The following is a 230,686-nucleotide window of genomic DNA, read 5'->3' as shown; positions in this document are numbered from 1 at the left end:
ACGAACCCCAAGAAGGCAGCCGAAGCTCTCGCCTGGGTCGTGAAGGAGATGGATATGAGGTACGACGACCTCGCGAGCTTCGGCTACCGCCACATTGACGACTTCAATCGCGCCGTTGTCGCTGACGAGATCAAGCTACCCGGGGGTAGCCAGCGCACACTCAAGCCTTACCCCTACTTGCTCGTCGTCGTTGATGAGCTGGCTGACCTCATGATGGTCGCCCCCCGAGATGTCGAAGACTCGATTGTTCGCATCACCCAGTTGGCTCGCGCGTCTGGAATCCATTTGGTGCTGGCGACCCAGCGGCCGAGCGTTGATGTCGTTACCGGCCTGATTAAGGCCAACGTGCCCTCGCGATTAGCTTTTGCCGTCTCGAGCATGACTGACTCGCGCGTGATTCTGGATCAGCCCGGTGCCGACAAGTTGATCGGTCAGGGTGACGCGCTGTTCCTGCCGATGGGTGCCTCGAAAGCGATCCGTGTGCAGGGCGCCTGGGTTCCAGAAAGTGAAGTCGCCGAGATTGTGCAGCACGTGATCGCCCAAGCTCAGCCCGAATACCGCAACGATGTCGCAGTCGTCGCCGAGAAGAAGAATATTGACGCTGACATCGGCGACGACCTTGAGGTGCTGCTCGCGGCAGCCGAGCTTATTGTCAGCACCCAGTTCGGATCGACGTCAATGTTGCAGCGTAAGCTTCGCGTGGGCTTCGCCAAGGCCGGCCGTCTGATGGATCTCTTGGAGTCGCGCGAGATAGTGGGCCCATCAGAAGGTTCGAAAGCACGCGATGTGCTGGTCACTGCCGAGCAGCTTCCCGCAGTACTCGCACGACTCCGTGGCGAGGATGCCCCCGAACCGGTCGACGCTGTGGAGGCATCACTCAGCGGATACGATGAAGTAGAAGGCGGCTCAGATGATGACGCCTGGAATTTGACCGATCGGGAGTGATCGCGTGGGCGAAAAACCAGTTTCAGAGTCCATGCCGCCCAAACGAGTCAGTTCGCTGCGCGGGCGCGTAGTCAGTGCCGGCGATACTCCCGCCTCGAACGCGAATATCGCGAATATCATTACGGTCATACGAATCTTTCTTGCGCCGCTGTTCGTCTGGCTGTTGCTGCTCGATGACGGCGAGATGGGTCTCATCCGCTACTTGGCAGCGGGGTTGTTTATTTTTGCGATTGTGACTGACAGTGTTGATGGTCACTTGGCTCGCGACCGCAATCTCATCACCAATGTTGGGATCATTCTCGATCCGATCGCCGACAAGTTACTCATTGGCGGAGCGCTGGTAACGCTGTCGATTCTGGACGAATTGCCGTGGTGGGTCACGGTGCTCATTCTCGTGCGCGAGTTTGGTATTACTGCGTTCCGGTTTGCCGTGCTGTCTAAGCGGGTCATCCCTGCTTCTCGTGGTGGCAAGCTGAAGACAGTCGTGCAGGCCGTTGCTATCTCTCTGTTTTTGGTTCCGTTGTTCACCGTTGTTGGCTCGTCGGTCGTGTGGCTTAACTGGTCGGTCATGGCGGTTGCTGTTGTGCTGACGGTGTTTACGGGGCTCGACTATCTGTGGCAGGCGTGGCGCCACAACCGAAAAACCAACCCGGGAGCGTGAGACTGCACCCGTGATTAAGGAAGAACTCGCCACGAAGATCGTGACAATTCTCACTGAACAACGACAAACGATTGCTCTGGCTGAGTCATTAACGGGGGGGCTGCTGTGCGCATCTCTTGTGGCGGTTCCGGGCGCCTCAGTGGTGCTTAACGGCGCAGTGGTGGCATACAACGCGGCGATCAAACGCCAGGTCTTGGGTGTCGATGCGAGTTTGCTCGCGATTCATGGCACCGTGCATCCGGATGTCGCAGCCCACATGGCCACGGGCGCGCGTGACGTGCTCGGGATCGGGCAGCAGCAGGCAACCTACGGTTTGGCCACGACGGGGGTTGCCGGTCCTGAATCCCACGAGGGTAAAATTCCGGGCACAGTGTTCATCGGCTTTGCTGCGAACAACTTTGTCGAGACTCGCAACTTCGAGTTCGTGGGGGATCGCGATGCGGTGCGACAGCAGGCGGTTCAGGCGGCGCTGGAGTGTCTTCATGACCACCTAGTCGCCGAATCCTAGTTTATCTTCGTGGTCGCTAGTTGCGTTGACTCAGGTCCGCGCCGCAGCACTAGGCCGGTGAGGTCGCTGCCGCATTCGGTAGCGATTCTCGGGTCGGCCCGTGCTTCCGTATCGTGGCTCCACAGCGGCGACCTGTGTGCGCACGAGATGCTCAAGATAGCGTCTCGCCCCTACGCGTGACATCCCAATTTCTAGGGCCACTTCGCTCGCTGAGAGGTTGTGAGCTGCCCCGGCGAGCGTGTGGGTCACGATTGCGAGAGTCGCCCTTGAAAGTCCTTTGGGGGGAAGCTCACGAGGCGCACTGATGCCGGCGAGAAGAGTGTCGACGGTGTGCTGGTCAAGTGGCTCGCCGCGATCAGCATCGCCAAGTTGCGTGAGCTGGCTGGCTACTTCGTTGAGGCGAGAGTGTAAAGCGCTCGCAGTGAAGGGTTTTACTAGGTAGTGGCGCACGCCCTCGGCGCGGGCATGGCGCACGCTTGAGATATCTCGGGCGGCGGTGACGGCAACAAACTCGATATGGCGGCTGTGTTCGCGCCTGACTTGGCTGAGTACGTCAAGACCGGAGATGTCGGGGAGGTAGACGTCAAGGAGTACAACGTCGGGCCTGAGCAACTGGATGTGCTGAAGTGCCTGAGTGCCGGTGTGTGCTTCTCCGACCACCGAGAATGCTGGATGCGAGTCAACAAACTGGTGGTGAATCTTGGCGACAGCAAAGTCATCGTCGACAATGAGCGCGCGAATTGGTGCGTTCATCGGCGCATTTTCGGTGAGTTCGTTTTTTCGGGAACGGGAGAGGGGCTGCGCGGGAACTGCACAATAACCTCGGCGCCGGAAGCGACGCCAGCTACGAACTGGGCATCTCCTCCGTGTCGTCGAGCAATCCTTCTGACGAGGGTCAGACCGATTCCACGGGTTGCCAGTTGGCGGCCGTGCGGCGGTGCTTTGGAGGAATAGCCAGGCGTAAACACTGTCTCGTGCAGTTCACTTGCCACACCCGGCCCGGTATCGATGATTCGCACCAAGAGCTCTGCTGCGCTCTCAATAATTGTGATCCGAATGGATGCTCCTGAGCCGCACGCCTCGATCGCGTTGTCAACGAGATTGCCTATGACAGTGAGCAGATCATCTCTGAGAAGTTCTGCTTCAGCATCGCCAGTGAGTGGTGCCAATAGAGATTTCTCATCAACGCTTACGGCGATTCCGTGTTCGAGCGCGCGACTTTGTTTCACCAGCAGCAGGGCGGCAATCTCGAGATCCCTGATACCTGTTCCCGCTGCGGCGCTTGAAAGGGTTCCGCCATCGCCTACTCGCTCGATGAAAGCGACAGCTTCCGCAGAATATCCAAGCTCGAGTAGTCCGCTTATGACATGAAGTTTGTTGGCAAATCCATGAGCCTGTGATCGAAGAACATCGGCGAAGCTGTTTGCGCCATCAAGATCTCGCATGAGTGCGTGTAGCTCGGTGTTGTCGCGCAAGATGAAGACCGCGCCGAGACTGCGTTCGTCAATTTGGGCTTTGTCGCAGTGTACGAGAAGCACTCGTTCGCCGCACAGCACGAGTCTCGGTTGTGAATTGTCGCCGTCGAGCATCCGGATGAGTTCGGCATTGAGGACCTCTTCAGCGGGGCGTCCGATGTTGTCAGCGTCAGTGAGGTCGAGCAGCTGCTCTCCTGCATCATTGATGAGCGCGACTCGGCCACGCTCATCAAAGGCAACTACTCCCTCGCGTATGCCGTGCAGCATGGCCTCACGTGCTTCGAGCAGCCCTACAATTTCATCCGGCTCGAGACCATAAATCCTGCGGCGGATGAGGGAAGAAATCCACGCTGCACCGACGACTCCGATTGTCGCCGCAATGCCAATCGTGAGGAACAGGAGCCTGGCGTATCCGAAATAGTCGCTGCGGAGTTCGGCTTCGAGAATTCCCACTGAAACAACACCAACGACCACGTCGTCATCGTTGACAATGGGCACTTTGACTCTCCACGATTCTCCGAGAGTTCCAGTCTGTGTTCCGACGTAAATATCTCCCGCCAGTGCAATCGAGGGGTCTGTTGACACGGGTTTGCCGATACGTTCGGGATTGGGATGTGAGTAGCGAATCCCGGTGTCATCGGTGACCACGACGTACGTCACGTCGGACGCCTCGCGCACTACTTCAGCAATTGGCTGGATAGTGGTGCTTGGTGAGTGATCGTCGAGAGCACCGATGATCGCAGGAAGGGTTGCAACAGACTGCGCAACGGCGATCATCCGGTCACGGTAGGAGTCGCGGAGTTGTTGTTCCTGAAGCCAGCTCGCCATGATTCCGGTGCCAATCACAGCGAACAGCACGATTGCGAGCTGGAGCAGCAGCAATTGTGTGCGGAGCTTCATTGACCGGGCCACATTCCATAGTGTGACGCAATTTGGGCGCTCTTATCGACACTTATCGTCAATGACCCATGTTCAGAATGACCAAAACAACCGCTACTTCCGGATCGCGACGCGCGCCGGGTCGTGACCATAGCCTGTGACCCACACACGCACCACTTCATCGGGGTACTCGTCGTCCTTGCTGCTACCCGCCCGGCAGAGCGGCAACGAATGCTCCAAATTGGCTCAAGGAGGAGCAATGAAAAAAGTCACACAGGCACGGCAGAATTTGCGCAGACGAGGCACGTTTGGCGCAGTCGCGTCGATGGCCGCACTCGCACTCGTCGGGTGCACTGCAGGTGCGCCCGATGCTGGGGGAGACGGTGAGCTAGGCATGCAATCGGTGAACATCATCGTGCCGGCTGACCCCGGCGGAGGCTGGGACCAAACGGGTCGAGCGATCGCCGAAGTTGCTACCGAAGAAGGACTCGTCACGTCTGCGCCGGTGAAAAATATTGGAGGTGCTGGAGGAACAATCGGGCTGGCATCACTCGCGACCGAAAGCGACCCCGTCACGTTGATGCTGACAGGCTTCGTAATGGTTGGCGCAGTTGAAACCAACAGTTCTGAAGTTCGGCTTGAACAAACAACGCCGATTGCTCGACTGACCGAAGAAGCGGGTGTCATTGTCGTGCCCGCGAGTTCGCCATACCAATCGCTGAGCGATCTGGTCGATGACATGATCAAGAACGGTAAGAGCGTATCGATCACCGGCGGTTCGGCAGGTGGAGTCGACCACATCCTTGCCGCACAGCTCTTGAAAGAGGCGGGTCAAAGCGCGTCCCAAATCAACGAGAAGCTGAACTACATTCCTAACGCTGGCGGCGGTGAAGCGGTCACCCTGCTGTTAGGAAACAAGGTTTCTGCAGGTATTTCTGGTATCAGCGAATTTGCGGAGCAGGTTAAGGCCGGCGAGCTGCGGGCACTTGCTGTGTCAAGCGCGGAGCCCAGTGAGCTCTTGCCCGACGTTCCCACCATCATCGATTCTGGCTACGACCTTGTAATCACCAACTGGCGCGGCGTTATTGCGCCAGGGGGAATCTCTGGAGAAGATCGTCAAAAGTTGATCGATTTCATCACCGAGGTCACGTCAAGTGATTCCTGGAAGCAGACGCTTGAGACTAAGGGTTGGGCAGATGCATTTCTCGCGGGGGATGAATTCGACAGCTACCTCGGCGAGAACATCACGGACGTTACTGCCGTGCTGAAAGATATTGGACTTGTCGGCTAGCTAATGGTCGCATCCGTCAACGGCCCGCCCGATGCTTCGGCATCGGGCGGGCCCGACCACACAGCTGACTCGCAACGCTCCATACGCGCGCCGATAGGCGAGTTCATTTTCGCCGGAACCTCAGCTCTCGTCGGAATCTATGTCATCGTCGCAGCCAACTTCATCCGAATACCAATTTCAAGCAACACTCTCGGCCCACGCTCATTCCCTTACCTCGTTGGCTTCATCATGATCGCCGCAGCGGCATCTGTACTGGTCCAGGTATTTCGAGGCAACCGTGGGCAAGCCGACGAGGGTGAAGACATCGACACCTCGGTGCCAACCGACTGGACGACGGTGCTGAAACTTGTTGCGCTGTTCGCGGCCCACGCGTTTCTCATCGGTGTCATTGGCTGGCCGCTTGCCGCAGCAGTGCTGTTCTTCGGCGCAGCATGGAGCCTCGGTGCCAAGAAATTGCATTGGGCTGCACTCGTCGCGTTGGCTCTCGCTTTCGCAATTTTCTTTCTCTTCGGCACGCTGTTGGGACTCTCGCTCCCTGCCGGGCCCCTTCTCGATTGGATGCCCTTCCTGTGATCGACAATTTTGAAGCGCTTCTTGCGGGGTTCGCCACGGCGATCCAGCCGGAGTACCTTCTTTACGCCTTCTTCGGGGTGCTGGTAGGAACGGCGGTGGGCGTTCTTCCCGGCATCGGGCCGGCGATGACGGTGGCCCTGTTGCTGCCCATCACCTACACACTTGAGCCTGCGGCAGCTCTCATCGTGTTCGCGGGAATCTATTACGGGGGAATGTATGGGGGATCAACGACATCCATTCTTCTCAACACTCCTGGAGAATCAGCATCAATTGTCACCGCACTCGAGGGCAACAAGATGGCCAAGAAAGGACGAGGAGCTTCTGCGTTAGCTACGGCTGCAATCGGGTCGTTTGTCGCTGCAGGTGTTGCAACAGTCGGGCTCACCCTGATCGCCCCCATACTTGCGCGTTGGGCGGTCACTCTGGGCCCCCCAGACTATTTCGCCCTCATGATTGTCGCTTTCATGACAGTTGGTGCACTCATGGGAAACTCTGTGTCGCGGGGAATGCTCTCCCTTGCACTCGGCCTCTTCTTAGGAATTGTCGGAACCGAAGTGCTCACTGGGCAGCAACGCTTCACGGGTGGAGTACCTGTACTCGCTGACGGCATCGATGTTGTGCTGATTGCCGTGGGTCTCTTTGCTGTGGGAGAGTCGCTGTATGTCGCCTCAAGGATGCGGTCGGGCGGTGTTCACGTCATCCCAGTAACGAAGGGATGGCGCAATTGGATGTCGAAAGAAGACTGGCAGCGTTCATGGAAACCGTGGCTTCGCGGTACGGCCATCGGGTTTCCCATCGGAACGATTCCTGCCGGAGGCGCTGATGTAGCGACATTCCTGTCCTACGCAGCAGAAAAACGAATGGCGAAAGGGAAACGAAAGTCAGAATTTGGCAACGGCGCCATCGAGGGTGTTGCCGGCCCTGAAGCAGCCAACAACGCCGCGGCCGCTGGTGTGCTCGTCCCACTACTTACCTTGGGGCTTCCGACAACGGCAACCGCAGCAATTATTCTTTCTGCCTTCCAGTCGTATGGGATCCAGCCGGGGCCCCTGCTCTTCGAGAACCAGAGTGCACTGGTGTGGGCGCTAATCGCGAGCCTTTATATCGGCAACATCATGCTTCTCGTCCTGAACCTGCCGCTCGTGGGAATTTGGGTCAAAGTTCTCCAAGTTCCGCGTCCATACCTCTACGCGGGAATTCTGTTGTTCGCAGCGCTCGGCTCGTACGCTATGAACTTCAACTATCTGGATGTTCTGATTCTTCTCGCAATCGGAATCCTTGGTTTCCTCATGCGGCGGTTCGGGTATCCCGTGGCGCCGATGGTGATCGGCGGCATTCTCGGTCCGATGGCAGAGACTCAGTTGCGAAAAACCCTAGCTATTAGCCAGGGAGATCTCTCGGCCCTCGTGACGAGCCCGTTTGCTGCGATCGCCTACGTGAGCCTGATCCTGATCGTCATGGTCGGCCTCTGGCTGAAGCGACGTCAAACCAGGCTCGAGTAGGAGAGCGTTCCCATCGTTGTGGTGCACTAGCGGGAATAATGCACATTTCGGTCGGGTTACAGTAAATGAACTCACAAGACCTCTTCAGATTGGAAGGGTTAGAGTTCTCAACAGATAGTGGCTGTAGTCTTGACTATCCAGAATAATCTGGTTGCGCTACACAGTCAGAGAGGGAGTGTCCAATGGTTCTAGTTCGTCAGGAAATCGGTGACGTTCTCCGCGACGTGCGCCTGCAAAAGGGACGCACCCTTCGTCAGGTCGCAAGTAAGGCGAGCGTTGCACTCGGATACCTCAGCGAGGTTGAGCGCGGTCAAAAAGAGGCCAGCTCCGAAATTCTTGCTTCGGTAGCCGAAGCCCTTGATACGCCAATCTCCGTCATCATGCGCGAGGTGGGGGATCGCCTTGCGATCATCGAAGGCGCTACGACGATTCCCGATACTTTGCCCGATGAGCTTGTTGCCGAGTTTGATTCGAACTTGATTTCACGCTAGAAATTGCATCCTGAATGCCTCGCTCCTGTGGGAGTGGGGCATTCTTTGCTTAAGCCGGACGAGCATAAGGTGGTTGTATGCGAGTGAGTGAGTTCTGGACGGCGGTCGCCGATGAGTTTGGTGAGCCGTACGGCAGGGTGCTCGTCAGCGATCAGGTACTAGATTCCGTCGGCAGCCTCACTGCCACTCAGGCCCTTTCTCGAGGCGTTCCCGCCCGTCAAGTGTGGACTGCGCTCTGTGACGCGATGGATGTCCCGCAGGAACGCCGCTATGGCGTCGGTCAGCGCGAGCCCAAGAAACTATAGCTTCGCGCCCGCGTGGCGTGTTCGAACACCTGTTCGATATTGTTAGTCTTCTCCCTAACATCCAATCGAATACCGTTCACGGATGAGCAATGCACGTCATTGCTCTGGAATGTCAGAGCAGACGCGTAGCGTGGCACTTAGCAATACAGCCTTTGTCGGGAGGTTACGGACCTTGCACCACCGGTCCGCACGAATCGCGACAGCCTATGGGCAGCAACCTACGACCAACGGAGAAAATATAATGCCATCAGCAGCAGACCGCGAGAAATCCCTCGAGACCGCTCTCGCTCAAATTGACCGTCAGTTCGGCAAGGGCTCAGTTATGCGCCTAGGCAGCGATGAGCGTGCTCCGGTCGAGGTGATTCCCACAGGCTCGATTGCTCTCGATGTTGCGCTCGGCATAGGCGGGCTTCCCCGAGGACGAATTGTCGAAATCTACGGTCCCGAGTCCTCCGGTAAGACGACTCTGACCCTTCATGCGATCGCTAACGCGCAGCGCAACGGTGGAATTGCGGCGTTTATCGATGCCGAGCACGCGCTCGACCCCGAATACGCGGCAAAGCTTGGGGTCGACATCGATGCACTTTTGGTTTCACAGCCCGACACGGGTGAGCAAGCTCTCGAAATCGCAGACATGCTCGTGCGAAGCGGTTCCATCGACTTGATCGTTATCGACTCGGTGGCGGCTCTCGTTCCACGTGCAGAAATCGAAGGCGAGATGGGGGACACCCACGTTGGTCTTCAGGCCCGGCTCATGTCGCAGGCTCTGCGCAAGCTAACCGGTGGCCTCAGTCAAACCAACACAACCATGATCTTCATCAACCAGTTGCGTGAAAAGATCGGCGTCTTCTTCGGTAGCCCCGAGACGACCGCCGGCGGTAAGGCGCTCAAGTTCTACGCCTCCGTTCGACTCGATATTCGCCGCATCGAAACGCTGAAAGATGGCACGGACGCGGTGGGTAACCGCACGCGGGTCAAAGTCGTCAAAAACAAGATGGCTCCGCCGTTCAAACAAGCTGAATTCGACATCCTCTACGGCATTGGCATCTCGCGCGAAGGTAGCCTCATCGATTTCGGTGTGGATCACGAAATCGTCCGCAAGTCGGGCGCCTGGTACACCTACGATGGCGATCAACTCGGCCAGGGTAAAGAGAAGTCGCGCGCCTTCCTGATCCAGAACCCGGCGATCGCACTCGAGATCGAACAGAAGATCATGCGCAAGCTTGGGGTGGGTGCCGAAGCAAAAGCCGCGAATGCTAGTGAGGCAAAAGCTGTGGCAGATGCCGCTGTGAAAGCTGAAAAAGCGGAGAAAGCAGCCAAGGCCAGCGCTAAGGCTGACGGGCCCGTATTGCCCGTGGCTGACACAGCAGCGGAGCCACTCAAAACTGCCGTAGGCCAGTAACTCCCACTATGGCTACCTCCGACGACGAACATCTCGCACCAGTGATCAACCTGTTTGGCGACCGATCCGGTGCCAAACAAACCGAAACGACGACGACGGATCCGTCGCCGGAGGAGTCAGAACTGCTTCATCCGGCAGCAGTTGAGCCCAACACCTCCGACTTCACTGCAGCTTCGGCAGTCTCACCCGGAGCCATCGAGAGCCCAGCAGGCGTCGACCCGCCAGAGTCTGTCGACACACCATCGCAGGTCGAGACGCCGGCGCCCCTCCGAGCGCTGCCGACCATGGCCAGCTTCGGTTCCCCGCCCGCGCAGACGAAGGCCGAACGGCGGCAAGCGCGCGATGGGTTTTCAGAGATCAGCCGGGTCAGCATGCGTGCACTCGCCCGTCGAGGTATGTCCTCTGACGAAATGACCCAGTTTCTGGGCACGCGAGAGTTCGAAACAACTGAGATCGACGATGAAATTGAGAGACTGGAAGGTTCCGGTCTTCTTGATGACGCAGCCCTTGCAGAAACGCTCGCAAAAACGCTGCGCGATCGAAAAGGGCTCGGTGCGTCAGCAATCAGGGCGGAGTTGCGACGCCGCAAAATTGACCAAGAACACATCTCTGCAGTGCTCGATGTCGAACAAGACGAGGAGCAAGAGCGTGCGACTGAGATCGCGCTCAAACGTGCCCCTCAGTTGCGTTCACTCGATAGTGTGACGGCCAAGCGCCGACTCACAGGATTCCTCATGCGCAAGGGTTACTCTGGCTCCATCGTGTCAGCGGCAGTAGCCGCAGCTCTGGCGCCCAACTCAAGAGAATCATCCGGCGGTCCCACCTTTCGCTAGAACATCGTCAAACCGAGTCTCCGCAGAGGCTTAAGGTGGAAGACATGATTGACGAAAAACTGGCCGCACCGCGCAGCTATGAGGTGCGCACCTACGGGTGCCAGATGAATGTGCACGACTCCGAACGACTCAGCGGTTCCCTTGAAGCAGCAGGCTACATTCGCGCAACCGAAGGCCAAGCCGACGTAGTCGTAATCAACACCTGCGCGGTTCGAGAAAACGCCGACAATAAGCTCTACGGCAACCTCGGCATGCTTGCCAGCGTCAAAAAAGCGCACCAAGGCATGCAGATCGCTGTCGGAGGCTGCCTGGCACAAAAAGACAAGAACGTCATTCTCGACAAAGCCCCATGGGTCGATGTCGTGTTCGGGACGCACAACATGGGGTCGCTGCCGACTCTACTTGAACGCGCCCGCCACAACGAAGAAGCGCAACTAGAGATTCTCGAATCCCTCGACGTCTTTCCGTCGACGCTGCCGACTCGACGAGAATCAACCCATAGTGCGTGGGTATCGATCTCTGTTGGGTGCAATAACACCTGCACTTTCTGCATTGTGCCCGCGCTGAGAGGCAAGGAAAAGGATCGACGCCCGGGAGACATCCTCTCGGAGGTGCAAGCAATTGTTGACGACGGCGCCATCGAGGTCACCCTGCTCGGGCAAAACGTTAACTCCTACGGTGTTGAGTTCGGTGATCGCCAAGCATTTAGCAAGCTCCTCCGAGCGACGGGAAACATCACAGGTCTCGAACGGGTGCGCTTCACCAGCCCTCACCCGGCAGCGTTCACCGATGACGTGATCGACGCGATGGCAGAAACCCCCAACGTCATGCCGCAGCTTCACATGCCATTGCAGTCCGGATCAGATCGCATCCTGAAGGCGATGCGTCGCAGCTACCGCTCAACAAAGTTCCTTGGCATCCTCGAACGGGTTCGCGCGCAGATGCCGCACGCAGCAATTAGCACCGACATCATTGTCGGATTCCCCGGCGAGACCGAAGAAGATTTTGCCGAAACAATGCGTGTCGTCGAAGAAGCACGCTTCGCATCCGCCTACACATTCCAGTACTCCATCCGTGAGGGAACACCCGCGGCAACGATGGAAGACCAGATACCGAAAGCGATCGTACAGGAACGTTACGAACGACTCGCTGCTCTCCAAGATCGCATCTCCCGCGAGGAGAACGAGAAGCAGGTAGGGCGCACAGTTCAGGTACTGGTTAGCGCCGCTGAAGGCCGCAAACAGGCGGAGACATCACGACTCTCGGGCCGGGCAGAAGACTCGCGCCTCGTACACTTCAACGTACCCGAAGGCAGCGCTGTGCCGCGCCCCGGCGACGTCGTCACGGTGACGATCACCGAAGCATCCACCTTCCATCTCGTGGCCGACACGGACGCCGGCGGAACACTCGATATTCGGCGCACCACGGCGGGCGAAGCCTGGGACCGTGCACAAGCAGAATCATGCGGAGTTCCGAGCAGCGTTGGCCCAAACAGTTCTGCCTCAAGCACTGTGGGCCCACGAGTATCCCTCGGACTTCCAACCGTTCGCGTCTCCACGACACCCATTTATGACCCCTCTGACTCCGAGCGCTGAGCTACAGGCCGAGACTGGCGACTCGGTCGCGAATGGCACCCACGGGATCGCGCAGAACCTTGTCGTTATTGTCGGAGCCACCGGCACAGGAAAATCCGAACTCTCGCTCGACCTCGCCCAATCTCTCAACCGTCGCGGACTGCACGCAGAGATCATTAACGCTGATGCGATGCAGTTGTACCGGGGCATGGACATCGGCACGGCCAAGCTCCCCGCCTCAGAACGTCGGGGAATCCGGCACCACCTGCTCGATGTCCTCGACCCCACCGACGACGCCAGCGTTGCCCGCTATCAGGCCGATGCTCGCCAGATAATCCTCCGAATTCGCCGCGAGGGGCACGTGCCCATTCTGGTCGGCGGTTCAGGGTTGTACATCTCCAGCGTCATTCACGACTTTCAGTTCCCTCCCCGTGACTCACAGGTTCGGGCACGCCTTGAAACGGAACTCGGGACGCTCGGCGTCGGTGCGCTCTTTCATCGTCTGCGTGAACTCGACCCCGAAGCCGCGCAGTCCATCGGCCACAGCAACGGGCGCCGAATTGTGCGCGCGCTCGAGGTGATGGAAATTACCGGCAAACCTTTCGGGGCAGGGCTCCCAGAAGAACAGACCTTATGGATTCCGTCTCACATCGTTGGCATCGCGGCTCCGCGCGAGCAACTTGTGGCTCGGCTCAATGACCGTGTGCGTGGCATGTGGCGTTCCGGCCTCCTCGATGAGGTGCGCAGTCTTCGTCCACGGGGTTTTGGGGCTACTGCCACGCGCGCAATCGGGTACGCCCAAGCAATAAAACAACTCAACGGTGAACTATCTGAGGCAGATGCCGTCGACGGGACCGCGGCCCTCACACGCCGCTATGCCCGACGCCAGGTCGGCTGGTTCAAGCGCTACCGCCAGTGCCAGTGGTTGAGCTATGACGATCCCGATCGTGTGAGGAACACTCTGGCGATGGTGATGGGAGAGAATGGAGCTTATGGCAACGCTTAACTTCACCAAAGGTCAGGGAACCGGCAACGATTTCGTGCTGTTCTCCGACCCAGACGGTCAAATCGACCTCACACCCCAGCAAATTGCCGCCATCTGTGATCGCCATTTTGGTGTGGGTGCTGACGGCATCCTGCGTGCCGTGCACTCGCGCAACATTGATGCCGGGGCTGCGGCATTGGCCGAAGATGCTGACGCCGAGTGGTTCATGGATTATCGCAATGCCGACGGAAGTATCGCAGAGATGTGCGGCAACGGTATCCGGGTATTCGCACACTATCTTGCAGAAAACGGTTTCGTTGATTTCGAGCCCGGCGATACGTTGCCCATTGGTACGCGAAGCGGTGTGCGTGACGTGCAGCGCAATTTGGCTGGCTACCAAGCCGACATGGGCCGCTGGTCGCTCGACGGCGGCGAACCCCTCGTGCGCGCTAAAGAGCTCGTCGTCGCTCGCCCCGGTCTCGGGATCAATGTAGGCAACCCGCACGTGGTTGTTGCACTCGCTGAAGAAGCTGAACTCGACCAGGTCGACCTCAACTACATCCCCATAATTGATCCCGAGCCAGAAAAGGGCGCAAATGTCGAGTTTGTCGTTGCCGCTGAGCCGCTAGTCAAAGACGGTGTCGGGTCGATCCGGATGCGGGTGCACGAGCGTGGCAGTGGCGAGACGCTTTCGTGCGGCACCGGTGCGGTCGCGGCAGCGTTGGCCATCAGGCACTATGCAGGCTCGGGCGCGCCCCACCAGTGGCGTGTGACCGTGCCGGGGGGAACAGTTGTCGTGCGCATGTTCCCGACCGAAGACGGCGAGCATGTCTCGCTGAGCGGGCCCGCAGAACTTGTCTACACCGGCAGCCTCGAACTCGCTTAGCGCTGCGCCGCGGTCAGTCGACGCCCCGGATGCATGCACTTACTGCTCGTACCGGCTACCCGACGTTGACGGCGCGCCGCCGTGCTCGCAGCAGACGGTAGCCCTTGTGTGTTGCGGCGCGCGTGAAAGAGAAATCTGGAGGGAACGCCGATTCCATCCAGCGCTGCAGCGAATCTGAGCCCAGGTTGCGTTGAACGACGAGCCAGGCATCCGCATCCAATTCCAGTTTCGGCAGCCACGTTTCGAGAATGTTGTGAAGTTCGTTTTTGCCGACTCGAATGGGTGGGTTCGACCAAATAGCCATAAACGTGATGTCTTCGGGAACATCCTGAGGCAGAACCGCGTTGATGTTGGGTATGGACAATTTCTTGGCGTTAGCCCGCACCAGATCCAGTGCGCGCTCGTTGACGTCCACCGCCCACACCGTTGCATGAGGTGATTCGAGGGCAAGGGTGAGCGCCATCGGCCCCCAACCGCACCCGAGATCAAGCAGGTTTCCTCCCGGAGGAGGCTTGGGCACGTTCGATAAGAGAACTTGGGTTCCCGCATCGATGTGTGCGGGGCTGAAGATCCCATTTGCCGTGACAAGTTCGCGCTCGGTACCAGCAATGGTCGCGTGAATCGTCCGCAGCTTGAGATCACTCTCGGGTGTTGACGAGAAGTAATGCTCGTTAGCCATGCACAGAACTTACCGAATACTAGAGAAGTAGGGTTAACCCAATGACCAAATTCACGAGAGATCCCAGTATCGAAGCCGCCGACGGCAACGGCAGCAACGACGGCAACGACGGCAACGACGGCAACGGCAACGACGGCAACGGCAGCAACGACGCCGATCGTTCCGTTGACCGTGTGCTGGCCGGCGAAGAATCTATCCACGCAGCGGTCACCCGCTTTGGCTCGGGCTCACCTAGCGCGCAAGCCCTTCAGACGGATGCCCACTACGAATCAGATCGCGACGGCGACCAATTTGATCGAGACGATCGCAACGCCCTCAAGCGCGTTGGTGGTCTCTCAACCGAGCTCGACGATGTCACCGAGGTCGAATACCGCCAGTTGAGAATCGAGAACGTTGTTCTCATCGGGATTTATAGCCAAGGTATGCTGCGCGATGCTGAAAATTCGCTTCGAGAGCTCTCGGCGCTTGCAGAGACCGCGGGGGCAGTCGTGCTCGACGGCCTCCTGCAGTCCCGTTCCCACCCTGATCCAAGTACATACTTCGGCAAGGGCAAAGCGCGAGAGCTGAAGGACGTTGTTGCCGCTACTGGCGCTGACACCGTTATTGCTGACACCGAGCTCGCTCCGAGCCAGCGTCGCGCACTTGAAGACGTTGTGGGGGTGAAGGTAATCGACCGCACGGCGGTAATCCTCGACATTTTTAGCCAGCACGCCACTAGCCGAGAGGGCAAGGCCCAGGTCGAGCTCGCCCAGCTTGAGTACCTCCTTCCTCGCCTCCGCGGTTGGGGTGAGTCGATGTCCCGTCAGGCCGGTGGTCAGGTGGGTGGCGCTGGTGCCGGAATGGGTAGCCGTGGGCCCGGCGAAACTAAAATTGAACTCGATCGTCGCCGCATCCACACCCGCATGGCGCGCTTGCGTAAACAGATCAAAGGTTTCGCGCCCGCTCGCGAAGCGAAGCGTGCGAATCGTGACCGGTTCGATGTTCCGAGCGTGGCTATTGCTGGGTACACGAACGCTGGCAAGTCGAGTCTGCTGAACCGCTTGACTCGCGCTGGAGTACTTGTCGAGAATTCGCTGTTTGCGACCCTAGACGCCACTGTGCGTAAGTCGGCGACAGCCGATGGTCGACTATTCACTCTCAGCGACACTGTCGGGTTTGTACGCAATCTGCCGCACCAACTAGTTGAGGCGTTTCGCTCAACGCTGGAAGAGATCGGTCAGTCCAACGTCATCGTGCACGTCGTCGATGCGTCGCACCCGGATCCCGGCGCTCAACTCAGTACGGTGCGCGACGTTATTGGCGAGCTCGGTGCACGTGATATCCCCGAGATTGTGGTGTTCAATAAGAGCGATCTTGCGGATGACGACCAGCGTCTCGTGATTCGAGGGCTTGAACCGACGGGAATTTTTGTGTCGGCGCGCTCCGGTGAGGGCATCGAGGAGCTCAACGCTCGTATTGCCGAACTGTTGCCCGCGCCGGAGGTCGAGGTGACTCTCCTCGTGCCGTACGACCGTGGTGAAGTCATTTCTCGACTGCACGTTCAGGGAAGAGTGCTCTCGACCGACTATCGCGAAGAGGGCACCCTGGTTAGCGCGCTCGTGCATCACGCACGTCTTGCCGAACTTAGTGAGTTTGTTACTAACCCTTAGCTGGAGTTGTGCTGCGTTCTACAGCGCGCGCAGCACGGTGACAACTTTGCCAAGAACCTGGGCGTAGTCACCGAGGATCGGTTCGAAGTTGGAGTTGCGGGGCAATAACCAGGTGTGACCATCTCGTTGACGGAAAACTTTAACGGTGGCCTCGTCATCGAGCATTGCGGCAACAATGTCGCCGTTTTCTGCGGTTTGCTGCTGGCGCACGACGACCCAGTCGCCGTCGCAGATTGCTGCATCGATCATCGAATCACCCACGACCTTCAGCATGAAGAGATCACCCTTGCCAACAAGTTGTCGCGGGAGGGGGAAAACTTCTTCAACGTGCTGTTCGGCGGTGATCGGAATACCTGCGGCGATGCGTCCCACGAGTGGCACCATGGCTGCGTCACCCATCGAGGGACCAACGATGCTGGATTCGTCGACGGCGCTCGGCACATCGATGAGTACTTCGATCGCACGTGGACGATTGGGGTCACGGCGCACGTAGCCACTGAGTTCAAGCTGGTTCAGTTGGTGGGTCACGCTGGACAGCGAGGATAGACCTACCGCGTCTCCGATCTCTCGCATACTCGGTGGGTACCCCTGGGTTGCGACTGCACGCTGGATCATCTCGAGAATCGCGAGCTGTTTTGCACTCAGGCTGGTGCGCCGTCGGGTTCCCCGCTCCACGCCATCTCCAGTGGGGCCAATTGACTCGGTCACGGTTCCTCGATTTCTGCCACGAACGATTCCAATGTCAGTGGCTTATTCGAAACTGTATCCGTACCGCACGCCAAAAACAAACATTTGTTCGAGTGTCGCGCAGCAATGTCAGTGGTCTGTTCGAATATGTACTTGAAATTAGAACAATTCGAATGTATGTTCGGAACACAGCTTCGTACCCGGCCCTCCCGGCCGAGGGCCGGGTACGAGAACCCTCAGAGGAGAAAATGATGGCAACTGCAGTCACTGCACCTAACGCGGCAGCCGATGCTCGGCAGGCTGCACCACGACTTCGCCTCACCACGCGCGGCCGCATCGTACTTCTGTTGCTCGCGGCGACGCCGTTGGTAGTTGCCGCTCTGCTGTTCTCGGTGAACGGTGGCGGCGCGGCCGCAACTAGTGAGTCCCGCGAGAATGCGTTTGTGTATGTCGACGTAACTGCGGGTCAGTCTCTTTGGAACATTGCCGAGCAGCACGCGCCGGGTCACGATCCTCGCGATGTCGTAGCGCAGCTGATCGAGGTCAATCAGTTGCCTTCCGCTGACGTCTTCGCTGGCCAAGAGCTCGCGATCCCCAGCAGCTTCTCCGACTAGCCGCTGCTGCCCGTAACATTGTGGAGTGACTTCGCTTTCAGATCTCCCCATTCGTGACGACCTTCGGGGGCTCAAGCCCTACGGTGCGCCGACCGATCCTGTGAGCATCCAGCTCAACGTCAATGAAAATACGCATCCCATTCCGGAAGCTGTTGCGACTGACATTGTCACGGCACTTGCTCAAGCGGTTATGTCGGCGAACCGCTACCCCGATCGAGAGTTCACCGAACTGCGGGAATCCCTCGCCGCTTATCTCGGCCACGGGCTCACCGCAGACAACATCTGGGCGGCTAACGGATCCAATGAAGTGCTGCAGCAGACGCTGCAAGCTTTTGGCGGCCCCGGGCGTCGCGTACTCGGATTTCCTCCCACCTACTCGATGCACTCCATCATTGCTTCGGGCACGGGAACCGAATGGGTCACCGCAACACGTGACCCTGAGTACGATCTCACGCCAGCAACTGTTGTTGCAGCGATTGTCGAGCACGCTCCCGACGTCATCTTCCTGTGTTCTCCCAATAACCCCACCGGTACATCGGTGAGCATTGAGACAATTGTGGCTGCCTATGACGCCACCGAGGGGATTGTGCTGGTCGACGAAGCCTACGCAGAGTTCTCCGACCTCGAGTCCGCACTCACTCTGCTCCACCGGCGGCCCCGTTTGATTGTTTCCCGCACGATGAGCAAGGCCTTCGCATTTGCTGGCGCGCGAGTCGGTTATCTCGCTGCCGATCCCGCCATCGCTGACGCCCTCCGCCTTGTGCGCCTCCCGTACCATCTCTCTGTGCTAACGCAGGCGGCCGCTGTTGCTGCATTGGCCCACGCGACCGAAATGCTTGCCATGGTCGATGAGATCAAAACACAAAGGGATCGCATGAGCGCTGGTTTAGCTGCTCTGGGTTTCGTTCCCGTTCCCAGCGAGGCCAACTTTGTTCTCTTTGGTGGAGTCGCTGACCCGCAAGCGCTGTTTCACAAGCTCCTGATCCAGGACATCCTGATTCGCGATGTGGGAATACCCCATCACCTTCGGGTCACCGCTGGTACGGAAGCAGAAACGACCGCATTCTTGGATGCGATGGCCGACCTCCAAGCGCTCGGTAGAGTTGAGTCATGACCTCACAGCGCACCGCGACGATCACTCGCGAGACGAGCGAGTCGAGCATCGAGCTTTCCCTTAATCTCGACGGCACCGGCAGCTCATCCATCGACACCAGCGTGCCGTTTTACGACCACATGTTGACGGCATTCTCGAAGCACTCGTTGATCGACCTGACGGTCAAAGCGACTGGTGACACGCACATCGATGTTCACCACACCGTTGAAGACATTGGAATCGCTCTGGGAGTTGCACTCAAGCAAGCTCTGGGCGACAAGACTGGAATTTCTCGCTACGGCGATGCGCTAGTTCCGCTCGATGAAGCTCTCGTGCAAGCCGTAGTGGATGTCTCAGGGCGCCCCTACCTCGTGCACACCGGCGAACCCACGGGTTTTGAGATGCACCTGATTGGCGGTCACTTCACGGGGTCGATGGTCCGTCACGTCTTCGAGGCAATCAGCTACAACGCGGGCATTACCGTCCACGTCACTGTTCTGGGTGGTCGCGATCCGCACCACATCGCTGAGGCCGAGTTTAAGGCGTTCGCTCGTGCTTTGCGTGGGGCTGTTGAGCCAGATGCACGCGTCACCGGCATTCCTTCCACCAAGGGTGTCCTGTAGTGGTAGCCCCTTCAGTTGTAATTTTGGATTACGGCTCAGGCAATGTTCATTCTGCCGCGAAGGCTTTGGAAGCGGCGGGGGCGGCTGTTCGACTCAGCGCGGATCGTTCCGTAGCCGAGGCTGCCGACGGTCTGCTTGTTCCCGGAGTAGGGGCTTTCGCTGCGGTCATGTCGGCGCTCGAGTCGGTTCGCGGTGGAGCAATCATTGAAAAACGCCTCACCGGTAGCCGCCCGGTGATGGGTATCTGTGTTGGTATGCAGGTGCTGTTTTCTTCTGGTGACGAGCACGGCGTTCACACTGCTGGGCTCGACGAGTGGCCCGGTGTTATAGAAAAGTTACCGGCACCAGTTTTGCCTCACATGGGATGGAATACGGTCGAGACCCCCGATGACACAACGCTGTTTGATTCCGTGCGCGACGAACGTTTTTATTTTGTGCATTCCTACGCGGCCCAGCAGTGGGTTCTCGACGTTCAGCCCCCGTTCCCTGAACCAAAGTTGACCTGGTCTGAGCACGGCGGTAAGTTCATCGCTGCAGTAGAAAATGGTCCATTGACTGCTACACAGTTTCACCCGGAGAAGTCGGGGAAAGCGGGAATCCAACTACTAAACAACTGGTTGAAGACCCTCTGATTTTGCGGCCGTTCGAGGTGCACTAGTATCAGATGCTTGTGCGCGGCGTTCCGCGATCAGGTCTTCAGAGAGTAAATCTATGAGCGAATTCAATAAAACACCCAGCCTCACCCTTTTGCCCGCCGTTGATGTCGCCGATGGCAAGGCCGTTCGGCTTACCCAGGGTCAAGCCGGGACAGAGAAGAGCTACGGAGATCCTTGTGCTGCGGCCCACGACTGGGTCGATCAGGGTGCCGAATGGATTCATCTTGTCGACCTTGATGCGGCGTTTGGCCGTGGTACTAACCAGGCCATGATCAAGAAGGTCATCAAATCAACGCCGAAGCGCGTGAATATTGAACTTTCGGGCGGGATCCGCGATGACAAGTCGCTGGAGGCTGCGCTCGCTACCGGGGCCAAGCGCATCAATTTGGGTACGGCAGCACTCGAAAACCCCGAGTGGGCGGCTCACGTGATCGCCGAGTACGGTGAGGCGATCGCTGTGGGTCTCGATGTCCGTGGCACGACGCTGGCCGCTCGCGGTTGGACCCAAGAGGGCGGAGATTTGTGGACAGTGCTCGAGCGGCTTGAAGCTGCTGGATGCTGCCGTTATGTCGTCACTGATGTCACGAAAGATGGCACCCTGCAGGGCCCCAACGTGGATTTGCTCCGTCAGGTAATGGACCGCACCCACCGTCCCGTAATCGCCTCCGGTGGAGTCTCCAGCCTCGATGACCTCATCGAGCTGCGTGAACTAGTGCCGCAGGGTCTCGAAGGGGCGATTATCGGCAAGGCTCTTTACGCAAAAGCCTTCACTCTCGCCGAGGCACTCGACGTGTCGTCGCAGTAGCAGATTTTCTGTATCGGTCATTCAGATGAATTTGACGGACTCCGCCGGCGTTCCTTGGGAGGGTCGCTCTTTCGACCCCAACCCGGCGCCCGACGATGATGGCACCGCACCACCAAAACTGATGGATGTCATCACGCGCTTTCAGCAGGGCGATGCTACCGAGGCTGAGGTGGTCGATGTCGTTCGCGAGTCTCGACTGCTGATCCCGCTGCTCGCGAAAGCGGGGGAGACGACCACCACCGATGCTGGGCTTACGGCCGATAAGACGCAAGAGCTCTCGATTGTGACGGTAACGGGCCCGGACGGTCGCGCAGTTCTGCCGGTCTTCAGCTCCGTCACGGCGATGAGCAACTGGAACCCCGAAGCTCGGCCGGTGCCGGCGGCAGGCACCCGCGTTGCTCTTGCCGCCGCGAGCGAAAATACTGACCTCGTGATTATTGACCCGTTGAGCGACAGCGAATTTGTCGTCCGCCGACCGGCACTGTGGTCTATCGCTCAGTCGACCCAGTGGGTTCCGAGCTTTGTGCGTGATGACGTGCGCGGCGAGTTTATGGCTTCCGCGGCCGACGAGCCGGACGTGGCCGGAGTGCAATTACTTGCGGGGGATCCGGGAGCACGATTGCACGGGCCAGAGTTGGTCGTGCAGATCGCGATGCGGCCAGGGCTCGATCGCGAAACTCTCGATGCCACTATGGATCGGATGCGCGAACGCTGGGCCTCATCCGAACTCATTGCGCAGTCAGTGGATTCTCTGGCCGTGCAGGTGGTTCGGGCGCCCGAGGCGACGCTCTAGTTCACGGGCCCGGTCCACTTTTCTCCGGGACCCTTGCCCGGAGCGTCGGGGAACCGTGATGCTTCGCGAAATGCCAGCTGTACCGAACGCAGTCCGTCGCGGAGGGGTCGGGCGTGGTGATTTCCGATCTCGGGGGCTGCCGCGGTGATAAAGCTGGCCAGAACATTAATCAGTTTGCGCGCTTCGTCCAGATCTTTTTCGGCTTCCGCGTCGGGCCCGTCGGAGAGCCCGAGTTTTACGGCTGCGGCACTGAGCATGTGCACGGCAACGGTATTGATTACCTCCACCGCGGGCACTTCAGAGATGTCGCGGGTCTCATTGACGTCGTCGTTGGTGGGCTCGCTCATGATGTCCTTCGCTAATTGGGGTTCGCTCTGCTATCCTTATGCAGGCCCGGGGCTTGCCCCGGTTACGAAAGTGGAGATTCTCCCACCTGTCAACCGCATACAAGGTTACCGGGTAGTTACACCCCGCAGAGTTCGCTTGCGGTTCAGTACGTGAAATTTATTTTTGATGCACGAATTGTTCCGGATGTTTGCTTCGCAGCTTAAAGGGTGTTGCAGCCAGTGCTGCATGACGATCCTCTTTCGTGTCACGGCATCCGCCGAACTGTGTTTTGTTAGACGCCCTGCGTAAATGAAACACATCACGAACTGTGAGGAGAACACGCATCAGCGATCCCCGTACCAACGACCGAATCCGAGTTCCTGAGGTCCGTCTTGTCGGACCCGGCGGTGAACAAGTCGGTGTCGTCTCTATCGACGTCGCCCTCAAGCTCGCCCAAGAGGCAGATCTAGATTTGGTTGAGGTTGCTCCCAATTCCAAGCCTCCCGTTGCCAAGATCATGGATTACGGCAAGTTTAAGTACGAAGAGGCGCAGAAGGCGAAAGAAGCTCGTCGCAACCAGACAAACACGATTCTCAAAGAGGTTCGCTTTCGTCTGAAGATCGACACGCACGATTACGAAACCAAGCGGCGGCGCGCCGAGGGGTTCCTCGCCGGTGGTGACAAGGTCAAAGCAATGATTTTGTTCCGCGGCCGTGAGCAGTCTCGCCCCGATCAGGGCGTGCGTCTCCTTCAGAAGTTTGCCGAAGATGTGTCGGAGTTCGGTGCAATCGAATCAACCCCGACGATCGACGGTCGAAACATGGTCATGATTATTGGCCCCCACAAGACCAAGGCAACAGCGAAAGCTGAAGCCGAGGCCCGCAAGGTAGCTAACAAGCAGCCTCGTGGGGCAGAAGTTCCAGAGAAAGAGGAGAAAGATGCCTAAGCAGAAGACGCACTCAGGCACCAAGAAGCGTTTCAAGGTCACCGGCAGCGGCAAGGTCATGAAGCAGCAGGCGGGTATGCGACACAACCTTGAGGTTAAGAGCGGCAAGCGCAAGCGTTCGCTCAACCAGGATCAGGTTCTTGCACCGCAGGACGCCAAGGTCATCAAGAAGCTTCTCGGTAAGTAAAGGGTTTAGGAATACATCATGGCAAGAGTTAAAAGGGCGGTAAACGCTCATAAAAAGCGTCGGGTTATTCTCGAGCGCGCCAAGGGTTACCGCGGACAGCGTTCGCGTCTGTACCGTAAGGCCAAGGAGCAGGTCACTCACTCGCTCGTCTACGCGTACCGCGACCGTCGTGCCCGCAAGGGCGAGTTCCGTCGTCTCTGGATTCAGCGCATCAACGCTGCTTCGCGTGCTAACGGCCTCACCTACAACCGTCTCATCCAGGGTTTGAATCTGGCTGGGGTGGGCGTCGACCGCCGCATCCTCGCTGACCTCGCGGTCACCGAGCCTGCTACGTTCGCGTCGCTGGTGGCAACTGCTAAAGCGGCGCTTCCGGCTGACACTTCAGCACCACGTTCGGCTGCATAAGTAGTCGCGCACATATCGTGCAACGGCACGCTGTTCTAGCCAATTTGGTCAGTACAGCGTGCCGTTTCTCTTATATGAGCTGGGTGAGTCTAGGGTTGCTTACGTGATCGATAACCCGCGCTCACCACGCGTACGAGCAGTGGCGAAGCTCGGAAAGAAGAGCGCCCGGTCCGAGACTGGGCTTTTTCTGTTGGAGGGCCCCCAATCAGTTTCTGAAGCCCTCAATTTTCGGCCGGAGCTACTCGTCGACCTCTACGCGACACCTACCGCTCTTGAGCGCCACGCTGAGCTCGCGCAGGCAGCTGAGGCCGCAGGCGTGGAGATCGAATTCGTTTCGGAGCAAGTGATTGAGACGATGGCCGATACGGTCACCCCGCAAGGTGTTATTGCGGTGTGCCGTCAGTTCCCGGCGTCGGTCAAGGATTTGTTGTCGGGGGCACCGAAGCTCATTGCGATCCTCGAAGAGGTGCGCGATCCCGGTAATGCGGGAACTATCATTCGGGCCGCGGATGCTGCGGGTGCCGACGGTGTGATTCTCACCGGTCGAAGCGTGGATCTCTACAATCCGAAGGTTGTTCGGGCCACCACGGGTTCGCTCTTTCATCTGCCGGTAGCGGTCGGCGTTGAGTTGGAATCCGTTCTTGAGCGCCTTAGAGGTGCCGATCTTCGGGTGATTGCCGCAGACATCAAGGGTGGTGATCTGTTGGCTGCCCGCAATGAGGGAGTGCTCGATCATCCGACCGCCTGGTTATTTGGTAATGAAGCTCGAGGCCTCACCGATGAGCACTGCGGGCTTGCCGATTCGGTTATTTCAGTGCCGATTTATGGCCATGCAGAGTCGATGAATTTGGCGACCGCAGCCTCCGTCTGTCTTTATGAGAGTGCATTCGCGCACCGCAGCAGCTGAACTGTGTCACGAGCGTGTTACGTCTAGGCGCGCCGTTTGACCGTACTCGCACGCGTGTGGTTGCATACAGCTATGCCAGCACAGAGCGGTGAACCTCTGGTCGTAGTCGACCACGTCAACAAACATTTTGGTGAGCTACACGTGCTCAAAGACATCACAACCACGATTCATCGCGGTGAGGTGGTGGTCGTCATCGGGCCCAGCGGTTCCGGAAAGTCAACCCTGTGTCGCGCAATAAACCGTCTTGAGACGATTGATGACGGAACCATCACCATCGATGGAAAGCTTCTCCCCGAGGAAGGTTCCGGTCTCGCCAAGTTGCGAGCCGATGTTGGAATGGTCTTTCAGTCATTCAATCTGTTCGCACACAAGACCATCCTAGAGAACGTCACCCTCGGCCCACGTCGGGTCCGCAAGATTTCCAAAGCCGAAGCCGATAAGCATGCGATGGAGCTTCTCGATCGTGTCGGTATCGCCAATCAGGCATCCAAGATGCCGGCTCAACTGTCGGGCGGCCAGCAGCAGCGCGTGGCTATCGCGCGGTCGCTCGCAATGGACCCGAAGATCATTCTCCTTGACGAGCCCACTTCGGCACTCGACCCCGAGATGATCAACGAAGTTCTGGATGTCATGGTTCAGTTGGCCAAGGACGGCATGACCATGCTGGTTGTCAGCCACGAAATGGGCTTCGCACGCAAGGCTGCCGACCGTGTTCTTTTCATGGCGGATGGCGAAATAGTTGAAGAGGCTGAGCCTGAGCAGTTCTTCACTAACCCCCAGTCTCCGAGAGCGCAAGACTTCCTCTCAAAAATTCTTACCCACTAAAACAGTGGGTAATTTCCCCACAGCATAAGGAGAAAAATATGCGGCTCAAAAAAGGCCTCTCGATCTCTGCTATTGCGCTTGTCGGCCTTCTTGGCCTCAGCGCGTGTGCAGCAGAAACCGACACCGCGGAACCAGGCGTCGAGGCAGCAGTTCCTGAATTCGAAGCTGGCACGACCATGGCTGATCTTGCCGAGGCAGGCTCGATCACTATTGGTACCAAGTTCGACCAGCCCCTGTTCGGTCTCCAAGGACCGTCGGGCGGACCCGTCGGATTCGACGTTGAGATCGGAAAGATCATTGCGGCTTCGCTCGGTATTAGTGAAGACAACATCGAGTGGACAGAGACTGTTTCTGCCAACCGTGAGACGTTCATCGAGAACGGCACTGTTGACATCGTGATCGCTACCTACACGATTAACGACAAGCGCAAGGAAGTAATTTCCTTCGCTGGCCCGTACTACAACGCTGGTCAGGACATCTTGGTACTCGCAGGTAACCCCGAGGGCATCACTGGCCCCGAGGACCTCGAGGGCAAGGCAGTCTGCAGTGTTGCCGGTTCGACGTCCGAGGCGAACATCGCCGAATACGGTGTCGACCTCATCACGACGGACACCTACTCGAACTGCCTTGAGCCGCTGCGCAGCGGCAACGTGATCGCTGTCACCACTGACAACGTGATCTTGGCTGGACTCGCCGACCAGAACGCTGGCGAGTTCGAGGTTCTCAGCAACCCGTTCACCGAAGAGCCTTACGGTATCGGCCTCGGTCTTGATGATGACGCATTCCGCACTCACATCAACGACGTGCTCGAAGCTTCGTATGACGACGGCTCGTGGGAAGCGGCTTGGGAAGCAACTGCAGGCGCCGTCCTGAAGCTCCCCGCCCCGCCCGCTGTGGACCGTTACTAAAACTAGTTAGTGTGCTCGGTGCTCGTTCGCGCTCTGTGCGCGGGCGAGCACCTGCCACGTCATAACTCATAACTTTTCAGGAGACCCTGGATGGATGCGATCTCTAACGCGATTGATGCCCTTGTTAGCATCACGCCGCTGTACATGCAGGGTTTCCTTCTGACGCTTGCCCTTCTGGCAATTTCTGGTGTGGGCGCTTTTGTTTTGGGCGTGCTCATCGCGGCGATGAGAATTTCCCCCGTTCCGTCGTTGCGGGTTTTCGCGACCGTCTATACGGAGATCCTTCGGAACATCCCCCTTCTTTTGGTGCTTTTTTTCTGCGCTTTCGTGCTTCCAATTTTGGGTGTCGAGCTCGACTTTTTCCTGCTCGCGGCACTGGGTCTCACCCTCTACACCTCGCCTTTCGTCGCTGAAGCGGTGCGTTCCGGATTCAACGGTGTTCCTGTCGGGCAGGCTGAAGCCGCGCGCAGCATCGGGATGGGTTTCACCCAGACCGTTGGCCTCGTGATTATGCCTCAGGCAAGCCGAATGGTTGTTCCCCCACTCATCAACGTTTTTATCGCTCTCACCAAGAACACCTCGGTCGCGGGAATCTTCTTTGTCAACGAGCTCTTCAAAGCGACGTATGCCGCCGCGCGCGATAACGGAGATGTCGTCGTGTTGACACTGGTATACGCGGCTGCTCTCTACCTTGCCATTACTGTCCCGCTCGGCCTGATAGCCGGTGCGATCGAAAAGAGAGTCATGGTGCTGCGATGAGTATGAGCGTTCTCTACGATGCCCCCGGGCCCAAAACCCGGCGCAACTCGGCCATCGCGTCGGTCATTGGCGCTGTTGCAATTTTGGCCGGGCTGACGTGGGTATTTTTCATACTCGCGGCGCCCCGCGTCAACGCGAACGGCGCCGAGCAGCCCGGTATGTTTGACCCATCTCGCACCGACATTCTCAGTGATCCACAAGTGTGGGGTGCGTTTGGCGGAGCAGTTGTAGAGACGCTGCGAATGGCAGGCGTCGCTGCGGTACTGGCGATCCTGGTCGGAATCTTGTTCTCCTTCGGCCGCACTGCAGCATCCAAGTGGGTAAGAATTCCCACTTCGGTGCTCCTGGAGTTCTTCCGCGGAATGCCGCTGCTTCTGATGATCCTGTTCGTCTTCCTCCTCTTCTCGACAGGCAGCTACTGGGCTGGCGTACTCGGACTCGCGGTCTATAACGGCGCGATCATTGGTGAAGCGTTGCGAGCAGGCATCAACTCGCTCCCTAAAGGGCAACGTGAAGGAGGGCTCTCTGTGGGCCTCACCTCACTACAGACCCGCTTCATCATTGAGTTCCCGCAGGCCTTCCGCCAAATGCTGCCGATTATCCTCGCGCAACTCGTCGTTCTCGTCAAAGACACTTCGTTGGCCTACGTTGTGGCATACCCCGAGCTGGCGCGAACAATCAAAAACCTTCAGAATTTCTATGGCAGCCGCTACCTGTTCACACTGTTTGCGGTTGGCTTCGTCATCTACCTGGTGATGAACGTGACGCTGTCGTACATCGCTCGTTACGCGGCGAAACGCAGCGGGCCGAAGCTCGGCAAGGTCACGCCCGATAACCCCAAGGTGCCGGGAGCCGAGGGCACCCGCGCCATCACCATGCCGCGCGGGCGATCCGGGTATCGCGATAACAGCGGTGGTGGCTTCAGCTAAACTCAGTTCTTGTGTCTGAACCCACCCCGATTACAGAACCAGCGGTAACCGCAGCGGTCGAAACAGCTCTTGCTGCCATCGACTCCGCCGCGACAATGGCCGATCTCAAAGCGGTGCGCACTGCCCATCTTGGCGAAGCATCGCCGTTGGCAGCGCTGAACGCCCAGATGAAAAACGTTCCGCCGGCAGACCGCGCGGCATCGGGCAAACTTATCGGCGGGGCACGTTCGCGCGTCGGCGCCGCGTTCAGTGCGCGCGAAGCCGAGCTGGCCGTCGCCGAAGAAGACGCGAAGCTTGCGGCTGAAGCTATGGATGTTACCGCCGTCGCCACTCGTTACGTGAAGGGTGCCCGGCATCCGCTCAGTCTGCTCATGGAACACATGAGCGACCTTTTCGTCGGAATGGGCTGGGAAGTGGCCGAAGGGCCAGAGCTCGAAAACGAGTGGTTCAACTTCGACGCGCTCAACTTCGATGAAGATCACCCGGCACGCGCGATGCAAGATACCTTTTTCGTCGATCCGATCGAGTCGCATCTTCTGCTGCGCACCCACACGAGCCCGGTTCAGATCCGCTCTCTTCTTGAGCGCCCGCTCCCGGTCTACGTTGTAGCGCCCGGACGCGTGTTCCGAACTGATGAGCTTGACGCGACGCACACACCGGTGTTCCACCAGCTGGAGGGTATCGCGATCGACAAGGGCCTCACGATGGCCCATCTGCGCGGCACGCTGGAGCACCTTGCGCGGGCGATGTTCGGTGAGGGCGCCCAGATTCGCCTGCGCCCCAACTACTTTCCCTTTACGGAGCCGAGCGCAGAAATGGATGTCTGGCAGCCGGGCGCGAAGGGTGGTGCCCGCTGGGTCGAATGGGGTGGCTGCGGGATGGTCAACCCCAACGTTCTGCGTGCCGCCGGCATTGATCCCGAGGAATATCAGGGCTTCGCTTTTGGAATGGGAATCGAGCGCACACTCCAGTTCCGCAACGAGATGAATGACATGCGCGACATGGTTGAGGGCGATATTCGCTTCTCCCAGCAGTTTGGAATGGTGATCTGATGAAAGTTCCCATGAGTTGGTTGCGGGAATTCGTTGAGATCCCCGCAGATATTACCCACGAGCAGGTTCATGCCGCCCTCGTGAAGGTCGGCTTCGAAGAAGAAGATGTTCACGATTTCGAGATTTCGGGACCGGTCGTTGTCGGTCAGGTTCTCGAATTTATTGGTGAGCCGCAGAGCAACGGCAAGACGATCAACTGGTGCCAGGTGGATGTTGGCGAAGCCGAACCGCGCGGTATCGTCTGTGGCGCCCACAACTTTGCTGTCGGTGACAAGGTTGTTGTGACGCTTCCTGGTTCGGTGCTTCCCGGACCATTCCCGATTGCTGCGCGCAAGACCTACGGCCACGTCTCTGACGGAATGATCGCCTCGACCCGTGAACTCGGTCTCGGCGACGATCACGATGGCATCCTAGTTCTGTCAACATTCGGGCTTGATCCCGAAGTGGGTGCTGATGCAATCGAACTGCTCGGTTTGGATGACTTCGCGGTAGAAGTGAATGTCACTCCCGATCGCGGCTATGCCATGTCGATTCGCGGCATTGCGCGCGAGTTCGCCCTCTCGACCGGCGCGATCTTTACCGACCCGGCTGATAGCCCCACGATCACTGAGGCGGGCGGTTACTCCGTCGTCATCAATGACGGCGCACCCATTCGTGGGCGTGCCGGTGTGCGGTCTTTCACCACGCGAGTTGTTCGGAACGTGGATGTCACCAAGCCGACACCATCGTGGATGATCAGTCGTTTGACGCTCGCCGGCATCCGCTCAATCTCGCTCACGGTGGACATCACCAACTACGTGATGCTCGAGCTTGGGCAGCCGATCCATGCTTACGATCTTGATCGAGTGTCTGGCGGGTTGACGGTCCGTCGTGCACGAGCAGGGGAGAGACTGACGACCCTTGACGACAAGTCACGCACCCTCGACGCCGAAGATCTGCTGATCACGGATGACTCTGGCCCGATCGGGTTGGCCGGCGTGATGGGGGGCGCGAGCACCGAAATCACGGAGACGTCCACCAACGTGCTGGTCGAGTCCGCAAACTTCGAGCCGATTTCGGTCGCGCGCACTGCCCGTCGCCACAAGCTCGGCAGTGAAGCCTCGCGCCGTTTCGAGCGCGGCGTTGACCCGCTCGTCGCCCCTGCTGCTGCAGCGCGCGTCGTGGGATTGCTCGTCGACTTGGCGGGCGGAACCGTTGACTCACTCGGCAGTGATATTCCGGCCGCACATAATCCGCAGGCAATCGAGCTGCCGGAAGCCTATATCGAGGGCCTAATCGGCGTGCGCTATTCGGATGACGAGATCACTGATTCGCTTACCGCTATTGGCACGACGGTTGAGGCGACCGAAACGGGATGGCTGGTCACACCACCAAGCTGGCGCCCCGATCTTGACGACAAGACCACCCTCGCTGAAGAAGTTGCCCGAATTGTGGGCTATGACCGAATTCCCTCGGTGCTTCCGGTGGCACCTCCTGGGCGCGGTTTGACTCGCGCTCAGCGACTCCGTCGAACGGTATCCAATAGCTTGGCCGCGTCGGGGCTCACCGAAGTTCTGGCGTACCCGTTCATTTCGACGGCATCGAATGATCTTTTCGGTTCCCCGCAGGCTGGCGGAGTAACTGCTATTGCGCTGGCGAATGCTTTGGACCCGGATGCTGCCTCTCTCCGTCGTTCGTTGCTGCCGGGTCTCACCGCCATCGCACACCGCAACGTGTCTCGCGGGCTCGCGGATCTCGCACTCTTCGAGGTGGGAACAGTCTTTTTGCCCGAAGCAGGGCGCTCCTACGGCAGCGCTGATCTCCCGGCGGGATACGAGCTGCCGACTGACTCTGCGCTGACGGAGCTTCATGCCAGCGTTCCGGCCCAGCCGTGGCACGTTGCGGCAATATTTGTGGGCGACGCCGTGACACGCCAGCCGGGACAGCAGGCTGTTTCTCGTGGCCTGTCAGACGCTTTGGCAACTGTTCAGCAGTTGGCCGCCACGATGCTGGTCGACATCAGTATTGTTATTGGACGTCACCAAGCGATGCACCCCGGTCGCACCGCCGAGTTGCGCGTTGGTGACCAGGTTGTTGGGTATGCGGGAGAGTTGTTGCCGGCGTTGGCGCGTGAGCTTGATCTTCCTCGCGTTGTCGCAGTCGTAGAGGTCGACCTGAGTGCGCTCATCGAGGGTGCTGTTGAGGATGTCGTGGCGACGCCGATTGTGTCCTTCCCTGCCGCTACGCAGGACGTGTCCGTGGTTGTGCCCGATACCGTTCAGGCGGGGGAGTTGCTTGTGATCATCCGCGAGGGTGCCGGAGAACTCCTAGAGAGCGTGCGGTTGGTCGATGACTATCGTGGTGCCGGTCTCGTCGAGGGTCGGAAGTCTCTGACGTTCGCACTTCGTTTCCGCGCCGTTGATCGTACGCTCACGCAGGTGGAGGCCACCGAGGCGAAGAACGCCGCAGTGGCTCTTGCGGCCGAACGAGTCGGTGCGGAACTGCGCGAATAGTCAGCGCGCATCAGCGCTAACGATTAGCTTGCGCCCGTGTCTGGGCACTACTCTAGAAATGTGACCGACTTCCGCGCTTGCAGCCAGCGACTCTCGCTGAGCTTTGTTGCGCCGTCTTCGCCGGTTCTGCGCGGGGCTGACGAGCGACGATAGGCGGAGTTTCGCCATGACCCACGAGGTTGTGTCTGAAGCGCCGCCGCAAGTGTTCTCGTTTCCGAACCCACCTCGAAGGTAATTCCATGTCAATTTCGGTCGCTGTGGCCGGTGCCAGCGGTTATGCCGGTGGCGAGCTCCTCCGTCTGCTTTCCACCCATCCCGAGCTCAATGTCATGACGGTGACCGCGTTCAGCAACGCCGGTCAGCGCCTCATCGACGTCCAGCCGCACTTGCGTTCGCTCGCGCACCTTGAACTCCAGCCGACCGAACCTTCGGTTCTCGCGGGCCACGACGTCGTTTTCTTTGCGCTTCCGCACGGTAGGTCGGGGGCGCTCACCGCTGAGCTCGGCCCTGACATTCTCGTCGTCGATTGCGGTGCCGACCACCGGCTCACTTCTGAGGCCGATTGGGCTACTTTCTACGGTGGCGACTACTTCGGTGCCTGGGATTACGGTCTGCCCGAGCTACTCCACAGCTCTGGGGGAACACAGCGGCAAGTCCTCGCGGGTTCGAAGCGCATCGCGGTGCCGGGATGCAACGTCACCGCGATTACGCTGGCGCTTGCTCCGGGCATCCGTTCGTCGTTGATTGACGCTGAAGACATCGTTGCGGTGCTCGCGGTAGGCCCGTCGGGTGCCGGCAAGAGCTTGAGCGTGAATCTGCTCGCGAGCGAAATGTTGGGTTCAGCATCGGCATATGCCGTGGGAGGCACCCACCGTCACACACCTGAGATTGCCCAAAACTTGAAGGTTGCCGGCGCTAATGCCGTCAGCGTTTCTTTCACTCCGGTACTTGTTCCGATGTCCCGCGGAATTTTGGCAACCTCCACGGCGAAGCTTGCGGATGGCGTGACCGCGGCCCAGGTTCGCGAAGCATGGGAGACCGCTTACCAAGACGAGCCGTTCGTGCACTTGTTACCGGAGGGTGCGTTTCCCCGCACCGCGGACACTGTCGGCGCAAACACGGCACTTATTGGGCTCGCTATCGATGAAGCAGCGCGCCGCGTTGTGGTGGTTAGCGCGATCGATAATCTTGTTAAGGGCACAGCCGGGGCCGCCATTCAATCGACAAATATTGCGTTGGGGCTTGATGAAACTCTTGGCCTTGCGCTGGACGGAGTTGCACCATGAGCGTCACAGCAGCCGCGGGGTTCGAAGCCGCCGGAGTAGAAGCAGGCCTTAAGGCCAGTGGTGGACTCGATGTCGCTCTTGTCGTCAATCGCGGGCCTCGCTTTGATGCGGCCGCGGTATTCACGAGCAATCGCGCGCAGGCGCATCCGATCATCTGGTCGAAGCAAGCCATTGACGATGGTGTAGTTACTGCGATTGCGTTGAACTCGGGTGGCGCCAACTGTTTTACCGGCCCTCAGGGTTTCTACGTGACGCACGCCACCGCCGAACATGTGGCTGAGATCCTCGACATTTCCGCTGGCGATATTCTCGTATGCTCCACGGGGCTGATCGGTGAACCGTTGCCCCAGGAAAAGGTGCTCGCGGGAATGACTGCGGCAGCAACCGCACTGTCGACCACGGGGGGTGACGACGCATCGCGTGCCATCATGACCACCGACAGCAAGCCCAAAACGGTTACGGCGACCGGCACTGGCTACACGATTGGCGGGATGGCAAAGGGTGCAGGGATGCTCGCGCCGGGCCTCGCGACAATGCTGGTGGTGATCACCACCGACGCCGCTGTCGCGTCGGCCGAGCTCGACCGCGCACTGCGCGACGCCACCCGGGTCAGTTTTGACCGTCTCGATTCTGACGGCTGCATGTCGACGAACGATCAGGTGAGCGTAATGGCTTCAGGGGCTTCAGGCGTAACCCCGGAGCCGCAAGAATTTGCTGCACTGCTCACGAGCGTGTGCAACGATCTTGCCGAGCAACTGCAAGCCGATGCTGAGGGTTCGAGCCACGAGATCCGGATCGAGGTGGTCGGGGCTCTGAGTGAAGACGAAGCTGTTGTCGTTGGCCGTTCGGTTGCCCGCAATAATCTGTTCAAGGCCGCGATCTTCGGCAACGATCCGAACTGGGGTCGTGTGCTTGCTGCGATCGGAACCACGGATGCCGCTTTCGACCCCTACGCCGTCGATGTCTCGATGAACGGTGTGCGGGTCTGCCACGCGGGGGCCCCCGATCGTTCGCGCGATGAGGTGGATCTGACGGGACGCTCTGTTCACGTTCTCATCGACCTTGCTACCGGGGACGCCGAAGCGACCATTTTGACCAACGATCTCACGCACGATTACGTGCATGAGAACAGTGCGTACTCCAGCTGATGCCCGCGTACACGCACGGCCCAGCTCACGAGCAGGCAATGACAAAAGCGGGGGTGCTGATCGAGGCACTGCCGTGGCTCAAGCGCTTTCGAAACCGAATCATCGTGGTCAAATTTGGCGGAAACGCCATGATTAACGACGAGCTTAAGCGCGCTTTCGTGCAAGACATGGTTTATCTGCGTCTTGCTGGTGTTCGCCCGGTGATTGTTCACGGCGGCGGGCCCCAGATTACGAAAGAGTTGAAGATTCGCGGGATCGAGTCGGAGTTCCGTGCCGGGTACCGTGTTACTACTGAAGAGTCCATCGATGTCGTCCGGGATGTGCTCACCGGTCAGGTGGGGGCTGAACTGGTTGATTTGATCAACGAGCACGGCGATCTTGCGAACGGTATTGCCGGGCACGAGCACTCCCTGTTTACCGGTGAGCGCATGATTAAGGAGATCGAGGGCGAGCGTATCGACTTTGGGCTCGTCGGCAATGTCACGGAGGTTGATCCTCAACGCGTGCTCCATGTGTTGGCGGCTGACCGCATCCCCGTGGTGTCGACTCTTGCGCAAGACGGCGGCGATATTGATGATGACGGTTCAGGCCTCCTCAATGTCAATGCAGATTCTGCGGCGGCGGCGCTGGCGATTGCCCTCGATGCGGCGAAGCTCGTGATTCTGACGGACGTTTCTGGTCTCTACAGTGACTGGCCGAAGAGGGAATCTCTGGTATCGATCATTAATACGGATGAACTGCGTGAACTCTTGCCGAGCCTCGAGTCGGGGATGATTCCCAAGATGACAGCCTGTCTTGCCGCGGTGGATGCCGGAGTACCGAAGGCCGCCATCATCGACGGTCGTGCGCCGCATTCGATTCTGCTCGAAGTATTCACGCAAGACGGAATTGGCACCGAGGTGGTACCCGCATGAGCTGGAAAGATGACTACGCCCACCGCATGATGAACACCTTCGGTGTGCCCAAGATTGAGCTTGTGCGCGGTGAGGGTTCTGCTGTTTTTGATTCTGACGGCAAACGCTACCTCGACTTTTTGGCCGGTATCGCCGTCAATTCGCTCGGCCACAACCACCCCGCAGTGGTTGCGGCGCTCACGAGCCAAGCGAACCTGCTGCACATTTCGAACTTCTTTGCCTCCGAGCCGCAACTAGCGCTCGCCGAGCGGTTGCTGCGCATCACGGGTGCCGGCGACGAGGGGCGGGTGTTCTTCGCGAACTCCGGTACCGAAGCGATCGAGGCCGCAATTAAACTCGCTCGGCGCACGGGGCGCCCACGCATCCTGTCGCTGAAGGATTCGTTCCACGGACGCTCATTCGGTGCACTGTCAATTACCGGCAAGCCCGCTCTTCGTGACCCCTTCGAACCGTTGTTGCCCAATGTCGAGCACATTGACTCAACCATTGAGGCGTTAACCGCTGCGATTGGACCGGATGTTGCGGCGCTCGTTGTCGAGCCGATCAAGGGTGAGGCGGGGGTGCGTGAGCTGCCGGCAGGCTATCTTGAAGCTGCGCGCGAACTCACCACCCAACATGGCACGCTGTTGATCCTCGACGAGATTCAGACTGGGGCGGGACGCACAGGAAACTGGTTCGCTTTCCAAGAGAGCGGCATTGTTCCCGACGCGATTACGCTCGCGAAGGGTATCGGCGGGGGAGTTCCGATCGGTGCTCTGGTGACCTTTGGTGCGGCATCCACTCTCCTGCAACCTGGCCAGCACGGCACGACGTTCGGTGGTAACCCGCTGGTCTGTGCCGTCTCCAACGCGGTGCTCGCGCAGATCGAGTCCGCTGGCCTCGTGGCAAACGCTGCGAAGCGCGGTGCTGAAATTCGTGCGGCACTTTCCGGGCTGGATTCTCCGCTCATCAGTGAGTTGCGTGGCCGTGGCCTGCTGATCGGTATCGGCTTGGCGCAGCCAGTTGCGGCACAGATAGTGCAGTCTGCGCTGGAGCACGGACTCATTATTAATGCCCCCGATGCGTCAACGATTCGACTCGCACCACCACTTATCGTCGGCGACAACGAGATTGCCGAATTTATTGAGACGTTCAGCACGGTGCTGAACGAGGCGACTACCCCAGCACCTTCGGAGGCTTCATGACCCGGCATTTTCTTCGCGATGATGATCTCAGCCCCCGGGAGCAGGGCGATATTTTGGCGCTCGCCGAGCAGGTCAAGATTGATCGTTGGGGCCGCAAGCCTCTTGGGGGGCCTCAGACAGTTGCCGTTATTTTCGATAAGTCGTCGACTCGTACTCGGGTCTCGTTCGCGGTCGGCATCGCCGACTTGGGTGGTTCACCACTGATCATCTCCACGGCCAACAGCCAGTTGGGCGGCAAGGAAACAGCCTCTGATACTGCGCGGGTGCTTGAGCGCCAAGTCGCCCTGATTGTCTGGCGCACCTATGGCCAAGAGGGCCTCACGGAGATGGCGCACGGCACTCAGGTTCCGGTGATTAACGCTCTCAGCGACGAGTTCCACCCGTGCCAGTTGCTTGCTGATCTGTTGACGATCCGCGAACACAAGGGTGAACTCGCGGGCCTCACTGTGGCGCTCCTCGGTGATGGCGCAAACAACATGGTGCACTCGTATCTTCTGGCGGGTGCTACCGCTGGTATGCATGTGCGTGTCGCCTGCCCTGATGACTACCTGCCGCTGGCGGATGTCGTGGCAGATGCGGAAAAGATCGCCGCATCCACGGGTGGGTCGATTTCGATTCTTAATGATCCGGCGGCGGCGGTGGCCGGTGTCGATGTTGTTGTCACCGACACCTGGGTGTCTATGGGCAAAGAGGATGAGAAGGCGGAACGCTTGACTTCGCTCGGCGGTTACAAGGTGGATGCCGCGATGATGGCCCTCGCAAAGCCCGATGCGATCTTCATGCACTGTCTACCCGCTGATCGCGGTTTCGAGGTCGATGCTGATGTTATCGATGGGCCTCAGAGTGTCATCTGGGATCAGGCGGAGAACCGCTTGCATGCTCAGAAGGCTCTCATGGTCTGGTTGCTCGAACAGGCCGCATAGTTTTCGGCGGTGTCTGGCCGCCGGTGCAGTTCCCTAAACTGATCCACGACTTCAAGGAGATAATCACATGTCAGAACGCGTTGTCCTCGCCTACTCGGGCGGACTCGACACCTCCGTAGGTATTGGCTGGCTGAAAGACGCCACGGGCAAAGAGGTCGTCGCTTTGGCGGTAGATGTCGGCCAGGGCGGCGAAAATATGGATGATATCCGCCAGCGGGCCCTTGATTGTGGTGCTGTCGAGTCGATTGTTATTGATGCCAAAGATGAGTTTGCTGATGACTTCCTGATGCCGGCGCTCAAGGCAAATGCGCTGTACCAGAAGCGGTACCCGCTAGTATCCGCGCTCAGCCGCCCCGTTATCTCACGTCATCTGGCCCTCACGGCTAAGGCGCTCGGAGCTGACAGCGTTGCCCACGGGTGCACGGGTAAGGGAAATGACCAGGTGCGCTTCGAGGCGGCCGTTGCGGCTCTCGCTCCCGAGCTCACCAGCATTGCCCCGGTGCGGGATCTTGCCCTCACGCGGGACAAGGCGATTATCTATGCGGAGGAACACAACCTGCCGATTCGCCAGTCGGCTGCGAGCCCGTACTCGATTGACAAGAACGTGTGGGGTCGCGCTGTTGAGACCGGATTCCTTGAGGACCCGTGGAACGCTCCGATCGAGGAGCTCTATGAGTACACCTCTGACCCCGAGGCGGGCCTTGGCGCTGACGAAGTGATCATCACGTTTGAGGCAGGAATTCCGGTCGCCATCGATGGAGTGTCCATGTCGGCTCTCGCGGTCGTTCAGCACATGAATGCTCTGGCAGGCAAGCACGGCGTTGGCCGCATTGACATTGTCGAAGACCGTCTCGTCGGCATCAAGAGCCGTGAGGTGTATGAAGCTCCCGGCGCAATGGCACTGATTGCAGCGCACGAAGAGCTGGAATCTCTCACTGTTGAGCGCGACCTTGGACGTTACAAGCGTGGTGTTGAAGCCGAGTGGTCGAATCTGGTTTATGACGGGCTCTGGTACTCGGGCCTTAAGCGGTCACTCGATGCGTTCATCGATGACACTCAGCGTTATGTCAGCGGAGAAATCCGGATGACGCTGCACGGTGGACGCGCGGTGCCGACCGGCCGCAAGTCAGAGCAGAGCCTCTACGACTTCAGCCTCGCGACCTACGATACCGGCGACACCTTCGATCAGTCGCTTGCCAAGGGCTTCATTGATCTCTGGTCACTGCCGAGCAAAATCTCGGCCCGTCGCGACGCAAAGCAGGGCTAGTCATGGCGCACGCTGCCGAAACAGGGGAGGGGCGACTCTGGGGAGCCCGCTTTACCAGCGGTCCTTCGCCGGAACTGGCGCGATTGAGCAAATCAACCCACTTTGATTGGCAGCTTGCGCAGTATGACCTCGCCGGTTCGCGAGCGCACGCTAAGGCGCTCGCATCCGCGGGGTACCTCAACGATTCTGAGCTGGAAACGATGGTGGATGCTCTGCAGTCGCTGAGCATCGCCGTCGCCGATGGCAGTTTCACGGCTCTGGAGTCTGAGGAAGATGTGCACGCCGCGCTTGAGCGTGGACTCATCGAGCGCGCGGGCGCGGAGGTGGGTGGCAAACTTCGCGCCGGCCGCAGCCGCAATGACCAGATCGCCACTCTCGTGCGCCTGTATCTCCTCGACCATGCTGGCGCTATCGCAAAGATGGTTGTCGACCTGATTGATGCTCTCGTCGCGCAGGCAGAGAAGCACGACACGGCAATCATGCCGGGGCGCACCCACCTCCAACATGCGCAGCCGGTACTGCTGGCGCATCACCTGCTCGCGCACGCCTGGCCCCTGGTGCGCACGCTGGAGCGGCTGCGGGATTGGAAGGCTCGCGCATCCACATCACCCTACGGTTCGGGTGCTCTTGCTGGCAGCACGCTAGGGCTTGACCCCGCGCTGGTTGCTCGCGAGTTGGGTCTTAGTCGGCCGACCGAGAACTCGATTGATGCAACTGCGAGCCGCGATGTTGTGGCCGAGTTCGCGTTCATCACGGCTCAGCTCGGCATCGACATTTCGCGGCTCAGCGAAGAGATCATTCTCTGGAACACGCGCGAATTCGATTTTGTGCAGTTGGATGATTCTTATTCAACGGGTTCATCGATCATGCCGCAGAAGAAAAACCCTGATATCGCAGAGCTTGCTCGGGGGAAGGCGGGTCGCCTGATCGGTAATCTGACGGGGCTTCTCGCTACGCTCAAAGCGCTTCCTCTCGCCTACAATCGTGATCTGCAAGAGGACAAAGAGCCGGTATTCGATTCGGTCGAAACTCTTGAAGTGTTGTTGCCGGCCTTCACAGGAATGGTGGCGACCCTGCGTTTCCACACTGCGCGGATGGCGGAACTCGCGCCGCAAGGTTTCTCACTCGCGACTGATGTTGCCGACTGGTTGGTGCGCCAGCATGTGCCGTTCCGTGACGCTCACGAAATTAGTGGTTCACTGGTGCGATTCTGCGAAGACAACTCTCTTGAGCTCCACGAACCGACCGATGCCAACTATGCAGCAATTTCGTCCCACCTCACGGCGGATGTGCGCTCGGTGCTCACCGCTGAGGGCTCGGTGTCGAGCCGCGCGGGTGTTGGTGGTACTGCTCCGGTGCGGGTCGCCGAGCAGCGTGCGGAGCTAGTTGAGCGAGTGCGCGTGCTTGTGGCAGCCCTCGATCCTCAGGTGCTGCGCTAGACGTGTTTGAATTGCTCAGCCGTCCGGCGACTGAGGCCGCCCCACTGCTTTTGGGTGCTGTCATTCGTGTGGGGGATGTCGCCGTGCGGTTAACCGAGGTCGAGGCGTACATGGGCGAGCTGGATCCTGGGTCGCATGCGTTTCGTGGACCGGGAAAACGTAACGCCGTCATGTATGGCCCGCCGGGTCACCTCTATACCTATTTCACCTACGGAATGCATATCTGCGCCAACGTGGTGTGCATGTCGGAGGGCATCGCATCCGGGGTGTTGTTGCGTGCGGGAGAGGTCATCGACGGTGTTGGCATCGCGAGCGAACGTCGAGCGACGTCGCGAAAGCCCGCCGATCTCGCACAGGGCCCCGCTAGGCTTACGGTCGCACTCGGAATCTGGCTGGATGACGCGGGCACCAACCTGGGGACGGGTCGCATTCGTTTAGAACTTCCTGGCTCCCGCGCCCCGTTCAGCGCCGGTCCGCGCACGGGCGTGTCCGGCGCGGGTGGTAGTGCTGACTACCCGTGGCGATTTTGGATTCCGGGGGAGCCGAGCGTGTCCCCCTATCGGGCGGCCGTTACGCGTAAGCGCAACTGATGGCCCGCTTTACCTCACTTGAGCAGCGGATCGATGGGTGGGCCCACCGCCAGCTTGATCGAGAAAGCAGTGTTTCTCAGAGTCCCACACGAACGTGGATAATTGAGTTCACGGTTTTCGTACTCAAGCAGGCGTGGGCGTGCGTGTTTGGTGCGGCGATGCTGGCTCTGCTTGTGTTCACTCGGCTCTGGTACCCGGAGTCGGCGGCTCTCGCCCGGAACGATTTTCTCGTTATAGCGGCGTTGGCTGTCCAAGTGCTGATGGTCGTCTTCAAGTTGGAGACTCTGCGCGAGTTGCGGGTGATCATCCTGTTCCACATTGTGGGCACGGTGATGGAGGTGTTCAAAACCGACGTCGGGTCGTGGAGCTATCAGGGCGAGGGCGTTTTACAGGTCTTGGGCGTTCCGCTGTATAGCGGGTTCATGTATGCGGCGGTCGGTTCGTACCTGGTGCGGGTGTTTCGTTTGTTTGAGCTGCGCTTTGATCGATATCCACGGCGGTGGATCACGGCGATTCTGGCACTACTGATCTACGTGAACTTCTTTAGCCACCACTTCATCTTCGATGCGCGCTGGTTCCTGTTTGCCGCGGTTGCGGTGATTTATTGGCGAACCGTGATGCATGTGCGGGTGTCGAGGGCGAGATTGCGGATGCCCATCCTGCTGTCATTCGTTTTGGTCGCGTTGTTCATCTGGGTTGCTGAGAATGTGGCGACCTGGTCGAATGCGTGGGTGTATCCCAATCAGTCGGATGGTTGGGAGCTGGTGTCTATCGCCAAGTTGGGCTCGTGGTTGCTGCTCATGATCGTGTCGGTGGTGCTAGTGACGTGGGTGGAGAAACCGCGCCCGCCCGAAGTCACTCAACTTGGGCGCAGCGAGCGGACCTAGCACGCAGCGCTGGCATTAGCGCCCGACGAGCAGTGCGGCGGTACAGAGTCCGGCCCAGACCATACTCACGAGGGTGCCGATGATGAATCGTTCGCGAGCGGCAGCGTTTTCGAGTTCGGAGAATCGGCCAAGGCCTTTGATGGCGACCATGACGGCGATGGCTCCGGGTTGTCCAACCATGAGCGATCCTATGAATGCGAACCGCTCGAGGTAACCGATTGTTGTTCCGCCGCGCAGAACTTCACGCTTGGGCAGGGGGGAGTCACCGTCGGCCACGAGGATGCCGCCGTGTTCTCCGCGTGGGGCGGGGTATGAGGCCAGCGACAGTACGAGGGCGACGAGTGGGCTGCCGGCGATTGTGGCGAGCGCGACAAGCGCAGCGCTCATCAGCACGATGAGGCCCGACGCGTTTCCGGGGAGAGTGTTACCTGTCGAGCCGAGGATGAGGGCAATGGCAACGGGCACCAATGAGACTGTTGCGAGCCAGTATTTTTCTGTGCGGGCCGCGATCATGGCGGCACCGATCGCGCCGATTGTCAGAATAAGTACGGCGATCCACCAACCGATCATCATGCGCCTTCCTCTGCGTCACTGTGTGCTCTGTCGAGAAGGTTAGCAAGTGCCACCACGGCGTCTTCTTCTGTGCGGAGCCCGGCGACGAGCGCGCGTTGGCTTGCGGATTGGGGAGAGATGCCCAGCTTTTCGGCGGCGTCAGCTTGCGTGATTCCGGTGTCGAGTAGGTCGTATAGTTGCCAGCCGTTGTCGGTTCGACGATTTCGCATCAGGATGAGCAGTTCAAGCAGCGGGTCGATGTCGCGGGCAAGTTCGCTGGAGGGGACCGATTCGACGGTACATTTTGCGGGGCTCTTTTTCGCGCGGTCGATCGCGGTACGGGCGGCGATGAACGCCGGTCCGTTGGTGGCTCTTACGGTTGCGCCGTAGGGGGTCGGCACGGCGCCGAGGCCGATTCCGACACTCCACTGGCCTGTTCGGGTTAGCTCTAGAGCAATCTCAAGCGTGGCGCGGGCCGAATTCAGCAACATTTGCACTTCGTCGCCGGCGGTGCGTTCAGCGGCGAGGGCGAGGTCGTCGCGCCTCTCCTTGTTGAGCCGGAGCAGGGTTTCGGCCACGGCGTCCGCGCTGCGTCTGCTGTTTCGTTGGTCGGCCGTAATCACAAACATAGCTCAAGGCTACAGCATTGATTCCCAAACATCAGGCCCAGAACATTGATTTCATGAAATCAGTCTTCCAGCGTTGCTGCGGCTGTTCGTCACCAACACTCATAACCTCCACTACGGTTGAAGACGTGTCAGCCACAGCATCAGAATCACTCAGCAGCCAGAGTAACGACAGCACATTCGAGAGTCTGTGGGACGAACTCACTTGGCGCGGACTTGTGCATGTCTCCACTGACGCGGATGCTCTCTCAGAGCTTCTCGCCGGTGAGCCGATTACCTACTACTGCGGATTCGACCCCACGGCACCGAGTCTGCACCTCGGAAATCTTGTGCAACTGCTGCTGTTGCGTCGCCTCCAACTTGCCGGCCACAAACCGCTGGGGCTTGTCGGAGGAGCGACCGGACTCATCGGAGATCCCCGGCCCACAGCTGAGCGCACCCTCAACGACAATGAAACCGTTGCCGAGTGGGTCAGCTACCTGCAAGCCCAAGTATCAAAGTTCTTGAGCACGGAGGGTGACAATGCTGTTCGCATGGTCAACAACCTCGATTGGACCTCGCCGATGAGTGCCATTGATTTTTTGAGGGATGTCGGCAAATATTTTCGTGTCGGCACGATGCTGAAAAAGGATGCCGTCAGCGCACGCCTCAATAGTGATGCGGGCATCAGCTACACCGAGTTCAGCTACCAGGTTATGCAGGGAATGGATTACCTCGAGCTCTACCGCAGCTACGGCTGCGTGTTGCAGACCGGTGGTAGTGACCAGTGGGGCAACCTGACCAGCGGCACGGATCTCATCCATAAGGCAGAAGGGGTGAGCGTTCATGCGGTCGGCACTCCGCTGATCACGAACTCTGATGGCACAAAGTTTGGCAAGAGTGAGGGTAACGCTGTGTGGCTGGATGCCGCGATGACGAGCCCGTACGCGTTCTACCAGTTCTGGCTCAATACTGATGATGCCGATGTCGTACAGCGTGTCAAGATCTTCACGTTCTTCTCACGGGAGCGCATTGCCGAGCTTGAGACTGCGGTTACCGATGCGCCGTTCAAGCGTGAAGCTCAGAAGACGCTCGCATTCGAGGTGACCTCACTAGTGCATGGGCGTGCAGCGACTGAGGCAGCGATTGCTGCATCGGCGGCGCTCTTCGGTCAGGGGGAGTTGAGCGCGCTCGACGAGCGCACTCTTGCCGCTGCGTTGCGTGAGCTTTCGCACGTTGAGTCGCCGGCTGAAGCCACGATTGTGCAGCTGCTGGTCGACACCGAGTTAGTTTCGAGTGCGAGCGAGGCTCGACGGGCGATATCGCAGGGTGGCGTGTACCTCAACAACACTGCGGTCGCGGATGACAAAGCGACCGTGGGCAGTGACCTCCTGCCAGGAAACGTGGCGGTCCTCCGTCGCGGTAAAAAGACGCTCGCGGGAATCTTCGTCACGTCATAGCTGGGTCACTTACTCGCTTTCCTCTGAACTTCTTTGGAGGTGGTTACTGCTATTTCTCGCGAGCTCGGTGCGGGTCGTGCCGAACCATCAACTTTTACTGAAGGGTTCCACTGCAACCCAGTGTTTCTGCGGTCGTACTTCGGCAACACGCCCGGGATGTGGTTGGTGTTGGTGAGGGGGGAAGAATGCACGTAATGTTTCCTCTTGTCACCCCAAAGGTGCGGACAACCCGGGCAGTTCTGCTGCTAGGTTTCCGGCCTCAAGTGGGGGCCACCATCGGTCTGAAGCTGCTATAGTTTTAGTCCGGTCAGTTGCTGGGATTCCTTTTGTGGGTTCTGGTGGGTGATCGTACGATGAGTATCCGCTTTGTGCGTGTGTTGGTCAGGTGTTGCTAGCCGTTCTGGTTTGTTTCTTCTGGTTTGACAGACACGCTGGGGCTGGTAGGTTAGACAGGTTGCTTTCTGCAGTTTTGTGGGGGTGGCTGATACAGGTTTGTTGCCCTGGGGTGAAACCGTTTTGCGGTGGAGGTCAGGAGCGTCCGATCCTTGAGAACTCAACAGCGTGCACAATGTCAAATGCCAAAAACCCGACTGTGCTTTTTGTGATCAACCTATTTCGGGTTGGTTGTGGGGGTGCAGCGGATTCCTTTGGAAAAGATATAAATAACAAAGCAAGTCAGTTTTGATTTGTTCTGTCAGTTTCAAACTTGCAAGGTTCTGACCTATTCCGGTTGGTCTTTGCACAAGATGTGCTTCTGCAGGCTTTGGTTTGTGGTTGCTATCAAACATTTATGGAGAGTTTGATCCTGGCTCAGGATGAACGCTGGCGGCGTGCTTAACACATGCAAGTCGAACGATGAAGCAGAGCTTGCTCTGTGGATTAGTGGCGAACGGGTGAGTAACACGTGAGTAACCTGCCCTTGACTCTGGAATAAGCGTTGGAAACGACGTCTAATACTGGATACGAGCTTCAGCCGCATGGCTAGGAGTTGGAAAGATTTTCGGTCAAGGATGGACTCGCGGCCTATCAGGTAGTTGGTGAGGTAATGGCTCACCAAGCCTACGACGGGTAGCCGGCCTGAGAGGGTGACCGGCCACACTGGAACTGAGACACGGTCCAGACTCCTACGGGAGGCAGCAGTGGGGAATATTGCACAATGGGCGAAAGCCTGATGCAGCAACGCCGCGTGAGGGACGACGGCCTTCGGGTTGTAAACCTCTTTTAGTAGGGAAGAAGCGATGTGCTTGTCACATCATGACGGTACCTGCAGAAAAAGCACCGGCTAACTACGTGCCAGCAGCCGCGGTAATACGTAGGGTGCAAGCGTTATCCGGAATTATTGGGCGTAAAGAGCTCGTAGGCGGTTTGTCGCGTCTGCTGTGAAAACCGGAGGCTCAACCTCCGGCCTGCAGTGGGTACGGGCAGACTAGAGTGCGGTAGGGGAGATTGGAATTCCTGGTGTAGCGGTGGAATGCGCAGATATCAGGAGGAACACCGATGGCGAAGGCAGATCTCTGGGCCGTAACTGACGCTGAGGAGCGAAAGCATGGGGAGCGAACAGGATTAGATACCCTGGTAGTCCATGCCGTAAACGTTGGGAACTAGATGTAGGGACCATTCCACGGTTTCTGTGTCGCAGCTAACGCATTAAGTTCCCCGCCTGGGGAGTACGGCCGCAAGGCTAAAACTCAAAGGAATTGACGGGGGCCCGCACAAGCGGCGGAGCATGCGGATTAATTCGATGCAACGCGAAGAACCTTACCAAGACTTGACATATACGAGAACGGGCTAGAAATAGTTCACTCTTTGGACACTCGTAAACAGGTGGTGCATGGTTGTCGTCAGCTCGTGTCGTGAGATGTTGGGTTAAGTCCCGCAACGAGCGCAACCCTCGTTCTTTGTTGCCAGCACGTAATGGTGGGAACTCAAAGGAGACTGCCGGGGTCAACTCGGAGGAAGGTGGGGATGACGTCAAATCATCATGCCCCTTATGTCTTGGGCTTCACGCATGCTACAATGGCCGATACAAAGGGCTGCAATACCGCAAGGTGGAGCGAATCCCAAAAAGTCGGTCTCAGTTCGGATTGAGGTCTGCAACTCGACCTCATGAAGTCGGAGTCGCTAGTAATCGCAGATCAGCAACGCTGCGGTGAATACGTTCCCGGGCCTTGTACACACCGCCCGTCAAGTCATGAAAGTCGGTAACACCCGAAGCCAGTGGCCTAACCTGCAAGGGGAGGAGCTGTCGAAGGTGGGATTGGTGATTAGGACTAAGTCGTAACAAGGTAGCCGTACCGGAAGGTGCGGCTGGATCACCTCCTTTCTAAGGAGCATGTGCAAGCCGTGGGGAGCGTTCCTGTTTACAGTTCGCGAGTCTACGGAGTTACTTGCCAAGTCGTGCCAACCTGTTCGGGTTGGACGGCGCTCATGGGTGGAACATTGACATTGTGATCAGAGGAACTGTTTTCTTTTCAGTACGCCAGCTTGCTGGTAGGAACGAGGGTTTATGGGGGTGCTGGTCTTCGCACGTTGTTGGGTCCTGAGGGACCGGGCCCGGATTGTTATGATTCGGTTTCGTACCTTAGGACTTGAGATATCCGAAAGGGTGTCTGGGTCTAACGGATCCTGGTGCTATTGCCGACGTTGTTGGTGGTGGTGGGGGATACCGCCCGTATTTTGAGAACTACACAGTGGACGCGAGCATCTTAGATTCGACCGAAAGGTCGGATCACAAGAAATAAACGATGACGTTCGACAACTTTGTTGTTGGATCAATCATTGGTCAATCTCAGCACCTTTGGGTGTTGCGATCGATTCTTATACTCATGTGATAATCAATTTTCTAAGAGCAAACGGTGGATGCCTTGGCATCTGGAGCCGAAGAAGGACGTATAAATCTGCGATAAGCCTCGGGGAGCTGATAATAGAGCTGTGATCCGAGGATTTCCGAATGGGGAAACCCCGCTGGGCGTTGCAAGACGACTCAGTGACTCCCGCCTGAATATATAGGGCGGGTAGAGGGAACGTGGGGAAGTGAAACATCTCAGTACCCACAGGAAGAGAAAACAACCGTGATTCCGTTAGTAGTGGCGAGCGAAACCGGAAGAGGCCAAACCGATCATGTGTGATAGCCGGCAGGCGTTGCATGGTCGGGGTAGTGGGACTTTTCAGCTGTTACTGCCGTACAGCAAGAATTACAACGATATATAGACGAAGTGGATTGAAAGCCACGCCATAGCGGGTGCTAGCCCCGTAGTCGAAATGTGTCAATGGTTCGAGGAGTATCCCAAGTAGCACGGGGCCCGAGAAATCCCGTGTGAATCTGTCAGGACCACCTGATAAGCCTAAATACTTCCAGATGACCGATAGCGGACAAGTACCGTGAGGGAAAGGTGAAAAGTACCCCGGGAGGGGAGTGAAATAGTACCTGAAACCGTTTGCTTACAAACCGTTGGAGCCTCCTTAGTAGGGGTGACAGCGTGCCTTTTGAAGAATGAGCCTGCGAGTTAGTGATCAGTGGCGAGGTTAACCCGTGTGGGGCAGCCGTAGCGAAAGCGAGTCTTAATAGGGCGTTATAGTCGCTGGTTCTAGACCCGAAGCGAAGTGATCTATCCATGGCCAGGTTGAAGCGCGTGTAAGAGCGCGTGGAGGACCGAACCCACTTAGGTTGAAAACTGAGGGGATGAGCTGTGGATAGGGGTGAAAGGCCAATCAAACTTCGTGATAGCTGGTTCTCTCCGAAATGCATTTAGGTGCAGCGTTGCGTGTTTCTTGCCGGAGGTAGAGCTACTGGATAGCTGATGGGCCCTAAAAGGTTACTGACGTTAGCCAAACTCCGAATGCCGGTAAGTGAGAGCGCAGCAGTGAGACGGTGGGGGATAAGCTTCATCGTCGAGAGGGTAACAGCCCAGACTACCAACTAAGGTCCCCAAGCGTGTGCTAAGTGGGAAAGGATGTGGAGTTGCACAGACAACCAGGAGGTTGGCTTAGAAGCAGCCACCCTTGAAAGAGTGCGTAATAGCTCACTGGTCAAGTGATTCCGCGCCGACAATGTAACGGGGCTCAAGCACACCACCGAAGTTGTAGATTTCGTATTTTAGGTAAGCCTTCGTGGTTCAGCCGTACGGAGTGGTAGGAGAGCGTCGTGTGGGCAGTGAAGCGGCGGTGTAAACCAGCCGTGGAGCCTACACGAGTGAGAATGCAGGCATGAGTAGCGAAAGACGGGCGAGAAACCCGTCCTCCGAATGATCAAGGGTTCCAGGGCCAGGCTAATCCGCCCTGGGTAAGTCGGGACCTAAGGCGAGGCCGACAGGCGTAGTCGATGGACAACGGGTTGATATTCCCGTACTGACGAAGAACCGCCCCAACTAATCCAGTAATGCTAAGTATCTGAATCCCCTAGACCGATCCCTTCGGGGTGAGGCGTGGGGCCTAGCGTACGACCCTATTCTGGTGCGGTTAGCGTATTAACAGGTGTGACGCAGGAAGGTAGCTGAGCCGGGCGATGGTTGTCCCGGTCTAAGGATGTAGGGCGAACGATAGGCAAATCCGTCGTTCATTAAGCCTGAGACCCGATGGGTAGTCCTCACGGACGAAATCAGTGATCCTATGCTGCCAAGAAAAGCATCGACGCGAGGTTCAAGTTACCCGTACCCCAAACCGACTCAGGTGATCAGGTAGAGAATACCAAGGAGATCGAGAGAATCGTGGTTAAGGAACTCGGCAAAATGCCCCCGTAACTTCGGGAGAAGGGGGGCCTAAGGCGTGAACGGATTTACTCCGGGAGCGCTGCAGGGCCGCAGAGACCAGTGGGAAGCGACTGTTTACTAAAAACACAGGTCCGTGCTAAGTCGCAAGACGATGTATACGGACTGACGCCTGCCCGGTGCTGGAAGGTTAAGAGGAACGGTTAGCCGTAAGGCGAAGCTGTGAATTTAAGCCCCAGTAAACGGCGGTGGTAACTATAACCATCCTAAGGTAGCGAAATTCCTTGTCGGGTAAGTTCCGACCTGCACGAATGGCGTAACGACTTCCCAGCTGTCTCAACCGCGAACTCGGCGAAATTGCACTACGAGTAAAGATGCTCGTTACGCGCAGAAGGACGGAAAGACCCCGTGACCTTTACTATAGCTTTGTATTGGTGTTCGGTGTGGCTTGTGTAGGATAGGTGGGAGACTGTGAAGCTTGGACGCTAGTTCAGGTGGAGTCGTTGTTGAAATACCACTCTGGTCACTCTGGATATCTAACTTCGAACCGTGATCCGGTTCAGGGACAGTGCATGGTGGGTAGTTTAACTGGGGCGGTTGCCTCCCAAAAAGTAACGGAGGCGCCCAAAGGTTCCCTCAACCTGGTTGGTAATCAGGTGTCGAGTGTAAGTGCACAAGGGAGCTTGACTGTGAGACTGACAAGTCGAGCAGGGACGAAAGTCGGGACTAGTGATCCGGCAGTGGCTTGTGGAAGCGCTGTCGCTCAACGGATAAAAGGTACCTCGGGGATAACAGGCTGATCTTGCCCAAGAGTCCATATCGACGGCATGGTTTGGCACCTCGATGTCGGCTCGTCGCATCCTGGGGCTGGAGTAGGTCCCAAGGGTTGGGCTGTTCGCCCATTAAAGCGGTACGCGAGCTGGGTTTAGAACGTCGTGAGACAGTTCGGTCCCTATCCTCTGCGCGCGCAGGAAATTTGAGAAGATCTATCCCTAGTACGAGAGGACCGGGATGGACGAACCTCTGGTGTGTCAGTTGTTCCGCCAGGAGCACCGCTGATTAGCTACGTTCGGAATGGATAACCGCTGAAAGCATCTAAGCGGGAAGCCAGCTTCAAGATGAGATTTCCATGGCTTAGGCCGAGAGACTCGCAGCTAGACTACTGCGTTGATAGGCTGGATGTGGAAGCAGGGACTAACGACCTGTGGAGCTGACCAGTACTAATAAGTCGATAAATTGATAACACCCCACCTCACTGGGTATCCTCGGATCCCCAATGGTGAATGAGAAGAATTCTCGCGTCCACTTTGTGGTTCCCGATTTACGGTCGGGAACTGCGCCCAGCACACACTGCTCGGGGCCCTCATAACAGAGGAGTCTCAAGTGTTGTGAACTGGCCCAGACTGATACATAAATCAATAGTGTTTCGGCGGCCATAGCGAGAGGGAAACGCCCGGTCACATTCCGAACCCGGAAGCTAAGACTCTCTGCGCCGATGGTACTGCAAGGGGGACCTTGTGGGAGAGTAGGACACCGCCGGACTTCAATTGTGAAATGGCCACCACTGTGTTTAATAGACACAGCGGGTGGCCATTTTGCGTTAAGTCCCCACCAAAAATTCAGGAGCAACGAGTGAGCGATTCGTCAGGTAACGACGGCCGGCGAGACAGCCGACCCCACGGAAACCGCGCGCCACGATCCAGTGGGCGACCCACCGGTGGGCGTCCGGGTGAGGGGCGACCCAGCGATGGAGGGCCACGCCGCGACAATGCCGCAGGAGGACCAGCTCGCGGAAAGCTGGCATCCGGCGGGCCAGATCGTCCGGCGCGGCCGCCGCGCAACGACGGCTCTGGGCGGCCGGAACGTGGAGGGCGTCCCGATCGCGGATCCGGACGCAGCGATGGGCCCCCCGAGAAACGCTTGTGGACCAAAGGCGGAGCGCCCGCGCGCGGAGACCGCGACGCCAGCGCACGGGAGCCAGAAGAAGACCGAGACCCCTACGGCATCCGATCGGTGCGTGCCTTTCATCAGGCACCCGAGATCCCCGAAGGCATCACGCCGAAGATGCTCGATCGCATAGCATCGAACGAGCTCAAGACGCTGAGCAAGGAAAACGCGGAAGGTGTTGCCCTGCACCTGGTGATGGTCTCGCAACTCATTGAGAGCGACCCTGCGCTTGCGCATCAGCACGCAATCTCGGCAGCGCGACGGGCCGGTCGGATCGGTGTTGTGCGCGAAACATTGGCGATTACCGCCTACGCCACTGAGGACTATGCACTCGCGCTGCGCGAACTGCGCACCTACCGACGCATCTCCGGTAGCGACGACCAACTGCCGATGATGGTCGACAGTGAGCGTGGCCTTGAGCGCCCCGAGCGCGCGTTAGAGCTCGGTCGGTCGGTGCGTCGCAGCACCCTGTCGACTCCCGTGCAGGTCGAACTCGCGATTGCCATGTCTGGGGCGCGACTCGACCTCGGACAGGCTGAAGAGGCACTCGTTGAGCTGCAGATCCCGCAGCTTGATCCCACAAAAGCATTCAGCTACAGTCCCGCGCTCTTCGGGGCTTACGGCACGGTGCTCGAAGAGCTTGGTCGCGAAGAAGAAGCCGCAATCTGGTTCGAGCGTGCTGATATCGCCGCCGAAGCGCTCGACGATGACGGTGAGGCAACCGTCGAAGTGTTTGAAGAAGAGGTCGAGTTCGATGACGCATCGTTTGAGGATTCCGATGGAGTTGATGGCGTCGCTGAGAAAAAGGGCGGGAACGAAGGCGAAAACGGCGAGCGTGTCAACTAGGACACCGCTTACCGGCATTGCGCTAGTTCTCGCCGATCTTGATGGCGTGGTGTATCGCGGTGCGGATGCGATTCCGTACGCCGTAGACAGCATCAACGCGATCCGGGGCGCACAGGTTGCGTACATCACCAACAATGCGTCGCGCACTGACGCATCCGTCGCCGCTCATCTCGGTGAGCTCGGTGTGCAGGTAGAAGCCCGAGATGTGGTGACCTCGCCGCAGGCAGCGATGGGGTTGCTGCGCGAACTGATTCCTGCCGGATCCACGGTTATGGTCGTTGGGGGAGACGGGCTCACCAGTGAGCTCGAGAAGTCCGGCTTTGTCGTGACGCGTTCGGCAGAAGATTCGCCCGCCGCAGTGGTTCAGGGCTTTGCTCCTGAGGTTGCGTGGAAAGACCTCGCCGAAGCCGCGTTCGCGCTGAAGGGCGGCGCCGCCGGCATCCCATGGATTGCCACCAACACTGACTGGACGATCCCTCAGGCGCGCGGCACCGCGCCCGGAAATGGAACACTCGTTTCTGCCGTGCACACCGCAGTCGGTCGACTCCCGATCGTGGCAGGTAAGCCAGAAGTAGCGATCTTTGAAGAAGCGTTCACCCGCTACAAATCACGGGAAGCGCTGATGATTGGCGACCGCCTTGACACCGACATTCTTGGGGCGAACAGGGCCGGTATCCCCTCGCTGCTCGTGCTGACCGGCATTGACCAGGCGAAGCAGGTGCTCGCAGCGATCCCCGAGGAGCGTCCGACGATGATCGTCGATGACCTGCGGGGGCTACATGAGCCATATCCAGAGACCGTGGTCACGCATGACGGCGCCGCCGTGGTGACGACAGTGGGAACGGCGAGTGTGCGCCTCGAAACTCAACGACTGACCGTGACGTCGGCCGGAACATCCATCGACCGTCTGCGGGCAGGATGCGCAGCAATTTGGAACTCGGGGAGCGCCATCTACGCCCTCGAGGTGCCCGCGGCGCTATATTCGTGAGCATGAGCGCTGAATCACCTGTCGACGAACTGATGTCACGACTGAACCTCATCGAGGATCAGCCGCTTGAGTTGAGGGCTGTCGCCTTTACGCAGATTCATGACGAACTGCAGCAGCAGCTTGACGGCAAAGATTCGTTCCCGCGCCATGGCTAGCATGCGCCTAGATGCGGCTCTTGCCGCTCGCGGCCTTGCACGCTCACGCACGCACGCCGCAAAACTCATTGCTGATGGGCTCGTGACGGTTGACAGGGTTGCGGTGCCGAAAGCGTCGACCCCGGTTGCCGAAACGCAGGCGATCAAGGTTGCAGAAACTGACCACTACGTCAGTCGTGCCGCACACAAACTGGTGGCCGCCATCGACTCCTTTGGCATCGATACCAACAGCGTGCTCGCCTTGGATGTTGGAGCGTCCACTGGCGGCTTCACCCAGGTATTGCTGGAACGCGGTGCCCGCGAAGTGATCGCCCTCGACGTGGGTCACGGTCAACTTGTCGACCCCATCCGCTCGGATGCTCGTGTGCGCGTGATTGAGCGGGAGAATGCCCGCTATCTCACCGCGCAGTCGCTTGCCGAGCTGAGTGGGACATCAGAGACTCCCACGCTGGTGGTTTCTGATCTGTCGTTCATTTCCTTGCGCACTGTTCTGCCAGCTTTGCACGCGTCGGTGGGGGATGCCGCAGACTACGTTCTGCTCGTTAAGCCACAGTTTGAGGTAGGCCGCACCAACATTCGCGAGGGGATCGTGCACGGGGCGGCGCTGCGCGACGAAGCGATTATGGGTGTGCTCTGGGCGGCGTGGGATCTTGGACTCGGCACAGCCGGGGTTATCTCCTCCCCAATTGCCGGAAATGCGGGAAACCGTGAATATCTGGTCTGGTTGAGCGCACGATCAGGCAGCAATCCGACAGAATGGTTAGGCCGCGTCTCTGGCATCGCCTAAATACTGAAAACCCTAACTATTTGCTGCTGCTCTCTTCTTCCAGGGCGGCCAGCGCGGCGAGAAGACGTTCATCGGCGTGGTCTGCAACGTTCTGGATTTCCGGGGCAGCGCTCAGTTGCACCATCGTTTGCGGATTGATGGCTTGAATCGTAGTGGTGTGTGCTGACGGGCTTCGTCTGATGACCACGTTGCACGGTAACAGCAATCCCAGGTCGGGCTCTGCGGCGAGTGCCTGTTCAGCGAGGACCGGGTTGCACGCGCCCAAGATCACGTAATCGCCGAGCGTCTGTGCGCTTTCGACGCCAAGCTTCGCTTCGAACGTGGAGTGGATGTCTATTTCAGTAAGAACGCCGAACCCTTGGTGTTCGAGTTCTTGTTTCACTCTGGAGACTGCTTCCTCATAGGGCAACGAAACGGTGATGGTGTGTGCATAGTTCATGCGGTCCTCCTCATTGTCAGTTTGCATTAATGATTCCCATCATCCCGTCGTCTTCGTGGTCGAGGATGTGGCAGTGGTACACGGTTCGTCCACTAAAATCATCAAACGCGATCCGTACACGCGTGGAGCTGCGCGCGGGAACGTTCACGACGTCCTGCCACATCATGGTGTCGACGGGCCGCCCATCCTGTTCGATGATCTGCATCGGCCACACGTGCAGGTGCACGGGATGATCCAGTGTGCTGGTATTTGTTAACAGCCATTCCTCGACGCTGTCGAATTGCACTGTCGTGTCGATCCGGCTGGCATCGAATGCGCGACCGTTGATCGTGGGCGACATCATGCCACCGCCCATTCCCATTCCCATTCCCGTTCCCATCGCGAACACCAGCTCACGCCGGGCGGTTACGGTAGCGCTGCGGAGGTCACGCGGAACCGGCTGGTTGGGGATGGCGGCGACTGGGGCAACGGCCTCACCCGCCACCGTGAGTGTGGCTAGGGCGATTTCGTCGGCGCCACGAGAGCTGCCGCCACCCATCATCATTCCGCCGGCCGATCCGCGGTCGTAGCTGAGGGCACTCAGTGTGGAGGTGCCAGCGCTGCCGGTGACGAGGAGGTCTGCCCGGTTGCCGGGCGCCAGCACAACCTTGTTGACCTCGCGCGCAGATTCGAAACGTCCGGAGTCGACACCCAGGAGGGTCAACTTTTGCCCGTCGAGGCGCAGTCGCAGGTAGCGGGATACACAGGCATTGACGATGCGCCATCGTTCCCGTTCGCCGGGACGGGTAGCGATGCCGGGGGTGAGTTGCCCATTAACGAGGACGAGCTCCCCCTCGCGTCCAGACATTTTTTCCATCGGTGTGGCCGAGGGAATATTTCCGGCGGAATCGAGGGTGATGTCGGAGATGACGAGGACACGCTCCCGGTCGGCAGGGATGGGTTCGGGGTCTTCAACGATGATCGCGCCGTAGAGGCCACCGAACACCTGGTCGGCGACGAAACCGTGGAGGTGTGGGTGATACCAATAGACGCCCGGGGGGTGGTTGGCGGGCAGCTCATACTGGTAGTCGAAGGAGTCGCCGGCTGCGACGGTGATGAACATGTTGTCGCTATTGTTCTCGGGCGACACATGTAGGCCGTGTACGTGCAGATTGCTTGGATCTTTCAGACCATTTCGAAGACTCACGCTGAGGGTGTCGCCGGCTCGAACGCGCAGTGTGGGGCCGGGCACCCCACCGTTATAACTCAGCGCACGAACGTCACGGCCGGCGATGGTCACCTGCTGGGGTGAAGACTTGAGGGCGACGTCGAGGGCACCATTGACGCTGTGTAGCTCTGTGGGCTCAACGAGGGCGTTCCCGGAGGTTGTTGCTGACGACGAGGTCGATGAGAGGCGTTGGTTGGCGAAGAATCCGGTTGCCCCCGCAGCCGCGCCTGCGATGCCGACACCGCCGAGGATCAGTGCGTTACGGCGACTAAGCCTGGGCATTATGGCGATTCGTCAAGGACCCGCAACTGTTCACGGTACTGTTCCGCGGTGAGCTCCCCACGAGCGAAACGCTCCTCTAGGATTCGCCTAGCAGCGGATGAATCAGCTTGCCTCGGAGAAGATCGTGTGTTGTCGCTCTCGGATTTCTTTGACAGTAAACGAACAATGACATAAATGAGCAGGGCGACGCCTGCTAGTGCCAGCAGCCCGTATCCCCAGGCCCATCCCATATTTCCGTAGCCCCACATCATCAGCTTTAGTTCCTCTCATGTAGTCACGCTTAACCCCACAATACCCCTAGAGGTATTGGGGGCGCTGAGCGTGACCTATCAACACGTCCAATCGAGGGCTGCCCGGATCCTCCCGAGCAAAATCCCCAGAATCACTTGCAGGGCGGCGATATCAGCGAGCGGATACCCACGAGATTGCGCAACTATGCAACCGTCGCGATCACGCTGCCCTGGGGCACCTCTTCTTCCTCGCCAACCAAAACAGTGATCGTGCCGGCTGTTTCCGGGTATATCTCGGCATCCACCTTGTCGACCGCCACCTCGGCGATGAGAGTCGACGGCGTCACCTCGTCGCCCGAATCGACGAACCACGTGATGACCACACCCGTCGCATCCGCGGCAGCCGACATCTTGGGAAAGATCACGTCACTCACGAGGCGACTGCCTCACGAACCGCCGCCTCGATGCGGGCCGGTGTGGGAAGCACCGCATACTCGAGCTGGCTCGCGTAGGGGAGAGGCACATCCGGGACGCACACGCGCGCGACGTGCTTCAGCAGCTCCGGCTGACGCTCGGCGACCGAGGCGATCACCTCGCCAGAGACACCGAACGACTGGTAGTCCTCGTCGACAACGATCAGACGTCCGGTCTTCGACACGGATGCCACAATCGCGTCACGGTCCAGTGGAACCAGGCTGCGCAGGTCGATAACCTCCACGCTGATGCCCTCCTTCTCGAGTTTCTCGGCGACATCGAGGCTGTGGTGCACCGACAGCGACAGCGTCACGATCGTGACATCCGTGCCCTCCCTGGCCACGCGTGCCTTGCCAATCGGCACCTCGTACGGTTCTTCAGGCACAGCGCCGATGGACCGCTTGTTCTTCTTCATCCAGCCGAGACCCATCACACCCTTGTGGAACATGAAGACGACTGGATCGTTTGACCGGATCGCCGCCGTCATCAGACCCTTCGCGTCATACGGGCTCGACGGCACGACAACCTTCATGCCCGGCAGATGCGCGAAGGTACCCCAGAGCGACTGGGAGTGCTGCGCACCGTCAGAATATCCGCCGCCAGTCGCCGTCATCAGCACCATGGGCACCTGCACGTTGCCGCCGGACTCGTAGTGGATCTTCGCCATGTGGTTGTATATCTGGTCCATGCAGACGCCGAAGAAGTCGACGAACATCAACTCGACGATCGGACGCATTCCCTCGACCGCTGCACCGATTCCGGTTCCGATGAACGCCGTCTCCGAGATGGGCGTGTCGATGATGCGGGTGGGTCCGAACTCCTCGATCAGTCCGGTGGTTGAGGAGAAGATGCCACCGTACGGGCCGACATCCTCGCCCATCACAAACACCGAATCGTCGGTTCGCATCTGCTGCGCGATGGCCTCCTGAATGGCCTTGGCCGTCGACAGCTTGCGTTTGCCAGCCTCGGGTTCGACGGGGAGAGCCTGACTGGTGGTGTGAATAGTTGTGCTCATGAGAGTGCTCCTTCGGCGAAGACGTACTTAAGTGCGTCGGCGGGGTTGGGCGTCGGCGATTCTTTGGCGAAGTCAATGGCGTCTTCGACCAACTCCGATGCGGATGACTGCATAGCGGCGTAGTCGCTGTCAGTGATGAGTCCCAGCGACGTCAGCGTATTCTTGTAGGTCGGCAGCGGGTCTCGGCCCGGCACTCCCTCCAAATCGGTGCGATAGCCCTGGGCGTCCCCCTCGAAGTGGCCCCACAGCCGCAGCGTGTGCACTTCAATCAGCGAGGGGCCCTCGCCAGCACGGGCGCGAGCGATCGCCTCGCCGGCGGCCTCATACACGCCCTCGACCGAATTCTCTTCAACACGGATGCCCGGCATTCCGTATGCGGCGCCGCGCACCGCATTTGAGGTGACCGAAGTCGACTGCGCGCGCGGAACCGAGATTCCCCAATCGTTGTCTTCGATCACGAAGACGACGGGCAGCTTCCAGAGTGCGGCGAGGTTGAGGGACTCGTGGAACGCACCCTGGTTGGCCGCTCCCTCGCCCGCGACTGCGACAGCGACCCGGTCGGTGCCGCGCCGCTGGAACGCGAACGCCTGACCGAGTGCCGGCGGCAGTCCCTCGCCGACGATGCCGGAGCAGGAGAAGTGCGTCTCCGGGTCGAATAGGTGCATGTGCCCGCCGCGACCGCGGCCGAGCCCGGTCTCGCGACCGAATATCTCCGCAGTCATTTCGCGCAGCCGCACACCCTTCGCGATGGCCACGTGGTGCAGCCGGTGGGACGCCGTCATGGCGTCGTCTTTGGTTAGGTGCAGGCCAAGGCCCGCCGCCACCGGCTCCTGCCCGGCGGACAGGTGCATCTCACCAGGGACGAGTCCGGCTCCAATATCGAAGCCGGGACTCTTGTCGGCGTGGTACTCCCTAAGGATCGCCTCCTCATAGGTGCGAATCAGCACCATCGTTGTCAACATCTCACGACGTTTATCGTCGGTGAGCTCGGGATAGAGCGTCATTGCTTCTCCTCGCAGTCGGGGGCGTGCGGCGAGGCGGGTGCTCCGTCACACGGTGTGAACTTCACTTTATGACCGGGGCAGAGGAGATGACAGGGTCAGGATTTCAGATAGTGAACTGCCCGAACCGGTCGGCACCCAACTGGAGAGACAGCTTGGCGGCCAATGTCTTCATGCGCCGTACCATGGCATCCAGATCGACCGATGTCATGTTGGAGGACAGCGACACCGCGATCGACGCAGTAACCCCAGGCGCCCGCACCGGAACTGCGATGCAGGTGTAGCCGATGACATACTCTTCCCGGTCGATGGCGGCGTCGGCGTGGTGCTCGAGCTGTGCAAGCAGAATCCGGCGGTCACTGATGGTGTGACGGGTGAGTTTGGCAAGCGGATGCCGCGACAAGTAATCGAGGCGCCCCTCATTGTCGAGCTCGGCGAGAAGCTGTTTGCCGAGCGCCGTGGCGTGGGCACTGTTGTCGATGCCGACCCAGAGTTCGACCCGGGGGTTTGGTGCAGCATCCACTATGTCGATAATGTGTGCCTCGCCATCACTAAACCGCGAAAGGTAGGCGGTGGCGCCGAGTTCCTCGGTCACGCAGCGGAGAGTGTTGCGCACCCGTGCGAGAAAGACACCTTCATCGTGGCCGGGGCGGAGAGTCGGAAAGCGGGTGCCGAGCACGAGGCCATCCGGCTCGTTGAAGAAGTAGCCCTCATGGATCAGGGTGCGCACGATGTTGTAGGTCGTGCCCAGACTCAGACCGGATGCCTGTGACAGCGCCTTGACCGGCATCGGCCGTGTCGCATTCGCCACCATGTCAACCAAGTGCAGAGCGCGCTGAACCGACGCAATAAGGGTGTGTTCGTGCTCTGTGGTCATCGGTGACTCCTTTCCACAGGCTACTCGTTCTGCGCCCCAACCGGAATCGGTGAGCTCTCGCGAAAAATCCCCAATGTGCGAGAGCGGAGCCATGGAGCCGAGTAATCCGACAGAATGGTTAACACAGGTTTCTGTTATCGCCTAACAGCCGATATGAACCACCACTGCGAATGAGAGGGGCACGGTGCAGTTCGAGAACTCTCACGCTTCCGATCGCCACATCCTGATTATTGCGCACACTGGTCGCGCTGAGTCGCTGACCGCCGCAATTGCTGTGTGCCGGCAGCTGATCAGTGATGGCCTCACTCCGGTGCTTGCTCCTGACAGCTACGAGACCATCCTTCAGGCGGAACCGAGCCTGTCACCGGTATCGCGCCTCGGCAATGAGGTTGAGACGGGCGAACTAGAGCTCGTGATTGTGCTTGGCGGCGATGGCACGATTCTTCGTGCGGCCGAACTGACTCGCGGTTGCAGCGCACCGCTGCTCGGCGTCAACCTGGGCCACGTCGGATTCCTGGCCGAGAGTGAGCGCGAAGAGCTCACCTCCACTGTTGAACGCGCTCTTGCCCGCGACTATCTCGTTGAAGAGCGCATGACACTCGCCGTGCGCGTGAAAGTCGACTCCGAGGTCGTCTACGAAACCTGGGCCCTCAACGAGGCGACCGTCGAAAAAGCCAGTCGTGAGCGGATGCTCGAAGTCGTGATCGAAGTCGACGGAAGACCCCTCACATCCTTCGGTTGCGACGGTGTCGTCATGTCGACCCCCACCGGTTCCACTGCTTACGCATTCTCGGCCGGCGGACCCATCGTGTGGCCGAGCCTTGATGCCATTTTGCTTGTCCCGTTGAGTGCCCACGCCCTCTTCGCTCGCCCCATCGTTGTCGGGCCTGACTCTGCACTCGCCGTTGAAGTCATGGATCGCAATATGGGAATCGGCGTGCTGTGGTGCGACGGACGACGGGCGCACGATCTTCCCCGAGGCGCCAGAGTGGTCGTGCGACGATCGCCTGTGCCCGTGCGCCTTGCGCGGCTCGCCCAAGGGCCATTCACTGACCGACTTGTCAAGAAGTTCAACCTGCCTGTCTACGGATGGCGTGGCCCCGCTTCGGAGGGGGGACCCCGCTCGTGATCGAAGAGATCTCCATTCGCGATCTCGGGGTGATCGCCTCGGCACGACTTCCACTCGGCCCCGGCTTTACGGCACTCACCGGCGAAACCGGTGCGGGCAAAACAATGGTCGTCACCGCCCTCGGACTTCTGTTGGGGGAGCGAGCGGATGCTGCTGCGATTCGTGCAGGCAGCGATCAGGCCTCCGTCGAAGGCCGCTGGGTCATTGACCCACAGTCGGCGGTCGCAGAACGTGTGCGGGATGCCGGTGGCGATCTTGATGACGGCGAACTGCTACTTGTGCGCACCGTCGCCCGCGAAGGCCGCAGTCGTGCCGTTGTTGGCGGCAGAAGTGCACCGGTTGGTGTGCTCACCGAACTCGGGGATCAGCTCGTGGTCGTACACGGGCAATCCGAACAAATTCGACTCAAATCAGCTACTGCACAACGCAACGCCCTCGACCGTTTTGCCGGAACCGAACTTGCGACCGTCCTCGACCAGTACCAAACCGTGTTCCGACGTTGGCAGTCGGCACAGGGTGAACTTGATGTGCTCGTTGCTGAGGGCGATCTGCGCAGTCGTGAAGCAGAAGAACTTCGTGGAGCAATCGACGAAATCGAGGCCGCCGATGTGCGCCGCGGCGAAGACGTTGAGCTCACTGAACGTGCCGATCGACTCGCCAACCTCGAAGGACTGCGCCTCGCGGCAGAAGGTGCCCACGCGGTGTTGTCGGCGGATGCCGCAGAAGAGGGCTCCGATGTGGTGGCACAGCTTGCGACAGCCCATCGAGGGCTCGAGCGGGTTGCTGAGCACGACGCACAACTTGCATCGATCGCTGAAGCATTGGCGGCGGCATCCATCACCCTCGGAGAAATCTCCAGCGACCTCTCTGGCTACCTTGCGAGCCTCGACGCCGATGGCAGTCAAGAACTTGAACAGGTAGAGGAGCGCCGCAGTCTGCTGGCGGCTCTTGTGCGCAAACACGGCGTGAGCCTTGACGATGTTGTCGACGTGCTCGACACCGGAAGTCGGCGACTCATGGAACTCGACAACGACTCCACCCGCATTGACAAACTGCGTGCCCAGGTAGAGGCCGACCAGGCCGAACTCATTGCCCTCGCCGCACAGGTCAGCGACGTGCGATCCCGTAGTGCTGCGCGACTGAGCGCCGAGGTGACCAACGAACTGACGCAACTGGCCATGGCCAACGCCGAAATCGTTGTCACCGTCGAAGACCGCAGCGACTACTCGTTGAGTGGCAAAGACGAAATCGCGATCCTGCTGCGCCCACACGCGGGGGCACCGGCGCGACCCCTCGGCAAAGGGGCATCCGGCGGTGAACTCTCCCGAGTCATGCTCGCCATCGAAGTTGTGATCGCCGGCAACGACCCCGTACCCACCTTCGTTTTTGACGAAGTGGATGCCGGAGTCGGCGGTGCCGCCGCCATCGAAATCGGAAAACGGCTCGCCCAACTCAGCCGCACCGCCCAAGTGATCGTCGTCACCCACCTAGCGCAGGTTGCCGCGTTTGCCGACAACCACCTCAGCGTCATCAAGGGTGACGACGGCTCGGTCACGGCATCCAGTGTTCACAAACTGGAGGGGGAGGCGCGCATCGCCGAGATGGCGCGACTGCTCTCTGGCCTGCCCGACTCTGAGTCCGGGCTCGCCCACGCCCGCGAACTTATCCAGACCGCCCACGACGCATAGTTGTGCACCTCGGCTGGGCCGCGACGATAGTCATCGCGACCTGTGCGGCCGCGAAGTTCGATCCATCGGCGGATGAACAACACCACGATAGATCTGAACGCGCTTAATGACGCAGCTTTGGGAAGAGCGAGTCAAAATATCGTCAATCCCAGGACTCCTGCGAACTAATTACTGAGAAGTGCTTGCTTTTCTAGAATCATTTGGCAATGATGGCGGTAAGTGATTATTTGTCCATAATCGCCCAAAAGGATCGCACGGGCCTAGAACTCGTCAGCCTGACCCGTTGACCGACATGTTGGAGGCCACAGCGCAAGGAACCGTCCAGAAGCGGTCAAACTGGACAGGACGGATATATGAACGCATCAATCCGACCGACGCACTTTTTGCCCACCGGAACGCCATTAGTACAGTGCTCGCAGTGCTGCTCATGATCGTGGGGCTGCTTGCTTACGCGCCGGCAGCGGCGGCAAACGAAGCGAAGCCCACGTCTATAACGCTCAGTAATATAAGTGACCTCGCAGGGGTGACCGAAGAGCAGTGGGATCAGGCTGTTGCCGACCTCATTGGGAGTGAAGTGCCACGAACGGTGAACGAAACCATCGCGGCAACTGATTACACATTTCACATAGCTGTGGACGACCCCGCGGTACCGAGTGGCGAATTCGACTTCAGCGTTGCTGTGCCCAAGGTTGGTGTGATCACGCCCAGCCTTGGAGCCGGATCAGATGCTCGAGGTCCATACATTCTGCTCAACAACTTCGACCAACAAGTTCTAGTTGGTGGGGGCAGTGCGGCTATCACTGCGGCACTGTGTGCAATTCCGGCAATTGGTTGGATCTCATGCACGGTCATTACAGCAGTAATTGTCGTTGCTGCTGCGTGGATCACGACGTATGGCGTTTTCCCGCAAAACATGAAGAGCTATCTATTCCAGCAATACGCGCGTCACTCTTGCGTCAACTATTAGAAACCAGATGACCAGTGAGAGTGCTCCTCAGCGGAGCACTCTCAATGCTGAAGAGTTCATCGACAGTTGACTCGAGTGCAAGCGCAATCCGAAAAGCAAGAGACAAACTTGGCTCGTGAGTCCGCAATTCAACGGCAATTATTGTTTGCCGGGAGACGCAGCAAATTTGGCTAAGTTGTTCCTGAGTGAGCCCCGCAGTTTTTCGGTGGCGTCGAACGCTATTGGCTACTGGCATGTCGGAGACTCCGGCCAGCGAGCAGTCGTCGAACCCAATATGAGATGGCGAATATTGCCAATAAAGCTGCGCAAGCTCCCCACGTCGCTATGCCGTCAACAATTGCGCTGAGGGCCAAGGCCGCGGCAGTCGTGATGATCGCATCGACGAAGGAGCCTGCACGAGCAGTTTCATCGACCGCCGCTTCGATGCTGCCCGGTGCCATCGAGCGGGATTTTGCTTTTTCACGAGTCTTTATCGTCGATATAGTTATGGCAACTGCTAGCGGTGCGCCTACGAGAACTGCGATTCGCAGCCATTCGACTTCGAATCGTTGGGCAAGGGCTAGTCCGACTGCCAAGATAAAAATTGCGGAAGATACGATCAAAAGCCATTTCCGAATTGTCAACGTGCACCTCCAAAAGTGAAAAACACTTACATTGACAATGTCCGGTCTGTTTGACATTGTCAAGCGAACTCCTGCGTGTCAATTGAAGTTAGTCGTAACGTTCTCTGGGAAACTGCTGCGCTTTATGCGCGCCAAGACGCCCCACCGCGCAGACAAAAGCCGTCAATGTGGCATACGATAGAACCCCGTGGTGGACAATAAAAACGCGGTCGTAACAAAGCACATCTTCGTCACCGGAGGAGTCGTCTCTTCCCTCGGTAAAGGCCTCACGGCGGCGAGTCTCGGACACTTACTGACCGCACGCGGGCTGCGCGTCGTAATGCAAAAGCTGGATCCCTATCTGAATGTGGATCCCGGCACCATGAACCCCTTCCAACACGGTGAAGTTTTCGTCACCGACGATGGTGCCGAAACTGACCTCGACATTGGTCACTACGAACGCTTCCTCGACATCAAGCTCAACCAGGCAGCAAATGTCACCACCGGCCAGATCTACTCCGAAGTGATCGCCAAAGAACGCCGCGGCGAATACCTTGGCGACACCGTGCAGGTGATCCCGCACATCACCGACGAGATCAAGCGCCGGATGCGATTGCAAGCGGCCGGCCCATTCGATGAAGAGAACCCGCAGCCCGACGTCATCATCACCGAAATTGGCGGCACCGTTGGCGACATCGAAAGCTTGCCGTTCATCGAAGCTGCCCGCCAGGTTCGCCACGAAGTCGGCCGCTCACACGTCTTCTTTGTGCATGTCTCCCTCGTGCCATTTATGGCAGCATCCGGCGAACAGAAAACTAAACCCACCCAGCATTCGGTGGCAGCGCTACGGTCGATCGGAATCCAGCCCGACGCGCTCGTGTTGCGCAGCGACCGCCCCGTCTCCGAATCCAACAAACGCAAAATATCGCTCATGTGCGATGTTGACGAAGACGCTGTCGTGAACGCCACCGATGCCTCCAGTATCTACGACATCCCCGAAATGCTGCACAGCCAAAGCCTCGATGCCTACATCATTAGCCACATCGGCCTCGAAGCGAAGTCCGTCAACTGGGATGGCTGGACCGAGCTGCTCGAAGCAGTGCACAACCCCAAATATGAAGCCACCATTGGACTTGTTGGCAAATACGTTGACCTGCCCGACGCCTACCTCTCGGTAACCGAAGCACTGCGCGCCGGTGGATTCGCCAACAACACCAAAGTCAACATTCGCTGGGTACCCTCCGACGAGTGCGAAACACCCGAGGGTGCCGCGAAGCACCTCTCCGACCTTGACGGCATCATTGTTCCCGGAGGATTCGGCGTGCGCGGCATCGAGGGCAAGCTCGGTGCCCTCAAGTTTGTTCGCGAAAACGGCATCCCCGCACTCGGAATCTGTTTGGGGCTCCAGTGCATGGTCATCGAATACGCGCGCGATATGGCCGGCCTCGAAGGTGCCTCATCGACCGAATTCGACCCCGATAGCAAGTACCCCGTGATCGCGACGATGGCGGAGCAGGTCGACATTATCGCCGGGGGAGACCTGGGCGGCACCATGCGCCTTGGGCTGTACAGCGCAAACCTCGAACCCGGTTCCATCGTCGAAGAACTTTACGGCGCACCAACCGCGGCCGAACGTCACCGTCACCGCTACGAAGTCAACAACGACTACCGTCAGAAGATTGCGGATGCCGGACTCACGTTCTCCGGAATCTCACCCGACCGAACCCTCGTCGAGTTTGTTGAGCTGCCGCGCGAAGTGCACCCGTACTACGTGGGAACCCAGGCACACCCGGAGTTGCTTTCACGCCCCAACCGGGCACATCCGCTCTTCCGCGGCCTCATTGCCGCAGCACTCGAGCGCCAAAAGTCCAGCCGCCTCTTTGAGGTGAATGAGCAGGATGATGCATAACGAACTCCGTGACGACCGCGTCGCCCCACACCTACTCACCTCCGACACGGTGTTTGCCGGTCACGTGTGGAATGTTGATCGTGAGATTTTTGAGTTAGACGGAACCGCCATCACCCGCGAGTTTGTCAATCACACGGGCGCGGTTGCGGTGCTGGCGTTGGATGAGCGTGACCGGGTCTTGCTGGTCAAGCAGTACCGGCATCCGGTGCGTTTGCGCGATTGGGAATTGCCCGCTGGCCTACTCGATGTTCTCAACGAGTCGCCACTCATTGCCGCTCAACGCGAATTCGCCGAAGAAACCGATCTGAAGGCCGAGTCGTGGCATGTGCTCAGCGAAATGTTGACGTCGCCCGGCGGGAGCAACGAAGCGGTGCGCGTCTATCTGGCGCGCGGAGTGAGTGCCACGGGCGATACTTTCGATCGTTACGCCGAAGAGGCGGGGATTGAACTTCGCTGGGTTGCCCTCGACGATGCCGTCGAAGCGGTACTTGACCGCCGCATCCAAAACTCGATCCTGTGCCTGGGGCTTCTCGCCGCAAAGCTGGGGCGCGACCGGGGCTGGAGCGCGCTGGGCGACGCCAATGCGCCGTGGCCGCGTCACCCACGAAACTACGACGAATAATCGCGCCAAACCAGATGAGTGAGCCGACACGCACCGGGGCGCACAACGCTATTGCGGTCGCCTCTGAGCGTTACCTCCGGCATCTGGCCATTGAGCGCGGACTTTCGGCGAATACCGTGGCGGCCTACCGCCGAGATCTTGACTCGTATCTCGGGTTTCTTGGAGAGCGCGGCCTCGCGACACCCGACGCAATCACCGCGGATGATGTCACCGCTTTCGCACACAGCCTGCGAACCGATAGTGGGCGCCCGCTCGCGGCCTCCTCGGTCGCCCGCATGCTGTCGACCGTGCGCGGGTTCCACACCTTTTGTGTCGACGAATCACTGGCCACTATCGATGTTGCGCACGCGGTGGCAATTCCGAAGCAGTCGATGCGCCTCCCCAAAGCGATCACGATTGAACAGATGTCGGCTGTCCTGTCGTCGTTTGAGGGTGATGATGTGATCTCGCTGCGCAATACCGCCCTGCTTGAGTTGCTGTATGCGACCGGTGCGCGGGTCTCGGAAGTCACGGCGCTGAACGTCGACGACATGATCGACGGCGACATTGTTCGCCTGCTGGGTAAGGGAAATAAGCAGCGTATTGTGCCGGTCGGTAGTTTTGCGCAGGATGCTGTTGAGAAGTATTTGGTGCGGGCTCGCCCGACGCTTTCGGTGAAAGGACCGTCAACTCCGGCGCTATTTATGGGGGCGCGCGGGGCTCGGCTGTCTCGGCAAAACGTGTGGTTGATCATCCAATCGGCGGCCGAGCGCGTGAACCTAGGGATCGATATTTCTCCGCACACCTTTCGGCACTCATTTGCGACCCATCTGCTTTCCGGCGGTGCGGATGTGCGGGTGGTGCAGGAACTCCTCGGGCACTCCTCCGTGGCGACGACACAGATTTACACGATGGTCACCGCCGATACGCTGCGCGATATGTACACGACGGCGCATCCGCGAGCTCGGTAGCCCGCGAGCCTTCCAGCCCGCTCACCTTCCAGCCCGCGTGTCGCGCACCCAAACCCTCAACCTTTGGTAGAGGTGAGCCTGTCTCGTTCGCGCGTGGGAGCGCAAAGGGGAGCCGGTGCGAGACGTAAACTTTTGGCATGACGACACAGCGTGATGATCAGTCAACGCTGGCAGGGTTGGATGTTCCGGCAATGGGCCCAACCGGCCGGCCCCTCACCGTTTTTCCCGAGCCCGCTCCGCTAACCGGCCACGGTCCGGCGCGCATCATTTCGCTGTGCAACCAGAAGGGTGGAGTCGGCAAGACCACCACCACCATTAATCTGGGCGCGGCGTTCGCCGAGTACGGCCGGCGTGTGCTCGCGGTTGACTTTGACCCGCAGGGCGCCCTCTCCGCAGGCCTCGGCGTACCCACCCACGATGTGCCCACCATCTACGACCTGCTGCTCGGCACCATCAAGAACCCGGCAGAAGCAATCGTGCACACGAGCGTTCCCGGGCTTGATGTGATCCCGGCAAACATCGACCTGTCGGCCGCAGAAGTGCACCTCGTCAATGAGGTCGCGCGCGAAACCATTCTGGCGCGCGTGCTGCGCAAGGTCAGCGACGATTACGACGTGATCCTCATCGACTGCCAGCCCTCACTGGGGTTGCTGACGGTCAACGCGCTCACGGCCGCTCATGGCGTGCTGATCCCGTTGGAGTGCGAATTCTTTGCCCTGCGCGGCGTCGCCCTGCTCGTGGAGACGATCGAGAAAGTTCAGGATCGACTGAACCCCGCCATCAAACTCGACGGCATTCTGGCCACCATGTTCGATGCGCGCACGCTGCACTCCCGCGAAGTTCTGGAGCGCGTCGTCGAAAACTTTGGCGACGACGTGTTGGAGACCGTGATCGGTCGCACCGTGAAGTTCCCTGACGCGAGCGTTGCCGGATCACCCATTACGACCTTTGCACCCGACCACTCGGCGGCGCACGCCTACCGCCAGGTGGCACGAGAGCTGATCGCCCGTGGCGCCGCCGCCTAGCGACGTGGAAGAGGCCCCGTCGCCCGTCCCCGGTTTCTCGGTCACCCTCACCAACTTCACCGGGCCCTTCGACCTGCTGCTTTCGCTAATCTCCAAGCACGAACTCGACATCACCGAAGTTTCACTCTCGCGCATCACCGACGAGTTCATTGCCTACCTGCGTCATTTCGAGTCCGCGAACGATGGCACCGGCGACGGAATCGATGAGCTCGATCAGGCTAGCGAGTTTCTGGTGGTGGCCGCGACCCTGCTCGATCTGAAGGTCGCGGGGCTTTTGCCGCAGGGTGAGCTGGTGGATGCCGGAGACGTGGCACTGCTGGAAGCCCGAGATCTGCTCTTCGCTCGTTTGTTGCAGTACCGTGCGTTCAAGCAGGCCAGTGACTGGTTCTCGGGGCACTTCGAGACCGAGTCGACGCGCACAGAGCGTTCCGTGCGGCTCGAGGAGAAGTTTCGCACGCAGACGCCGGAGCTGGTGTGGACGCTCAGCCTCGATGATTTCGCAGCGCTTGCGACCCTCGCGTTCACGCCGCGAGAGATTCCCCGTGTAGGCCTTGACCATTTGCACGCGCCGCTCATCAGCATCCGCGAACAGGCGGCTCACATCGTTGCCCTGCTGCGGGCGGGGGAGACGATGACATTTCGGCAACTCATTGCTGGCGCCGAACTGAAGGGCGTTATTGTGGCGCGATTTTTGGCCGTGTTGGAGCTGTACCGCGACTCCAATGTGGCCTTCGAACAGATCGAGCCGCTGGGCGAGCTGACCGTGCGCTGGACTGCCCAGCACTGGTTAGACGATAGCCTCGCTAATCTGGGAGCTGACTATGGAAACTAACACCGCGGAAACTAACACTGCAACAACCGGGGCCGCACTGGCAGACACCGCACTCGACGAGTTCGACGCCGGCCCGGTGGTGGACCTCGCTCGCGGGCTGGAGGCGATCTTCATGGTCGCTGACGAGCCGCAGAGCCTGGTGAGCTTGGCGGTCGCACTGAACGCTCCCGTTGCCGAGATTCGTCAGACGATCACCGCGCTCTGCGCTGATTTCGATGGTGAGGGCGATGGTCCGCGTCGTGGCTTTGAGCTGCGCGAGGTCGGCGGCGGTTGGCGCATCTACGTTCGTGCCGACTATGACGCGGCCGTTCGCGACTTTGTGTATACCCAGAACCCTTCGCGCTTGAGCCAGGCCGCTCTCGAAACGCTCGCCGTGATTGCCTATAAGCAACCGATTAGCCGGGGATCGGTTGCCGCGGTGCGCGCGGTCAATGTGGATTCGGTGGTGCGCACGCTGCTGGGCCGGGGACTGATTACGGAGGCGTTTACCGATAACGAGACGGGCGCCATCCATTACGAAACGACGGAGCTGATGCTCGTGCAGTTGGGGATTAACTCCATTGCCGAGTTGCCTCCGATCTCGCCCCTGTTATCTGATGGTTCGGATGGTTTTGATGAACAACGCTAATGGCGAGAGCCCCAGTAATCCTGAAGGTGAGCGCCTGCAGAAGGTGATGGCGGCCGCCGGTGTCGCCTCCCGGCGGGTGTGTGAAGACCTGATTTATCAGGGACGAGTTGCGGTCAACGGCGAGGTCGTTGATGCGGCGGGCCGGCGAGTGCTTCCCACCGATCGGGTGACCGTCGATGGCACCGCAATTCAGCTCGACACCACTAAGCAGTATGTGATGCTCAATAAGCCGGTCGGTGTGGTCAGCTCGATGGCCGACGAGAGTGGTCGCCCCGATCTTCGCGAGTTCACCCGTGACTATGACGAGCGCCTCTTTAACGTAGGTCGCCTCGACGCCAATACCTCTGGCCTGCTGATTCTGACCAATGATGGTGAGCTGGCTCACGTGCTCGCGCATCCCTCCTTCGGCGTGATGAAGACCTACATCGCCAAGGTCGAGGGCATTGTGAGCGCTCAGACTATTGGCAAGCTCACGAAGGGCATTGAGCTCGACGACGGGCCGATTGCTGCGGACAAAGCGCGCGCGTTGGGCCGAGCATCCGGCAACGAAACAATGGTGGAGATCACTCTGCATTCGGGCCGCAATCGCATTGTGCGCCGGATGCTGGATGCCGTGGGTCACCCGGTGATCGATTTGGTGCGTCGCCAGTTTGGTCCCCTCAATCTCGGCAGCCTGCCCGTGGGTCGAACTCGTGATCTCACGAAGGCGGAGCTCGGTGAAGTGCTGACGATCGCCCGCAACGCGGACGTGCAGTCGTGAACCTGGGGCGGATAACCGGGCAGGTGCGCATTGTTGGTGCCGGGCTGCTCGGCGCCAGCATCGGTCTGGGGCTGCGCGCCAAGGGCGTGGATGTGATTGTGCATGATGCCTCGCGCAGCACCGTGAATCTTGCGATTGACTATGGGGCAGGACGCGCGCCGCTCGACGATGACACCCCGACGCTGGTAATTGTGGCGGTGCCGCCCGATGTGACGGCAGAGGTTGTTGCGCGTGAGCTTGCCGCGTGGCCGCGAGCGACGGTGGCGGATGTCGCGAGCGTCAAAGTGGGAGTGCTCGACGAGCTGATTGCTGCCGGTGTCGATCTCGATCGCTATGTGGGCTCTCATCCGCTCGCGGGACGCGAACGCGGTGGCGCTAGTGCCGCTCGCGCCGACCTGTTCATTGGCCGTCCGTGGGTTGTGGGCCGCGGAGAACCCTTCCGGCGCCGTGCCGTTGAGGATGTGGTGATCGAGCTGGGGGCGATTCCCGTAGCGATGTCGGCGGCTGAGCACGACAACGCGGTGGCCCTGATTTCGCACGTTCCCCAGGTGGTGGCGAGTTTGCTCGCGCACCGGTTGGCTGGGGCATCCGACGCCGCTGTTGCCCTTGCCGGTCAGGGACTGCGCGACACCACCCGCATTGCCTCGAGCGCCCCAGAACTGTGGGTGCAGATTTTGGGCGCAAACTCGGGGCCGGTCGCCCAAATTTTGCGTGAGCTTCAGGCTGAGCTTGGAGTTGCTATTGATGCGCTCGAGACGCCGGATGCTCCGGGTGCACGCCGCGCGATCGCGGAGCTGCTGGCCGGAGGCAACACGGGCGTCGCGCGCATCCCTGGTAAGCACGGCACGAGTAGGCACTTCAGCCAGCTCGTTGTGATGGTGGATGACAAGCCGGGGGAGTTGGCTCGACTGCTCACTGAGATCGGCGAAGCCCAGGTGAACATGGAAGACTTGAGGCTTGAGCACTCACCGGGTGCCCAATTCGGCTTGGCCGAAATCTCGGTGTTGCCCGAAAAAGAAGCCCTACTTATTAGCGAGCTTGAGGCTCGTGGTTGGAAGATTGCGGAGACTTTCGCGTGAACAAGAACCCGTCGTTTGTTGTTGTGGCTGTCGATGGCCCGGCGGGCAGCGGAAAGTCGAGTGTGTCGAAAGCGACCGCTCGTGAGCTCGGCTTCGACTACCTGGACACGGGTGCCGCCTACCGCGGGCTGGCCCTGCACTGCCTCGACCGTGGTGTTGACACTCTCGGGCCCTTCGATGTGATCGAGACCCTCCCGCGCTTCGAGTACACGATCGGGATTGATCCGGATAACTACTTTGTGAAGGTTGGTTCGGAGATCGTGACCCACGACATCCGCGAACCTCGCGTCACGGGTGTGGTGTCGAATATTGCGCGCATTCCGGAGGTGCGCGAATACATGGTTGAGCTGTTCCGTGGCATCATCGCGGGCAGCGACAAACCGGGCATTGTGGTGGAGGGGCGAGACATTACGACGGTCGTGACCCCCGACGCTCAGGCGCGAATTCTGCTTACCGCCACTGAGGAAGCTAGAATGGAACGTCGTGCCGCCGAACTCTCCGGAGAATCGAGTGCGACGACGGCGCAACAACTCAGCTATCGAGATGCGCAGGACTCCAAAGTCGTGGACTTCATGAACGCCGCAGATGGAGTCATCACCATCGATTCCACCAATCTTGACTTCGATCAGACCGTGACGGCCGTCGCGAGTTTCGTTCGCTCCAGCATGTAACCAAAGGACTACCCATGGCCGATCATTCGCCCGCCGAAGACGACTTTCCCGAACTGAATCCGGCTCTCGTCGAACGACTTTCCGGTATGAACGACGACGAGGCCGCCCAGCGCACCTCCGCTTTGCGCGCCGGCCTCAGCGATTACGACCTCGACGACGAAGACCTTGAGGTCTTGGATGCCGCGAGTGAAGACCCCGACGCCATCTACTACCTGCCGGCGCTGCCGGTGCTGGCCATTGTGGGGCGTCCCAACGTGGGAAAGTCTGCCCTCGTTAACCGGATTATTGGTCGTCGCGAAGCAGTTGTGGAGGACACCCCCGGTGTTACTCGCGACCGCGTGAACTACAAAGCGGAGTGGACGAACCGCCACTTCACTATCGTTGACACCGGCGGGTGGGAGCCCGACGCTAAGGGTATTGACGCTTCCGTTGCCGCTCAGGCGGAGATCGCGATCGACCTTGCCGACGCTGTGCTGTTCGTGGTGGATGCCACCGTTGGCCCCACCTCCACCGATGAGCATGTTGTGCGCATGCTGCGTGCCACCAAGAAGCCCGTGATTCTCGTTGCCAACAAGGTTGACGACATTCACCAGGAGTCGGATGCCGCAGCACTCTGGAGCCTCGGTCTCGGTCAGCCGTGGCCAGCCTCTGCCGTGCACGGTCGCGGTGTTGCTGATCTGCTCGACCATGTGCTCACCGTTCTCCCGGAGATCTCGACCGTTGCGAAAGAAGAAGTGGGCGGCCCACGCCGCGTCGCTATTCTTGGTCGCCCGAACGTTGGCAAGTCAAGCCTCCTGAACAAGACTGCCGGCGAAGAGCGCGTTGTTGTCAACGAGCTCGCGGGTACGACTCGTGATCCGGTTGATGAGCAGATTGAGCTGGGCGGAAAGTTTTGGCGCTTCGTTGACACCGCTGGTATTCGCCGCCGTGTTGCCCTTGCTCAGGGTGCCGACTTTTATGCCACGCTGCGCACGAGTGCCGCGTTGGAGAAGGCCGAAGTTGCTGTTGTCATTTTCGATGTCAGCCAGGCGCTCAGCGTCCAGGACCTAAAGATTGTGGACCTCGTGCTGGAGTCGGGCCGTGCGCTGGTGCTCGCATTCAACAAGTGGGATCTTCTCGATGACGAACGTCGCGACCTGCTGGAACGTGAAATCGATAAGGACCTTTCGCATGTGGCGTGGGCTCCTCGCGTAAACATTTCGGCGAAGACGGGTCGTCACATGGAGAAGCTGGTTCCGGCGTTGGAGTTGGCGTTGGAGTCGTGGGATACCCGCGTTCCGACCGGTAAGTTCAACGCGCTATTGGCAGAACTCACGCAGGAGCACCCTCACCCGCTTCGTGGTGGCAAGCAGCCGCGCATCCTCTTTGGTACGCAGGCATCGAGCCGCCCGCCAACGTTTGTGCTGTTCACGACCGGGTTCTTGGATCCCCAGTATCGTCGCTTCATTACGCGTCGCCTGCGGGAAATTTTTGGCTTTGAGGGAACACCGATTCAGGTCAACATGCGTGTGCGGGAAAAGCGCAAGCGCAAGTAGCTCTTTGGTGGGTTAGTGGCCCACGGGTGCGTCGGCGGGTTCCAGGTCAGAGGCCGGGCGCTTCGCGAAGAGGGTCGCGATGATGGCGAAGAGCGAGATGATGGCGCCCGCCATGAATGCGACCCGCACGCCGCCGGCCAGGGCGACTGTCTCGCTGGCACCGGACTGTGCCAGAGACACGGACTGCACGGTGAGTAGCGCGATGAACAGTGCGGTTCCGGCGGCACCGGCGAGGTGTTGCACGGTGCCGATGGTGGCGCTGCCGTGGGAGTACAGGTGGGGTTTGAGCGAGCCGAGCGCTGAGGTGAAGAGCGGGGTGAACATGAACGCGAGTCCGATGCTCATGGGCACGTGAATCGCGACGACCATGAGGGGCGAGCTGGTTTCGGAGAGCATGGTGAAACTCCAGAGAGCCGCGCTCACGAGAATTGCGCCTGGGACCATGAGTGGGCGCGGGCCGACCCGGTCATAGAGGCGCCCGACGACGGGCCCGAGCAGACCCATGATGAGGGCACCGGGCAGCATGATCAGTCCGCTCTGCACGGGTTCGAGACCCAGCACGTCTTGAATGAAGAGGGGGAGCAGGATGATGGTGCCGAACAGGGCGGCCATCATCACCATGATGAGGGCGATGGAGATTGCGAAGCCGGGAGCGGCGAAGGTGCGAAGGTCGAGCAGCGCACGATCAGTTTTCTGCAGCTTAAGTTGTCGCACGATGAACAGCGCGAGGCTGATGGCTCCGATGACGATGGGGATTGCTGGCGGGAGCAGCACGGTGCCGCTGGCGGATTCTCCGAGGCTGGAGAGGCCGTAGATGAGCCCGGAGAATCCGATCGCAGACAGGATGACTGAGAGCACGTCGATCGAAACTTTGCGGGGGTCGGTGACGTTGGTGACCTTTGTGATGCCGAGTATGAGGGCGGTGACGGCGATGGGGATCATCACGATGAATACCCAGCGCCAGTCGAGGACGGCTAAGACGAGCCCGGCGACGGTGGGGCCCACGGCGGGTGCCATGGCCATGACGATGGACACGTTTCCCATGGTTTTACCGCGGGTTGCCGGGGGTACGAGGGTCATGACGGTTGTCATGAGCAGGGGAAGCATCATGGCGGTGCCGGAGGCCTGCACCACGCGTCCTAGAATGAGCACCAGGAAGGTGGGGGCGATGGCGCCGAGCAGGGTACCGAGGGTGAAGAACGACATTGCGGCGATGTAGATGCTGCGGGTTGAGAACCGTTGGATGAGGAATCCGGTGATCGGAATCACCACCGCCATGGTGAGCATGAAGGAGGTTGACAACCACTGGGCGGTGCTCGGCTCAATGCTGAGGTCGGCCATGATGCGGGGGATGGCAACCACCAGCGAGGTCTCGTTGAGGAATAAGACGAAGGTGGCGGCCAGCATCAGTGAAATGACGAGTCGGTTGCGACCGCTGTTGTCGACGGCAGCGTCGTTGGTGCTCGTACAGTCGGTGAGGAGCGGAATGCTGCCGGTAATGGGGGCCGTACTGGTCATCAAAATCCTGTCGCGTGTAAATCTGTGAGTCTCAACGATTGTCTCCCAAGCCAACGTCATCCGGCTGTGAAAAAGTCCCACCGGTTTTTCGTGCTGAACTTCGTAGTGAACTTCGCGGTCAACTTCGCGGTGAACGACGGGGTCGCTGGCTGCGCTATCGTGGGAACAACTTGTGACACGGGGTGCCCTGCGGGGCTGAGATAACACCCGTCGAACCTGATCTAGTTAGAACTAGCGAAGGGATGTCGCGCATGTCGCGTACGCCGAACCATCTGCTCACTGCCACTCAAGAAGCGCTCGAGGCGGTGAGATCAACCGCGTCGCTCACGCACTGCATCACCAATAGTGTGGTCGTGGGCTTCACCGCCAATGTTCTGCTTGCCATCGGTGCGGCGCCGGCGATGGTGGATATTCCGGAGGAGGCGGGCCTGTTTGCGGGTGTCGCCTCGGGGTTGTTGATTAACCTCGGCTCGTGCAGCGCGGAACAGCAGGTGGCTGCTGGTGAAGCAGCATCTGCGGCAGGGACTGCGGGCACGCCCTGGGTGCTCGACCCTGTGGCGATCGGTTCTCTCCCCGTGCGTACAGCGCTCGCTTACCAGTTGCGAGACTTGGGGCCATCCATTGTGCGCGGCAATGCCTCCGAGATTATGGCGCTCGCTGAACTTGGTGCGGGTGGTCGCGGTGTCGACAGTACGAACAGTGTGGATGATGCGCTCGCGGCCGCTCAGAGTCTGGCCCGGGCATCCGGTGGCGCTGTTGCCGTCTCGGGAGCGACGGATGTGGTGACGGATGGTGAGATCGTGGTGCGGTTGTCGAACGGGCATCCGGTGCTCACGAAGGTAACGGGTGGTGGCTGTGCGCTGGGGGCGTTAATGGCGGCCTTTGCTGCGGTGACTCCCGACGCTCTGACGGGAGCTGTTGCCGCAACGAGTGTGTATACGGTGGCGGCAGAGATCGCGGCCGAGCGTTCGGCACTGCCGGGAAGTTTTGCGGTGGCTCTGCTCGATGCCCTGAGCGAAGTGACGGTCGATGACCTTTCGGCACGGGCGGTGATCGCATGAGTGGGTTTCGTGAGGGTTTCGATCTCTCTAGCTATCTGGTGACCGATTCGGCGCAGGCGCGTGCGGCCGGTCACGACCTGGTCGATCTTGTCTCGGCGGCGGTGGACGGGGGAGTGACGATCGTGCAGCTGCGGGAGAAGGATATGCCCGCGCGCGAGTTCTTGGATGTCGTGCTGAGGGTGTCGTCGGCGGTGGGGACGAAGGTTCCGGTGCTCGTCAATGATCGAGTTGATGTGTATCTGGCGGCCCGCGAGAGGGGTGCAAGCGTTGCGGGAGTGCACGTCGGTCAGAGTGATCTGCCGAGCGCGGCGGTGCGGGCGCTGATTGGCAAGGAGGCAATTCTGGGGCTCAGCGCGTCGACTCCCGAACGGTTGGCGGATGCGGGGCTCGCTGCGGCCGGCGTCGACTACGTCGGTATTGGTGCGCTGCACCCCACCGCAACGAAAAAGGACGCGCCGGATGCTCTGGGGCATGAGCGCCTGGCGGAGCTCGTGGCGCTGAGTACCCTGCCGACGGTCGCGATTGGTGGCATTGGCGTGGATGATCTGCCCCTGCTGCGGGCAGCGGGCGCGGATGGTGCGGCGGTTGTTTCCGCGATTTGTGGTGCGGCGGATCCGCGGGCTGCCGCTCGGGCGCTCGCGGTGGCGTGGGCTGGCGAGCGTGTGGGGGAGAAGTTGTGAGCGCGGAAGATCTCGTGAGCGGGGGAGCTTTAGGTGCGGGTGCGGGTGCGGGTGCGGGTGCTGCTGGCGCGAGCGGCGTGGCTGGCATGGCGGGCATGGCGGGCGCATCTCGCGTGCCACGCGTGCCACGCGTGCCACGCGTGCCACGCGTTCTGAGCATCGCCGGCAGTGATCCTTCGGGTGGTGCGGGTATCCAGGCCGACCTCAAGTCGATCGCCGCCAACGGTGGCTACGGAATGGCCGCCATCACCGCGTTGACCGTTCAGAACACGCAGGGGGTGCGCGGCGTGCATGTGCCGCCGGCCGAGTTCTTGCGGGAGCAGCTCGATGCACTTAGCGACGATGTGACGATTGATGCGGTGAAGATCGGGATGCTCGCCACCACCGAGGTGGTTGGTGTCGTGCGTTCGTGGTTGGAGGAGTTGCAGCCGCCGCTGATAGTGCTTGACCCGGTGATGGTCGCAACGAGTGGCGACCGTCTGCTGGATGCGGAGGCTGAGCTGGCACTGCGGGAGCTGGTGCGGTTGTGTGACCTGGTGACTCCGAATATTCCGGAGCTGGCGATCATCGCCGCGGAACCTGCCGCCGAGACCTGGCCTGAGTTGGTGGCGCAGGCGGCGCGGGTGTCTGCCTCCTACGGGGTGCGGGTGCTGGCTAAGGGCGGACACCTGAGTGGGGCTGAGGCTCCGGATGCGCTGGTGGATGCCCGTCTCGGGAACGTACCGGTTGTTACGGAGTTTGACGGCATCCGCATAGACACCAGCAACACGCATGGAACAGGCTGTTCGCTCTCGAGCGCCCTGGCCACCCTCATTGCGGGGACTGGCGATTGGGCGGCTGCGGTGGGGGAGTCGAAGCGGTGGTTGAGCGAGAGCATCCGTGCCGGTGCGGCACTGCAGGTGGGGAGTGGGCATGGACCCATCAATCATTTTGCGGGGTTGTGGCAGCGCGGGGGTGTGGTGACGGCGCCGACGCCGGCTGAGGTGCGGGAGCACTGGTGGGCTGAGGTGGCGGGCATCCGGGCGCAGATTGATGGGGGCGACTTTGTGCGTGCCCTCGGTGATGGTTCTCTCGACCGTGCTGATTTCGTGTGGTATTTGGCTCAGGATGCGCTCTATTTGCGGGATTATGCGCGGGCGCTCGCCGAAGCTGCTCGCCTGGCTCCCACAGCGGCGGAGCAAGCGTTTTGGGCGTCGAGTGCTGAGGGCTGCATTGTGACGGAGTTGCAGTTGCACGAGTCGTGGTCGGCCGACGGTGAACTTTTTGGGGCTGCGCCCAGTGCGACAACGACGGCGTACCTCAATCACTTGCTCGCAACAGCAGCACGTGGTGACTATGCGGTGCTCGTGGCCGCCCTTCTGCCGTGTTTCTGGGTGTACCACGACGTGGGTTCGCGCCTGCACCCGTTGGCGCACACCGAGCATCCCTACTCTGACTGGTTGACGACCTATGCCGATAAGGAATTCGCGGATGCCACGGAGCAGGCCATCACGATTGTGGCGGCGCTCGCGGCAGACGCTACTCCGCAGGTTCGGGAGGCGATGCTGTCGGCGTTCGTGGCTTCCACGGAGCACGAACGCGACTTCTTCGCTGCGGCGTTCGGTGTTGCGCTGACGTGATCTGATTCCCGCTCGCGTTGCGGGCCTCACCGTGAACACGGCTACCCGTTTCCACGGTAAGCTATTTGAGTTGTCACGGGCTGTGGCGCAGCTTGGTAGCGCACTTGACTGGGGGTCAAGGGGTCGCAAGTTCAAATCTTGTCAGCCCGACAATGGGGTTCTTCTAGCTACTTTTCTAAGAACCTAAGGACACAAAAACCCTCCCGGGTAATCCGGGAGGGTTTTCCTCGTTAAGACGCTCTTTTTGCTCGCGATCATGCCCGGCAGCTCGTCGCGCAAACGGTTGAAGTCCTTAAACGCCGAACGCTCCCGATTGGGAGCGCGACGTATTGTCTGCAAAGCGGATGCGTGCCTGTCTCAGGCTGGTGTTTCGGGGCGTTTACGCCCAGCTAGGTCAGTAGCGGTGGTGGGGCGCTGGAAATAATTATCGGGATTTGCAGGCTCGGCGAAGTCGCGGTGTAGGCGTTGGTCCAGTTGGCGTCGCGGCTGCGTCGTTTCGCTGGCGTTCCGCGTTGACCGCTACGTTTTTTGGCGTCGAGTATTTCGCGGATGAAGTCGGTGATGCGGGTCAAGTTGTGTTGAGTCAGCAGGAATGCGGAGAAGATTGATGCGGCGGCGATTCCGCGTGTGCGGCGTCGTGAGGCCGTTTGGATGTCGGCTGTGCCACCGGTTTTAATTTGTGCGTTGACGGACTCGATGCCATTGCGAGCGTAGTGATGGAAAGTTTCCCACTCTTCGGTGCCGTGAACTAGTCCCTGTGACCGCTTCTGAATCTCGGCATGCTCGAACGAGACAGAATGCTGCTTGCAGATGTCGTCAAGCTTGGTCGGTATGTCGTTGTGGTCGACTTCGGGGCGTGATTTCTTCGCCGCCTTTTTCATCATCTCGCGAATCGGGCAGACGACAGTCGGGCTAGCACCCAGGGCAGGACACATCATCGGGACCTTGCCCCGGGCGTCTGGCTTCTCCTTTCGGATGAGGCGGTACGGTAGCCGGGCATGTACCCGCGCTTGGAATGTTGCCTTGTCGATGCGGTTGTTGAGGTAGTCCGGGGTTGCCGTCAACATCGGTTTTGGGGTAGCTGGGCAGAAGAGTCCATCGTTGACGTAGAGCGCACCACCGGGGGCGTCTTCTCGATACTCACGATCTTTGCGGTAGTCGGTTGAGGGAATATAGCCAAGGTTGATGGCCGGGGTGTGAAGGCGATCGCTAAGCGCGTGAGCGAAGTACTCTTTGTCGGTATCCACCAGGGCTGGCTTCAGCCCAGTCTTCTTGGCAGAGGTGAGGACTTTGATTGCCTCCTCTGACACACCCTTGTTGGGGGTTGCTAGCGTGGCGCCCAAGATCAGGTGGGGGAACCGGTTGGAGCCGGGTTTTTCGTGATCGACTCGAACGGCAATAGTGAGCGCATATCCCTGTTGAAATTCAGTGGTCTTTTTCTCGCGGTTCGCGTTCTTTGCATCGAACGCGATGACGGTTCCTGGCCGGTCGTTACCGCGAGTTCCGCCGCTCTTGACGTAGTAGTTGTTTGCGAGGTCCACGGCGCCGGGGCTCAGTTTGCCTTGGTCGTTCTGGGCGGCCTCCTGCGCAGCCAGCGCGTTCAAGGTCTTTCGCGTATAGACCTTTGTCGTGGGTGAGGCGATGAAGGTCTGGTCGATGGACAGGCTCATTTTTCGATGTGCTCGCCGCATCTTGCGGGACTGTTGGTTGAAGGACATCAGCAGAAAGCGTTCAGTGAACTCGTCGAGTCGTGCAGTGAACTTTTTCTCGCGTACGGCGTCGTGATTGTCGACGAGGTGTTTGATTTCAACGTGGGTCTTGGCGTATCGCATGTCGTAGGGGTACGGGTTCATGCAGTCGACGATTCGATGGAATGCGTTGTATGTGTTGTTGTACCAACGTTTCTCCTCAGCCAAGTGGCCAACAAAGGAAACCGACGGTGTGGGGAGGTCGAGGAGCACTCGTGACTCCGGTGTCAAGCGGTGCTGAAATAGTTCTCGCAACTCAGTGATGAGTAAAGGCTTCTTCTCTCCGGCCAGAAGCAGGAGCCCGGTAAGTACTGCGAGGTCGTGAACGATCATTGGCCGACCGCCTACGCTTTGGTCCATCCCATCTTCTTGGCGCCACCTAGTCAGGCGTCGGAGGATGCCGGTCTCGTGAACTCGGACTACTGCGCGAGCGACAAGATAATGAGGCATTTCTGTGAGGATTTTGCCTTTGGACAACAGCTCATCTGGGTGAATCCCACCCAAGTCGAGTTCCTCGAATAAGCCGTCGATGTCAACGGCACCATTGGTAATCATCGAGTCACCGCCGAACCGGCAATTTGCTCGAAGTAGTCGCCGGCAGGACGAGGCGCGATGAGGTGCAGGTAGCGGTCGACGGACGCGAGGTTTATGAACCCGCAGACCTCTTTGATGACGGCGAGTGGGAGGTCGTTATCGAATTGCTGAATTATCCAAGTGAGGCGGAGGCGAGAAGCCGAGACACGTAAGTCCCACTTCTGCTCACTCAGATACGACTGCACCAAGCGTGGAGAGTACTCTTCCCCTCGGTTGCCGTGAAATAGGTACCCAGTGGAACGACCGTCTACAGCTCTAGCGAGAGCCGGATGCCATGTTGTGGAGATAGGAACAACGCGAGGACGCGAGCCTTGAACCGACACTGTTATGTGGACACCGTCGGTCGCCAAGTGCTCGATTCGAGTGTCAATGAGCTCGGCGGCGGACAGGCCAGCCCCGCCGCACAGGGCAAGAATCGAATAGGCGTTGTGGCGTCGACGGTCGGAGTTCTGACCAAGTGCCCACGATTGGAAGCGCGCTAACTCTGCGGAGGTGTACGGCACCATCTTCTTGCTCGGAGCTGGCTCTGGAATTCGCTTTAGTCGTGCGTCAGTTTGCTTTTCGATGAGAACAGCAATCCGCCGGTGCACATCAAAACGGTAAGCGGGACTGCGGTCGGCCAGCCCGATTTCCACGAATGCGTCCAGCAGCCGTTGCGTGAAGATTTTTTCGAAGCGAAGTTCAGCTCCTGTGGTCGCCCAGACCCATGCGACGTAGCGGGTGAGAACGGTCATCGCTGTGCGTACCGGGTTGAAGTCGCGCGGTTGCGTCATAAGCACGATGGAGATGACGAACGAGCGAATCGCCTCCCATTGGGCGGGAGTCTCAAGTCTGGGACGGAATTTGGAGACGATGCCCCAATCAAGGTCGGGCATTCCGGGGTCGAGTTCGCGGAGGTGGGCGACGGCCATCTGGTAGTCGGAAATGTCGGTGGGTCGGAGTTTTTCGGTCATGCCACGGATGAGTGCGGCAACTTTCGAGAAGTCACCAACTATTTTTGAGTTTCTCAGAGCCCTTAAAGCGCGAGTCATGAGAAAGAGGAGATCAGCGGTCACTTGTGATCACCGCGCTTCGCCATTTTGTGCCCTGTTGTGGGGGCAAAGTTGAGCGAATTCTGAAGGCCCGCGAGGGTGTGTATTCCGGAAATCTGCATCAGCTCGATGGGTGACATTCCGTCGGCAAGGTGGCGGCGGAGCCAAGTCGCCCGCATCCGTACTACTCGAATGTCCAAACCGGAGCGTGCTCTGGCCAGAAACTCCGACACCTGATCCGAGGAGGGAGCTCCCCGCCCGGCCGCGAACACCCACTCTTGACCGCGCGAAAGCTCGGCGCTCGCCCGTAGGTAGGAGCTCCACTCCGCTAGGACCGGCACGGTCCGTGGCCGTGAAGCCCAAACCGATACAAACATGCCTCTTGGGCGGATTGTGACATCTGAGACGGTCACTTCAAGAATTTCCCGAGTCGCCAGCCCAGCACCTAAACCGAGCGCGAGCAGTGTTCCGGCATCCTGTCGACGGGCGGCGGTCGATTGAGCCAGAGCCCAGCTTTGTAGCTGCGCTAGCTCTGAATCGTTGTACGGGATTGTCGGTGTTGAACGTGGGAGGGCAAGCCCCGACACGGAAGTGTCGTGCGGGTTCAGAATTTCGATTGCTCGCCAAAGGGCCCCGCGGTGGGTGGCCTTGGACGCGGGACTGAGCGTGGGGGTGGCGAGGTGGATGAATTGGTCCGCAAGGGTGCGCCTGAATATTCGATCTTCACGAAGGTCGATACCGCGCGATTGCCAGCACCACAACACGAACGGGGTGATGGCCGAATACAGGCCCGGGAGATCACGGCCACCTTCGGCAACTTCAGAGACTGCATGTGTGATGAACGGGCCAATGGTGTTCCAGTACGGCAACCCCATGATCGGTAAATAGGTCTTTGATAAGCCCAATGGGTCGTCGTCATGTTGCAGGTCGAATCCTTTTTCCAAGTGCTCATCACCGCCTTTCGTCCGCCGACTTATGAACCTACGGATCTCCGAGCACGAACTTCTACCTACGCAACGACAGGAACATCGATTACCCGCCTACTGCCGCGCACAACCGTTCTGACGAAGGCACCGCGCCTCCGTCAGAACGGAACACATGGAAAGCACTGGTCTTCTCGAAATCCATAAGAGAGCGGCATCGGAATACGACCTGGGTGAACGAGACCCGCAGGGCGCGTCGTTCCTCGAAGCAGAGCGAGTCTTCCTGGCACTCAGCGATCGGCCGTCCATCGGTGCGAGTCAGCGCGCGCTCAACTGGACTAGCAAGCTCTACCGCTATGAACTGTTCGCTGCGGAGTCAGGCCGAACACCGCGGGAACACACCCGCAACCGCGCGACACTCCCGGCCGAGGAGCGGCGGCTGGGGGAGTGGGGCGGCTATCAAAGACGAATGCAGGATCGTCTCACTAGGTTTCAGTGGATTCGGCTGGACTTCTCATCTGCCTTCGAGTGGGATCCGAACGATTCGAAGTGGCAGGTGCGTCTAGACGAGTATCGAGCGCATCTGGAGTCGACCGGGCGCCAGCCGTTTCATAACTCGGGTGATCCACACGAGTTCCGAGTGGCCAGATGGGTGGCTCGGCAGTTGTATTCGATGCGGTCGGGGACCCTGCCGGCGGAGCGCGTGATCCAGTTCGAGAGCCTGATCACGATCACGAAGCCGTAGATTCCAAGTTTCGGGTGGACACCGTCGAGACATTTGGTCCTCGCATTAGACGTGCCCGAGTGGCGCTCTGTCTCCGGTCTGGACATCTGCGATGCGCTGGTTGAGACCGGGAATGAACTCGTCAGGATTCGATCCGATGGTGGCGAGGTGCGTGCCAATTGTTGAGGTGAGATTGCGAACCGCCTCATCAAAGATGTTCCGGACTCGGTTCGCATCTTGGATCATCCGGGCGTCAGTTTCCGAACCGTTCCAGATGTCTGCCCACTCGCCGAAGAACTTGTGGGCGAGGCGATTTCGCTCGGTAACAGCGCGAGCAAGCTGTGCCTCCAGCTCCGGATCGTGAACAAGCGATCGAAGCGCTGAAACCACCGTGCCCATCGTCGAAGTTGACAGCGTTTCTACTGCCCGTTCCAGTTCACCCTCGGACGAGAATGTCTTGGACACCGTACGATTCACCGTGACCAAGATTCGAAGCCAAAATTCCAAGGTTTGGGCTCCATGCATAGCTCTGCCGTAGGCCGCAAAGACCTCATTCGTGGCGGCGTCATCTGAGGTTACGTCGGGCATGCGAAGAGAATACCAATGGGCGCTGATTGAACCCACCCATTAAGGAACACGGCTCTCTGCGCATATTCCAACCGCCAGTGCTCCGATAGGCTCCACGAGGGCAACATTTGCATCTTAGGATTTCTCGCATTTGAAGGATTGGTGGGCGGCGTGAGAATTATCGACAACGTTAATGAGTTGCTCGGTGACGATCTGAAGTCGGAGATTGCTCCTGGTTCGAAAGTGCGCATCGCTGCTTCCACGTTCTCGATCTTTGCTTTCGAAGCGCTTCGCAAGGAACTGGAGAACGTCGGTGAACTGGAGTTCATCTTTACGTCCCCTTCCTTTGTGACCGCCAAGGTCACAGACAAGCTGCACAAAGAACGACGCGAGTTCTTCATTCCCCCAGCGCCGGGGTCAGAGTCGAGTCTGTATGGCTCGGAGTTCGAGGTAAGGCTGCGCAACAAACTGACTCAGCGGGCTATCGCGAAAGAGTGCGCTGAGTGGGTGCGCCAGAAGGTGACCTTCCGGTCCAATTCAACCGGCAAGCCTATGCAACAGTTTGCTGCCGTGGACGAAAAAATTGCCTATGCGGCGCTACAGGGCTTCACGACCGCGGACCTTGGATATGAGCGTGGGAACGCGGTATCGAACATGGTTCACCGCATCGACGACAGCCCTATGACGTCTCAGTACGTTGAGCTATTCGACCAAATTTGGAACAACTCTGACCAGCTTGAGGACGTAACTGACGCGGTTCAAGAACATATCGCTAGCGCCTATGTGGAGAACTCTCCGGCCAGAATTTACTTCCTCATTCTCTATAATCTCTTCGCCGAGTTTCTTGAAGATATCAACGAAGATGTCTTACCGAACGACCGCACTGGGTACCTCGACACCAAGGTTTGGCAGAGTCTTTATAACTTCCAACGAGATGCCGCTATTGGCATCATCAACAAGTTGGAGACGTACAACGGCTGCATTCTTGCGGACAGCGTCGGACTCGGAAAGACGTTTACCGCTCTTGCCGTAATCAAGTATTACGAGCTTCGCAACAAGTCAGTGCTGGTGCTCGCCCCGAAGAAACTGTCTGAGAACTGGACAAACTACAACGCCAATCTCACAACCAACATTTTCGCAAGTGACCGGTTCAACTACGACGTACTCGCCCACACAGACCTGACCCGCACAAAGGGAGAGTCGCTGGGTTTGCGTCTCGATCGCGTGAATTGGGGAAACTACGACTTAGTTGTCATCGATGAATCTCACAATTTCCGCAATGCCGATTATGCGGAGGAGAAAGAGAGTCGCTATCAGCGGCTCATGCGGCAGGTGATTCAGGAGGGGGTAAAGACAAAGGTCCTCATGCTTTCCGCTACACCGGTGAACAACCGATTCAACGATCTGAAGAACCAGCTTCAACTAGCCTACGAGGGCGAATCAGATAACCTCGCGAGCAAACTCAACTTGTCCACGACGGTCGAGCGAGTTTTCAGCGATTCGCAGAAAGTGTTCAACGAGTGGTCGAAGTTGCCGCCAGAGCGCCGCACTGCGGACACAATTCTGAAGATGCTTGATTTCGACTTTTTTGAGCTCCTCGACTCTGTAACCATTGCTCGTTCACGAAGACATATTCAGGCGTTTTATGACATGACTGAGATCGGAGCATTCCCGACAAGGCTGCCTCCTCAGTCAATTCGGGTGCCGTTGAGTGACCTCCCGACGGCCCCGTCGTTCAATGAGATCTTTGAACAGCTCCAGCAACTCAATCTGGCCGTTTACACCCCCTTGGCGTATGTGTTCCCGAGCAGGATCAGCAAATATGAGGACCTGTACAACGTTGGTGCTAGCGGCAGCCGTGCAAACCTTGGACAAAAAGGTCGGGAGCAGGGTCTGAAGAAGTTGATGACGGTCAACCTCTTGAAGCGGCTGGAAAGTTCAGTGGAGGCGTTCCGGCTGACGCTAGCCAAAATCGAAGGCACCGTGGATAAGGCGCTGACGCGCCTCGACAGGCACGAGGACGCCATCCTCGATATGGAAGTCGACCTCTCCGCAGATGATGTCGATGACGACGATGCGGCCAATGTCGAGGCACTTTCCTACGGAGAGAAAATCAAAATAGATCTTCGAGATCTGGATGTCGAGTCGTGGAAGCGCGACCTGTGGCACGATCGCGAAACACTGCGTGAGCTTCTCGATGAGATGCGTATGGTCACTCCGGATCGAGACTTGAAACTCCAGAAGCTAAAGGCCTTAGTTGCGGCGAAGGCCGCGCAACCAATCAATGAGGGCAACCGAAAGGTATTGGTCTTTTCCGCTTTCGCCGACACCGCGGAGTACCTGTACCGAGAGCTCGCTCCGAGCTTGATGAGCCAAGGGCTGGAAGCCGCGATGATTACGGGCGGTGCGCATTCGGCAAAGACCACACTCGGCACTGGCTATGACTTTCAGCAGGTGCTCACTATGTTTTCGCCGCGGTCAAAGCAGAGGCATCTGGCAATGCCGAAAGAGACTGGCGAGATCGATGTGCTCATCGGAACGGATGTGATCAGTGAGGGGCAGAACCTTCAGGACTGCGACTACTTGGTCAACTACGACATCCACTGGAATCCCGTCCGCATCATTCAGCGTTTCGGGCGAATCGATCGTATCGGTTCTATCAATTCGCAGATTCAACTCGTAAATTTCTGGCCGGATATTTCTCTAGACGAATACATCAACCTCAAGGAGCGGGTTGAGAACCGTATGGTCATTGCGGACCTCGCTGGCACAGCTGACGATAATGTTCTCACCCCCGAGACGAACGATGCAGCGTTCCGAAAAGAGCAGCTTCGTAAGCTTCAGGATGAGGTCATTGAACTTGAAGACGTGCGGACTGGCATTTCAATCACGGACCTTGGGCTCAACGACTTTCGCATGGATCTGCTCGGCTATGTCAAGGAGCATGGCGATCTGGCCACGTCGCCGAAAGGCCTTCACGCTGTTGTGCCGGCCGATCCTGCTAATGGGCTGCGGCCCGGCGCGATTTTCGCCTTGCGGAACTTGGAAGCTGACAGCGATGTGAACCGAGGCAATCGCCTTCACCCTTACTACCTTGTCTATGTCGACAACGACGGGAACGTCATTGCTGATCACACGGAGGTGAAGAGTCTGCTCGATCTCATACGCGCCGGATGCAAACCATACGACCAGCCCGCAGCAGAGGTCACCCGTTTCTTTAACGCGGCCACTCTTGATGGGGCTGATATGGCCCAGTATTCGGGACTGCTCACTGACGCAATAGGCTCCATGATCGATGTGACTGACGAACGCGACATCGACTCCCTCTTCACTGGCGGACAAACCAGCGCCCTGACCCAGACGATCGCAGGCCTCGACGATTTCGAACTGATCGCATTCCTCGCGATTGTGGACCCCGCGACGAGTATTGAGACCAATGGTTGACCCGCTGTACAAGTGGCCTCTCGCAGCAAAGTTTGGCAGCCGTTTACCTAAAGAAAAGATCTACGAGCACGGCAATGTGAGCACTGCTGTGCGTGAGAAGTTTGTGTCCCAGGTCCAGCGCATTACTTGGGCCTATAAGCTTGCGGAATCCACCGTTAACCTCCCGGGCAGTGCGGGTGTGCGTGAGATCCAGGTCTTTCGAATCGATAGCAAGACGGGCGACGTCAGTGATCAGGTGCTGTCTGCGATCGACAACGCCATCCAGTCTCCGATCATCTTCGAGATCACGCGAGCAGTTAGTAGCGGGACTCAGGTTCGCATGGCAGCAGCACCCAAGCAGCTTGGCTCGGGTCATCTGAAACTCGGTGCCTACTACTCGACCGGTTGGCTTCCTGCTGACGCCCCACGGCGCCCCCTCCCTACAGCAATAAGCTTGCCCAGGCTCTACGCGGCGATCTTCGAGATGCTGACGCTGGTAGTGGTTAGACACGGTGAGGACATGTCTGAAATCGTTGACAGGCTGGCGATCGTGCGGAAACTCGAACGCGAGATCTCCGCTTTGGAACGCAAGCTCCGCACCGAGCCACAGCTCAACCGGAAGATCGAGCTGCGCCGTATTCTCAAAACTAGACAACAAGAAATCGAACAGCAGAGGTAACCCTTGGAGAAACTACGCATGACGTCGCCAGACTTGACCGACGCCAACATCGATAAGCTCGCCGAATTGTTTCCGACCGTCGTCACCGAGTCCGTCGACGCTGACGGCAACGTCAGGAAAGCCATCGACTTTGACCTGCTCCGCCAAGAGCTCTCCGACCACGTTGTCGAGGGACCGCAGGAACATTACCAACTTGACTGGCCTGGAAAGCGCGCCGCAGCATTTGCTGCGAACGCTCCGATCGCGAAGACGCTTCGTCCTGTGCGCGAGGAATCCGTCGACTTCGACAGCACGAAGAACCTTTTCATAGAGGGTGACAATCTCGATGTGCTCAAGATGCTTCAGGAGTCTTACCTCGGCAAGGTTAAGCTCATTTTTATCGACCCGCCGTATAACACCGGTTCTGACAGATTCGTATACGAAGATGACTTCGCCGAAGAGGCCGAAGAGTATTTGCGGCGCTCTGGCCAGGTCAACGATCTTGGCGAGCGCGTTCGCTCGAACATCGAGTCGAGCGGTCGTTTTCATTCCGACTGGCTAAGCATGATGTACCCACGGCTTAAGCTTGCCCGAAACCTGCTAGCCCCAAATGGCGTGATCTTCGTGTCAATCGGTGATGCAGAGGCGGCTTCGTTGAAACATCTGCTTGACGAGACCATGGGGGCGAACAACTTTGTAGCGACAGTTGTGTGGCAGAAGGTGTACTCACCGATGAACAGCGCGACACAGTTCGCTTCGGTTCACGACTACATCCATGTATACGCGCGCAATGCGGCGGACTGGACCTCCAATCTGCTTCCGAGAACCGATGCCCAGGACGCTGCATACAAGAATTTGGATAGTGATCCGCGCGGTCGGTGGAAGGCGGTTGACGCTACAGCAGCTTCCGGGCACGCCACCCAGAGTCAGTTTTATGAGCTGACGACGCCAGCGGGAAATCGCTTCACGCCGCCGCCTGGTCGAGCGTGGCTCTATACCGAGCCGCGATATCAGGAAATGCTCGCAGACGATCGTGTGTGGTTCGGCTCCGATGGCAACGGCAGACCGGCGATCAAGCGGTTCCTAACTGAAGTCAAACAGGGCCGTGTCGCACAGACGTTTTGGCCCTACACCGAGGTGGGACACACACAGGATGCCAAGAAGGAGTTGCTCGCTCGGGTAGCTTTCTCCGAGGGCGATACAGTCTTCGATACACCGAAACCGACGCATCTCATTCGTCGAATGCTCGCTCTCGCTACGTCAGCGTCATCCGCGGACGTCGTTCTGGACTTTTTCGGTGGCTCCGGCACGACGGCTGACGCTGTGCTCCAGCAGAACGCTGAGGACGGAGGAGCCCGTCGATTCATCTTGGTGCAACTCCCGGACGGTGGTGACGACCAGAAGAAAGGCATCCCTGATGTGGCCCGTGAGCGCATCCGGAGTGCTGGGCGCGCGGTCTCGGACGCTGCCGGCCTCACGGGGCAAGGACTCGATATCGGATTTCGTGCGCTGAGAGTCGACTCGTCGAACATGGCTGATGTCTTACGAACGCCTGACGATACAGCCCAGCTTTTGCTCGACGAACTTGAGGCCAGCGTAAAAATAGATCGCACGAACGAAGACCTGCTGTTTCAGGTTCTTCTTGACTGGGGCCTCGAACTGACGATGTCGATCAGCGTTGAACTAGTACACGAAAACGAGGTGTACGTGGTCGAGGGCGGCGCTCTGATCGCCTGTTTTGATGACCTAGTTTCCGCCGAAGCTGTGCTCGACATCGCAAAACGTCAGCCAATTCGGGCTGTATTTCGGGACTCTGGTTTTGAGTCGGACGCCGTGCGCATCAACACCGAACAGGTCTTCCGCGAAGTGTCTCCTGCCACCGATGTTAAGGCGATTTGAGCGAGATGAAGCTCCAGTTTAAGGTTCAGCAATATCAGACTGACGCAGTTGATTCAGTGGTTCACGTTTTTGCGGGTCAGCCAAAACTCGACGGTATCTCTTACCTCATCGACCCAGGCAAAGCGAAGCCCGCTGTCAACCCGAGGTTGTTCGAGGCCAACGAGACGCCTGACTCTGGTCTGCGGAACTCCGAGATCGTACTTTCAGCGGATCAACTTCTGGAGAACGTCCACAAGGTTCAGCAGTCTCGCAACTTGCCTCGCTCGACGAAGCTCATCGACAGCAAGGCGGCCCCTGGCGCTCCGAACCTTGACATCGAGATGGAGACGGGGACGGGCAAGACATACGTTTACATCAAGACGATCCTGGAGCTTCACAAACGGTACGGCTGGTCGAAGTACATCATTGTTGTACCTTCAGTTGCGATCCGTGAGGGCGTCAAGAAATCTTTAGATGTGACTGCGGAACACTTTCAGCAACACTATGGGACGAAGCCGCGGTCGTTCATCTACAACTCCTCCCAACTGCACGAGATCGAGCGTTTCAGCTCCGATGCAGGGGTGCAGGTGATGATCATCAACATCCAGGCGTTCAATGCGACAGGTAAGGACAACCGTCGCATCTACGACGTACTTGATGACTTTCAGTCGCGGCGTCCAATCGATGTGATTGCGGCGAACCGGCCCATCGTCATTATTGACGAGCCGCAGAAGATTGGCGCTGCGAAGTCTCTCGAAGCGCTCTCGCGTTTCCACGGCCTCATGATGTTGCGCTACTCGGCCACTCACAAAGTCGAGCACACAAAGGTGCACCGCCTCGACGCCTTGGACGCATACAACCAGAAGCTTGTGAAGAAAATTTCGGTGCGAGGCATCACGGTTAAGGGTCTGGCCGGGTCCACCGCGTACCTATATCTTGACGCGATTGGGATTGCCAAAGGTGCGAAGCCGAGTGCTCGGATCGAGATCGAAGTACAAACCCAGACTGGCATCAAACGTAAGGTTAAGCGCCTCGACGTCGGTGCAAACCTGCATGAGGTGTCGAACGGTATTGAGGCTTACAAGGGCTTATTCATCACCGAGATCGACGCGGGCCGTGACATTATCGAGCTTAGTAACGGTGACGTCGTCATCGCCGGGCAGCTCGCCGACCGTGACGTAACGGAAGAGACCAAGCGGCGCATCCAAATTCGCGAAGTCATTCGCGCCCACCTTGAAAAGGAGCGGGCGCTATTCCGCCAGGGCATCAAGGTGCTGTCACTGTTCTTCATTGACGAGGTCGCCAAGTACCGTGACTACGGCCGCGAAGACACCCTCGGCGATTACGCCCGAATGTTCGAGGAGGAATTTGCCGCGATCCGCGACGAGGTACTCGGCGAGCTGGCGATCGATGATTTGACTGGGAAGTTCCAGCAATACTTGGGGCGCGATGAGATCCGACGAGTACACGAGGGATACTTCTCGATCGACAAGAAATCCAAGCATCAAGTTGACGGCAATGTCTCAGGCCGTGGCGACGACAAGGGCCAGTCGAACGACATCGATGCGTACGATCTGATCCTGAAGGACAAGGAGCGACTGCTTTCGCTTACGGAGCCAGTCCGGTTCATCTTCTCCCACTCCGCGCTGCGCGAGGGTTGGGACAATCCCAATGTGTTCGTCATGGGCATGCTCAAGAAGAGCGACAACGCTGTCTCCCGGCGCCAAGAGATCGGCCGCGGCCTGCGCCTCGCCGTCGACCAGCACGGCATGCGCATGGACAACCCCGCCACTGTGCATGACGTCAATGAGCTGACGGTGGTCACCGACGAGTCGTACACCGATTTTGTTGCCGGACTCCAGAGGGAGATTTCGGAGTCCCTAGCAACCCGGCCGCGCAAGGCGACTCCGGAGTATTTTGTCGGCAAGACAGTTGAGGACATTGCGACCGGAACTATTCACACAATCTCAGCAGATGAAGCAAAGCAACTCCAGCACTGGCTGACTGTTAACGGCTTTATCGACTACGAGCAGCACCTTACCGACAAGTGGCTCGATCAGGCGGAATTGCCAGAGATGCCCGAGCTGCCAGCGTCGTTGCAGCCATATTTCGATCAAGTTGCGAAACTCATTGACGCTCTGCACATTGCGGCGCTAGAGATCACCAACGACCGCAAGCCTAAGAGGATCCCCCTTAACGAGGCGAACTTCGCAAAGAAGGAGTTCCAAACCCTCTGGGGCCGGATCAACCATAAGGCGGTCTACCAGGTCGAGTTCGACTCGGCCGAACTGATCCGCAAGTCAGCTGACCACCTTGATAAGCACCTGAACGTAGCCGCGATGCAGTACGTCATCCAAGCGGGGCGGCAGCGCGAAAAGTTGGAGGCTGACGACCTCGCGAGTGGCTCGGGCTTCGCGGTGTCAACCACGCAGACTCACACCGAGACCATGAGTGCAGGCTCACAGGTGAAATATGACTTGCTCGGTGAGGTTACGGAAAAGACCCAGCTCACCCGCCGCACGGTTGCAAGTATTCTGCGCAGTATTGCACCGGGTACGTTCGGAAAGTTTCGCCTCAATCCTGAGCAGTTCATCACAGAGGCGGCGCGGCTGATCAACGAGCAAAAGGCGACGGTCATCGTTGAGCATTTGACTTACGACACGTTGGAGGATCAGTTCGACTCAGCGATCTTCACAGAGAATCAAACAGCCCAAGACTTCAGTAAGGCGGGTGACCAGCTCAAGAAGCACGTGTACGACTTCGTGGTGACGGACTCGAAGATCGAGCGCGCGTTCGTCACTGAGCTAGACACGAGCACTGAGGTCGCGGTCTACGCAAAGCTTCCGCGCGGGTTCTTTATACCCACTCCGGTTGGCGACTACAACCCCGACTGGGCGATCGCGTTCACAGAAGGCAGCGTCAAGCACGTCTACTTTGTCGCTGAAACCAAGGGATCACTCTCGACACTTCAGCTCAAGGGCATGGAGGATGCCAAGATCGAGTGCGCCCGCAAATTCTTTGCATCCATCAGCGAGAAGAACGGCCAGGACGTCACCTATGATGTCGTCACCGACTATACCGAGCTGATGCAGCTCGTTACGGCATAGGTCGATCTGTGGCGCTCTTCTCGGAGAACTTTCAATGGCCGTCGACCTCGGTCTTATTTGAATCGATCGGTGATGGCGCACGCGACGGCACGGCCGAAGTTGTCGAACGTGGCGGGCGGTGGATCCTCAATTCACCGAGTAGCTTCTCGTATGCGACAGGGCAGCCTGGCATACGAGTCCTCACAGCATCTCTTGACGGGACACCGACGCTCATCCGTGGAACAATCTTCGTGATCGACGGTGACCTAGGGCTGCGAGTCGATGAGCTCAGGGTCGGATCAGCTCTGGATGATGCCCAATACATAACCGTGACGGGGACATTCGAACACCTAGCGTCGGCCTGTTCCCACCGCCACGAGGACGGAGCAGCCCGAAGCCCCTCGCAGCCGCTGTTATTCCCTGCGGTAGACGGAGCGCCGCAGATGGAAGCGACGCTGCGTAGCGGAGAGAACTCGATCACGTTAGTTGCACTGGAGCCGGTTCCATTGGAGGCTTTTGAGACTCAACTCGCCGTCTTTCAGGCGCTGCTTACATTCGCGACAGACCTGCCATGCGGGCGACTTACGCTAGTGGCCACTGAGGCGTCCGGCCAGACCGTGACCGTCTTTGGGCGAGATAAGTACGCGCCGTTTGAACGTCCAAGGCGAACGCCGGTTGAGCACTCGTTGAGATTCTCGGGTGACTGGATTCAGCACGCGATCGAGCGGTGGTGGGCGGCATACTGCGAGTGGAAGCCAGTCCTTCAGATCCTCGTGGGCTTGCGGTACCAGCCTGGATATGTCGAAGCGGACGTGATCCTCAGCTCCGCAGCAATCGACTCGGTCTCTGAAGCGCTTAAGCAACACGAAGCTCCGCAACTAACCTCCGACGAATCTCTGCCGATTCTCGAAGCTCTGGAACTGTTGTCGGGGCTGAACCAGGCACAGAAGGCGGCAGTGGCGCAGCTCAAGGGCGATCTCGGGAGAACCACATTCCGTTCGAGGGCGGAGCAGCTCGTCCGACGGGTCGATGACGATACTTGGCAGGTAGCACGTGTGTCCATTGAAGAGTGGACGAGGCAGCTCATCAAGGCTCGAAACACCATTGCCCATGCGGTTTCCAGCAGCATCTGGGAAGATGATTTATCGTTGCGTGGCATCCGGGACGCCAATTGGATCGTGCTTACTCTCGTGCTCTTGACGCATCTAGGTGTTCCAGACCCCGCAATAAATCGTGCAGCAGAACGCCTCGGTGCACGATACATTGCGCGCTACCGTGATTTAGGGATCTTCAGCTGAACTTTCCGTCGTCTGAGCTGGCAGACGCCCCCTCGCCGGGAGGGTCCCCGGACTAGTCTGCTGAGACGTAGCGAGCCCCGATATCGACTACATAGTTGCAAAGCGAACTAGGTGTCCGGGGAGCGTTCGTCTGCCGGACGCTGATGCGTAGTTCCTCGGTTCAGATGTTGACGTGTATTGTGCAACCGATTCATCGGGATTGTGACGCATTTCTCACTTCGTGTTTGTCGCGCCGCGCATACCAATTTCAAGATCATGGTCGGCAAGAGGGCGTGGGCTAGGTTAAGTTCATGCGCCCTAAAGAGACCCGTGCACGTCGCCCCGTCTATGTCCTAGGTGCGGGGTTCTCGCGGGCGATTAGTCAACACATGCCCTTGACCGATGAGCTCGGAGCGGCAATTACTTCGAGGTTGGGAATCACCTGGCCCTCCGGTTCGGAGGAGAACTCGTTCGAGGATCAACTCACGCTGTTGTCGACCTCTCTGCCGTTCTTAGCCGGCCACGAGAACACGTCACGTCGTGCCATTGCGGAGGAAGTCACGGCGACGCTCGCCGAGGAGCTAGAAGATCGAAACAACTCAGCTGCTGCCGGAGAATCCCCTCTGTGGCTTCGCCAGTTGGTGTCACTCTGGCAAGCAGAGCAAGCAACAGTCGTCACCTTCAACTACGACACCTTGGTCGAGCAGGCGGTTACAGCTCTACGCCCAGCTGTCTTAGACCGAGGCGCCAGCGAACCGAAAAGCGTCCATGGCTGGCAAGTAGTATTTCCGGCACCCACACCGGTCAACGCACTAACTTATGAGTCGCTGCACGGGCCGACACAAGAGTCCTTTCAGCTCCTGAAGTTGCACGGTTCGCTCAACTGGTACTGGTCGTTGGGGGAAAGTGCGACGATCGTGCGGGATGCGACCGTATGCGGTTTCGGAAGCCGTAGCGCGACCACAGAGTCTGATGAGGCGGGCGTGAAGCTCCTGGATCGATTCCTAATTCCGCCGGTCACAAGTAAAGACAGCTATTACAACGTCAATCTCGTTCATAGGCTTTGGCGCACGGCTCATGACGCGATGCAACAAGCATCGCGTCTAACCATAATCGGCTATTCAATGCCCGCAGCAGATCGAATTGCGGCAGAGCTTCTTTGTAGTGTTCCGGATGGAACACCAGTGGACATCGTGAACTGGAAATTGGGCAGCGAGGCTGATCTCGACTCACCGATTGGGCGAATTAAGCGTTTGGGAATGAATCTCGATCGGACTTGGGAAGGCGAAAGCGCTGTTAGCGATTACGTCTCTAACGGCCTGAACGCCGCTTCGAGATCGCTCCTGGAAAACAGCGCATTAAACAAGGGGAAAGAGGTAGGGGTAGTAGTTTCGATAACCCCGAATCAATCCAGCCAAAGCCAGCGGCCGGTTCCAGCGTCTATTCGCGCTAATAGCAACGGCAAAGCGAGTGTGGTGGGCTTCAATTGGCAAGACGCAGGCAACTCAAATATGCCACCAACAGAGTTCAGCCTTCAGTTACTTTCGACAGGCAGCGCAGAACTATCTGACTTTTACACGGGCCGATCGTTACTAGACGCGGTGCAGGGAGGCAAACCTTTCCTTATCCAGTCCATCAACGGCATTGTTCGTGTAATCGGGGCAACTCGTATTGAAATCGGACGTTGGCCCGCCATATATCTTTGGACAACGCCAGAGTCAGACTCATGACGCGATCTGGTAAGGGTTCGTATTTCGAACGCAGGCGTGTCTTGCCTCGATTCAGAGACCGACAGGCTGAATGCAATAAATGAATCAGTGATCCTGGCGCAATGCTCGCGACCGGTAGGCTGCCGAGCACACGGGGTTGGCCTTCATGCCGCACCTTTAGTGGAACGGACTCCGCTCATCAAGGGTCCAAGGGTCGGCTTCGTATTCTTCCGGAGTGTCAATGGAGAACTGTCCGTCCTTGAGGACGACATAAGAGTCGATTGGAGCGAGCACTGTTGAACCGGCTGAGCGGTTCGTTAAAAGCACGGAGAAGAAGTTGCCAGACCCGTCATCGACCGTTTCGGCCGTCCACCCACTTTGCTCCGCCCATTCGGAGAGGCTCTCGGCGTCGGCCACCCCGCCTGAAAACTTCATGGCCTTTCGGCCTGAGGCCGATGTGACAAACGTCGCAGCATCGTCATCGTTCTCGTCGATTGGTTCGAATTGGCGTGATGCCCTGACCATTGTTCCCCCATGAATGTGTGCAGCAAGGTGAAAGCCTTGAGCAGAGCTAGTCTACCCAGAAGTGAGGAAACATCCTGTCGACAATTGCGTGAGCGGTCTTTATCTCAGCTTTGTCGGTGGTGACTGAATCGCACTGGGTTTCGTTCCGTCTGATCCTTTTGGAGGATGGAACTATGACCAACCCTTACCCAGCCGATTTTCGTGAACGTGCGTTGCGGATGCTCACGCAGGCTCGTCCTGATCACCTGTCTGATTTCGCTGCGGCCAGCCATGTCGCCGGCCGGCTTGGCGTGAATCCTGAGACGTTGCGGTTATGGAAGAAGCGTGCCGATATCGACGCCGGTCGTGAGCCCGGGACGACCTCCGAGGCGCAGGTAGAGATCAAGCGGTTGAAGAAGCAGATCGTGGAGCTAGAGAAGGCGAACGAGATCCTGCGGTCTGCGAGCGTATTTTTCGCAACCGAGCTCGGCCGCACCTCATCGAGATGATCGCCTTCATCGACGCGATGAGGGATCGTTTTGGGGTCGAGCTCGTCTGCCGCACGATGCGCGCAGCTGAGGTGGGATTCGTGACGGCCCGCGGGTATCGTGCGGCGAAAAGTCGCCCGGCGTCGGCGAGAACCCTGTCGGATCAGGTGGTCGGCGGCGAGATTGTTCGGCTTCACGCCGAGAACTATGGGGTCTACGGGGTCCGGAAAATGCATCGGCTGCTGAAGCGGCAGGGCTGGGAGATCGGCCGGGATCAGACCGGGCGACTCATGCGAGCCCAGGGGCTGCGCGGCGTCAAACGGTCAAAGCGGGTGTTCACCACGAAATCGGATCCAGCAGGGCGGCGCCCCACGGATCTCGTGCAGCGACGCTTCCGCGCGGACGCACCCCGCAAACTCTGGGTCGTCGACGTGACGTATGTGCGCACCTGGCAAGGCTTCGCCTATGTCGCGTTCGTCACTGACGTATTCTCCAGGCGCATCGTCGGCTGGAACGTCGCAGCCACGCTGAAAGCCGACATTCTGCCGCTTCAAGCACTGAACATGGCCGCCTTCGATGCTGGCGGCGACCTCACGGGGCTGACCCATCACTCCGATCACGGGTCGAACTATATGGCTTTGGTTTACACGGACCGGATCGCGGAACTCGGCGCCATTCCCTCAACAGGGACCATCGGCGACTCCTACGATAATGCGATGGCTGAGGCTATCAACGCGCTCTACAAGACGGAACTGATCCGTGCTCGCGGGCCGTGGCGCACCGTCGAGCAAGTCGAACTCGCAACGCTGGAATGGGTGTGGTGGTGGAACAACCAACGCCTTCATTCCGAGCTCGAGTACCGCACCCCGACCGAAGCCGAGAACGAGTACTACGCTGATGCTGAATCACTCTTGAAAGCAACCGCTTCCCAAGAAAAAACCTGTGAACGAAACCCAGGGCGATTCAGTTGCACTTCAAACTAGAACCCGGGTTGGTCGCATGGTCCTGCGTGCCGCCAGAGTTCCCGGTTCGATGATTGACTGGACCCATGATTGACTGAACCCATGACCCGAGACGCCAAAAAACAGGCAGAGCGGTACGACCTCCATGCGCTGCGTGAGCGGATGCTAGCCGAGACAGGCGGTGAGGTCGACGACAGCATCCCCGAGCTCGCCAGCGCGAATCCGGATGTGTGCGGCCTCGCCATTGTCGATGATGACGGTGACGTGCGCGACACCCCCGACGCCGACCTCGAGTTCTCGGTGCAGTCCGCCGTCAAGCCCTTCGTCTACGCGCTCGCGCTCGTCGACGATCGGGAACGTGTGCTCGACGCCGTCGGCACCGAGCCGACCGGTGAGGCTTTCGACGCAGTGCGCCTCGAAAGCGATACGGGGCGGCCACCGAATCCGATGGTCAACGCGGGCGCCCTCCTGACCGCCAATCTCGTTTCCGGTTCGACGCCGGACGAACGCTTCGAGCGCATCCTCTCTGGCCTCAGCGCGTTCGCCGGGCGCGACCTTCGAGTTGACGACGCGGTGAGCTCCTCGGAGCAGTTGCTCGGGGACCGCAACCGCGCGCTCGGCTACCTCATGCGATCGCGGGGCACCCTCGATCATCCCGTCGACGACGCGATCTCGGTCTACGCGCGGGCGTGCTCGATCGTCGTCAGTGCCGAGGTGCTCGCGGTGATGGGCGCAACGCTCGCTTTCGGCGGACGCAACCCGGTCACCGGCGCACAGGTAGTGCCCCGCGAGATCGTGCCGATTGTGTTGAGCGTCATGGCGACGTGCGGCATGTACGACGGATCCGGTCGGTGGATGCGCCGCGTCGGCCTTCCGGCCAAGTCGGGCGTCGCCGGGGGCCTCTTTGCCTCCGTGCCCTGGCAGCTCGGGCTCGGGGTTTACAGCCCTCCGCTCGATAAGAAAGGCAATAGCGTGCGCGGGGTGTTCGCCTGCGAACGACTCTCCGACGACATGGGGCTGCACGTCTTCGGGGCGCCCGCCGCGACATCCGGTTACCGCTGATCGGTGCCGCGCAGCTAGCTCATCAAGGATCCGGGACTTGCCCGCACGGTGAGCGCTCCCATACGCGAGTGCCTTCGTCGTCCTTATAGCCTGCCGCTGCGTCATCGTCAGCTGCAGAGAAACAGGCGTATCTCTCATCGATCGCGAGGTTCACACCCCACGCCGAAGCGGAGGTTTTCAAATGAGGCGGCGTATATAGCTAGGCGGAGGTTTCTCCTGAGGCAACGCGGACGTGACCAATGAGGAAAAGACACCAGTGCCAGTATGGACACTCGCTACGCAGGCTATTAGCGTGCCTGATGTGCTCGGTCACGTAGGCGATGAGGGCATGACGCCGGAGCGACTCACAGAGCTGCGAACAGTCCTGGCCACACTCGCAGATTCGCCCATCGTCACACTCGAAGCGCATCCGATGTTGACCAAGAGCGATCGGGCTGGCGGTATTACTCTTCATGCAGCTAGTCCGCTCGCTCAGCAGCTTTCGCAGCTAGTAGCACGGACGGTGAAGTCAACCACTCCGACGCTGAACGTGGCCGCTAGTGGTGACGTGCTGTATCGCATGGTTCTGCCCGCAAAAGTTGCGGCACAAGTCGGTAAAGGCCTAGTTGTAGTTCCCCGGGACGTTGTGATCGCGTGAGTTAGCGAAGACCTCCGGCAGGATGTGGGTACCACCCTCACATCCCCAACCGAAGGTCTTCATGACTCACGCTAACGCCCCGTTCGCCCCGGAGGGGCGGCTTCGTCTTGCTCGTCTGATCGTGGAAGGCGGCTGGTCCGCTCGTCGTGCCGCAGAACGATTCCAATGTTCACCATCAACAGCATCGAAATGGGCTGCACGTTTTCGCGCTTGTCAGCCCCTGACTGACCGCTCCTCACGACCGAATCGTTCACCGGCGCGCACCTCGCGCCGCCTTGAGCGACGCATCATCGCGTTGCGATTCACCCGTCGGTGGGGACCACATCGGATCAGTTACCACCTGCACCTCAATCGCTCCACAGTCGAGCGGGTACTAGCCCGCTATCGGATGCCAAAACTCGCCTGGCTCGACCAAAGCACGGGACTCCTCGTCCGACGATCAAAACCCGTGCGCTATGAGAAAGCGATACCGGGCGAGCTGGTGCACGTTGATATCAAGAAACAAGGACGTATCCCTAACGGGGGCGGCCACCGAAAGTTAGGCCGCACCATCGGCAACCACAACAACCAGAAAGGCGGCCGCGGATACTCGTTCCTGCATCACGCCGTCGACGACCACTCCCGACTGGCATATTCAGAGATCCTCGACGATGAGAAGAAGGAAACCGCGTCCGGGTTCTGGCGCCGCGCGAACCAGTTCTTCGTCGATGCCGGCATCACCGTGACCGCCGTGATGACCGACAACGGTTCCTGCTACCGGTCAGCCGCCTTCACCACAGCCCTCGGCCCCGTAATCAACCACAAATTCACCCGCCCCTACCGCCCGCAAACCAACGGGAAAGTCGAACGCTTCAACCGCACCCTCGCCGAGGAATGGGCCTACGCCCACACCTACCTCAGCGACGAAGCACGCGCGGCAAACTACCCAGCCTGGCTCCACAGCTACAATCACCACAGACCCCACACCGGCATCGGCGGCCAAACACCATCAGACCGCGTCCACAACCTCACAGGGAACTACAACTAGGGCGCAGTGCAGCGCCGCGCCGGTGCACTATGACGGTTCGGTAGCTGAACCAAGACAACGATCCGGCTCGTGCGTTTCATGAGCGTGATCATCGCGGATCTTGAGGTGTGATCACTCTGATCCGTTCGAATATTCGCCACTCCGTTGAGCGTCCGCGATGCGCGGTCGCGGTCGAGGCGGGCGGCGTCTCTCGCCAGGCGGTGGGGACTCGCTTACGCCCATGGTTGTATTGGCTGTTGAGGCCAGGGGTGAAAAACATCGTGCATGAAATGCTTGACACGAATTTTATGTCCGGTATTCTTCTACTTATGACCAGTCAATCATTCACTGCAATCGCCCCGTCTCCCGTCACTGTGATCTCCGGTGACGGCATCGGGCCCGAAGTTGTTGCCGCCGCCGTGCGGCTCGTTGATGCGGCCGGTGGTCGCATTGCCTGGGAGCATGCGGACGCCGGCGCAGAAGTTTTTCGGGCCGGAGTTCTTAGCGGCGTTCCGGAGGCCACTATTGCCTCGGTTGCCCGCACTCGCACGGCTCTCAAGGGGCCGCTAGAGACTCCGGTTGGGTTCGGCGAGAAGAGCGCGAACGTCACGTTGCGCAAGCTCTTTGAGACTTTTGCGAACATCCGGCCCGTGCGGGAACTTCCCGGCGTGCCGACGCCATACTCTGGTCGTGGCATTGACCTGGTTGTTGTTCGCGAGAACGTCGAAGACCTGTACGCGGGCATCGAGCACATGCAGACTCCGGATGTTGCGCAGTGTCTCAAGCTCATCTCCCGGATGGGGTGCCAGCGCATCGCGTCGACGGCGCTTGCACTCGCGGTTGCCCAAGGGCGCACCAATGTAGCGGTGGCAACCAAAGCCAATATCATGAAGATGACCGAGGGGATGCTGCAGCGCGAGTTCGCTTCCGCTGCCGAGAAGTACCCCGACCTTGAGACCTGGCACATTATTGTTGACAACTGTGCACATCAGTTGGTCAAGGCACCCGAACAGTTCGAGGTTATCGTCACGACCAACATGAACGGTGATATCCTCAGCGATCTCACGAGCGCGCTAGTGGGAGGTCTCGGCTTCGCCCCGTCGGCAAATCTCGGCAACGAAGTTGCGATCTTCGAGGCGGTGCACGGCTCCGCGCCCAAGTACGCAGGAAAGGATATCGCCAATCCAAGCGCCATGATCCTGTCCTCCGTGATGCTGCTGCGCCACCTCGAGCAATTTGAGGCGGCCGAGAATTTGGAGCAAGCTGTCCTCCGTACGCTGGAAGACGGCATCCACACCCAGGATGTGAAGGTGGGCACGCCCGTCGGCACCGCCGAGTTCACCGATGCCGTCGAGTCCCGGCTCGGGCAGCGGTCCAGTGTGCCCTCGCGGACGCATCGCGCGTTGAGCCTTCCGGTGATCACGCGCGAACAGACTCGCTCTGAACTTGGATCACGCTCAACCGTCGGTGTCGACGTCTTCATCGAATCCATGGACAGCCCCGGCCGAGTTGCAGAGCAGCTCGCGCGGTGCCTCCCCGGCACGCCCTACTCGCTCAAGATGATCTCGAATCGCGGCACCGTCGTGTGGCCAAGCACGGGGGGTTCCACGGGCTGTGTCGATCACTTCAGGTGCCGATTCGTCATTTCCGATCAAGCCGGATGGACCCCGACATCGGTTCTCGGTCTGCTCAAAAACATCAGTAAAATCTACCGCTGGATGCACGTCGAGAAGCTCGAAATGCTCGACGGGGTGCCCGGCTACACGCGAGCTCAGGGTGAGAACTAACCGGAGATTCCTGGCTCGTTACCGGTAGCCCGGCGGCGCAATCATCGTCCTCGACTGCATTGTGTGTTGCGAATCGCGCGTTCGGGGCGTCCTCAGGGGCCAAGTGTTTTGCCCAACGACGGACGCGACTACAAAGATGTGGGCTCGATCAGGGCGTTCGCCGCGGGAGAGAGACTCGCCGACGATTCGCCCACTGCTGCCTGGTGGTCGCCCGCCCCGCCCAACAACCACGGCGTAAACATCGCCGCGAGGACCAACGCGTGAAGCGGGGGAGATGGGCGTGACGACTTCACACGTGATCAGGCCGCTCACTCGCGAGACCTTCCCTGCGTGGCGGGCGCTCCCGCAGAAGCACAACGGAGTTTGGGGTGGGTGCTACTGCTCTTACTTTCACGATGACCCGGAACACCCCAGGTCCCTCCTGAACGAACTCAAGAACTACACATCCCTACGGACTCAACCCCGAAGCCGAGCTGCGTCGCGACCCGCTTCACCATCCCGTGCTCGATCCCCAGCTCTTTCCGCGACGCCCGTATCACCTGGACGCTGACGCTGACGCTGACGCTGACGCTGACGCTGACGCTGACGCTGACGCTGACGCTGACGCTTCCGGCGAATACCGATGCGTCGTCGGATTCCCCATTGCTTGTTCTCCGCACAGAAACCCATCCTCGCTTTCGGGGTCAGGAGCTTCCAACAAACTCGGGGCGCTTCAGACGTCACTGTAACTCGCATATGCTGATCCGCGTTCGGAAGCAACTCAGCATCGCTGGTTCAGCCAACACTTACCCAACACTGTGACGCCGAATTGCCCTGAAATAGTCGATACACCTCAGACCTCGCGCCCTTCCCAAATACCTCAAAATCCGCATGTTTCCGAAGCTTTCGGCACTGTTCGGTAAACGAGAGACCCCAAGATTCTGAGACAAGGGGTCGCAAGTTCAAATCTTGTCAGCCCGACAATGTGCCCCGGATTTCTCACGAAGTCCTAGGCTTTTTTCTTTAGGTTTTCATGCCTAGCTTGGAAGTCCAATGTTTGCCCAACACTGTGAACTCTCCACCAGGCCAGCAGTGTGAGAACGGTTTAGCGCATTGGTGCGAAATGCGTAGTTGAGATCACGGGAAACAACGCTGGGTGGTCGACCTCAGTGATGGGGGAGCACATGTCAGGTATTCAAGTAAACGATCATCCGGCAAGCCCGACTTGGCCGAACGGTCTGCTCCGAAAATGACGACACACCCCGGCGAACCGACTAGCGAGTTCCGCGTGGCGCCATACTTCTCGCTTCCCTGCGACAACATTCGGGCGGGACTCGCAGCCAGGCCTGCTCAAGTGAGAGCCGCCTTGAGTCGGAGGAACTGACTATGTCAAATTTTATATTTGATGGCGACCGGGCACGATTCGTGCGATCAGGTACGTTCATAGGTCGATCAACAAAATTATGGTAAACAGAACACTATGCAGCAGGAGAGTCCAGAGCAGCACCACGAGGACCCGCGACAACGTGACCAGAAAACTCTTCATCGCGAACTGGATGAGCTCACCTCAGAATTACGTATGGTGATACCCGGCGTGACCGTGCTTCTCGCATTCCTCCTCGGACTACCTTTCACGTCAGTGTTCTCTGATCTCTCGCAACTCCAAGAAGACGTTTACTTCGTCGCATTTCTCTCCACCGCGGTGGCCGTCGTATTTTTACTCAGTGAAGGCGCCTATCACCAAGTCCGGGGCAAGCCATATAGCAAAGGTCGGTTGCTAAAAACCGCGATTCGTCAGATGGTGACCGCCTTGATACTGCTGAGCATTGCGCTCAGCGCGGTGGTCTTTCTGGTGACCGATATGCTCTTCGGAACCATCACCTCGATTCTGGTGAGCGGCGGAATCGCGATTCTGATTATTTGGATGTGGTTTGCTTTACCTCTGTTTCGTCGTATCCGTAATGATCGATGACCTGTCCACGTCGTCCTAGGGCACGAAAATTAGCGCACGCTTTCGGCTGACAACGGCTCACTTCTGCGAGACCCGTAGTGCCGTCGAGTCGACCGCGACTGCAACCCCTCTACGCCGCTGGGGTCAACGATGTAGTCGGGCAGACGTTCTGACGGCAGCCAAGAATGCCGAGTGTTATGGCGAAGTGACTGGGAGAAATTACAGCACGATGCACCAGGCAAACAGGTGGTGATCATAAGTTCGCAACGCTCTCTGGGGTTGGTCGCAGCGCAACTTCTTAGCGTGATTTCCTGAACCGCTTTTCCCAAACCCCGTTCCTTGGCGACGCGACTAGGACCCGGGCTGGCCCGGGCGTCTGCGAAATGGTGTCTAGGTGGGCCAGAAAATCATCAGCATAAATCCCGTAACGGTGCTCACTATCCCGGTGCCCGTGAACACCCAGCCGATTAACAGAGGGGGGTTTCCACGAACGGGCGGCGCAAGGCGCCAACGGGAAGGATGACATTGGTCGTAATAGAGGTCGACTTGAGCTCCTACATCCATGATTGGAACATCTGCGGGGTCGTTGAGTGTCACATGCTGGCTATCGTCGCTGTCGGACCAGCGAAAGCCTTGAAATCCGCCTGCTTCGAAGACCTCAGCGGTGGTCTTGGTCCACTTGCAACGGCGCTTAGCCAAGATCCAGCCCACAATGAGCAACGGAATCCCGGGGACGAGTCCCACCCAAGACATTGTTTCCAGCACGGCCCCTAAAGCACCTTCAGGTCCGGTCATCGTCCAATATTATCCGAATGATCGAGGTTCAAATGATTAGACGTAGGGTTGCCGTGTGCTGACTGCGGGAGTTGACCTAGCGGCGGAGCCCAAAGGCACCGCCCTTGCCGTCGTTGACTGGAACGCGGGCCATGCACGACTAGTCGACCTGCAGGTCGGCGTCGCGGACGGCGTCATCGTTGAGGTCGCGAATCAGGTTGACAAGATCGGCATCGATTGCGCGCTCGGTTGGCCGGTCGAGTTCGTGGAGTTCGTTGTTCAGCACTCAGACTTCGAGTCGACTCAGCGGGATGTCGACGGCGGGATGGACTGGCGTCGGCGCCTCGCCTTCCGAGAGACAGATCGGTTCGTTCGGGAGCGCACGAAAAGGTGGCCGCTCAGCGTTTCAACAGATCGTCTAGGTCTCACGGCAATGAGGTGTGCTGGTCTTCTTGCAAGAATCCAAGCGAGCGGAGTCCCCGTCGACCGAGCCGGATCCGGAACCGTCGTAGAGGTGTATCCGGGTGCCACCCTTCGACTCTGGGGATTCGACACAACCGGATACCGCACCTGTCCGGAAGCGCGGGCGACGTTGCTCAGGTCAATCCAAGACGAGGCACCCTGGTTAGACTTCGCACTGTTTGCACCTCTGATGATCTCTTCCGGCGATGCCTTCGACGCGGTGGTGGCAGCGATGGCAGCTCGTAACGCTGCCCTCGGCCACTACGAGGCCCCGTCTGCTTCCCAAATGGATCGTGCACGATCCGAAGGATGGATCGCGCTGCCGACAGGTCCGATGTCAAATCTGACCGATACGGGTGCGCGGTAGAACACCTCGCTTCGTTAGTCCTTGCGCTTGTTGGCGGCCTTATCTTTCTTGTCAGCACGCTTCTCTTTGAGAGACTTGCTGGCTACAGTCTTGGCTGCGCTTTTCTTCGGTGATTTATCGGCCATGACGTCATCCTCCTGTGAGCCGAATGGCTCGTCCCCCGAGCGTACCCCGCCAGCGGTGTCAGGTCACGCCCGTAGCCTGTTGTTCAGACCGAATGCCGCTCACGCTCGATGCGGGCAAGTCGCGCGCGGGCCGCATCTTCGCTCGTGGATGACCTACCAAGAATTCGTCCAACAGAACGCAGCACGACGCCCGTCGCCCAAATCACGGGAAGGCGTGATCGACGAAGGCCGAGCAGTTTGCGGTGTTCTTCGGGCAACGACGCGACAGCTCCCGCAAACAGCACCCTGTACGCGGGCAGCATCGAGCGATGGAGGGGCGGATTCCGAATGAATCGCACGGCTTCGAGAACGCGATCGTCGCTTTTGAGCACGGGGCGGAATCCATCGATCTGAGCTTTCAACTCAGCGCGCGACCGTGGCGGATGTTGCACCCCCACGAGTTCGCCGGCCGTCGCCCACTCACTCACGTACTGGTCGGCACCGCCCGGGATGGGTGGCCCCCACAGCTCGTGGCAGCCGAGGAACGCGTCGGTGAAGACGGCGTGCACCCAGGAAAGCAGTTCAGGGTCGCCTGCGGTGTACGGGCGCTCGACACCTTGGGCGTCTATGTAGGTTCCCGCGACCCTGTTGTGGTATTTGCCGACGCGGGATGACTCGAGTCTCGCCTGCTCGGTGCCAGCGAACGTGACCGTGATGAGCCACTGGATGGTGCCAGAAAGTCGTCCCAGCGGATCTTCCTTATACCTCGACCAGTCGTGCACGCCGGCCATCGCTCCGGGATGCAGCGTCTGCATGAGCAGTGCCCTGATTCCGGCAACGAGCGTTCCCATACCACCGTGCACCGCCCAGGAAGCGGAATCCGGGCCGAAGAAACCGACGTCGTCACCCTGTTCGATACGACTGACCCACGGAGGGCGCCCAGAACTTTCGCCGGAGAATGTCGTCAGAAGGTGCGATCGCCAGGAGTCTGAAATTCTACCCATTATCCGACGATAACCCGGATTGCTGGGAGGTCAGTCGAGCTCGTCAGGTAACCGGCCCCGTAGCTTCTCCATATCGCGACGTTCGCGCGGTCACCGTTAACGCGGATGTGGCCGGAACGTGTGGCTGCAGTTGCGGCAGAGCCAGTTTTGAACACCCTGACGGACCCATAACCAGCGGTCGACGTGCGCTGAGAGGGCAGTCATCGTCGACTGCTGAACGTGTCCGGCCTGGCGAGACTCGGGTTAGACGGCTGCGACATCCATCCTCCATTTCACGAGCCCACGGTCGGTCACCTTCCGCTGGAGGTGCCGCAGTATCGGCGGCGACACGTCCACCGCGATCACTCGAGTGCAGACATGCGCAGCTTCAAGCGTGAACTGGCTCGTATCCGCACCCGTACCCGCACCGAACTCTGCGACGACCGAAATGCTTATCGAGCCGTAAGCGATGAGCACCTCGACCTCGGCCGCCGCATGCGCATCTATTGTGGCGTCGTAGCGCGCAACATGGTCATCGCCGAGATTCTCCTGACCGGCAAGGTCCATCTCGTCAGGAAACCAAGCCGGGAGCGGAGTCACCCCATCGTCATGCCATCCGAGCACCTGCCACCACGGGACATCCTGGCGTTTAGCGGCTCCCCGCAGCGGGCCAGTGTCAAGAGCTTGAGCGACCACGGACCTCTCGCGACCACAACTCAGCCAGTAGCCAAGAACGGGTCCGCGGTACCATGGAAGAAGGGTATCTTCGAAATTTCGAGGATGCGTCACACTCAGGAGAGGAAGATCATGAAGGCACTCGTCTATCAGGGCCCTGGGCTCAAGGAATGGAAAGAGGTTCCAGAGCCCACTATTATCACTGCGACCGACGTCATCGTGAAGATCGATACAACCACCATTTGTGGCACCGATCTGCACATTCTCAAGGGGGATGTTCCGGCCGTCGAGGTGGGGCGCATCCTCGGACACGAGGGAGTCGGCACCATCACCGAGGTCGGCAGTGCCGTCTCGAGCCTCAAAGTGGGCGACCAGGTGATCATCTCCTGTGTCTCGGCCTGCGGGCATTGCGACTTCTGCAAGAAGGGGGTCTACTCGCACTGCCTCGCCGACGAGGGCGCATCCGGCATCGGCTGGATCTTCGGACACCTCATCGACGGAACCCAGGCAGAGTTCGTGCGGGTGCCGTTCGCCGAAACCTCGCTGTATCTGCTGCCGCCCGGGGTGACCCCGCAGCAGGGAACCGTGCTCTCGGACATCCTTCCGACGGGCCACGAGATCGGCATCCAGTACGGCCACGTCAAGGCCGGCGACGTCGTCGCCGTTGTCGGGGTCGGCCCCGTCGGCCTCGCAGCCATCGCAACCGCAGGCCTTTACGGCCCCTCCCGCGTTATCGCCATCGACCTCGACGCCAACCGCGTCGAGCAGGCCAGAAAATTCGGCGCCACCGACACCATCGTTTCCAGCGACGCGGACTGGAAGGAGCAGGTGATCGCACTCACGGACGGGCTCGGAGTCGACGTCGCAATTGAGGCAGTCGGAATACCGCAGACCTTCACGATGTGCCTCGACATCGTTCGACCCGCCGGGCATGTCGCCAATATGGGGGTGCACGGCAAGAGCGTCGATCTCCCGCTGCAGGACCTCTGGATCTCGAACATCAACATCAGCATGGGCCTGGTCAACACAAACACCCTCGGAATCCTGCTCAAGCTCGTTGCGCAGAAGAAAATCGTGGCCGAGAACTTCATCAGCCACACCTTCGCGCTCGAGGACATCCTCGAGGCCTACGACGTGTTCGAGCGGGCTGCGGAGACGAAGGCGCTCAAGGTCATCATTAACGCCTGAGCCGGGCGACGGAATACCAAAGTGCTTGAGCCTAGCGGGAATTTACTCAGCTAGGACGACGTCGGTTGTGGCTTCTTCAGTTGGGCGGTCACGGTTTCAATCGGTTTGTTTACCCAAGTCGTGCCCGGCAGGGCAAGACACCCAGTGAACGTCACTGACTGACTCGCGAGTGCGTCGCGATATCTCGAAGCTGCGCTCGTGAGTCGGCACCGCGATGAGTGTGAGGGTCGTTGCACAGCTCGCCAGCGTGTCGACCTCCAACGCCTACCGCCTCAACACCCCGAGCATGCCCGCCTCGGCAGCCGGCGTACGGGCCAGGCGAGTGTCACTGTTCGCGCAACAGATTCGTGTCATGGTTGTGCCAGTAGCTTGCGCCGAGTCGGCGTAGCCCCTCGTCAATGCTCACCGCGGGCGACCAATCCAACGCTAAGCGTATGTCACGTTGATCGAACCAGTGCGCCGTGGAGAGCTGCTCGGCAAGAAAGCGTGTCATGGGCGGCTCGTCGGCCCCAGGACGCACGGCCCATACCCGTTCGACTACGGTGCCCACGGTGCGCCCGAGTCCGGCAGGGATGCTCCATCGCGGAGGCCGCACGCCAGCCGCGAGGCAGATGGCCGCCAGTATGTCGCCGACCGGGCGCGGCTCACCATTTGTCAGAACGTAGGCTTTGCCGTGCGCGACGTCGGCGCGGTGCAGCGCTGCGACGATTCCGGATGCTGCGTTGTCGATGTAGGTCGTATCGATGAGAGCGGTGCCACCATTGAGCAGGGGCAGACGTCCACGGCGAGCTCGGTCGACGATTCGGCCGATGAGCTGGGTGTCACCCGGACCCCAGACGATGTGTGGACGGATGGCGATGACGTGCATCGCGGCAGAATCGCGGGCGAGCGCAAGCAACTCTGCCTTCGCCTTGGTACGCGCGTATTCGCCGCGTGCACGCTCGGGCGACGCAGGTTCGGCGCCGACACCTGCCAGCGCGGAGCCTGCGTGCGCGACCGACGGTGACGACACGTACACCAGGCGGGATACCCCCGCGGCTTCGGCTGCCCCGAGCACTGACCGCGTCCCTTCGACGTTGACAGAGTGGAACTCGCGCGCGTCGCCGGCGAGCGACACCTTCGCCGCGAGGTGGATGACGCCCTCCGCGCCATCGATCGCGCGCGCGACGTGATCCGGATCGGTGATTGAGCCGAGGATGTCGGTGGCGCCATCCACCCCGGACGGTCGTCGTTGCAGAGTGCGCACCTCATGCCCGGCGGCGATCAGCTCGGCGGCGACGGCACCACCGAGGAACCCGGAAGCTCCGGTGACGAGTACGATCACGGTGCGGTCGGCTTCCCACCGGCGAGGAGACGCTCGGCCCATTCGGATAACCGTGATCGGTCGATCTTGGAGTTGTGGCGGATATCGGTCGGAAGCTGGGGCACGGCGAGCACCGCGACGAGCGGGAGCGCCGTGCTCGCGCGCACGGCCGTCGTCAGCTCCGGACTCGCAAGCCCGGGTCGGCTGGTCGGCGGGACCGTTTCGACGACCGCGACGGCCTGTCGCAGCCGGTGCGGGCCGACGCCGACGACGGCGGCACGGCGCACGGCCGAGACACCCTCCACGTCCTGCTCCGCACCGACAGGCGCGATCGGACCCGTTGCTGTCACAATGACGTGTGGCAGCCGGCCTTCGACCCATAAGCGGCCGAGGTGGTCGAGGTGGCCGACGTCGCCGGTGCGATGCCAGCGCGCTAGCGGAGCATCCATGTCGGATTCGGTCTCACGAGTAGCGGCGCGATCTGTCAGCCACAGCCGGTCATAGTGATCCTTCAGATGCGGCGCCGAGACCACGATCTCCCCGAGAACGCCGGGCTGAGAACTCGGTGCACCCGCCGCTGCCCCCTCCACATCGAGTGCGCTGATGTGCACTCGGTTCGCGCCGATCGGCGCACCCACGCACACGCCAGCGTTGGTTTCACCGGCGGCGGAGCGGATCCCGTCGAGCGTGATGTCAGTCACTAGGAGGCATTCCGTCATGCCGTAGGGCGAGTGCGGGGTCGCGTTCGGCATGAGTGCACCCGCCGAGGCGAGCAGTCCCGCGCCGATTGGCGCCCCGGTGGAAAGGAAGGTGCGCACGCGCTCAAGTTCGCCGTGGTCCCGTTGTGTGAGATCACCAGCTGTCGCTACGACGTTGAGAATTGCCGCGGGGGAGAGGAACACCATGCTGGCCCCGGATTCCCGCACTGCGGCGGCGACAGCTTTCGCGGTGAGGGTGCGCGGAGAAGAGACATCCATATCGGGCGTTACCGACCGCGTGCCGAGCGCCGGACCCAACAGGGCAAACGGCGCGAACCCCGTCACGAGCCCGGTGTCGGCGGTCACTTCGAAGTGACTCGCGAGCACGTCGCGGAGGGCGGAGAGTTGACTGTGGCGGTACACGACACCCTTGGCAGGTCCTGTCGACCCCGAGGTGAAGAGGATCGCAGCCTCATCCTCGGACCGTGGTGGCGTCGGGACGGATGTGCCAGCGCCGATCGCGATGACGTCTTTGAGACTGTAGGAGACGCGGAGTGCCGCGGCCGAGACCCTCGGCAGTCGCGCGGTGGAGATGCGCACCCCCGGCCAGCCCAGCGCCCGCGCGGCGATGAGGCCGGGCACCTCGCCGATGACGAAGTCGGGCCACGACCCGCGCACCGCACGGGTGAGTCCCTTGACTCCCAAACCTGCATCCGCGACGACCACGACAGCGCCGATTCGCAGGCAGGCGTAGACCACGGCCGTCAGGGTTGGACCCGGCGGGATGAGCAAGGAGACCCGCTGACCTTTGTGCACGCCGATGGCGGAGAGGCCGGAGGCAATCTGGCGCACCCGGTCACTGAGTTGCCGCCAGCTGACCTGTAGAGGGCCGCCTCGTCCCCGCGTTGACATATCGATGACGGCAGTCGCGGTGTCGTCGCGGCGTTCGTCGAGCCTGTGCCAGAGCGGCCGGAAGTGCGGATATTCCGGCTCTGAGGACGCCTGCGAGATCGATTTGCGTGGCGGGGTCGAGGCAGATTTCGCCAGGCGATCGGCGTTGTCACTGAGCCACGCCAGCACCGCGTTGGCATAGGGGCCGTCCTCGGCGACGAGGTGGCCCGCACCCTCGAACCGGTGCACATCGGCTTGGGGTAGTCGGTCGATGAGGTCGTCGAGGTAACGGTCGCCGAAGATCGGATCGCGCGGACCCCACAGCATGAGAGCCGGAAGGTCGAGCTCCGCGACACCCGCGGCGATCCGCTCGAGTTCGCTAAAGCTCTCGTGGTGCGAGTCGACCGGAATATCGGCGACAAAGCCGCCAATCCCCTGGCGACGGGCCCCCGAGCGGTACGGCGCACGGTACGCATCCTTAACTGCCGCGTTGAGCGCGGGCGAGGCGAGTGCAAGCGTCGTATCCACGAACGCGGTGGTATGAATGGTGGATGCTGCGAGCATCCCCCTAGCGCCGGCAAGCCGCAGCGCCGCGGGGATCGGCACACCCTCCGGATGATGCACGGCCGTGTTCAGCAGCATGACCCCGGCAAGCTGCGACGGGTGGTCAACGGCCCAGCCGAGTGACACGACGCCGCCCCAGTCGTGACCGAGCGAGATAACGGGACCAGTAAGGGGGAGTGCGTCGGTGAATGCCGCGAGATCCGCGACCCGCTGCACGAGTGGACGATGGATGCCGGAGCGCTCCGAGTAGCCCATATCGAGCTGGTCCACGGCGACGATACGCCAGGCCGGCGACCCGGACTCCGCGGCCTGCACCGATTGCGTGATCAGGTCGCGCCAGAGGTATGACCAGGTCGGGTTGCCGTGGACGGCAAGGATCGTGCCCAGAATGGGTACGCCGAGGCGACCCAGTTCGTCGCCAGTGTCGAGATAGTGCCATTCGCGGCGTAGCCCCTCATCCGCACCGCCACCGGGCACAGCGGTGATGCGACTGAAGCGCTGATCGAGTCCGGGCAGGTCGAGCGGGGGACGAGAGGCCCGTCCAGTCACGACACGACCACCCTCAGCATGTGGTCACCACGCGAGTTCCATCATTGCGGTGTTGAGACCGGAGCCCACGCCCATGAGGAGAACACGGTCACCCTTGTTGAGGGTCTCCTGTGCTTCGACAAGGGTGATGGGAATGGAGGCGGGTCCGACATTGCCGAATCGGGGGTAGGTCGTCGGGACGCGATGGCGGTCTAGTTTCGCCGCCTTGATGATGGCATTCGTGTGCACGGACGAGACCTGGTGGGTGACATACATATCCATCGATGACCAATCCCATTCCACGGATGCCTCTTTCCACGCCGAGACGACCAGATCGAGGCCCCCTTTTAGGAGTGCTTTCGCATCGGTGAACATGCCGTCGACGCTGCCGACGCAGAGGTCATGGAACTGTGTCGCAGCCCGCGTGACCCCGCCAAGGATCGGATGCCCGGAGGGGTGTTCGTCGGTGCGGCCAAGGACCGCAGCAGCCGAGCCAGAGCCGAGTGTGAGCGACGCGAATTCACTCATGAACCCGTCACGATCGGAGTCCTGCTTCAGCAATCGGTCGATGGTGTTGACCTGGAGCTCGTCAGCATCCTCACCATTGACGACGATGGCGTACCTGATTTGGCCCGATTCGATCATGCTCGCCGCGAGGTTCATCCCACTCACGAAGCCGAGACACGCATTCGCGACATCGAAGTTGACGGCAGAACTGGGCAGGTCGAGCCCGTGATGCAGGCGCACAGCTACGGACGGCTCCAAGTGCTTTCGGCTGACGGAGGTGTTAATGAGAAGCCCCACCTCGGACGGATCGACGCCCGCCTCTGCCAGGGCGCGTCGCCCTGCCGACACTGTGGCATCGTCGGATGATTCCCCGGGCCCCCAATTGCGGCGTTCGAGCACACCAGCCACCCGCTGCAGGAGCCCGCTGGGCAGATCAAGACGCGAAAACGCCGCCGCGAGTCGCGTTTCGATGTCGGCGGACGTCGTCACCCGGCTGGGTAATGTACTCGCGACCGACAACAGTGAGACGTTGTCGAAGCGGGTGTTGGCATTTCCGGCCACGGAACCTCCGTCGAGAGAGCCAGGCAGGCTCGTTAATCAAGAGGCTTAGTTTACGCCAGTCGGCGCAGCCCCGGCGACGCAGGCCGGCAGCCACCGCGATGCGAGACGCTCCGCAAATGCGGAGCAAGCCCGGAAGACGCTCGGTAAGCGTCAGTATCTACTCCCGGGCATCGATCGACCCGGCGTCTGACTGCGCAGAACCATCAGACGCAGACGCAGACGTCTCGGGCTCAGGCACGTGCGGCTCAGGGTCGGCGATGATCTCGGGGGAGAGCATCCATCGCTTCATCAGGGCAGCTTCTGCGGCCATAATGCCCAGCACGACGCTAGCGCCCGCGAGGATGAGCAACAGTACAGGCCCCAGGTCGTCAGCGGGCGGCAGTATTGCGCCCGACTCGGTCTGCCAGGGCCACAACGCCCGAAGCGAGCCGAGCATGAGGCCCGTCATGATGACGAGGGTGATGCGGCGCCGGTTATGCAGCAGCCATTGCAGTGCCGAGACGAAGAGCCCCAAGCCGACGATGGCGCCGAGAATGAACGTGCCGAGGTAGGCGAAGTTGCGGTCGTTGACAGCAGCGAGAGTTGGCGCATACATGCCGACGATCAGTAAGACGTACGACCCCGAAACTCCCGGGAGTACGAGCGCGCAAATCGCGAAAGCCGCCGCGACCGCCACAATGAGCAGCGTCGGCTCGGCCTCGCCGGCACGCGGCAAGCCAGTGAGAGCAAAAGTGAGGGCGGCCGCAAGAAGGCCAATCAGTATTTCTTGCGGCGTCCACCGGCCACCCACCATGCGCGCTGGCACGATGAGCGAGGCGGCAATGAGACCGGCGAAGACTGCGCGTGTGCCCGCCGGGTATGCCTCAAGCAGCGGTGCAAGCAGAGCTGCCCCCACGACGATTGCCAGAAGCATGCCGATACCGATGGGCAACACGACATTCCATCGCACCGAATGAAAGTGTGCGGAAGCGAGGGATAGTCCGCGGCCACGGATGCCGTCGCCGATCGTGCGGGCCACTCCGCGCGCAAGGTGTCCGGCACCGTCAATGAGCGTCTCGTAGACGCCGACGAGCAGTGCGATCGTGCCGCCACTGACTCCGGGAACAATCTCGGCGAAACCGATAAGGGCGCCGCGGGAGGCGTCACCGACACTGCGTATGACGGGGTGAAGTCGGGTCATTACGTACTCGTTTTCGTGTTGGTGGCTTTTCGTGCCAGCCGTGGTCGTCAGCCCCGTTGATGCGGGTCTCAATCTTTGGTCGCGTGTGGCGGAATTTCTCAACACTGCGCAGACAGGTTCTCAGTTTAGGTGGCGACTAATGGCACTGCTGCGCGAGAGCATACTCGCCGCACATTCGAAGCACAAAGACGATGGCTGCCTGATTCCTGAACGCGAGTGAAATGGAAGAATTGATGTCTGATATCGAGAACCCTTCCACCGATCTTCACGCAGATGGCCCTGACGTTCACAACATCAAAGACCCGACCGATTTCGGTAAAGGGATGTGGTCATATCTCACTGGCAGGAGCGCTGTCACCGACGATAGCTTTGTCGACCTGACAATAGAGGCGCCCCGAGATGTTGGTCCGGATGCCCCGCGTGCCACTTGGAAGCTCAACGAAACTCTGAAGATCAACACCAGCGAGGGCTTCGGCAGCGAACCGCTCGCCCCGTAGCCATGAGCCCGTCAACCAGGCTCGATATGGATCTGGAGTTCTCTCGCGCAAAGCCGGCCGACCCAACTGCTGTGCTCGCTGGCGAAGCCTCGCCTAGCATCGATCAGATAAACGGCACGATCACCGCCAAAAGCCTTGAGATTGAGGTATATCCCAGCACCCCTGCGTTTTTCGTGCAATCGGGAACCATGAAACTCAAAGACATTCGCGGTATCGCCGTAGCGCTGTGCGAGCGCGGGCTCACCGTTTCTCATTCGGGCCCCGGCGGACTCATTGCGAAGCTCAGGACTGTGCGTCAATCCGTCACCCAGCGTTTACTCACCGGTTGGGCATATATCGAGCTCGGCAGTCGCAACGCCCTTGCCCCGCTGCTGAAGCGTCCCAACGCCAAAACGGCGACAACTTTGGCGAAAGATCACCACCCTGAAGACGATTACGTCCTGCACTCATTGGGTGACATCGGTGGCGGGTCACGGCCGTTCTCGGGTCAAGACCCCCACCAAAGAGTGCGGCGCACGAGGGCCTGGATGGAGATGGGCGAACGGCGAGCCGGATTCTTCCGCGAAGAGTACTCCGACCACGGTCGCGCCATGGTGGTGGATCCGGCGGTGAAATGGGGCACCAAAAACCGTAGCAAAGTCGTCGCAACCAAACCCAGCCACCGGAGACACCGCCGGCTTGACGCGCCACCGCGGGAGCGGAATTTGTAGCGTAACGCAATCGTAAGACCGATCGTTCAGAGCAACGGTCGGTTCGTCGATTCACGAAATCGCAGCACGTTCTGAACAAATGGTGAACGGCTTTCCGTGTCGCCCTCGAGCCTGCGGAGAAGAAAATCGACGGCAGCCTTTGCGGTGGCCTCGGGCACAAGATCGACAGAAGTGATCGGCGGAGTGCTGTTTCTGGTTTGCTCAGAATCTGAACCAGCAACAATCATGATATCCGCAGGGATGCGATAGCCCGCCTCTTGCAGGCGCTCCTGCAGGCCAGCCGCGTGGCGCCCAGTAAGACAGTAGATTGCGTCAGGCAGATCCTGCTCACCCGCCAGTGCGGCGGCCAACATGATTTCGGCCACAGCGCGCCCGCCAGCTTCACCCGAGCGTTCATCTTGGTGGTAAACCAATTCGTCGTATCCCAACTCCGCCGTCCATCGACGGTAGGCCAGATCGCTGTCGGCATTCCACGCATTCGAGTCGGTGCCGGTAACGAGGGCGATACGCTTCGCGCCCCTGTCAACGAGCGCGTTCACAACTGCCCGACCGTCGGTCGACGTGCCAGTTTCGACCCAGTCGCGGAATTCTGGCCGCTCAGTGTCCCGCCCCACGGTGACTATAGGAATGTCATTACGATTCAGCAGCGCGATCAAGGGATCGTTGGCAACCGGATCAGAAATGATGAACCCGTCGACCGCAAGGGCGATGCCGGGCAAGGCGCCCGCTGTGGGGTCGCGCACAAGCATCAGGCCGAATCCGTGGTCAAGCGCTTCGACTGCAGCGGCACCAGCAAAGCGCATGAAATAGTCCACACCCTCCGGCTGGTACGAGTCGAGATCTTCGAGTGGGCGGATGACGAGACCGATTACGCCCAGTGGATTACCGCGCAATCCCCGAGCAATCGCATTGGCGCTATAGCCGATCTCTTTGGCGGCAGCGATAACACGCTGCCGCGTTGCGTCGGCAACAACCCCCTTCCCATTGAGTGAGTGGGAGACCGTTGTGATAGAGACACCGGCGTGCTTGGCAACCTCATGAATTGTGACTCTGTGTCGACTCTGTCGGGGCATGCCCGAATGTTACCCCTTGGTAACGGGTTTTGAAATCTATGAAACGCGCTTGCCCAAAACGTTTTGGCTAGCTACAGTCACAACAACGTCATGGTGCTCGCACCTCCACCAAATGACCAATAGGAGCATTTCAATGAAGAAGAGCGCACTAGCTTCCGCCGTCGTTCTCGCGCTTGCCCTCACCGGCTGCGTGGCGACCGACACAGATGCACAGCAAGATGGATCAGGTTCTGACGAGCTGGCATTCACCACGCCACCCGCCGTGGGCGAACTAGATCTCGCAACGTGGAACCTCCCGTTCGGTGAACCAGCATCGCTGGACCCGATCAAGGCCTTCAACTACCCAGAGAACACGGTAGTGGCCAACCTGTGTGAAGGGCTCATGCAGTTGCAGCCCGATTACACCATTGAGCCCAATCTGGCCGAGAGCGTCGAAACTCCAGATTCGACCACCTACATCTACACGATCCGCGATGGCGTCGAATTCTGGAACGGCGATCCACTCACCGCAGAAGACGTTGTCTACAGCCTGAGCCGTCACTTGGATCCCGAAGAGGGAAGCTACTGGGCTGGTGACGTCGTCGGCAACATCGCGTCGATCGAGAAGACCGGAGACCGTGAAGTTACGGTCAAACTCACGGACCCTGATGTCACCTTCAACTCCTACCTAGTGTCGCCGATCGGCAACATCGTTCAGAAGTCTCAGCGCGAGGAAGCCGGCGAAGATTACGGCAACCCGACTGGCCTCGTCATGTGCACCGGTCCTTTCTCGATCGGCGACTGGGACCAGGGTCAGTCGATTTCGCTAATGCGCAACGACAACTACTGGAACGCCGACAAGATGGCCAAGGCCGCCCAAGTCGACATCAATTTCATTGTTGATTCAGCAGCCATTTCGAGCGCATTGAGCACCGGTGCTATCGATGGTTCTTACGACGTGCCGCTTGGCTCAGTGCCCACCCTAGAGAGCGCCAGCAATGGCACGCTCTACCTCGGTAGTTCACTGCAGGTCATGGCGATCATCGGAACCGGCAACGGTGCATTTGCTGATCCAGCAGTACGCCAAGCACTCATGATGGCAACCGACCGCCAGGCAATCGCCGACACCGTATATGAAGGTACTGCGCAACCGTCGAAGTCACTGGTTCCGAACAACGGGTGGTCGTACGGCGACGACGTATTCACGAGTGAACGCGACGACCTGCGATCAGCCGACGTAGACATCGAGGGTGCTAAGAAGATGCTCGAGGGTGCGACAGTGGACCTCGATCAGACAATCAGTATCGTCTACCCCGCAGAGCGTGGCTACTACGCCGACATCATCTCCGAGATCGCCAATGGCGGGCGCGAGATCGGCCTCGCTGTTGAGCCAGTAGGAGTACCCAGCGCCCAGTTCGGTGCTTTCTTCTCTGACCCCGAAGCTCGTGAAGGTAGCGATGCTTTCGTGACCGCGAACTACATGGATGTTCCTGATCCACTTGCTTTCCTTCGCGGCATTGTTGGCCCGGAGGGTTCGCAGAACTTCAACGGCTACGACAATTCCGAGGTCAACGCACTCATCAACGAGGCAGAAGCGACAGCCGACGACGACGAACGAGCAGGACTCGTCAACGAGATCCAAACGATCGTCATGGAAGATCTGCCGTGGATCCCGATCGTCGACTCAGCAGTTCGACTATTCATGAACGAGCGAGTCACTGGCGTGCCAGCATCTTTCGTCTACCTCTATTACCCGTGGGCCGCTGACCTAGGTGCCTCCGGAAACTGATTGACCAGCAGCAGTGAGGGTGCACTAGAAGGCACCCTCACTGCTGCTGCCACCACAACGTACTGTCACCAAAAGGGGTGCCATTCCAGTGATGTTCATCATACGGAGACTCTTCGCGCTCATCGGCGTGCTCATCGTGTCGAGTTTTCTTGTCTTTGCCGGGATGTATGCAGCCCCGGGCAGCCCAGAAAAATTTCTTGTACAGGGTCGCACCGTCTCGCCCGAAGTTCTCGCCGCGATCCGCAAGCAGTACTCGCTCGATGACCCCTTCCTTGCACGCTTCTGGAACTGGCTCACCGGGGTACTGCAAGGAAACTTTGGGCAATCGCTCGTAAACCGTCAAGACGTGGGCGACTTGCTCGCCACCCGACTGCCCACCACAATCACTCTCGTCGTGATGGCCGCCATCCTGATCATGGTGCTTGGAGTAGGGCTCGGTATCGTCGCCGGTACCCGCGACGGCCCGCTCGACAAGATCATCCTCCTCGGGTCGAACCTCGGCTTCGCCGTCCCCACCTTTTTTGCCGCCCTCATCCTGATGAGCATCTTCAGTGTCGGGCTCGGCTGGTTTCCTGTCTTCGGCTCCGGCGACGGCTTTCTCGACCGGCTCTGGCACCTCACCCTGCCGGCCCTCGCGCTGGCGCTGCCTTCCATGGCGGTCGTCGCGCGCATCACCCGCACCTCCATTCGGGAAGAGCGTGGCTCCGAGCACTCAATCATGGCCATGGCACGCGGCGTACCGAAACGGCTCGTGCAGCGCCGACACGTGATCCGCAACTCGATGCTCCCCGTGAGCACAATCGTCGGAGTGCACATCGCCGGACTCATCGCTGGTGCCTTCGTCATCGAATACGCCTTCACCCTGGATGGCATTGGCACGCTACTGATCAACGCCGTGCAGACCAAGGACTTCGCTGTCGTGCAGGCAATCGCCATCATCCTCGTGGCCGCCTTTGGCCTTATTAATCTTCTAGTTGACCTGCTGTATGCGGCGATCGATCCGCGCGTGAGAACACGAGGTGAAGGATGATTCGCATCAAGACGCTGCTTGGCCCGATCGGCATAGCCGCAGCAGCCCTATTCAGTGTGGTCGTTCTTGGAGCATTATTCGCTCCCGTGCTCGCGCCCTACGATCCCACAATTGGTTCCGTGACCAATCGCTTCCAGGGATTCAGCATTGATCACCTTTTGGGCACTGACCAAGCTGGTCGTGACATCTTCTCCCGACTGCTGTTCGGTGCGAGATCAGCGTTGCTCGGCCCAGTCATTGTCGTGACAATCACGGCAGTGTTCGGTACTGGACTCGCGCTGATCAGTGTCTGGTGGGGTGGGATTGTTGACTCATTTATCAGTCGCCTGCTTGACCTGCTCTTCGCGTTCCCCAACCTGCTGCTCGCGATGCTCGCCATCGCCGTATTTGGCCCGAGCCTGACGACCGCGGCCCTCGCGCTCTCGATCGCGTACATTCCGTACACCGCCCGCGTCATCCGGAGTATGGCGCTTCGCGAACGGAACCTTCCGTATATTCGCTCCCCACAGCTGCAGGGAATCTCGGGGGTTGTCATCACCGTGAGGCATCTTGTGCCAAACATCGCCCCGCTGGTCGTGACCGGGGCCACCATCAACTTTGGTTTCGCGATGATCGAACTCGCGGCACTCTCGTTCCTCGGCCTCGGAGTGCAAGCACCCGATGCTGACTGGGGCCTCATGGTTGCTGACGGTCAGCAGTCGTTGCTGCGGGGTTACCCGGCTGAGAGCATGTTCGCTGGACTATTGATTGTGCTCACCGTCGCCTCGCTGGGGTATATCGGTGAACGACTCGGTGGGCGTGCTGCAGCGGGGAGGAAGTTCTGATGTTAGAGATTCGCGATCTGTGCATGACGATTGCCTCCGAACGGGCAGAGTTCGACATTCTGCGGAATGTATCGCTGAGCGTTGCCGCGGGTGAATCCGTGGGTCTTGTCGGAGAGTCAGGCAGCGGAAAATCGATGACCCTGAGATCCATTCTTCGAATTGAACCGAGCAACGCTACTGTCACCGGGAACATTACGTTCGCCGGTGCAGATGTGCTTTTTCTGGAGGGCGAGGCTTTGAGGCGGATGCGATCCACCGACGTATCGATGATCGCCCAGAACCCGCACGCGGTATTGAACCCCGTGCTTCCCATCGTCAACTACCTGATCGAAGGTATGCATGATGCGCAGGGGATGCCCAAGGGCGCGGCGCGGTTGCGCGCCGGTGAACTGCTCGAGCAAGTAGGTATCGACGGTGTTGACCGGGTGCTCGGCTCCTACCCTCACCAGCTGTCTGGCGGGATGCTGCAACGTGTCGTTATCGCGGGAGCGATCGCCGGTAAGCCGAAACTCATGTTGGCCGACGAACCGACCACAGCGCTCGACGTCACCACGCAGGCTGAGGTGATGGCGATTCTCGATGAATTCCGCCGCGACCTCGGCATGGCCATGCTCTACGTAACGCACGATCTGGATCTGGCCGCGGCAGTCTGCGACCGCATCAGCGTCATGAAAGACGGTCAGATCGTTGAAACCGGAGTACCGGAACAACTGCGCGACAACCCTCAGCATCCCTACACGCGGCAGCTGATGGATGCGCGACCCGCCGGAATCATTCCGCAAGCGACAGTGCCGTCACAGACAGCATTATCAGAGCCCGACGTGAACGAAGGAGAGTCCGAATGAGCACACCGGCAATCGTCGTGGACGGGCTGACCAAGATTTTCAGCGGCCACGGGCGGCATAAAGTCACCGCGCTCGACAACATCTCCTTGACAGTTGAGCGCGGCTCCTGTCTCGCGGTTGTCGGCGAATCGGGTTCAGGAAAAACAACGCTCGCCCGAATCATCGTGGGACTCGAAACCGCCGATTCGGGAACCGTGATGTTGAACGGAAATCCCGTCGCCGAGCGTGCAAGTCGGCGCGAGTTGCATCGACGTGCTCGCGAGATTCAAATGGTCTTTCAAGATCCGCAGAGTTCGCTCAACCGACGGCTTCGCGTCAGCACCGCCGTTGATGAGGTGCTGCGTGCACACACCTCACTGAATGCTCGCGCGAGACGCGACCGCTGCGTTGAACTTTTCGAACAGGTTGGCCTTAAACCCCGTCAGCTCGACGCGCTACCCGGGGAACTTTCTGGTGGGCAGCGGCAGCGCGTGGCGATCGCACGAGCCCTCGCGGCGGATCCCTCGGTCATTGTGCTCGATGAATCCGTTGCCGCCCTCGACGTCACGGTGCAGGGGCAGATTCTCAAGCTTCTCGCCGAGCTGCGGGCTGCCAAGAACTTGAGTTACGTCTTCATCACCCACGACCTCTCGGTTGTGCAACTGGTGGCCGACCAGATTGTGGTCATGCATCGCGGTGCGATCGTGGAGCGGGGAGCGACAGCCGAAGTTCTTAGTAACCCGCAGCACGCCTACACCCAGCTTTTGCTCGCGTGCGCACCTCGACCGGGGTGGAAACCGCAACGCGGCCTCATTCGCGCGTTCAGGGAGAAGATCGCTTCATGATCGACTACGGCCCTGAGATCATCCGAATCGATTCGACCGATGCCCACGAGCGTGGGCTCCAACGAGGGTCTGCGCTGCGCGGCACCCTCGCCGACGGAGTGCGCATCTATCTGGCGCTCTTCGCGCAGGCTGGCATTCACAAAGACGCGGTTCGGAGTAACGCAGAACAGTCGATCGAGAGCGCCCGTCACTGGTGCCCCAGCCTGGTCGAGGAGATGCGTGGAACAGCCGAAGGCGCTGGTCTCGAACTGTGGCAGATCGCCGCCCTCAATGCGCGCACCGAGATTTTATCTTCTGCCGCCGGGGCACGACCCGGAGAATGTTCGACGATCGTGAACACTCGTAATGCCCCCGTTGGCGCACAGACGTGGGACTGGCACGACGAGCTATCCGACCACTGGCACCTACAAGATGTTCACGGCAATATCCGCAACTTTGTTGGTCTCACTGAGCACGGCATCCTGAGCAAGATCGGGATCAACGATGCCGGCGTTGGCATCATGCTCAATATTCTGGGGCATCAAGATGACCGGCCCGACGGCGTCCCCGTGCACTTGGTCGCGGCGCGAATTCTGGCCGAGGCGTCAACGCTCGGCGAGGCGGTCTGCATTCTTCAGTCAGCGCCGGTGAGTACGTCTAGTGCGATCACGGTGGTGAGCCCGGACGCTGCTGTCATCGTGGAGTTGAGTCCGCATGGAGCGGTCGTGCTCACGCCCCACGACCACGTGCTGTTGCACACGAATCACTTTCTTGACGAGCATCTTGGTCGCGGTGAGAAGCCTGGGCTCTACGACCCCGACTCTCAGCTTCGTTACGGTGTTCTGGCTGGTCGCGTGGCGGATTCACCACTCCCGATGCTGGCAAGCGATTTGGTTCCTTATCTAGTTTCCCAACCGGGCGATGCCGCGGAACTGTGCTGTGTTCCGCAGCCCGGAGCGCTGTTAGGCGATCGCTGGGCGACGTTGGCAACGATCACCCTTGATGCCGTAGCACGGCAAATGACGGTGTCGGTCGGCACTCCCCGCGATGCGCCAAGCGTGCCGCTCGTCACACTGGTAGCGGAGTAAGCGCAAGCTTCTTTTCCTATCGTGTCTCGCGAACTTGAGGCGAGGGTTTGCCCATCAGATGCCGGTTACCCTAGAGGGGTGAGTAAGGGCATCAGCTACCGGGTTCGGGAATTTCAGCAACGGGTGAGTCGTTCCCTCATCACTATGGCTGGGGGAGCCCTGCGTTCAAACAATGCGCCCACTCAGCTCATTTCGATTCCGGGGAGTGAGCAGCAGCTATCCCAGCGACACGCACGGTCAGTCATCGACCTGTGTTTGCGCGCCGGCGAGGCAATGCTGGCGACAGGAGCATCCGCGGCTGACGTAGTCGCTACCGTGCTTCGCATCAGTACCGCGTATGGCGTCAGCGGAATGCACGTCGACATCACCTTCACCTCGCTCACCGTCTCGGTGCATCGGGGGATGAACGAAGACCCGATGTCGATCATGCGCATCGTGAAAGTGCGCACCATCGACTACACGCGGCTGCAGAACGTGTACTGGCTGATCGACCAGATCACCGGGCCGGATGGTCCCGGAGATGTGGATGAGACACGCGAGCAGCTTGGCGCGATTTTGACCACACCCCACCCGTACCGTCGCTGGGTGGTGACCGCGGGTAAAGCGATTCTGGCGGCAGGTGTCGTGGTGATCTTTGACGCGAGCTTTGTGCTGGTGCTTGTGGCGGCCGCATCCGCGGCTATCTCGGATCTCATGACGCGTCGTCTAGGGCTCTGGTCGGTTCCCGCCTTTTTTGCTCAGATGGCTGCCGCGGCGGTGACCACTGCGATCGCCGTGTTCATGTTTTGGCTTCGCTCGGTTGGCATCGAAATACCCGGATCGAACAGTCCGACCGTCATCGTCATCGCAGGCATCATCATGCTTCTTTCCGGCGTCGGGCTCACCGCGTCAGCCAGTGACGCGATCGGCGGCTACTACGTCACGGCAACTGCCCGCGGATTGGAAGTCATCATGATGACGCTCGGCCTCGCGGTCGGCATCTCGATCGTGCTGAGCATCTCCCTGCGCCTCGGAATCCCGGTGGCAGTGGGCGACTCTCTCGGAGAAAGTCGAAGCCTAATTTCTGGGATGGTCGGCTCTGCGATCATCGCCGTCGGCTTCGCCCTCACCTCATACGTGCGGCTGCGGCTGCTGCCGCTCATGGCAATCGGGGCCAGCCTCGTATTCGCCGTGTACTGGGTGGTGTTGCCATCGGCGCCTGAACCCGGGCTTGCTCCCGCCCTTGCCGGCACAGCTGCCGGCGTCATCAGCTACCTTCTCTACCGTTGGCTGAAAGTGCCAGAAGGCGCCACAAACATGGTAGGAATTATTGCCCTGCTCCCCGGACTCGCACTGTACCGAGGCATCTACGCGCTGATGGATTCCGAATTTGGAGTGAACGAAGCGCTGCCCGCAATGGTCATGGCACTAGCGACCGGCTTGGGGCTCGCTGCCGGCACAACAATCGGGGGGTTTGTTGCTCGACGAACCTTCGGATTCGACCGCTCGGCAATGCTGGCGCTGAGACGGTCGCGGACGCCGCGGTAATCATGGGCGCGCCTGGTAATGGAGCCGGACTGCAAATATGTCGTTCATTGAGGGGTTAGGCATGCAGTGAGCGGCCGCGCGGTGAGCTGAGAAGTCAGGATCGAAATGCAAAGAGGTGTAAATCGTGGAACCTCGTGTAGTCAACAAAGAAGCCGTCAAGCGGTTCGTCGTGCAGTCGACCCAAGCATCCGCACAGATCGAGCGTTGGAGCGTTCCTGCTGGTTATGTCCGCTCGCCTAAAGTTGAGCGGTTTCTCGCCGAGCGGCAACACCGGTCCTGATGGCGTTTGAGCGAGGACACGGTGAGACTCCCGTTCGCGGAGAGTAACTGGGTTCGGTGACGCCCCTTTGAACGGTGTGCTTTCGCTTCACCGTATGGGGTCAGTGGTTTTAGTTTAGGCAGCGGTGATATCTGGGAGGATCACCGCCTCGTCGATGACCTCGATGGGGTTGTTCACGGTGGTCGTCTCAAGTGTCGAGCTGGAGCATTGAGCTTGAGAGAAGTAGTGACCTCCGCGTCCAGATCCGCGCAGATTCGCGGCACCCCAGACTTCGAGCAAGGCAGACCGGTTGAGAGCCAGCGTGTGGTGTGCTTCGTGTGAGTCACTTTAGTTAGTGTTTATGGACGCGACGTTCGAGAACGCCGGTGGCGAGTATCCGAGCAAACGACTGCACTGAAAGGATCAAGATGGACGAGACGAAGCACATCCTCGTGTACTCCGACTCGCTCACGTGGGGGATCATCCCCGGGACTCGGCAGCGGCTCCCGTTCGACTCCCGGTGGCCGGGCGTGATGCACAAGGGGCTCAACGTCGACGGTGAGCGGATCCGCGTCACCGAGGATTGCCTCAACGGGCGGCGCACAGTCTTCGACGACCCGTACAAGCCAGGGCGCAACGCGCTCGCTGGCATCCACCAAGTCATCGAAGCGCAGTCGCCCCTCGACTGCGTCATACTCCTGCTCGGCACGAACGACTTCCAGTCGATGCATTCGCACAATGCCTGGCACTCGGCGACGGGTCTGGTGGCGGTCGTTAACGCCGTGCGTACTGCGCCGATCGAGCCGGGGATGCCGGTGCCGCCGATTCTCCTCGTTGCGCCACCGCAGCTCGACAACCCTCGCGGCCCCATCGGCCCAAAATTCTCCGGCGGGGATGTTGCCTCGCGCGGCCTCGCAGATGCGATCCGGCAGGTGAGTGTGGACACGGGGTGTGCTTTCTTCGACGCGAACGCCGTCACCACCAGCAGCACAGTCGACGGGGTGCACCTGGATGCCAACCAGCACGAGACGCTCGGGCGTGCGCTTACGCCCGTGGTCGCGGAACTGCTGCGGAGCGCGTAAGCGTGCAGTCGAGGTTGCGTCACCGCACGATCTTCAGACCATCGATTCTGAGCACGTCGGCGTATATACCTGCCATGCCCTCCGTCTTGGTTTTCGGTCGGCGCATTCACGTATTCGGTAGATAGCCTGAAGTGAAGCGAATAGTGTCCAGCGGGCAGAAGATCGGTCGACCGTTCTGGGTTTTCCGGAGCGCCAGCCATTAGCGCACGTGGACGAAGCAATTCCGTGTCCGTCATCGAGGTGTTTGCTACTACGCTCGCAGCATGGCTGATACGAAGCAGACGAAAACAATTGGTGAGCACTGGGTTGCGAGTGAGCTAGCCCGTCGTGACTGGGCACCAGCAATGACGCGTGACGGTCTGGAACGTACTGACATCCTCGCGGTCAAGACAACCGAGGAACGCCCGATGATCGAAGTTCAAGTCAAGTCAGCCCGCGGGTTGGATTCCCACGTGAATTGGCCTCTTGGCACGAAAGCTCAAGGGGCGCCGAAGAGCGATCGAGAATGGTTTGTGATGGTCTCGATCCACCCTGACAACAGCCGGCCGTTGAGTGGGTTTGTAGTACCTCGAGCACATGTTGCTGCTGCCGCTTGGATCACCCATATGCATTGGCTTACCGAGCCGGGCAGAAAACCAGGAAAGCGAAATGCTCCGGTATCGATGTCTCGGGTATACCGAGAGCAATTCGCAGGCTACGAAGGGCGGTGGGATCTACTCGACCATTCGGCCTATGAAGCTCCGGTCTTGCTTCCGGATGTGTTCCGGGAGTACGCAATGGGAGAACGTGTCGGGCTTCCCGACGAACACCCGTGGAAAAAATTGATGCCGGAGTGGTGACGTTTCTGCTCGTAACTAGCGCTCAATGAGCAGGGAGCGCAAGCGCGCCCGTGATGCTCCCGATACGCCAAGCTGGTCAAAAATCTCGTCAGTTCGCTCAGCAGCATCACGAACGATGGGCAGTTTGTCGAGCATCTACTCGTCAACTTCTTCAGGCGACCGGACTCGTTCAGCGGCGAGGCCGGGTGCAAGTTGCGTGACGCTCGCCATCGCGTGAACGGAAGCCGCGTAATCAGCTGCTACGGCATCCGGGGAGACTCCGGCATTGCCGAGGAGGAGGGCGCTGATCATCCCCGTGCGGTCGCGTCCTGCGCTGCAGTGCACGAGCGTGCCAGGTTGTGAAGCTGCAATTGCTTCGAGAGCTCCGCGTACCAAGTGGGGTTGGAGGCGCCAGTTGTGAGCCCAGTACTCCGGGGAGTCAAGGATGGGGGTGCAGACCCACATGAACTCGGCGTCGTCTTGATCTTCGGTCGGGGCGTTCACGATGGTGATGTCGGCGGCAGCTTCCGCTGCGGTTTCGGGGTCACCCTGTCCAGCACCGATTTCGTAAGCGCAACGGAGATCTACCACTGAGCTGAGGCCCCACTTGCGTGCCTCAGCCCAACCGGCCGCGGTTAGGCGTTCTCGGCGCGGACCACAGGCAATTCGCCCAGTCGCAGTGAAGCCTGTGATCGAAAGCGAAGTCGGCAGGCCACCCAAATCGCGGATGTTGAGGTAGCCATCCCAGTTGAGCTCATTCATGCGAGAAGACTAGGCGCCTATCTGCCCCGCCCGCTACGCGGAAGCAAGAGTAGCGAATGAGGAATGCAGGAAGATGTCCGAAACTTCAGATGACAAGGACCAACTGATGGTGGACGGCTGCGCACCTTCCACGGCGAAAAAATTGTCTTGCTCCACCACTGTTACAACAATAAGGCTGACCCCCTCAGATAAACGTTAGCAGCGTGAGATTGTGAAGGCGCGCAAGCTCCACGAACGTTGGAAACGGCAACGCACCAGTTGATGCTGTATGTGTTCAGCACATAATTTAGAGAAGAGTGAAGGAGCCGCCATGGCAAAGAAGGTCGCGGAGCTTGCGGATCGCGCGAAGACGACATGGCCCGACGACACTCCTTCGTTTGGCTGAGGCGCTGGGGCAGAAAATCACGCTCGTACCCGTCAAGCACTGAACATTTCGCGGGGCGGCAGCGGTCTGCGTCAGCCCTTCAGGGTCCTGTGGCGTGGGTTTGCTTGCGGAACGGGCCGAGCGCTTGAGGCGGCGTGGAAGGGCCAGTCGTTTGCTGCAAATCTCAGAACGTTTGATGAGTCACACGAGCACCCACCCCTCACCTACGAACACCCACGAACACCTCGAATCACGTGGCAGGCGACTCCGATAGGTTGGAACCATGCAGCGCGCTAGTCTCACACTCCGCCTTGTGATCCCCGCAATCTGGTTGGGGCTAATCATCGCCATCTCGTTCCTGGAGACACCGCTGAAATTTCAAGCACCCGGGATCACACTCGAATTGGGGCTCGGTATTGGCCGTCTGGTGTTCCCCGCCATGAACATGACGGCGCTCGTGCTGCTCGTGTTTCTGACTGCCGCGATGATCCGCCCACGCGCCTCGCGATCGCAGTGGGGACTGTTGATCGGGCTCTGGGTGGTGCTGCTGATTCAGGTGTTAGTCATCCGGCCGCCGCTCAATGCGCGAACGGATGCCCTGCTCGCCGGGCAGGAGACAGCCGGCTCGCTCTGGCACTACTTCTATATCGCGGCCGACGGAACCTCATTTGTGCTGCTAATCATTTTTGTTGTTGTGACGGCCCGACAGCTGATTCCGGTGACGGCGTCGAAGCGTGAACAGAAGCATCCTGAGCATTCTGCTTCTGCGTAGCCCGCCGACGGTTCCGCACACCCCAAATCGTTAGCGCAATCGCGGCCAGCAGGAGGATTGCGACAGCGTCGATGATGGGGTTTGCGAGCAGAGCGCCGCGTTGCTGAATCCACACCTGCACATCGGTGGGGATCAGGGTGGGCATGCTGACAAGACCGTTCGTGAACCAAAAGAGGGCGCCCACGCCAACGATGAGAGTTCCGGTGATGACCGAGGTGCTGTGCAGTTCGCGCCCCAGCACAGTAAACGTTCGTCCTCGTAACACTCGGCGCCCGCGAGCGCTCATCTTTTGCCAGAGGGCCGCGATGATAACCAACGGCACCACCATCCCGAGCCCGTAAACGGCGAGCAGCGCACCGGCATTCCAGAGGTTGCTTTGACCGAAGGCGAGGGTGAGGATTGCGCCGAGGATGGGCCCGGCACAGAACCCGGCGACACCGCCGACAGCACCCAACAGGAGGGTTCGCAGCAGCCCGGTGCGGGTGGATGCCGACTCCTGCAGTTTGGACGCTCCGGGGAGCATCCGGGAAAGATCGAAACCAAATCCAAAGATTTGGGCGATGCCGAGGATGACAAGAACGACGGCCGTGATGGCGATGATGAGACCGCGCTCCGAGATGAGCAGCGCCCCCAGCGCCCCCAGGCCAAGACCGAAGGGAACGAGGGTGACGGCGAGCCCAATATAGAAGACTGAGCCGTGGACGAGCAGCTGCATCTTCGTTCCCACGGTGGAGGCGAAGAAGGCGGGCAGCAGGAGCGCACCGCACGGGCTGAGGAGCGCCAGCATCCCGCCGAGGAAGGCGGTGAGTAAGCCTATCTCCACCTATTGACCGCTTTCGGCGTCGAGAAGAAGGCTATCGATGGTATCCACGAATAGTGCGGTTGGTTGGGCTCCGACAATAGGTTCTCCGTTAAGGAGGAAGGAGGGTGTGCCGGTCACACCGAGCTGGCGGGCTTCTTCAGCACGTTTATTGATCGTCGCGAGAACGGCGGGGGAGTTCAGATCGGCGACAAATTTTTCCGTGTCGAGACCCAACTCTGTGGCAACGGTGACGAGGGCATCGAGGCTCAGTTCTGCTTCTGAGCGGTGGGTTCCATTGGGGTAGAGGGCGTTGTGGTATTCCCAAAACTTCGACTGGAGTCCGGCCGCGTGGGCTGCGCGGGAGGCCCGATCGGAGGCTTCGCCGTACATGTTGATGTCGCGCCATTCGATGCGCAGATCTCCGGCCTCCGCATACTTCATCATCTCCGGCAACGTGCTCTGAGTCCATTTCGCGCAGAACTGGCACTGGTAGTCGGAGAACACCACGAGAGCGACCGGGGCATCGACAGGGCCTATTGCTTGAACATCTGAGGGATCACGGTATTCGAACTGGGTGAGGTCTGGCAGCTCAGAGGGCGCGGTCGCGCTGCCGTCGGCAGATTCGTTAACCGCAGTGGTGGCGGACTGCTCTGGTTGTGCTTGCACAATCACTGTGGCGAGCAACAGACCGGCGATCACGATGATTCCGCCCGGAACGAGCCAGCTCCGTACTCCACGTTTTGCCCTACTGGCGGGTTTTGCCTGCTCACTCATCGACGGTCCTCTCACAATACAATCGACTATCCAACATAGTCGACTATGCACGATAGTAAACCATCAGGCATAGTAGTAAGCATGAACCGGAACCGTCGTTGGCTTACCGCGGCCACAGAGTCCCTTGGATTGGCCGTTCAGGCCTTGCGCGCATGGACCCCGCGGCAGATTTTCGTCGCGGCAACGGCGACGATCGCCGTTGGAGTTGTCATCGGAATCGCGACAGTTCTGATTCCCAACACCCTCTTCACTCGCGAGATTCCCCCCGTGTGGTGGAACTACCCCGTGTGGGTCGTCACCTCCGCCATGACAGGTATCTTGATCGCCACCTACATTCGCCCGCCCAGCAGCGCTGCGACCGGCGACCTACAAGGGGCAGATGTCGACGCAACCGCCCCAGCGCCCTCCTCGAGGGAACGCGAAGAACGCCGCACCGGGCGTTTTGCGATCACCGGGGGAATGCTCGCGTGGTTCGCGGTCGGCTGCCCAGTCTGCAACAAGATCGCTTTGCTTGCGCTCGGCTACACGGGGGCATTGGCCTGGTTTGCGCCGCTCCAGCCGTTCCTAGCGGCAGGCGCGCTTATCTTTTCGGCAGTCGCCATGGTCTGGAGGCTGCGCGGGCAGATTGCCTGCCCAGCGCCCGTCGCGAAACAGGCAGTCAGCGTATGAGCGAGAAACTAGACTCCGAAACACGGTGTCGACCGCTGCCGCTGGGCAGTCTCGAGCAGCACGTCATGGATGCGCTGTGGGATTCGGAACCCCTCACTATTCGGGAAGTAATAGTGCAGCTCGGCGCACAACACGCCTACACAACGATCGCGACTGTGCTGGGGAATCTTGACCGCAAAAAGCTGATTGTTTCCTCGCGTGAAGGCCGCGCCGTAAAATACACGGCGCGCTGCACCCGAGAACAACACACGGCCCGCCTGATGGAGGTCGCACTCGATACCAGCCGCGATCGTGCCGCCGCGATACTGCACTTCGTCGACTCGATTGACTCGCACGATCTCAATCTTCTCCGCGAGTACCTCGAGCAGCAGAAGGATCGCCCGTGACTGCTCTGGTCGTGCCGCTACTGCTCGCCACAACCCTCGTGGCGACAATGCTGGCGGGCCCAAAGCTTGTGCGGGCTGCCGCCCCTGCACTGATGCGCACGCCCCGTACCGCCGTGGGGCTGCTCCTCGCGACCGTCGCACTCTGGTTATTGGCGTCGGCAGCGCTAAGTCTCATGCTGGCGTGGTTGTTTACCGGCCCATCCGTTCTGCCCACATCGATCACGGGAGTCTGCCAACGGTGCATCGCCGCAGCCACACCGTTCCCCTCAACAAGCCCGATCGATACTGCCGTCCCTTCTGCGATCCTTGTATTTCTGCCTGCAGCCGCCCTAATGGCGCTCGGGGGAATAGCGGTTGCCCGTGGAGCGCGTCGTCGGCGCAGAACTGCCGCCAGCGCGCGGGACATTACCGGGCGGGCGCAGCGCATCACTGTTTACGGGCACCGAGTTCTGATGACGCGTGACCCGCATCCGACCGCGTTCTCTCTGCCGCAACGCCACGGTGGAATCGTTATCTCCGACACGCTCATCGCGGTGCTTCACACCCACGAACTCGTCGCTGTTCTCGCCCACGAACGAGAGCACGTGCACGGACACCACCACCTCGTTCTCGCCGCCCTCGATGTGCTGGTAGCGCCCCTGCGCTGGCTTCCGCTCATGGCGGCGGTAACAAATGCGGTACCGCACTACCTAGAGATCGCGGCGGATGATGCGGCCCGCCGGTCCGCCGGAACACCAGCCCTAGCCGGCGCGCTACTCAAACTTGGGAAACCACAAACAGTTGGTCGAGCGGGACCGGAGCCGATCATGGCGCAAGCACTTCTGAATGCTGCCGGCCCCGATCGCATCGGCAATCTGGTTACACCGCCACCGATTCGTTCGGCGATTGCCCCGATCGCAGTTATCGGCGCCGTGGCAACAGCATTCGCCGTTGTTGCTACGTCAGTGCACGGACCTTATCTTTACGTCATTGCCGCTGGTTGTCACTTTCCGCTTTGACGATGTTCGAACTGGCGCTTAGGCACTAGCTGCGCTGGTTGGAATAGTGGCCTCGGCTCCGTTGTTTCACACGAAGACGACGACGGGCCTGCAGCACGCGATCATGCGAATGAACGCGACGGAGCAACTCGTCCGCAGCACCCCGAGCCCAACATCAGGGCGCCGCTGGCAGCCGATACCGCCATCGCCCGTAACGTCGCGTCACAAAAACCCGGTGCAACCCACCGTAAAATATTATGAAGAGGTGAATCCTGTGGAAACCGCATCCGTCTTGATCGGCTTAGTGGTCTTATCGACTGTACTGGGGCTACTGTGGCGTTCCCAGAGTGGTCGCATTCAGCGGTCGTCGCGCACTGGTGCAACATCCGAGAACCGCATTACGATTCCGGATGCGCCGGCATTCGGTTCACGAGCGACCCTGCTGCAGTTCTCGACCCAGGTTTGCGCCCCGTGCAAGACAACTCACACACTATTGAGTGGCCTTGCCGAAGAACTCGACGATGGAAGTGGGGCGATCGTTCACGTCGATATCGATGTGACGTCGCGACCTGAGATCGCAAACCAGTTCACTCTGTTGCAGTCCCCAACGATCTTCATACTTGATGGCAACGGCGAACTGCAGGTTCGAATCGGCGGTGCCCCTAAATTGGCCGCTGTACGGGCCGAGCTCGACCGACTACTTACCCCGGCGCCTTCCTAGCGCACCCAGTTTCCTCACCGAACGAAACAACTGTCAGGACAACAATGACGATGAACGTGAATCAGACGCCTACCCCTGAGCCAGTGCGCCCTACCCGATCGAAAGCGGCCCTCGCAGCCAAGCCTGGCCACACCGGGATCGACCCGCGCGGTCCCCGTTTCGGTGCGGGAATCACTGCAGTACTGTTGCTCACCGTGATCGGATTAGGGCTGGATGGTGCTGCGGCTTTGCCCGCCTCGATCGCGGAGCGGGCTACCCAGCCCGCCTTCATCCTCCTCAGTGCGATCGCACTGCTCTTTGCGTGGGGAGCATTCGCTGGCATTCAACGTCACCCGTACGGCTTGCTGTTCAAGAACACAGTGCGTCGCGTGTTGAGTGCACCGAGCCATCGTGAAGACCCTCGGCCGCCGACGTTCTCGCAGGCTATCGGCCTAATCGTCACCGGGCTCGGAATCGTGCTGCACCTCGCAGCGGTGCCCTACGCCCTCGTCATCTTCGCGGCGCTGGCGTTCGTCGCTGCGTTCCTCAACGCGGTGTTCGACTACTGCCTCGGCTGCCAGCTCTACGTGCTGCTGGTTCGAGCCGGCCTGATTGGGAGTGCTCGCGCCGCTAAGTGAAGTGATGAAGCAGCTCATGACGCGACTCTTCGTGGACTGTGGGATGCCGCGGCCACTGGCCTCAACCGTCCCCGCTGAGAATCCGCTAGATCTCTCGAAAGGTGCTTCCGCGCCACGATGGCCTCGGATAACGTAGCCATACAGTGGGTGGTTTCGAAGACGATGACTGCCGGATTCCTGCCGCAAGCGAAAAGGAAGAAATCATGTCTGATACCGAGAACCCCACCGCCGCTCCGAATGCCGACGGCCCCGAACCGCACAACATCAAGGACTGGACCGATCTCGGCAAAGAGATGTGGTCATACCTCACCGGCAAGAGCGCGGTCATCAACTACAGCTTTGTCGACATGACCGTCGAAGTTCCCCGTGACGTTGGCCCCAATGCGCCGCGTGCCACCTGGAAGCTGAACGGAACCCTGAGAATCACCACCAGCGAGGGTGCCGGCACCGAAACGCCCGCCCCGTAACGATGAGTACGTCCACTCGACTCGACATCGATCTGGCGTTTTCTCTCGCCCAGCCGATCAGCGAGACGCCTGAGACGCCGGGTTCGCCTGAGACGCCGGGTTCGCCTGAGTCGTCAGACGCCGCCTCAGTCGAGTCGGAACAAATGACTGGCACCATCACCGCCAGCGGCCTCGACATCGAGGTGAACTCCAGCAAGCCAGAACTTTTTGTGCAGTCCGGAACCACCAAACTCAAAGATCTCCGCGTGATCGCTGCAGCACTTGCTGAGCGTGGGCTGACCGTCTCCCTGTCTGGCCCCAACGGCGTGATCGTTCGGCTGGGTGCGGTGAAGGCATCCGTCACTCAGCGTCTACTCACCGGTTCGGCACATATTGCGCTTGGCAGCCGAAACGCGGTGATGCCGCTGCTGCGACGTCGCAGTTCTCGAACCAATGCGGCACCGGCGATGCTTCTGCCACCCGGAACACTGTGGCCGCCCGTACCGACCTTCGATCGGTCAATTCGCCGGCGGATCACCACCACGCACTACGAATTCGGTGCAGGCAGGCCCCGGCTCATCTTTGTGATCGGATCCGAGAACTGGAACGGCCAAATGCCGCGAGAGTTTGACCTTCTGCCCGGCACCACCACGATCGGATCTTCTCCATCCGCCGACCTACAGCTCCCCGGCCTGGAACCGTTTCATGCCGAAATTCGCCACGATGCTGACGACGAATACTTCCTCTATTCACTGGGTGAAGTAGCGGGAGGCTCTCAGCCGGTCTCCGAAAAGCAAGCGGGCAAACGAGTTCTGCGAACCGGGGCCCGGATCGAGATGGGGCAGTGGCGTCTCGGATACTTCCGAGAAGAATACGCCGACCACGGGCGGCCGCACGGCGGTCGACGAGGCGGAGAGTTGGCGCACCAAAAGCGGCAACCCAACCGGCTCAGCGAGAAGAAGCCGAAGGCTGTCCGGCCTCAGGAGAAGCCGCCAGAGTAGTCGGCATTAGTCTCGGGTATCACCACCCGGTGGTTAGCACCCGATCGAGCGCATCGACGAAAGCGTCGGCACTCGCACGAGTGAGACACATGGGTGGCTTGATCTTGAGCACGCACTGGTAGTCCGACGTGGGCTGAACTATGACGCCCACCTCACGCAGTCGCTCGCAAATAGCGTAAGTTTCTGCGGTAGCGGGCTCCAACGTTACGCGGTCGCGCACTAATTCGAGTCCAAGATAGAAACCGCTGCCGTGCACGGTTCCGACCAGGGGGTGGCGCGTGCCAAGCGTTGCGAGGCGTTCCTTGAGATAACTGCCGGTCTCGACTGCGTTCTCTTGCAATCTTTCGTCTCGCATCACATCCAACACGGTCAAGCCGACGACGCTCGACACCGGGCTGCCCCCGGCTGATGAGAAAAAGTATCCCTGTGAACGGTAGTTTGCAGCGATTTCAGGGGTCGTGATCACCGCGCCGAGTGGATGCCCGTTGCCCATTGCCTTGGCAACCGCGACGAGATCGGGCACGACTCCCTGTTGTTCAAAGCCCCAGAACCACTCGCCCAGCCGACCGTAGCCCACTTGCACCTCGTCGGCGATTGCGAGCCCGCCAGTCTTGCGTACTGCTCTATAGACAGCATCGAGGTAGCCGTCGGGTAGGGCGACCCCGCCCGCATTGCCGTAGAAAGCTTCCGCAATAAAAGCGCCCACCGGCGTCCCGGCCGCGGCCAGACGCTCGACCTCGGCCACCGCCTCGTCGGCGTAACGGGTGGACTCCGTACCGCGGTACTTACCTCGGTAGGTGTTTGGCGCATCGACAGCGTGCACCCAATCCGGCCGCGAGCTGAGGGCGTCGGGGTTATCTGCGATCGAGGTGGATACGGCATCCGAAAGGTATGTCCAGCCGTGGTAAGCCTCGCGCACGGCGAGCACATCGCTGCGTCCCTTCCAGGCCCGGGCAATGCGCAGCGCAAGATCAACAGCCTCCGAACCACTATTGACGAGAAAGACTGAGCTGAGAGGATCGGGGAGCAGCGCGCTCAGACGCTCGGAAAAATCAACAACCTCGGGGTAGTTGAAGCGGGAGTTGGTATTGAGGAGGCTCCACTGCCGGGTGACAGCGTTGACGAGGCGCGGGTGGGCGTGTCCGAGAGAGGTGACGTTGTTGAGAACGTCGAGGTACACCCGGGCATCGGTGTCAACGAGGTACTCCTTCCAGCCCCGCACCATCATTGGCGGCTCGTCGTAGTAGAACTCCTGGGCGTCGGCGAGAGTGCCGCGCCGGCGAACGATAAGCGCCGCCGAATCGCGATCGGTGCTGGGAAGGGTGTGGCCAAGCACGAGCGGTGTTGGATCGCAGGCGATCGTGCGCCACGCGGCAGCGAGTTCTGGGCCCACAAGCCAGGGCACCTCGACATCGCCGAGCGAAGCCCGCACTCGAAGCCGGTGTTGCACGCGAGCGAACGGCGCTCCAGTGGTCACCTCTGAGCCATCGGAAACAAGCGCGTCGGCCCGCTCGAGACTGAGCAGCACGCCGTTGCCGCGAAACGCGATACCGTCAGAGTTCAGTGTGACAGTGCCCGGCCAGGGAGCGATCAGTTCGTGGGGTTTCGCGAGCGTCAGCTCGATACCGAGCGGAGTATTTTGCGGTTCCGGGTCGATCGGGATGCGCGCCCGTGTAAGCCGCGGTTCTGCGAAGCGAGTGAGTGCGGCGGAAGCGCCAGCGCGGAGGGCCTCGACGGCGATCTCCGCTTCAGCGTCATTTTCGAGCCAGCGGCCGTTATCGAGCGCAGCGCTCGTCGCTGAGAAATCCAGCACGGTCACGTCGTTCGGATTCAGCGTTGGCATCAGACTTGGGCTCGCTGGCAGGCTGGCCTGCTGGACTTCGTGTCCAAGGGAGGTACGAACGAGTTCGTTCGCCACCGCCAGCGGCACTGAGGTGGCCTGCTCAAAGATGCGCAGCTCGTGCAGCAAATTCTCGCTCGCGTACTCATTGTCGGGATCCGTAGTTTGCACGTGGTGGCCGCTCGCGACGAGTATCGAGCCCCGCAGCACGACAAGTGGCCAGAGCGCCTCAGCCTCGGCCAGCGAGAGCGGGCGGATCGCGTGGTACGCCGCGGCTGCGCGGAGCACGGACGGCAACGTGGCCCCATCGTGGTGCAGAAGAGAGGAGACCGTGATCGCAATCTCGCCGACAGCCCAGCTGCGGTTGAGATCACCGAAGTCGATAATTCCGTCGGGGATCCCCGTGATGGTGTCGTTCGACACAACGTTGTCGTCGGTGAGATCGCCATGAATTGTTTGGACCGGAAGCGCCCCTGACAGCGACGACACCTGTGCCCACGCGTCGTCGCTCGCCTCGCGAAGGCGCGCACGAAGGGCTTCGTCGCTGACCTGCGGCAGAAGCGCGTCGAGCACTTCCGGCGCTCGGCGAAGATCCCACTGGTTGGAGCGTTCAATGCCGGGAGCAGCGAAGTCGGCGAAAGCGAGAGCGACGCGAGCGGCAAGAGCACCGATCGCGCGCACAGCGTGGGGGGACAGGTATCGCCCACCCGATAGGGGTGCGCCGTCGAGAAAGTCGAGCACGCGGGCGTGCAGTGTTTGGCCGCCGACCGTGAGTTTCTGAGCGCGCCCGCCGTCGCGTGCGGTGCGGGTGAGCGGCACCCGGATGCGGGGCTCCCGTTCGGCAAGGTGGATCGCTGCGCGGGATTGTGCTTCAAGCTCAGCCATTGTGGTGGCGGGGTTGGAGATTTTCAGGAGCGCGCGCTCGCCCGAGCCCTCCAGAAGAAAATTGCGGTCCTGATGGCTACCGAGGGAACGGGCGGTTGCGTCGATGCCGAAGAGTGTGTCGGCGAAAGCCGCGGCATCCTCTTCGGAAATCTCCGGAGGGGGGTCTTGAACCAGCAAGAAATCAACTGAACTAGACCTATCGTTCACAGTAAGATCCTGTCGGTGGCAACGGGTGGAGGTGCGAAGGCCGCTGGGGTGCCCGCTCCACCAATCTAGGCCAACACCTCCAACGGTGCTTGGATTCTTGGCATCGCCGCGGCGGACGAATTTCGCTCGAAAGCATTGCCTCGGAAGTGAGCCGCTAGTAGAGACCCAGTTCTTCGGCGGTCGCCTCAGTTCGGCGCATCCGTTCCGCCGCCGGGTTGCCCAATGATTCGAGACATCCGGCAATTACTGCTTCAACGAGAGCCAGAACAGGACTCATCGCGTCAAAGGGGGACGGCGAATCGGTCTGGCTTGCTAGCACCACCGTCGCATCCAACGCGATTGGGGAGATCCACGAGTCCGTGAACAAGACGACGGGAGTGTGACGTTTGGCGGCTCGCGTCGCTAGTGCGCGCGTTCCCTCCTCATAGCGGCGGTAGTCGAACAGCACGAGAACATCGGTGCGACCGATGCCGGTCATCGCCGCCGCCCGCGCGCTGGGCTCCTCGGGAAGGAGAGTGACCCCCGCGCGCAGCATCTGGAGATGCTGGGCCAGGTAGCGTGCGAAGAGACCGCCAAACCGTCCACCGGCCAGCCACACTTGGCCACGAGCGCCCGCGATAGCGGCAACACCTGCTTCGAAATCGTGAGGAGCGACCTCCGCGAAGGTTCCTGCGATAGCGCGCGAGGTGGTTTCGGCTGCGCGGTCGAGAACACTCGCGCCCTCCGCGCTTCTCGGGCCGGCGGTGGATAGGTCGCGGTCATAGATCGCCATTGGTGACGCTGAACGCTGGTCGAGATCATCCCGCAGCGCCTGTTGAAACTCCGGGAATCCGGTGAAGCCGAATCGAACGGCAAATCGCACCACCGTCGGCCCACTCACTCCGGCACGAGCGGCGAGTTTGGCGACAGTCTCAAACCCTGCCGACGGAGAGGAGGCGAGGAGAACACGGGCGACTTTGCGCTCAGCCGGGGTGCAATCGCCCATCCCGCGGCGGATCTTCTCGGTGACAGATACGTGTTCTTCTGACGTCATCGTGCCCCTCTCCAACTCTCATCATCGTAGCGCGAGACCTCGACAATGAGCGCCGACAGCAGGGCGACGCGCTGGGGGACCGTGGTCAAGTCGATCCACTCATCTTCGGTGTGATCTCCTCCTCCGATGGGCCCCAGACCGTCGAGAGTGGACACCCCCGACGCCGCGACGAAGTTCGCATCGGATACTCCACCGGTCGCCGCCACCTGAAGATCGAGCCCTAGGTCGACCGCCAGTCTTGTCGCGATGCGTGCGAGATCACGCGTCGAGTCGATCTCGAGCGGTGGACAGACATCCAGCCGTTTCGTGGTGATTACTGCGCCCGGCACGTGCGGTCTGTCCGCGCGCTCATCGATGGCATCGAGCGCCCCGATCAGGTCTGTGATGCGCACGGCGCGAACTTCGACCCTCAATTGCGCCGAGCCGGGGACGATGTTTACCTTGTTCCCCGCGGCGATGGTGCCAACGTTCACCGAGAGACCAGGAGCCGACCCCGAGAGGGCCTGCAGTTCGAGTAGAAGGTGGGCCGCTTCTACGGCCGCGTTCACTCCTCGTTCTGGCTCCACGCCCGAGTGGGCAGTGCGGCCCTGCACATCGATATGGACGTCGGCAACCCCTTTACGTGAGCCGACAATATCCCCGTTTTCGCGAGCACATTCCATGCAAAACGCCACATCACTTGTCGAGGCGAGCTCTGCTAAAATCTCACGGCTGGCGGGTGAGCCAACCTCCTCATCGGGGGTGAGCGCAATGATGAGTTCCCCATAGCCGTCCCAACCGGAGTCTGCGAGCACACGAGCGACGGCGAATGCTGCGGCGATACCGCCCTTGTCATCGCTGACGCCCGGCCCGTACGCCCGTCCGGCTTCCTCTATATAAGGGCGTCGGGCGGAATCTCCGCGGTCGAACACAGTGTCCATGTGGGCAAACAGGAGAACGCGAGTCGTGCCGGTGCCGAGGCGTCGAGCGATGATTACGGGTCCGAAAGACTGTCCACCCACCGTCTCCGTCTTGTGGGCAGACACGGAAAAGCCCTGCAGGGCGAGTCGCTCGGTGCACCAATCCGCCACGGCTCTGACGCCTTCGGCATCGTCCGAGCCGGAGTCGATCGCGACAAGGTCGGCAAGGTCCTGACGAAACGCGTCGTTGAGTCCGCGCGCATATCCGAGAAGAATCTCGGTGGTCGGCACGGTGATAATGGATTCCGTCATCGCTAGAGCACCTTGGAGAGGAAGGATTGAGTGCGCTCTTCACTCGGATCGACGAGGACCTCTTGAGGGTCACCAGTCTCGACGATGACGCCGTCGTCCATGAACACGGCGACGTCGCCCACCTCACGGGCGAAACCAATCTCGTGAGTGACGACGATCATCGTCATCCCGGATTCGGCCAGCCGACGCATGACGTCGAGAACTTCGCCGACGAGTTCCGGATCCAATGCCGACGTTGGTTCATCGAACAGCATCAACTCCGGTTCCATCGCCAGCGCCCGAGCTATTGCCACACGCTGCTGCTGACCACCGGACAGAGCGGAAGGGTACACATCGGCCTTGTTCGAGAGGCCGACCTCGTCGAGCAGCTCAAGCGCGCGACGGCGGGTGTCGGACTTTGATCGGCCCAGCACCTGCACCGGCGCCTCGGCGACATTCTCGAGAGCGGTCATGTGAGGAAACAGGTTGAAGCGTTGGAACACCATGCCAACGCGTCGTCGCTGCGCTGCGACCTCGGTTTCGCGGAGCTCGTGCAGGCGACCGCCGCGCTCGGCGTAGCCGACCGTGTCACCAGCAACCCGGATCGTTCCGGCTTCGATCTTCTCTAGGTGATTGATGCACCGGAGGAAGGTCGATTTGCCTGATCCGCTCGGGCCGAGAAGGCACGCTACCTGGCCCTGCTCAACGGTGAGGTTGATGCCTTTCAGCACTTCGAGCGATCCGAAGCGCTTGTGTACGTCGACCGCTTCGACCATAAGTTTCGTCATTGGGATTCCTTCTTCCGGAGCCGCAGCAACCATCCGACCGCGCCGACACGGGCCCCAGCAACGCCTCGGCCGTATCGTCGCTCAAGCCACATTTGCGGAACATTGAGAACGCTCGTGAGCACGAGGTACCAGATCGCAGCCACGACCAGTAATGGGATGATTTTGTAGTTCTGGGCGTATGCCGCTTGCAGATTAGACATCAGGTCATGCCCGGCGATAACCGAGACGAGCGCGGTGGTCTTGAGCATGGTGATGACCTCGTTGCCCATGGGAGGAACGATTACTCGCATCGCCTGCGGGAGCACAATGCGCCGCAGAGTCTTGCCCGGCGACATACCCAGCGAGTGCGCAGCTTCTGTTTGACCCAGGTCTACAGACTGGATGCCGGCGCGTACGATCTCCGAGGCATACGCCATCTCATTGAGTCCGAGGGCAAGGAGCGCGGCCACGGTTGCGGGGATGATGTCTGACGTCGACACGGACCAGAACTCGATACTCGTGAACGGGATGCCGATCACGAGCTTAGGAACAAAGGCTCCGATAAAGCCCCAGAAAATCAGTTGCAAAAGCACCGGTGTTCCCCGGAATACCCAGACAAAGAGCCCGCTGACGACCCGCAGCACCGGGTTCGGTGACAGCCGCATCACGGCGACAACGATGCCGCCGCTCAGGCCGATCACCATAGCGGCCACCGTCAGGTAGAGAGTGGTGGCGAGACCGCTCAGTGTGAGCGGTGCGAAAAGGTACTCACCGACGGTCGGCCAGTCGAGGTTCGGGTTCTGCGCAATCGACAAGAGCAGACTCGTCGTGAACAGCGCGACAATGATGGCCGCGAACCAGCGGCCCGGATGCCGCAGGGGAACGGCTTGGACGGGGGCTGGGCGCGACCTGCCCGCGAGACGTGTTCCCGCGGACGGTGTTGCGACGGGCTGCTGCGTTGCAGTCATGGTCACTTCCAATGAGAGTGGATTGAATTCCTAGGACTTGGCGGCGTTGATGGTTGCCGCCTCGATCGCGATGCCTTCAACCCCGTAAGCCTCCAGGATGGTCATGTAGGTGCCGTCATCCATCAGGGACTGCAACGCAAGTTGGATGGCGTCGGCGAGGGCTGCGTCGGCGTTCAGTACACCGATTCCGTTGAGGGTGGAGTCGTAGCCGGTCGGTGCTGCCGGGTCATCGATGACCTCGAACGTGTTGCCGTCGTTGGCGGTCTTGGCGACGAAACCGGCTGATGGCTTGGTCAGCACGCTCGCGATGACTTTTCCGCTGGTAATCGCCAGTTGGGCATCAGAGTCCTTGGGGTACTCCGAGAGCGCGATCGCACCCTTTCCTGCGGAGGAGCATTCGTCTTGCCACACGGCGACCAGATCAATCTGACTAGCACCGGACTGAACAGCGAGCTTTTGTCCGCAGAGGTCTAGATAGGTTTCAATGCCAGCGGGGTTCCCTTTCTCTACGAGAATTCCGGTTCCGGAGGCGGAGTAGTCAACAAACGTGAGTACGTCCATCCGGTCGACGCTCGAGGTCATGGCGGAGATCGCGACCTGAACTTTTCCTGCTTGCAATGCCGGAATAATGCCGTCGAACTTCTGCTGCTCGAAGTCGAAGTCGATGCCGAGCTTGGCGCCAATTGCTTGGCCGAGGTCGTAGTCCACCCCGGTGATGACGTCGGATCCTTCGCTCTCGAACATCTCGAACGGTGCGTAGGGCACATCGGTGGCCACCTTCACGGAACCGGCGTCACTGTATTTCTGCGGCAGGGCCGCCCGTGCAGCATTGTCCACCGTGATCGCGACACCGGCGACCTCAACGGCCGTATCTGTCGCATCTGCTGATTCTCCGGAATCGGATGCAGGACTGCACCCTGCAGTGAAGAGTGCACTGGTTGCAAGGATGGCCGCGGCAACGAGAGCGCGGTGTGTGTGCTGGGAATGTAATGCCATGGGATGCCCTTCCTTTGGCCGCTCTTCGTTGAGCGACTCGTCTCGAACAGTATGTAACAAACGTTTCTGAATAGCTAGTGTTTCGTCAAACTGTAACAGCAACGGTCGCACGCGAACGGGTGCGACCGTTGCTCACGACTGAACTACTCGGCCGAGCGGATTGCGAGCTTCACGTTCGAGAACGAGATCACGCCCGATGGGGTCGTCCAGGCTTGAGTAAACCGATCGCGGCGAAGAGACGTCGTGAATTGTGGTTCCGTCTCCTCGCTGGTGCCGCTGGCTTCCCGGCTTGTCGAACTTGCGACTGCGCGACCGAGATCACGGTGGGTGTACTCAGTGCCGGCACCCTCGGGGGAGTCCCAGATATCCTCAACGGATGCCACAGCGCTCGCGACAGGCGAGACGGGCGTCGAGCCAGGCGCGCGACGGGTGAGGCCGGCGCGCAGATTGAGGGTATCTCCCGCCGTCAGGTAGCTCCACCGCACTCCTTCGACGCCGTCTGCATTCGAGCGCGCGAACCGAAGGTCGAGAAGAGATGCGCCGTTCACACCGATCACTTTCGCATGCTGAGTGTGACGGTCCACGACGACCGCGGTCGTCTCATCAACCCCCAATACGAGTCTGTGCCCGGTCTCAAGAGCGAGCTTCACCGCGCGTCCCTGTCGACCCCACGTCGCGAAGTGGCTGTCCAGCAGCACGGAGTCGAGGAAGCCGAAACCTCCCGCAGGAAGGTAGCCGAGCTCTGATGCATCGTCAAGGTACCCTGCCGTTGCACCGTCTCGCCAGGCCTCATAGGATTCACCGCCGGTAATCATGTCTGCCCCCTGCTGGATCGTCAGCCCCGCACTGACACCCGAAACCACGCCTCGATCGGCTACCGTGCGGAGCGCGCTGAGAACAGGCGTGTCGATGCAGGTCGTGAACGCCTCCTGTTCGGCGTCCTCGCAGAGCTGCAGAGTGCGAACGTAGCGCATCTGGTCGCCACCACCGAAGAAGATGCCCGTGCTCGCAAGAACTTCTGCTGCGACTGCGGGATCACTTGCCCGAGCCGGGGTGTACGCATCCCCGTCATAGTCGACGGCTCCGTCGATCGGCACCGCATAGGTCTCGGCACCGAAACGCTGGAACAATTGCGAATAGTAGAGACCATTCGCGGCCGCATTGTTTAGTTCGTCGTCAGCTGCTTCCTCTGGGGTGGCTGCGCCCCGTGATGCTGCTGTCACTATGGCGATCCGGGCCTTAGCTGGTCCAGCGCCGTCGGGGTCAGCCTTCGCCACGATGGCGGAAAGGATGTCGGCGTTTTCGGCTAGATTCCCGCCCACAAGGATGGCTGTGGGTCGAATTTTGTGTTTCCATGTTGCCGCGAACGGGGATGCTGAAGCGGGGATGCTCGAAGCGATGAGGACGAGGGATACCAGGCCCACGAGGGGCGGCAGATGGCGATGGCGCACGATGATCTCCTTGACATAAATGTTTCAGAATGAATCAGATTGCGTCGAAGCATAATAGCTATTTCAGTCCCCGTATAGCCCCGTCACCAGATTCAGGGCCGTGGGCATATCGAATGCCTCTAGGCTCGACCCATGGCTATCTCCCGCTTTGAAGAGCTCGATTGGCACGAGACATCGATGGGGGAGCTCACCCTGAGGCGCCGACTCGAACCGGCCCTCGGCGTTGATGTGTATGAGGTGAAACTGGGCGACGAGTTTCTGATGTCGAGCCTGTTCACTGTGGCAGAGATCGCGCTCTCCGACCTTGGGCTAGCCGCGCACAGCGGTGACAATCTGCGCGTTGTCGTCGGTGGACTCGGGCTCGGCTACACCGCAGTGGCCGCCCTCGCTGACACGCGCGTCGCCTCACTCGAGGTCATCGACGCGTTACCCACCGTGATTGATTGGCACCAGCGTGGGCTGCTGCCGGTGTCGGCCGAGCTGACCGGCGACACCCGCACCACTCTCACGCACGCCGACTTTTTTGCTGTGATGCGGGCCGAGCCTACCCGGCAGTTTGAGGCGATCCTTCTGGATGTTGACCACTCGCCGCGGCACCAACTCGACCCCAGCCATGCCGACCTCTATACCGTGTCAGGTTTGCGGCGGGTGCGTGCCCATCTTGCCGAGGGCGGTGTGTTTGCGCTCTGGTCGGATGACCCGAGCGACGACGAATTCATGATTCGGCTAGACGAGGTGTTCGAGGGTGTGGTTGCGCACACCGTCGACTTTGACAATGCGCTCACCGGTGGGGTGTCATCCAACACGGTGTATGTCGCACGTAGGGGAGCCTAAAGCTCGCGAGGTTTTGGTGCCACGGATGATCGGTTCGCGGGTTCGCCGGGCTCAGCGGCCAGGCTGTCGAGCCAATCAGCAATGGGGTTATCGCCGGAGCCAGGGGCCGCGTGCGCGCTGGCTGGCAGTGGAAGAGCCGCACGGGGAGTCTCAGGTTCCGTGATGCTCAGGGCTGGTAGCGGCACCATCGGGTCGCGATCCTCAACGGAGGGGTTGCTATCGTTCTGGTCGACAGTCATCAGGGCTCTTCTCTTAGGTGTGAATGTGTGTGGTTATGAAAGAAGCAAAGGATGAGCGACCATGTGGCCGCAGCATCTTTCGCTTCGTTTGGCACGGCGCGGTTAGGCGCTAGCGAATTGCTTCTGCTAGCCCGTTACGCGTCGAGCGCTGGGGCGCTTAGGCGCGTCCGCCGGTGAGCTTGCGAACCAAGAATGCGATGACCGCAAGGATGGCCAGCACAACGCCGACCCAGAGCAGGAAGTTGAGGGACTGCACGAGTCCGCCGGTGATCAGCAGAACAACCGCGATGACGGCGATGACGATTAATAGTGTGTTCATAGGAGAAATTACCTTTCGAGAAGAGTTATTGGGGGGAACAGATTTTCGTGAGGTGAGGACTAGTCTTTGACGTTTTCGCCGGCCTTCTTCATGCTCGCCTTGGCCTGATCTGCCTTGCCTTCGGCTTCGTGCTTGTCTGATGCGCTAATTAGAGAGCTCCTTCACGTCTAGGGAGGGTGTCGGATGTTGCCAATCTGGATGTGGGCCGGCTCAATCGCCGTACCCACCAACTGAGAGTATTCTGAGCGCTAGGTCGGCTGGCTCACCCCTAGGGGTGAATTTTTACCAAGAATTGCTCAGACGCCATATTGTGGAGGCATGAATACACTCAGGGTTGCTTTGGTCAACGACTACGAGGTTGTCGCTCGTGGGGTCATGGGAATGTTGCGTTCCTACCAAAATCGTGTCCGCGTCGTCGAACTCGATCTCAATAAGCAGGTGGGCGAGTCGGTAGATATTGCCCTCTACGACACCTTTGCTGCCACTCAAGAGGAGCGCGTGGCGGTGCGAGAACTTGTGGTGAATCCCCTGGTCGATCTGGCGGTGGTCTACTCCTGGAATCTTGATCAGGCTCATGTGGATGCCGCCCTTGCCAATGGAGCGGGCGGGTACATTTCAAAAGGGCTGTCGGCGTCGCGGCTTGTCGCCGCACTAGAAGAAATCTATACCGGCGGTGAGCGCATCCACCTCGGAGGCAACGGCACGCCAACCGTTGTCGTCGGCGACTGGCCGGGCCGGGAGGAAGGACTCACTGAACGCGAAGCGGAAATTCTGGCGCTGATCACGCAGGGGCTCTCCAATGCAGAAATTGCCGAGCGCACCCATCTGTCGATCAATTCAATCAAGACGTACATTCGCACCTGCTATCGAAGCATCGGCGCCAACAGCAGAACCAACGCCGTGCTGTGGGGAATCGAACACGGCTTTCGCCCCGACCGTGTGCGCATCGCCCACCCCGAGCCTTCGCTTGGCGGCGGAGAGGTTCGAGCGCGCGCGTGAAAGCGACGAGACGAACGGGCCTCGTGCTGGCGCCGGTGAAGAGAACTGCCGGGCGAATGAAGTCGGAGATCACCAGGGCGCGCATTTTGCAGGCAGCGAAAGCCGCCATCGCCGTCGGGCTTGCGTGGACGATCGCACCACACCTGCCCGGGGTCGCCGACAACTATCCGTATTACGCGCCGCTCGGAGCCATCGTGAGCATGTACCCCACGCTCATGGGTTCGATGAAGAATGCCCTCCAAACCATCGGCAGCCTTGTCGTGGCCATTGTGCTCGCCGGGGCAGTCATTGTCTTGAGTCAGCCAAACGTGTTCACTATGTCGCTTGCGGTCGGCGTTGGCGCACTGATTGCCGCCACCGGCTGGTTCGGTGCGAACCGCGAATACATTCCGGTGACCGTGCTGTTCGTGCTCATCATTGGCGGGCCAGATGCCGACAATTATTCACTCGGATATCTCGTGCAGGTCAGTCTCGGAATTGCCGTTGGCCTGCTGGTCAACCTATTGATATTTCCCGCGCTCAGCAATGATGCGGTAGACCGGCAGCTGACAAACTATCGCGTCGTGCTCGCAGATCACCTCTCTGAGGTCGCTCAGGCTTTGGCCGAGAGTTGGCCTCCGGAACGCGACGGCTGGGCATCCCGCAAAGATGCGCTCATCAGCGTGTCTGGCGAAGTGCGCGCCGCGGTGATACTCGCCGAGGACAGCAGCAAAGCCAATCCGCGTGCTCGTCGCCACCGCCGAGATGTGGGTGCTGACTTCGAGGACCTAGCTGCCCTCGAAAGGGTCACCTTCCATGTGCGTGATCTCACCGAGGTTCTCGCCGGTGCAGTGTGGGGCACCCCGATCAGAGTCGAACTGAGGTCGGAGTTGCGCCCGTCCCTGAGTTTGGCGCTCAACGCAGTATCGACGCTGCTGCGTGATTGGGATTCCGAAGCGACACAGCGAGCAGCATATTCTGCCGCTGCGGATGCCGTTGCCTCCCTCATGAATGAACTCGACGAAAATCGGGATTCCGCGCCGGCAACCTCCATCGGGGCGGCAACGGCCATCGCCATCGACGTCACCCGTATTCTTGCGGCGCTGAACTCCCGGGCCGAAGAGCCGGCGGAGCGCGACTGACCGGCAGCCCCGGACCTCGCCCATCGACGCTCGCGGCGGTCATCCAGCGACGAGTAGCAGTATGGGGGTATGACTCCTGCACCCGGTTCTCCCCGATCCCTCCGTCGCCCCACGCCGATTAAGCCCGGGGCAGGGCAAGAGTCGGTGTGGGATTATCCGCGGCCACCGCGAGTAGACCCGCGCCCCGAGCGTGTCGTCGTACGCCTCGGTGGCCAAGTGATCGCCGACACCACGGATTCGGTGCGCGTGCTGGAGACGAGTCATCCGCCCGTCTACTACCTACCAATCGCAGCATTCCCCGCCGGTGTGCTCGTGCCGGTGTCGGGCACCAGCTTCTGCGAATTCAAAGGTCAGGCGCACTACTTTGACGTCATTGCCGGGGGAGTCGTTGCGGCGCGTGCCGCGTGGACTTACCCGGAGCCCTCGCGCGGTTTCGAAGAGTTGGGCACCCGTGTCGCGCTCTATCCGGGGCAGATGGACTCCTGCGAAGTCGATGGTGAACTAGTGACCTCCCAGGCCGGCGATTTTTACGGCGGTTGGATCACCGCCCAAATCGTGGGCCCGTTTAAGGGTGGGCCGGGCACCTCCGGTTGGTAAGTTCGTGGCCCGGAGGTTGAACCACCGACCCGCATGCGAGACGATGAGAATCGCGCGCGGGTTCTCTCAGCCGAAAGAACTGCACGGGCGCCGAAACGGGGAACAACAATGACCTCCACAACACCGGATGCCCCAGCAGCCTGGTACGCGAATCCGTCTGCCCGCGCCTGGCGCACCGCACCCCTCGGCGCCGCTACTCGTGAATTCCATCATTCTCTGCCCGGCTACGCCCCAACCCCGCTGACTTCTGTGCCGGAAGCGGCAGCCGCGCTGGACGTTGCTATGGTTTTTGTCAAAGACGAGTCGCAGCGACTTGGCCTGCCCGCGTTCAAGATTCTGGGCGCATCTTACGCAATCTCTCGTGCACTATCTGCGCGACTCGGTGCACCGGGTGCTGCTTTGACCCTCGATGAACTGCGCGATCGTCTCGGTGCTGACTCGTCGTTATCGCTCGCGGCAGCAACCGACGGCAATCACGGCCGCGCCGTAGCCCACGTCGCAAAACTTTTAGGGCTGCCGGCCACGATCTATGTGCCCGCCGAAGTGTCGCAGGCGGCGATGGATGCGATTCGTGCCGAAGGGGCAACGCTGATCGAACTCTCGGTGCCTTACGACGATGTTGTTGAGCACGCCAAAAACGCTACCGGCGGTGACGCGGTGCTGATCCAGGACACCTCATGGAGAGGGTACGAGGACATTCCCCAGTGGGTTGTCGATGGCTACGACACAATGTTTGCTGAAATCGACGAACAACTACGCACCGCCGGCATCGAGCGCCTCGACCTTGTTGTTGCCCCCTCCGGGGTCGGATCGTTCGCTCAAGCAGTCATCGCTCACTACCGCTCCACAGAACACACGCCCTCGGTGCTTTCCGTTGAACCGGACACTGCCTCCTCCGTAACGACCTCGCTGCATGCCGGCCGAATCACACCAGTAAAAACCGCCGATACCGTCATGACGGGCCTGAACTGTGGCACCGTCTCAGAACTCGCGTGGCCGATCCTGCAGGCCGGACTCGACGCATCCGTCACCGTCGCCGACTCTCAAGCGTTGAGCGCTGCGCGCGACCTGAGGGCCTACGGTGTCGACTCGGGGCCGTGTGGAGGTGCGACACTCGCCGGTGCCCGTGCCGTACTCAACGACCCAGATCGGAGGGCCGCCCTCGGCATTCCCGGTGACGCGGTCGTCGTGCTGCTCAGCACTGAGGGTCGCGCCGCCAACCCGAAAGGTTTGTGAGGTTGCACGAGCCGCGGCATCCGTTGGTCGCCGAGCTCAAGGAAATGACCACAGAGATAACCGGGTCACTTGCGAGTTAACGCGTCCGTCGATGTGGGCCCTGTGCGACAATCGGGAAATGACCGACTCACAGCAGGCTGACTCAATTCACAGCGCTCCCCATGGGCGACTTCACGCCGTTTCTACAGTGCTCGGTTCGCTCATCATCCCCGCACCCATCCTGGCGAGCGAACTAGCCGAAGCAATAATGGACTCCGCGAATCCCGCTGGTCTCGAACAGCTCAACGTTCCGCTGGCCTATCTCAGCGAAATCTTGGTCACCTCACTCGCGGTTCTCGCGGTCGTAATTATCGCGTTTCTGGTCTCACTAGTAATGCTCGCCATGCGCACCAAATCGAAGCGGGCGCTCGCACTCCCCATCACGGTGGCGGCGATTCAGATCGTCGTCGGAGTGTTGAGTCTCGTCTTCAGCCAGATTGTTTCCAGCGCGGGAGGCTAGAACTTTCCGCGGAAGGTGGCTGCCACTGGCCTATCATCAGGAAGGTCGTCGCGGCGCACAGCCTTCACCGCACCCCCGGTGCGAAGAACACGCACCGCGATCTCATCAATGAGTCCATACGTGGTGGGTCCAGGCTCACGAGCAAGCGTGACCGAGCCGCCTTCATCGATACTTCCCTCTTCCGTCGAGGCAAGATCGAACAGCAGCGTGTCGACGAGTCCCGACGTTGCGGCGCGGGCGACATCGCTCAGCTGAGAACTAGCGAGCCCGTTGGCACGCATCGTACCGAAGTTTTCTCGCCATGCGGCAAGTTCACCCTCCGAGTGATTCTCCAATACCGAACGCCCGCGCTTCTCCAACTCCTCCAAAGAGAGCGAGCTGGGGTTCGCGTCAATGCCGTGCTCGAGCAGATCGCGGTAACTGTTTGCCTCCCGGTAGGCAGGCTCTAGGTCAGACGCCGCCGACAAAATCAGGGGCAGTCCCGAGTCACCCATGACATCGAGAACCGCGTCCTGAACGACTGAGCAGTAGCGGCGCTGCTCGATCTTAGGTCCGAGGGCACCGTCTGCTCGGCGACGGTCAAACCTGCCATCCGTCTCGGTCGTTTCGAGGGTCATCGCCACATCGTCAGGGAGAGTGGGAAGCGCGATCTGTTCGCTGGACGCATCCGATCCTAGAAAGAGAAGGCGCACATCCCCTTCGGTGATCGCGAGAACGTACCCGCTGTGGCCAAAAGTGGTCGCTCGCAGGAGCGGTCCCACATCAAACCGGTCGCCCACAGCGCTGTGTGACGGTAGTTCATTGCGTAGTCGAAAAGCGCGGGTGAATTCTGGAGACGCGAACACGGCGATTGTGCGGGCAGGGGTGCTCCACAAATTGCGGTCGCGTTCGAGAGATTCCAATGATTCGCTGATCGCGTCGCGCTGCGCTTTCTCGATGCCGATGGTGTCGAGCTCGGCGAGGGCGTTGGAGGCTGCAGAACGAAGCGCAAGCCGTGCGGCTTCCGTGTCGCGGCCGATGGGAGGGCGGTCGCCGGCGGTTCCGGATGCCACATAGAGGGAAATGCTGCCCGCGTTACGGCGCTGAGACAGCTCGGATAGATCTTTTGACGAAGGAATGTCGATGCTCATGGCGTCACCATATCCAGAGCGTCTGAGAGCGCAATCAGGAGGAATAGCTGACGGCAGATTCAGCCCCATCAGCCAGAGCTCGCTTGGTCACGAATCTCAGTCGAGCTAAAGTTGAGCGGGAGCAACCGGGGCACAAGTGGAAACTTGTCGAAACTCTGAACCACTCATATTTCTGTGAGACCGCGACAGCGACCCCTCACAACCGCTACGATGCTGGGAGATTGCCGCCCGCGGATCTGCTCAGAAAAATCGAGAGCGCTGTGTTCAGCTGCCTCCAAAACCCTGACACTCAACGGTCGGCCCGAACTACGACGTGACGGGGTATACCGATGGGATTCATTAAAGCTTTCGCAGGGGCGATCGGTGGCACTCTCGCAGACCAGTGGAAAGACTTTCTCACCCCACCAGCAAATCTCGCCCCCACCGCGGCAATATTTCCCGCCGTAGCGCAAGGGCAAAACGCCGGGCGTGGCGCTAACGTCAAAGGCTCCGAGAACATCATCACCAACGGCAGCCGCATCGTCGTTCCCGAAGGCTACGGTCTGGTGACATTTCAGGATGGCCAACTCACCGGATTCATCGCGGAACCGGGCGGCTTCATTTTCACGTCGGAAGACCAGAACGCACAATCAATTTTTGCCGGAGACGGAATCATCAGCCCTCTCGTGAAAACCTCGTGGGAGCGTTTCAAATTTGGTGGCCAGCCCGCCTCCCAACAGCTTGCCTTCTACGTAAACCTCAAAGAGATCCCGAACAACAAGTTCGGCACCCAGTCGGAGATCTACTGGGATGACGCCTACCTCGGTGCCCAGGTGGGTGCGATCACCCGCGGCAGCTACTCGCTCAAAATTGTGGACCCCATCCTTCTGGTGAAAAACTTTGTGCCTCTTACCTACCTCAGCTATGACGCAAAAGTTTTTGACTTTTCTGACCTCGAAAACGATGCTGCGAGTCAACTTTTCAACGAAGTGGTCGGATCCCTGGCCGCAGCATTCTCCTACTACACAAATGACCCAAGCAAAGGAAACCGCATCGCCCGCATCCAGGGTGACGCCATTGGGTTTGCGCAGTCGCTGAGCGCAGCCGTCGACGACGGCTACCAGTGGACGACTGACCGCGGTCTCACCATCGAAAAAGTTGCACTCCAGTCCATCGAATACGACGAAGACACCCGTGCTCTTCTCAGCGACGTCAAGAAGGCGGATGCTCTCGGCGGTGCCCGCGGCAACTCCTTCATGCAGCAGGCAGCAGCTCGCGGCTTCGAAGCGGCAGGCTCCAACGAAAGCAGCGGTGGTGGCGGTGCCGGCATGGCCTTCCTCGGAATGGGCATGAATGCTGCCGGAGGTGCCGCCGCAGGATTCCAGCAGCCGAACACCGCTGCACCCCAGCCTGCCGCGCCCGCAGCGGCGGCACCGGCGGCGGACGACCCGATGGCGAAACTGCAACAGTACAAGACCATGCTCGACCAAGGGCTGATCACCGAAGCTGATTATGAGGCTGCTAAAGCTAAAGTCCTCGGCTTGTAGATCGGTAAACCCATGGAAAACATCGACCCAGATATTCCACAGCCGGTGGAGGCTGATGCTACAAATCCCGTGAGCGCGGATGCTGTGCCGCCGGTGACGAAAGAGAATGAGCCCCGGGTAGTTCTGACCGACGCAGACGCTAAAGATGGCCTAGCGAAGTGTGCCCGGTGTGGGGCGACCGAGATCGCGCTGAATGTCGCAACGGGCATGCTGCGGTGCGGATTTTGCCGCTTTGAGTGGACTGCAGACAACGCAATGGAAGCCTTCAACCTCAATGGGGATATCAGCGGGCTCACCGGAATCGTTGTTGGTTCTGGTTCCAGCGATATCGTGCCGACGACGGAGGAAGTGCTCACTTTCAAGTGCAGCGCGTGCGGCGCAGAAGTGGTTATTGACACCAACCACAGCACCCAAGCACGCTGCCACTGGTGCCGCAACACCCTGTCAATGAATCAGCAGGTCGACAACGGCGCGGTGCCCGACATGATTCTCCCGTTTAGTGTCGAGAAGTCGACAGCCGTTGAACGAATCGCGAAGTTTGTGGGCAAACGTAAATTCTTTGCGCACCCCACTTTCCGGGCAGAATTCAACGCCGAAAACGTTATGGGCGTCTACCTGCCGTACATGGTGGTCGATATCAATGCCCACGCTCGGTTGAGCGGCCAGGGTGAACACCAGACCCGGTCATACACGGTGAAGGTGGGCGACAAAGACCAGACGCGCTACGACGCTGACCTCTACGACGTCGTGCGGGAATTCGACATGCATGTAAATGACCTCACCGTGGAGTCATCCAGCGACCGTATCGACCAGAACACATCGCAGAACTCGAACAACATCATCAACACGATCATGCCGTTCGATGTAGAAAATTCGGTGCGGTACGACTCCAACTACCTTGCGGGTTTCACCTCGGAACGCCGCGACAGCAACCTCGACCAACTCTCGCCGATCGCACACACCCAGGCTGAAGATGTTGCGCGTCACCGAGTGAATAGCACCCTCACGTTTTATGACCGGGGTGTGCGTTGGTCAGAAGAAGAGGTTGATGTTCGTGGTCAACGCTGGGTGTCGGCGTATCTGCCGGTCTGGTTGTACAGCTACCAGCAGCGCAAATCTAACGGCAAAACTTTCCTGCACTATGTGGCGGTGAATGCGCGAACCGGAGAAACAATGGGAAGCGTTCCCCTACACCAAAGCAAGTTGTTGTTGGTCTCCGGTATCGTGCAACTCGTCGGCACAGTTGTCGGTCTTGTACTCGTGGCGGTGGGGATCTGATGCTGACAATTGCAGAAGTGAGCACCGCTGCTGGTCAGATATTTGCTGCGTCTTCCTCCGATGGCGATGGTGGCGGATTTGGATTCGTCTTCCTGCTGTCAGGTTTCCTCTTTTATGGCGCTATCTACCTGCGATACCGCAACGTCGACAAGCGCCACAAACATGAATCAGAAACCCAGGCCACCCTGCAGAACGTGCAAGAGCATGATGCCTTCGTGACGTCAAAGAAAGGTCTGACAAATCGCAGCATGTCTGGAGCCAATAACACGGCGGTGCGTGGAATGCTGCGCAAGTTCTTCTGATCGCGTCGGTCACACTGGTGGCGTGAGAACTTTGATCGTGAAGGCGTGGAGCTAACCGCGCCCCTGGTTGCGTCGCCGGATTTCGCGGGGTGCGCGCCCGCCGAGAAACGCTTTATCTGCGTCGACGAGAAACCCTTGGCTGAGCGCTTCGCGACCGATAAGCATCCGAAAGCCCATCTCATTGCGGTTGGTAAGGGTTGTTTCTGCGTCGACCGTGCGACCACACAACTCCACCTCAATATGCACCACAATGCGATCTTCGCTGTGACCGGACGAACTGCGCACCGCCCGACGGTCGTGCACTGCACATTCGACGGTCGCAGCATCCGCATCAGATTGCTGCCACGGCTTCACCTGAAAACGCACCCAGTCGCGGCCGTCATCGCCAACAAACTCTTCGATGCCATCGGCGTGGAGCGCAGAACTATGCGCGCCGGTATCGATCTTCGCCTTTATCCACGGAACACCAATGCAGGGGAGGGCAACCCACTCACGCCAGCCCACAATAGTGTTTGAATGGCTAGGTTCTATCACCCCCCTATCTTGGCAGGAGCTCCGATGAAACTTGCTATTCTCTCGCGCGCCCCGCAGACCTACTCGACCCAACGGCTGCGTGCGGCTGCCGAACAGCGCGGGCACACGGTGAAGGTGCTGAACACTCTCCGCTTCGCGATTGATCTCACCGGTCAGGAGCCCGACCTGCAATATCGTGGCAAGTTGCTCTCGGATTATGACGCCATCCTGCCTCGTATTGGCAACTCCATCACCTACTTCGGTACGGCCGTTGTTCGCCAGTTTGAACAAATGGATGTTTACACGCCGAACACCTCGAGTGGGATTACTAATTCGCGCGACAAGTTGCGTGCCACCCAGATTCTTTCTCGCCATGACATCGCTATGCCGGCGACCACTTTTGTGCACAACCGGGCGGATGTGGAGATGGCGATCGAGCGCGTCGGTGGCGCTCCGGTGGTGATCAAGCTGCTCGAAGGCACGCAGGGTATTGGCGTGATTCTCGCGCCAGACACCCAAGTGGCGAAAGCGATCATTGAGACGCTGCATTCGACGAAGCAGAACGTGCTCATTCGGAGCTTTATTTCGGAAAGCAAGGGTCGCGACATCCGCGCTCTCGTGGTTGGTGACCGGGTCGTGGCAGCGATGCGTCGCTCGGCGGTGGGGGATGAATTCCGGTCGAACGTGCACCGTGGTGGCAATGTCGAGGCGGTGGAGCTCACCCCCGAATATCATCGTGCGGCCGTGAAAGCGGCCCAGATTATGGGACTTCGGGTCGCCGGTGTTGACATGCTTGAGGGCAACGATGGTCCTCTCGTGATGGAGGTCAATTCGTCGCCGGGGCTCGAAGGCATTGAGCGAGCGACGGGACTGGATGTTGCGGGCGCCATCATCGACTACATTGCGAATCAGGTTGCCTTCCCGGAGGTCGATGTGCGCCAACGTCTCAGCGTGTCTGCTGGGTATGGCGTCGCCGAGATAGTTGTCAACAGCGATGCGGAAATTGTGGGTAAACAGCTGGGCGAGTCGGGTCTCGGCGAAAAAGATATTTCTGTGTTGACCCTTCACCGTGGTTTTAGTGTTGTGCCGAACCCGAACCGCCGCACCGTGCTTGAAGCGCACGACCGTCTGCTGTGTTTCGGCAAGCTCGAGGAGATGCGCGACATGATTCCGGCCCGCCGTCGCCGCCGTGCGAAGGTGCGCAAGCTGCCACCGCAGCCGGTCGCAGAGGATTAGACGGCGTGCTGATTTTCTGACCGTTTACCGATGTCGCGCGGCGGAGGTGCTCCTCAGCACTGAAAAAATCAAGCCCCGTCGAAATGTCGAAATTGATGTGTGTGGCCAGCGGGTGTTTTCCAGTGATATCAATGAGCCATAGCTGGGCTAATCGCTCGTTTTTGGTTTGAAGGCCGATGGAGATCACGGCGGTGGGTTGGCACCGTTTGCTGACGTCAACTGCGGAGTGGTTTAGGGCAGTGTCACAGCTTCCAGGGGATAGCGGCGCCATCGATATGATGAGTTGTTTCGAGGATATCGCAGCCGATGTGGCGGGTTTTCTCGTCTTAGCCAACGAGCATCAGTTTTTGTGGTTTCTCGTGACTGAGGTTGGGTTCGGGATTGCCGGATACGCCACCTAAGCGGTGGCGCCGCTGTTTCGCCGCGCGCCTAATGATGCAATTTTATCTGTACCCTATTTCGGCATCGTTCACGAGCGCTCTAGGCTTTCCCTTCCGGCAGCAGCGGAAATGCTTTTCCGGGGTTCAATACCCCTAACGGATCGAGGCTGTCCTTTATCGCACGATGCATTCCGATAACGATAGGTCCTAGCTCAGCCGCGCATCCCGGGAGTTTGAGTAGGCCAACGCCGTGTTCACCGGTGACAGTCCCGCCGAGGCTTAGGCAATCGGCGACAATCTGGTCGAATGCTAGCTTCGCTCGTGCCTTCGCCCCGTAATCACCGTCCGGTGCGACGATGAGGGGATGAAGGTTGCCGTCGCCAGCGTGTGCGATGTTCGCGATCACTACGGAGTTCTCCGCCGCGGCGATCTGGATTCTTGCGAGCATCTCGGGCACCGCAGATCGCGGAACGCAGATGTCCTCGGTCAACACCGGGCCGAGGCGCTCAAGCGCGGGATAGGCCAGACGTCGAGCCAAGAAGAGCGTATGAACCTCGGCGTTGCTCTCTGCGACGTCAACTTTCATTCCGCCGCTTTCCCGGAAATGAGAGGCGATGCTTGCAGCTAGTTCGCGCCCCCTATCGCCAACTTCGTCGACCTGAGCGAGGAGGAGCGTGTTGGCTTCACGGGGTAAGCCTAGGCCTTGCCAATCATCGACCGCCCGCAGGCACACACCGTCAACGAGTTCGAGTGCAGATGGCACAATTCCCGACCGGGTGACTGCAGCGACTGCGTCGCCCGCCGCGGTAAGCGACGGAAAGTATCCGACAACCGCACGCTCCTCCCTCCCAGAGAGGGGAAGCAGCTTGACGGTCACGTCAACGATGATGCCGAGGGTTCCTTCGGAGCCAACCATGAGCCCTGTGAGGTCGTAGCCAGTGGAACCTTTTGCGGTGTGTCGGCCTAGGCGGGCAATTGAGCCGTCGGCCAGAACCACCGTCATGCCAATCACGTAGTCGCGAGTCACGCCATATTTGACGCAGCATATGCCCCCTGCGTTAGTCGCGGCGTTGCCTCCTATCGTGCTGATCGCCGAGCTTGCAGGATCGGGCGGGTACCAGAGCCCCGATTGGGCCACGTACTTGCGGAGGTCATCGTTGATTACACCCGCCTCCACGACGGCGTAGCGTTCCTCGACATTGACCTCAGTGACGTTTGTCATCATCTCCATCGACAGAACGATGCAGTTGGCGATGCTGTTCGCCCCGCCGGACAGCCCGGAACCGGCGCCCCGTGGAACCACCCGAACGCCAGCTCTCACCGCGAAGCGGACGGTCGCTACGACATCGTCAATATCTCGTGCGAGTACTACCGCTAGGGGAAGCTCGTAGGGCGCCCATTCTGCATCATCGTGGCTGTACCGCTGCCGCGCTAACTCATCGGAGAGCACCCGTGACTGGCCGAGCAGCGTGGTGAGGTTCTGCGCGAGATCGCGAGACGATGGTTTTTTCATTGGAGAATCTCCTGCAGCATGATCGATCGCGCAGGCTCGTGGTCCTCAACCTGAAGGATCGAGGACTACGGGCTAAGCGCGCAGGGAGGACATCAAACGGACGCGGCAGAGCTGAGGAACTCTGCGACAACATCGTTGAAAAGGTCGCTGTTCTCCCAGAACGCGAAGTGACTGCCCAATTCATCGCCGCTAAAAATCCGGAGTTGTGCCCCGGGGATCTGTGACGCAACCCACTCGATCCCAGCGGCAGGAAAAAGGCTGACCGTGCCGCCAATTACGAGCGTCGGCACGGTGATGCGAGGAAGCACGTCGCGCCAGTCTGCGAAAGCATGATCAATGAGCAGTTGAGCCGAGAGTGCGCGCGGCAACTCCAGATTCCGCTCGATGATCCAAGCTTTGTCGTCTTCGGTCATCTTGTCGGTCCACATGGTGGAGAGGAGTCCGGCGCTGACCTCAGCGCCGGTCGAACCCGAGAGCCCTGCGGCAATCTCATACGTCTGGGCAGGCGCAAAGATAGCACTTAAGTCCGCGCCAACGCCCTCTTCCCAGAATGGGGAGGTGACGAGCACAGCTGGTTGGTCAACCAGGATTAGGCGCGCGACGCGCTCCCCGGCATACAGATCCCAGTACGACCAGATGACCGAACACCCCATTGAATGGCCCAGCAGAGTTACATCGTGAAGGTCAAGGCCCACCAGGAGATCATGGAGATCTGCGGCTAGGCGAGAGATCCGGTAGCCGTACGCGGGCTTCGACGACTCGCCATGACCTCGGCTGTCGAGAGCGATCACGCGGTGATCGGCACTGAACCGATCGATTTGCTTCTGAAACTGGGCGGCTGTCTGAGACCACCCCGGAACGAGAACCAAGACTGGCCCGTTACCCGCTTCACGATAGTGAAGTTTGTTCCCGTCGTTCGTGGTGACGAAAGCACTTGTCGTACTTATGGAAGCCATCGACCTTCTCCTCATTGAGATTCTTCAGATTTATGTTGCGTTCGGATGACCTAACGCTAGGCCAGCAGAGACCCTCCCTCAATGTATAAAACATCTACTCGCGCAATCTAGCAGTGGAGGTATCATCTATTATGTGTGTGCCCGTGCCGCCGAAGTCGTGGCTGTCGTTGCTGGTGGATGAAGCGTCCGAGACCGAGTTCCGACGCCACCGCGACCTGCTGTCCGATGCGCAACCACCAATTAACCCAGAATCCGAGCTCGCTTTGGCGCTGGAAATTAGAGCAATGCTAGTTCAGCGACGGCAGCGAATGACGGAGTTGGCGGCGCTGAACGACATCTCTGTTCGATTGTCATCGAGCGGCTCGTTCGAGGGGGTTCTCCGCCTAGTGGTGGAGAATGCGAAGACTCTGCTGGGTGTAGACCTGGCGTATCTGGGGCTCGTCGAGGATGATCAGCTGGCGGTCCTTGTAACCGCTGGTGCAATCACTCAACAGCTTCCGACCCTGCGACTCCCATTGAACGCCGGAGTCTTTTCGAAGGTCGTGCGGGGGGCTGCACCCTTCTCAACACGCGACTACCAGCAGGAGCGCAGGATTACTCGCTCCGTAGCCGCGGATGCGGCAGCGGCGGGAGAGCATATCCGCGGCCTCCTGGGGGTTCCGTTGCGGTCTGACGATGAGGTCATTGGGGCGCTCTTTGTGGCGAAGCGGAGCGAAAGGCAATTTAGTGCGGACGAAGAATCTCTGCTGTCGGTGTTGGCGTCCCACGCGGCCGTTGCAATTCAGGTACATCGCACGGTGGAGCGACTTCAAGATGTGGCAGCAGAACAAGACCTAATGGCAGCATGGGACGAAACCTTCTCGTCAATTGTCTCGGCTGGTGCCGGGCTGGAACCAATGCTGGAGGCGTTGGGCAGGCTCGTTTCCGGCGATGTCGTATTCACGGAGGGCGCCATCCCGCGAAGCGAGCCCGGGGCGAAGGTCGAGCTACGTGCCAGCGGGCGCATCGTCGGCTACCTCCACCTTTACGTGGATGACTACCCGGTTGGCCCCCGCGCACGAGCGATCTCGCGTATTGCGCCGATGGTCGCTCTTGCGATCGAGAGCGATCGTTCAGCGCTTGAAGCGTCCCGGCGATCTAAAGAGGCCGCAGTTCTGGCTTTGTTGACTCAGCCGGGGCAGGACTTTGCAGCACTGCGCCACCGAATTCGTAGCGCAGGTATCGGTGAGGTGGACAGGCATCGCATTGTTGTGTTCTCCGGGGGAACCGGCGAACCCATCGATAGTGGTGCGCTCCGCCAGCGGTTTTCGGATGTAATTCTCGTGGACCATGACGGCTACGTCGTCGGAATTCTGAGTCCCGCAAGCATGGAGTCCGTCATGTCTGCGAATTGCTCGATATCGCACATGGGCCTGTTCGCAGCCGTTTCCGATCCCGTTGCGACCGACCAGCTGGCTTCCGCGTTTGACTCGACGCGGGAACTCGCTGACGCCATGGCGGCACTTGGCCGGAACGGCATGTCAGTCCCGTCAGACCTAGCGCCGTACAGCCTCCTCCTCAGCTTCGCCGGCAGGGATCGGTTGAAACAATTTGTGGACGAGCGCTTGGGGGCTTTGCTCGCTACTGAGGCGCGCAGAAATATTCCGCTACTGGAGACCGTCGGGGCATTCCTCGAAACCGGGCAACGGCCAAGCGCGACTGCGGCTCAACTGGGTGTTCACGTCAACACCATCTATCAGCGTCTGACAATCGTGGATGGGGTGCTGGGCACTGGTTGGCGCCAGACGGACGAAGCGTTGGGGTTATTGCTGTTGATTCGCACGTTTGCGGCGGCGCAACAGATGGAGGCCGTACCTGGAACACTCACGTCTGCTAAAACGTTAGAACGTAATCACGTACCATAGAACTATGGCGCAGAAATTGACTAGCTTTTCCAATACTCCCGGTCCGGAAATGAGGGCGCGGTTGCGCGACCTCGAGGCACGAGTCGCTGCAATCGAACAGCGACCTGATGTGATGCGAATCGAGCAGTCAACTAAACCAGACTCCGGAACATTCTGGGCACTCGCAGGCCTTCGTTCACGTTTGCGCGATCACCCCGAAACTCAGGATGGTGCAGTGATGCTCGTCGGTGCCGTGACGCTCCCTACCGGCGCCCCCGTTGAGTGGCAGCAATCCAGCGGCACCACCGGACTCTTTGAGGTGGAGTGGGATGACCGTGCCGCAGCGTTTGCGGCTCTGGGTCATCCCGTCAGACTCGAACTACTCCGACAAATTCTTTCGGGCACCCACGCCACAGCGGAGCTTGCTCAGAGTGAATCGTTGGGAACCACAGGTCAACTTCACCATCATCTGCGTCAGCTACTGACCAGTGGATGGCTCAAACAGAGCGGACGAGGCAGCTACGACGTTCCCGCAGCCCGTGTGGTTCCCCTGCTCGCGTGTCTCGTGGGAGCGGAACGATGAGCCGGGCAATCGCAGGCCTCTACCGCGTGCGCGGAGCAATAATCTCGGCAGCGGTGGTGCTGATTTTTGTGGGCACTCTCGGCAGTCTGCTCGTTTCCATCGACCCTCTGAACGCTGTGTTCCGCTTGCTCCCGCTGGTCGGCATTGCGGGAATGCTGTTCGCGTTCGCCCTTATCATTCCCGGAGTCAAGCTGCTTCCCACTCGTGATGCTGTGCAAGTCACCTCGCCCGTTGTTGGGCGCTGGTTAGCAATCAACAGCCCCGCCACGAAAGTACCGAGCCACGGTGTGCGCGCGTACGGACAGGCCTACGCGATTGACCTCGTCTATGAGCCGAACCACAGGGAGCGACCAGTATTTGGATCCGGCACAGCGATGCGCAGGCCCGCCGAGTACCCAGCCTTCGGCGAGCCCGTGCGGGCGATGATCGATGGCGTCGTTGTGAAAGTTGATGACTCACAGCGCGACCATCGTGCACGATCCACAGTTCTCGCCGTCGTCTACATGATGTTTGAGGGGGCCATCAGAGAGCTGGGTGGCCCGCGGCTCATCATCGGAAACCACGTCACAATTCGCCGCAGCGATGGTATCTACGCCCTCGTTGCCCACCTTCAACAGGGCTCAGCGATCGTGCGCGAAGGCGACGGTGTGGTGGCAGGTCAAGAGATCGCCGCATGTGGCAACACAGGCAACACGAGCGAACCGCACGTGCACGCCCAACTCATGGATCGAGCATCCGCGTGGACGGGGCAGGGTGTGCCGTTGGTCTTCGCCGACGTGAAACTCGACGAAGACAGCACGGTGCAGGATGCTGTGCCTGCCAACAACCAACACATGACTGTCTCAGAGAGCGCTAGCCGTTGATGGCTTGAGCCCAGAGCTCCTTGACGCGAGACCATCGCCCCCACGGCAGCAAACAGCGCCGCGGGCGGGCGCCAGCAGACCCGTTGACTCAACGTGGGCAAAGTGTCCGGCATCCTCAATTTCTTGTTGGGTGCAATGCGGCAGGGTGTTGGCGAACCAGAGGTCATCCTCGGTGCTCACGAATACATCTCGCTCACCCCGAATCAAAGTTACCGGGCATCGAATTTTCGACCACTGTTGCTCATCGCAGGCAGCGGCGGCTTCAGCCGCAGCCCATGCAGTGCGCGGATCATTGTCGCCCCGGTCGCTCCGAGCGTTGACAAGAAACGTGCACAGTGACCTCCCCGAGCAGAGTGGGTCCCACGATGCGTGACAAGCCAAATGTCGCGGCGTCATCGAGGTTCGCCGCGCTGTAATCAGTGCCAGCATGACGTGTTGTGTTCACAGTGTGGTTCGTAACGGACGCGCGTGACGATTGCCTGCGCGGAGCGTTCCCGTGCGGCGCACACCAGTGAAAGCTCTGGAGCGGTTAGCGCACTATCTCGATTTGGGTGACCTCGGCGGCGTTTTCCAGTGAACCAAGATCGATGACCCTGGTAAAGCCAGCGTCGTCCATCATCGCGACAGCTTGTCCTGAGCGGTTGCCTGATTTGCAGTAGACGGCGTACTCAGCTTCGGGGTCGAGGGTGGGCAGTGCTGCGGTGAACTGGCCGCCGTTGAGGTCAAGCAGGTTGGCACCATCAAGGTGGCCTCCCCCGAATTCTTCTGGCGTGCGCACGTCAATGATGATGGTGTCGGTGCTGAGCTCGACGGTCTCAACCGGAGCTGAGCATCCGGCGATCGTTGCCAACATGATGAGGGAGCCTGCGAGAGCTGCCAGGGGTCGGAACATTTTTTCTCCTTGTGAGACGTGGGGTCATTCGGAAACCCGGCAGGTGTCGCCGGGGCAGTACTGTGGTGGGGTTTTAGTGAGGAGGCGCTGAAGTGCACAACCGACGCAGATCCCGAAAGCGAACTCTAAGAACAGCAGGGTGAGGCAGAGCCCGCAGAGTGCGAGAGTGACTTCCAGTGGTGCCCCGAGAGCACCCATTCCGGCGCAGGAAACGAGGGCAAGCCCAAATCCGAGCCACCACGCGAATTCCTTCTGAGGGGCACCGACCCACGACGGTTGCTGCTTACTGACAATCAGGCGACCCAGCGCGAGCGTAGGCGACCAGCGATCACCAGCCGTCACGCGCAGAAGCATGTCGAACATGAACACGATCCCAAATGGTTGAAGCGGCACCTGTGAATCTTGAACGAAAGCGAACGCGAGGGAGAGTGCTCCGCCAATAAACAGGATGCCCGCAGCAGCTCGAACAGCGCGCTCATTCACGACCGGAATTGTGTACCCCTCAACGAGAGTCCCCACTGTGTGCGGTGGTTTCGCGTGTGTCATGAGCGAGTCCTCTGTATAAGCGGCGAACTAAGTTGTGGAGATTGGGGCGACAACTGTTAGGCCCCCGTCACGAGTGGTATTAGCTGCGGAAGCTCTTGCACGACCACAAAGGCTCCGACTGCCAGGACAAAGATTCCAAACCCCCGGCGCAACGCAGTTTCGGGAATGCGGCCCGCCAGTGCAACCCCGACGAAGGAGCCTGCGACCGCGATCCCGGTGAAGGCAAGAATGGTTGGCCATGGTAGCGCGACCGTGAACAGGTGCGCGGCCAACCCTGCCGAGGATTGCATCGCGATTACCAGCAGCGAGGTGCCGACCGCGACGGCCACAGGAAGCCCACCAAGAAGGGTGAGCGCGGGAACAATGAGGAATCCGCCTCCGGCACCGACGAGCCCTGCCGCGATACCCACCAGAAAACCGTCAAGAACGATGCGAGCGACGGGGAGTGCTGTGGGTTCGGAGTCGCGCCCTGCCGCACCTTTCTTGCGACCACGGATCATGGCTGTCGCGGTGGCAATCATCATGGCAGCGAAGAGAACCATCAAGATGGTGCCGGGAATGAAGCCGCCCACCGTTCCACCAGCGAACGCGCCGACCATTCCTGCGGCACCAAAGATCAGACCCGTCTTCCACCGAACGCGACCGGCGCGGGAGTGCGTGAAGACACTCACCGCGCTGGTGACGCCAACAACGAAGAGGGATGCGGCGATCGCCTGCTGCGGATCCATTCCGACCAGATAGGTCAAGATTGGCACTGTCAGAATCGACCCGCCCCCGCCGAGCAGTCCGAGGGACACGCCCACGAGCACGGCAAGAAGCAGCGCGACTACCAGATTCGGTTCCATTGGTGGTTGCTACACCTCAGGTACGGTGCCGGGCATTGCGACCCAGCCGAGGTAGGAGCCCTCGAGTTCGGCGACCTCATATCCGTCGCGACGAAGGGCACTTGCCGCGACGCTGTTACGTACTCCGCTTTGGCAGTAGGTCACGATAGTTCCCTCACGGGGTAGTTGGTCGAGCGCCCACATCACGCGACCACCACTGAGCTGTTTAGCCGCGGGAATATGACCCTCAGCAAACTCAGTCCTATTGCGAACGTCTAGGAGCAGAACCCGATCGACCGAATCTAACTCGGTGGGGGAAACCAGGGTGGGCGTGACAAGGTCAAGACCATCAAGCGTAGGGACGAAACCTGCAACTGAGTCGATTCCCACTCGCACAAGATGGTCCCGCAACTCTTCGGCTTCGGTGAGGGTCGCCGCCAAGAGGATGACGGGCCGCGTCTCCGTGTCCGGGTTGTACACCCACGCGCCGTAGCTGGCCGCTTTTTCGGTGCCAGGAACGTTCAGCGAGCGCGGCACCGTGCCGAGGTGAACTTCGGTGTTGTGGCGGGTGTCGATGAGGATAGCGCTGTCATCCGCAAGGGCTGACGCTACTTCCGCGGTCGTGTATTCGCGCAGTTCAGTGACGGCGCCTAAGACGCGCGGGCCCTGTCGGTTCTGGATCTTCATCCGGGCAAAATAGGCGTGGGCATCGGGTTGACCGTTGAGTAGTTCGTCGATAAACCCCTGCTCATCGTTGTCGGCAAGATAGTGGCTCCACCACGCAAACGCGCGTTCATAGCCGACGGTTGTTGTGGGGATCGCGCCTAGGGCTTTGCCACACGCACTTCCCGCACCGTGCGCCGGAAGTACCTGTACGTAGTCGGGAAGGGTAAGGAACCGATCACGGAGGCTCGCAAAGATATCTTTCGCTCCGCCGAACCGGGTATCGATTCCGCCGGCTGCTTCATCGAGCAGGTCGGGGCGCCCGAGATCTCCCACGAACACGAAGTCGCCAGAAAGCATAAAGCCGGGGGCGTCTGCTTGCGCGCCGTCAATAATGAGGAAGGAGAGGTGTTCGGGAGTGTGTCCCGGCGTGTGGATGGCCTGGAGCGTGATGTTGCCGAGTGTGATGGTGTGCTTGTCCTTCATCCGCACTGCACCGTCGAACGCACTTCCGTAGGTCCAATCTGGGCCGCCTTCATCAGAGACGAGAATCGTCGCACCTGTGCGCGCGGCAAGCTCGCGTGTGCCGGAAAGATAGTCGGCGTGGATGTGTGTTTCGGTGACCGCGGTAATGGTCATTCCATTTTTCTCCGCGATGTCGAAGTAGACGTCAAGGTCGCGGCGGGGGTCAACCACAATCGCTTCACCCTTGGCTTGGCACCCAATGAAATAGCTGGCCTGGGCAAGGTCGGTGTCATAGATACGTTCGAGAAGCATTATTTCTCCGATGGTTGAGTGCACGCCCTGGCGTGTCGCACTTCTGACAACCCAGGTCTGCGCATGGGTGGTTGGCTAACGACCGAAGAGGCGAGCAAAGAAGCCGCCCTCGGTGGACTTGGCTGAATCCATCTGCGCTTGAGTGTGTTTTCCGTTGCACCAGTTTGATGCGGGAACACTGCGCTTAACGGATTGGATGTGTTCGCCGCATCCGGCCCACGTTGTTTTGTTGCATACACGGCACGTGACTGCTCTGCACATAACTCTGCTTTCATTTGACTGACTATACGGATTAATACCCTAGGGGGTATGCTTAACACTATACCCCATGGGGTATCAAAACTGTCAACTCGCACGAGAGAAAAGAGACGCTAATGGCCTCCAAGGTTCCGCTATTGCGGTCGACCACCGACATCGAAGCCCACAAGAAGATCGTGAACCGGTTGCGTCGAGCGCAGGGGCAGTTGGGGGCGCTCATCACCACCGTGGAAAGCGGTGCAGGGTGCGCCGACGTCATCCATCAACTCTCCGCCGTGTCAAAAGCGCTAGACCGGGCCGGCTTCCTCGTCATCTCCGGAGCGATGAAAGAGTGCCTGGTGAACCCCGGCGCCGAAAGATCACCGCAGCCCGACGAGATCGAGAAGCTCTTTCTTTCGTTATCGTGAGGGCTGCGCACTAGCGCAGCCAGACGCCTAACCCCAGTGCATCAAAGAATTCACATGTTATGCCGCTGACAATTCGCTCTAAGCAGAGATAGTTGACATGAACAGTCGCACATTTGCTAACCAGACTCGCTACCGCGTACAACACCGCTACCCACCATGGGATGGTGCCGATTGTGGTGGTTACGGCGAGAGCAACCGCGAAAATTCCTGCCACAATATGGCTCACCGTGCCGCGCCGCGTGCTCTCCGAGACCATTCTCCGAGAATATCCTTCGCGCGGGCCATCGTCGTGAGGGGCGGAGCCGGTAAACCTGTGGGTTCGACCACGTCGCTGTGTTTGCTCGTACACTGAGCCTCACGCTCCTTGACGGACGCGAGTTAGTTGCACGGTTCATCCAGCACAATTCATCGCGATCAGAGAAGAGAAATCTCATGACTGTTGCTAACTCTTCACCCCGCTCACCCTGGTGCGGCCCTCGCCCGACCGAAGTGCTTCCCGAAACTCTCGACCAGTTGGATGCGTGGTTTCGTGCCGCGAACTATCTTTCTGTCGGTCAGATCTACCTGCTCGACAATCCGTTGCTCCGCGTACCCTTGCGTCGCGAGCACACCAAGCCGCGGCTTCTTGGGCACTGGGGGACCACCCCGGGTCTGAACTTCATCTGGGCTCACCTCAACCGAATCATTCTGGAGCGCGACACCGAAACAATCTTTATCGCGGGCCCCGGACACGGTGGACCAGCCGTGGTCGCCAGCGCCTATCTTGATGGCACCTACAGCGAAACGTACGGTGACATCGATAAGACCGAAGACGGCATCCGTAAATTGTTTAGGCAGTTCTCTTTTCCGGGTGGAATTCCCAGTCACGCAGCGCCAGAAACGCCGGGGTCGATCCACGAGGGTGGCGAGCTCGGCTACTCGCTCTCACATGCTTACGGCGCGGCTTTCGACAACCCCAATCTGTTGGTCGCAACAGTCGTGGGGGATGGCGAAGCCGAGACCGGGCCGCTGGCTACCGCCTGGCATTCGAACAAATTCATTGACCCCGAACGCGATGGCGTCGTCCTGCCGATCTTGCACCTCAACGGCTACAAGATTGCGAACCCGACCGTGCTCGCGCGCATCCCCGAGGAAGAATTATGCGATCTCATGCGCGGTCACGGACACACCCCGTACGTCGTGTCAGGAGGCTTCGATAGCGAGGATCCCCGCGCCGTGCACGAACGCATGGCGGCGACGCTCGACGACATCGTCGATCACATCGCGCAGATCAAAGCGGCCGCGGCGAACGGCACTCTAAAGGGTCGCCCGGCCTGGCCGATGCTGATTCTGCGAACCCCGAAAGGGTGGACGGGCCCCCAAATTGTCGACGGCAATCCCGTGGAAGACAATTGGCGCTCTCACCAAGTTCCGCTCGCCGATGTGCGCGACACTGAGGAGCACCTGCAGCAGCTGAATGACTGGATGGCGTCCTACCGCCCAGAAGAAATCTTCGACGCGAGCGGTGCACCGCTCGCCATCACAACGGCACTGGCGCCGCGCGGCGACCACCGGATGAGCGCGAACCCGGTCACCAACGGGGGGCTGATTCGTAGACCGCTTCGCCTGCCCGACTTTCGTGACTATGCCGTGGATGTTCCGAGTCCGGGGGAAACCACCAGCTCCGCCACTGGCGCGCTCGGGGAGTGGCTGCGCGATGTGATTCGCGACAACCCCGACAACTTCAGAATTTTTGGGGCTGATGTGACAGCATCCAACCGCCTGAGTGCCGTATTCGACGTGACGAACAAGCAGTGGGATGCCGATTACCTCCCCATCGATGCAGACAACCATCTTGCGCGTGCTGGCCGCGTCATGGAGATGCTGAGCGAACACCAGTGTCAGGGCTGGCTCGAAGGCTACTTGCTGACCGGGCGTCACGGCATATTCAACTCGTACGAGGCATTCATCCACATCGTCGATTCGATGTTCAACCAGCACGCGAAATGGTTGGAAGGGGCGAACTCAATCCCGTGGCGCCGACCCGTGTCCTCGCTGAACTACCTGCTGAGTTCACACGTGTGGCGTCAAGACCACAACGGGGCGTCGCACCAAGACCCAGGTTTTCTTGACCTCGTCATGAATAAGAAGCCCGACGTCGTTAGGGTTTACCTGCCGTGTGACGCCAACACCCTTCTCTCGACCTACGACCACTGCTTGCGCTCCGTCGACAAAATCAATGTCGTCGTTGCGGGCAAGCACCCCGAAAATAATTGGCTCAGCATGCCCGAAGCCATCGAACACTGTGTGCGCGGAATCGGACTATTCGACTGGGCCGGTACCGAAGTTGTTGGTGAAGAACCGGATGTCGTACTTGCCTGTGCCGGTGATGTTCCGACCCTAGAAACCCTCGCCGCCACCCAGATCCTGCGCGAGCGGATTCCTGAGCTGCGCGTGCGGGTCGTGAACGTCATCGATCTCATGCGCCTGCACAGTGAATCCGAGCATCCGCATGGGCTCAGCGATGCCGAATATGATGCGCTGTTCACGATTGACAAGCCGGTTATTTTTGCCCATCACGGCTACCCGTGGCTCATCCACCGTCTCACGTATAAGCGCCACGGGCACGCAAATCTGCACGTGCGCGGGTACAAAGACGAGGGCACCACAACCACCCCATTTGACATGGTGATGCTAAACGATCTCGACCGGTACCACCTCGTGATCGATGTACTCGAACGGGTGCCCGGGCTGATGTCGCGGCATGCCGCATTCTGGCAAGAAATGCATGACACCCGACTTCGCGCGCGGCAGTACACGCGCGAACACGGCGATGACATGCCCGAAGTTGCCGAGTGGAGCTGGAAATCAGCGTGAGTCTCGAACACCTGATGCGCACGGGACGCTGGACGACAGCACCGGTCAGCGCCGACCTTGTTTCGGATACCCTTCGTGTCACGGCGGCTGAGAGTAGCGACGCATGGCGAACCACTTCTTATGGATTTGTGCATGACTCCGAGCATGCTCTAATAGCGCCTTTCGCCGTGGGAAGCGCTATCGAGGTCAGCTTCATTCTTGATTTCACCCAACAGTTTGACCAGGCGGGTTTGTTCCTGCGGTCATCAGATCGCGAATGGATGAAGGCGGGCATCGAAATTTCGGATGGTCTGCCCCAGCTGGGTGCGGTTGTCACGCACGGCGTTTCTGATTGGTCGGTCGCTCCGGTTGCCGACTGGGTCGGGCGTGCCGTCACCGTGCGCGCGAGCCGCACGGGAGATGCCATCACGGTGCGCGCCCGAGTCGATGATGACAACTTTCGCCTCGTGCGGTTGGCCTATTTCGCGCCCGATGCTTCGATCGATGGTGGGCTGTTCTGTTGCGCCCCGACGCGCGCCGGATTGACGGTCACTTTTAGCGATTTTCGCCAGACTGCTGCCGATGAATCGCTGCACTAGTTGAGCCGTCAAGATCGCTCTGGCGCACGCCAGTTTTTATGCCTATGATTACCCTGACATCGCGTGGATGCCCAGCAATTTGTGCCCAATCAGGAGTTCTTCCCTGGGCCGTCAGAAAGAACAGAGCACTCGGTATGGACACCACCGATTTCGCTATTAATGTACTTGGATTCATGGGCACAGGCTTCTCCTTCTTGATGTGGATGCCGCAGGCACGAATCACCTGGCAGAGCCGCAACGATGCTGTGCGTCTTGCCGGTATTTCAGAAACCACCCAGTGGTTGCTGGTGCTGGCTTACTCCGTCTGGGGCGCTTACGGGGTGTTGAGTGGATCATTCTGGGTGGCCGCGCCGAGCGCTATCGCGATACCACTTGCCGCGGCAACCATCGTTGTTATCCGGCGAGGCCGGATGCTTCCGGACGAGGGCCGCTCATTCCCCATTTTTTCCAGCACTGATGCTGACCCGTTGGCAACAATTTCGGATGGTCTGATCGCCCTCACCGAATCGATTCCCATCATTGCATCTAGCAGCGACGCTCCCACTGACGCTGACGCTCCCGTCGACCCGCGCACCGACTCGGACCCGCTCGGCCTGCCCCTTCCGCAGTCTGCGGGGTACACCGCTACCGGCACGATCCCGATTCTTGCCTGACCACTAGCGTATGAAGCCGGTGATTTCCGCTGTGATCACATCGCGCACGATGGAACTGTCGAGACTCGCCACACCATCTCCCGGTTGCAGACCGTAGTCACCGAAACGGGCGTGGTTGGCGCCGTCGATCGGAAAAAAGGTGGTGGAGGCCGGCAGTAGATCTGCGGCATCCATGATTGTTTCCGGGGTACTCAGCTGGTCTTCGCTGCCGCTCAAGCTCAAGACTTGAGTGTCGACTTCTGCAAGATCGTTCGCGCAGTAACTGGCAAAGAGGATCAGCCCGCCCACTAGGGGTTCGGCAGCGTATTGGCAGGCACGCACCCCGCCAAGTGAGTGACCACCGACAAACCAGGTGTCGACATCCGGGACCGCATTTGTGAAGGTGGTCAGCGGTCGTTGATCGAAGAATGCCAGATTGAGGATCGGTTTGGTGACGACAACGGTCAACCCCGATTCGGCGACGACTCCCGAAAGTTTGTAGAGGTAGGCATCGGCGCTGACTTTTGCGCCCGGAATAAAGACGAGCCCGTTCCCGGAAACACCAGCGGTGGGGGAGAGGATGAACGAATTCGGGGTCTCATGCACCGAAACTGCAGGATTTGTGCGCACCTTCTCTAAGGCCCCCGCCTCTGCCTGCATGACGCCCACATTCGCCCAGACGAGAATTCCCACGGCCGCGAGCACAATCAGAGACGCAAACGAGATGAGGACAATACGCAGGATGCGGCATCGGCGAGACACAGGTTTCGACGGTTCCCCGGAAGTTTCAAACGTGTTCGGAACGGGGGGAGACTGCTCAGCGTCGTGCATCTGACCAGTCTATTGAGTAATCTGACCAGTCTATTGAGTAAGCAGGGCTCCGGAATATTCGTGCCGTGTGGCGGTTGACTAACAGTGATGACTACGCCACTTCGTCTTTCCGTTCTTGACCTTATTCCGGTCCGCAGCAACCAGACCTCGTCCGACGCGATTGCTTCGAGTATCGCGCTCGCCCAGCGCGCCGACGAACTCGGATTTTCGCGCTACTGGGTTGCCGAGCACCACAACATGAAGGCGGTGGCATCAACTAATCCTGCAGTACTGATCGGAATCGTGGCTGCTCGCACCGAGCGCATCCGGGTGGGTTCCGGGGGAGTTATGCTCCCCAACCACGCCCCGCTCGTGGTCGCCGAACAGTTTGCGATCCTCGAGGCCGCATTCCCCGGACGCATTGATCTCGGTATCGGTCGCGCTCCGGGCAGTGACCCTGTGATCAGCTCCTATTTGCGGATGACGGGAACGACAAGCGACGTCGACGCTTTTCCGAGCAACGTGGCTGACATCCGCAGTCTCATGCATCCAGAGGGTGCAGCCCTGCAACTGCAGTCTGGGCAGATTTATGAGCTCACCGCTACGCCGAAAGCGGCATCGGTGGCCGAACTGTGGTTACTCGGCTCGAGCGACTATTCGGCACGCCTTGCCGCCGCTCAGGGTATGCCCTACGTGTTCGCCCACCATTTTTCGGGAGAAGGAACCGAGCGCATCATGGGGTTGTACCGAGACAACTTTGTGCCATCAGAGCGGCTCGCTGAACCACGCACGTTCCTCACTCTCAACGTGTCGGTAGCCGCCACCGCAGCAGATGCTTACGCGGCCGCTCTGCCACAACTTCATCAGATGGCCCGATTGCGCAGTGGTATGCCGTTGGGGCCGCTGGCAACCATCGAGCAGGCTGCCGCAGCCGAGATTCCCCCGGCCCAACAAGAGATGGTGGATGCCATGGCCGAGCGCTGGGTCATCGACGAGCCAACTGCGGCCGCAGCGCGCATCCGCTCGCTCGTAGCTCGTTTCGGCGTTGACGAAGTTATGGTCACCCCTGGTCTGTCCGCACACGATTCGGATGCGCCGAGCACCTCGCCGGGCCGCGTAACGGCGCTCAAACTCCTGGCGGAGCAGTTGCTCGCCTAGCTGCACTTAACGCCGACCGTGAGCTATTTAGGGTTAGTGGCATTTGGTCGAAGGCTATGTAAGCAGTACAGGCCACACAACGCGCGTGGCAGCTCTGGTGGCATAACGATCGCTACGATTATAGGTAGCACCGTGTTGAGGGGAATCTAATGACGTACAGCGCGATTAAAGTTCGTGCGACTCCCGGGGTTCCGGGTTCGGGGCGCGCTGGCACTGTGGCAGTGGTTGCCGGTCTCGCAGTGGCCGGCTGGATCTCTTTCGGTCGGTACCTTTTCGGCATCGGCGGTGACTTGACCATCACCTACACGGTGACTCTTGGCCTGACCTATGGTGTCTTACTCAGCCTTGCCGGGTTGGCTATGCGACGCACTGCCCTTCGCGGTTTTCCGACGCGGGCAATGACTCACGCCCAGCTCATCGCATCCGGGGTGTGCGCATTTCTGTTGGGCCTCACGATTCCCGATTCCACACTGGGTGGCCTTCAAACGATTATTAGCGGACCGACGGAGCCAGCACTTGGCATCGCTATCGGAATTGCGAACCCTCTGGGGGTTGTCGGAATCGTCACTGCCATCATTGCGCTGGTTCTTGCTACTACCGATTCTCGTGGCCGCGTCACCCTCGTTGAAAGTTGGGGTGACGAGGAGGAAGAACCAGCAACCTCAGTCGATGCTGTCTAGTGCACCTGCGAGTGTTCGCCACGATGATGCCATGCACGATTATGGTGAATGAGCGGAGGGGTGGTCTCGGCTTCGGGGTACCGGCGAAACGTTTGTGCGAAATCGTCGCTGCTAATGGCTGCCTTGTGTGTTGTCTGCATTGCTCTATCCGAAACTAGGGGGATGCTTCTCAGCGTGTGTGGGATTCCCTGATGATGCGAGAACGTGTCGTTATATTTCTTTCTGTTGCGTCATTGTTTCGGTGAAGGGTGCGCTCCATCGCAACGAGGCCCACCATGGTGGCATGCCTAGACAAATCCGCTTCAACGCTTTTGATATGAACTGCGTCGCCCATCAGTCCTCCGGAATGTGGCGCCACCCCGACGACCAGTCGTGGCGCTACAAAGATCTCGATTACTGGACTGAACTCGCCCAACTCCTTGAGCGTGGCACCTTCGACGGCATTTTCATCGCGGATGTGCTGGGTACCTACGATGTTTACGCCGGTTCCAACGAGGCTGCAATTCGGCACGGTGCCCAAGTGCCCGTCAACGATCCGCTCCTCCTAGTCTCTGCCATGGCTCATGTAACTGAGCACTTGGGGTTCGGGATTACCGCCGGTACGGCCTACGAGCATCCGTACCCCTTTGCTCGCCGCATGTCGACTCTCGACCACCTCACGAAGGGTCGCGTGGGGTGGAATGTTGTCACCGGGTATCTCCCCTCGGCTGCCCGAAACATGGGGAACGACGATCAGTTTGATCACGACGACCGCTATGACCATGCCGACGAGTACCTCGAAGTGCTCTATAAGCTGTGGGAAGGGTCCTGGGAAGACGACGCCGTCATTCGTGATCGTGAATCGGGCGTATTCACTGACCCCAGCAAAGTTCACAACATTGAGCATGAGGGCACCCATTTCAGTGTGCCGGGCATCCATCTGTCTGAACCGTCGACGCAGCGAACCCCGGTGATCTACCAGGCCGGTGCCTCACCCCGGGGGATTCAGTTCGCGGCCGGAAATGCGGAGGCGATTTTTGTTGCCTCCCCGACGAAAGCAGGTCTGAAGGTGACCGTCTCACGAATTCGGGATGCCCTCGAGGCGGCAGGCCGAGATCGTTACTCTGCTCGTATCTACACTCTGCTCACCATCATCACCGATGAGACATCTGAGAAGGCCCACGCCAAATACGCCGAGTATCTCAGCTATGCGAGCGAAGAGGGGGCACTCGTATTCATGTCTGGGTGGATGGGCATCGATCTCTCGCGGTACGACCTTGATGAGCCCATCGGCAACGTTCAGAGCAACGCGATCCAGTCGACCGTGGCCAATTTTCAGCAGGCGAACGACGATGGAAGTCAGTGGAAGGTTCGCGACATCGCACGGCTCGGCGCAATCGGCGGTCTCGGTCCTTTCATTATCGGGTCAGGCGAAGAGATCGCGGATGAATTGCAGCAGTGGATGGCAGAGACCGACGCCGACGGATTCAATCTTGCCTACGCGATCACCCCGGGAACCTTTGAAGACGTGATCGAGCACGTGATTCCTGTGCTGCGCGAGCGGGATCTTTACCCCGGAGAGTATGCCGAGGGAACGCTGCGCAATAAACTCCACGGCCGCGGGGATCGGCTACCTCCCGAGCATGCAGGCGCTCGGTTCCGCCGCACAGCCCAGACCGCCGAATCGCGCCTCAGAGTGTGATGGTGTATTTGAAGCCGATGTGGGAGGCTTCGAAGCCGAGTTTTGTGTAGAAGCGGTGGGCGTCGGTGCGTGCTTCATCTGAGGTGAGCTGCACGAGCGAGGCGCCAAGGGTTGGGGCGGCAACCTCCACGACCCAGCGCATCATCGCCCCGCCGATTCCGGCGGAGCGCTGGCTCTCAGCAACACGAACCGCTTCGACCTGCAGCCGGTGGGAGCCCCGGCGCGCCATTCCGGGAATGGCCGTCAACTGCATGGTCGCGACGACATCACCAGAAGGTGCGACCACAACGAGTAGCGCGTTCGCCGGGGTAGTCGCGATTGCGTGGAATGCCTTCTCGTAGGCGGGGCGGTCCTCGGGTCGTGCGGTGTCTCCGCGCAGTGCACTGACAGGATCGTCTGCCAATAGTTGAAGGATGGTGTCGATGTCACCCAGTTCTGAGTACCGAAGAATCATCTCCCCACCGCGCGTCTGAAGAGTTGTCGGAACCGTCACCTTGGAAAACACACTCACGAGGATATCAGCGTGCGACGCGGCCACTTGCGTTGAATTCGAATATATGTTCGAATTCAGTCGTGCGGTGGAGCGGGCAGCAGGTCAGTAGCGAGGCTCCCAACACCCTGCCAGGCCTTGCACGCCTCAATAACCTCGTGAGCACCGCGCGTACCCCCGACTTTGAGGGCGTCACTTTCTACGAGGTCTTGGCTAGAAGTGCTCTCAACAAAGTTCCGACGGCCAGTGACATTCCATTTGGTTGGACCATCAACCCGATGCGCGGATGCCTGCACCAGTGCACCTACTGCTTCGCCAGGCCTACGCACGAGTTTCTTGATCTTGATGCGGGCAAAGACTGTGATACTCAGATCATCGTCAAGGTCAACGTGCGGAGGGGCGCTATCGGCTGATGCCGGGAATCATTGCTGCGCTTGCCGCTGCAGGCACACCGCTGTCGATTCTCACGAAGGGCACCCTGCTTCGGCGCGATCTCGCCCTTTTGGCTGAGGCGAGCGGGCATGTGCCGGTCGACGTGGGAATGTCGATTGCGATCTATGACGACTTTGCCCTTCCTTACGGACACGCGAGATCACCTTGAACGCGCCGTAGCGCAAGTGAAAGCGGCTGGAGGCACCTCAATCGCGTATTCGGCGCTGCATTTGAAGCCCGGCACCAAGGAGTGGTATTTCCAGTGGCTGGAGAGCGCTCATCCAGAGCTGCTGTCGCGCTATCACTCCCTGTATTCACGCGGCATTTACGATCCCAAGGAATACCGCAGGTGGTTGGCGGCAAAGTTGAGTCCGACCATCCGGCGCCATGGTTTGGAGCGAACGACGCTTGAGCCCGCAACGGGCATCGTCGGTTCGCGAACACAGCTACGCATCCGTGACACCGGCGCTGAACGCTCGCCCATCGCCGAAGAGATGCCGCCCAAACTAGCGCTGCGGGCAATGTGGCAGCCGATGCTGTTCTAGCAACCGCTGTTTCGGGTTTTCTCTTCTTCCCGATTGATCTGGGCGAATGAAAAGGCGGCACTTTAGCTGGCTAGGCTGGTGGGGTGACCTCTCCAGCGCAGTCGTACTATGTGCGGCACGATGATACCCATTTCGAGTCCACCATCCATGCACAGGGGGCATGGAATCCGCACGAACAACATATGGCACCAGTGGCAGGCGTCTTGGCGCACGTCCTTGAGGGGTTCGAGGCACGCCCGGGTGCGCGCATTGCCCGCATCAGCTACGAAATCCTGGGTCTGATTCCCGCCGGCGAGTTTGAGATCGTCACGTCGATGGTCCGACCGGGCCGCACGATCGAGTTGGTGCAAGCTGAGTTCGTCGCTGGCGGTCGGGTGGCAGTGCGTGCTTCCGCTTGGCGACTGCAGGTCTCCGATACGACTGAAGTCGCAGGCATCGTTGATGAGCGGATGTCGGGCCCGGGCCAAGCAAGCGCGCCGGTGGGCTTCAGCCAGTGGCCGGGCGGTTACATCCGCTCAATTGAGGCGCGGGCGCTACCCGATCATGCCGCCGGACGAGGTCGCGCGTGGTTGCGCACTCCCATTCCACTGCTCAGCGCAGAACCGGTGAGCGAGTTTGCGCGCTTGGTTGGCTTAGTTGACACGAGTAATGGAATTGCTACACGCGTCAAACCAGGCGAAGGCGGCTATGCATTCCCGAATGTTGACCTCCAAATCCATCTCTACCGCATGCCAGCGGGGGAGTGGCTCGGTTTGCAAAATGCCGTCAACTTCGGTGCGGACGGGGTTGGCCTTACCTCGACAGTGCTCCATGATGCAGCGGGTCCGTTTGGCCGTGCGGAGCAGATTCTCACCCTGCGCAAGGTCTAGATAACGACGACTCCGGCGACCGCGATGACCGCCCACGACCGCCGAGTTAGTCGGCGTATGGTGGCGAGCCCAGGTCGTCGCGACCACGCAATTTCTCAAGCTCGCGTCGTTCGCGTTTGGTGGGGCGCCCGGCCCCACGGTCCCGTCTCGGCGCTAGTGCCACTTCCTCGCGGGAAGGCGGCGGGGGCGTCTCGTCGATGAAGCTCTCCGCTGCCGTAGCGGCAGAAACACGTTTCACGATAGTTTGCTTGACAACGAGAATGCGATCGAAGCCCGCGATGCGAATCCGCACTTGATCGCCGACCTTCACCGGTTGCGCAGCTTTAACGCTCGCGCCAGCAATCTTTACATGCCCCGCACGGCACGCAGCAGTCGCTTGAGAGCGTGTCTTGAAGACGCGCACGGCCCATAGCCAGCTGTCGACACGAACGGCACCGGTGCCCATCAGGCGGTGGCGAGCTCGCGCTTCCAACGCACCAGACGCTGCACCGTCGCGCTGTCATCGTCGGCGAGCGTGCGCATAGCGGCGTCAGGCACGAAGAAGTTCACGGCGAGAAACCCCCGTACGGTTTCTGAGGGGTCGTTTGCGAGCATCCGAAGCACGTCGCACGGCGCATGTTCGTTTCGGGCAACGCAGGCACGTACCCCCTCATCCGAGTCTTTTGCCAACGCCTCGAATACCTTGACCGGAGTGTGGTGACTACTCGCAGCACTTTCGCGAATTTTGGGATTAGCGTCGTTGGCAAGAAGTCGGAGTCGCGCGATTTTACTGTCGGTTACTTTCGGCGCAGGATGCAGTTCGGCTGCTTCCTGAGAAGTGGTCATCGACGGCGCCATCGCGCGCATTTGGGACCGCTGCGCTGGAGTGTTGAAGCGGATGCATGACATGTACTTGAGGGTACGCCTGAAGTGCGAGTATTTTGTGCTGCCAGAGCGGCATTTCGCCCTCCGATGCTGGCTACACTCGGAGTGTGGAATTCAGCGGTTCACCCCAGATCAGCAATCGCGTGTGGACTGTGCCCAACGTGCTGAGTTTCATCCGGCTTGGCCTGGTGCCGCTGTTCCTCTACTTCATCCTTAATGCGCAAGACGCACTTGCCCTCATCGTGCTTGTCGTATCGAGCCTGAGTGACTATCTCGATGGTGTAATCGCGCGGCGATTCAATCAGATCACCCGGCTCGGGCAATTGCTCGACCCCGCTGCTGATCGGCTGTTTATTTTTGCTGCGCTCATTGGTTTAGCGGCGCGAAACGTTATTCCGTGGTGGCTGTTCATCGTCATTGTCGCGCGCGAAATCATGCTCGTCATTTTGGGTCTCATCTCAGCAAACTTCGGTTTTGGGCCACTTCCCGTCCATCACCTCGGCAAAGTGGCGACCGCTGGCCTGTTTTACGCCCTCCCAATTTTGATGCTGGGTCAAGCGTTTCCTGAGGTCGCCTGGGTCACTGATCCGATCGGGTGGGCGTTCGCTCTCTGGGGTGCGTTCTTGTATTGGTGGGCGGGATTCATCTATGTGGCACAATCCATCCGAATTTCTCGAATTCCGAGGGGTTGAGGAGTGCTCCTTTCCGATACGCTGGTTAGTCAGGGAGGTTTGCGATGGTTGAATCAATGAATAATGGTCACGGCGCCGACATGCGGTCGGCGAACGAGACGCCCGCGCAGCCTACTGTCGAGCGCAACGACACGACGGCGGCCTACACCCAGGGCTTTGCGGCTCAGGTTGCGGCGATGGGGTCCGATGTTTCGGCTGACGAGCAGGCCGCAATTACGGCGCTGCCGTCTGGTTCTGCGCTTCTGATCGTGCGACGCGGGCCCAATGTTGGCGCTCGCTTTTTGTTGGATGCCGATATCACCACGGTGGGTCGTCATCCTGAGGCAGATATTTTTCTCGATGACGTTACTGTGTCGCGTCGCCACGTTGAGTTTCTGCGACAGGGCACCGTGTTCGAGGTCAAAGATTTGGGTTCACTCAACGGAACGTACCTCGGGGGCGACCGCATTGAGTCTCCGGCTGTTCTTCGCGAACGTGCCGAACTTCAGGTGGGCAAGTACAAACTCACGTTTTATGCGTCACGACGCGATCTTCCACTATCGGCTGGCAATTAGTGGTTGGGGTTGCGCGTCAAGTGCGCCCGACTCCAGCCCCGGTGCTTCTCAGCATCGGGCAAGTTCTTGCCAAACTGAGTCCCGAATTTGGCGACCTCACTCCGTCGAAGCTCCGGTTTCTTGAGGAACGCAAACTTGTCGCACCCGCTCGAACGGCATCCGGGTATCGCAAGTTTTCGTCGGCTGACATGGAACGGCTTCGCTTCGTGCTAACGATGCAGCGGGATCACTACCTTCCGCTCAAAGTTATTCGCGGCTATCTCGAAGAGATGGATGCGGGGCGCACACCGGAATTGCCCGGAGGTGCAGTCGCCGCACCATCCATGCTCTCTGCTGAGCGCAAGCTCACCCGTGATGAGTTGATCCGAGAAGCTGGCGCTAGCCCGATGTTGCTCGGAGACGCTATTTCCTCCTCGCTGATCGTGGCATCCGATGTTTTTGGTGAAGACTCACTCGCCGTCCTCAGGTCGTTGGTGGAGCTCCAGCGCAGTGGTATCGAGCCACGGCACCTGCGGGGCTTTCGTGCAGCAGCGGAGCGCGAGCTTGGGCTCATCGAGAGTGCCTTGATGCCGGTTTCGCGTCGGAAGGATGCGTCGAGCCGCGCTCGCGCAGCAGAGATGGCTCGAGAAATTGCGGGCCAGCTAGAGATTGTTCGCAGCAGTATTATCCGATCTGCCCTGAGTCGCCTCGATTCGTAGTACGGTCGTTTTGTCGATCGATTACGACACGCCGCCCAGTTTTCGCGAATGTCGTTGGTCGATCCGGTGGCGGTGAGTACCGTGAGGTAACACGAAACACTAAGCGTCAACTTAAGCATGAAGGTTGTTGGTTTATCGTGCTCGCCGAATCAGAATCTAGAGGGGCAATGCCATGAGTGAAGTGAACCGTAGCGAGACATCCCGCTACGACCTTGGCCTCCTCTTCACTGACGGAATGCCCAACCTCGACGACTCGGCCGGATACCGCGGCGCTGTTGCTGCTCGCGCAGCGGGTATTAGCTACCGCCAACTCGACTACTGGGCCCGCACTGAACTCGTTGAACCCACAGTTCGCGGTGCCGCAGGCTCCGGCTCACAGCGCCTCTACGGATTTCGCGACATCCTGGTGCTCAAGCTCGTCAAGCGACTCCTCGACACCGGCATTTCTCTTCAGCAAATTCGTGTGGCTGTGAACCAACTCCGCGAGTCAGGCATCAACGATCTTGCACAGACCACGCTCATGAGCGACGGTGCCAGCGTTTACCTGTGCACCTCCAACGATGAGGTCATCGATCTCGTCAGCCGCGGCCAGGGCGTCTTCGGCATTGCCGTGGGCAAGGTGCTCCGTGAGGTCGAAACAAGCCTTATCGACCTTGACACAGTCAAGGGTGAAGATCCGATGGACGAGTTGGCCAAGCGTCGAGCATCCCGAGCATCCTAAACGCAGCCGCGGCCGCTGAACTCGTAAGACACCAACACAAACGCTAGCGCCAGCGCGAACGCCGCGTCAGCACGAATGCCAGGGTCAGCCCGAGAGCTAGTTGTTGTACTCGCCCATTCGGGCAGCGCGCATCACGCGGTCGAGCAACTGGTCGAAGTAGCGTGCCATCTCTTGGGCACTCTCGCCCGGCCACACGTGCAGAGGCTTTGCGGCGCCCTGCGCCTGCTGCAACGACGTACGCTCTGGCAGCTGCGGAGAGAGAACCAGGGGCCCAAACATGTCGCGCAATTCTTTGATACGAAATTGGTGTTCGAGCGACTGCGAGCGTAGCCGGTTCACAATTATGCCGAGCGGCTGAAGTCGAGGCGAGAGGCCGCGCCGAATCTCTTCGATGGCCCGCAGAGCACGGTCTGCCGCAGCTACCGAAAAAAGGCCGGGCTCGGTGACGATTGCAACGCGGTCGCTGGCAGCCCACGCAGTGCGAGTGAGCGCGTTAAGCGACGGCGCACAATCGATCAGAACGAGATCGTAATCTGCCTCCACGTTTGCGAGAGCTTCTTCGAGCTTCCAAATATCGCGGATGCTCGGATGCGGCCCGTCAAAATTAATGGCGGATGGTGAGCCAATCAGAACGTCTATTTTTCCGGGGCGACCCTTGGTCCAGCCGCTCGGGGCTATGGCTGCCCGCACAATTTTTTCTTTGGGAGAAGCGAGCACATCGGCAACGTTGAGGTGACCGGAGACATCAATGTCCATACCGGTCGACACATCGGATTGGGGATCAAGGTCGACGACGAGGGTTCGAAGACCGCGAGCAAAGGCTGCCGAAGCGAGCCCAAGCGTCACAGTCGTCTTTCCTACGCCCCCCTTGAGGGAGCTAACGCTAAGTACGTGCACGAGTAACGACGATACCTTCACTACTGTTAAGAAACCTAAAACTGCACCAACTTTTGCCCACCCTTGAGGAAACTGCCAGAGTTCGATGACTCTAGGCTTGGCTTTTGTCAGGAAGGACCGAATGTTCACGAAGATTCTCGTTGCCAACCGAGGTGAGATCGCGATCCGCGCAATGCGTGCGGCCGTCGAACTCGGCGCAAGAACTGTTGCCGTTTTTCCCTACGAGGATCGAAATTCGGTTCACCGGCTGAAGGCCGACGAGGCGTACCTAATTGGTGAAGAGGGGCATCCTGTTCGTGCCTACTTGGACGTTTCGGAAATTATTCGTGTCGCAAAAGAGTCGGGCGCTGACGCCATCTACCCTGGCTATGGTTTTCTGTCTGAGAATCCCGAGCTCGCTCATGCGGCTGCGGCTGCAGGAATAGCCTTCATCGGCCCGCCCACTAAGGTGCTCGAGATGGCTGGTAACAAGGTCACTGCCAAAGAGCACGCCATCGCTGCGGGAGTTCCCGTGCTCAAGTCCACCCCAGCCAGCACCGATGTGGATGCACTTCTTGTCGCTGCCGATGAGATCGGTTTTCCGATTTTCGCGAAGGCTGTTGCCGGTGGTGGCGGTCGCGGAATGCGCCGCGTTGAGAAAAAGGAAGATCTTCGTGACGCACTCGTCGCCGCGATGCGCGAAGCCGAAAGTGCATTCGGTGACCCGACGATGTTCCTGGAGCAAGCAGTTGTGCGCCCACGCCACATTGAGGTGCAGATCCTTGCCGACTCGCACGGCAACACCATTCACTTGTTTGAGCGCGATTGCTCGGTTCAGCGTCGGCACCAGAAAGTGGTCGAGATCGCCCCTGCGCCGAATCTCGACGAGAACACTCGTCAGGCGATGTACCGCGACGCAATAGCGTTTGCCAAGTCGATCGACTACGTCAACGCTGGCACGGTCGAGTTTTTGCTCGACACTGTGGGGGAGCGTAAGGGCGAGCACGTCTTCATTGAGATGAACCCGCGGATTCAGGTGGAGCACACCGTCACTGAAGAGGTCACCGATGTTGATCTTGTTCAGTCGCAGATGCGAATTGCGTTTGGCGAATCACTCGAAGAGTTGGGCTTGCGTCAAGAGGAGCTCACACTGCGCGGAGCGGCGCTGCAGTGCCGCATCACGACAGAAGACCCAGCCAGCGGGTTTCGGCCTGACACGGGTAAAATAACTACATACCGCTCGCCAGGTGGTGCCGGCATACGTTTGGATGGTGGAACGGTTTCTGCTGGTGCGCAGATTTCTCCCCACTTCGACTCCATGCTCGTGAAGATGACGTGCCGTGGCCGAGACTTCGCGTCGGCTGTGCGCCGCGCACGCCGTGGACTCGCAGAGTTCCGCCTTCGCGGCGTGACTACAAACATCCCCTTCCTTCAGGGTGTGCTCGACGACCCAGAGTTCATCGCCGGAGACCTGAGCACCGCATTCATCGATGAGCGCCCCTGGCTGGTGAACTCGCATCGCTCCAAAGACCGTGGAACAAAGATCCTCACCTGGTTGGCCGAAATCACCGTGAATCAGCCCAACGGCGACGGCGCGGGAATCATCAACCCCCAGTTGAAGCTTCCCGCGGTCGATCTTTCAGTCGAGGCGCCCGCGGGTTCGCGCCAGCGACTCCTTGAGCTTGGCCCGGCCGGTTTCGCTTCGGCGCTGCGCGAGCAGAAGGCGCTGGCCGTAACAGAAACGACGTTCCGAGATGCACACCAGTCGCTCTTAGCGACGCGCGTGCGCACTCGCGATCTGGTTGCTGTGATGCCTCACGTCGCGCGACTCACCCCCCAGCTGCTTTCGGTTGAGGCGTGGGGTGGGGCCACCTATGACGTCGCACTGCGTTTCTTGGCGGAAGATCCTTGGGAGCGCCTCGCGTCGATGCGCGAAGCTCTGCCGAATGTTGCTATCCAAATGCTGCTTCGTGGCCGCAATACCGTCGGCTACACCCCGTATCCGACCGAAGTGACCGATGCTTTTGTCCACGAGGCTGCAGACACCGGCGTAGATATTTTCCGCATCTTTGACGCCCTCAACGATGTTTCGCAGATGCGCCCCGCGATCGACGCCGTACTCAATACCGGTACCGCCGTCGCTGAGGTCGGGCTCTGCTACACCGGCGATTTACTTGATCCCAAAGAAGATCTGTACACGCTCGACTACTACCTCAGGCTTGCCGATCAGATCATGGCGAGCGGAGCCCACATTCTCGCCATCAAGGACATGGCAGGACTTCTCCGGGCAGAGGCCGCAGAAACACTAGTTTCGGCGCTTCGTGAGCGTTTTGACGCCCCCGTGCACGTGCATACGCACGACACTGCCGGGGGACAGTTGGCGACACTGCTGGCTGCCTCGCGTGCGGGTGCGGACGCTGTGGATGTCGCTAGCGCTCCGATGGCAGGAACAACAAGCCAGCCATCGATGTCGGCCCTCATTGCCTCCCTCGCGCACACCGAACGTGACACCGGAATTTCGCTCGATGCTGTGTCGGATCTTGAACCGTACTGGGAGGCGGTGCGCCACACCTATGCGCCGTTCGAGTCGGGGCTTCCTGGCCCGACCGGTCGGGTCTACCACCACGAAATTCCGGGTGGCCAGCTTTCCAATCTTCGGCAACAGGCGATCGCGCTGGGCCTCGCTGACCAGTTCGAAACGATCGAAAATCTGTACGCCGCGGCCAACAAGATGCTTGGTCGTCCGCCAAAGGTTACGCCGTCGTCCAAAGTGGTTGGCGATCTTGCGCTAGCTTTGGCCGCGGCAAATGCTGACCCTGCTGACTTTGAAGAGAACCCAGAGAAGTACGACATCCCTGATTCTGTTATCGGTTTCATGGCGGGGGAGCTGGGCGAACTTCCCGGCGGCTGGCCAGAACCGTTCCGTTCCAAGGTGCTGAAGGGCCGCAACGTCAAGATTGGCGTTGAAGCAATTAGCGTTGACGACCAGGCGGCTCTCGACGGGGAATCCAGTGAACGCCGTACCGCTCTCAATAGGCTGCTTTTTGCCGGTCCGACTCAGATCTTTGAAAAAGCGCGCGAAGCGTACGGTGATCTTTCTGCGCTTGCCAGTACCGACTACCTTTACGGTCTGCAGCAAGGAAAAGAACACGTCGTTGAAATTGAGAAAGGCGTTCAACTCTTCGTTGGTCTCGAGGCGATCGGTGAGGCAGATGAGAAGGGCATGCGCACCGTTATGGCCACGCTCAATGGTCAATTGCGTCCGGTATTCGTCCGGGATCTCGGCATCGCGGTCGATTCGATCTCAGCAGAGAAGGCGGATTCGTCGAAGCCGGGCCATGTCGCGGCACCCTTCTCGGGTGTGGTGACTCTCCAGGTTGAAGAGGGTGTCAAGGTCGAGGCGGGCCAACCGGTGGCCTCGATTGAGGCGATGAAGATGGAAGCAGCGATTACCGCGTCGGTCGCAGGCACGGTCAAACGCCTCGCGATCCCTCAGACGCAGCAGGTGGATGCCGGTGATCTCTTGGTCGAGATCGAGCCCAGTTGAGCCTGATTTATCGGTAATAGCCGTGTCCGCCGCTTGGGCGAAGGTCACAGTTACCTCGCTTACGCGGTAGAGTGTCGTGTTTGCTTTCTGAAAGGGATCAACCAGTGTCTACTGAGCGTGATGAATCTGATGTGCAGTCGTCTGCTGACGACGAAAATTTTACTGCCGATTACGACTCGAAGGAGTCGACGGTTGAAGTGGCACCAAGCAGCGAAAGCGTCACTTTTACGCTTTCTTTACCGACGCAGGTTCGGGCGACTCCAGAGCACGAGGCTGCCGTCTCGATCGATGATGTTGCGGTAACCGCACACCACGTGGATCCGGCTGCATTGGCCACAACGTCTTTTGCTTTTGCGCCGGCAGCGATTGCCACCACTCCGACTGAAGCTGCCTCCGGGGCTGCCCCTATTCCTGAGCTCCCACCGGTCGACCGTCCGACGACTCGTCGCGGTCGCCAGCGCATCGACGTCCGTCCCGCGCCGGAGACTGCGACGATGCTCACTGCCGAGCGTCTCATCAACCAGGGCAAGAAGAATCGCCGACCTGCACCAGAAGGCTTCCTCCAACAGATTCTTTATGCGCTGACGTTCCACTTGGTCAATGTGGGCGACTCATATTCTGTGCGCGAACGCAAAGCGCTGGAGGCGCGCATTACTAAGACGTTCTCGGGTGGCACCCGATTCGTCCCGGTGCTCACGCGCAAGGGTGGTGTCGGTAAGACGACAATCACGGCCCTGCTGGGTATGGCATTGGCGGACACTCGCGAAGACCGAATTATTGCCATCGACGCTAACCCCGACCGCGGAACGCTCGCCGAGCGCATCGATAAGCAGACTCGTGCAACGGTGCGCGATGTTGTGATGCGTTCGGAGTCGCTTCATACGTTCAGCGAGTTCCAGACCGTTGTGTCGCGCGATGAAACCCGACTTGACGTTCTAGCGTCAGACACAGATCCGCACGTTTCTGAGGCTTTTGACGAGAACGATTACAACATCGTTGCCGACATGGCGGAACGGTTTTACTCTGTTGCAATCACCGACTGTGGCACCGGAATCGTGCACTCGGTGATGCGTGCCACGCTCCAGCGAGCGGATTCGATTGTCATCGTTTCTGGCGGCAGTGTCGATGAGGCAAGGCTGGCATCCGAGACTCTCACCTGGCTTGAGTCCAATGGTCACGCAGATCTCGTCAAGAATGCTGTTGTTGCGCTCAACACGGCAACTCAGGGCACCAATCTGGTCAAACTCGAAGAGATCGAGGCGCACTTTAAATCGCGTGTGCGCGAGGTCGTTCGCGTTCCGTACGACGCGAGTCTTGCTACTGGCTCGGTGGTGCACTACCGCGACCTCAACAAGATCACCAAGAATGCTGCACGCGAACTCGCAGCAGTGGTCATGGATGGCCTTGACGAGGTTCGGACCGACTGACCCGATGGCTGTTCGTGCGATTCGGCTTTTTGGCGATCCTGTACTCCGGTCCGCTTGCGACCCGATTATGGTCGGAGATCCGCGCGCCACGGCGCTTATCGGTGATCTCATGGACACCGTTCAGGAGCCCGGCCGGGCGGGATTAGCGGCCAATCAGATTGGCGTCGGTCTACGGGCTTTCAGCTATAACATTGATGGCGAAATTGGTTACGTCATCAATCCCGTCCTTGCAGAAGTATCCGGAGAACCGGAGCTTGTTGATGAGGGTTGCCTGTCGGTACCGGGGTTCTATTTTCTGCGTCGGCGATACCCCTTCGCTCGTGTAACCGGCGTTGATCTCACGGGCGAGGCGGTCGAGCTCAGCGGTGACGGTGTAATGGCTCAGGCGCTCCAGCATGAAACAGACCACCTTGATGGGCATCTCTACATTGAGGGCCTTGAGCCCGAGACTAAGCGCGAAGCTATGCGCGCCATCCGCGCAGCTCCGTGGTACTAACCTGCAAGAACAATTCTTGGTCAATCACGCAACCCCCGCCGTGTTCGCACGCAGCGGGGGTTTCGTGATTGGAGAGAAATTGCTGAGGCTTTAGTGCTTCAGCGAGATTCCTTCAGTCGACGGAGAGTTTGAGTACATGCCCTCAATGACGTCGGCAAAATCGGCCAGAATCACCGTGCGCTTGATGCTCATCTTTGGCGTGAGGTGCCCACTGGCTTCTGTGAGGTCGGCGTCGAGGATATGGAACTTACGAATCGACTCCGCACGCGAGACTCGGGCGTTGCCGACATCGATCGCTCGCTGCACTTCGGCAAGCACTGCCGGGTGTTGGCCGGCCTGCTGCAACGTCCAGGTTGCATCGAGACCATTGTTATTTAGCCAGACGGGAAGCATCTCCTCGTCCAGGGTGACGAGCGCCGAAATGAATGGGCGCCCCTCTCCTACGGCAATGACTTGGCCGATGATCGGGTTAGCGCGGATCGGATCTTCGAGCGCGGCGGGGGCGACGTTTTTGCCGCCGGACGTAACGATGATCTCTTTTTTGCGGCCGGTGATCTCGAGGTAGCCGTCTTCATCGAATTTGCCGATGTCGCCGGTCTTGAACCATTCGCCGTCAAATACTTCATCGGTGGCTTCTTGGTTGTTCCAGTAGCCGTCGAATACGCAGACGCCCTTGGCTTGAATCTCGCCATCTTCTGCAATTCGAACGGAGACGCCCGGGAGTGGGGGACCGACCTTGCCGATTTTGAAGTTGGATGGTTTGTTCACCGAGATTGGTGCAGTGGTTTCGGTGAGACCGTAGCCTTCGAGAATCGTCAGTCCCAGGCTGCGATAGAAGTGTCCAAGACGCAGACCCAGCGGCGCGGAGCCTGACACGGCGTACTCGACTCGCCCTCCCAGGGCTGCACGAATCTTCGAAAGAACAAGTCGATCAAAGAGTGCGAACTGAATCTTGAGACCAAGCGGGACGTGCCCAGCATCCACTGCCTTGGAGTGCGCGATTGCCACGTCGGCGGCCTTGCGGAAGATTTTGCCTTTTCCGCCAGCTTCCGCTTTCTGCTCTGATGAGTTGTACACCTTCTCGAACACGCGAGGCACAGCCAAGAGGAACGTCGGCTTGAACGACGCCATTGAGGGCAGCAGCAGTTTGGTATCGGGCTGGTGGCCGACTTTCACTCCACCGTGGATGCACAGAATCGAAATGAAGCGCGCAAAGATGTGAGCTGTTGTAATAAACAGCAGCGTGCTCGACTCGGGGTTAACAACCTCGGGAATAGCCTTCTGCGAGTTGCGGCAGAGCTCTACGAAGTTGGAGTGCGTCAAGATGCAGCCCTTGGGCTTGCCGGTGGTCCCCGAGGTGTAAATGAGGGTTGCGAGGTCAGAACCCTTCGCGATGTTGCGACGGCGTTCAATTTCTTCTTCGGGAACATCGGTTCCTGCGGCGGAGAGCTTGTCGATGTCGCCGAGGTCGATCTGCCACGCGTGCGCAACATCGGGAACATCCGCGCGAATCTCATCAAAGCGTGCGAAATGTTCAGGCGTCTCCGTGATGATGGCGATAGCACCCGAGTCAGCGAGATTCCACTGGATTTGCGAGGGGGAACTGGTCTCATAGATGGGAACGAGCACTGCGCCGGCAAACCAGGTCGCGAAGTCGATGAGCGTCCACTCGTAGCGGGTCTTGCACATCAACCCGATTTTATCGCCGGGGTGAATGCCGGCCGCGACCAATCCTTTGGAGACAGACTTCACCTGAGCTAAGAACTCGGCAGAGGTGACATCACTCCAGCCGCCATCGGCGGTAGGTAGCGAGAACAGCGCCTTGTTTGGTGTAGCCGCAACACGATCGATCAGGAGATCGGTGGCGTTCGCTTCGGGGTCGGCCTCAATGAGGGCTGGTACATCAAACTGTTTCACGGCAACTCCTTTGGCACCGGTATGGTGGTCATCCCACTCTAGCTAGGTCGAGTCGATCTAGCCACGACGGCATCCATCGACGACGGCATCTATCCACGCTCGCGGCGGTGCTGGCGCACATCTGCCGCTGTTTGTGGGGTATGTTCTGCTGCGCGATAAGGTAGAAACTCGCGCGAGCAGGAAAACGAGGCACCATGTTCTATTGGTTCATGAAGAATCTGGTCGCTGGCCCCATTCTCAAAACGGTTTTTCGGCCGTGGGTTTCCGGCCTCGAGAACCTGCCACGTAAGGGTGGAGTAATTCTCGCAAGTAACCACCTGTCTTTTATTGACTCAGTGTTCCTACCCTTGGTCATGGATCGACGTATTTTCTTCCTAGCTAAGAGCGACTATTTCACTGGTCGGGGTATTCGTGGCTGGTTGTCGCGTGCCTTCTTCAATGGCACGGGGATGCTTCCGATCGATCGGTCGGGCGGTAAAGCTTCGGAAGCCTCGCTGAATACGGGCCTAGCAGTTCTCGCGCGCGGCGAGGTTCTCGGTATTTATCCCGAAGGCACGAGAAGTCCCGACGGAAAGATGTACCGGGGCCGCACGGGCGTTGCGCGCATGATCCTTGAGGGGCACGTTCCGGTTGTTCCGGTTGCGATGATTGACACCGAGAAGGTGATGCCGATTGGCACCAAGATCCCTCGGATGGGTCGAATTGGAATTGTCTTTGGTGAACCTCTCGACTTCAGCCGTTTTGAGGGCATGGAAGGTGACCGTTTCATCCTGCGGTCAATCACTGACGAAATCATGTATGAGCTCAACCGCATAAGCGGACAGGAGTATGTGGATGTCTACGCGACATCGGTCAAGGAGCGTGCGGCTCCAGCCCGTCGTGCTCAGTGAAAAAAGGCTCCCGGTTCAGCCGGTAGGCTCGTAACGGGGCATAAGCCCAGCCATTTTCGCAGTAAATGTAAGAAGGAATTCCCTGTGGTCGACCCGTCAGAACCCGTGGTACTTGCCGATCCAGCCGTGATTGCCGGTTTAGACAACTGGCGCACGCTTCCCATCAAGCAGCAACCGAGCTGGTTGGATGCCGATGCTGTCGGTGAGGCGTCAAGCAAGATCGCTTCTCTTCCGCCGCTGGTATTCGCCGGTGAGGTTGATCGCCTGCGCACGCGTCTGGCGCGTGCAGCTCAGGGCGAAGCATTCCTGTTGCAGGGCGGCGACTGTGCCGAAACTTTCGCTGGGGCCACGGCTCAGAAGATCAGCGATCGCGTTAAAACAATCCTGCAAATGGCCGTTGTGCTTACGTACGGAGCCTCGAAGCCGATCGTCAAGATGGGCCGCATGGCAGGCCAGTTTGCCAAACCCCGCTCCAGCGATTTTGAGACGCGGGGAGACGTCACCCTCCCGGCCTACCGCGGCGACATCGTCAACGGGTTTGACTTCACACCGGAGTCACGCGCTGCTGATCCCGCACGCCTGGTTGAGGGATACCACACGGCGGCATCCACCCTGAATCTTATTCGGGCGTTCACGCAGGGTGGTTTTGCGGACCTCCGCCAAGTGCATTCATGGAACAGGGGATTTGCGGCGAACCCCGCAAATCGTCAGTACGAGAGTCTTGCCAAGGAAATTGACAAGGCGGTGCGTTTCATGGAGGCGGCCGGCGCTGACTTCGATGAGCTCAAGCGCACCGAATTCTACTCGAGCCATGAAGGCTTGCTGATGGACTACGAGCGGCCGATGACGCGCATTGATTCGCGCACAGGAACGCCCTACAACACGAGCGCGCACTTTTTGTGGATCGGGGAGCGCACTCGCGACCTCGATGGTGCTCACATCGACTACTTCTCTCGTCTGCGCAACCCCATTGGTGTGAAGCTCGGCCCAACGACCACCCCCGAGACGATGAAACAACTCATTGAAAAGCTCGACCCTGAACGGGAGCCCGGTCGACTCACGTTCATTACGCGCATGGGTGCCGGCAAGGTGCGCGACGCCCTTCCACCGCTTCTTGAAGCGATTAAAGAAGTGGATGCCACACCGCTGTGGGTAACGGACCCCATGCACGGAAACGGTCTCACTACGCCCACCGGATACAAGACGCGCCGGTTCGATGACGTGGTTGATGAAGTTAAGGGATTCTTCGAGGCACACAGCGCAGCGGGAACGTACCCCGGCGGCATCCACATCGAGCTCACCGGCGACGATGTCACCGAGTGCTTAGGCGGTTCGGAGCAGATTGATGAGGCCACACTGGCTACGCGTTACGAGTCGCTGTGCGACCCACGCCTCAACCACATGCAATCGCTGGAGTTAGCGTTTCTCGTCGCCGAGGAACTCCGCTCTTTTTAGACGAATTGCGGCTCGCCAGATCGATGCCGTGATGGCCGTGATGGCCGTGCTGGCGAGCTGTTGGCGGCGATCAGTCTTGTCTCAGTCCGTAGATCGTGACTTCTGAGCCGCGCTTCAGCATTTCCCCTGCCTCGGGTTCTTGGTCGAGCACCTCTGCCGCGAACGTTCCCCACAAGCCCTGGGGAAGATCAGTTTGTACGGTCACGACGAACTCCAGTGACTCAAGTTCGTTGATGGCGTCCGAGATTCTGTCCCCGACAACATCGGGTACCTGAATCAGGTCGGGGCCGCGAGAGATGATCAGGGTCGCGGTGTCACCCTCGCGGAAGGTGCGACCGTTTCCTTCGCCGTCAACCTCGCGGTCGATTCCGACCACCGTTCCCTCTTCACAGTCGCTGAATACTTCCTTGCCGGGTGCAGTATTCAGCCCCACACCGGCGAGGATCTGCGACGCCTCGTCGGTGGTTCTGCACGCGATGTCTGGCAGGGGACCAGAGGAGATGATGAGGGCGACGTTTTGTAGCTCACCATAGGTCTCCAGACCAACGATCGAAGTCTCGTCGGCGCCGAGCGCATCGATCACGAGCCCCGCAGCAATGTCTGGGTCGAACTGCTTGATGACCGGTTCCACGAGCGTGAATGGTGCTGCCGCTATCGCGTCACGCGCCTCTTGTTCCGTCATGCCGACGAAGGCGGGCACAGCAATGGGTTGCGGACCGGTGGAGATCAGCAGCGTGACTGTTGAGCCGTTCGGCACCGCAGAACCAACTTCGGGCGTCGAGTTGGCAACTAGATCGACGGCGACTACCGGATCGGACGTTGCGCCCAGCTCGTCGCTGACCTCGAGTCCGAGCGACTCCAAGATTGCTCGTGCCTCTTCTGGAGTGGAACTCTGGATGCTTTCGGGAATCGTCACTTGGGAGCCGGGACCAGCACCAAAATACCAACCGGCGCCCGCTGCGCCACCAACCAGTAGCACGATGAGCGCGAGCAGCCACCACCCGCGTGACTTTCGCTTGGTTGCTTGGGTGGAGAGCGTTGTGGTGTTTTCTGAGACCTGAGCGGGAGCGGGGGGAGCCACCTGCTGCAGTTCGGAACCAAAGATATGAGTTTCGGCAGTGGAGCCTAAAGATTCTGCCGCGGGTGCGCTGGGCAAGACCATTGTGCGCTGCACTGCGGTGGATGCTGTCGGCGGTAGCGCTGTCATCAGCGAGCTGTGCGTTTGGTAGAGCTGATCAAGCAGCGCCCGAGCATCGCGTGGGCGATCATCCGGTTCGCGCGCCGTCGCCCATAACACGAGGTCATCGAGTTCGGCGGGCACGCGATGGTTCGCGGAGCTGGGGCTGGGAACTGAATCGTTTGCGTGTTGATACGCGATCTGCATGGGCTGTTCGCCAGTGAAGGGCTGCTCGCCAACGAGCATTTCGTACATCATTATTCCGACGGCGTAGATGTCGCTGCGCGTGTCGGCGACGCCCCGCGTGACGAGTTCAGGAGAGAGGTACGCGATCGTGCCGAGTAGTGCTGCTCCGGTTGCGGTGTTTGTACTGGCGGCACGGGCGAGCCCGAAGTCGCCGATCTTGATACGACCGTCATCCGCGAGCAGCACATTTTCTGGTTTAAGGTCGCGGTGAACGATGCCTGCCTTGTGCGCTGCAGCGAGGCCGGCGAGGACAGCCTCCATGATGTCGAGCGTTTGCTCCGTGGTGAGGATGCGGTGCTCGAGCAGCAGATCACGCAGCGTTATCCCCGGCAGATATTCCATGACGAGATAGGCCATATCGCTGTCTTGGCCCTGGTCAAAGACGTTGACAACGTTGGGATGCGCGAGCCGTGCCGATGACCGTGCTTCTTGAACGAAGCGCTCTTTGAACTTACTGTCGTCGGCGAGGTGACCGTGCATGATCTTGATGGCGACCTTGCGTTCAAGCCGCAAATCGGTTGCCAAGTATACCGTCGCCATACCGCCGCGGGCAATGCGCGATCGGATCTGATATCGACCGTCAAGAAGACGCCCGATCATCGGATCCGTACTGTTCGCACTCACCATGCGAGTCTAAAGTTCCGAGCGTGAAGAGTGCCGCTAGACACGGCTGTTCGGACGCTTAGCCGAGTTGTTGTAGCCACGAACGGGCAGATGTCTCCCACTTTGCGTAGGCGTTGGGGTGTCCCGAAATCTGCACTGCTTGTGCCGCGCGCGTCAGGCTCATGTTTTGCCAACCTGAGATCTCAAGAAGTCCCCGTGTCTTGCCCTTATTTGGGTTGCTCGGTCCGCCATAGAAAAGCCGCGCCGAGTGCGATGGTGTCGTGAGCTGCTCAATTGTTCCCCACCCCGAACTTGGTCGCTGCTGGAAGAGTCCTACAGAGTCGCGGTCACCCCAGTTGAGATTTCGCAAACTTGACTCCTGCATGGCAGTGGCGAGAGCAATCGTTATTCCGTAGTCGGAGACTCCGAGGTCGCGGCCCACTTGGATGATGACCTGAGCATTGGTGCGCATTTCTGCCGTGAGGTAGGTCACGCTGCCACCGCTACTGGCAGGAGCTGAGCTCGGTGACGGAATCGTTAGTGTGTCGCCAATGTAAATCATGCTTGAGTGGCTGAGACCGTTGGCGTCGAGTAGTGCCTGTGTGGAGAGTCCGAGGCGCTGAGCAATTGCCGAGATCGTGTCGCCGGAAACGACGAGGTAGCTGCTTCCACCGAGGGGCGCCGGTGCGGGAGCTGGCGCAGGTGCCGGTGCGGCGTCTTCGGGTTCCACTGGCGGTTGTCCAGGTTCCGCAGCAGCATCTGCGGGGTCTGGCTCGCTCGTTGCGCTGTCGGTTTGCGGCGCGGTGCGGGTGTCAGGGGCTGAATCCGGGTCGCTAGCCCTTGCGCCATCGCCATCGCCGTCTTCGGTAGTGAAGTCGGACTCTTGCGTGTCATCACTGGGAGTGCTGAGGTTGCCAGGAATCACTATCGTTTGACCCGGATAGATGATGCTCGACCAGCCCAGCCCGTTGGCTGACATCACGGAGATTGTCGAGACGCCAAATTTGTTTGCGATTCCGCTGATCGTGTCACCGGCGACGATGGTGTACTCGCCGTTAGTCGTTTTGGTGTGGTTCACGCTCGGCAGTGCTGCTGCTGATCCTTTGGTGAGCTTGAGCTCTTGGCCAGGAAAGATCATCGACGACCAGCTGAGCCCATTGAGGGCGAGAACGGATGCAGTGGAAAGTCCGTAGCGGGACGCTACGTCGCTGACGGTGTCGCCTTCCCGCACTGTGTATGCGGCGGGCGCCGGACTCAGGACGGTCGCTGTTGTCTGGCTCACCGATGCGGGAACGGTTCCGGTCGGCTTGTTGGCGTGCTCGGTTGAGAGCCGCGGGTCATTCGGTGTCTTGGCGTTGACAGGTTCGACGGGTCCGGTGAGGTTGAATGTCGCGGCCGCAAGCGAGCCGACCAAGATTACGGGAACCGTATTCATAAAGGTGCGGTTCATTCGTGCTCGTTGCTGGGTGAGGCGGCCCATGCGCTCACTGTTGTCGACTGCTGCCGGAACAAGCCCAGCAAAAACTTTATTCGCGACACTGTCTGTGTCATCGAAAGTGAAATGTGTCATAACGCTCTTCCTGCTCCCGGCCCCGAGGAGGTGTCTGTGACCACCTAAATCAGGGCTCAAATCTGTCACAGAAGCAATCTACTGTCAACTAGTGTGATAGATGTGGCTAATGTGACTGGTGTTATCTAAAAGCGCGAACCAATTGTTGGTTCCTCCCGCGCGAACTGTCAGGTTCTTCCCATGCGTCGTGGCACTCTTAATGGGTGACCGAATTATCAGCCACCAACTGGCTCACCATTAACGACCTGACCGCGCAACTAGGCCTGAAGGTTAGTCAAGTCCGTCGTCTCATCGAAGAGGGTGCATTGCTCGCCAGCAAAATCGATGGCGTATGGCAGGTTCCAGAGGTCTTCATTACCGATGGCGCTCCGCTGCGCGAGCTCAAGGGAACCGTCGTCGTGCTGCGCGATGCTGGCTTCAGCGCTGGGGAATCGATGAACTGGCTGCTGAGCAGCGAACCGAGTTTGGGTGTGCCGCCGATCGAAGCCCTTCGGGCGGGAAGAAAAGCAGAAGTACGACGCGTCGCTCAGGCGCTCGGCTTCTAACGTTCGACTGCTGCTATGACGACCGTGTCGTCGCTGCTGTGGCTAGTTCGAGAAGTTGTGTGCGAGCAGTCGGAGCCAGGTTAGCCCCTTCAATCGCTTCGCACGCGCGCTCGAGGTTGCGACCGATAACCTTCTCGATCTGGTCTACGGCGCCTGACTCTTGCAACGTCGAGCGAATCATGTTCACCTGCTCCGTGGTGAGATCCGGGTCTCCGAGGAGCTCGTCCAAGATTGAGTTGGCGCTACCGGACAATTTTTGGCGAGCAATCGCGATAATCGCGGTCCGTTTACCTTCGCGCAGGTCATCCCCGGCGGGCTTACCGGTCAGCTCTGGGTCGCCGAACACTCCCAAAATATCGTCGCGCAGCTGGAATGCAACTCCGAGTGGGAGCCCGAAGGATCGTAGCGCTGCGATCTGCTCATCGCTGCCGGCACCGAGGCTTGCCCCCACCGCGAGAGGCGCTTCAACGCTGTATTTCGCCGACTTGTACACCAGTACGCGCTGCGCACGCTCGAGTGCTCCGGATTCGGGGTAGCTTGCCCATGCGCTCTCGTCGTGGATGTCGAGATATTGGCCCGCCATAACTTCTGTGCGCATTGTCATGAATTCCTTGCGCGCGGCGAGCGCCGAAGGGCGAGGAAGTAGCGCGAGTCCGCGCCCGAGAAGTTCGTCACTCCAGCCAAGCAGCAGGTCGCCGAGGAGTAGCGCCGCGGACTGCCCGTAGGCCTCCGCGTCGCCGGCCCAGCCACCATCGAGGTGCATCTGCTCGAAGCGGCGGTGCGCGGCAGGTGCGCCCCTGCGCGTGTCTGACCGGTCCATGATGTCGTCGTGCACGAGGGCTGCGGCATGGAACAGTTCGAGTGCAGAGGCGGACATGAGCACACCCGGCAGTTCCTTCGACACGGCATCGTCGTTGAGTGGGCTTTCTGACGAGGGAATACCGGCTACAGACTGCCAACCCCAGTAACAGAACAGTGCCCGGAACCGCTTACCACCAGAGAGCAGTGAAGCCCCGACATCGGTGAGAGCAGTGAGCTCCGGCGCAATGGTGTTGAGTCCGGCACGCTTCTCAGCGAGAAACTCATCAATTTTCAGCTGGACAAGGTCAACTAACTGGTTACTCTCAGGCACCTGTCTAGCCTAGCGACTGAAACGGGGCGTACTATGGAGCAATAGCCGTAGATCCCAAAGAGAGGGGATTGGAATGCCGCTTTCAGAGCAAGAGCAGCGGGCCCTCGATGAGATGGAGCGCAGTCTCTATCAAAACGACGCTGATTTCGTCAGTGCTGTTGGCCCCCGTCGTGGCAAGCCCAACTACCGAATGATGGTGATCGGTGTACTGGTCGGGGTCGCGGGCATTATTTCGCTGCTGACCGGGGTCATCATCCAACAACCGCTCGTCGGTGTGCTGGGGTTTGTGGTGATGTTCGTTGGCGTTCTGTTGTTTGTAGCGCCGGGGCGTCTGTCTGCTTCTGATGCTGAGTCTGCCGCACCTCCTTCTGCCTCGCGGCGCACTCCCAAACGCGGAGCATCGTTCATGGACACGATTAACGATCGTTGGGATCGTCGCCAGGACGGTCGCGGATAGCCTCCCAGCCACTCCACTTTCAAGGACCAGCCTCCGGGCTGGTCCTTTTTTTGTGCCCAAAGCTGGTCAATACCGGGGTTTTTAGAAAAGCTGCTCAAATTTCCTCCACTCTGATTTCCTTATGCTTCCGGGCCTTTTTCAGGCATCTTCATGAATTCCGCCCAAAAACCTTCGATTTGTGGTTGAGAGTGGAGTAAAGTGGAGGAAACCTGAATCCGGGCCGGAGAACGAGGGGAGGCTGTCGTGTTTCTAGGCACCCATGCCCCCAAGCTCGACGACAAGGGCCGCATCATCCTTCCGGCAAAGTTCCGTGAAGAACTTGCCTCTGGCGTCGTGGTTACGCGGGGGCAGGAGCGTTGCCTCTATGTCTTCAGCCAGCGCGAGTTTGAAGTAATGCACGAGAAAATTCGCCAGGCGCCGGTCACGAGCAAGCAGGGTCGCGATTTCCTGCGGCTCTTTCTCTCTGGCGCTAATCAGGAAACCCCCGACAAGCAGCACCGGGTCACCCTTCCTGCTGCGCTGCGCGACTACGCCGGGCTCGGCCGGGATCTCACCGTAATTGGCGCGGGTAACCGCGCTGAGATCTGGGACACCGAGGCTTGGAACACCTATTACGCGGCCAACGAAGCAGATTTCGTCAACACCACGGAGGAGGTGATTCCGGGACTCTTTTAGATCTTTGGCGCTGACTCCCAGCCGAACGCCCTGATTTTCTTCCCCGATATCAGGTCGCATCGGATGGGGATCAGCCTCCGAGACCTAGCCCTAACCCCATGACAGACAACACAATCCACACCCCAGTGCTGCTCGAGCGGTCCGTTGAACTGCTCGCACCGGCACTTAGCGCACCCGCTGCTGTTCTGGTTGACGGAACCCTCGGGATGGCCGGCCACGCGGAGGCATTCCTCCAGCGTTTCCCTGATCTCACTCTGGTGGGGATTGATAGAGACGAGGATGCCCTTGCGATCGCTAGACGTCGGCTTCAGCCTTTCGCAGGCCGCACGCACTTCGTTCATGCTGTGTACGACAAAATTCCGCAGGCACTCGCTTCGTTGGGATTCTCGAAAGCTCAGGGCATCTTCTTTGACCTCGGCGTCTCTTCCCTCCAACTTGACCGGATTGAGCGGGGGTTTTCGTACTCACACGACGCTCCGCTAGATATGCGAATGGATGTCTCGACTCCCGTCACCGCCGAGCACATCCTCGCTACCTACAGTGAGCTTGAACTGCGCCGCATCTTCTACGCTTACGGAGACGAGAAGTTGGCTCCACGCTTCGCTAGCCGCATTGTGCAATTCCGTGAGCAGCAGCCTCTCGTTACTTCGGCCCAGCTGGTTGAACTGATCATCGCGGCGACTCCTGCGGCAGCTCAACGCGCCGGGCATCCCGCCAAGCGGGTATTCCAGGCACTTCGCATCGAAGTCAATGAAGAGCTCTCGGTGCTGGAGAGTGCGATCCCGGCCGCGATTGGTTCATTGGCGATCGGCGGTCGGATGGTCGTGTTGGCCTACCAATCGCTTGAGGATCGAATCGTAAAACGCGAACTCCAGCGTCGTTCACGCTCGACTGCTCCGGCGGGACTCCCGGTGGAGCTTCCGGAGCACGCTCCCGAGTTGACGCTCCTCGTTCGCGGTTCAGAACAGGCCAGCGCTGCAGAACAACTCACTAACCCCCGCGCGAAGCCGGTGCGATTGCGAGCAATTGAACGAATGCGGGTCATCTCATGAGCACGAACCTCGCATATGCAGAGCCACAGCCTTCACAGAACCCGCGCCCGCGTCCGTCGCACATTGAAATTGTCACGACCCGGGCGCAGCGTCAGGCCCGCCCCCGGGTGCTCTACGCGGTGGTGACTGTTGCAAGTCTTTTCCTCATCTTGGCTGCACAGTTGCTGCTCAGCATTGTGGTGACTCAGGGTGCGTACCAGATTGATTCGTTGCAGGATCAGCAAAAACTTTTGAATCGCACCGAGCAAAACCTGCTCGAATCGTTGGCGCTACAGTCGTCATCTCAGAACCTCGCCACTCAGGCGGCGGGATTCGGGATGGTTCCCAATGCGACTCCCTACTCGCTAAACATTGCCGATGGATCAGTTTTTCGCCTTCCCGGCAGCGCAGACCCGACCGGCTGTGGCGGAACGTGTGGGCTAGTCGGAAATACACTTCTGACCGCGATGCCTTTGGTGAGCGCTGAGGCGGCTGCCGCGGACGCCGTACAAGCTGCAGCAGCAGCAGCAGCGTCAAGGGCAACGGCAACGGTTGCCGGGGCATCGACCGCCGCGCCAGAATTAGCGAATAACGCAATTCCCGCGCCAGTGACACGATGATTGACGTGATCGACAGAGGGGGAATTCGATGAAGCCGCGCTCAACCCGTGCGAGAGTTTCCTTCGTGGTCTTCACGATTCTCGCGTTGAGCACCGTATTCTTGGTTCGACTCATCGACCTCCAAGTTGTGCAAGCTGAGGCACTGACGGCCGAAGCTGACACCAAGCGCACACTTACGCGTGTGACATACGGCACGCGCGGCGACATCGTAGACACGCGAGGTGCTGTCCTTGCTGACAGTGTCGAACGCTTTGACATCGTGATTTCGCCACGCGTTACCCTGCTCCGCGAAAACGCGTCAGTGGTCGTCTTGGAAGAGCTCACAAAGATCACCTCGGTCATCGGGGGAGACCCCACCGCGCTACTCACAATGATTCTGGAGAACCCGGAGTCTGATTTTGAATACTTAGCTAAGGGCATCACGCTCGAGCAATATCAAGCCGTTCTTGAGCTTGACATTGCCTGGCTGTACTTCGAGTTGCGTCCCGAGCGCAGCTATCCCAACGGAGAAATCGCCGGCAATCTTGTTGGGTTCATGGGAACCGATGGCGCGCAGGCGGGGCTTGAGCTGACAGAAAAGGAATGCCTCGCGAGCCAAGATGGCGAAGCAAGTTATGCCCGGGGTGAAGATGGGGTGGCACTCCCGGGAAGCTCCGTCGACATGATTGAGCAGAAAAATGGTGGCACCCTGAAACTCACCGTCGATCGCGATCTGCAATTTTACGTTCAGCAGCGCATGGCTCAGACTGCCGAAGCATTGGGAGCCACCTGGGCCACGGCCGTTGTCATGCGGGTCAGCGACGGACACCTACTTGCGGTGAGCGATTGGCCTACCGTTGACCCCAATAATGTGAATCTTTCTGATGTCCGGGACCTCGGCTCTCGTGCCTTCAGCACCCCGTACGAGCCCGGCTCCACAGTGAAGGTCCTGACGGCGGCATCACTGATCGATGCCGGCGTTGCGAACCAGCGCACTCAAGTCGTGTCACCCTACGCGCTCGACTTGGCGAACGGCGGTGGGGTGATCAGTGATTCGTTCTATCACGAGGACCAGAGATTGACTCTTGCCGGAGCACTCGTCGAGTCATCCAATACTGCGATCGCTCAGTACACAGAACTGTTGAAGGCATCGGCCCGTCACGACTACCTTCAGAGCTTCGGGTTCGGCGAAGAAACCGGAATTGACTTCAATGGTGAGTCGAGCGGCGCACTCTACGATTCCAACGACTGGGATTCACGCACCAACTACGCTGTTCAGTTCGGTCAAGGTCTCAGCGTGACGTCGGTGCAAATGGCGAGCGCCTATCAAGCGCTCGGCAACGGCGGGGTGCGGGTTCCACCCGCTCTCGTAGAAGGCTGCTACTGGCCCGACGGGAGTGTCACAGACACACCATCGGTCGAAGGCACCCGGGTCATTTCACCGGAAGCCTCCCAGCAGACATTGCAGATGATGGAGATGGTGTACAGCTCAAGTGGATCGGCACCGAACCTCCAAATACCGGGCTACCGCGTTGCAGTAAAGAGCGGAACGGCTCAGGTCGCCGAAGACGGTGGCTACGGTCGCAAAGTGGTTATTTCTTATGCGGGACTCGCTCCCGCCGACAACCCCGAATACGTTGTGATCGCGACCGCAGGTATTCCAGATACCATATACTCCGGCGCGATAGCCTCAACCTTCCGAGACATCATGGCCCAGACACTTACTACCTACCGTGTTACTCCGTCGGAATCGTCGGGACCGGACCTGCCATTGCGCTGGTGAATCTTCGCTGCGCTCACCCAAACTGGAGTACCCCACGTGATCGAACTGAGCATCGCTGAGATTGCCACCGCCGTCGGCGGGACGATGAGTGACGAAACCGCCGGCGAACGCCGTTTACCCGCCGTTGCAGTGCACACCGATTCACGACTGAGCACAGTCGGCTCAATATTCTTTGCGCTCAGGGGTGCGTCGACTGACGGCCACCTCTTCGCCGAAAGTGCTGTCAACAATGGTGCTGCTCTGGTGATCGCTGAACACCCCCTCGATCTGGACGTCGCTCAGATCATCGTGGACGACGGTGTTCACGCACTCCATGCGCTCGCCCGCACCGTCGTTGCGCGCGTCCGAGCTCATGGTGCCCTCAAGGTTGTTGCCGTCACCGGCTCGAATGGCAAGACAACAACGAAGAACATGCTTCGGAGCATCCTTGAACGTGAAGGGAAAACCGTTGCCCCGCAGGGGTCATTCAACAACGATGTCGGCGCGCCGATCACAATACTCGGCGTCACCGATGACACCCGGTATCTGGTCGTTGAGATGGGCGCCGACGGCATTGGTGACATCGCTAGGCTGCAGTCGATCGTAATGCCCGACGTCGGCATTGTGCTCATGGTTGGCCTCGCACACATAGGCAAGTTTGGCGATGCCGCAGCGACCGCGCGAGCAAAATCTGAGATGGTTACTGCCCTGCCGTCCGATGCGACCGCAGTGCTCAACTATGACGACGGCCGGGTCAAAGCCATGGGTCAGCAGACCGAAGCGTCGGTCAGTTCTTTCGGCCTCGATTCCAGCGCCGGCGTGTGGGCTGACGAGATCGAAGCGACAGTGCAGGGAACTGCATTCATCCTCCACGTCGGCGACGAAACCATCCCGGTGCAGTTGCGGATCTTGGGAGAACATCACGTCACGAATGCCCTCGCAGCCATCACCGCCGCCCGTACCCTCGGTATCGACCCCAAGCGCTCAGTGGCTGCGCTGGAATCGATCGAACGGGCAGAACGTTGGCGCATGGAGCTGCTGAGAGGCCCCGGCGGTGTGACAGTTATCAACGACGCGTACAACGCAAGCCCTGACTCGATGGCTGCGGCGCTCAAGACGCTGGTGCAAATTGTTGGCCCAGAAAACCGTTCTGTAGCGGTACTGGGAGAGATTGCGGAGCTTGGCGATTTTGCCAATGAAGAGCACGATCGCATCGGACGACTTATTGTGCGGTTGAACGTGCAAAAGCTGATTGTTGTCGGCCACGCGGCCCGTCACATCCATAATGCGGCTGGTCTTGAAGGTTCGTGGGATGGAGAGTCGGTACTCGTCGATAACGTCGAAGAGGCATACGCTGTGCTGCGTGAGGAACTGCGGGAGGGTGATGTTGTGTTGGTGAAATCATCGAACTCTGCCGGTCTTCGCCACCTCGGTGACCAGATTGCGGGTGTCGGCGTATGATCGCACTGCTCATCGCTGCGGGCTTCTCGCTCATTTTCACACTTCTGCTCACGCCACTATTCATTCGTTTGTTCGTGCGGCTCAAGTGGGGCCAGTTCATTCGTGATGATGGCCCAGAAAGCCACCACACAAAACGCGGGACTCCCACCATGGGTGGCATCGTGTTCATCATCGGTTCGACCATGGGTTATTTCGTCGGACACTGGGTTGGAGGCGAGCCCGTCACCCTCTCAGGGCTTCTTGTTATCTATCTCATGGTCGGGTTGGGGCTCATCGGGTTCATTGACGACTTTTTGAAAACCAGAAAACAGCGCAGCTTGGGCCTCGGTGGCTGGTCAAAGATTGCCGGTCAGGTCATCGTCGCCGCTGGATTCGCTGCCCTCGCCCTGAACTTTCCCAACAGCAACGGGCTGACTCCTGCGTCCTCGATGATCTCGGCGGTCCGCGACATCAGTTGGCTTGATCTGGCAACATTTGGCGTTGGCATCGGAGCGATTCTCTTTGCACTGTGGGTCACGCTCATCATTGTGAGCACCTCAAACGGTGTGAATGTCGCCGATGGTCTAGATGGCCTCGCTACCGGTTCCGCAATCTTTGCGATCTCCTCCTACATTTTTATTGGATTTTGGCAAAACAATCAGTCCTGCAGCAACGACGGAATTGACCTTGAGGTGTTCTACAAGTGCTACGACGTTCGTGACCCGCTGGACCTCGCGATCATCGCGGCAGCAATCGTCGGCGCGCTGATCGGATTTCTTTGGTGGAACACCTCGCCGGCGCACCTGTTTATGGGCGATACAGGGTCCCTCGGCCTCGGTGGCGCACTCGCGGCCCTGGCGATCTTGAGTCGCACTGAGCTTCTTCTAGTTCTCATTGGCGGTCTCTTCCTGATCGTTACCGGCTCAGTAATCCTGCAACGGGTCTACTTCAAACTATCCGGCGGTAAACGGATCTTCTTGATGAGCCCATTGCACCACCACTTCGAGCTCAAAGGCTGGGCAGAAGTCACCGTTGTGGTGCGCTTCTGGCTCATCGCCGCGATGTTTGTTGCCGCCGGTGTCGGGCTCTTCTACCTCGAATGGATTAACCAGTAACTGTGCATGATCTCGACTCCCTCACCAGTTGGCACTCGCCGTGGGCAGACCTGCGCGTTGCCGTACTTGGTCTCGGCGCAACAGGGTTCTCAGCGGCCGACACTCTTACCGAACTTAAGGCTGAGGTCCTCGTTGTAGCGGACGCAGCATCCGACAACCGCGAAAAAATGGCCCGCGTTATTGGTGCAACTCTCGCTATCGGCGGCACGGCGAGAGAACAGATTGCGGCTCTCACAGCGCACGCGCCTGAGGTCGTCGTCGTCTCGCCGGGATATCCACCGGACCACGTGCTTGTGGAGTGGTGTCGTAGCGCTGGTCTACCGATGTGGACAGAAATTGAGCTAGCTTGGCGGTTGCGCGACAAGACCGGAACCCCCGCCGAATGGATCGTCGTCACTGGCACCAATGGCAAGACCACGACGGCTCAGCTGACCTCACACATTCTTACGATGGCCGGTTTCAGGGCAGGCGCTGTTGGCAACATTGGCATTCCTGTTTTGGACGCAATTCGCTACCCCGGTGGCTTCGATTTTCTCGTCGTCGAACTTTCGAGCTTTCAACTTCATGCGATGCCGAGGCACGGCCCCGGGGCGATTTCACCGATGGCAAGTGTCTGTCTGAATCTTGCCGACGATCATCTCGACTGGCACGGCTCACAGGAAGCTTATGCCCGGGCCAAGGCCACCGTTTACGCGAATACGAAGGTCGCGGCGATCTATAACCGGGCGGTTCACGCCACCGAATCAATGGTCGAAGAGGCTGAGGTCACTGAGGGTTGCCGCGCCATCGGTTTTGGGCTCGACACGCCTGGTCCGAGCGATTTTGGCATCGTCAGCGACCTGCTTGTCGAGCGCGCGTTTCACGGCGACCGCCACAACGAGGCGATTGAATTATTCACGCTCGACGAGCTTCGCGAGCGCCATCTGGCGGCACCGCACATGCTCGCCAATATTCTCGCGGCGAGTGCGCTGACGCGGTCAGCCGGAATCACGGTCGATGCGCTTCGCGCTGGCGTTGCCAGCTTCGAAGTGGATGCCCACCGTAATCAGCTCGTGTTGGAGAGTGGGGGAGTGTCGTGGCTTAACGACTCCAAAGCGACAAATTCACATGCCGCTGGTGCATCGCTCTCTGCCGTAGACCCCGTGATCTGGATTGTGGGAGGACTCCTCAAGGGCGTTGATGTTTCACCTCTGGTACAGCAACACGCTAAACGGCTCAGGGCGGCGATCGTGATCGGCACCGACCGGGCACAAATCCTTTCGGCATTCGAGCGACACGCGCCCCAGATTCCCGTCTTCGAGGTTGACTCGACTGACACTGAACACGTGATGCCGCGCGCCGTTGAGATTGCGAGCGAAATTGCCCGGGAGGGTGATGCGGTTTTGTTGGCGCCGGCCGCGGCATCAATGGATCAGTTTGAGAGTTACGCCGATCGCGGAGAAAAGTTCGCGATCGCCGTACGTGAGCGACTAGGAGGGAGCAACGATGACATCAGCGACGCCCCCGCAGCGCCCCCAGCGGCGCAGTAGCTCTGCCCCAGTTCTGCCACCATCTGGTCCCAAGCCAAGTGCTTCTCGTGGAGCGTCAGCGGATGCGCCCATCTCGGCGCGGGTACCCGTCAAGCGCATATTTTCCGCGCAATCCAGCAACTTCTTTCTGCTGTTGGGCACGACGCTCTTCCTGGTGATTTTTGGCCTCGTCATGGTGCTCTCGTCGTCGTCGGTGGAATCTTTCACCGCCGACGAAGGATTCTTCGGACGGTTCCTACGCCAGGGCTTGTTTGCGCTGATCGGCGTGCCCCTCATGCTCGTTGCCTCTCGTGCACCCGTAGGGTTTTGGAAGCGGTGGGCGTGGCCCGGCCTCATCCTTGGTGGGGTTCTTCAACTTCTCGTTTTTATTCCGGGAATTGGCTACGGCTATGGCGGAAACCAGAACTGGATTCGGTTTGGATCGTTCACCGCGCAACCCTCCGAGTTTGTCAAGGTGGCGATAATCGTCTGGGTCGCCTGGGTCTTATCGACCAAACAGGATGTGCTTTCCGATTGGCGCCAAGTGTTGCTTCCCGTTGCGCCTGTTGCGGGTGCCGCAATCGCATTTGTTCTTGTCGGCGACGACCTGGGTACCGCATCCATCATGCTGCTCATCATATTCGGGTGCCTCTTCTTCGCCGGGGTGCGGTTGCGATTCCTCGCGGTCGGTGCGTTGGCCGTAGCAGTCGCGGCGCTCTTATTTGCGGGAACCAGCAGTTCCCGAAGCTCACGCATCAGTGTGTGGCTCAATGGATGCACCGAACTCGACTACCAGGATGCGTGCTGGCAAATCGAACACGCTTATTGGGCCTTGGCCGGTGGCGGTATTTTCGGCACAGGCTTGGGTAACTCGGTTGCTAAGCGTGGCTGGCTGCCGCACGCCGACAATGACTACATTTTTGCCATTATCGGTGAGGAGCTCGGGCTTATTGGCGCGGTGGTGGTGCTGTTGCTCTTTGTTGTCTTGGCGATCGGTTTTATCCGCATTATTCGTTCGACCAACGATAGTTTTGTGCGCATCGCCACGGCGGGAGTGATGGTGTGGACGGTGGGTCAGGCCTTTGTGAACTTTGCGGTGGTCCTGGGTGTGCTCCCGGTGCTCGGGGTTCCGTTGCCGCTCATTTCTACTGGCGGTTCGGCTCTGATCGCAACACTGCTCGCTATCGGAATTGTGTTGTCGTTCGCGCGAGCTGGCAATCGGCCAGAGCCGCCAACAACTTCGTCTGCAGCACCTCCAGCACAGTCTGCGGCTGACCGCTCCCGCATGATGGCGGCTAGTCGGGCACGAGGTAGGCAATGACGACTTATTTGCTTGCTGGTGGAGGAACTGCCGGTCATGTGAACCCTCTTCTGGCTGTGGCTGAGCGAATTCGTGTGCGCGAGCCGGATGCCGAAGTGCTGGTACTGGGCACCGCGGAGGGCCTGGAGGCCCGTCTGGTCCCGGAGAGGGCGTTTGAGTTGCTGACGATCGACAAACTCCCGTTTCCACGACGACCCAATCGCGCGGCTCTAAATTTTCCCCGTCGTCTCCATGAAACGATCGTCCAGGTTGCGGAACTCATTGTTGAGCGCGGTGTGGATGTTGTTGTCGGCTTTGGTGGCTATGTAGCCGCGCCGGCGTACCTCGGAGCTCGTAAGGCTGGCGTACCCCTGGTGATTCACGAGGCGAATAGTCGGCCGGGAATGGCTAATCGCCTGGGTTCGCTCTTCACTTCCTTCGTCGGGACTGCTTTTGATCGCACGCGCATTCGCGGCGGTGTCGTCGTGGGGATGCCGCTTCGAGCCGAAATCGAGACCCTAGATCGATTTGCTGCGCGCGCTGAGGCAGACGATTTCTTCGGGCTTGATCCTCACAAGCCGACGTTATTGGTCACGGGCGGTTCGTCGGGCGCGAAGCGCATTAACGATACGGTCGCGGGTTCGGTGGCCCGAATTTTGGGGGCAGGATGGCAGGTCCTCCATATCACCGGGGAGTACCGTGATGGTGTTGATGATCCCGGTCTGCGGGGGTATGTCGTCATCAAGTATTGCAATCGCATGGAGCTAGCGCTGGCTTCGGCTGATTTGGCGATCGCCCGAGCCGGAACGTCGACCGTTGCCGAACTGACCGGGCTGGGCGTACCGGCTATTTATGTTCCGTATCCCGTAGGCAACGGTGAACAAAAATACAACGCGCGCACCGCAACGGATGCTGGGGCCGCGATCGTGGTCGCCGACGCACATTTCACTGACCAGTGGATATCTGCTGAGTTGGTTCCGTTGCTCCGCAGGCGTGCAGAAATCGCTGATATGGCTGCGCGGGCGTCGACGATAGGGTCGTTGGATGGAACTGATCGCATGCTCGAACTCGTCGATCGGGCCCTCGGCCGCGATCTACCATTGACATTATGATCTTCCCTGACCTCACTATGGCGCTACCTGGCCCCCTCACGTCGGCCCACTTTGTGGGCATCGGGGGATCGGGCATGAGCGGTATTGCTCGAATGTTTCTGGATGCCGGAATCGCCGTCACGGGATCAGATCGCTCCTCCAACGCGACGATTGAGGCGCTGCGGGCGGCGGGTGCAACGATCAACATTGGGCACGATGCTGCTCATCTTGGCTCGGCCGACGCGCTGGTGTACACGGGTGCGCTCTGGCCAGATAATCCGGAGTATCTTGCGGCTGTAGTCCGCGGTATCCCGGTGTTGCATCGATCCCAGGCGCTGGCGTGGCTAGTGGGAGATCGTCGACTAGTTGCTGTCGCGGGAGCTCATGGTAAGACCACCTCTACCGGCATGATCATTACTGGGCTTCGCGAGCTGGGGTCATCGCCCAGCTTTGTTAACGGGGGTGTTATTCAGGGGCTCGGAACTAGCTCCGGTTCAGGAGCTGACGACCTTTTTGTTGTTGAAGCCGATGAGTCAGATGGCTCGTTTTTGTTGTATTCCACGGCGATTGCGGTAATCACCAATGTCGATGCCGACCATCTGGATCACTATGGCTCCCATGAGGCTTTCGATGATGCGTTTGTGGAGTTTGCCGCTGGCGCTTCAGAGGCCGTTGTGGTGTCGAGTGATGATGCTGGCGCGATTCGTGTCACAAACCGGCTCACCCACAAAAATATCGTGACCTTCGGCGAAGCTGAGGATGCGACGGTGCGAATGCATTCGTTGACGACAGAGGGGCCAGTTGCTTTCTCGATCGCTGTGGCTGGCCGTGAAGCGAGAGTTCAATTGTCGGTTCCTGGTCGACACAATGCGGTGAACGCAACCGGAGCGATCGCAGTTCTCGTCAGTCTCGGATTCGAGCTCGACGGAGCGGTCCACGCGGTGTCGAGTTTCGCGGGAACTCAGCGGCGTTTTGAGCTTCACGCGGTTGTTGGTGGTGTGAGCGTTTACGATGACTACGCTCATCATCCGACCGAGGTCGAGGCAGCGCTTAGCGGAGCCCGAAGCGTCCTTGGCAGCGGCAAGCTGATCGCTGTACACCAACCTCATCTCTTCAGTCGCACGCGTGACATGGCGACCGAGTTCGCGGAGGTTTATGAGCGACTCGCCGACCACACGGTGGTTCTCGATGTGTTTGGTGCTCGCGAGGATCCGATTCCTGGCGTTACGGGCGAGCTTGTGTCGTCGCAGTTTGCGGATGCTACGCGGGTCGATTTTGTTCCGGATTGGCAATTGGCTGCGCTGCGTGTAGCCGAGCTGGCGAACGAGGGCGACATCGTGATGACGCTGAGCTGTGGTGATGTATACCGAATTATTCCGCAGCTTGTTGCAGCGCTGGGGGATCCAGGGGAGAGGGTTCCGGTTTCGCCGACGGTCACGGATCGGGTCCCGAGTGAAGAGGCCTGAGGGTTTCGATAAGTCTGTTGTCGACTCATCGCCGCCGAGCGCCAAGTCTCAGCGCAAGCGTGCTAGTGAAAGTGCGCAACCCCAATCGAAAACGACGCCGATGACATCTCGGCCCGTCCGTTCCGGATCGGTCCGGGGCGCGGAATTCCGTGTCGCGGATGCGCCTCAAGCTGAGCGCGCACCGAGGCCGCGGTTGCGTGCGCGTGCCCCGAGTGCCGATGCTTTGGCCAAAAAACAACTCCGGCAGGCAGCACGCGCTCGACGGCGTGCAGAGCGAGCTGAACTGCGGCGTTTTACTCGGCGTGCGCGACATCGCAAGGTCGTGCTTCTTTCGGCCGTCGGTGTAGTGACAGCCCTGTTTGGCCTGATCGCGGTCGCAGTGTTTTCGCCAATCCTGTCGTTGCGGACGGTCGTTGTCGATGGAACCAACCGCATCGATCCGGCCGAGATTCAGGCAGCCGTTGAAATCTATACGGGCACACCGCTGGCGCTTCTCGATTTTGACGCGATCACCGAGGAGCTATCGGTTTTTCCTCTGATCCGCAGTTACGTCACCGAAATTGTTCCCCCTGACACTCTTCTCGTTCATGTCGTTGAACGCGAGCCGATCGGCTCTGTGCAGGTTGACGGGGTGTTTCGTTTGGTTGATCCAGCGGGCATCACGATTCAGGAGTCTGCAGAGAACATCGAGGGCGTACCCGTTATTTCTGTCGGGGGAGCGGATACCTCAAGCCCGGCATTTGCGGCGGTTACCGAGGTGCTCCTTTCGCTACCGGCTGATGTCGGGGGGCAGGTTGTGAGCGCAACGGCCACAACGAAAGACGACGTTTCTTTTGTGCTGTCTGGCGTTGGTCAACGTGTGGTGTGGGGCAGCGCAAGTGACTCTGCCCGAAAGGCCGCACTGCTGGCGCGGTTGATTTCACTCACGGATGCGGGCCGGGCAGGCGAATTCGATGTTTCGGCTCCCAGCAATGGTATTTTCCGCCCCAGCTAGTCGGTACTCGACTGAATGGTGGGCTGTCGTGGGTCATTCTGCCGCGAATTGACCGAACACTTTCCGACACGCGGCGGGCGGTGCGTCTGCCCGGCTCACTGTCCGCATACTCTCAACTCAAGAAATACATACTGAGCATAACTTTAAACCTCAAGTCGAGGTTGATAGTTTCCAGTGGAGGCCGAACGTGACATCAAACCAGAACTACCTCGCCGTCATCAAGGTAGTCGGCATCGGTGGTGGCGGAGTTAACGCCGTCAACCGAATGATCGAGCTTGGCCTGCGAGGCGTCGAGTTCATTGCGATCAATACCGACGCCCAGGCGCTGCTCATGAGCGACGCCGACGTCAAACTCGACGTCGGTCGTGAACTAACCCGTGGGCTCGGCGCAGGCGCTGACCCCGAGGTCGGCCGCCGTGCTGCAGAGGACCATGCCGAAGAGATCGAAGAAGCCCTCGCAGGTGCGGACATGGTGTTTGTTACCGCTGGCGAGGGTGGCGGAACCGGTACCGGCGGCGCTCCGGTAGTGGCGAGGATAGCCAAATCAATTGGTGCGCTCACCATCGGTGTTGTCACCAAACCGTTCGGATTCGAAGGCAAGCGACGTTCCTCGCAGGCAGAGGTTGGCGTTGATGCTCTCAAGAACGAAGTTGACACCCTCATCGTCGTCCCGAATGACCGTCTCCTTGAAATCAGTGACCGCGGCATCAGCATGCTCGAAGCGTTCGCGACCGCCGATCAAGTTCTTCTTGCCGGCGTTCAGGGAATCACCGACCTCATCACCACTCCCGGTCTGATCAACCTTGACTTTGCCGACGTCAAATCGGTGATGCAGGGCGCAGGCTCTGCGCTCATGGGAATCGGTTCCGCGCGGGGAGCCGACCGCGCCATCAAGGCAGCTGAGCTCGCAGTAGCTTCGCCGCTTCTTGAAGCCAGCATCGATGGAGCACATGGCGTTTTGCTGTCCATTCAGGGCGGGTCCAACCTCGGTATTTTCGAGATCAACGATGCTGCACGACTCGTTCAGGAGGCGGTGCACCCTGAAGCCAACATTATTTTCGGCGCCGTCATTGACGACACTCTCGGTGACGAGGTGCGGGTAACTGTCATCGCGGCAGGATTCGACGGTGGCGAGCCTTCCTCGAAGCCTGCCGAAGGCCGCCGCACCAACTATGTTGTCCCTGAAGCATCGGCCGAGCACATCGTCGCCGCAGAAAAACCAGCCGACAGAGACACGGAGTGGAAGTCGCAGCCCGCGGTGGTGCCCGCGGCAACAATCGACCGCAGTTTCGACGATGACGCAGAGAACGACAACGATCTCGACGTGCCTGACTTCTTGAAGTAGCAGTCATGCCTGACCTGCCCTCTCTGGGCCAACGACTCAGCACTATCGATGACCAGATTGCGGATGCCGCGCGCCAAGCATCTCGTGATCCCGCGTTGATCACCCGAATCGTTGTCACCAAGTTTCATCCTGCCTCTCTCGTGCGCGAGTTGTACGATCTCGGCGTTCGTGATTTCGGTGAGAGTCGTCATCAGGAAGCTCAACCAAAAGTTGCTGCGCTTTCAGACCTCGATGCACGCTGGAGTTTCGTGGGCCAGCTGCAAAGCAAGAAGGCACGTCAGGTGCGGGCCTACTGCGACGCTATCCACTCGGTTGATCGCGATTCCCTGATCACTGCACTCACCAATGACGAGTCTGTCGTTCCGCTTGACGCGTTCGTGCAGGTGAATCTCACCGACGACCAGGGTCGCGGGGGAGTGCTTCTAGGCGATCTCGATAGCTTCGTCGACCGCGTCGAGAACGCCGCTGGGCTGAAACTCCGAGGCCTGATGACTGTTGCGCCGCTGGGTGAGGACCCTCGGCCAGCGTTTTCTGCACTGCGCTCCCTATCTGAAGGTATCGCGGCACGGCATCCGGATGCCCAGGCACTCTCAATGGGAATGTCAGGGGACTTCGCTGAAGCCATAGCCGAAGGCGCGACACACCTTCGCATTGGGACGGCAATCACGGGAAAACGACCCGACCATGGTTAATCTCGAAGCAGAAGTTTCACCATTCGGAGGATTATCATGGCCAACCCACTGCGCAAGACAATGGTCTACCTCGGCCTCGCCGATGAAGACTACGAAGACCGGCAGGGCCCGGTTTCACCGGTTGCCCCCGTCACCGCGACACACCCACCAGCGAGCTCTAACCGCGCGCCCGTTACCCCGTTGCGTCGCGCTGCACCCAGCACTGCGGAGGCAGAGATGAACGAGATTTTAACAGTGCATCCACGACAGTACAAAGACGCTCAACTTATTGCGGAGAACTTTCGCGAGGGCATCCCGGTGATCATCAATCTCTCGCAGATGAGCGAGTCGGATGCTCGTCGCCTAGTCGACTTCGCAAGCGGACTCTCGCAGGGGCTATACGGGAAAATCGAACGGGTAACGAGCAAAGTCTTCCTGCTTTCACCAGCACACGTAGTGGTCAGTGGTGAGCAGGCTGAGGTTGAGTCTGACGTTGACGCCTCGTTCTTTGCCCAGTAGCTGCACCCGGTGCGGATTAGCTGATTAGGGATCTCGCACGGGAGCAGGTCGATCTTTTGCCCTGCGGGAACTGTGAGCATCGTAAACGGTTTTGGCGGGTAACCTAGAACTGTGAACCCGGTTTCGATTATTGCCTTGGTGGCTTATTACGCCATCACCCTTTTCATGTTTGCTATGTGGGGTCGATTTATTCTCGATCTCGTTGTCGTCTTCGCGCGCGGGTGGCGCCCCAGCGGTTTCGGACTCGTGCTTTCTGAAGCAGTTTTTACGATCACCGACCCACCAATCAAAGCCGTTCGCAAGGTTGTCCCGATGATTCGAATCGGCAACGGAGCCCTCGATTTGTCGTGGATGTTAGTCATGCTTGTCTGCATTATTCTGACCTCTGTGTTACGGGGCTTTTAGAACCGACGGGTGCAGATGTACCCTTATCAGAAGACATGCGGAATCTAATCAGGTTTCATCATTACGATGTGACTCGAACGTTAAACGTTGTGTATACGTTGAAAGAAAGTTTTAGAGGTAGAGCAAATGACTTTGACTCCAGAAGATGTGGTCAATAAACGGTTTGAATCAACGAAGTTCCGCGAGGGCTACGACCAAGATGATGTCGACGATTTTCTCGACGAGATCGTCGTTGAGCTGCGCCGTCTGAATCAGGAAAACGAGGAGCTCCGTCAGCGTCTCACTGCCGCCGAGTCCCGTTCACACGAGCAGTCGTCGGTCAGCAACGCACCGCCGCCGGCGTCTGCGGCTGCGGCAATCGAGAGCGCTCCGGCACCTGCCGTGCCAGCAGTTTCCGCTCCGGAGCCAGCTTCCTCTGCTCTCGACGACACCAACAGCACCAATAACTTGCTCCAGCTCGCGCGCCGCCTGCACGAAGAACACGTGCGTGAAGGCGTAGCCAAACGCGACGCTTTGATTGCCGAAGGTCAGGCATCTGCTGCCGGACTCGTTGCCGACGCGGAGTCTGAACAACGTGCCCAACTGGGTTCGCTCAAGCAAGAGCGTGAAGCGATTGAGGCACGCATCGACTCCCTGCGCAGCTTTGAGCGGGAGTATCGCGAAAAGCTCAAGAGCTACATTGAAGGTCAGCTCCACGAGCTTGACTCCGCCAACCTTGTGTCGGCCGGAGCGCAACCTGAAACATCGCAACCCGAAACACCGCAACCCCAAACGCCTGCGAGTCAGCAGCCTGCTCCCCTTGCGCAGCCAGCAGGTGGTCACATGCCCTCTCAAGGCTTCGCAGCCCCGCAGCCGGCACAGCAGCCCCCGGCAAGCTTCACCGGTTTCTCGAGCAACTAGTTTTTCGCATACGCCGTCAGCAGCCCGGTGAGAGCTTCCGCTCCGCCGCCGCTGCTGGCGGCTTTTGCTATGACCACACCTTCACCAGTGAGAAATTCGAGGAGCAGTAGTGGAAACCCGTAATATGCCGGTTCCTGAAGGGCTCGCTGGGCAGCGCGTAGACGCCGCTCTAGCGAAGCTCCTTGGATTCTCACGCACCTTTGCCGCGGAAGTCGCACAAGCAGGGGGAGTGAGAATGGATGGGGTGGAAGTGGGTAAGTCTGACCGTCTCGCCGCAGCTGCCTGGCTCGAAGTATCCTGGGTCTCCAAATCAGAACCACAGATCGTTCCGGTTGTGCTTGACAGTCTGGGCATCATTTACAACGATGAGCACATTGTCGTTGTCGACAAACCTCCCGGGATCGCATCCCACCCATCGGTTGGATGGGATGGCGTTACCGTGCTGGGAGCTCTCGCCGGCGCTGGATATCGAATCTCAACGTCGGGAGCTGCTGAGCGGGCGGGAATTGTACACCGACTTGACGCGGGAACAAGTGGGCTGATGGTTGTCGCGAAGTCGGAAGTGGCGTACACCGCCCTCAAACGTGCGTTCCACGATCGACAAGTAGACAAGATCTATCACGCAATTGTGCAGGGGCATCCTGATCCACTATCGGGAACTATCGATGCTCCGATCGGTCGGCATCCGGGGTCGAGCTGGAAATTCGCTGTTGTTGCTGGTGGCAAAGACTCCATCACTCACTACGAGACGCTCGAAGCGTTCCCTTCTGCTGCGTTGGTTGAAGTTCACCTTGAAACCGGGCGCACTCATCAAATCCGCGTGCACATGGCTGCGCAGCGGCATCCGTGTGTCGGCGACAGCATGTACGGGGCCGACCCCACGATTTCAGCCAAGCTTGGACTGACCCGCCAGTGGCTGCACGCCCACAAACTGGGTTTCACACATCCAGCGACCGGCGAAGAGGTGCGGTTCGCGTCGCGATATCCGTCTGACCTTCAGGCTGCACTTGAGGTGCTTCGCACCGACTAGGGCGCGTCAGTTAGAGTCTGTTTGCGGCGCTGGCTTAGGCTTGATTTCGAAAGAATTCGGAGTGTCTGTGGCTGCTAATAACGACTCGTTTGTGCATTTGCATGTTCATAGCGAGTACTCGATGCTCGACGGTGCTGCGCGTGTCGGGCCATTGCTCGATGCCGCTGTTGAACAGGGCATGCCGGCGATTGCGATCACCGATCACGGCAACATGTTCGGTGCCTACGACTTCTGGAAGTCGGCCACCGCGCGTGGCATCAAACCGATTATCGGGACCGAGGCGTACATTACGCCGGGCACGGCTCGCGGAGATAAAACGCGAGTGCGCTGGGGCGGGAGCCATCAGACTCGCGATGATGTCGGCGGCAGCGGTGCGTATACGCACATGACTTTGCTGTCGCAAAACAATGAGGGCATGCACAACCTGTTCCGAATGTCGTCGACGGCGTCGATTGAGGGGTTCTATTTTAAGCCCCGAATGGACCGAGAGCTGCTCAGCCAGTACTCGAAAGGCATTATCGCCACCACCGGATGTGTCGGAGGCGAGGTGCAAACAAGACTTCGTCTCGGTCAGTACGACGAAGCGCGCCAGGCCGCTGCCGATTTTCAAGACATTTTCGGCAAGGAGAATTTCTTCGCCGAAATCATGGACCACGGCATCGATATTGAGCGTCGCACGATGCAGGACCTTCTCAGGCTCGCCAAGGAACTGGGGATGCCGCTACTAGCCACCAACGACTTGCACTACACGCACTCCCACGATGCCACCGCTCATGCGGCGCTGCTCTGCGTGCAGTCAGCCTCGACCCTTGATGACCCCAACCGTTTCAAGTTCGATTCGAACGAGTTCTACCTCAAGTCAGCGGCTGAGATGCGTTCGTTGTTCCGCGAACATCCCGAGGCCTGTGACAACACTCTGCTGATCGCGGAGCGCTGTGAGATCAGCTTTGAGGGTCGCGACCTCATGCCCCGGTTCCCCGTGCCCGAGGGGGAGACCGAAGCAACGTGGTTTGAGAAGGAGGTCGCCCGTGGCATGAATAAGCGCTTCAACAATGTTCCGTCTGAGGCGCATCTCGCACAGGCGAAGTATGAGGTGGATGTTATTCAGCAGATGGGGTTCCCAGGCTACTTCTTAGTGGTCGCCGACTTCATCCAGTGGGCTAAAGCACAGGGCATTAGGGTCGGTCCAGGTCGGGGTTCTGCGGCTGGCTCGATGGCGTCATACGCGGTGGGAATCACCGAACTAGACCCGCTAGCGCACGGGCTCATCTTTGAGCGGTTTCTGAACCCCGAGCGGGTATCAATGCCCGACGTCGATGTCGACTTTGATGATCGGCGACGAGGCGAAGTCATCCGCTACGTCACGGAAAAATATGGGGACGACCGGGTCGCACAGATCGTCACCTATGGCACTATCAAGGCCAAGCAGGCGCTCAAGGACTCTGCGCGCGTGCTGGGGATGCCGTACTCGGTAGGCGAGAAACTCACCAAGGCTATGCCGCCCGCAATTATGGGTAAGGACATTTCCCTCAGCGACGTGCGCAACAAAGACGCAGCACGCTACAAAGAGGCAGCAGATATTCGCGGGATCGTCGATACCGACGCCGACGCCGCCAAAGTCTTCGAGACTGCGGTCGGTCTCGAGGGGCTGAAGCGGCAGTGGGGGGTTCACGCGGCCGGTGTCGTGCTCTCGGCTGAACCATTGCTTGACGTCCTTCCGATCATGCGTCGCGAAGATGATGGCGCCATCATTACCCAGTTCGATCAGCCGCCACTCGAGAGTCTTGGCCTCATCAAGATGGATTTCTTGGGTCTGCGGAACCTCACGGTGATCGAAGACGCACTGACCATGATCAAAGCGAACACAGGGTCACCCCTCGTGATCGAGGACCTCGATCTCGATGCCGACCAGAAAACCTATGACCTGCTCGCTCGCGGCGATACCCTGGGTGTGTTTCAACTCGATGGCGGACCGATGCGGGCGCTGCTCAAGCAGCTAAAGCCGACCAACTTCGAAGACATTTCTGCCGTCATCGCGCTCTACCGCCCTGGCCCCATGGGAATGAACTCTCACACGAAGTATGCTCTGCGCAAAAACAGACTTGAGGGCATCGATGCTATCCATCCAGAGCTTGAAGAGCCGCTCCGCGAGATTTTGGGCACCACATTTGGACTAATCGTCTATCAAGAGCAGGTCATGTCGGTTGCTCAGAAAGTCGCCGGGTTCACTCTTGGCCAAGCAGATGTTTTGCGTCGCGCGATGGGCAAGAAGAAAAAAGAAGAGCTCGACCAGCAGTTTATCGGATTCGAGAGCGGAATGCTCGAGAACGGCTTCAGCAAGGAAGCGGTAAAAGTGCTGTGGGAAACGCTCATGCCGTTTGCCGACTACGCGTTCAACAAGGCACACAGCGCCGGCTATGGCGTACTCAGCTACTGGACCGCTTACCTCAAAGCTAACTACCCGGCCGAGTACATGGCCGCGCTTCTCACGAGCGTTGGCGACTCCAAAGACAAGTTGGGCATGTATCTGAGCGAGTGCCGCCGCATGGGGATCCGAGTGTTGGCCCCCGACGTCAATGAGTCGACCGTCAACTTCACCGCCGTCGTCGGTGACATCCGCTTTGGCCTCGGCGCAGTTCGGAACGTTGGAGCGTCGGTGGTCGAACAGATTGTACGGGCTCGCACCGAAAAGGGGCGCTTCGAGTCGTTCCACGATTATTTGCGCAAGGTCCCCATCCAGGTTGCCAACAAGCGCACGGTGGAATCGCTCATTAAATCGGGCGCCTTTGACTCTCTTGGAGCTACCCGCCGGGGTCTGCTTGAGATTCACGAAGATGCATGTGACTCAGCGGTGAGCCTCAAACGCAACGAGGCAAACGGTCAAGTTGATTTGTTCGGTGGCATCTTTGATTTCGACGAAAGCGATGATGGTGTTCCCGATCGACCAGAGTGGTCAAAGCGCGACAAGCTTGCGTTCGAGCGCGAAATGTTGGGGCTTTATGTCTCTGATCACCCGCTATCCGGGCTGGAGTTGCAGCTAGCGAAGCATCAGGATGCGACGATCACCGAGGTTTTGTCTGGTGATGTGGTTTCCGATGGCGAGCATGTATCCATCGCGGGCTTGGTGACGAGTGTTCAGCACCGTGTAGCCCGAAACAGCGGCAACCAGTACGGCATTGTGACAGTGGAGGATTTTGGCGGCGAGATCAGCGTCATGTTCTTGGGAAAGACGTATCAGGAGTTTGCCCCTGGCCTTATCAACGATTCAATCGTTGTCGTGCGTGGGCGCGCTAGTGCACGGGATGATGGCATGAATCTGCACGCGGTCAGCATGTTCTCGCCCGAACTGGGTCCAAGCTTAGGATCCGGTCCGATCGTGGTGTCGATCAATGAACAACGGGCTACGACTGACGTGGTCCTGGGGCTCAGCGATGTTCTCATCCGGCATTCTGGCGAAGTCGAGGTGCGGTTACGTCTCGTGCGCGATGACGTTGCTCGAGTCTTCGAAGTTCCCTATCGGGTGAAAGTTTCTGCGGATCTCTATGGCGAGCTTAAGACCCTTCTCGGCCCGGGATGTCTGGGGTAGCCGAAAAAGGGGGCCTCTACGCGGCGCAGCCCCGGCTGCGGAGCTTGGCCGCCGACCGGGCTGGTTGCTGACTGAGCGGGTCAGAGGAACTTAGTTGTCGAGGCTGTGCGGGCGCATGTAGGCGCGTTCGTGGTAAATCAGGGCTTCGTCTTCGTCACCCAGAATGCCGTGATCGATTTCGACTACCACCACGGCGTTATTATGCACGGGATGCACGTCGATGATGCGTCCAATCGCAATGGCGGTCGCTCCATCGAGCAGTGGCAGGCCACTGTCGTCGGCATGCCAGTGATCGCCAACGAAGCGTAGATCGTGGTCGGCGGCCATGCGTTCGGCGAGGTGGCGGCTTCGCGGCCCGATCATGTGAATCGCGACCAGATTGCCCACGGTGATGGCGGGCCAAGAGCTCGATATCTGCGCCATATTGAAGGTTGCCAGCGGGGGAACGGCCGCCAGCGACGCTAGCGACGTTGCGGTGAATCCCACAGGGCGACCGTCGGGTGCGATCGACGTCACGACTGCGACACCAGCCGCGTGACGTCTGAAGGCGCTCTTGAACGCGTCGATGCCGATTGTTGCTGCTGAATTATCCATATCCTCAACCTCAAGCCTAATCGGCGCGCAGAAATTCCTCGTACAGAACGAACTAACATGGGGGAGCCATGTTGCTGAATACAATCGATCTTCGCGCCGCCACTTCGAGCCGCGCTGACCTTTCCCGCGTCATCCCTCGTGCGCAGTTGGATGTATCCGCCGCTTTTGCTACAGCGATGCTGCTAATCGACGACGTTCGTGAGCGAGGCGAGCAGGCGTTGCTCGACCAGGCTGAGCGATTGGATCGCGTACGACCTGACCGAGTGCGCATCCACGCTGACGAAATTAATCGAGCAACACGAGCACTTGAGCCGGCCGTGCGCGAGGCTCTCGAGCTTGCTATCGACCGTGTCCGCACCGCGAGCAAGGCCCAAGTGCCTCCGCCGATCATGACTGAGTTGGGCGATGGCGCAGAGGTTGTACAGCGGTGGCAACCTGTCAATCGGGTTGGCCTTTACGTTCCCGGCGGAAAGGCTGTTTACCCTTCGAGTGTCGTGATGAATGTTGTGCCCGCTCAAGTGGCCGGCGTGTCGTCGGTGGCTCTCGCGTCACCTCCCCAGCGCAATTTCGGGGGAACCGTGCATCCGACAATTCTTGGGGCCGCAGGCCTCTTAGGGGTCGACGAGGTTTATGCAATGGGAGGCGCTGGAGCGATCGGTGCGTTCGCGTATGGAATTCCTGATTTAGGTCTCGATCCCGTTGACATCATCACTGGCCCGGGCAATGTCTACGTCGCTGCGGCCAAGCGAGCGGTGCGTGGCATCGTTGGTATCGATTCAGAGGCTGGCCCAACGGAGATTCTGATCATCGCGGACGCGGCTGCTGATGCCAGGCTCGTGGCTGCAGATCTGTTGAGCCAGGCGGAGCATGACGAACTTGCTTCTGCGGTCTTGGTTACGGACTCAGAAAATCTCGCTGATGCTGTGCGCACCGAACTCGCCAAACAGCTTTCTGAAATGCGCCATTCGGAGCGTGCGCGAATTGCCCTCGACGGTCAGCAGTCGGCGATCGTGTTGGTGAGTGATATGGCGGCGGCCGCTGCGCTGAGTAATGCCTACGGTCCGGAACACTTGGAGATTCAGACCGAGGAGTCGGGCAGCGTGCTGGACATGATCGACAACGCTGGTGCAATTTTCCTTGGGTCACATTCCCCGGTGAGTCTGGGAGACTATCTCGCTGGCTCTAATCACGTGCTTCCCACCGGCGGGCAATCACGGTTCTCGTCGGGGCTCGGTGCGTATACGTTCCTGCGGCCCCAGCAGGTGGTCCGTTATAGCCAAGAGGCACTTCGTGCCCTTGAGCCGCACATTGTCGCGCTCAGTACCGCGGAAGATCTTCCTGCTCACGGCGCGGCCGTGAGTGCACGGTTCCACGAGTAGTAACCGGCTACGCTTAGGGCACTATGTATTGCCCTTTCTGTAGGCATCCCGACACCAGGGTTGTTGACTCTCGCACGAGTGACGATGGTCTTTCGATTCGACGGCGCAGACAATGCCCCGAGTGCGGCAGGAGGTTCTCGACAACAGAAACCGCATCACTCAACGTGATCAAGCGCAATGGAGTCGTCGAGTCGTTCAGTCGTGAGAAGATCGTCAGCGGCGTGCGCAAAGCGTGCCAGGGACGACCAGTCACTGATACCGATCTTGCTGTTCTTGCTCAAAAAGTGGAAGAGGCAATTCGTGCCACGGGCGCGGCTCAAATTGATGCGAACGAAATCGGTTTGGCGATTCTCTCGCCCCTGCGCGAACTCGACGAGGTCGCTTACCTACGTTTCGCGAGTGTCTATCAGGCGTTCGATTCACTCGAAGATTTTGATATGGCGATCAGCCAGCTTCGCTTGGACCACGGCACAACCGCGTAGTTCGGTCATCTTGTGTCCATCTTCTTCTAACGCTGAGAGTGCCGTTTCCCATGTATGAGTTCCTTTTTCGCAACGTTCTCAGACGCCTTGATCCCGAGTTTGCTCATTCGCTGGCATTCTCAGTAATTCGAGCTCTTCCGGTGCTGGGCATCGGTCGTTTATTGCAGCGCACCCCGGACCCGATACTGCGAGTTGAAACCTTGGGCCTGAGCTTCGAATCGCCTTTCGGCGTTGCGGCAGGTTTCGACAAGTCGGGCGCAGGCATTCGCGGGCTTGGCCAATTAGGTTTCGGTCACGTCGAAGTAGGCACCATTACCGCGTTACCACAGCGGGGGAACCCCAAGCCACGACTTTTTCGGCTTATTGCCGATCGAGGTGTTATCAACCGAATGGGCTTCAACAACGCTGGCGCTCTCGCGGCGTCGAAGGTGGTTGAGCGCGCACGACGGCGATCACAACGGCCGGTGATAGGCGTGAACATCGGTAAGTCGCGAGTCGTTGCCGTCGACGATGCTATTGACGATTACCTCACAAGCACGAGAGCGCTCGCGCCCTTGGCTGACTACCTTGTTGTCAATGTGAGTTCGCCAAACACTCCGGGGCTGCGCGGACTACAAGAGATCGACAAGTTGAAACCACTGCTCACTGCCGTGAAGGCTGCCGCCGGTGCAACCCCGGTGCTCGTGAAGATTGCTCCCGATGTCTCGGACGCCGAAGCTTCCGCGATCGCGCAGCTTGCTGTCGATGAACTCGACGGCATCATCGCGACAAACACGACACTCTCGCGCGAAGGTCTGGCGACAGAATCGCATATCGTCGATGCGGCTGGTGCCGGAGGTTTATCGGGCAAGCCTGTCGCTGCGCGGTCGCTAGAACTATTGCGAGTAATTCGCGCCGTTGTTCCTTCCGAGTTTTGCGTGATCTCTGTTGGCGGGGTCGAAACTGCGGAGGATGTCGCCCAGCGCTTGCGCGAAGGTGCCACCCTGGTCCAGGGTTATACCGGCTTTCTTTACTACGGCCCGTTGTGGGCTCGCACCATCAACCGCGAACTCGCGAGGATACTGGACGCCCAACGCGCCGACTAGTCCTATTCGCGCCGGTCGCTCTGGGCTTGCAGGTCAGCTGGGGTGTTGCCCGCGCTTCACCTGTGGTTTGGGAAGGCGCATGATGCGCAGCTGGAGTGATCGCATTGCCGCGTACCAGCGAACTTTTTCCGCGCGTGATTCGCCGAATTTTTCGGCTACTTTTCGACGAAGTCGCAGCCCGAGCAGAATGGCGTCGATCGTGGCGATCAGAAAGAAGCCCCAGAGCGCAAACAGCCCAAAGATCTGCACCTCTGGTTGGGGAAAGAGGGTCAGGATGATGACGATAAACATTGCCGGAATGAGCAGTTCACCCACGCTGAATCGTGCGTCAACATAGTCTCGAACAAACCGCTTTTGCGGCCCGCGATCACGGGCCGGCAGGTACCTCTCTTCGCCATTGGCCATACCGATTCGCGCTCGTTCGCGCGCTGCCTGCGTCTGAGTGCGAGCCTGGCGACGGGCTTCCTTGCGGTCGTCAGAGACCAGAGGGCGCAGGTTGGCGGCCTCACGTTCTTTGCGTGTGGGTGTCGGGCGTCCCTTACCGATGACAGTTTCATTGTCAGGCGGGGTGTCGGGAGTCGAGTCGCTACCGGTCGAAGATGCTTTTACCACTGGGTTCCTTGCGTTGGTGTCGATCTAAGATTACTCGTATGACTCATCCGCTGCAGCCGACGTTCGCGTCAAATAATTCTGACCCCCTGCTCTCCGTGCTTTCTGAGGCTGTTATCGCAGCAATGCCGGCAACAATCGCAGAGCTTTCAGCTCTGGTCCGGATTCCGTCAGTTTCGTGGGACGGTTTCGACCCCGAGCAGGTTAGTCGCAGCGCTGAGGCGGCGAAGGTCCTGATCGAGGGTATCGGCATCTTTGACAGGGTCGAACTGGCGCGTGCACCGATTGACGAGACAACCCTCGGGCATCCGGCATTGGTGGCAACGCGTAAGGCCAAGAACGGCAAACCGACCATCCTTTTGTATGCGCACCACGATGTGCAGCCCCCCGGACAGGACGCGGACTGGCATTCGCCACCGTTCGAACCGACGGTGCGTGGTGATCGCCTTTATGGTCGCGGCGCCGCGGACGACAAGGCAGGCATCATGGCTCATGTTGCGGCGATCCGTGCGTTTGTCGCAGCGGTCGGCACGGACTTCGATCTTGGGCTTGTGGCTTTCTTTGAGGGCGAAGAAGAATTCGGGTCGCGTTCGTTCGCTAATTTCATCACCGAGAACCGCGAAAAGCTCGCCGCCGATGTGATTGTGGTCGCCGACTCCGACAACTGGGACATCCATACGCCGTCTCTCACGGTTGGCTTGCGCGGCAACGTCACGTTCAAGCTCAAAGTGTCGACGCTGGCTCACGCATCGCACTCGGGAATGTTTGGGGGAGCGGTGCCTGATGCAATGCTCGCCACCGTTAAGCTCCTTGCGACTCTGCACGACGAGAATGGTGCGGTCGCGGTTGATGGTCTATCCACTCGCGAAGGCGCGACGCCCGATTACAGCGAAGAGAAGCTGCGGCACGAGGCTGGCTTGCTCGACGGCGTGTCCTCGGCTGGCACTGGCACAGTGTTGAGTCGCCTGTGGCACAAACCCGCGATCACGATTACCGGAATCGACGCACCGACGGTGATGAATGCATCCAATACTTTGGCACCGAGGGTCACCGTGAAGATCAGTGCACGTATTGCTCCCGGTCAAGATCCGGACGACGCATTCGACGCTCTGCAGGCGCACCTTGAGGCACATGCGCCGTTTGGGGCTCACCTTGAGATTTCTGATGTCGATCGTGGCAGTCCTTTTTTGGTGGATACCAGTGGCTGGGCGGTTGAGGTCGTGAAGACAGCGATGTTTGAGGCGTGGGGTAATGAACCGCTTGAAACTGGCATCGGTGGATCTATTCCGTTCATTTCTGATCTTGTTGAGGTGTTTCCGGATGCTCAGATATTGGTTACGGGAGTTGAAGACCCTGAATCGCGGGCTCACAGCCCCAATGAGTCGTTACACCTTGGTGTGTTTAAACGCGCAATCCTGACTGAGGCGCTTCTGCTCGCAAAATTGGAGCGACGGGCGTAGCATTGACCCATGACTGAAACCGTTGTTGAAACTGCCGCCCATGGAGTTGTGCTAACCGAGGTCGCCACGGACAAGGTTCGTAGCCTGATGTCGCAAGAGGGTCGCGACGACCTTCGCCTGCGTTTGGCTGTTCAACCGGGCGGATGCTCGGGGCTCATCTACCAGCTTTACTTCGACGAGCGCGTTCTTGACGGCGATGTGAGCGTCGACTTCGGCGAGGGAGTCGAAGTCGTTCTGGACAAGATGAGTGTTCCCTACCTTGATGGAGCGAGCATCGACTTCGAAGACACGATCCAAAAGCAGGGTTTCACTATCGACAACCCGAACGCTGAAGGAAGCTGCGCTTGTGGTGACAGCTTTAACTAATTTCACAACAATTTCTTGAGAAGGTGCGCCGGAATGGCGCACCTTTTCGCTTGTGCAGGCGAGCCGGTAATCATCACCACCTCTAGCCTCCTATAGACTAGAACGGTATTAGTCCGTGTTCTTCGAGAGGTCCCAGGTGCGCTCTAACCGCCGAATTCGATGGGCAGCAATCCCTGTCGCTCTGGTCACGATGTTGGTCCTGACCGGTTGCACGCAGGAGCAGCTTCAGGGTTGGATGCCAGGCGACCCCGACACCACTAACCACACGAGCCGCATCATGGGCCTGTGGGTTACGTCGTGGATCGTTCTGCTCATTGTGGGCGTCATTACGTGGGGGCTCATTATCTGGGTCGCGGTCGTGTACCGCCGTCGTCGCGGTCAAACGGGTCTCCCGGTTCAATTGCGCTACAACTTGCCGATTGAGATTTTCTACACGATCGTGCCTCTGATTCTCGTGCTTGGCTTCTTCGCATTCACCGCTCGTGACCAGGCAGCGATTGAAAAGGTCGAGGTCAACCCTGATGTCACGATTGAAGTCATTGGCAAGCGTTGGGCGTGGGATTTCAACTACACCAACGACAACGTTTACAGCGCCGGCGTTCAGGCCGATTTCAACCCCGATGGCACGATCAACGTGGACTCGTTGCCAGAGCTGGTGCTTCCTGTCGACAAGAAGGTAGAAATCAAAATTGAATCGCGTGACGTGATTCACTCCTTCTGGGTGGTCGATTTCTTGTACAAGAAAGACATGATCCCTGGCAAGAGCAACTACATGTACTTCATTCCGACCAAGGAGGGCACGTACCAAGGCAAGTGCGCCGAGTTGTGTGGTGAGTCTCACTCGCTCATGCTCTTCACCGTCAAGGTCGTCTCCGAGTCCGAGTACAACGAATACATCGAAGAGCAGCGTGCAGCTGGCTTCGAGGGTCAATTAGGCGTTGACTACAACGTGAATCAAAACTTGCCCGGCAACGGCAGCAGCGACGAGGAATAGGGCTCATGAGCGTCGAACAAAAGGGCAATGTCTTGGTGAATTGGGTCACCTCGACTGACCACAAAACCATCGGGTACATGTACCTGATTACCTCTTTCTTTTATTTCCTCCTCGGTGGGGTCATGGCGCTTGTCATTCGCGCTCAGCTCTTTCAACCTGGACTTTCGATCGTTGCCACGGGTGAACAGTACAACCAGCTGTTCACAATGCACGGCACGATCATGCTGCTCATGTTCGCTACGCCGCTCTTCGCTGGCTTTGCGAACGTGTTGATGCCGCTTCAAATCGGTGCCCCAGACGTTGCCTTCCCCCGACTAAACGCGTTCGCGTACTGGCTTTACAGCTTTGGCTCTCTCATCGCCGTTGCAGGCTTCCTTACTCCACAGGGTGCAGCATCCTTCGGCTGGTTTGCCTATGCGCCGCTCTCGAGCACAACATTCTCGCCCGGTCTCGGCGGAAACTTGTGGGTCTTCGGCCTCACCATGAGTGGTTTTGGAACCATTTTGGGTGCGGTGAACTTCATCACGACGATCATCACGATGCGTGCACCAGGTATGACAATGTTCCGCATGCCCATTTTCACTTGGAACACTCTCGTGACGTCGCTTCTTATTCTGATGGCGTTCCCGGTTTTGGCCGCCGCGCTCTTCGGGCTTGGAGCGGATCGAATGGTGGGTGCGCACATATACGACCCGGCAAACGGTGGCGTGATCTTATGGCAGCACCTCTTCTGGTTCTTCGGACACCCTGAGGTCTACATCATCGCTCTCCCGTTCTTTGGGATCGTGTCAGAAGTCCTCCCGGTCTTCAGCCGCAAGCCAATTTTCGGGTACTCCACTCTCATTTATGCCACCGTCGCTATCGCCGCGCTCTCAGTTACAGTCTGGGCCCACCACATGTACGTCACGGGCTCGGTATTGCTCCCGTTCTTCGCTCTCATGACAATGCTCATTGCCGTACCGACAGGCGTGAAGATATTCAACTGGGTAGGCACAATGTGGCGAGGCTCAATTACCTTTGAGACCCCCATGTTGTGGGCAATCGGCTTCCTCGTCACCTTCGTGTTCGGTGGGCTGACTGGTGTGATTCTGGCCAGCCCGCCCCTGAATTTCCACGTCTCAGACACCTACTTTGTGGTTGCCCACTTCCACTACGTAGTGTTCGGAACAGTCGTCTTCGCAATGTTCAGCGGTTTCTACTTCTGGTGGCCCAAGTGGACCGGAAAGATGCTGAACGAGCGTCTGGGCAAGATTCACTTCTGGTTGCTTTTCATCGGGTTCCACATGACGTTCCTTATTCAGCACTGGGCAGGGGTAATGGCGCTACCCCGTCGGTACCGCACTTACCTTGAAGAAGACGGTGTTACTTGGATGAACCAGGTGTCGACAATCGGGTCCTTCGTGCTCGCGGTGTCTATGATTCCCTTCTTCTACAACGTCTACATCACGGCGCGTAAGGCGCCCCGGGTGACGGTCAACGACCCGTGGGGCTTTGGGCGTTCACTCGAGTGGGCAACTAGCTGCCCACCACCGCGCCACAATTTCACGTCGATCCCGCGGATTCGCTCAGAATCCCCGGCATTCGATCTCAACCACCCGGAAGCGGGTATCCCGGTGGGAATTGGTCCGGGCAAGGATGCTCCGGATGCACCCGTTTATGATCTTGCGGATGAGAAGGTTAAATAACTCATGAAAGCCAACGTCAAGCTCTACTGGATACTCACCGCGTTCTTTATGGTCCTTGCCGGGCTGTACACGGTGTGGTCGCTGCTCGATCAGGCGCATCAACGAGTTGAGTGGGTCGGAACGATTACTTTACTTCTTAGCGGAATCTTGTGGGCGCTTATTGCCTTCTATCTGGGCAAGGTGCACGACGCTCAAGGTGGCGAGCTAGCGGAAGATCGTCTCGACGCTAACATCGAAGACGGTGACGCTGAGCAAGGCCACTTCAGCCCGTGGAGCTGGTGGCCCATTGTGTTGGCGGCGGCCGTGTCATTGGTGTTCTTGGGAGTTGCAGCCGGAGCCTGGATTGCATTTATTGGTGGCGGAATTTTGGTTGTCAGCCTCGTAGGGTGGACGTATGAGTACTACCGCGGATACTTCGCACGCTAAATCCATGCAGATTCGATCTGCGACTGCTGCTGATGCGGGCTCGGTCTTCGAGCTCCTCAAGCAGCTAGGCACAGAATACGCACCGGATCGTGCGGCATTTGACGCCAGTTTCGTGCACGCCATTGACGATGAGGCGGCTACGCTCATGCTGGTCGCTGAGCAGCCGGAGACGGGCGTTGTGGGCTATGCCTTCGCGACTGTAGCGCACCTACTTCACACCAACGGCAGCTCTGCGCAGCTACAAGAGCTTGTCGTTGATGGTTCAGTTCAGAGTTCGGGTATCGGAACACGCCTAGTTGAGGCAGTTGAGGCAGTGTGTCTCGAGCGTGGTGTTCGGCAGTTGACGGTTCCCAGCCGCGGCTCGGCTGACTTCTTCGAGCGAATTGGTTACCGCTCAACCGCTGACTTTCTGAAGCGCGTTTTCGACTGAAGCACGGCCTCACTTGGTTGATGTGCGGCCGCACCTGTAGCGACGTTAGGTCGAGCAAGTTGAACTTGGCATCGACTGTGCCGCGGGTCACCACAGGTTCCGGGTTGTGGGCTGTGTGCTGTGTGCTGTGGGTTGTGGGCTGTAAACGTTTGGTTCCCTGGTGGACCAGTGAACAACGGCTCCCGAGCATCCAGAGCGCACCCGGTTAACGACTTCTGGGCCTTGACGGTAGCTACCGTTGAGGCCCAGAAGTGTTGTGCGAGAGAGAACTAGTGCTGCTCTTCCTTTGATCGTTCGAGTTCACGATGGGTTGCGGGTGCAATACGGTCTTCGAAGAACCAGCGTGAGGCCGATGCACGAACTCGTTGCCCCACGGTGATCTTTCCCTCTGCATTAGGACGAACCGTCAGGGGCTTGTAGTCCTCGAATGACATAAGCTTCCAGCGCTCGTATTCATCAAGTTGCTCGTGAACTTCAACGTACTCTCCGTGCGGCAAGCGGACGATCCGCCCGGACTCAAAACCGTGAAGCGCAATTTCACGGTCCTTCTTCTGGAGACCAATACATACACGTTTCGTGATGAGGTAGGCAATTATCGGTCCAAAGATGAGTAGAGCCTGACAGGAGTGGATCACACCTTCGATAGAAACTTTGAAGTGCGTCGCTATCAGGTCCGAGCTTGCTGCGGCCCAGAGAACTGCGTAGAACGTGACGCCGGCGGCGCCGATCGCTGTTCGCGTGGGGGCGTTACGTGGACGGTCAGCGATGTGGTGCTCCCGCTTGTCGCCTGTAATCCACGCTTCTATGAAGGGATAGAAAGCGACGATGGCCATAAAGAGTCCTAGGATCACCAACGGAGCGATGATGTTGAAGGACCAGGTGTACCCGAGCCATTCAGTTTCCCATCCAGGAGGGACGACTCGGAGGGCACCGTCAGCGAATCCGATATACCAGTCAGGCTGCGTACCTGCGGAGACAGGGGAGGGGTCGTAGGGGCCATAGACCCACACCGGGTTGATGGAGAACGTCGAAGCGATCAGGGTGATGACGCCAAAGACGATGAAGAAGAATCCACCAGCCTTCGCAGCGAAGCCAGGCATCACGGGCGAGCCGACGACGTTGTCGTTGGTGCGGCCGGGGCCGGCGAACTGGGTGTGCTTGTTAATGATTAGTAGCAGCATGTGAACGCCGATGGCAGCAATGATAAGTGCCGGGAGCAACATGATGTGCAGGATATAGAGACGGCTCACGATATCGACACCGGGGAACTCACCACCGAACAACAGGTAGGAGATCCACGTTCCGATGACCGGGATTCCCTTGACCATTCCGTCAATGATGCGCAGGCCGTTTCCGGAAAGCAGGTCATCGGGGAGTGAGTAGCCGGTGAAACCCTCCGCCATGGCGAGGATGAAGAGAACGAATCCGATGAACCAGTTGATCTCACGGGGCTTGCGGAATGCTCCGGTGAAGTACACGCGGAGCATGTGCAGACCAATGGCTGCTACGAAGAGTAGCGCTGCCCAGTGGTGAACCTGGCGCATAAGGAGGCCGCCGCGGATATCGAACGAGATATCGAGTGTTGATGCCATTGCGACAGACATCTCGATGCCCTTAAGGGGTGCATAGGAACCGTCATACTCGACTTCTACCATTGACGCCTCATAGAAGAACGTCAGGAACGTTCCCGAGAGGAGAATTACGATGAAGCTGTAGAGAGCAACCTCGCCGAGCATGAAGGACCAGTGGTCAGGGAAGATCTTGCGACCTACCTCTTTGACGAGACCGGAGATGCTCGTGCGCTCGTCAACGTAGTTGGCTGCGGCCGACGTGAAGCGCTGTCCGCGCGACTTCTGCTGCACGTCCCGGGTGGGTGTGGTTGTCATAGCTTGCGCTCCCAGAAACT

General features: G+C 59.4%; 220 protein-coding genes, 1 tRNA gene, 3 rRNA genes, 2 pseudogenes and 1 riboswitch (2 of these 227 cut by a window edge). Of the genes and pseudogenes, 162 read left to right on the top strand and 64 right to left on the bottom strand.

Annotation, left to right across the window (positions count from 1 at the left end; all coding sequences use genetic code 11):
* The 3 genes in view from FB472_RS02265 to FB472_RS02255 are tightly spaced (at most 10 nt apart) and all read left to right on the top strand, a layout consistent with a single transcriptional unit that may run on beyond the window.
* On the top strand, positions 1-945 hold the final stretch of the coding sequence (locus FB472_RS02265) for an FtsK/SpoIIIE family DNA translocase (RefSeq protein WP_141989477.1). The gene continues 1,794 nt to the left of window position 1, outside the view; 945 of the gene's 2,739 nt are visible here — the last part of the coding sequence; its start codon lies beyond the left edge, outside the window; its stop codon occupies positions 943-945.
* A 4-nt stretch (positions 946-949) separates the two neighbouring features.
* The gene (pgsA, locus tag FB472_RS02260; RefSeq protein ID WP_141989476.1) at positions 950-1,606 is read left to right on the top strand and encodes a CDP-diacylglycerol--glycerol-3-phosphate 3-phosphatidyltransferase; all 657 of its coding nucleotides are present in this window, start codon (positions 950-952) and stop codon (positions 1,604-1,606) included.
* A 10-nt stretch (positions 1,607-1,616) separates the two neighbouring features.
* Complete coding sequence (locus FB472_RS02255) at positions 1,617-2,114, top strand: CinA family protein (protein ID WP_141989475.1); 498 nt, start codon at positions 1,617-1,619, stop codon at positions 2,112-2,114.
* Positions 2,115-2,144: 30 nt separating this feature from the next.
* Here FB472_RS02255 and FB472_RS02250 read toward each other — a convergent pair whose 3' ends face one another.
* Complete coding sequence (locus tag FB472_RS02250; protein ID WP_141989474.1) at positions 2,145-2,867, bottom strand: response regulator; 723 nt, start codon at positions 2,865-2,867, stop codon at positions 2,145-2,147.
* Positions 2,864-4,489 (bottom strand): ATP-binding protein, encoded by a 1,626-nt coding sequence (locus FB472_RS02245; RefSeq protein ID WP_141989473.1) that lies wholly within the window; start codon positions 4,487-4,489, stop codon positions 2,864-2,866. The genes FB472_RS02250 and FB472_RS02245 overlap by 4 nt, the downstream gene beginning before the upstream one ends.
* 238 nt (positions 4,490-4,727) lie before the next feature.
* Here FB472_RS02245 and FB472_RS02240 point away from each other — a divergent pair, with 238 nt between their 5' ends.
* The 10 genes from FB472_RS02240 to dapF all read left to right on the top strand — a co-directional run bounded on the left by FB472_RS02240 (position 4,728) and on the right by dapF (position 14,310).
* Positions 4,728-5,759 (top strand): Bug family tripartite tricarboxylate transporter substrate binding protein, encoded by a 1,032-nt coding sequence (locus tag FB472_RS02240; protein ID WP_141989472.1) that lies wholly within the window; start codon positions 4,728-4,730, stop codon positions 5,757-5,759.
* Between the two features lie 3 nt (positions 5,760-5,762).
* A complete protein-coding gene (locus FB472_RS02235; RefSeq protein WP_141989471.1) occupies positions 5,763-6,332 on the top strand; it encodes a tripartite tricarboxylate transporter TctB family protein in 570 nt (189 codons plus the stop codon).
* Complete coding sequence (locus FB472_RS02230) at positions 6,332-7,834, top strand: tripartite tricarboxylate transporter permease (RefSeq protein ID WP_141991420.1); 1,503 nt, start codon at positions 6,332-6,334, stop codon at positions 7,832-7,834. The genes FB472_RS02235 and FB472_RS02230 overlap by 1 nt, the downstream gene beginning before the upstream one ends.
* A 182-nt stretch (positions 7,835-8,016) precedes the next feature.
* The gene (locus FB472_RS02225) at positions 8,017-8,325 is read left to right on the top strand and encodes a helix-turn-helix domain-containing protein (protein WP_021808548.1); all 309 of its coding nucleotides are present in this window, start codon (positions 8,017-8,019) and stop codon (positions 8,323-8,325) included.
* Positions 8,326-8,402: 77 nt separating this feature from the next.
* Complete coding sequence (locus tag FB472_RS02220) at positions 8,403-8,630, top strand: DUF3046 domain-containing protein (protein ID WP_021808549.1); 228 nt, start codon at positions 8,403-8,405, stop codon at positions 8,628-8,630.
* Positions 8,631-8,871: 241 nt separating this feature from the next.
* Positions 8,872-10,032 (top strand): recombinase RecA, encoded by a 1,161-nt coding sequence (gene recA / locus FB472_RS02215; RefSeq protein WP_021808550.1) that lies wholly within the window; start codon positions 8,872-8,874, stop codon positions 10,030-10,032.
* An 8-nt stretch (positions 10,033-10,040) separates the two neighbouring features.
* A complete protein-coding gene (locus tag FB472_RS02210; RefSeq protein ID WP_141989470.1) occupies positions 10,041-10,865 on the top strand; it encodes a regulatory protein RecX in 825 nt (274 codons plus the stop codon).
* A gap of 44 nt (positions 10,866-10,909) precedes the next feature.
* Positions 10,910-12,460 (top strand): tRNA (N6-isopentenyl adenosine(37)-C2)-methylthiotransferase MiaB, encoded by a 1,551-nt coding sequence (miaB, locus tag FB472_RS02205; protein WP_141989469.1) that lies wholly within the window; start codon positions 10,910-10,912, stop codon positions 12,458-12,460.
* Positions 12,435-13,445 carry a tRNA (adenosine(37)-N6)-dimethylallyltransferase MiaA gene (gene miaA / locus FB472_RS02200; protein WP_141989468.1) on the top strand — a complete coding sequence of 337 codons (1,011 nt, stop codon included), beginning with the start codon at positions 12,435-12,437 and terminating at the stop codon, positions 13,443-13,445. Before miaB ends, miaA begins: the two co-directional genes overlap by 26 nt.
* The gene (gene dapF / locus FB472_RS02195) at positions 13,432-14,310 is read left to right on the top strand and encodes a diaminopimelate epimerase (protein WP_141989467.1); all 879 of its coding nucleotides are present in this window, start codon (positions 13,432-13,434) and stop codon (positions 14,308-14,310) included. Before miaA ends, dapF begins: the two co-directional genes overlap by 14 nt.
* 55 nt (positions 14,311-14,365) lie before the next feature.
* Here the strand turns inward: dapF and FB472_RS02190 are convergent, their stop codons facing one another.
* On the bottom strand, positions 14,366-14,989 hold the full coding sequence (locus FB472_RS02190; RefSeq protein WP_141989466.1) for a class I SAM-dependent methyltransferase: 624 nt from the start codon (positions 14,987-14,989) through the stop codon (positions 14,366-14,368).
* Positions 14,990-15,030: 41 nt separating this feature from the next.
* On the opposite strand from FB472_RS02190, the gene hflX reads away from it, so the two are divergent.
* Complete coding sequence (gene hflX, locus FB472_RS02185; protein WP_246078027.1) at positions 15,031-16,638, top strand: GTPase HflX; 1,608 nt, start codon at positions 15,031-15,033, stop codon at positions 16,636-16,638.
* An 18-nt stretch (positions 16,639-16,656) separates the two neighbouring features.
* Here hflX and lexA read toward each other — a convergent pair whose 3' ends face one another.
* Complete coding sequence (lexA, locus tag FB472_RS02180; RefSeq protein ID WP_051377072.1) at positions 16,657-17,334, bottom strand: transcriptional repressor LexA; 678 nt, start codon at positions 17,332-17,334, stop codon at positions 16,657-16,659.
* 242 nt (positions 17,335-17,576) lie between these two features.
* On the opposite strand from lexA, the gene FB472_RS02175 reads away from it, so the two are divergent.
* From FB472_RS02175 to FB472_RS02150, 6 genes are all read left to right on the top strand, one after another.
* The gene (locus tag FB472_RS02175; RefSeq protein WP_141989465.1) at positions 17,577-17,939 is read left to right on the top strand and encodes a LysM peptidoglycan-binding domain-containing protein; all 363 of its coding nucleotides are present in this window, start codon (positions 17,577-17,579) and stop codon (positions 17,937-17,939) included.
* A 25-nt stretch (positions 17,940-17,964) separates the two neighbouring features.
* Positions 17,965-19,053 carry a histidinol-phosphate transaminase gene (locus FB472_RS02170; protein ID WP_141989464.1) on the top strand — a complete coding sequence of 363 codons (1,089 nt, stop codon included), beginning with the start codon at positions 17,965-17,967 and terminating at the stop codon, positions 19,051-19,053.
* A complete protein-coding gene (hisB, locus tag FB472_RS02165; RefSeq protein WP_141989463.1) occupies positions 19,050-19,655 on the top strand; it encodes an imidazoleglycerol-phosphate dehydratase HisB in 606 nt (201 codons plus the stop codon). Before FB472_RS02170 ends, hisB begins: the two co-directional genes overlap by 4 nt.
* Entirely contained in the window at positions 19,655-20,287 is a 633-nt protein-coding gene (gene hisH, locus FB472_RS02160; RefSeq protein WP_141989462.1) for an imidazole glycerol phosphate synthase subunit HisH, read from the top strand. Before hisB ends, hisH begins: the two co-directional genes overlap by 1 nt.
* 79 nt (positions 20,288-20,366) lie before the next feature.
* Positions 20,367-21,116 (top strand): bifunctional 1-(5-phosphoribosyl)-5-((5-phosphoribosylamino)methylideneamino)imidazole-4-carboxamide isomerase/phosphoribosylanthranilate isomerase PriA, encoded by a 750-nt coding sequence (gene priA / locus FB472_RS02155; protein WP_141989461.1) that lies wholly within the window; start codon positions 20,367-20,369, stop codon positions 21,114-21,116.
* 25 nt (positions 21,117-21,141) lie between these two features.
* Positions 21,142-21,909 carry an SseB family protein gene (locus FB472_RS02150; protein WP_141989460.1) on the top strand — a complete coding sequence of 256 codons (768 nt, stop codon included), beginning with the start codon at positions 21,142-21,144 and terminating at the stop codon, positions 21,907-21,909.
* On the opposite strand, the gene FB472_RS02145 is transcribed toward FB472_RS02150, so the two are convergent.
* Positions 21,906-22,256: a DUF1844 domain-containing protein gene (locus FB472_RS02145; RefSeq protein ID WP_141989459.1), complete on the bottom strand. Its 351-nt coding sequence runs from the start codon at positions 22,254-22,256 to the stop codon at positions 21,906-21,908. The genes FB472_RS02150 and FB472_RS02145 overlap by 4 nt on opposite strands.
* A gap of 308 nt (positions 22,257-22,564) precedes the next feature.
* On the opposite strand from FB472_RS02145, the gene infC reads away from it, so the two are divergent.
* The 19 genes from infC to FB472_RS02050 all read left to right on the top strand — a co-directional run bounded on the left by infC (position 22,565) and on the right by FB472_RS02050 (position 41,284).
* Complete coding sequence (gene infC, locus FB472_RS02140) at positions 22,565-23,182, top strand: translation initiation factor IF-3 (protein WP_141989458.1); 618 nt, start codon at positions 22,565-22,567, stop codon at positions 23,180-23,182.
* Positions 23,175-23,369 carry a 50S ribosomal protein L35 gene (gene rpmI / locus FB472_RS02135; RefSeq protein WP_141989457.1) on the top strand — a complete coding sequence of 65 codons (195 nt, stop codon included), beginning with the start codon at positions 23,175-23,177 and terminating at the stop codon, positions 23,367-23,369. Before infC ends, rpmI begins: the two co-directional genes overlap by 8 nt.
* 18 nt (positions 23,370-23,387) lie before the next feature.
* Positions 23,388-23,774, top strand: coding sequence for a 50S ribosomal protein L20 (gene rplT / locus FB472_RS02130; RefSeq protein ID WP_141989456.1), 387 nt, complete (start codon positions 23,388-23,390; stop codon positions 23,772-23,774).
* A 103-nt stretch (positions 23,775-23,877) separates the two neighbouring features.
* Complete coding sequence (locus FB472_RS02125; RefSeq protein WP_141989455.1) at positions 23,878-24,681, top strand: TrmH family RNA methyltransferase; 804 nt, start codon at positions 23,878-23,880, stop codon at positions 24,679-24,681.
* 72 nt (positions 24,682-24,753) lie between these two features.
* Positions 24,754-25,506: an amino acid ABC transporter ATP-binding protein gene (locus FB472_RS02120; RefSeq protein WP_021809584.1), complete on the top strand. Its 753-nt coding sequence runs from the start codon at positions 24,754-24,756 to the stop codon at positions 25,504-25,506.
* A 38-nt stretch (positions 25,507-25,544) separates the two neighbouring features.
* Positions 25,545-26,414: a glutamate ABC transporter substrate-binding protein gene (locus FB472_RS02115; protein ID WP_141989454.1), complete on the top strand. Its 870-nt coding sequence runs from the start codon at positions 25,545-25,547 to the stop codon at positions 26,412-26,414.
* Between the two features lie 90 nt (positions 26,415-26,504).
* Positions 26,505-27,173 (top strand): amino acid ABC transporter permease, encoded by a 669-nt coding sequence (locus tag FB472_RS02110; protein WP_141989453.1) that lies wholly within the window; start codon positions 26,505-26,507, stop codon positions 27,171-27,173.
* Positions 27,170-28,102: an amino acid ABC transporter permease gene (locus FB472_RS02105; protein ID WP_141989452.1), complete on the top strand. Its 933-nt coding sequence runs from the start codon at positions 27,170-27,172 to the stop codon at positions 28,100-28,102. The genes FB472_RS02110 and FB472_RS02105 overlap by 4 nt, the downstream gene beginning before the upstream one ends.
* Before the next feature lie 11 nt (positions 28,103-28,113).
* Complete coding sequence (gene pheS / locus FB472_RS02100) at positions 28,114-29,154, top strand: phenylalanine--tRNA ligase subunit alpha (protein WP_141989451.1); 1,041 nt, start codon at positions 28,114-28,116, stop codon at positions 29,152-29,154.
* Entirely contained in the window at positions 29,154-31,646 is a 2,493-nt protein-coding gene (pheT, locus tag FB472_RS02095) for a phenylalanine--tRNA ligase subunit beta (protein WP_141989450.1), read from the top strand. The genes pheS and pheT overlap by 1 nt, the downstream gene beginning before the upstream one ends.
* 239 nt (positions 31,647-31,885) lie before the next feature.
* Entirely contained in the window at positions 31,886-32,932 is a 1,047-nt protein-coding gene (argC, locus tag FB472_RS02090; protein WP_141989449.1) for an N-acetyl-gamma-glutamyl-phosphate reductase, read from the top strand.
* Complete coding sequence (gene argJ / locus FB472_RS02085; protein ID WP_141989448.1) at positions 32,929-34,080, top strand: bifunctional glutamate N-acetyltransferase/amino-acid acetyltransferase ArgJ; 1,152 nt, start codon at positions 32,929-32,931, stop codon at positions 34,078-34,080. Before argC ends, argJ begins: the two co-directional genes overlap by 4 nt.
* Positions 34,080-34,994 (top strand): acetylglutamate kinase, encoded by a 915-nt coding sequence (gene argB / locus FB472_RS02080; RefSeq protein ID WP_141989447.1) that lies wholly within the window; start codon positions 34,080-34,082, stop codon positions 34,992-34,994. Before argJ ends, argB begins: the two co-directional genes overlap by 1 nt.
* A complete protein-coding gene (locus tag FB472_RS02075; protein ID WP_141989446.1) occupies positions 34,991-36,178 on the top strand; it encodes an acetylornithine transaminase in 1,188 nt (395 codons plus the stop codon). Before argB ends, FB472_RS02075 begins: the two co-directional genes overlap by 4 nt.
* A complete protein-coding gene (gene argF, locus FB472_RS02070) occupies positions 36,175-37,101 on the top strand; it encodes an ornithine carbamoyltransferase (protein WP_141989445.1) in 927 nt (308 codons plus the stop codon). The genes FB472_RS02075 and argF overlap by 4 nt, the downstream gene beginning before the upstream one ends.
* A gap of 67 nt (positions 37,102-37,168) precedes the next feature.
* Positions 37,169-38,368 carry an argininosuccinate synthase gene (locus FB472_RS02065; protein ID WP_141989444.1) on the top strand — a complete coding sequence of 400 codons (1,200 nt, stop codon included), beginning with the start codon at positions 37,169-37,171 and terminating at the stop codon, positions 38,366-38,368.
* A gap of 2 nt (positions 38,369-38,370) precedes the next feature.
* Complete coding sequence (gene argH, locus FB472_RS02060; protein WP_021809572.1) at positions 38,371-39,807, top strand: argininosuccinate lyase; 1,437 nt, start codon at positions 38,371-38,373, stop codon at positions 39,805-39,807.
* A gap of 2 nt (positions 39,808-39,809) precedes the next feature.
* Positions 39,810-40,397 (top strand): DNA-3-methyladenine glycosylase, encoded by a 588-nt coding sequence (locus FB472_RS02055; RefSeq protein WP_141989443.1) that lies wholly within the window; start codon positions 39,810-39,812, stop codon positions 40,395-40,397.
* On the top strand, positions 40,397-41,284 hold the full coding sequence (locus FB472_RS02050) for a DUF817 domain-containing protein (protein WP_141989442.1): 888 nt from the start codon (positions 40,397-40,399) through the stop codon (positions 41,282-41,284). Before FB472_RS02055 ends, FB472_RS02050 begins: the two co-directional genes overlap by 1 nt.
* Before the next feature lie 15 nt (positions 41,285-41,299).
* Here FB472_RS02050 and FB472_RS02045 read toward each other — a convergent pair whose 3' ends face one another.
* Entirely contained in the window at positions 41,300-41,854 is a 555-nt protein-coding gene (locus FB472_RS02045) for a hypothetical protein (RefSeq protein ID WP_141991418.1), read from the bottom strand.
* Positions 41,854-42,465: a DNA-binding protein gene (locus tag FB472_RS02040; RefSeq protein WP_141989441.1), complete on the bottom strand. Its 612-nt coding sequence runs from the start codon at positions 42,463-42,465 to the stop codon at positions 41,854-41,856. The genes FB472_RS02045 and FB472_RS02040 overlap by 1 nt, the downstream gene beginning before the upstream one ends.
* A 125-nt stretch (positions 42,466-42,590) precedes the next feature.
* Here FB472_RS02040 and tyrS point away from each other — a divergent pair, with 125 nt between their 5' ends.
* From tyrS to FB472_RS02005, 8 genes are all read left to right on the top strand, one after another.
* Positions 42,591-43,901, top strand: coding sequence for a tyrosine--tRNA ligase (gene tyrS, locus FB472_RS02035; protein WP_141989440.1), 1,311 nt, complete (start codon positions 42,591-42,593; stop codon positions 43,899-43,901).
* Positions 43,902-44,688: 787 nt separating this feature from the next.
* Positions 44,689-46,224: ribosomal RNA gene (locus tag FB472_RS02030) — 16S ribosomal RNA — on the top strand.
* Positions 46,225-46,733: 509 nt separating this feature from the next.
* Positions 46,734-49,851, top strand: a 23S ribosomal RNA gene (locus FB472_RS02025).
* A 181-nt stretch (positions 49,852-50,032) separates the two neighbouring features.
* Positions 50,033-50,149, top strand: a 5S ribosomal RNA gene (gene rrf / locus FB472_RS02020).
* Together the 16S, 23S and 5S rRNA genes form the textbook arrangement of a ribosomal RNA operon.
* Before the next feature lie 90 nt (positions 50,150-50,239).
* Positions 50,240-51,400 carry a tetratricopeptide repeat protein gene (locus FB472_RS02015; protein ID WP_215730368.1) on the top strand — a complete coding sequence of 387 codons (1,161 nt, stop codon included), beginning with the start codon at positions 50,240-50,242 and terminating at the stop codon, positions 51,398-51,400.
* Positions 51,342-52,388, top strand: coding sequence for an HAD-IIA family hydrolase (locus FB472_RS02010; protein ID WP_141991417.1), 1,047 nt, complete (start codon positions 51,342-51,344; stop codon positions 52,386-52,388). Before FB472_RS02015 ends, FB472_RS02010 begins: the two co-directional genes overlap by 59 nt.
* Before the next feature lie 2 nt (positions 52,389-52,390).
* On the top strand, positions 52,391-52,543 hold the full coding sequence (locus tag FB472_RS13955) for a hypothetical protein (RefSeq protein ID WP_170191999.1): 153 nt from the start codon (positions 52,391-52,393) through the stop codon (positions 52,541-52,543).
* Positions 52,536-53,330 (top strand): TlyA family RNA methyltransferase, encoded by a 795-nt coding sequence (locus tag FB472_RS02005; RefSeq protein ID WP_141989439.1) that lies wholly within the window; start codon positions 52,536-52,538, stop codon positions 53,328-53,330. Before FB472_RS13955 ends, FB472_RS02005 begins: the two co-directional genes overlap by 8 nt.
* 16 nt (positions 53,331-53,346) lie before the next feature.
* Here the strand turns inward: FB472_RS02005 and FB472_RS02000 are convergent, their stop codons facing one another.
* From FB472_RS02000 to FB472_RS01970, 6 genes are all read right to left on the bottom strand, one after another.
* Positions 53,347-53,769: a DUF302 domain-containing protein gene (locus tag FB472_RS02000; RefSeq protein ID WP_141989438.1), complete on the bottom strand. Its 423-nt coding sequence runs from the start codon at positions 53,767-53,769 to the stop codon at positions 53,347-53,349.
* Between the two features lie 16 nt (positions 53,770-53,785).
* Positions 53,786-55,258 (bottom strand): multicopper oxidase family protein, encoded by a 1,473-nt coding sequence (locus tag FB472_RS01995; RefSeq protein WP_141989437.1) that lies wholly within the window; start codon positions 55,256-55,258, stop codon positions 53,786-53,788.
* A gap of 433 nt (positions 55,259-55,691) precedes the next feature.
* Positions 55,692-55,922: a biotin/lipoyl-containing protein gene (locus FB472_RS01985; RefSeq protein WP_141989435.1), complete on the bottom strand. Its 231-nt coding sequence runs from the start codon at positions 55,920-55,922 to the stop codon at positions 55,692-55,694.
* The gene (locus tag FB472_RS01980) at positions 55,919-56,977 is read right to left on the bottom strand and encodes an alpha-ketoacid dehydrogenase subunit beta (RefSeq protein WP_141989434.1); all 1,059 of its coding nucleotides are present in this window, start codon (positions 56,975-56,977) and stop codon (positions 55,919-55,921) included. The genes FB472_RS01985 and FB472_RS01980 overlap by 4 nt, the downstream gene beginning before the upstream one ends.
* Complete coding sequence (locus FB472_RS01975; protein WP_141989433.1) at positions 56,974-57,981, bottom strand: thiamine pyrophosphate-dependent dehydrogenase E1 component subunit alpha; 1,008 nt, start codon at positions 57,979-57,981, stop codon at positions 56,974-56,976. Before FB472_RS01975 ends, FB472_RS01980 begins: the two co-directional genes overlap by 4 nt.
* Before the next feature lie 103 nt (positions 57,982-58,084).
* Positions 58,085-58,855, bottom strand: coding sequence for an IclR family transcriptional regulator (locus tag FB472_RS01970; RefSeq protein ID WP_141989432.1), 771 nt, complete (start codon positions 58,853-58,855; stop codon positions 58,085-58,087).
* A gap of 184 nt (positions 58,856-59,039) precedes the next feature.
* Here FB472_RS01970 and FB472_RS01965 point away from each other — a divergent pair, with 184 nt between their 5' ends.
* The 3 genes from FB472_RS01965 to FB472_RS01955 all read left to right on the top strand — a co-directional run bounded on the left by FB472_RS01965 (position 59,040) and on the right by FB472_RS01955 (position 62,639).
* On the top strand, positions 59,040-59,984 hold the full coding sequence (locus tag FB472_RS01965) for an NAD kinase (RefSeq protein ID WP_141989431.1): 945 nt from the start codon (positions 59,040-59,042) through the stop codon (positions 59,982-59,984).
* Complete coding sequence (recN, locus tag FB472_RS01960) at positions 59,981-61,672, top strand: DNA repair protein RecN (protein WP_141989430.1); 1,692 nt, start codon at positions 59,981-59,983, stop codon at positions 61,670-61,672. The genes FB472_RS01965 and recN overlap by 4 nt, the downstream gene beginning before the upstream one ends.
* A gap of 283 nt (positions 61,673-61,955) precedes the next feature.
* Positions 61,956-62,639, top strand: coding sequence for a hypothetical protein (locus FB472_RS01955; protein WP_141989429.1), 684 nt, complete (start codon positions 61,956-61,958; stop codon positions 62,637-62,639).
* Here FB472_RS01955 and FB472_RS01950 read toward each other — a convergent pair.
* Together FB472_RS01950 and FB472_RS13950 are read right to left on the bottom strand one after the other, a co-directional pair.
* Positions 62,629-62,874 (bottom strand): helix-turn-helix transcriptional regulator, encoded by a 246-nt coding sequence (locus FB472_RS01950; protein ID WP_141989428.1) that lies wholly within the window; start codon positions 62,872-62,874, stop codon positions 62,629-62,631. The two genes, FB472_RS01955 and FB472_RS01950, sit on opposite strands and share 11 nt — an antisense overlap.
* On the bottom strand, positions 62,858-63,241 hold the full coding sequence (locus FB472_RS13950; protein WP_170192008.1) for a hypothetical protein: 384 nt from the start codon (positions 63,239-63,241) through the stop codon (positions 62,858-62,860). The genes FB472_RS01950 and FB472_RS13950 overlap by 17 nt, the downstream gene beginning before the upstream one ends.
* A 208-nt stretch (positions 63,242-63,449) precedes the next feature.
* Between FB472_RS13950 and FB472_RS01940 the strand changes: the two genes are divergently transcribed.
* The 10 genes from FB472_RS01940 (at position 63,450) to der (ending at position 73,252) form a co-directional block, all read left to right on the top strand.
* A complete protein-coding gene (locus tag FB472_RS01940) occupies positions 63,450-65,150 on the top strand; it encodes a CTP synthase (RefSeq protein WP_215730367.1) in 1,701 nt (566 codons plus the stop codon).
* Positions 65,140-65,772, top strand: coding sequence for an NUDIX domain-containing protein (locus FB472_RS01935; protein WP_215730366.1), 633 nt, complete (start codon positions 65,140-65,142; stop codon positions 65,770-65,772). Before FB472_RS01940 ends, FB472_RS01935 begins: the two co-directional genes overlap by 11 nt.
* Before the next feature lie 14 nt (positions 65,773-65,786).
* The gene (locus tag FB472_RS01930) at positions 65,787-66,722 is read left to right on the top strand and encodes a site-specific tyrosine recombinase XerD (protein ID WP_141989425.1); all 936 of its coding nucleotides are present in this window, start codon (positions 65,787-65,789) and stop codon (positions 66,720-66,722) included.
* A 137-nt stretch (positions 66,723-66,859) separates the two neighbouring features.
* Complete coding sequence (locus FB472_RS01925) at positions 66,860-67,747, top strand: ParA family protein (protein ID WP_141989424.1); 888 nt, start codon at positions 66,860-66,862, stop codon at positions 67,745-67,747.
* Positions 67,731-68,579 carry a segregation and condensation protein A gene (locus FB472_RS01920; protein WP_141989423.1) on the top strand — a complete coding sequence of 283 codons (849 nt, stop codon included), beginning with the start codon at positions 67,731-67,733 and terminating at the stop codon, positions 68,577-68,579. The genes FB472_RS01925 and FB472_RS01920 overlap by 17 nt, the downstream gene beginning before the upstream one ends.
* Positions 68,569-69,207 (top strand): SMC-Scp complex subunit ScpB, encoded by a 639-nt coding sequence (scpB, locus tag FB472_RS01915; protein WP_246078025.1) that lies wholly within the window; start codon positions 68,569-68,571, stop codon positions 69,205-69,207. Before FB472_RS01920 ends, scpB begins: the two co-directional genes overlap by 11 nt.
* Positions 69,194-69,967: a pseudouridine synthase gene (locus tag FB472_RS01910; protein WP_246078024.1), complete on the top strand. Its 774-nt coding sequence runs from the start codon at positions 69,194-69,196 to the stop codon at positions 69,965-69,967. The genes scpB and FB472_RS01910 overlap by 14 nt, the downstream gene beginning before the upstream one ends.
* Entirely contained in the window at positions 69,964-71,046 is a 1,083-nt protein-coding gene (locus FB472_RS01905; RefSeq protein ID WP_141989421.1) for a prephenate dehydrogenase, read from the top strand. Before FB472_RS01910 ends, FB472_RS01905 begins: the two co-directional genes overlap by 4 nt.
* Positions 71,043-71,717 carry a (d)CMP kinase gene (gene cmk, locus FB472_RS01900; protein ID WP_141989420.1) on the top strand — a complete coding sequence of 225 codons (675 nt, stop codon included), beginning with the start codon at positions 71,043-71,045 and terminating at the stop codon, positions 71,715-71,717. The genes FB472_RS01905 and cmk overlap by 4 nt, the downstream gene beginning before the upstream one ends.
* Before the next feature lie 14 nt (positions 71,718-71,731).
* Complete coding sequence (der, locus tag FB472_RS01895) at positions 71,732-73,252, top strand: ribosome biogenesis GTPase Der (protein ID WP_141989419.1); 1,521 nt, start codon at positions 71,732-71,734, stop codon at positions 73,250-73,252.
* A 12-nt stretch (positions 73,253-73,264) separates the two neighbouring features.
* On the opposite strand, the gene FB472_RS01890 is transcribed toward der, so the two are convergent.
* Positions 73,265-74,770, bottom strand: coding sequence for an MDR family MFS transporter (locus FB472_RS01890; protein ID WP_141989418.1), 1,506 nt, complete (start codon positions 74,768-74,770; stop codon positions 73,265-73,267).
* Between the two features lie 168 nt (positions 74,771-74,938).
* Positions 74,939-75,030: riboswitch (TPP riboswitch) on the top strand.
* On the opposite strand from FB472_RS01890, the gene thiM reads away from it, so the two are divergent.
* The 4 genes from thiM (at position 75,022) to FB472_RS01870 (ending at position 78,280) form a co-directional block, all read left to right on the top strand.
* Positions 75,022-75,831 carry a hydroxyethylthiazole kinase gene (gene thiM / locus FB472_RS01885; RefSeq protein WP_141989417.1) on the top strand — a complete coding sequence of 270 codons (810 nt, stop codon included), beginning with the start codon at positions 75,022-75,024 and terminating at the stop codon, positions 75,829-75,831. Its footprint overlaps the riboswitch before it by 9 nt.
* A complete protein-coding gene (gene thiE / locus FB472_RS01880) occupies positions 75,828-76,511 on the top strand; it encodes a thiamine phosphate synthase (protein WP_141989416.1) in 684 nt (227 codons plus the stop codon). The genes thiM and thiE overlap by 4 nt, the downstream gene beginning before the upstream one ends.
* The gene (locus tag FB472_RS01875) at positions 76,508-78,130 is read left to right on the top strand and encodes a bifunctional hydroxymethylpyrimidine kinase/phosphomethylpyrimidine kinase (RefSeq protein WP_246078023.1); all 1,623 of its coding nucleotides are present in this window, start codon (positions 76,508-76,510) and stop codon (positions 78,128-78,130) included. The genes thiE and FB472_RS01875 overlap by 4 nt, the downstream gene beginning before the upstream one ends.
* Positions 78,131-78,206: 76 nt before the next feature.
* A tRNA-Pro gene (locus FB472_RS01870) sits at positions 78,207-78,280 on the top strand.
* Positions 78,281-78,519: 239 nt separating this feature from the next.
* On the opposite strand, the gene FB472_RS01865 is transcribed toward FB472_RS01870, so the two are convergent.
* The 3 genes from FB472_RS01865 to FB472_RS01855 form a co-directional block, all read right to left on the bottom strand.
* A complete protein-coding gene (locus FB472_RS01865; protein ID WP_141989415.1) occupies positions 78,520-80,211 on the bottom strand; it encodes a hypothetical protein in 1,692 nt (563 codons plus the stop codon).
* A 218-nt stretch (positions 80,212-80,429) separates the two neighbouring features.
* The gene (locus FB472_RS01860) at positions 80,430-81,503 is read right to left on the bottom strand and encodes a tyrosine-type recombinase/integrase (RefSeq protein WP_141989414.1); all 1,074 of its coding nucleotides are present in this window, start codon (positions 81,501-81,503) and stop codon (positions 80,430-80,432) included.
* Between the two features lie 20 nt (positions 81,504-81,523).
* Complete coding sequence (locus FB472_RS01855; RefSeq protein ID WP_141989413.1) at positions 81,524-82,447, bottom strand: phage integrase family protein; 924 nt, start codon at positions 82,445-82,447, stop codon at positions 81,524-81,526.
* A 154-nt stretch (positions 82,448-82,601) separates the two neighbouring features.
* Between FB472_RS01855 and FB472_RS01850 the strand changes: the two genes are divergently transcribed.
* Entirely contained in the window at positions 82,602-83,171 is a 570-nt protein-coding gene (locus FB472_RS01850) for a helicase associated domain-containing protein (protein ID WP_141989412.1), read from the top strand.
* 45 nt (positions 83,172-83,216) lie between these two features.
* Here the strand turns inward: FB472_RS01850 and FB472_RS01845 are convergent, their stop codons facing one another.
* Positions 83,217-83,738 (bottom strand): hypothetical protein, encoded by a 522-nt coding sequence (locus FB472_RS01845; protein WP_141989411.1) that lies wholly within the window; start codon positions 83,736-83,738, stop codon positions 83,217-83,219.
* Between the two features lie 150 nt (positions 83,739-83,888).
* On the opposite strand from FB472_RS01845, the gene FB472_RS01840 reads away from it, so the two are divergent.
* From FB472_RS01840 to FB472_RS01815, 6 genes are all read left to right on the top strand, one after another.
* Complete coding sequence (locus FB472_RS01840; protein WP_141989410.1) at positions 83,889-87,161, top strand: helicase-related protein; 3,273 nt, start codon at positions 83,889-83,891, stop codon at positions 87,159-87,161.
* Positions 87,154-87,819 carry a DUF4391 domain-containing protein gene (locus FB472_RS01835; protein WP_141989409.1) on the top strand — a complete coding sequence of 222 codons (666 nt, stop codon included), beginning with the start codon at positions 87,154-87,156 and terminating at the stop codon, positions 87,817-87,819. The genes FB472_RS01840 and FB472_RS01835 overlap by 8 nt, the downstream gene beginning before the upstream one ends.
* An 18-nt stretch (positions 87,820-87,837) precedes the next feature.
* Positions 87,838-89,697, top strand: a complete 1,860-nt coding sequence (locus FB472_RS01830) for a site-specific DNA-methyltransferase (protein WP_246078021.1) — start codon at positions 87,838-87,840, stop codon at positions 89,695-89,697.
* A gap of 5 nt (positions 89,698-89,702) precedes the next feature.
* The gene (locus FB472_RS01825) at positions 89,703-92,783 is read left to right on the top strand and encodes a type III restriction-modification system endonuclease (RefSeq protein WP_141989407.1); all 3,081 of its coding nucleotides are present in this window, start codon (positions 89,703-89,705) and stop codon (positions 92,781-92,783) included.
* Between the two features lie 8 nt (positions 92,784-92,791).
* Positions 92,792-94,060 carry a hypothetical protein gene (locus FB472_RS01820; RefSeq protein ID WP_141989406.1) on the top strand — a complete coding sequence of 423 codons (1,269 nt, stop codon included), beginning with the start codon at positions 92,792-92,794 and terminating at the stop codon, positions 94,058-94,060.
* Positions 94,061-94,350: 290 nt separating this feature from the next.
* Positions 94,351-95,769 (top strand): SIR2 family protein, encoded by a 1,419-nt coding sequence (locus tag FB472_RS01815; protein WP_141989405.1) that lies wholly within the window; start codon positions 94,351-94,353, stop codon positions 95,767-95,769.
* 156 nt (positions 95,770-95,925) lie between these two features.
* On the opposite strand, the gene FB472_RS01810 is transcribed toward FB472_RS01815, so the two are convergent.
* Entirely contained in the window at positions 95,926-96,273 is a 348-nt protein-coding gene (locus FB472_RS01810; protein ID WP_141989404.1) for a hypothetical protein, read from the bottom strand.
* 173 nt (positions 96,274-96,446) lie between these two features.
* Between FB472_RS01810 and FB472_RS14290 the strand changes: the two genes are divergently transcribed.
* From FB472_RS14290 to FB472_RS01785, 6 genes are all read left to right on the top strand, one after another.
* A complete protein-coding gene (locus FB472_RS14290) occupies positions 96,447-96,761 on the top strand; it encodes a transposase (RefSeq protein WP_246078019.1) in 315 nt (104 codons plus the stop codon).
* The gene (locus tag FB472_RS01805) at positions 96,758-97,723 is read left to right on the top strand and encodes an IS3 family transposase (RefSeq protein WP_246078018.1); all 966 of its coding nucleotides are present in this window, start codon (positions 96,758-96,760) and stop codon (positions 97,721-97,723) included. The genes FB472_RS14290 and FB472_RS01805 overlap by 4 nt, the downstream gene beginning before the upstream one ends.
* 81 nt (positions 97,724-97,804) lie before the next feature.
* A complete protein-coding gene (gene glsA, locus FB472_RS01800) occupies positions 97,805-98,764 on the top strand; it encodes a glutaminase A (protein ID WP_141989403.1) in 960 nt (319 codons plus the stop codon).
* Positions 98,765-99,056: 292 nt separating this feature from the next.
* Entirely contained in the window at positions 99,057-99,401 is a 345-nt protein-coding gene (locus tag FB472_RS01795; protein ID WP_141989402.1) for a hypothetical protein, read from the top strand.
* Positions 99,402-99,462: 61 nt separating this feature from the next.
* The gene (locus tag FB472_RS01790; protein ID WP_141989401.1) at positions 99,463-100,428 is read left to right on the top strand and encodes an IS481 family transposase; all 966 of its coding nucleotides are present in this window, start codon (positions 99,463-99,465) and stop codon (positions 100,426-100,428) included.
* 308 nt (positions 100,429-100,736) lie between these two features.
* A complete protein-coding gene (locus FB472_RS01785) occupies positions 100,737-102,194 on the top strand; it encodes an NADP-dependent isocitrate dehydrogenase (protein WP_215730365.1) in 1,458 nt (485 codons plus the stop codon).
* Between the two features lie 443 nt (positions 102,195-102,637).
* Here FB472_RS01785 and FB472_RS01775 read toward each other — a convergent pair.
* Positions 102,638-102,837 (bottom strand): annotated as a pseudogene (locus FB472_RS01775) (hypothetical protein); the annotation flags it as partial.
* Between the two features lie 816 nt (positions 102,838-103,653).
* Here FB472_RS01775 and FB472_RS01770 point away from each other — a divergent pair.
* The gene (locus FB472_RS01770) at positions 103,654-104,145 is read left to right on the top strand and encodes a DUF6328 family protein (RefSeq protein WP_141989399.1); all 492 of its coding nucleotides are present in this window, start codon (positions 103,654-103,656) and stop codon (positions 104,143-104,145) included.
* Positions 104,146-104,514: 369 nt separating this feature from the next.
* Here FB472_RS01770 and FB472_RS01765 read toward each other — a convergent pair whose 3' ends face one another.
* Positions 104,515-104,919, bottom strand: coding sequence for a hypothetical protein (locus FB472_RS01765; RefSeq protein ID WP_141989398.1), 405 nt, complete (start codon positions 104,917-104,919; stop codon positions 104,515-104,517).
* Between the two features lie 55 nt (positions 104,920-104,974).
* Between FB472_RS01765 and FB472_RS01760 the strand changes: the two genes are divergently transcribed.
* Positions 104,975-105,727, top strand: a complete 753-nt coding sequence (locus FB472_RS01760) for a DUF429 domain-containing protein (RefSeq protein WP_141989397.1) — start codon at positions 104,975-104,977, stop codon at positions 105,725-105,727.
* 208 nt (positions 105,728-105,935) lie between these two features.
* On the opposite strand, the gene FB472_RS01755 is transcribed toward FB472_RS01760, so the two are convergent.
* Both FB472_RS01755 and FB472_RS01745 read right to left on the bottom strand, forming a co-directional pair.
* Positions 105,936-106,835 (bottom strand): oxygenase MpaB family protein, encoded by a 900-nt coding sequence (locus FB472_RS01755; protein WP_141989396.1) that lies wholly within the window; start codon positions 106,833-106,835, stop codon positions 105,936-105,938.
* 243 nt (positions 106,836-107,078) lie between these two features.
* Positions 107,079-107,510 carry a class I SAM-dependent methyltransferase gene (locus tag FB472_RS01745; RefSeq protein ID WP_141989395.1) on the bottom strand — a complete coding sequence of 144 codons (432 nt, stop codon included), beginning with the start codon at positions 107,508-107,510 and terminating at the stop codon, positions 107,079-107,081.
* Positions 107,511-107,621: 111 nt separating this feature from the next.
* Between FB472_RS01745 and FB472_RS01740 the strand changes: the two genes are divergently transcribed.
* Positions 107,622-108,677 (top strand): zinc-dependent alcohol dehydrogenase family protein, encoded by a 1,056-nt coding sequence (locus FB472_RS01740; RefSeq protein WP_141989394.1) that lies wholly within the window; start codon positions 107,622-107,624, stop codon positions 108,675-108,677.
* A 325-nt stretch (positions 108,678-109,002) separates the two neighbouring features.
* Here the strand turns inward: FB472_RS01740 and FB472_RS01735 are convergent, their stop codons facing one another.
* The 4 genes from FB472_RS01735 to FB472_RS01720 all read right to left on the bottom strand — a co-directional run bounded on the left by FB472_RS01735 (position 109,003) and on the right by FB472_RS01720 (position 114,909).
* Entirely contained in the window at positions 109,003-110,001 is a 999-nt protein-coding gene (locus FB472_RS01735; protein ID WP_141991412.1) for an NAD-dependent epimerase/dehydratase family protein, read from the bottom strand.
* Positions 109,998-112,682: an alpha/beta fold hydrolase gene (locus FB472_RS01730; protein WP_141989393.1), complete on the bottom strand. Its 2,685-nt coding sequence runs from the start codon at positions 112,680-112,682 to the stop codon at positions 109,998-110,000. Before FB472_RS01730 ends, FB472_RS01735 begins: the two co-directional genes overlap by 4 nt.
* A gap of 24 nt (positions 112,683-112,706) precedes the next feature.
* Complete coding sequence (locus FB472_RS01725; protein WP_141989392.1) at positions 112,707-113,729, bottom strand: 3-oxoacyl-ACP synthase III; 1,023 nt, start codon at positions 113,727-113,729, stop codon at positions 112,707-112,709.
* Positions 113,730-113,886: 157 nt separating this feature from the next.
* On the bottom strand, positions 113,887-114,909 hold the full coding sequence (locus tag FB472_RS01720) for a DUF368 domain-containing protein (protein ID WP_141989391.1): 1,023 nt from the start codon (positions 114,907-114,909) through the stop codon (positions 113,887-113,889).
* A 233-nt stretch (positions 114,910-115,142) separates the two neighbouring features.
* On the opposite strand from FB472_RS01720, the gene FB472_RS01715 reads away from it, so the two are divergent.
* Complete coding sequence (locus FB472_RS01715; RefSeq protein ID WP_141989390.1) at positions 115,143-115,406, top strand: hypothetical protein; 264 nt, start codon at positions 115,143-115,145, stop codon at positions 115,404-115,406.
* A gap of 2 nt (positions 115,407-115,408) precedes the next feature.
* Positions 115,409-116,116 (top strand): hypothetical protein, encoded by a 708-nt coding sequence (locus FB472_RS01710; protein ID WP_141989389.1) that lies wholly within the window; start codon positions 115,409-115,411, stop codon positions 116,114-116,116.
* A 26-nt stretch (positions 116,117-116,142) separates the two neighbouring features.
* Here FB472_RS01710 and FB472_RS01705 read toward each other — a convergent pair whose 3' ends face one another.
* The gene (locus FB472_RS01705) at positions 116,143-117,189 is read right to left on the bottom strand and encodes a LacI family DNA-binding transcriptional regulator (protein WP_141989388.1); all 1,047 of its coding nucleotides are present in this window, start codon (positions 117,187-117,189) and stop codon (positions 116,143-116,145) included.
* A 133-nt stretch (positions 117,190-117,322) separates the two neighbouring features.
* Here FB472_RS01705 and FB472_RS01700 point away from each other — a divergent pair, with 133 nt between their 5' ends.
* From FB472_RS01700 to FB472_RS01660, 10 genes are all read left to right on the top strand, one after another.
* Positions 117,323-118,957 (top strand): ABC transporter substrate-binding protein, encoded by a 1,635-nt coding sequence (locus FB472_RS01700; RefSeq protein ID WP_141989387.1) that lies wholly within the window; start codon positions 117,323-117,325, stop codon positions 118,955-118,957.
* Between the two features lie 91 nt (positions 118,958-119,048).
* Positions 119,049-119,987 carry an ABC transporter permease gene (locus FB472_RS01695; RefSeq protein ID WP_246078255.1) on the top strand — a complete coding sequence of 313 codons (939 nt, stop codon included), beginning with the start codon at positions 119,049-119,051 and terminating at the stop codon, positions 119,985-119,987.
* Positions 119,984-120,811 carry an ABC transporter permease gene (locus tag FB472_RS01690; RefSeq protein ID WP_141989385.1) on the top strand — a complete coding sequence of 276 codons (828 nt, stop codon included), beginning with the start codon at positions 119,984-119,986 and terminating at the stop codon, positions 120,809-120,811. Before FB472_RS01695 ends, FB472_RS01690 begins: the two co-directional genes overlap by 4 nt.
* On the top strand, positions 120,811-121,656 hold the full coding sequence (locus FB472_RS01685) for an ABC transporter ATP-binding protein (protein WP_141989384.1): 846 nt from the start codon (positions 120,811-120,813) through the stop codon (positions 121,654-121,656). The genes FB472_RS01690 and FB472_RS01685 overlap by 1 nt, the downstream gene beginning before the upstream one ends.
* Positions 121,653-122,480 (top strand): ABC transporter ATP-binding protein, encoded by an 828-nt coding sequence (locus FB472_RS01680; protein WP_141989383.1) that lies wholly within the window; start codon positions 121,653-121,655, stop codon positions 122,478-122,480. The genes FB472_RS01685 and FB472_RS01680 overlap by 4 nt, the downstream gene beginning before the upstream one ends.
* Positions 122,477-123,547 carry a C45 family autoproteolytic acyltransferase/hydrolase gene (locus FB472_RS01675; protein ID WP_141989382.1) on the top strand — a complete coding sequence of 357 codons (1,071 nt, stop codon included), beginning with the start codon at positions 122,477-122,479 and terminating at the stop codon, positions 123,545-123,547. Before FB472_RS01680 ends, FB472_RS01675 begins: the two co-directional genes overlap by 4 nt.
* A gap of 78 nt (positions 123,548-123,625) precedes the next feature.
* Positions 123,626-125,074, top strand: coding sequence for a threonine/serine exporter family protein (locus FB472_RS01670; RefSeq protein WP_246078017.1), 1,449 nt, complete (start codon positions 123,626-123,628; stop codon positions 125,072-125,074).
* A gap of 124 nt (positions 125,075-125,198) precedes the next feature.
* A complete protein-coding gene (locus tag FB472_RS13945; RefSeq protein ID WP_170192006.1) occupies positions 125,199-125,354 on the top strand; it encodes a hypothetical protein in 156 nt (51 codons plus the stop codon).
* A 407-nt stretch (positions 125,355-125,761) separates the two neighbouring features.
* Entirely contained in the window at positions 125,762-126,415 is a 654-nt protein-coding gene (locus tag FB472_RS01665) for an SGNH/GDSL hydrolase family protein (protein ID WP_141989381.1), read from the top strand.
* A gap of 263 nt (positions 126,416-126,678) precedes the next feature.
* Positions 126,679-127,254 carry a hypothetical protein gene (locus FB472_RS01660; protein WP_141989380.1) on the top strand — a complete coding sequence of 192 codons (576 nt, stop codon included), beginning with the start codon at positions 126,679-126,681 and terminating at the stop codon, positions 127,252-127,254.
* A gap of 135 nt (positions 127,255-127,389) precedes the next feature.
* Here FB472_RS01660 and FB472_RS01655 read toward each other — a convergent pair whose 3' ends face one another.
* Positions 127,390-127,995, bottom strand: a complete 606-nt coding sequence (locus FB472_RS01655; protein WP_246078016.1) for a tyrosine-protein phosphatase — start codon at positions 127,993-127,995, stop codon at positions 127,390-127,392.
* Between the two features lie 647 nt (positions 127,996-128,642).
* Between FB472_RS01655 and FB472_RS01650 the strand changes: the two genes are divergently transcribed.
* Positions 128,643-129,131 (top strand): hypothetical protein, encoded by a 489-nt coding sequence (locus FB472_RS01650; RefSeq protein ID WP_141989379.1) that lies wholly within the window; start codon positions 128,643-128,645, stop codon positions 129,129-129,131.
* Here the strand turns inward: FB472_RS01650 and FB472_RS01645 are convergent.
* The gene (locus FB472_RS01645) at positions 129,040-129,954 is read right to left on the bottom strand and encodes a cytochrome c biogenesis CcdA family protein (RefSeq protein ID WP_141989378.1); all 915 of its coding nucleotides are present in this window, start codon (positions 129,952-129,954) and stop codon (positions 129,040-129,042) included. The two genes, FB472_RS01650 and FB472_RS01645, sit on opposite strands and share 92 nt — an antisense overlap.
* Complete coding sequence (locus FB472_RS01640) at positions 129,955-130,707, bottom strand: DsbA family protein (RefSeq protein ID WP_141989377.1); 753 nt, start codon at positions 130,705-130,707, stop codon at positions 129,955-129,957.
* A gap of 81 nt (positions 130,708-130,788) precedes the next feature.
* Here FB472_RS01640 and FB472_RS01635 point away from each other — a divergent pair, with 81 nt between their 5' ends.
* The 7 genes from FB472_RS01635 to FB472_RS01605 all read left to right on the top strand — a co-directional run bounded on the left by FB472_RS01635 (position 130,789) and on the right by FB472_RS01605 (position 135,524).
* Positions 130,789-131,376, top strand: a complete 588-nt coding sequence (locus FB472_RS01635) for a hypothetical protein (protein ID WP_141989376.1) — start codon at positions 130,789-130,791, stop codon at positions 131,374-131,376.
* Positions 131,373-131,762 carry a BlaI/MecI/CopY family transcriptional regulator gene (locus FB472_RS01630; protein ID WP_141989375.1) on the top strand — a complete coding sequence of 130 codons (390 nt, stop codon included), beginning with the start codon at positions 131,373-131,375 and terminating at the stop codon, positions 131,760-131,762. Before FB472_RS01635 ends, FB472_RS01630 begins: the two co-directional genes overlap by 4 nt.
* Positions 131,759-132,760, top strand: a complete 1,002-nt coding sequence (locus tag FB472_RS01625) for a M48 family metalloprotease (RefSeq protein WP_141989374.1) — start codon at positions 131,759-131,761, stop codon at positions 132,758-132,760. Before FB472_RS01630 ends, FB472_RS01625 begins: the two co-directional genes overlap by 4 nt.
* A gap of 244 nt (positions 132,761-133,004) precedes the next feature.
* Positions 133,005-133,460, top strand: a complete 456-nt coding sequence (locus FB472_RS01620; protein WP_246078015.1) for a thioredoxin family protein — start codon at positions 133,005-133,007, stop codon at positions 133,458-133,460.
* A 50-nt stretch (positions 133,461-133,510) separates the two neighbouring features.
* Positions 133,511-134,077, top strand: coding sequence for a DUF4395 domain-containing protein (locus FB472_RS01615; protein ID WP_425467224.1), 567 nt, complete (start codon positions 133,511-133,513; stop codon positions 134,075-134,077).
* Positions 134,078-134,280: 203 nt separating this feature from the next.
* Positions 134,281-134,544 carry a hypothetical protein gene (locus tag FB472_RS01610; protein WP_035898187.1) on the top strand — a complete coding sequence of 88 codons (264 nt, stop codon included), beginning with the start codon at positions 134,281-134,283 and terminating at the stop codon, positions 134,542-134,544.
* A gap of 2 nt (positions 134,545-134,546) precedes the next feature.
* A complete protein-coding gene (locus FB472_RS01605) occupies positions 134,547-135,524 on the top strand; it encodes an FHA domain-containing protein (protein WP_246078014.1) in 978 nt (325 codons plus the stop codon).
* Between the two features lie 19 nt (positions 135,525-135,543).
* On the opposite strand, the gene FB472_RS01600 is transcribed toward FB472_RS01605, so the two are convergent.
* The 7 genes from FB472_RS01600 to FB472_RS01570 all read right to left on the bottom strand — a co-directional run bounded on the left by FB472_RS01600 (position 135,544) and on the right by FB472_RS01570 (position 144,861).
* A complete protein-coding gene (locus tag FB472_RS01600; RefSeq protein WP_141989372.1) occupies positions 135,544-138,456 on the bottom strand; it encodes an aminotransferase in 2,913 nt (970 codons plus the stop codon).
* A 154-nt stretch (positions 138,457-138,610) separates the two neighbouring features.
* Complete coding sequence (locus FB472_RS01595) at positions 138,611-139,489, bottom strand: MurR/RpiR family transcriptional regulator (RefSeq protein WP_141989371.1); 879 nt, start codon at positions 139,487-139,489, stop codon at positions 138,611-138,613.
* Complete coding sequence (locus tag FB472_RS01590) at positions 139,486-140,700, bottom strand: M20 family metallopeptidase (RefSeq protein WP_141989370.1); 1,215 nt, start codon at positions 140,698-140,700, stop codon at positions 139,486-139,488. Before FB472_RS01590 ends, FB472_RS01595 begins: the two co-directional genes overlap by 4 nt.
* A gap of 2 nt (positions 140,701-140,702) precedes the next feature.
* On the bottom strand, positions 140,703-141,467 hold the full coding sequence (locus tag FB472_RS01585) for an amino acid ABC transporter ATP-binding protein (RefSeq protein ID WP_021810128.1): 765 nt from the start codon (positions 141,465-141,467) through the stop codon (positions 140,703-140,705).
* Complete coding sequence (locus tag FB472_RS01580) at positions 141,464-142,414, bottom strand: amino acid ABC transporter permease (protein WP_141989369.1); 951 nt, start codon at positions 142,412-142,414, stop codon at positions 141,464-141,466. The genes FB472_RS01585 and FB472_RS01580 overlap by 4 nt, the downstream gene beginning before the upstream one ends.
* A gap of 30 nt (positions 142,415-142,444) precedes the next feature.
* Positions 142,445-143,410 (bottom strand): transporter substrate-binding domain-containing protein, encoded by a 966-nt coding sequence (locus FB472_RS01575; protein WP_141989368.1) that lies wholly within the window; start codon positions 143,408-143,410, stop codon positions 142,445-142,447.
* A gap of 143 nt (positions 143,411-143,553) precedes the next feature.
* A complete protein-coding gene (locus tag FB472_RS01570) occupies positions 143,554-144,861 on the bottom strand; it encodes a cyanophycinase (protein WP_141989367.1) in 1,308 nt (435 codons plus the stop codon).
* Between the two features lie 132 nt (positions 144,862-144,993).
* Here FB472_RS01570 and FB472_RS01565 point away from each other — a divergent pair, with 132 nt between their 5' ends.
* Entirely contained in the window at positions 144,994-145,695 is a 702-nt protein-coding gene (locus tag FB472_RS01565) for a polyamine aminopropyltransferase (RefSeq protein WP_141989366.1), read from the top strand.
* On the opposite strand, the gene FB472_RS01560 is transcribed toward FB472_RS01565, so the two are convergent.
* Both FB472_RS01560 and FB472_RS01555 read right to left on the bottom strand, forming a co-directional pair.
* Positions 145,692-145,934: a hypothetical protein gene (locus FB472_RS01560; RefSeq protein WP_141989365.1), complete on the bottom strand. Its 243-nt coding sequence runs from the start codon at positions 145,932-145,934 to the stop codon at positions 145,692-145,694. The genes FB472_RS01565 and FB472_RS01560 overlap by 4 nt on opposite strands.
* A gap of 157 nt (positions 145,935-146,091) precedes the next feature.
* Positions 146,092-146,253: a DUF2207 domain-containing protein gene (locus FB472_RS01555; protein WP_141989364.1), complete on the bottom strand. Its 162-nt coding sequence runs from the start codon at positions 146,251-146,253 to the stop codon at positions 146,092-146,094.
* Between the two features lie 318 nt (positions 146,254-146,571).
* Between FB472_RS01555 and FB472_RS01545 the strand changes: the two genes are divergently transcribed.
* From FB472_RS01545 to FB472_RS01525, 5 genes are all read left to right on the top strand, one after another.
* The gene (locus FB472_RS01545) at positions 146,572-147,252 is read left to right on the top strand and encodes a response regulator transcription factor (protein ID WP_141989363.1); all 681 of its coding nucleotides are present in this window, start codon (positions 146,572-146,574) and stop codon (positions 147,250-147,252) included.
* The gene (locus FB472_RS01540; RefSeq protein ID WP_246078012.1) at positions 147,249-148,373 is read left to right on the top strand and encodes an FUSC family protein; all 1,125 of its coding nucleotides are present in this window, start codon (positions 147,249-147,251) and stop codon (positions 148,371-148,373) included. The genes FB472_RS01545 and FB472_RS01540 overlap by 4 nt, the downstream gene beginning before the upstream one ends.
* Before the next feature lie 69 nt (positions 148,374-148,442).
* Positions 148,443-148,970, top strand: a complete 528-nt coding sequence (locus tag FB472_RS01535; RefSeq protein ID WP_141989362.1) for a DUF427 domain-containing protein — start codon at positions 148,443-148,445, stop codon at positions 148,968-148,970.
* Positions 148,971-149,078: 108 nt separating this feature from the next.
* On the top strand, positions 149,079-150,206 hold the full coding sequence (locus tag FB472_RS01530) for a diaminopropionate ammonia-lyase (RefSeq protein ID WP_141989361.1): 1,128 nt from the start codon (positions 149,079-149,081) through the stop codon (positions 150,204-150,206).
* A 118-nt stretch (positions 150,207-150,324) separates the two neighbouring features.
* Positions 150,325-150,705, top strand: a complete 381-nt coding sequence (locus FB472_RS01525; RefSeq protein WP_141989360.1) for a hypothetical protein — start codon at positions 150,325-150,327, stop codon at positions 150,703-150,705.
* Here the strand turns inward: FB472_RS01525 and FB472_RS01520 are convergent.
* The gene (locus FB472_RS01520) at positions 150,702-151,835 is read right to left on the bottom strand and encodes a baeRF11 domain-containing protein (RefSeq protein ID WP_141989359.1); all 1,134 of its coding nucleotides are present in this window, start codon (positions 151,833-151,835) and stop codon (positions 150,702-150,704) included. The two genes, FB472_RS01525 and FB472_RS01520, sit on opposite strands and share 4 nt — an antisense overlap.
* 329 nt (positions 151,836-152,164) lie before the next feature.
* On the opposite strand from FB472_RS01520, the gene FB472_RS01515 reads away from it, so the two are divergent.
* From FB472_RS01515 to FB472_RS01505, 3 genes are read left to right on the top strand one after another with little or no spacing between them, the layout of a single operon-like run.
* Positions 152,165-153,361, top strand: coding sequence for an SHOCT domain-containing protein (locus FB472_RS01515; RefSeq protein ID WP_141989358.1), 1,197 nt, complete (start codon positions 152,165-152,167; stop codon positions 153,359-153,361).
* A 12-nt stretch (positions 153,362-153,373) separates the two neighbouring features.
* Complete coding sequence (locus tag FB472_RS01510) at positions 153,374-154,639, top strand: TFIIB-type zinc ribbon-containing protein (protein ID WP_246078011.1); 1,266 nt, start codon at positions 153,374-153,376, stop codon at positions 154,637-154,639.
* A gap of 17 nt (positions 154,640-154,656) precedes the next feature.
* Complete coding sequence (locus FB472_RS01505) at positions 154,657-154,941, top strand: growth/differentiation factor (protein ID WP_141989357.1); 285 nt, start codon at positions 154,657-154,659, stop codon at positions 154,939-154,941.
* Positions 154,942-154,992: 51 nt separating this feature from the next.
* On the opposite strand, the gene FB472_RS01500 is transcribed toward FB472_RS01505, so the two are convergent.
* Complete coding sequence (locus tag FB472_RS01500) at positions 154,993-155,475, bottom strand: ATP-dependent zinc protease family protein (protein ID WP_141989356.1); 483 nt, start codon at positions 155,473-155,475, stop codon at positions 154,993-154,995.
* A 24-nt stretch (positions 155,476-155,499) separates the two neighbouring features.
* Between FB472_RS01500 and rimK the strand changes: the two genes are divergently transcribed.
* Positions 155,500-156,690, top strand: a complete 1,191-nt coding sequence (gene rimK, locus FB472_RS01495) for a 30S ribosomal protein S6--L-glutamate ligase (protein ID WP_141989355.1) — start codon at positions 155,500-155,502, stop codon at positions 156,688-156,690.
* 480 nt (positions 156,691-157,170) lie between these two features.
* Here rimK and FB472_RS01490 read toward each other — a convergent pair whose 3' ends face one another.
* Complete coding sequence (locus FB472_RS01490) at positions 157,171-158,583, bottom strand: FAD-binding oxidoreductase (protein ID WP_141989354.1); 1,413 nt, start codon at positions 158,581-158,583, stop codon at positions 157,171-157,173.
* 92 nt (positions 158,584-158,675) lie between these two features.
* Positions 158,676-159,539 carry an alpha/beta fold hydrolase gene (locus FB472_RS01485; protein WP_170192005.1) on the bottom strand — a complete coding sequence of 288 codons (864 nt, stop codon included), beginning with the start codon at positions 159,537-159,539 and terminating at the stop codon, positions 158,676-158,678.
* 113 nt (positions 159,540-159,652) lie between these two features.
* Between FB472_RS01485 and FB472_RS01480 the strand changes: the two genes are divergently transcribed.
* The 4 genes from FB472_RS01480 (at position 159,653) to FB472_RS01465 (ending at position 163,207) form a co-directional block, all read left to right on the top strand.
* Positions 159,653-161,443: a helix-turn-helix domain-containing protein gene (locus FB472_RS01480; RefSeq protein ID WP_141989352.1), complete on the top strand. Its 1,791-nt coding sequence runs from the start codon at positions 159,653-159,655 to the stop codon at positions 161,441-161,443.
* Positions 161,444-161,459: 16 nt separating this feature from the next.
* Positions 161,460-162,005, top strand: coding sequence for an ArsR/SmtB family transcription factor (locus FB472_RS01475; RefSeq protein WP_246078009.1), 546 nt, complete (start codon positions 161,460-161,462; stop codon positions 162,003-162,005).
* Positions 162,002-162,868 carry a M23 family metallopeptidase gene (locus FB472_RS01470; RefSeq protein WP_141989350.1) on the top strand — a complete coding sequence of 289 codons (867 nt, stop codon included), beginning with the start codon at positions 162,002-162,004 and terminating at the stop codon, positions 162,866-162,868. Before FB472_RS01475 ends, FB472_RS01470 begins: the two co-directional genes overlap by 4 nt.
* 102 nt (positions 162,869-162,970) lie before the next feature.
* Positions 162,971-163,207, top strand: coding sequence for a hypothetical protein (locus FB472_RS01465; RefSeq protein WP_170192004.1), 237 nt, complete (start codon positions 162,971-162,973; stop codon positions 163,205-163,207).
* Positions 163,208-163,397: 190 nt separating this feature from the next.
* Here the strand turns inward: FB472_RS01465 and FB472_RS01460 are convergent, their stop codons facing one another.
* The 4 genes from FB472_RS01460 to FB472_RS01445 are packed head-to-tail and all read right to left on the bottom strand — an operon-like array spanning position 163,398 to position 166,570.
* On the bottom strand, positions 163,398-163,760 hold the full coding sequence (locus FB472_RS01460) for a rhodanese-like domain-containing protein (RefSeq protein WP_141989348.1): 363 nt from the start codon (positions 163,758-163,760) through the stop codon (positions 163,398-163,400).
* 24 nt (positions 163,761-163,784) lie between these two features.
* Positions 163,785-164,306, bottom strand: coding sequence for a DUF4395 domain-containing protein (locus tag FB472_RS01455; RefSeq protein ID WP_141989347.1), 522 nt, complete (start codon positions 164,304-164,306; stop codon positions 163,785-163,787).
* Positions 164,307-164,362: 56 nt separating this feature from the next.
* Complete coding sequence (locus FB472_RS01450; protein ID WP_141989346.1) at positions 164,363-165,151, bottom strand: sulfite exporter TauE/SafE family protein; 789 nt, start codon at positions 165,149-165,151, stop codon at positions 164,363-164,365.
* 9 nt (positions 165,152-165,160) lie between these two features.
* Positions 165,161-166,570 carry an MBL fold metallo-hydrolase gene (locus FB472_RS01445; protein ID WP_141989345.1) on the bottom strand — a complete coding sequence of 470 codons (1,410 nt, stop codon included), beginning with the start codon at positions 166,568-166,570 and terminating at the stop codon, positions 165,161-165,163.
* A gap of 374 nt (positions 166,571-166,944) precedes the next feature.
* Between FB472_RS01445 and FB472_RS01435 the strand changes: the two genes are divergently transcribed.
* Positions 166,945-167,235 carry a metal-sensitive transcriptional regulator gene (locus FB472_RS01435; RefSeq protein WP_141989343.1) on the top strand — a complete coding sequence of 97 codons (291 nt, stop codon included), beginning with the start codon at positions 166,945-166,947 and terminating at the stop codon, positions 167,233-167,235.
* A gap of 10 nt (positions 167,236-167,245) precedes the next feature.
* On the opposite strand, the gene FB472_RS01430 is transcribed toward FB472_RS01435, so the two are convergent.
* Positions 167,246-167,491, bottom strand: a complete 246-nt coding sequence (locus tag FB472_RS01430; protein ID WP_141989342.1) for a hypothetical protein — start codon at positions 167,489-167,491, stop codon at positions 167,246-167,248.
* 176 nt (positions 167,492-167,667) lie between these two features.
* On the opposite strand from FB472_RS01430, the gene FB472_RS01425 reads away from it, so the two are divergent.
* From FB472_RS01425 to FB472_RS01415, 3 genes are all read left to right on the top strand, one after another.
* Positions 167,668-170,091, top strand: a complete 2,424-nt coding sequence (locus tag FB472_RS01425; protein ID WP_141989341.1) for a phosphoketolase family protein — start codon at positions 167,668-167,670, stop codon at positions 170,089-170,091.
* Between the two features lie 14 nt (positions 170,092-170,105).
* Complete coding sequence (locus tag FB472_RS01420; protein WP_141991407.1) at positions 170,106-170,669, top strand: DUF1349 domain-containing protein; 564 nt, start codon at positions 170,106-170,108, stop codon at positions 170,667-170,669.
* A gap of 134 nt (positions 170,670-170,803) precedes the next feature.
* Complete coding sequence (locus FB472_RS01415; protein ID WP_141989340.1) at positions 170,804-171,322, top strand: hypothetical protein; 519 nt, start codon at positions 170,804-170,806, stop codon at positions 171,320-171,322.
* 3 nt (positions 171,323-171,325) lie between these two features.
* On the opposite strand, the gene FB472_RS01410 is transcribed toward FB472_RS01415, so the two are convergent.
* The gene (locus FB472_RS01410) at positions 171,326-172,132 is read right to left on the bottom strand and encodes an alpha/beta hydrolase (protein WP_141989339.1); all 807 of its coding nucleotides are present in this window, start codon (positions 172,130-172,132) and stop codon (positions 171,326-171,328) included.
* 87 nt (positions 172,133-172,219) lie between these two features.
* On the opposite strand from FB472_RS01410, the gene FB472_RS01405 reads away from it, so the two are divergent.
* The 3 genes from FB472_RS01405 (at position 172,220) to FB472_RS01395 (ending at position 175,630) form a co-directional block, all read left to right on the top strand.
* Entirely contained in the window at positions 172,220-173,269 is a 1,050-nt protein-coding gene (locus FB472_RS01405) for an LLM class flavin-dependent oxidoreductase (protein WP_141989338.1), read from the top strand.
* A 149-nt stretch (positions 173,270-173,418) separates the two neighbouring features.
* Positions 173,419-173,949 carry a hypothetical protein gene (locus FB472_RS01400; RefSeq protein ID WP_141989337.1) on the top strand — a complete coding sequence of 177 codons (531 nt, stop codon included), beginning with the start codon at positions 173,419-173,421 and terminating at the stop codon, positions 173,947-173,949.
* 283 nt (positions 173,950-174,232) lie between these two features.
* Entirely contained in the window at positions 174,233-175,630 is a 1,398-nt protein-coding gene (locus FB472_RS01395; RefSeq protein WP_141989336.1) for an LLM class flavin-dependent oxidoreductase, read from the top strand.
* Here the strand turns inward: FB472_RS01395 and FB472_RS01390 are convergent.
* Positions 175,620-176,135 (bottom strand): GNAT family N-acetyltransferase, encoded by a 516-nt coding sequence (locus FB472_RS01390; protein ID WP_035898229.1) that lies wholly within the window; start codon positions 176,133-176,135, stop codon positions 175,620-175,622. The two genes, FB472_RS01395 and FB472_RS01390, sit on opposite strands and share 11 nt — an antisense overlap.
* A gap of 68 nt (positions 176,136-176,203) precedes the next feature.
* Here FB472_RS01390 and FB472_RS14530 point away from each other — a divergent pair.
* The 3 genes and pseudogenes from FB472_RS14530 to FB472_RS01380 form a co-directional block, all read left to right on the top strand.
* A pseudogene (locus tag FB472_RS14530) lies at positions 176,204-176,682 on the top strand (radical SAM family protein); the annotation flags it as partial.
* Entirely contained in the window at positions 176,678-177,097 is a 420-nt protein-coding gene (locus FB472_RS14520; protein WP_342775535.1) for a radical SAM family protein, read from the top strand. The pseudogene FB472_RS14530 and the gene FB472_RS14520, both read left to right, overlap by 5 nt.
* An 83-nt stretch (positions 177,098-177,180) precedes the next feature.
* Entirely contained in the window at positions 177,181-177,966 is a 786-nt protein-coding gene (locus tag FB472_RS01380; protein ID WP_141989335.1) for a thioesterase family protein, read from the top strand.
* A 46-nt stretch (positions 177,967-178,012) separates the two neighbouring features.
* On the opposite strand, the gene FB472_RS01375 is transcribed toward FB472_RS01380, so the two are convergent.
* Both FB472_RS01375 and FB472_RS01370 read right to left on the bottom strand, forming a co-directional pair.
* Complete coding sequence (locus FB472_RS01375; protein ID WP_141989334.1) at positions 178,013-178,411, bottom strand: RNA-binding S4 domain-containing protein; 399 nt, start codon at positions 178,409-178,411, stop codon at positions 178,013-178,015.
* Positions 178,411-178,791, bottom strand: a complete 381-nt coding sequence (locus tag FB472_RS01370) for a hypothetical protein (RefSeq protein WP_246078006.1) — start codon at positions 178,789-178,791, stop codon at positions 178,411-178,413. Before FB472_RS01370 ends, FB472_RS01375 begins: the two co-directional genes overlap by 1 nt.
* A 146-nt stretch (positions 178,792-178,937) precedes the next feature.
* On the opposite strand from FB472_RS01370, the gene FB472_RS01365 reads away from it, so the two are divergent.
* The 4 genes from FB472_RS01365 (at position 178,938) to FB472_RS01350 (ending at position 181,495) form a co-directional block, all read left to right on the top strand.
* Positions 178,938-179,522, top strand: a complete 585-nt coding sequence (locus FB472_RS01365; protein ID WP_141989332.1) for a CDP-alcohol phosphatidyltransferase family protein — start codon at positions 178,938-178,940, stop codon at positions 179,520-179,522.
* A 44-nt stretch (positions 179,523-179,566) separates the two neighbouring features.
* A complete protein-coding gene (locus tag FB472_RS01360) occupies positions 179,567-180,076 on the top strand; it encodes an FHA domain-containing protein (RefSeq protein ID WP_141989331.1) in 510 nt (169 codons plus the stop codon).
* Positions 180,077-180,096: 20 nt separating this feature from the next.
* On the top strand, positions 180,097-180,774 hold the full coding sequence (ftsR, locus tag FB472_RS01355; RefSeq protein ID WP_170192003.1) for a transcriptional regulator FtsR: 678 nt from the start codon (positions 180,097-180,099) through the stop codon (positions 180,772-180,774).
* A 172-nt stretch (positions 180,775-180,946) separates the two neighbouring features.
* Positions 180,947-181,495, top strand: coding sequence for a MerR family transcriptional regulator (locus tag FB472_RS01350; protein WP_021810167.1), 549 nt, complete (start codon positions 180,947-180,949; stop codon positions 181,493-181,495).
* Between the two features lie 96 nt (positions 181,496-181,591).
* Here the strand turns inward: FB472_RS01350 and FB472_RS01345 are convergent, their stop codons facing one another.
* On the bottom strand, positions 181,592-182,392 hold the full coding sequence (locus tag FB472_RS01345) for a ParA family protein (RefSeq protein ID WP_141991406.1): 801 nt from the start codon (positions 182,390-182,392) through the stop codon (positions 181,592-181,594).
* Between the two features lie 121 nt (positions 182,393-182,513).
* On the opposite strand from FB472_RS01345, the gene FB472_RS01340 reads away from it, so the two are divergent.
* The 3 genes from FB472_RS01340 to FB472_RS01330 all read left to right on the top strand — a co-directional run bounded on the left by FB472_RS01340 (position 182,514) and on the right by FB472_RS01330 (position 187,841).
* A complete protein-coding gene (locus tag FB472_RS01340; protein WP_141989330.1) occupies positions 182,514-185,918 on the top strand; it encodes a pyruvate carboxylase in 3,405 nt (1,134 codons plus the stop codon).
* 104 nt (positions 185,919-186,022) lie between these two features.
* The gene (locus FB472_RS01335) at positions 186,023-187,345 is read left to right on the top strand and encodes a MinD/ParA family ATP-binding protein (RefSeq protein ID WP_141989329.1); all 1,323 of its coding nucleotides are present in this window, start codon (positions 186,023-186,025) and stop codon (positions 187,343-187,345) included.
* 4 nt (positions 187,346-187,349) lie between these two features.
* On the top strand, positions 187,350-187,841 hold the full coding sequence (locus FB472_RS01330; protein WP_141989328.1) for a peptide deformylase: 492 nt from the start codon (positions 187,350-187,352) through the stop codon (positions 187,839-187,841).
* Positions 187,842-187,931: 90 nt separating this feature from the next.
* Here the strand turns inward: FB472_RS01330 and FB472_RS01325 are convergent, their stop codons facing one another.
* Positions 187,932-189,758, bottom strand: a complete 1,827-nt coding sequence (locus FB472_RS01325) for an AMP-dependent synthetase/ligase (protein ID WP_141989327.1) — start codon at positions 189,756-189,758, stop codon at positions 187,932-187,934.
* A gap of 194 nt (positions 189,759-189,952) precedes the next feature.
* Between FB472_RS01325 and FB472_RS01320 the strand changes: the two genes are divergently transcribed.
* Together FB472_RS01320 and FB472_RS01315 are read left to right on the top strand one after the other, a co-directional pair.
* The gene (locus tag FB472_RS01320) at positions 189,953-190,648 is read left to right on the top strand and encodes a lysophospholipid acyltransferase family protein (RefSeq protein WP_141989326.1); all 696 of its coding nucleotides are present in this window, start codon (positions 189,953-189,955) and stop codon (positions 190,646-190,648) included.
* Between the two features lie 84 nt (positions 190,649-190,732).
* The gene (locus tag FB472_RS01315; RefSeq protein ID WP_141989325.1) at positions 190,733-192,103 is read left to right on the top strand and encodes a class II 3-deoxy-7-phosphoheptulonate synthase; all 1,371 of its coding nucleotides are present in this window, start codon (positions 190,733-190,735) and stop codon (positions 192,101-192,103) included.
* A 70-nt stretch (positions 192,104-192,173) separates the two neighbouring features.
* On the opposite strand, the gene pknB is transcribed toward FB472_RS01315, so the two are convergent.
* Both pknB and FB472_RS01305 read right to left on the bottom strand, forming a co-directional pair.
* Positions 192,174-194,153 (bottom strand): Stk1 family PASTA domain-containing Ser/Thr kinase, encoded by a 1,980-nt coding sequence (pknB, locus tag FB472_RS01310; RefSeq protein ID WP_342775534.1) that lies wholly within the window; start codon positions 194,151-194,153, stop codon positions 192,174-192,176.
* A 55-nt stretch (positions 194,154-194,208) separates the two neighbouring features.
* Positions 194,209-195,699: a LysM peptidoglycan-binding domain-containing protein gene (locus tag FB472_RS01305; RefSeq protein WP_246078005.1), complete on the bottom strand. Its 1,491-nt coding sequence runs from the start codon at positions 195,697-195,699 to the stop codon at positions 194,209-194,211.
* A 203-nt stretch (positions 195,700-195,902) separates the two neighbouring features.
* On the opposite strand from FB472_RS01305, the gene FB472_RS01300 reads away from it, so the two are divergent.
* The gene (locus FB472_RS01300) at positions 195,903-196,244 is read left to right on the top strand and encodes an Rv2175c family DNA-binding protein (RefSeq protein ID WP_141989323.1); all 342 of its coding nucleotides are present in this window, start codon (positions 195,903-195,905) and stop codon (positions 196,242-196,244) included.
* A 13-nt stretch (positions 196,245-196,257) separates the two neighbouring features.
* On the opposite strand, the gene FB472_RS01295 is transcribed toward FB472_RS01300, so the two are convergent.
* Positions 196,258-197,376, bottom strand: coding sequence for a polyprenyl synthetase family protein (locus FB472_RS01295; protein ID WP_141989322.1), 1,119 nt, complete (start codon positions 197,374-197,376; stop codon positions 196,258-196,260).
* Positions 197,377-197,449: 73 nt separating this feature from the next.
* Here FB472_RS01295 and FB472_RS01290 point away from each other — a divergent pair, with 73 nt between their 5' ends.
* The 19 genes from FB472_RS01290 to dnaE all read left to right on the top strand — a co-directional run bounded on the left by FB472_RS01290 (position 197,450) and on the right by dnaE (position 219,270).
* On the top strand, positions 197,450-197,833 hold the full coding sequence (locus tag FB472_RS01290) for a DUF3040 domain-containing protein (RefSeq protein WP_141989321.1): 384 nt from the start codon (positions 197,450-197,452) through the stop codon (positions 197,831-197,833).
* 243 nt (positions 197,834-198,076) lie between these two features.
* Positions 198,077-198,508 (top strand): division/cell wall cluster transcriptional repressor MraZ, encoded by a 432-nt coding sequence (gene mraZ / locus FB472_RS01285; protein ID WP_141989320.1) that lies wholly within the window; start codon positions 198,077-198,079, stop codon positions 198,506-198,508.
* Positions 198,509-198,606: 98 nt separating this feature from the next.
* Positions 198,607-199,560, top strand: coding sequence for a 16S rRNA (cytosine(1402)-N(4))-methyltransferase RsmH (gene rsmH / locus FB472_RS01280; RefSeq protein WP_021810181.1), 954 nt, complete (start codon positions 198,607-198,609; stop codon positions 199,558-199,560).
* Positions 199,557-200,159 (top strand): cell division protein FtsL, encoded by a 603-nt coding sequence (gene ftsL / locus FB472_RS01275; RefSeq protein WP_141989319.1) that lies wholly within the window; start codon positions 199,557-199,559, stop codon positions 200,157-200,159. The genes rsmH and ftsL overlap by 4 nt, the downstream gene beginning before the upstream one ends.
* A 64-nt stretch (positions 200,160-200,223) precedes the next feature.
* Positions 200,224-201,921: a peptidoglycan D,D-transpeptidase FtsI family protein gene (locus tag FB472_RS01270; protein ID WP_246078004.1), complete on the top strand. Its 1,698-nt coding sequence runs from the start codon at positions 200,224-200,226 to the stop codon at positions 201,919-201,921.
* Between the two features lie 36 nt (positions 201,922-201,957).
* Positions 201,958-203,361 (top strand): UDP-N-acetylmuramoyl-tripeptide--D-alanyl-D-alanine ligase, encoded by a 1,404-nt coding sequence (locus tag FB472_RS01265; protein WP_141989317.1) that lies wholly within the window; start codon positions 201,958-201,960, stop codon positions 203,359-203,361.
* A complete protein-coding gene (gene mraY, locus FB472_RS01260; RefSeq protein ID WP_141989316.1) occupies positions 203,358-204,455 on the top strand; it encodes a phospho-N-acetylmuramoyl-pentapeptide-transferase in 1,098 nt (365 codons plus the stop codon). Before FB472_RS01265 ends, mraY begins: the two co-directional genes overlap by 4 nt.
* 2 nt (positions 204,456-204,457) lie before the next feature.
* Positions 204,458-205,984, top strand: a complete 1,527-nt coding sequence (gene murD, locus FB472_RS01255) for a UDP-N-acetylmuramoyl-L-alanine--D-glutamate ligase (protein ID WP_141989315.1) — start codon at positions 204,458-204,460, stop codon at positions 205,982-205,984.
* Positions 205,941-207,284 (top strand): putative lipid II flippase FtsW, encoded by a 1,344-nt coding sequence (gene ftsW, locus FB472_RS01250; protein ID WP_141989314.1) that lies wholly within the window; start codon positions 205,941-205,943, stop codon positions 207,282-207,284. Before murD ends, ftsW begins: the two co-directional genes overlap by 44 nt.
* A complete protein-coding gene (locus FB472_RS01245; RefSeq protein ID WP_141989313.1) occupies positions 207,281-208,375 on the top strand; it encodes a UDP-N-acetylglucosamine--N-acetylmuramyl-(pentapeptide) pyrophosphoryl-undecaprenol N-acetylglucosamine transferase in 1,095 nt (364 codons plus the stop codon). Before ftsW ends, FB472_RS01245 begins: the two co-directional genes overlap by 4 nt.
* Positions 208,372-209,820: a UDP-N-acetylmuramate--L-alanine ligase gene (murC, locus tag FB472_RS01240; RefSeq protein WP_141989312.1), complete on the top strand. Its 1,449-nt coding sequence runs from the start codon at positions 208,372-208,374 to the stop codon at positions 209,818-209,820. The genes FB472_RS01245 and murC overlap by 4 nt, the downstream gene beginning before the upstream one ends.
* Positions 209,821-209,920: 100 nt before the next feature.
* Positions 209,921-210,814: a cell division protein FtsQ/DivIB gene (locus FB472_RS01235; RefSeq protein WP_215730364.1), complete on the top strand. Its 894-nt coding sequence runs from the start codon at positions 209,921-209,923 to the stop codon at positions 210,812-210,814.
* Positions 210,815-211,001: 187 nt separating this feature from the next.
* Positions 211,002-212,159: a cell division protein FtsZ gene (gene ftsZ, locus FB472_RS01230; RefSeq protein ID WP_141989311.1), complete on the top strand. Its 1,158-nt coding sequence runs from the start codon at positions 211,002-211,004 to the stop codon at positions 212,157-212,159.
* Positions 212,160-212,164: 5 nt separating this feature from the next.
* Positions 212,165-212,851, top strand: coding sequence for a YggS family pyridoxal phosphate-dependent enzyme (locus tag FB472_RS01225; RefSeq protein ID WP_141989310.1), 687 nt, complete (start codon positions 212,165-212,167; stop codon positions 212,849-212,851).
* Positions 212,852-212,887: 36 nt separating this feature from the next.
* On the top strand, positions 212,888-213,349 hold the full coding sequence (locus FB472_RS01220; RefSeq protein WP_141989309.1) for a cell division protein SepF: 462 nt from the start codon (positions 212,888-212,890) through the stop codon (positions 213,347-213,349).
* A 111-nt stretch (positions 213,350-213,460) separates the two neighbouring features.
* On the top strand, positions 213,461-213,754 hold the full coding sequence (locus tag FB472_RS01215) for a YggT family protein (protein WP_141989308.1): 294 nt from the start codon (positions 213,461-213,463) through the stop codon (positions 213,752-213,754).
* A gap of 126 nt (positions 213,755-213,880) precedes the next feature.
* Positions 213,881-214,654, top strand: a complete 774-nt coding sequence (locus FB472_RS01210; protein WP_141989307.1) for a DivIVA domain-containing protein — start codon at positions 213,881-213,883, stop codon at positions 214,652-214,654.
* 109 nt (positions 214,655-214,763) lie between these two features.
* Entirely contained in the window at positions 214,764-215,684 is a 921-nt protein-coding gene (locus FB472_RS01205; RefSeq protein WP_141989306.1) for an RluA family pseudouridine synthase, read from the top strand.
* A gap of 121 nt (positions 215,685-215,805) precedes the next feature.
* A complete protein-coding gene (gene dnaE / locus FB472_RS01200; RefSeq protein WP_246078253.1) occupies positions 215,806-219,270 on the top strand; it encodes a DNA polymerase III subunit alpha in 3,465 nt (1,154 codons plus the stop codon).
* Positions 219,271-219,360: 90 nt separating this feature from the next.
* Here the strand turns inward: dnaE and FB472_RS01195 are convergent, their stop codons facing one another.
* Positions 219,361-219,864: a flavin reductase family protein gene (locus tag FB472_RS01195; RefSeq protein ID WP_141989304.1), complete on the bottom strand. Its 504-nt coding sequence runs from the start codon at positions 219,862-219,864 to the stop codon at positions 219,361-219,363.
* 68 nt (positions 219,865-219,932) lie between these two features.
* Here FB472_RS01195 and hisD point away from each other — a divergent pair, with 68 nt between their 5' ends.
* From hisD to FB472_RS01180, 3 genes are read left to right on the top strand one after another with little or no spacing between them, the layout of a single operon-like run.
* Positions 219,933-221,243 carry a histidinol dehydrogenase gene (gene hisD, locus FB472_RS01190; RefSeq protein ID WP_215730362.1) on the top strand — a complete coding sequence of 437 codons (1,311 nt, stop codon included), beginning with the start codon at positions 219,933-219,935 and terminating at the stop codon, positions 221,241-221,243.
* Between the two features lie 23 nt (positions 221,244-221,266).
* Positions 221,267-221,725, top strand: a complete 459-nt coding sequence (gene nrdR / locus FB472_RS01185; RefSeq protein WP_141989303.1) for a transcriptional regulator NrdR — start codon at positions 221,267-221,269, stop codon at positions 221,723-221,725.
* Positions 221,726-221,775: 50 nt separating this feature from the next.
* Entirely contained in the window at positions 221,776-222,810 is a 1,035-nt protein-coding gene (locus FB472_RS01180) for a quinone-dependent dihydroorotate dehydrogenase (RefSeq protein ID WP_141989302.1), read from the top strand.
* 33 nt (positions 222,811-222,843) lie between these two features.
* Here FB472_RS01180 and FB472_RS01175 read toward each other — a convergent pair whose 3' ends face one another.
* Positions 222,844-223,422 (bottom strand): DUF3043 domain-containing protein, encoded by a 579-nt coding sequence (locus FB472_RS01175; RefSeq protein ID WP_141989301.1) that lies wholly within the window; start codon positions 223,420-223,422, stop codon positions 222,844-222,846.
* Positions 223,423-223,460: 38 nt separating this feature from the next.
* Here FB472_RS01175 and FB472_RS01170 point away from each other — a divergent pair, with 38 nt between their 5' ends.
* The 6 genes from FB472_RS01170 (at position 223,461) to FB472_RS01145 (ending at position 228,780) form a co-directional block, all read left to right on the top strand.
* Positions 223,461-224,879, top strand: a complete 1,419-nt coding sequence (locus FB472_RS01170; RefSeq protein ID WP_141989300.1) for a dipeptidase — start codon at positions 223,461-223,463, stop codon at positions 224,877-224,879.
* Between the two features lie 9 nt (positions 224,880-224,888).
* A complete protein-coding gene (locus tag FB472_RS01165) occupies positions 224,889-225,245 on the top strand; it encodes a HesB/IscA family protein (RefSeq protein WP_141989299.1) in 357 nt (118 codons plus the stop codon).
* A gap of 136 nt (positions 225,246-225,381) precedes the next feature.
* Entirely contained in the window at positions 225,382-226,239 is an 858-nt protein-coding gene (gene ctaC, locus FB472_RS01160; RefSeq protein ID WP_215730361.1) for an aa3-type cytochrome oxidase subunit II, read from the top strand.
* Between the two features lie 5 nt (positions 226,240-226,244).
* The gene (gene ctaD, locus FB472_RS01155) at positions 226,245-227,924 is read left to right on the top strand and encodes an aa3-type cytochrome oxidase subunit I (RefSeq protein ID WP_141989297.1); all 1,680 of its coding nucleotides are present in this window, start codon (positions 226,245-226,247) and stop codon (positions 227,922-227,924) included.
* Positions 227,925-227,927: 3 nt separating this feature from the next.
* Positions 227,928-228,350 (top strand): cytochrome c oxidase subunit 4, encoded by a 423-nt coding sequence (locus FB472_RS01150; RefSeq protein WP_141989296.1) that lies wholly within the window; start codon positions 227,928-227,930, stop codon positions 228,348-228,350.
* Positions 228,351-228,354: 4 nt separating this feature from the next.
* Positions 228,355-228,780 (top strand): GNAT family N-acetyltransferase, encoded by a 426-nt coding sequence (locus FB472_RS01145; RefSeq protein WP_141989295.1) that lies wholly within the window; start codon positions 228,355-228,357, stop codon positions 228,778-228,780.
* Positions 228,781-229,049: 269 nt separating this feature from the next.
* Here the strand turns inward: FB472_RS01145 and qcrB are convergent, their stop codons facing one another.
* On the bottom strand, positions 229,050-230,666 hold the full coding sequence (gene qcrB / locus FB472_RS01140; protein ID WP_141989294.1) for a cytochrome bc1 complex cytochrome b subunit: 1,617 nt from the start codon (positions 230,664-230,666) through the stop codon (positions 229,050-229,052).
* Positions 230,663-230,686, bottom strand: partial view of a cytochrome bc1 complex Rieske iron-sulfur subunit gene (qcrA, locus tag FB472_RS01135; protein WP_141989293.1) — the 3' portion only. Its footprint extends 1,053 nt past the window's final position; 24 of the gene's 1,077 nt are visible here — the last part of the coding sequence; its start codon lies beyond the right edge, outside the window — the gene reads right to left on this strand; it ends in the stop codon at positions 230,663-230,665. Before qcrA ends, qcrB begins: the two co-directional genes overlap by 4 nt.

It is taken from the genome of Rhodoglobus vestalii (assembly GCF_006788895.1).
In the GTDB taxonomy this organism is placed as follows: domain Bacteria; phylum Actinomycetota; class Actinomycetes; order Actinomycetales; family Microbacteriaceae; genus Rhodoglobus; species Rhodoglobus vestalii.
The sequence above is the reverse complement of the archived record's forward strand: the minus strand, read 5'-3'. Positions and strand labels throughout refer to the sequence as shown.

What these genes read in the sequence shown, in the direction of transcription:
- glsA (WP_141989403.1), top strand. Translation starts at nt 97,805, where the DNA reads ATGACCCGAGACGCCAAAAAACAGGCAGAGCGGTACGACCTCCATGCG.
- FB472_RS01740 (WP_141989394.1), top strand. Translation starts at nt 107,622, where the DNA reads ATGAAGGCACTCGTCTATCAGGGCCCTGGGCTCAAGGAATGGAAAGAG.
- FB472_RS01195 (WP_141989304.1), bottom strand. Translation starts at nt 219,864, where the DNA reads ATGGATAATTCAGCAGCAACAATCGGCATCGACGCGTTCAAGAGCGCC.
- thiM (WP_141989417.1), top strand. Translation starts at nt 75,022, where the DNA reads ATGTCGCGTACGCCGAACCATCTGCTCACTGCCACTCAAGAAGCGCTC.
- FB472_RS01580 (WP_141989369.1), bottom strand. Translation starts at nt 142,414, where the DNA reads ATGACTGCAACGCAGCAGCCCGTCGCAACACCGTCCGCGGGAACACGT.
- FB472_RS01410 (WP_141989339.1), bottom strand. Translation starts at nt 172,132, where the DNA reads ATGCACGACGCTGAGCAGTCTCCCCCCGTTCCGAACACGTTTGAAACT.
- miaB (WP_141989469.1), top strand. Translation starts at nt 10,910, where the DNA reads ATGATTGACGAAAAACTGGCCGCACCGCGCAGCTATGAGGTGCGCACC.
- FB472_RS01545 (WP_141989363.1), top strand. Translation starts at nt 146,572, where the DNA reads ATGAATACACTCAGGGTTGCTTTGGTCAACGACTACGAGGTTGTCGCT.
- FB472_RS01980 (WP_141989434.1), bottom strand. Translation starts at nt 56,977, where the DNA reads ATGAGCACAACTATTCACACCACCAGTCAGGCTCTCCCCGTCGAACCC.
- FB472_RS01930 (WP_141989425.1), top strand. Translation starts at nt 65,787, where the DNA reads ATGAGTGAGCCGACACGCACCGGGGCGCACAACGCTATTGCGGTCGCC.
- FB472_RS01995 (WP_141989437.1), bottom strand. Translation starts at nt 55,258, where the DNA reads ATGCCCAGGCTTAGTCGCCGTAACGCACTGATCCTCGGCGGTGTCGGC.
- FB472_RS02045 (WP_141991418.1), bottom strand. Translation starts at nt 41,854, where the DNA reads ATGATCGGTTGGTGGATCGCCGTACTTATTCTGACAATCGGCGCGATC.
- FB472_RS01770 (WP_141989399.1), top strand. Translation starts at nt 103,654, where the DNA reads ATGCAGCAGGAGAGTCCAGAGCAGCACCACGAGGACCCGCGACAACGT.
- murC (WP_141989312.1), top strand. Translation starts at nt 208,372, where the DNA reads ATGATCTTCCCTGACCTCACTATGGCGCTACCTGGCCCCCTCACGTCG.
- FB472_RS01710 (WP_141989389.1), top strand. Translation starts at nt 115,409, where the DNA reads ATGAGCCCGTCAACCAGGCTCGATATGGATCTGGAGTTCTCTCGCGCA.
- FB472_RS02050 (WP_141989442.1), top strand. Translation starts at nt 40,397, where the DNA reads ATGGCCCGCTTTACCTCACTTGAGCAGCGGATCGATGGGTGGGCCCAC.
- ftsL (WP_141989319.1), top strand. Translation starts at nt 199,557, where the DNA reads ATGAGCACGAACCTCGCATATGCAGAGCCACAGCCTTCACAGAACCCG.
- FB472_RS02000 (WP_141989438.1), bottom strand. Translation starts at nt 53,769, where the DNA reads ATGAACTATGCACACACCATCACCGTTTCGTTGCCCTATGAGGAAGCA.
- FB472_RS01330 (WP_141989328.1), top strand. Translation starts at nt 187,350, where the DNA reads ATGGCTGTTCGTGCGATTCGGCTTTTTGGCGATCCTGTACTCCGGTCC.
- FB472_RS02250 (WP_141989474.1), bottom strand. Translation starts at nt 2,867, where the DNA reads ATGAACGCACCAATTCGCGCGCTCATTGTCGACGATGACTTTGCTGTC.
- FB472_RS01655 (WP_246078016.1), bottom strand. Translation starts at nt 127,995, where the DNA reads ATGAATGAGCTCAACTGGGATGGCTACCTCAACATCCGCGATTTGGGT.
- argF (WP_141989445.1), top strand. Translation starts at nt 36,175, where the DNA reads ATGACCCGGCATTTTCTTCGCGATGATGATCTCAGCCCCCGGGAGCAG.
- FB472_RS02210 (WP_141989470.1), top strand. Translation starts at nt 10,041, where the DNA reads ATGGCTACCTCCGACGACGAACATCTCGCACCAGTGATCAACCTGTTT.
- FB472_RS01460 (WP_141989348.1), bottom strand. Translation starts at nt 163,760, where the DNA reads ATGTTCCGACCCCTGGCAGCTCTCGCAGGCTCCCTCATCATGTTGGCA.
- FB472_RS01425 (WP_141989341.1), top strand. Translation starts at nt 167,668, where the DNA reads ATGACTGTTGCTAACTCTTCACCCCGCTCACCCTGGTGCGGCCCTCGC.
- FB472_RS01695 (WP_246078255.1), top strand. Translation starts at nt 119,049, where the DNA reads ATGTTCATCATACGGAGACTCTTCGCGCTCATCGGCGTGCTCATCGTG.
- FB472_RS01525 (WP_141989360.1), top strand. Translation starts at nt 150,325, where the DNA reads ATGACCGACTCACAGCAGGCTGACTCAATTCACAGCGCTCCCCATGGG.
- FB472_RS01530 (WP_141989361.1), top strand. Translation starts at nt 149,079, where the DNA reads ATGACCTCCACAACACCGGATGCCCCAGCAGCCTGGTACGCGAATCCG.
- FB472_RS01685 (WP_141989384.1), top strand. Translation starts at nt 120,811, where the DNA reads ATGTTAGAGATTCGCGATCTGTGCATGACGATTGCCTCCGAACGGGCA.
- FB472_RS01150 (WP_141989296.1), top strand. Translation starts at nt 227,928, where the DNA reads ATGAAAGCCAACGTCAAGCTCTACTGGATACTCACCGCGTTCTTTATG.
- FB472_RS01235 (WP_215730364.1), top strand. Translation starts at nt 209,921, where the DNA reads ATGACATCTCGGCCCGTCCGTTCCGGATCGGTCCGGGGCGCGGAATTC.
- FB472_RS01910 (WP_246078024.1), top strand. Translation starts at nt 69,194, where the DNA reads ATGAACAACGCTAATGGCGAGAGCCCCAGTAATCCTGAAGGTGAGCGC.
- FB472_RS01835 (WP_141989409.1), top strand. Translation starts at nt 87,154, where the DNA reads ATGGTTGACCCGCTGTACAAGTGGCCTCTCGCAGCAAAGTTTGGCAGC.
- FB472_RS01220 (WP_141989309.1), top strand. Translation starts at nt 212,888, where the DNA reads ATGGCCAACCCACTGCGCAAGACAATGGTCTACCTCGGCCTCGCCGAT.
- FB472_RS01605 (WP_246078014.1), top strand. Translation starts at nt 134,547, where the DNA reads ATGAGTACGTCCACTCGACTCGACATCGATCTGGCGTTTTCTCTCGCC.
- FB472_RS01665 (WP_141989381.1), top strand. Translation starts at nt 125,762, where the DNA reads ATGGACGAGACGAAGCACATCCTCGTGTACTCCGACTCGCTCACGTGG.
- rpmI (WP_141989457.1), top strand. Translation starts at nt 23,175, where the DNA reads ATGCCTAAGCAGAAGACGCACTCAGGCACCAAGAAGCGTTTCAAGGTC.
- FB472_RS01305 (WP_246078005.1), bottom strand. Translation starts at nt 195,699, where the DNA reads ATGACACATTTCACTTTCGATGACACAGACAGTGTCGCGAATAAAGTT.
- FB472_RS01715 (WP_141989390.1), top strand. Translation starts at nt 115,143, where the DNA reads ATGTCTGATATCGAGAACCCTTCCACCGATCTTCACGCAGATGGCCCT.
- FB472_RS01420 (WP_141991407.1), top strand. Translation starts at nt 170,106, where the DNA reads ATGCGCACGGGACGCTGGACGACAGCACCGGTCAGCGCCGACCTTGTT.
- der (WP_141989419.1), top strand. Translation starts at nt 71,732, where the DNA reads ATGGCCGATCATTCGCCCGCCGAAGACGACTTTCCCGAACTGAATCCG.
- FB472_RS01700 (WP_141989387.1), top strand. Translation starts at nt 117,323, where the DNA reads ATGAAGAAGAGCGCACTAGCTTCCGCCGTCGTTCTCGCGCTTGCCCTC.
- FB472_RS01450 (WP_141989346.1), bottom strand. Translation starts at nt 165,151, where the DNA reads ATGGAACCGAATCTGGTAGTCGCGCTGCTTCTTGCCGTGCTCGTGGGC.
- FB472_RS01755 (WP_141989396.1), bottom strand. Translation starts at nt 106,835, where the DNA reads ATGGGTAGAATTTCAGACTCCTGGCGATCGCACCTTCTGACGACATTC.
- FB472_RS01815 (WP_141989405.1), top strand. Translation starts at nt 94,351, where the DNA reads ATGCGCCCTAAAGAGACCCGTGCACGTCGCCCCGTCTATGTCCTAGGT.
- FB472_RS01560 (WP_141989365.1), bottom strand. Translation starts at nt 145,934, where the DNA reads ATGACTGTCGACCAGAACGATAGCAACCCCTCCGTTGAGGATCGCGAC.
- FB472_RS01790 (WP_141989401.1), top strand. Translation starts at nt 99,463, where the DNA reads ATGACTCACGCTAACGCCCCGTTCGCCCCGGAGGGGCGGCTTCGTCTT.
- FB472_RS01350 (WP_021810167.1), top strand. Translation starts at nt 180,947, where the DNA reads ATGAGTGAAGTGAACCGTAGCGAGACATCCCGCTACGACCTTGGCCTC.
- pknB (WP_342775534.1), bottom strand. Translation starts at nt 194,153, where the DNA reads ATGGTGAGTGCGAACAGTACGGATCCGATGATCGGGCGTCTTCTTGAC.
- FB472_RS02120 (WP_021809584.1), top strand. Translation starts at nt 24,754, where the DNA reads ATGCCAGCACAGAGCGGTGAACCTCTGGTCGTAGTCGACCACGTCAAC.
- FB472_RS01765 (WP_141989398.1), bottom strand. Translation starts at nt 104,919, where the DNA reads ATGACCGGACCTGAAGGTGCTTTAGGGGCCGTGCTGGAAACAATGTCT.
- FB472_RS02240 (WP_141989472.1), top strand. Translation starts at nt 4,728, where the DNA reads ATGAAAAAAGTCACACAGGCACGGCAGAATTTGCGCAGACGAGGCACG.
- FB472_RS01660 (WP_141989380.1), top strand. Translation starts at nt 126,679, where the DNA reads ATGGCTGATACGAAGCAGACGAAAACAATTGGTGAGCACTGGGTTGCG.
- FB472_RS01400 (WP_141989337.1), top strand. Translation starts at nt 173,419, where the DNA reads ATGACGTACAGCGCGATTAAAGTTCGTGCGACTCCCGGGGTTCCGGGT.
- FB472_RS01520 (WP_141989359.1), bottom strand. Translation starts at nt 151,835, where the DNA reads ATGAGCATCGACATTCCTTCGTCAAAAGATCTATCCGAGCTGTCTCAG.
- argH (WP_021809572.1), top strand. Translation starts at nt 38,371, where the DNA reads ATGGCGCACGCTGCCGAAACAGGGGAGGGGCGACTCTGGGGAGCCCGC.
- argC (WP_141989449.1), top strand. Translation starts at nt 31,886, where the DNA reads ATGTCAATTTCGGTCGCTGTGGCCGGTGCCAGCGGTTATGCCGGTGGC.
- FB472_RS02105 (WP_141989452.1), top strand. Translation starts at nt 27,170, where the DNA reads ATGAGTATGAGCGTTCTCTACGATGCCCCCGGGCCCAAAACCCGGCGC.
- FB472_RS01360 (WP_141989331.1), top strand. Translation starts at nt 179,567, where the DNA reads ATGGTTGAATCAATGAATAATGGTCACGGCGCCGACATGCGGTCGGCG.
- FB472_RS01565 (WP_141989366.1), top strand. Translation starts at nt 144,994, where the DNA reads ATGGCTATCTCCCGCTTTGAAGAGCTCGATTGGCACGAGACATCGATG.
- FB472_RS01370 (WP_246078006.1), bottom strand. Translation starts at nt 178,791, where the DNA reads ATGACCACTTCTCAGGAAGCAGCCGAACTGCATCCTGCGCCGAAAGTA.
- FB472_RS01590 (WP_141989370.1), bottom strand. Translation starts at nt 140,700, where the DNA reads ATGACGGAATCCATTATCACCGTGCCGACCACCGAGATTCTTCTCGGA.
- rplT (WP_141989456.1), top strand. Translation starts at nt 23,388, where the DNA reads ATGGCAAGAGTTAAAAGGGCGGTAAACGCTCATAAAAAGCGTCGGGTT.
- FB472_RS01935 (WP_215730366.1), top strand. Translation starts at nt 65,140, where the DNA reads ATGATGCATAACGAACTCCGTGACGACCGCGTCGCCCCACACCTACTC.
- nrdR (WP_141989303.1), top strand. Translation starts at nt 221,267, where the DNA reads ATGTATTGCCCTTTCTGTAGGCATCCCGACACCAGGGTTGTTGACTCT.
- FB472_RS01170 (WP_141989300.1), top strand. Translation starts at nt 223,461, where the DNA reads ATGACTCATCCGCTGCAGCCGACGTTCGCGTCAAATAATTCTGACCCC.
- FB472_RS01970 (WP_141989432.1), bottom strand. Translation starts at nt 58,855, where the DNA reads ATGACCACAGAGCACGAACACACCCTTATTGCGTCGGTTCAGCGCGCT.
- FB472_RS01145 (WP_141989295.1), top strand. Translation starts at nt 228,355, where the DNA reads ATGCAGATTCGATCTGCGACTGCTGCTGATGCGGGCTCGGTCTTCGAG.
- FB472_RS14290 (WP_246078019.1), top strand. Translation starts at nt 96,447, where the DNA reads ATGACCAACCCTTACCCAGCCGATTTTCGTGAACGTGCGTTGCGGATG.
- FB472_RS01805 (WP_246078018.1), top strand. Translation starts at nt 96,758, where the DNA reads ATGATCGCCTTCATCGACGCGATGAGGGATCGTTTTGGGGTCGAGCTC.
- FB472_RS01455 (WP_141989347.1), bottom strand. Translation starts at nt 164,306, where the DNA reads ATGACACACGCGAAACCACCGCACACAGTGGGGACTCTCGTTGAGGGG.
- FB472_RS01610 (WP_035898187.1), top strand. Translation starts at nt 134,281, where the DNA reads ATGTCTGATACCGAGAACCCCACCGCCGCTCCGAATGCCGACGGCCCC.
- FB472_RS01865 (WP_141989415.1), bottom strand. Translation starts at nt 80,211, where the DNA reads ATGATCGTTCACGACCTCGCAGTACTTACCGGGCTCCTGCTTCTGGCC.
- FB472_RS01180 (WP_141989302.1), top strand. Translation starts at nt 221,776, where the DNA reads ATGTATGAGTTCCTTTTTCGCAACGTTCTCAGACGCCTTGATCCCGAG.
- FB472_RS02005 (WP_141989439.1), top strand. Translation starts at nt 52,536, where the DNA reads ATGGCTAGCATGCGCCTAGATGCGGCTCTTGCCGCTCGCGGCCTTGCA.
- FB472_RS01555 (WP_141989364.1), bottom strand. Translation starts at nt 146,253, where the DNA reads ATGAACACACTATTAATCGTCATCGCCGTCATCGCGGTTGTTCTGCTG.
- pheT (WP_141989450.1), top strand. Translation starts at nt 29,154, where the DNA reads ATGAAAGTTCCCATGAGTTGGTTGCGGGAATTCGTTGAGATCCCCGCA.
- FB472_RS02150 (WP_141989460.1), top strand. Translation starts at nt 21,142, where the DNA reads ATGAATTTGACGGACTCCGCCGGCGTTCCTTGGGAGGGTCGCTCTTTC.
- FB472_RS02190 (WP_141989466.1), bottom strand. Translation starts at nt 14,989, where the DNA reads ATGGCTAACGAGCATTACTTCTCGTCAACACCCGAGAGTGATCTCAAG.
- FB472_RS14520 (WP_342775535.1), top strand. Translation starts at nt 176,678, where the DNA reads ATGACGACTTTGCCCTTCCTTACGGACACGCGAGATCACCTTGAACGC.
- FB472_RS01680 (WP_141989383.1), top strand. Translation starts at nt 121,653, where the DNA reads ATGAGCACACCGGCAATCGTCGTGGACGGGCTGACCAAGATTTTCAGC.
- FB472_RS01445 (WP_141989345.1), bottom strand. Translation starts at nt 166,570, where the DNA reads ATGCTTCTCGAACGTATCTATGACACCGACCTTGCCCAGGCCAGCTAT.
- dapF (WP_141989467.1), top strand. Translation starts at nt 13,432, where the DNA reads ATGGCAACGCTTAACTTCACCAAAGGTCAGGGAACCGGCAACGATTTC.
- FB472_RS01405 (WP_141989338.1), top strand. Translation starts at nt 172,220, where the DNA reads ATGACTACGCCACTTCGTCTTTCCGTTCTTGACCTTATTCCGGTCCGC.
- FB472_RS01950 (WP_141989428.1), bottom strand. Translation starts at nt 62,874, where the DNA reads ATGCCAGTAGCCAATAGCGTTCGACGCCACCGAAAAACTGCGGGGCTC.
- FB472_RS01290 (WP_141989321.1), top strand. Translation starts at nt 197,450, where the DNA reads ATGCCGCTTTCAGAGCAAGAGCAGCGGGCCCTCGATGAGATGGAGCGC.
- ctaD (WP_141989297.1), top strand. Translation starts at nt 226,245, where the DNA reads ATGAGCGTCGAACAAAAGGGCAATGTCTTGGTGAATTGGGTCACCTCG.
- FB472_RS01630 (WP_141989375.1), top strand. Translation starts at nt 131,373, where the DNA reads ATGAGCGAGAAACTAGACTCCGAAACACGGTGTCGACCGCTGCCGCTG.
- FB472_RS02245 (WP_141989473.1), bottom strand. Translation starts at nt 4,489, where the DNA reads ATGAAGCTCCGCACACAATTGCTGCTGCTCCAGCTCGCAATCGTGCTG.
- hflX (WP_246078027.1), top strand. Translation starts at nt 15,031, where the DNA reads ATGACCAAATTCACGAGAGATCCCAGTATCGAAGCCGCCGACGGCAAC.
- thiE (WP_141989416.1), top strand. Translation starts at nt 75,828, where the DNA reads ATGAGTGGGTTTCGTGAGGGTTTCGATCTCTCTAGCTATCTGGTGACC.
- scpB (WP_246078025.1), top strand. Translation starts at nt 68,569, where the DNA reads ATGGAAACTAACACCGCGGAAACTAACACTGCAACAACCGGGGCCGCA.
- FB472_RS02235 (WP_141989471.1), top strand. Translation starts at nt 5,763, where the DNA reads ATGGTCGCATCCGTCAACGGCCCGCCCGATGCTTCGGCATCGGGCGGG.
- FB472_RS01890 (WP_141989418.1), bottom strand. Translation starts at nt 74,770, where the DNA reads ATGACCAGTACGGCCCCCATTACCGGCAGCATTCCGCTCCTCACCGAC.
- FB472_RS01675 (WP_141989382.1), top strand. Translation starts at nt 122,477, where the DNA reads ATGATCGACTACGGCCCTGAGATCATCCGAATCGATTCGACCGATGCC.
- hisD (WP_215730362.1), top strand. Translation starts at nt 219,933, where the DNA reads ATGTTGCTGAATACAATCGATCTTCGCGCCGCCACTTCGAGCCGCGCT.
- dnaE (WP_246078253.1), top strand. Translation starts at nt 215,806, where the DNA reads ATGCTCGACGGTGCTGCGCGTGTCGGGCCATTGCTCGATGCCGCTGTT.
- FB472_RS02115 (WP_141989454.1), top strand. Translation starts at nt 25,545, where the DNA reads ATGCGGCTCAAAAAAGGCCTCTCGATCTCTGCTATTGCGCTTGTCGGC.
- argB (WP_141989447.1), top strand. Translation starts at nt 34,080, where the DNA reads ATGCCCGCGTACACGCACGGCCCAGCTCACGAGCAGGCAATGACAAAA.
- FB472_RS01340 (WP_141989330.1), top strand. Translation starts at nt 182,514, where the DNA reads ATGTTCACGAAGATTCTCGTTGCCAACCGAGGTGAGATCGCGATCCGC.
- FB472_RS01635 (WP_141989376.1), top strand. Translation starts at nt 130,789, where the DNA reads ATGAACCGGAACCGTCGTTGGCTTACCGCGGCCACAGAGTCCCTTGGA.
- FB472_RS01705 (WP_141989388.1), bottom strand. Translation starts at nt 117,189, where the DNA reads ATGCCCCGACAGAGTCGACACAGAGTCACAATTCATGAGGTTGCCAAG.
- FB472_RS01490 (WP_141989354.1), bottom strand. Translation starts at nt 158,583, where the DNA reads ATGAAAAAACCATCGTCTCGCGATCTCGCGCAGAACCTCACCACGCTG.
- FB472_RS02010 (WP_141991417.1), top strand. Translation starts at nt 51,342, where the DNA reads ATGGCGTCGCTGAGAAAAAGGGCGGGAACGAAGGCGAAAACGGCGAGC.
- FB472_RS01510 (WP_246078011.1), top strand. Translation starts at nt 153,374, where the DNA reads ATGGAAAACATCGACCCAGATATTCCACAGCCGGTGGAGGCTGATGCT.
- FB472_RS01375 (WP_141989334.1), bottom strand. Translation starts at nt 178,411, where the DNA reads ATGGGCACCGGTGCCGTTCGTGTCGACAGCTGGCTATGGGCCGTGCGC.
- priA (WP_141989461.1), top strand. Translation starts at nt 20,367, where the DNA reads ATGAGCGAATTCAATAAAACACCCAGCCTCACCCTTTTGCCCGCCGTT.
- recA (WP_021808550.1), top strand. Translation starts at nt 8,872, where the DNA reads ATGCCATCAGCAGCAGACCGCGAGAAATCCCTCGAGACCGCTCTCGCT.
- FB472_RS13955 (WP_170191999.1), top strand. Translation starts at nt 52,391, where the DNA reads ATGAGCGCTGAATCACCTGTCGACGAACTGATGTCACGACTGAACCTC.
- FB472_RS01720 (WP_141989391.1), bottom strand. Translation starts at nt 114,909, where the DNA reads ATGACCCGACTTCACCCCGTCATACGCAGTGTCGGTGACGCCTCCCGC.
- FB472_RS01165 (WP_141989299.1), top strand. Translation starts at nt 224,889, where the DNA reads ATGACTGAAACCGTTGTTGAAACTGCCGCCCATGGAGTTGTGCTAACC.
- FB472_RS01810 (WP_141989404.1), bottom strand. Translation starts at nt 96,273, where the DNA reads ATGGTCAGGGCATCACGCCAATTCGAACCAATCGACGAGAACGATGAC.
- FB472_RS01640 (WP_141989377.1), bottom strand. Translation starts at nt 130,707, where the DNA reads ATGAGTGAGCAGGCAAAACCCGCCAGTAGGGCAAAACGTGGAGTACGG.
- FB472_RS01615 (WP_425467224.1), top strand. Translation starts at nt 133,511, where the DNA reads ATGAACGTGAATCAGACGCCTACCCCTGAGCCAGTGCGCCCTACCCGA.
- FB472_RS02110 (WP_141989453.1), top strand. Translation starts at nt 26,505, where the DNA reads ATGGATGCGATCTCTAACGCGATTGATGCCCTTGTTAGCATCACGCCG.
- qcrB (WP_141989294.1), bottom strand. Translation starts at nt 230,666, where the DNA reads ATGACAACCACACCCACCCGGGACGTGCAGCAGAAGTCGCGCGGACAG.
- FB472_RS01435 (WP_141989343.1), top strand. Translation starts at nt 166,945, where the DNA reads ATGGCCTCCAAGGTTCCGCTATTGCGGTCGACCACCGACATCGAAGCC.
- FB472_RS01825 (WP_141989407.1), top strand. Translation starts at nt 89,703, where the DNA reads ATGAAGCTCCAGTTTAAGGTTCAGCAATATCAGACTGACGCAGTTGAT.
- ftsW (WP_141989314.1), top strand. Translation starts at nt 205,941, where the DNA reads ATGACATCAGCGACGCCCCCGCAGCGCCCCCAGCGGCGCAGTAGCTCT.
- FB472_RS01595 (WP_141989371.1), bottom strand. Translation starts at nt 139,489, where the DNA reads ATGACGTCAGAAGAACACGTATCTGTCACCGAGAAGATCCGCCGCGGG.
- FB472_RS02145 (WP_141989459.1), bottom strand. Translation starts at nt 22,256, where the DNA reads ATGAGCGAGCCCACCAACGACGACGTCAATGAGACCCGCGACATCTCT.
- FB472_RS01245 (WP_141989313.1), top strand. Translation starts at nt 207,281, where the DNA reads ATGACGACTTATTTGCTTGCTGGTGGAGGAACTGCCGGTCATGTGAAC.
- FB472_RS01575 (WP_141989368.1), bottom strand. Translation starts at nt 143,410, where the DNA reads ATGGCATTACATTCCCAGCACACACACCGCGCTCTCGTTGCCGCGGCC.
- FB472_RS01395 (WP_141989336.1), top strand. Translation starts at nt 174,233, where the DNA reads ATGCCTAGACAAATCCGCTTCAACGCTTTTGATATGAACTGCGTCGCC.
- FB472_RS01320 (WP_141989326.1), top strand. Translation starts at nt 189,953, where the DNA reads ATGTTCTATTGGTTCATGAAGAATCTGGTCGCTGGCCCCATTCTCAAA.
- FB472_RS01785 (WP_215730365.1), top strand. Translation starts at nt 100,737, where the DNA reads ATGACCAGTCAATCATTCACTGCAATCGCCCCGTCTCCCGTCACTGTG.
- FB472_RS01830 (WP_246078021.1), top strand. Translation starts at nt 87,838, where the DNA reads ATGACGTCGCCAGACTTGACCGACGCCAACATCGATAAGCTCGCCGAA.
- FB472_RS01210 (WP_141989307.1), top strand. Translation starts at nt 213,881, where the DNA reads ATGACTTTGACTCCAGAAGATGTGGTCAATAAACGGTTTGAATCAACG.
- miaA (WP_141989468.1), top strand. Translation starts at nt 12,435, where the DNA reads ATGACCCCTCTGACTCCGAGCGCTGAGCTACAGGCCGAGACTGGCGAC.
- rimK (WP_141989355.1), top strand. Translation starts at nt 155,500, where the DNA reads ATGAAACTTGCTATTCTCTCGCGCGCCCCGCAGACCTACTCGACCCAA.
- FB472_RS02225 (WP_021808548.1), top strand. Translation starts at nt 8,017, where the DNA reads ATGGTTCTAGTTCGTCAGGAAATCGGTGACGTTCTCCGCGACGTGCGC.
- FB472_RS01925 (WP_141989424.1), top strand. Translation starts at nt 66,860, where the DNA reads ATGACGACACAGCGTGATGATCAGTCAACGCTGGCAGGGTTGGATGTT.
- FB472_RS02075 (WP_141989446.1), top strand. Translation starts at nt 34,991, where the DNA reads ATGAGCTGGAAAGATGACTACGCCCACCGCATGATGAACACCTTCGGT.
- FB472_RS02040 (WP_141989441.1), bottom strand. Translation starts at nt 42,465, where the DNA reads ATGTTTGTGATTACGGCCGACCAACGAAACAGCAGACGCAGCGCGGAC.
- FB472_RS01585 (WP_021810128.1), bottom strand. Translation starts at nt 141,467, where the DNA reads ATGACGAAACTTATGGTCGAAGCGGTCGACGTACACAAGCGCTTCGGA.
- FB472_RS01515 (WP_141989358.1), top strand. Translation starts at nt 152,165, where the DNA reads ATGGGATTCATTAAAGCTTTCGCAGGGGCGATCGGTGGCACTCTCGCA.
- FB472_RS01535 (WP_141989362.1), top strand. Translation starts at nt 148,443, where the DNA reads ATGACTCCTGCACCCGGTTCTCCCCGATCCCTCCGTCGCCCCACGCCG.
- FB472_RS01470 (WP_141989350.1), top strand. Translation starts at nt 162,002, where the DNA reads ATGAGCCGGGCAATCGCAGGCCTCTACCGCGTGCGCGGAGCAATAATC.
- FB472_RS01975 (WP_141989433.1), bottom strand. Translation starts at nt 57,981, where the DNA reads ATGACGCTCTATCCCGAGCTCACCGACGATAAACGTCGTGAGATGTTG.
- hisB (WP_141989463.1), top strand. Translation starts at nt 19,050, where the DNA reads ATGACCTCACAGCGCACCGCGACGATCACTCGCGAGACGAGCGAGTCG.
- FB472_RS02175 (WP_141989465.1), top strand. Translation starts at nt 17,577, where the DNA reads ATGGCAACTGCAGTCACTGCACCTAACGCGGCAGCCGATGCTCGGCAG.
- FB472_RS02065 (WP_141989444.1), top strand. Translation starts at nt 37,169, where the DNA reads ATGTCAGAACGCGTTGTCCTCGCCTACTCGGGCGGACTCGACACCTCC.
- FB472_RS01225 (WP_141989310.1), top strand. Translation starts at nt 212,165, where the DNA reads ATGCCTGACCTGCCCTCTCTGGGCCAACGACTCAGCACTATCGATGAC.
- mraY (WP_141989316.1), top strand. Translation starts at nt 203,358, where the DNA reads ATGATCGCACTGCTCATCGCTGCGGGCTTCTCGCTCATTTTCACACTT.
- FB472_RS01845 (WP_141989411.1), bottom strand. Translation starts at nt 83,738, where the DNA reads ATGCCCGACGTAACCTCAGATGACGCCGCCACGAATGAGGTCTTTGCG.
- FB472_RS01860 (WP_141989414.1), bottom strand. Translation starts at nt 81,503, where the DNA reads ATGACTCGCGCTTTAAGGGCTCTGAGAAACTCAAAAATAGTTGGTGAC.
- FB472_RS01850 (WP_141989412.1), top strand. Translation starts at nt 82,602, where the DNA reads ATGGAAAGCACTGGTCTTCTCGAAATCCATAAGAGAGCGGCATCGGAA.
- FB472_RS01650 (WP_141989379.1), top strand. Translation starts at nt 128,643, where the DNA reads ATGCAGCGCGCTAGTCTCACACTCCGCCTTGTGATCCCCGCAATCTGG.
- FB472_RS01690 (WP_141989385.1), top strand. Translation starts at nt 119,984, where the DNA reads ATGATTCGCATCAAGACGCTGCTTGGCCCGATCGGCATAGCCGCAGCA.
- argJ (WP_141989448.1), top strand. Translation starts at nt 32,929, where the DNA reads ATGAGCGTCACAGCAGCCGCGGGGTTCGAAGCCGCCGGAGTAGAAGCA.
- FB472_RS01415 (WP_141989340.1), top strand. Translation starts at nt 170,804, where the DNA reads ATGGACACCACCGATTTCGCTATTAATGTACTTGGATTCATGGGCACA.
- FB472_RS01485 (WP_170192005.1), bottom strand. Translation starts at nt 159,539, where the DNA reads ATGGCTTCCATAAGTACGACAAGTGCTTTCGTCACCACGAACGACGGG.
- rsmH (WP_021810181.1), top strand. Translation starts at nt 198,607, where the DNA reads ATGACAGACAACACAATCCACACCCCAGTGCTGCTCGAGCGGTCCGTT.
- FB472_RS02220 (WP_021808549.1), top strand. Translation starts at nt 8,403, where the DNA reads ATGCGAGTGAGTGAGTTCTGGACGGCGGTCGCCGATGAGTTTGGTGAG.
- FB472_RS01430 (WP_141989342.1), bottom strand. Translation starts at nt 167,491, where the DNA reads ATGGTCTCGGAGAGCACGCGGCGCGGCACGGTGAGCCATATTGTGGCA.